This window comes from Parahalioglobus pacificus, assembly GCF_014652275.1.
In the GTDB taxonomy this organism is placed as follows: domain Bacteria; phylum Pseudomonadota; class Gammaproteobacteria; order Pseudomonadales; family Halieaceae; genus Parahalioglobus; species Parahalioglobus pacificus.
The window spans coordinates 1-230,686 of sequence record NZ_BMYM01000003.1 but is presented as its reverse complement, the minus strand read 5'-3'; the positions used below and the strand labels follow the sequence as shown (position 1 = coordinate 230,686).

Below are 230,686 nucleotides of genomic sequence, written 5' to 3'. Positions count from 1 at the left end.
GCAGGTGGAGCGCACGGCGCTGGCCGCTGCGAGCCTTGCTCAAGTCCACAAGGCGACAGTGCGCAGAACCGGCGAGGTGATATGCCTCAAAATCCAGTACCCCGGGCTGGCCGGCGTTATAGATGCAGATTTTGATGCGGTAGTACGGATGCTGTTGCTGGCGCGCTGGGTAGAAGCCGGTCGAGATCTTGATGATTGGCTTGCCAGTATGCGCGAGCATCTTCATTTCGAAATTGACTACACCCGTGAAGCGGCCATGGGCGACGCCATGGCCTCTCACATTGAAGGCCTGGCCGGTGGCCATCTCGCCGGGCGTTTTCATGTGCCACAGCGCTACGCTGATTTCTGCGCACCGCAGGTGTTGGCCATGGAGTATGTGCAGGGACACCTGGTCACCCAGGCCGAGGTTGCAGGACTCTCGCAAGCCCGACGCAATGCTCTGGGCAAGGCCATGCTGGAGATGTTTTTTTTGGAGCTGTACCAGTGGGGGCTGCTGCAAACTGACCCGAACTTTGGCAATTATCTTATTCGATCCGACGGTGCCAATGACCAACTGGTGCTGTTGGATTTTGGTGCCACGCTGGCTTGTGAGGACGATTTCTTGATACACCTGGGCAACGCCATCGCTGCCGGTCAGGCACAAGATCGTGCGCTACTGCTGGAGAGCCTTATCGGTTTGGGTTGTCTGAGCGAGGCCAACAGCGAAGAGGCGCAGTACACCTTCAGTGAGTTTTGCCTGCAATTGTTAGAACCGCTGCGCGAGCCAGAGCAGCTGCCGAAGGAATACCTGAACGAAAATGGAGAGTATTGCTGGGGACGCTCCCGTCTGATGCAGCGGGTGGGTAAGCAGGCCGCTAGCAGTGCGGCCACGCGCCACTTCACCTCGCCCTCCCGGGAGTTCGCCATGATCGCCAGGAAATTGACAGGCGTGTTCACATTTATTGCCGTGCTGGATGCCCAGTTCAACGCCCATGACCTGGTTCATGCGTATATCCAACGGTGGCTGGAGGAAGACTGAGTGGCGCGACGCGATAAAGATAAAGGAGACAACGATCCAGGTATGAGCGCGGGTGCTGTGCCCACTACCCGGGTAGGGCGTTTTGCCAAGGTAGCAAAACTCGCCGGCGGGGTTGCCGGTGGAATGTTGGCAGAGGGAACCCGTCAGTTACGTGCCGGCAAACGGCCGCGTGCCAGGGACATGCTCCTCACCCCGGGTAACGCCCGGCGGGTGGCAGATCAGTTGGCGCAGATGCGTGGTGCGGCCATGAAGCTGGGCCAGATTCTGTCCATGGATACCGGTGATCTCCTGCCGCGAGAGCTCGCCGATATCTTGTCGCGTCTGCGCTCCGACGCGCAGGCCATGCCACAAAAGCAGTTGGACCAGGCCATGAGCCAGGCTTATGGTGAGGAGTGGGAGTCTCTGTTCTACGGCTTTAACCCCAAGCCGATTGCGGCAGCCTCCATTGGCCAGGTTCACCGCACAGTGTCCCCCGACGGTCGTGATATCGTGCTCAAAGTTCAGTATCCCGGTGTCGCCAAGAGCATTGACAGTGACGTCGATAATATCGCGACAGTATTGCGCCTCAGTGGCTTGCTGCCAGAAGATATCGACATTTCGCCCCTGCTGGCCGACGCCAAGGAGCAGCTGAAGGACGAAGCCGATTACCGCAAAGAGGCGAAATTCCTGCGGGCGTTTGGCGATGTGCTGGCGGACGATGAACGCTTTCTTCTCCCTGAGGTCCTGCCCGAGCTTACGCACCGCAACGTGCTCGCTATGACCTATGTGGATGGCAACCCCATAGAGAGTATCGCAAACAGGCCTCAGGCCGAGCGTGATCATGTGATGACCGCGCTGATCGACCTGCTGCTCACCGAACTCTTCGAGCTGCGCATGGTGCAGACCGATCCCAATTTTGCGAACTACCTTTACCGGCCTTCGAGCGGCCAAATTGTGCTGCTGGACTTTGGCGCTACGCGTCACTTCAAGGCACGGTTTGTCAGCAACTACCGAAAATTGGCTGCGGCGGCCATTGCCGGCGACCGCGAGGCAATGGCAATTGCCGCCGAGAAGGTGGGCTATTCCATGGGCGATGACGATTCAGAGTACCGAAAGATTGTGCTGGAGTTGTTTCTGATTGCGCTGGAGCCCCTGCGCTTCGAGGGTGCCTTTGACTTCGGTGCATCCGACATGCCAGCGCGCCTGTCTGAGCTCGGGCAGTCGGTGTCGGACTACAAAGACTTTTGGCAGGCGCCCCCCATCGATGCCGTTTACTTTCATCGCAAACTGGGCGGCCTGTTTATGCTGGCCAGTCGGGTAGGCGCCAGAGTAGATGTCCAATCGCTGATTAGCCGCTGGCTGTAGGGCGCTTCGTCAGTCTGGGACGCCCGCAGCGTTAGCGGGCAGTCATCACCATTTCCAGCCGGCTCCCCGCAAGTAATACACTGCGCACCACTTCGAAATCCGCTAACAGTGATTGCAGCGCCGACTGTGAGTGTGGCGCGTAATTCGGTATCGCGCGTTGCCGTTGCTTGGTGACAAAATGCTCAGCGTCTGCGACACCATAGCTCACGGCTGATTCCTCGGCCCTGGCATTATGAACGCCAAAGCAATGTGCCCGCGTTCCACTGTGTATGTAGGGTCGTAGCGCCGCCATCAGTGCGCGGGTAACGTCGGCATTCACGTAGTTGAATAGGTCCCAGAAAAGACAGAGGTCAAAGCGCGTGCCCGGGGCAATCCCCAGTATTCGGCCCAGGCGAATTGCCAGTGGCTGTGCATCGTCGGGTGGTGCCTGTATTGGCAGCTCTGTAAACAGGTCCACCACATGCAATCGACAGCGATAGTGCGAGAAGAAAGCAATGGTCTCAGGGGTGGCGGGGCCGATGTTCAGCACAGCAATGCGCCGGCTGTCGTCTAGTGGCTCCAGCAGCGTCGGGAAAAGTTTGGTGGGTTGTAGGGCGCTCATCAGTTACCGGGCGATGAGCGCCGATGCAGCCTCTTAGCCACTCTTCAGATCAAAGCCTGCCGTAGGCGTGTCATCCGACTTGGCATCGCTGCTGGCCAAAGTGGGCTTCTTCACCACATTGTCACCCGGATCCATATCAATGCTGCCCTTGAAGATGGCGCCGTCCTCCAGTGTGACACGCGGAGCAACAATATTGCCCCGCACATTACCTGACTTGGAAATCACGACCTTTTCGCCGCCTTTGATGTCGCCCGTGACCTCGCCGTCGATACGCACCATGCGGGCGTGTACATCAGCCGATACTTTGCCTGACTCGCCAATGGTGACCTCATTGGTGCCTAACTCGATGGTTCCTTCAACCGTGCCCTGAATAGTCAGGTCCTCATCACCGGAGACGGTGCCTTTAATAACGATGCTGTTTCCGATCATCGCAGTGCTCCTGCTGGTCGTGTTGGTTGCGCTGGCCGGCGGGTTGGCTGGCGCAGTGGGCTGGGGTGCCGGGGTCTCAGGCGGGTTGCCCGCGCCTTTGTTCTTGTTGCGCTCAAACATGGTATTCACCGTGTGAACTGACTGCCTGAATAACTCTAGCAGCGGCGATTCTGTTGTCTAGCAGATGTTGTGGAAAACTAAGGATTCGGGCTGTGGCTGAAAATCCGACGCCCAGGTGGGCGCCGGTGATCGGGCTTAGCCGGGATGACTCTGCTGCTCCAGATTGGCCAGGGAGGCACGTTCGCTGGCGATACGCGCCACCAGAGGCATCACCACAATGGACAGCAACGGCGCGAATAACATACCCAGCACCAGCAATGCTGTATGCACACCGTACTCATCCATGACCCAGCCCAGGGCCGGCCCGGTAACGATAAAGAGTGCGCGCACGCACAGGCTTACCAGCGAATTCACCGTGGCACGGAAATCCCCGGGTACACGACGATTCAGCGCCTCATAGAAGAGCGTGAGACTGATGCCGCGTGATACCTGCACCGCCAGACCGGCGTAAACACCCCACCAGCCAGGTCCAACCACCATGCCCAGCAAGCCCAACAGTGGGAGTAATGCCAACAGGAACAGCAGGCGGTTGGTGCCCAGCCACTGCTCGATATCGCTGGCGTAGCGCGCAGCGAGGCTGACGGTGAGTGCGAATACCGCCCACAGGTAGCCAAAGCTCTGCAGCGGCACACCCTGAACCTCCCAGTATTTCTGGTAGATCCAGAACACGTAGACCGCCAGCAAGCCAAACACGCCGATCGCAAAAGCTGTCCATAAGACCACGGGCTTACCAAAGAACAGCAGTCGCGCCACGGCTTTGGCATTGGCGCCATGCGACCCGGTGCGTGTAGGTCTGGGCGTTTCGACCAGCAGCACACCGAGAATCAGCGGCGCAAAACCGGTGATAGCCTGCAGCATGATGACGCTGCTCATAGAGTGCAACAGCAGCAGGCTGGCTGCGATCCCGGCGATACCGGAAGCCGCAGCTTCGATGGCAATCAGGCGACTCAGGGATTTTCCCGCGCCCGCGCCGCCCGGCTTGCCCTCGCGCTGCAGCTGCAACTCACTGTCGTACAACAACGCCAGATCCGCACCGGAAATCAGGCTGAAGCCAACGCCCAGCACCATTTCGTACAGCAGGAAATCCACGAAGGTATTTGCCTGTAACAGGGACAGGAACCCAAGCGCGTTCAGTGCGGAACCCACCAGAATGGCGTTGCGCCTGCCCCAGAGATCCGCAATGTAACCCGAGGGGACTTCACACAGTGCGATCGTGAAGGCAAAAGCGGCCTGGGTCATCAACACCTGACTCATGGACAGGCCATAGCCCTGCAGCAGCGGCACGAATACGGGTATGACCACGATAAAGCTCTGAAAGAAGCCGATCGCGTAGAGCGTCTTTATGTTGTTGTGTAATGAAATGTTCATGGTGCTCGCCCCTGAGAGGCCGAGAACCGGTTTTCGAAGAGCTTTGGATTTAACGTTGGATAACGAAAAAGGCCCCCGAAAACGCGGTTTTCGGAGGCCTCTGATTCAAACGGTATTTATACCTGGTGCTTCCTTAAACCACGCCGCATACAACGGCATACCCACGCAATGACGGAGGCGTCGTGGCGCGGGTGCTGTCGTTTATGCATGCTTAGTAGCGTGGTCACTGTCTTTACTCGTTGGTTGTTCGGTGTCTCTGGACAGCGGGCTTTGCGGTAATGTGCCTGCTGCTTTTGAGCGACGCCTAGCGTTCGCTGCGATCGTGGTTATGCTCGCCAATCCATGTATCGCGGTCAATCACAATCTTGCGATTGTGAAAAAGTTCGCAGGGTAGCGTGCCGATGAGACACTCAGATGACGGGCCACCCCGGCGTTTTATTCCACCGGCAGACCATCTTGCAGAATGCGCAGCATATTCAGGCCCATGACTTTGCGGATCTCCGTTTCGGTGAAGCCGCGATTGAGCATCTCGGTGGTCAACAGGATCAGCTGCGAGGTGTCGAAGGGCGCTGCAATGGTGCCATCGTAATCCGAGCCCAATGCCACGTGGTCTTCGCCGATGAGATCAATGCCGTAACGGATGCCATCGACGATAGCCGCGACGCTCGTGTCGCAGACGGCGGCATCCCAATAGCCGACACCGACGATCCCGCCGGCGTCAGCGATTTCGACCATCAGGGCATCGCTGATATTGCGCGGTGTGTTGCAGTGCCCCTGAAAGCCGGTGTGGCTAACAATGACAGGCTTGTCACTGCGCGCCAGTACATCCCGAACCACGGCTTCGGAGCTGTGCGCTACGTCGATAATCATGTCGAGAGCCAGCATGGCGTCGACCGCCTGTTGGCCGAACTCACTCAGGCCGTCGCCGGTCTCGCCGTGCAGCGATCCGCCCAGCTTGTTATCAAAGAAATGTTGTAAACCCACCACACGTAGGCCGGCGTCGTATAGCACCTGGATGTTCGCAAGCTCACCATCCAGCGCATGGCCGCCCTCGGTGCCGAGAATCCCACCGACCACGGTTTCCCCGGCTTCGCGCCGCGCCAGCAGACGCGCCAACTCGGTACGACTGCGCACCAGCTGCACTTTTTCGGGATGCTCCTCGGCGAGTATGTGCAACTTGTGTGCTTGGTACAGCGCTCGCTCGGTGAGGCTACTCCAGGTGGCAGGCGGCCAGCGTTGGGCAATGGCCAGCAAGGTGATGTTGTCTGAGGTGTCCGTGGCATTGCGTTCATAGTTTTGTCCGGACGGCGACTTGGTCACGGACGTGAAAACCTGCAGGGCGACATTGCCGGCTACCAGGCGTGGCAGGTCAACGTGTCCCCTGTCTGACGCCTGGGTCAGGTCACGTCGCCACAGTGTGCTGTCACTGTGCAGGTCGCCAATGAACAGCTCAGAGTGCAGCGCCCGAGCAGCGTCGCTGATCTCGGGTTCAGGGCCCGGCTGGATAACGTTCATGCCGCGCTCTATTTGCGCCGGTGCCAGCGCGAAGAACAACAGAAGGCCAGCCAGCACTAGCGCCATGACCACAGACAGTGCAGTTTTCATCGATGGATTCCTTGAGCAAGTGCAGGGAGCTTATCAGCCAAGGTACAGCGTTGCATGAGGTTACGCCGGAGGGTTCACCCAATTAGCCTTGTTCTGTTGTTAAAAAATGCGACATTTACTAGAGTCTGTGTTCCGCAAAATTGACAATAAAAAGGATAAACCGTGTTCAGACGATCGCTGATAGCCGTGGCCTGTGTCGCCATGGTGGCCTGTAGTGACTCTTCAGACAACAATCCGCCGCCGCCGGTAGAACCCATCGAGCCCGTGGTGCCCGACGTGACTCTGAGTGCTGAGATCCGTCGAACAGAGTTCGGTATTCCCCACATTAAGGCCGATGACTGGACCAGTCTGGGCTACGGCTTTGGCTATGCCTACGCTCAGGATAACTACTGCGTCACACGGCGCGAAATTGTTTTCGCGAGTGGTCGTTCAGCAGAGTTGTTTGGCGAGGAAGAGGGCAGTGTGGAGTCAGACTTCCTGTTTCGCTACCTCAACGGCAGTAAAGAAGAATTTGAAGAACGGTTTGTCAGTCAGTTACCCCAGTTTGCCCGGGATTTGGCCGAAGGTTACGCGCGCGGTATGAACCGCTACCTTGAGGAAACCGGTGTTGAGAATCTGCCGGAGGGCGATCTTGGCTGTCGCAATGCCGCATGGGTAACACCGTTTGATGCGACAGACCTGTTTTTCTTCCTGCGCCGCGAGGCCCTGCGCGGCAGCTCCGACCAAGGGTTGGTGCGCTCTGCACTGCTGAGCGTTGCAGGTCCAGATGGCGGTAATGCCGCCACCCCTTCGGCGCAGGGACTGGAGAAGGTGGCTGCCTCTGCCGCCATAGCCACGCTGCCGCTGCGTAACCTTGACCAAGGCAGTAACGCGTTGGCTATCGGCAGCGAGTCCACGCAGAACGGAAGTGGGCTGTTGTTGGGCAATCCGCACCAGCCCTGGTTTGGCGCCGGCGCCTGGTACCAGGCGCACCTGACGTTGCCCGGCGAGTACGATGTAGCCGGCGCAGCCCTGCACGGATTTCCTTTCATCGGCATTGGGTTTAATAAGGATGTGGCCTGGACCCACACCGTATCGTTGGCGAACCGTTTCAGTTTTTATGAACTGAAACTCAACCCCGATAACCCGCTTCAATACGAATTCGATGGCGAACTGCGCGACATCGTGCCGCAGGACGTGACCATTGAGGTATTACTGCCCGATGGCACGCTGGAGTCGCGCAGCTACACCTTCTATGAATCGCACTTTGGCCCCATCGTGAACCTGAAGAGCGTGAGCAGTCTGTTGGACGGTTGGCCGCTCTTCAATGGATCGGTGTTGGCATTCCGCGACGCCAATATTCTGACGGGCATTCGCGGTATTCAGCAGTGGATTACCAAGGGGCAGGCTACCAGCCTAGACGAGTACATCACGGCGCTGGATGAGGTCGGAAACCCGGTGTTCCACGAGTTTGCCGCTGATCGTAATGGCGAAGCCTTCTACGGCGAGATTTCCGCGATCCCCTTCGTTACCCAGGCTCAGCTGGATAGCTGCGTCAACGGCATCATTGGACCGCTGCTGGCAGAGGCAACTACCAACGTTATTATCTCATTGGACGGATCAACGTCTGACTGTGAGTGGGGCGATGACCCGGCTGCGCCTGAAGGCAGTAACTTATACCCCGCAAACTTGTTGCCGCAGCTGCGGACACGCGATTACGTGGGCAACAGCAACAACAGCTACTGGCTCAGTAATCCGGCCCAGCCGCTGGAGGGCTTTCCCACTATCATGGGTCCCGTGGGCTACGAGGGTCTGCAGCAGTTCCTGCGCACGCGTATAGGCCACCTGATGGTCGAGGAGCGCAAGAACGCCACCGATGGTCTCAGTGAGACGCCCCTGTTCGACTTGGAGACGCTGAAGGGCCTGATGTACGCCAATCGCGTGTATGGTGCTGAAGTGGTTCTGGATGACGTGCTCCAACTCTGCGATGACGGTATGTCTGCAGACAACCCGGAGGCTTGTGAAGTGCTGTCTCGCTGGGACCGTCGCGTTGATCTGGAGAGCCGTGGTGCACAGGTCTTCAATGAGTTCTGGGCGGGCATCCGCAGGGAATTTCCTGATCCCTACCAGAGTGTGGTGGCCAATGATGAGTTTTGGGCCGTGGATTTCGATCCGGCAGATCCGCTCAACACGCCCTCGGGTATCGATCTGACCGTAGAGGCCAATCGGAATCTGGTCACACGGGTGCTGTTCGAAGCCACCGAGCGCTTGGCGACCCGCGGTTTATCGCTGGATGCCCCTTGGGGTGATCTCCAATTCCTGGAGCGTAACGGCGCGCGCATTCCTATACACGGCGGTGCGGGCACGATGGGTGTGTACGGTGCGATCAGCGCGCGCCTGGGCGACGATGGGTACGCCAACCCGTCCTCGGGCAACAGCTACATTCAGGCGGTCACCTGGGACGAGTCGGATTGTCCGATAGCGGACGTTGTGCTCGTGCCCTCGCAATCCACCGACCCCGAGTCGCCGCACTTTGCCGATCAGACCCAGCTGTACTCCGACAAGCAATGGGTTCGGTTCCCCTTCTGTGAGGAAGACATTACTGCCAACCAGATCGGTGAGACGCTGATCCTGGAGGAGTAAAAAACCACTGGCCTAACCCCTGCGGTTGGGCCAGTCCCCCCGGTGAGTCGTATTATCACTATGACTGACCAACGACTCATCCTAGTGCTTGGCGACCAACTGGGTCCCGACAACCCTGCGCTGCTTGATGCAGACCCTGCCACCGACACTGTGCTCTTCGCTGAGGTCGCAGAGGAGGCCGGCTATGTGCGGCACAACCGCCACAAAATCGCCCTGATATTTGCGGCCATGCGACACGCGGCCACGGCGCTGCGCGACGCCGGTTTCAACGTCATTTACCGCGAGTACTCCGAGGGGGTGCCCTCCTTAAAGGCGGCGGTCGATGAGGCCCTGACGCGAAGCGGCGCAAGCCAACTGTTGTGCACCGAGCCGGGTGAGTATCGTTTACTTGCGGCGATGAGGGACTGGCAGGACACGCTCTCCTGCGATGTCCACATCATTGAAGACAGCCGTTTTCTCAGCTCACGGGCAGATTTTGAGCAGTGGGCCGAGGGTCGGAAACAGCTCCGTATGGAGTATTTCTATCGCGAAATGCGCAAGCGATACGGCATTTTGCTCGACCTCGACGGCAGCCCCGAAGGTGGCAAGTGGAACTACGATGCGGACAATCGCAAGGGCTGGCGCAACCAGGTAGAGATTCCTGTGCGGCAATGGCCTGCACAATCCTCCATAACCGAGGCGGTGATCACGGAGGTGAATGCCGCCTTCCCGAATAATCCGGGCGACTTGTCCCAGTTTTATTGTGCGGTCACTCCCGACGAGGCGCAGCAGCAGTTTCAGTGGTTCTGCCGTGAGGCGCTGGACAACTTTGGTATGTACCAGGACGCGCTGGCCGAGGAGTCCACGCTGCTCTTTCACAGCCTGATCTCAATGTACTTGAACATCGGGTTGCTCAATCCGCTGGCCGTTTGCCAGGCCGTGGAAGCGGCTTGGCGCAAGGGTGATTGCTCGCTGGCATCTGCAGAAGGCTTTATCCGGCAGGTCTTGGGCTGGCGGGAGTATGTGCGCGGTCTGTATTGGCTGGCGATGCCGGAGTACGCAACGCGCAACACGTTTGGCGCGAAAACACCGCTGCCCGATTACTTCTGGACCGGTGACACAGACATGCGCTGCCTGTCACAGGCGCTGACGCAAAGCCTTGACCTGGGCTATGGACACCATATCCAGCGGTTGATGGTGATCGGCAACTTTTCCCTGCTGGCTGGTTTATCCGTGCGCGAGGTCTGCGACTGGTATCTGGCGGTGTACGTGGATGCCTTTGAATGGGTGGAGTTGCCCAACACCTTGGGTATGGCGCTGCACGGCGACAACGGCATGATGGCCAGCAAACCCTATGCTGCCAGTGGCAAGTACATTCAGCGTCAGGGAAACCACTGCGCCCAGTGCCCCTACGACCCTGCAAAAACCACCGGTGAGGGCGCTTGCCCCTATAACAGTCTCTACTGGCGGTTTATAGACCGGCACTCGGAATACCTGACCAAGAATGCTCGCATGGGATTGATCTTGGGTAACTGGCGCAAGCGCGCGCCAGAGCAGCGGGAGGCGATTCTACAGTGGGCCGACCAGGTACTGGCGCACCACGCCCCTAACGCTGCTTAAGCCTGTGCCTGTTGCTGGCACACCGCTTGGAGCAGTACTTCACGTCGTCCCAGTTCTTCCGCCATTTGGCGCGCCACTCGAAGGGGCGGTTGCAGACTGGGCACGTTTTCTGCGGTTTGGGTGAACTCCCCATCAGCTGTCCTGAATGGGCCAGTCGGCGGCGTCAGTAACAAATTCTGGCTGTTGCGGGCGATCGCCGTCCCATTTGGCAGTGAACGTGCCATCCGGGTCATGCTCTTCGGCTTGCTTCTGTAGGTTGAAATGGCGCCCACCCCGGGGGTCGGCGCCGGAGCCTGCAAGGTATTGCCAGTTGCCGTAGTTGCTGGCCACATCATAATCAATCAGATGCTTCTCGAAGAAGGCGGCGCCGTAGCGCCAGTCCAAGCCCAACTCGTTAACCAGACAGCTGGCAGCGATCTGCCGTCCGCGATTGCTCATCCATCCCGTGGCAACCAGCTGGTGCATGAGCGCATTGACCAATGGGAAATTGGTGTCGCCGGCACACCAACGCGCAAATGCGCGCGGCTCGAACGTGCAGTTCACCAGTCGCTTGCGTTTTTTCCCGCCGTGCAGGCGGAACAGATTGATGTCGTCGCGGTAGGCGCGCCAGTGGAAAAATTCGCGCCAAAGCAGCTCGAAATACAACCAGTAGGTGGAGTCATTGGCGGTGTGTTCACGCTCGAAGCGCTCTACCGCGGCTGCCACTTCCCGCACAGACAGACAGCCATTGGCCAGCCAGGGTGACAGAGTGCTGGACCCGGCCAGTCCATTCAGGTCGTTCCGCGTTTCCTTGTACTCGAGTATGGATTGTTCATCGAAAACGAACTGTTGCAAGCGCCGCCTCCCTGCGACGGCGCCGCCACGCACGGGCAGTGCCGTGGAGGGCGCCGCGGTAGCCAGAGGCAATCTGTCGAAGCGCGCTGCCGGGGGTAGCGGTAATTCGGTGGGCGCGGGCCGTGGCCTGTCGTAGCGCACACTGTCTATGGCTTTGCGAAAAGGCGTGAACTGCTGTGGCATATCGGCCACGGCAAAGGGCAGGGCAGATTCTTCAAACAGCGTGTCGGAGCGATACTCGATCAGCGGGATCGCCAGACGCTGGCGCAGCACGTTGCAGGCACGGCGCTCGTAGTATCCGGGCGCCTGCGTGGTGCCCACGCGTGTAATGCCGTAGTCGCGCACCAACTCGGGAATCACCAGTTCCGGTGACCCTTCCAGCACCATGAGGCTTTGTCCCAACGGTGCCAGCTCATCGCGCAGTGCTTGCAGACTCTCCCGCAGGAATCGCTCTCGCTGCTCGCCCATGCCGGTCACATTGCACCAGGGCCGGTTGGTTGGCCATAAATAGACCAGCAACAACTGCTCTGCATCAGCCTGTGCCGCAAGGCCAGGGTGGTCCTGCAGGCGCAGGTCGTGACGGAACCAGTAGAGACTTCGCATGATAAACAGGGTAGCGGTGGTGTGCTTGTTACGACAGGCCGCAATGCGTGGATTTGCCTCAGTGGCTGGTATAACCTGCACAGCCTTTTGACACGATCACCCATGCCAAGGACTAGCCATGAGCGATAACAGCGCCCTGTTTCAACCGTTTACCGTGGGCTCACTGACGCTGCCCAACCGCATCGTAATGGCGCCCATGACACGCAACCAGTCGCCGCAGAACATCCCCACCGATAAAACGGTGGAATACTACCGTCGCCGTGCCGAAGGAGGCTGCGGCCTCATTGTCACCGAAGGCACCTGCCCTAACCACATTGCAGCCAGTGGTTACCCCGGTGTCCCGTATTTCTGGGGCGAGGATCGACTGGCGGGTTGGAAGAAGGTGGTGGACGCGGTACATGCCGAGGGCGGCAAGATTGCTCCACAGATCTGGCACTGCGGCGGTATGCGCAAGGCCGGCACACCGCCCGAAGGGGATGTGAACGGCTACACGCCGTCCGGCATGAATATGCCCGGCAAGGTTTCGCGCCACATCATGACCCAGCAGGATATCGATGATGTGATTAAAGCCTATGCACAGGCTGCCGCAGACGCCAAACGCCTGGGCTTTGATGCACTGGAAATTCACGGTGCCCACGGCTATCTCATTGACCAGTTCTTCTGGGAGGGCACCAACCAGCGCGACGACGCCTATGGCGGCTCACTGGAAAAGCGCAGTCGCTTTGCGGTGGAGGTGATTGAGGCCAGTCGCGACGCTGTTGGCCCTGATTTCCCGATCATTCTGCGTTATTCCCAGTGGAAGCAGCAGGACTACACCGCGCGGCTGGTGGATAACGCCGCGGACCTTGAGACCTTTCTCAAGCCCCTGTGCGACGCCGGCGTGGACATGTTCCATTGCTCCACCCGCCGCTTCTGGGAATCCGAGTTTGAGGGCAGCGATCTCAACCTTGCCGGCTGGACCAAAAAGCTCACCGGTAAACCCAGCATCACTGTAGGCAGTGTTGGTTTGGATGCCGACTTTATCCCTGCGCCGGGCGAAGCGACTTTCAAGGAAGCAGAGACAGCAGGCCTTGACGACCTGTTGAAGCGCCTGGAGGCCGACGAGTTTGATCTGGTTGCGGTGGGTCGCGCAATGATTGCCAACCCCGATTGGGCCAATAAAGTGAAAGGTGAGCGCTCTGACGAGCTCAAGGCCTTTGAAAAAGAGATGTTGATGTCCCTGGCCTAAGTAACGGGCCCTCCCATGAGTCTGTCGCAGCCCGCGCTGCGGCAGGTCTTCTCCAGTAGCAGACCCGCTGGTGACCTGACCGGTTGCTGTCTAGTCCTCAAGAACCCAAAGCGTCGCAATTTTAAGGTGTGATGGCTTTACGTGGGTGCGTTTATCCCATATTTTTGATCCAATTCTGAAACACGCGGTTTGGTTGCGCTCCTTTATATATGCAGTACCGTGCCTTTATCAGTCACAGTCACGACGATGCGAAGTTTGCCGCATGGCTACAGCGTGCACTGGAGAATTGGCGGGTACCGCGACGTTTGCAGCAGCGTGTGGGCTACAGTCGCATCAAACCCATCTTTCGTGATCGTACCGACCTGCGCGCCGCCACCAGCCTGGGTGAGCAAATCGAGGCCGTCTTAACCCACTCAGACAATATGATTGTGGTCTGCTCAGAGGCCGCCGCGCGTTCGGAGTGGGTGGAGCGGGAAATCCTGCGGTATCGTGAGCTGAACCCAGCGGGCCAGATTCTGCCGCTGATTGTCAGTGGCGAGCCCCCGTATTGTTTCCCACGCCCTCTCATTGAAGATGCGGACGGCAATGCCCTTGAGCCCCTGGCCGCCGATGCGCGCAAGGCGGGTGATGGCCGTCGAGACGCCGTCCTGAAGTTGCTTGCAGGTCTGATCGATGTGGATTTCGATGAGCTCAAGCAGCGCGACTTCCAACGTCGGCAACAACGCCTGACAGCGGTGGCGGCCTTATCGGCCGGGGTTGCCGCGGTCACACTGTATCTGGCGTATTTGGCTTACGAGGCCAGGGACGATGCGAATCGACGCAGGGAACAGGCGGACGACCTGATTGCCTTCATGTTGGGTGATTTGCGCGGCAACCTCGAGCCCATTGGCAAGCTGGATATCCTGGATGCGGTGGGCGACAAGGCGCTGGATTACTTCTCGGAACTGGAAGGCGAGGACATCACGCCCGAGGTGGTGCTGAAGCACGCCATGGCCATGCGTCAGATCGGTGAGGTGCAAATGGCGCGGGGCGACTTGTCGGCCGCCTCCGTGGCTTTTGAGCGCTCGCTGGCAGCTCTGGGCTCTATCAGGGACACCCACCCCGAGCCGATCTCAGTGGTGTATGAGATCGCCCAGAATGAGTTCTGGCTCGGCAACGTGGCCTACGAGCAAAATGACGCTGAGCAACGAACTACGCGGCTCAAGAACTATCTTGCAGGCGCGAAGGCGCTGGTTGCGCTCGATCCCAATTCAGTGATCAGTCAGCAGGAGCTGGCCTGGGGTTATGGGAACCTGGGTGTCATCGCCTTGGAAGAAGGTAACTTCGGTGCAGCAGAACGGCACTTGCTGCAATCCCTCAAGGTGCAGCAAGCCCTGAACGACCGATTACCCAGAGCCCAGCAGCTTGAAGAGCAGCAATCTATCTATTCCTGGCTGGGCGAGGCGGCGTACAGGCAGGGCAACGTCAGCGATGCACTCGTCCATTACGAGAACGAATTCACAGCGCTGGATGAAATCGTCCAGCTGTCTGATGACATGCTTTTACGCGAGTTACTGTCATCGAACGGTATGCGATTGGCTTTAGCCAAGCTGTACGTTGGGGATCATCAAGGTTCACTCAACGACAGTGCCCGGGCCTACGAACAGGCGAACGCGCTGAACGAGTACGACCCTGAAAATTTTTACTGGATGCGTGGCCGCGTTCAGTGCGCAACCACCTACAGCCGCAGCCTGCTACATGCCGGTGATGAATCCGCTGCGTTTGCAGTGATGGAGTCACTGGCCCAGCTGCCACGCGAGGTGCGTGACGCCCAGGGCGGGCGCGCTGATGCAGTCATGTCCTATCTCGATGCGGTGTCACAGCGCGCGTTGTCGCAGTGGGCGCTGGGCGATCTGCCCAGCGCCAGAGCCGGGTTGGCAGAGGCGCTGGCGTTTGCACGCGATCAGCCCGAGCCGAATGTAACCATTAATGCCGATGCCTTTGCGCGCCTGTACCTGCTGGCTGCGGAGATTGCCGAGCATTCCAGCGAGGGTGTTCAGGCGCGCGCACTGCGACAGCGCGCGCACGCAGTCCTCCGGCTACCTGAGCAACCGTCTTTAGAACCATCTAGCCGGGTTCTGACCGCGTTGGTGCTGGACAAATTGCAGCTAGAGGGCGCGACTCTAGCCTTCGAAGATGTGCGCAGTTTGGGTGGCGCTGTGGATAGCAGCGAGGCGTTGGCACAGTTGGCCGGTGTCCGTGTACCTGCCAAACCCTGAACGTTTGAGCAGTGCGTTCATTACTGTCAACGCTGGATTTGCAATTGCCCGTATCGAGACTATGGTTGTATCGGAGTTCGGAGAGCACACTTGTTTGCCGCATACTGTCCGAGTGCGATGGATACCGGCGGCACTGAAGAGGAATCGTTACAAATGGAGGATGAAGTCACGATGTCAAACGTAAAACTCAAGGTCACCAGCCAAAACATGTCGAATAACAAGCGTTGGATTCAGGCGGTCGCCAACGACGGAAGCACCACATTTTGGTACAAGTTTTCCGGCGGCAATAAGAACAACGGCAACAACGAATTCGAAGTCGGCACTGCGGATGCGGAGTTCGAGGTCAAGCTCAAAGAGTATGACCCGGACGTGGATGAGGAGGCTAACAACATCACCGATCTGAAGTTTGTCGACTTCATCAATAAATACGACGCTCCTGATATCACCGGCGTTGTTTCGCCCAACGGTAAGCGCATCACGGTGACCGATACCTGCCAGGATGACGGCATCTTTTCATATGGCGCGGTTGTCAATGTCACTTTCGAGGACGCGGCGGGCGCCAGCCAGACGGTGCAGATTACCTGCGACCCGATAATTGTGAACCGTCGTCGGTAGGGCCCTAAACTCTGTATACGCCCGCGCTATTGCGCGCGGGCGCTTTGCGGCCAACAACGCACACGCCCCCTGCAATGCGACTGAGCTCTGCCTTTGCCATCACAGAGCGCACGAGTAGCGTGACAATTGCCCTAGCCGACGCCGGCTAGCGGGAACGGAAATCCGCCCGGAGCATCTGCATCCGGTAGTAAATAACTGCGCACCGCGGCATCGCAGGCGGCATAGCCCCAATTCATGAGCCTCTGTTGCTCCCTCGCATGCTTACCGGACAAGTCAGTCTCGGTGTTTGCCAGCGCCATGGTCTGTTCAAACGGGCAGGGCAGGGTATGAGAGGCCGGGAAACGGCTGATGTCATCACGGATATTCCAGTAGGCACCCTGCCATTGACCCGAACGGAATCCTGCCATCAGCACCCGTTTTCGCAGGGCGCTCACCTGTCTGGCGCTGATATCACTGACCCGCAGTGACTGGTTCAGCCAGTCATATTCTACCGCGTCCTGCGGTGAGGTGGGTGCCGAGGCGTCAGCCACCAGTAAGTTTCCATGCGCCTTCCACACGGCCTCCAGTCCGAGGTTGTCGTACACCCCGCCGTCGGTGAGCTGAATCGTGTTGCGATACTCGGCGGCAGTGCAGTCCGTGCCGGTGCCGTCATCAAAATCATCCGGTTTGAGGGCCAGTATCGCCGGTGACAGGTAAGGCGGGTAGCCCGCTGACGCTGACACTGCATGGGACAGCCGTGTTGTGGGTGAGACCACATAGCCCGTGCGGTAGTCGCCCATGCGCTGCCGTTCAAAGCCCCAGCGCGCCGTTGTGAGCAAGTTGGTGGCATTGATGACGTGGTTAGGAAAGTGGGGGAGTGCCTGGAGCGTAGCGTTGTGCAGGCTGATGGTGTCGATCTGGCCGGCTACATAGGCATTCACACCCCCCTCGATCAGACCCGCTGCGATCGTCTCGGCGTCGATCAGTGTGTGGCGCGTGAGATGATTGATCGCGTCAACAAAGGGTTGGGTGTTGCCAGCGCCCAGCGTGTCCATATTGAGCGCTGCCAGCGCGCTGGTAATAGAGCCGCCAGACACCGACGATACTGTGCCTATCACGCCTTCTCCGGGCGTGTTTTTTACTAATCCGAGTTCCGTCAGGCGCAGGGTGCTGCCTGCATGGAAAAGGGTGGCCCGGTAGCCACCACCGCTCAAACACAGTGCTGTTTCATCCATGCGACGTTCACTTCCCTTGGGTTGGCGAAGGCCCATACAGGGCAGTGTACCCAAGAGTATAGGCCGCACACATGCCATGCCAGTTTTGTGAGACGCAGGGCCCTGTGGCAGTGGGGCGCGATAGCCGACCCTCAGAACGCGGTCAAGAACGAGGCCGCGTTACCCCCGGTGAGTTCTGCGCGTTGGGCCGCCTGCAAAAAGTCACGCCCCTCTTTAGGACTGAGCCCCGGGGCATCGTGGAAAATGCGGTAGCCCCGGTAACGGTGGTACATCTGTAACTGCGGTCTCAGGCGCACGACCGTATCGGGGTCGTGGCCAAACAGTGTTCTATGCAGTGTCGGGAGTTCGAACCAAGGCGTTGTCGGCTTGGCGTGGTGAGCGTTGTGGTAACCGAAGTTCAGCACCAGCCAGTTGGGCCATTCGTAGCGCCAGCTGATCACATTGGAGAACGTGTGCAGTTGCTCCCATTCGGCATCCCCCTTGTGCTCAGACACTTCGTCGCTGAACAGGCGCAGGTGGTAGGGGTAGTCGTGCTGTATGCCATCCATAAACCGCAGCACGATGATCATCAGTGTGTAGGCCAGCACGTAACCCGCAAACGCCAGAGGCTGCCACCACAGCAGGGCGGCCAGTGCAGTCAGGCGCAGTGCCAGCACAGTGATGTTGCGCCCGCGCTGATCGCGCCGCTGAGGGATGATAAAGGCGCTGAACATCATCAGGGCATGCATCAGGTAGTCATGTGCCGGCACGTAACACCACTCCAGGCCACGCGTTACGGCGTACACGCGAGGGTGTGACCTGAAAAAGGCCTCGTAGTCGAACCACACCACGTCGTCGTTATCCACGTGATGGCGGAAGTGTTTGTAGCGGATGTCTTCATAGCGGCCGTAACAGGCACCGCACAGCCAGGACAGCGCAGTGCCCAGTGCCGCGTTGTGGCGGTTCTGCTTGAACACGGTGTTATGGGCGCACTCGTGAATCATGTAGGCCGCGATCACCAGGCTGTGGCCCAGCAGCACAGCCGCAGGTAAGAACAACCAGGCATTGCCCGCAAGTAGCCCGGCCCACCCCAACAGGTAGCTGAGCAGGGTGTAGCCCAGTGCGGCACTGTGCCAGCGTGCTGCGCGAGAGGATTTAAATTGGGGTCTGATGCCGATGTCCCGAGTGTGTTGACGATGGGGTGCAGTGTGCCAAAAAGCGGCAGTCTGTACGAATACTGAGTATCCCCGCGTGGCAGTAGTCACCTTCGCCGGATAAGCTTCGCGGCTGAACTGCAACAGCAGAACATCAGAGCAGCTGAGATGGAGGTGCGCCCGGTGGCGCTGGAACCCGACAGGATAGAGGCCCGCATAGCTCGGGATGGAGCCGTCTGGCGCAATACCACAATCGCCGATCAGGCCTGGCGGGCTGCGCACGCCTACCCGACGCGCGTTGCGCTTTACCTCGAGGATGAGCCCGATGTCACCTACGAGGCGCTGGCAAAGGAAGCCCTGCAGTTGATCGCTGCCTTTCAGGCCATGGGGCTTGTGCGGGGCGACACCATCGCTTTCCAGTTACCCAACTGGCGTGAAGTGGCGGCCATTGATATCGCCGCCGCTGCACTCGGCCTGGTGGTAACCCCCATCGTACCCATTTATCGCGATGCTGAACTTCGCTTCATGCTTAAAGACGCGGGTGTGAAGCTGCTATTTATCCCTGGCACGTTCCGCTCTATCGACTACCCAAGCATGATCGAGGGCTTGATGCCCGAGCTGCCTCACCTTCAAAGGATCGTCACGGTGCGGGCAGAACAGCCCGCCAACGGTTCTGGCGTATTCGTCTCATATACGCACTTGCTGGGGGAGCTTGCCAATCGCGAAACCCTTCCCGAGATCGATCCGAATAGCGTGAAGTGCCGCCTGTACACATCGGGCACCACCGGCACACCCAAGGCGGTGCTGCACAGTCACAACACGCTGAGCTATGTGCAGGGCTGCTCGGAGCGTCATGGTGAGATCGGTCGGGGCGACATCATGCTCATGCCTTCGCCGGTCACCCACGTGACCGGCTATTCCAGTGGCATCAATCTGTGTTTCATGAGTGAGATGCAAACCGCGCTGATGGCGCGCTGGGACGCCGCCGAGGCAGTGGCCTTAATCCAGCGCCTGGGTATCACCCTCACCCTAGGTGCCACGCCGTTCCTACAGGAGCTGCTGGCGGCCGCCAAAGCGGCCGATACCCGATTGCCCACCCTGCGCCAGTTTGCCTGTGGGGGTGCGGCGGTGCCGCCAGGACTGGTGCGCGAGGCTCAGGATTGGTTCGATAACTGTGTGGTCGCCCGCGTTTACGGCAGCACCGAGGTGCCACTGGTGAGCTATGGCTGGCGCGATAACGCGGAGTTTGCGGCAACCACGGATGGTCAACTTTACGCCTACGATGTGCAGGTGCTGGATGACGAGGGCGCTCCCGTGGTTGAAGGCGGCGAGGGTGAGCTGGCCGCCAGCGGGCCCGGCATGTTCCTTGGGTATGCCGATGCGCAGCAAACCCGCGAGGCGCACACCGCTGACGGCTATTTTCTCACGGGGGATATTGGCCGCATTACCGGCGATGGCGCACTGGTGATCACCGATCGTAAGAAAGACCTGATTATTCGCGGCGGCGAGAACCTGTCCGCCAAGGAAATTGAGAATGTGCTGCACGCGCACCCGCAGGTGCAGGAGGTGGCGGTGGTAGCCATGCCCCATGCGCGATTGGGGGAGGGAGTGTGTGCGTTCGTGGTGCCTGCAGACAAGGACCAGCCCACTGGCGATGACGTGCTATCGGCGTTCGCTGAGTCCTCGGGTCTGGCGCGGCAGAAAATTCCCGAGCGCTACGAGTACGTGTCGTCTCTCCCCAAAACGCCCGCGGGTAAAGTCCGCAAAGACCAATTGCGAGCGAGGCTGTGGCCTTAGCTGTCAGGTCGCGATGTCACGGTGGGCTCGCATAGCGGTCCGAACCGCAATGCCAGCAGCGCTCGAAGCTGTCGGGCGAACTGTTATTGCAATGACGGCAGGTCCACTCCGGCGCCTCCGGCGCCGTTGCAAGCTCCTCGACTAATTGCAGCGCCCGTTCGGCATCCCGGTCGCGGCTGACCCAAAGCTCGGGCCAGGCATCAATCGGCGCGAGTTCGCCGATCGCGCCCGATGCGAACTCGTTGCGCAATACGCAGTGAATACCCTGCTGTTCCAGGTACGCGCCTGTCTGCACCACCAAGGCAAGGTTGGCATGAGTGAACACCAGTTTCACGCGCACTGGCTCCGCGGTGAGCGATTAGACAGGTTTCGCGGGCAACTTGCTGGCCATCAGCAGCAGGATGATGGATGAGATCACTTCGACAACAATTTCCTGCGTCGCGAAATCGGCGCCGTGCAATGCATAGGCAAGCGTGCGGAAAAGAGCCGTGCCGCCCATGAGCATCACCGCGGCATAGAGCCATGTGCGATTACCCGTCCAGGTGCCCAAAAGAATCATGGCCCCCATGCTCAGGAAGAAAGCGGTGAGATCGCCGAGTTGCGTGCTGCGCCCCTGATCGCCCGGTAGCAGGGGCATGCCCAGTTGTGCCACAGCGGCGGCCGGGTCGAGGATAAAATTAAGCCCCATTACGACCATCAGCAGGCCGCAGAGTGTGGCGAGGCCACGCAGTAAGTTGAACGCCATAGTCATTCCCCGGAGTGTTATTGTCGTTATGTGCAGGCCATAGGCTATCAGCCCGTTGCCAGCGATGCCATGGCAGTTGGCGGCGCGGCCCCTCGCAGTCTTTCCCGGTGTATAGGCATAAACCGGCATCACTGGGATTGGTGTATGGTGAGCGTAATGTTCACAGGGTAATCGTGATGAAGTCAGACAAAGAATTGGGCATGCACACCGGTATTTCCCGCAGGGATTTCGTGCAGGGGATGGCTGTGGGTGTGGCGGGTGTCGCGGGTATGGGATCAGCCCCGTTGTCCCAAGCGGTGGCTGAAGCCTCTGCAACAGCTGGCGGATCGTCACATGCTAACGATTACCCGCCCAGCAAAACCGGATTGCGCGGTTCCCACCCGGGCTCCTATGAAAATGCGCATGCACTTGCGCTGGAGGGGAAAGGTTTTCCTGAAGCCCGCGCCCTGGATGAGCGCTACGATCTGGTGGTTGTGGGTGGCGGTATCTCGGGGTTGGCGGCGGCGCATTACTACCAGCAGCGTTTTGGCAGCGATGCACGCATCCTCATTCTTGAGAATCATGACGATTTTGGCGGTCATGCGCGGCGTAACGAGTTTCACCAAGCAGGCAATATGCGCCTGTCCATGGGCGGTGTGCACAACCTGGAGTGGTGGAATTTCAGCGATAACGTCTGGGCCTTCATGAAGGATTTCGGCATCGATGTGCAGGCCATGCGCGAGCAGCGTGACTTTGCCTACGGCCGCACAGCCAAGTACGACTCATCCATGTGGTTCGACAAGGAGACCTTCGGGGTGGACAAGCTGGTCACCGGACTGGCCATTGATGTGCCCGGGGGCGCTTCGGACGCAAAAATCGATGAGATCCCCATTTCCGAGGAGGGCAGGGCGTCATTGAAGCGCTTGTACGCGCGGACCGATACCGTTCTGGATGAAATGGGCGAACAAGCGCGAGAGGATTACCTGCGCAGCATTTCCTACCCGGAGTTCCTGAAAACCTATGGCGGGCTCACCGACGATGCCATCGCGCTATTTAACAAGCTGCTGCACGGTGGTTGGGGTGCAGAGATGCGCGCGTTGTCGGCGCAGGAGGTGCTGGAGGAGGGCTTCCCCGGTTATCAATTGGTGGGCTTGGATGTGGGCGAGGGCCGTTGGGACTACCCCGTGGCTATGTGGCCCGATGGCAATGCCAGTCTGGCGCGCCTGCAGGTTGCGCGCTTGATACCCGAGGTCGCGCCGGGCACCAGCGCTGAGAATATTGCCCTCGCGTCCTTTGACTACGATCAGTTGGATAAGCCGGAACGGGCTGTGCGACTCAGGCTCAGTTCCACCGTGGTGAATGTCAGTGAGGCCAATGACGCTGTTGCTGTGAGCTACATCCGTGACGGGGAGGTTGTGAGCGTGCAGGCAAGGCACACGGTGCTGGCCTGTTACCACGTGATCATTCCACACCTGTGCCCGCAGCTGCCCGCTGCGCAGCGTGAGGCTATGAAATACCAGGTGAAATCGCCGCTGTTCCTGACTAACGTGCTGATCCGAAACACCGATGCGCTGGATGTGCTGGGCATCGACAGTGTGCGTTGTCCGGGTCGCCTGATGGAGAACATCTTCACCTTCCGCGGCATTAACACCGGCGGCTATGTGCACCCCATCGACGATACCGGTGCAGTGGCGCTGGTGATGTGGGGTATGCCCTCGCCACCGGACAGTGCCATTACCCGTGATGACCAGCACCGTGCCTCGCGAGCAATTATGCTGGGCCTTTCCTTTGAAGACTATGAGCGGGAAGTCAGGCGCGTGTTGGATGGTCTGTTGGGTCCGGCGGGTTTTGATGTGGCCAATGATATCTTGGCAATTACAGTGAACCGCTGGCCGCACGGGTACTCGCTGGAGTACCTCGACCTTTGGGATGACGATTGGGCGCCGGGCGAAGCGCCTCATGAGATTGCGCGCCAGCCCTTCGGTCGCATCACGATTGCGAATGCCGATGCGGGCGCCAGCGCCTATACCCAGGCGGCGATCGACGAGGCATTCCGTGCGGTGTCGGAGTTACCCGCGGGCCAGGGTTAACTTGCTTTCTGGGCGGGCTCCTGTACCATGCCCGCGCTTCTTGAGCCGGCTATGGGCCGGCACCTCCACCACTAGATACAGACGCTTATGACATTCGAGAAACTCGGGTTGCCCGAGCCGCTGCTGTGCGCCCTGCGTGACAAAGGTTACGAGACACCGTCGCCCATTCAGGCTAAGGCGATCCCGATTGTGATGCAGGGTCGAGACCTGATGGCTGCCGCGCAGACCGGAACGGGTAAAACTGCTGGCTTTACTCTGCCGGTCATCGCCGACCTGATCGATGGCAGCAAACCCAGACCCCGTCATCCCCGTGCTCTGGTGCTCACGCCGACGCGCGAGCTGGCTGCGCAGATTCAGGCGAATGTTGAAGCCTATGCCAAGTACACCCGTGTCCGCTCCCATGTGGTATTCGGTGGGGTAAAGATCAACCCGCAGATTGCTCGCCTGGCAAAAGGCGTGGACATTCTGATCGCCACACCCGGTCGCTTGCTGGATCTCCATGGCCAGGGCGCTGTGAGTTTTGATGAGCTGGAAGCGCTGGTGCTGGATGAAGCTGACCGTATGCTGGACATGGGTTTCATTCACGATATTCGCCGTATCGCCAAATTGTTGCCGGAAGACCGACAGACCCTGATGTTCTCGGCAACCTTTTCCAAGGAAATCCGCTCACTGGCCAAGGACTTCCTCCACGATCCCGCCAGCGTCGAGGTGAGCCCACCCAATTCTACCGCTGAGCGTGTTGACCAGTGGGTTTACCCGGTGGATAAGAAGCGTAAATCTGCGCTGTTGATCAACCTGGTGAACAGCAACGGCTGGGACCAGGTGCTGGTGTTTACCCGCACCAAGCACGGCGCCAATCGCCTGAGCCAGCAATTGGAGAAGGCTGGCATTACCAGTGCGGCTATTCACGGCAACAAGAGCCAGAATGCACGGACGCGCGCGCTGGAAGGTTTCAAGGCCGGTAAGGTTCAGGCACTGGTGGCCACCGATATCGCCGCCCGTGGTCTGGATATCAGCCAGTTACCCCAGGTGGTGAACTTTGATCTGCCCAACGTACCCGAAGACTATGTGCACCGCATTGGCCGCACCGGCCGTGCGGGCGCCGCCGGTCAGGCGCACTCGCTGGTGAGCGCCGATGAAGCCGACATGCTCGCGGGCATTGAACGCCTGATTCGTAAGACCCTCGAGCGTACAGAGATTGAAGGCTTTGAACCTGACCATGCAGTGCCGGAAGGCAAGGCCCAGCCGCAGCGTAGCGGCAATGGCCAGCGCAGTGGTGGCGGTCAGCGGAACGGCTCAGGTCAGCGCCGCGGTGGAAGCGGGCGCGGTGGCAATGGCCGCCGTGGCAACAACAACCGCAGCGCCAGCGGCAATGGTCATCGAGGCGCTTCAGCCAATGGCAATCGCCGTGGCAACGATGGTGGCGATGCCGATGGGAATCGCGCCTCGCCTGGCCGCAGCAAAGAGGGCCGCGCGGGCCATCAAAAAAATGATGGGAATGGCAATCGCAGGTCGGGTAAGCGGAATTCGGACAGTCGCAATGTCGGCAATGGTGCGTCCAATCAGCGTAGCGGTGGTGAGCGAAGAGCCGGCGGGAGGCGGCGCCGTTCCGGCTCGGGCAATCGCGCCGCGACTAACTAATGGGCGGCTAGCAGCTGATCCACGGATTCGGCAAAGGCGTCTATCGCCATTGCTTGCCACTGCCTGTCTTCCATGGCCCCGCCAATCACATGGTGTCTCAGGCTGACATACCCGTGTAACAAGGCCCAAAGCTTGAGTGCTGCCCGCTGCTGGGTGGCCAAGCTCGCGGACGGTGGCAGCAGTCTGGCCACGCCGGACACCAGGGCTGCAAACGCGTCTCTCGCGGCCTGTTGGGCGACCTCGGTGGGGGCATAGCTACTGCCCGTCTCGCCAAACACCAGTCGGTAATGACCTTCACGTTCAATGGCCAATGCCAGGTAATTGCGCGCGCCCTGCAGGACTGCCACGCGCGGATCCTCTACCCCGGCGACGGATTCCACAGCCGATTGCACCAGGGCAAACCCCTCCATATACAGCGCATCCAGCACACCCTGTTTGCCGTCAAAGTGGCTGTAGATGGCGATAGTAGATAAGCCCGCGGCGGCGGCAATCGCGCGAACACTGAGTCCGTCGATCCCCTTCTCCAACAGCAGGTCTGACGCCGCCTTGAGGATTTTTTCCTTATTGGTGCTTACAGCCTCTGGTTTCACATCGCATCTCGTTACTGGCCAATACAACCCCGGCGTGACGGTGCATAAGCAGCCTCTGGGGCTGGTTGACACCATAACACAGATTGACTTGAGAGAATAACACCGTTATGTTTTATCTATAACACCGTTATGTATAGGAACCCCGTATCGGCCAGGACGGTGGCCGCAGGAGCACAGCATGAGTCAAACAACACTGAATGTGGATTATCTGGTGGTTGGCGCAGGGGCCGTTGGCATGGCCTTCGCGGATACGATTCTTACCGAATCGGATGCCACCATTGCTATCGTCGATCGCTACGCCAAACCGGGAGGCCATTGGAATTCCGCCTACCCGTTTGTGCAGCTGCACCAGCCGTCCCAGTTCTACGGGGTGAGCTCAAAAGAGCTCAGCCAGGGCCGCTTGGAGCAGGGCACGTTGAATGAGGGGCTCAACGAATTAGCTACTGGCGCAGAAGTTAGTGCTTACTTCGACGATGTTATGCGGCATCAGTTCCTGCCCTCTGGACGGGTGCAGTTTTTCCCCATGTGCGATTACCAGAGCGATGGTCGCTTTGTTTCCAAGGTATCCGGTGAAGTGTTTCAGGCCAACGCGGGCAAGATCGTTGATGCCACCTTCCTCAAGACCAAGGTGCCCTCTACCCATACGCCCAACTTCGCCATCGATGAGGGCGTGCGGTTCATGCCGCTGAATGACCTGCCCAAGGTGACGGACCAGCCCGACAAGTACGTGATCGTCGGGGGTGGCAAGACCGGGATCGACGCTTGCCTTTGGTTACTGGGCATGGGCTGCCCCCCTGAGCGCATCCAGTGGATACGCCCGCGCGATGCCTGGCTGCTGAACCGCGAGAATGCACAGCCCACAGACGACTTCTTCTTCCAGGTGTTTAATGCCCAGGCGGGCATGATGGAAAGCGCAGCGGAGGCCACCGATTTCGACGATCTCTTCCGCCGTCTCGAAGAGTGCGGCTACTTCGTACGCATCGACCCCAACTGCACGCCAGAAATGTTTCATGGGGCCACCATCTCCCTCAGGGAGTTGGATGTACTGCGTCAAATCACCGATGTGGTGCGCCTGGGGCGCATCACGCACCTGGGTGCGCAAACCATTACCTTTGAGCAAGGCGAGCTACCGGTTCAGCCTAACACCCTGTTCGTGGATTGCTCCGCGCGGCCCTATGACGATCTGCCCGAGTTGCCCGTGTTCGATGGCAAGTTGATTACGCCGCAGATGTTGCGTTCTTACCAGCCGGTCTTCAGCGCGGCGATGATTGCCCATCTGGATCTCAGCTACCCCGATGACGCGGCGAAGAATGCGCTGGCCACCCCTGTGCCACCGCCGGAAAGCGATAAGGAGTTTGCCAATTTCACCGCGATCTCCATGACCAACCAGTACCTGTGGTCTCAAGACGCGGCCCTGTCGGAATGGATACTGCATAACCGACTGGATGGCTTTAGCCAGATGGTGAAGAATGCCGCGGGCGACCCGAAAAAAGAGGCAGTGCTGGCGCGCATGAGCAAGAATGGCTTTAACGCCGTGATGAACCTCACCAAGCTCTATCAACAGTACCAACAAGAGGAGGCCGCCTGATGGCCCAGCAACGTTTTGAAGTAAAGCAAACCGGCTTTGACCAGTGGCGGTTGTCAGATGAGAGCGCGGCCTCCCTGACCGAGGGCGAGGTGCGCCTTGCCGTGGACTTCTTCGCTTTTACGGCCAACAACATGACCTATGCCGCCGCGGGCGACATGCTGGGCTACTGGAAGTTTTTCCCGGTGGCGGGTGAGGGTGGTTTCGGTGTGATTCCTGTATGGGGCTTTGCCACGGTCACGGAATCGCTGTGCGAGGAACTGCCCGTGGGCGAGCGCCTGTACGGCTACTTCCCCCCCGCCGATGAACTGGTCATTAAACCCGCACAGGTATCGGGTAGCGCGTTGTTTGATGCGACCGAGCACCGCCAGGCACTGCCACCGCTGTACAACCGCTACCAGCGCGTTGGTGCGGCCAGTGAGCAAAGCCGCGGTCCCGAGATGCTGCAGGCCCTGTTGGGCCCGCTGTATATGACGGGTTATTGCCTGTGGGACATGATTGCCGAGAATGGCTACTACGGCGCCAGCCAGATTGTGGTTGTCAGTGCCTCCAGTAAAACCAGTCTGGGCCTGGCCCAGGCATTGACGGACGATGACAATGCGCCGGCTACGGTGGGCCTGACCTCGGGACGCAACGTCGCCTTTGTGGAGAAGACCGGACTCTATACCTCAGCGCTCGCCTATGACGATGTGGATTCACTGGTGCAGGAGACCACGGTGGTTGTGGATATGGCCGGTAACCCTGCAACCGCGGCTGCACTGCGCTCACGGCTGGGCGACAAGCTTGCCAAATACGTGAACGTGGGCCTCACGCACTGGGATGCAGCCGCGACCGGTGCCGGTGAGGGCGGCGAAGACGCTGAGTTTTTCTTTGCGCCCAGCTACATTCTTGAACGTTCGGCCAGCCTCGCGGATTTCAACCATCTTGCGCAGGCCTTTGTCGCCAGTGGTGCCGCAAAAGCCAGTGGTTGGTTAACGGTGGAGAATGTGCAGGGTCTGGAGGCCTTCAGCGGGCGCTATCCTGCGATCTGCGCTGGCGATATGGACCCATCGACGGGCTTGATCTGCGAACTCTGAAGAATGCTATCGCACCCTGGCGAACTCCTGGGGTTGGTGGGTATTGATGACCAAGGTGCTGGTGACGCCAAGCCCTCCCGTTCACGAAGCGCTTTAAAACCGATCAGCCCCCGCGAGTTTCCAGTCGGACTCACCAAAGCGCGATACGACGACCTCTCGGTGCGGGTGTGCGATGTGCTTCTGGCAGCGTGCATAGCCTCTCCATCCGCGTGACGGAGCCGTCAATGTACTCCCAGACCAGCTGTTCATTCTCCAGATAGCGCCTTACGACAATCGGGCCAATGCCGAAGGGTCTGAAGTTCAGAATACCCTTGTCCCAGGTCATGCTGGCAGAGGTGCGCGGGCAGTACTCGCGATCTCCCAGGGTGAATGCCACACCACCTTCTGTATCGTTGGAGTTCATTCCACCAGTACTGTTAGGGCCGCCGTCGTGAATGATGCCCGCAGCAGTGATGACAACGCGTGATCCGCACTGCTCCACCCGTTCCAAATGACCCAGCTTATCCCCTGCCACGGCAACCCAGAGACCGCGAATGTCGTCCGCATCGCTTGACAGCGGCTCTGTGCATTCAGCGAGTATCGGCAATGGGAAATGGCTGTAAGCACAGCCAGGGGTATTCCCCTTCGCGATGTCGACTGCGCGTTTGCCGCTGCCATCCAGTACCGGCAGTTCGCAGTAATTCACACTGGCGCCATCACCAGCCAGTGTCGCAGGGTCGGTGGTGAGCGGCGGTCTGGCGGAAAAGAAAATCGCCCAGAACAAGAATGCCGCGCCAATGAATAGCAGCACGAGTATGCTTATCAACCATCGGATCATGCGGGTTCTGCCTTTGTATTTACTGATGTATGTGCTGATAGTGAAGTAATTGCATAAAGCATGTCAATATATTCCGGTCGCCCGGTTGTTGAACAGTGTGTTATTTGAAACGCAACACCTTCGCAACCTACAGGCCGACAAGACAGGCCCTGCCCACATCGCTACCTTAGGCGTTTGATCTAACGGCGGACCGCAAATGTCCGCATGCAAACACCGACGGAGACGAACCATGGCCATTACCCAGTTGAAAGGCTGCGACCAGATACCTTCCGAGCAACTCGATGATTGGGGGCCGGTGGAACTGCCCGTGAGCGAGCAAGTGTCGCAACTGTCCGGGCGCGTAATTTGTGAAAATGCCGACGGCTCTGAAGCGGGTATCTGGGAGTGCACCCCGGGCACCTGGACGCGACAAATCATGGATGCTGAACTCAGTACCTTCTTCAAGGGCAAGGCCATCTTTCATCCAGAAGCGGGTGAGCCCATTCACATTGGTGCCGGCGATACGCTGTACTTCGATGCCAACAGCAAGGGTACCTGGGAAGTGATTGAGACCGTGCGCAAAGCCTACCTGACCTATAAAAATGCGGACACGCCCGACTAGTTCGAGGGTCTGTAATGCACGGCCTGCGTGTTAGACTGATCGCATGAATATCGGACAACCCCTGCGTGATCTGGGCGCGGTAGAATCGCAGTCACTGCGCGAGGCCATTCTGGCGCTTGAAGAACCGGTGTGGCAGGAAGAGCAGCTGCGGCAGAAGAAGTACAGCGATGTGCACTACAACACCGAGTCGGTGATCCTGATATTTTGTGATCACGATAACTGGCCAGACGTATCAGTAGTCAAGGGCAACGGCTGGGAGCGACTCCATGAGCATGCAGTGCCGTTGATGCACAACATCATCGGCCGCTACTACCCGGTGGGCGGCACCATCATCCGTGCCATGGCGGCAAAGCTCAAAGCGGGTACTACCATCACTCCGCACACTGACAACCACCAATCCTTTCATCACAGCCACCGGATTCACGTTCCTATCACCACGAACAACAAGGTGCGCTTCATGATCGATGGGCGCCCACACCGCTTTGAAGTGGGCAAGGCGTATGAGATCAATAACCAGCAGCGCCACGGTGTGATCAATGGTGGTGATGAAGATCGCATCACCTTTATCTTCGATTATATTCCCGGTCCGTCACCGGCATAGGTCCTAACGCATCATGACAAAGTTGATTGCCAGTTCCGTGGTGCGCGGCAGTAACCAGGGCGAGAGCCATGGCGGCGTATACCTGTTGGACACAGAAACCGCAGAACTTTTGCAGCCTATCGACTGGAACAAGATGGACATCGATTGGGAGGGACGCGGCTGGGATCGCGGGCTGCGCGGTATCGCCTTCTTCAACGACAACGTCTACATCGCCGCCAGTGACGAAATATTTGTGTTCAACCAGCGGTTTGAGCAGGTTGCCTCTTACCGCAACCCCTACCTGAAGCACTGCCATGAGATGTGTGTGCATCAGGACCATCTGTTCATTACGTCTACAGGTTATGACAGCGTGGTAGGGCTGAATCTCACTACCGAAGAATTCGACTGGGGTCTGCAACTGGTGTCTGATGGACCGGCATACGCGGTACGTCGTTTTGATCCGTGTGGGGATCAGGGACCGCTGCAGCTCAATAAACTGCACATCAACAACGTGTACTGCGATGAGGGCGGCATGTACCTCAGCGGTATCCGCACTGAAGCGCTGTTGCGGTTTAACGGTAAGGCGGTGGGTGTGATGGCAACCCTGCCCCAGGGCGTGCACAACGCGCAGCCTTTCAGAGATGGCATCTTGTTCAATGACACGCGGTCTGATGCGCTGCGCTTTGAGAGCCCTGCCAGTCGTAAGGCCTACCGTATTCCCAAGTACCCGCCGCACAAGCTGACACACACGGATCTGGATGATTCGCGCATCGCCCGGCAGGGCTTTGGTCGTGGACTGTGTGTGGTTTCAGATAATGTGGTGGTGGGAGGCTCTTCGCCCTCTACGATCTCTGTGTATGACCTCACCAAGGACAGGCCAACGAACATGCTGACCCTGTCTATGGACGTGCGGAATGCCATACACGGCCTGGCAGTCTGGCCCTACGACTGGCCCACCGCCTGACGCAACGAGGCAGGCCTGTCGGCCTCTGGTAGTCGCATCAGCACGGGCTCCAAATAATCGATGAGCTCACTGAGCTGATCCTCATAGCGGCGCCAAAGCGCGACTGAGCTACTGTAGATCGGCTGGCGGACCTGCTCTGAGCTTGCGGTCTTCACCGCCCGATCGTTGGCATAGAACTGCAGCATGCCTTCTTCCCAGGGCAGCCTACAGTGCTCGGCGATGGCTCGTGCCTGGGTTTCGATGTCGCTCACCACATTCTCATAGTGCACGGTGAGCACCTTGCCCGGCAGTACCTCGTTCCAGTGATCCATTAGTCGCATGTACTGGGTGTAGTAATGCGCCAGGTCATAGAGGTCGTACGAGAACACCTGGCCGTTGGCAAAGAGCTGCTTGAAGGTGCCGAGGCAGCTGTCCAGCGGATGGCGCCTGGCGTCAATGACCTTCGCGTTGGGCAAGATGGTGTGTAGGAATCCGATCGCAGTGAAATTGTTCGGCATCTTGTCGGTAAAGTAACGCGCGCCGGTGCGGTGTTTGAGGGTGTTCTCCACATATTCTTCACCGATGCCCGCCACATGGTGCGACAGTAGCTCATGCATTACCTGCGGGTAACGAATACCGTCGGCCCGATTAAGACCCGACTCCGTAGCGGCGCGCAGCAGGTAGTGCAGTTCCGCCGTTCCCTCTACCTGAGAGTGGCTGGCCAGTATCTGCTCCAGCAAGGTAGAGCCGGAGCGGGGCAGGCCCAGGATCAGAATAGGCGAGTCGTCGCTGTGTCCCCAGCCTTCGCGCTCAGCGAAGAAATCCTTATTGAACACTTCGATAATGCGGTCGTTGCTGTCCTGGAAGGCGATGGGATCGTAATTGATCTTGAAGCGCTTTTTACTGTTGCCGTGGTAGTAGTGGTCGAAGGCCCGGCTGTAGTCTTTGCGGTCTTCGTAGGCCTTGCCCAGCGCGAAGGAAAAAGAGATCTCGGCATCCTGCTCTTCCTCATCGGCCGAGTCGCGCAGTTTTTCCAGCTGGCTTTCCATCTCGGTGATGTCCGAGTCCTCAAACCGGAACGTCTTGAGGTTGGCCAGGCTCCAATAGGCTTCGCCAAAATCCGGTTTGGACTCGGCACAACCCCGGTACGCCTCGATGGCGTCTGCCTGTTTGCCCACGGTTTTGAGCGCGTGCCCCATGCACAGGAGCGAGGGGAAGTGACGCGGGTTGATGGCCAGTGAGCGTTCCAGGTAATCAATGGCTTTATCCAGTTCACCGGCTTTCATGGCGTTTGCACCCAAACGCTCCAGGGTGTGGATGCTATTGGGCTGTAGCTGCAGTGCAGAGCTGTAGGCCTCCTCGGCCTGGTCAAACTTCTGCTGCTCTGAGAAAGCGGTGCCTAGATTAATCCAGGCCTTCCAGAAATCGGGGGCAATTTCCACGGCGCGGCGGAAGCAGGCGGCCGCGTCGTCATACCGCTCACGTTTGATCAGCAACACGCCCAGCAGCCGCAGTGCGTCCACCTCGTCGGGATTGCGTCGCAGAATATCGCGGTAGGTTTTTTCAGCCCCGGAGAGATCGCCGTTATGCGCCATCTCAAGAGCTCCTGCAAGTGCTTTGCGCGTCGGGTCCGCCGCCAGCGCCTCGCCCAGCGCCGTCTCCGCTTCACTGCCGCGCCCCATCAGGCTAAGTAGCTCGCCAAGGCGCTGTTTCGCACGGCCACCGCTGTCGTACTTGGCCGCGCTGCGTAGGGACGCTAGCGCGGGTTCCAGCTTCTGCTGGCGAATCTGCACATCGGCCAATTCCTGATACGCCTGTGGATGCTCCGGCACCAGGCGAACCACATGGGTGAACTTAGCCTCTGCTTCAGCGTACATGCTCTGTTTAGCGAAGCCTATGCCTTGCAACCGAAGCAGGTTGGGGTCGTTGGGATTATCCGACAGTGCTTTGGACAGCACCTGCTCCGCCAGACGGTAGTTGGCGCTGCGAATAAGCTCAGCGGCCTCCTGAAAAGCCTGGCGGGGGTCGTTAGTGACAATGTTGGGCAAACGCACGCACTCCGGTATGGGTCAGTGCCAGCAGTCAGTGTGCAGGCGTGGTCTGGAGAGGACTGCGCTGCGTTATGGCACTGGCATTACCGGGTGATAATGCCAGTGCTTAGGGGCTGTGCCTAGAAGTCCATCCGCCAGCCGACAGAGATCTCGCGTGGACGCAACGTGAAGACACGGTCATCCGAGAACCTCGGTGAGATAAATGTGATCGCACGCTCGTCCCACAAGTTATCTACGCCAATCCATGCTGACCAACCGTTCACCGATTCCACGGAGAAATACAGTGAACCCACATCGTATGACGGCTGTACTTGAGGCGATGACGTTGAGGCACCGAACAGAGAGACCGAGGCGTTGGTGCCATTGACGGATTCATCGACGTAGTTGTAGTCGAATCGCGCGACGCCCGTCAGGCCACTCCAAGGTAATTCTGTGCCGTACTGTAAACTCGCCGCCACTTTCCACTCCGGCACGACCGGTAGGGGATCGCCTTTTTCCCCAGCTACAATGACGCCGTTGTTCAGAATAATATCGTCATCGATGCGTGCATCCAGGTATGTCGCCGCAGCGGACAATTCCCATCCTTCAGCGAACGCGAAGGCGATATTGCCCTCAGCGCCATCGATAGAGGCATTCCCCGCGTTGACCGTGGTCGAGCCGGCCACGGGTAGGTCCACCTGTATCTGGTAATCTTCCCAGTCCATCACAAAAGCGGTGAGGTTGGTCAGTAGTCGACCGTCCATCCAAGTTGCCTTGGCACCAATCTCATGGTTCTTCAACTTATCTGGCCCAAAAAATTGCGGTGCACCAAGCTGTATGGAGGCCGGATTTTGCGTGACGCCGCCGTTCTGTCCGCCCACCCGCACGCCTTCTGAGTAGGTGGCATAAATCAACGAGTCGTCCGTTGGTGTCCACGTAACATTCAGTCTTGGGCTGAAGTCTTCGGTGGTTTCTACAACGTCGAAGTTATCGAAGACGTTACCGACAAATAACGAATTCTCAGCCACACTGCGATCCGTTTCGAACCAACGGCCGCCTGCGGTAAGCGTGATGTCCTCCGTGAGTCGGTAGCTACCCTCTGCGAATACTGCGATGGTCTCTACGTTCTGCAATTGGCCGTTCAAGCTATTTCCGGCCAAGCCGTTGTACGTCTTGTCGGCTCGGAAGCCTTGATCGAACCAGTCGTTGGTGGGCTCAACGCCGTAATACGTAAATATGGAACCCCCGCCGCCATTGGCCGCGAGATCGTCTACGAAGGACAGGTAATCCCATTCATTGTCGGTGTCCTCATAAAAGGCGCCCACCAGCCAATTGAACTTGTTGTCGCCCGTATCTTTGGACACGAGGCGAATCTCCTGAGCAAACGAGGTGACCTCCTGGTCCAGGGAGATTTGTGCTGTGGGATCTGCACCGAAGTCGTTGTAGTTTACAAACAGGTAGCAGCCGTAAGTGACGGCGCACGTATCGTAGTCTAAGAACTCGCGGATGCCTGTATAGTATTCCGCCAGATCCAAACCATTCACTTTGTAAGCGGTCATGTAGGCGGTGGAATCCAGGTCGTAGTCGATCTTACGGTTGTGCGTGCCGCCAGCTATGGTCAGGTCGGCGAAGCCCAGGTCGCCTTGAATGGTCAGCGAGAGGTTGTACCACTCGTCGTCACGCTTCTCGTCTTTGAACTTGACGGTGTTCAGGTCACCGAAAGCGGGGTTGTAATCGAAACCAGCGCCCAATTCTGAGCTCTGATAGGCAACACCTGCGTCAATAATCCAGTTTTCATTTGGCGTCCAGCGCACGAATACGCGAGCACCTTTGGCGACCCAGTCGTTGATATCGTCCTCGACTTTGTCCGCGTTGTCGCGGTCACCGTTCTCTGGTGAGAAAACGCTGGTCGTGCCCAGCACGTTATCGATGTAGCCGCCTTCTTCCTCGTAGAAACCGACAAGACGAATTGCCAGAGTATCTGGAATGGCCACTAGGTTCAGAGCACCGCTCACGTTGTAGCTGGGGTCACCCTCCGACATGATGGTGCCAGCCTCGGCCATCACCCAGCCGTCGGTTTCTTCAGTGTTGGGCTTATTGGTTACAATCTTCAGTGTGCCCGATTGTGATCCTGCGCCGTACAGAGTGGGCTGCGGCCCCGAAAGGGCTTCCAAGCGCTCCACATCGTACAATCGGACATCAGGATTCTGCCCGTCTCGGGTAATGGGAATCTCGTCGAGATACAGCGTGGACGAGCTGATAGTGTCGAAGCCACTGGGCTGGGATACCGCTCCACGAAAGGCAATGGTGCTCGCGCCGGGGCCAGAGGTGCCAAACGTGACACTGGTGAGGTCGCGCACGTAATCTTCAAAACCGCGCACCATACCCTCGCGCAACGCCTTCTCGTCGAACGCTGTGATCGCCATCGGGATGTCTTGGACATCCTGCACACGGCGCCTTGCCGTAACGATGATTTCTTCCAGAGCTTGAGCGCCGGCTTGCTGGGGGACACTCACCATGGAAGCGACAATACCCAGTGCGATGCTGGAGGGGACGAACGGTATATGTTTATTGATAGGCACGGCTTGCATTCCCTTATGCGACGTGTAGATCTTTTGTTCTACACAAAAGCAGAAAGCCTGACTTCCTAGCCTATAGGGGGTTTACGGATGTCTCGGGAAAAGGGTTTATGATTTTCGCGCGGTTCAATAGTAGAAGCGCGTAAAAACCTAGATTACCCGACGCTGCCTTTTCTTCAGGCCGTTCGAACGAGGCAAGCCCTATGACTTTTTCTCCAATGTTGAGACCATTGCTAATCGCTGGTGCGTTGCTTGTCAGCGGGCAATCCGCCGCGGCCGAGAAGCCCAATATCGTATTGATATTGATGGATAATTTCGGCTATGGCGAAGTTGGGGTCTATGGCGGTGGTGTATTGCGCGGTGCGCCCACACCGAACATTGACAGCATCGCCTCAGACGGCGTGCAGCTCACCAACTTCAATGTAGAAGCGGAGTGCACGCCCTCGCGGGCTTCGCTGATGACCGGGCGGTACGGTATGCGTACTCGGCTGCGCCAGGAGCTGCCCCCGCGCGATATTTGGTACGGCATTACCGCCTGGGAGATTACTCTCGCAGAAATGTTGTCTGATCGCGGCTATGCCACGGGCATGTTCGGCAAGTGGCACTTGGGTGCTGAGCCTGGCCGCTATCCCACCGACCAAGGGTTTGACGAGTGGTATGGTATTCCTAATTCTTCAGACCAGGCATTTTGGCCCGACAGCGACAGCTTCCAGGCAGATGCGGGTGTGCGTTTCACGCATGTCATGAGTGCCATTCGCGGCAAGGTGCCCGTGGAGGGCGTTGTGTATGACCGCGAGAAACGTACTCTGATTGACGGCGAGATCACGGACAAAGCCATCGATTACATTCAGCGTCAGGCCAAAGCCGATAAACCGTTCTTCGCGTTCCTTCCTTATACACAAACCCATGAGCCCGTGGATGCGCACCCGGACTTCAAGGGCTCTACCGGCAACGGTGCGTTTGCCGATGTGTTGGCGCAGACGGATTCGTACGTTGGCCGCATTCTGTCGACGCTGGACGAGCTGGGCATTGCCGACGACACCATTGTAATTTTCACCGCCGATAATGGCCGGGAAGGTATCAAGCGGTCCTTTGGCTTCACTGGCCCCTGGCGCGGCTCCATGTTCTCTCCCTATGAGGGATCCCTGCGAGTACCGTTTCTACTTCGCTACCCCGGTACGGTGCCCGCAGGGCAGGTGTCTAACGAGTTGATGCACCTGGTGGACCTGTTCCCAACACTGGCGAACTGGTCGGGCGGCGATATCCCCACAGATCGGACGATGGATGGCACTGACCAGACTGATTTTTTATCGGGCAAACAAACCGAGTCCAATCGCGAGACCGTGATGATCTACATCGGCAACGAATTGTTTGGTGCCAAGTGGCGTCACTGGAAAGTGCTGATCAAGGAAATCGACGACAAAAGTTACGCCATACAAAACATGGCCTATCCCTCCTACTACAACCTGCTGATTGACCCCAAGGAAGAAGAGCCCGAGAAGTTCTATCTGGATGATACGTGGGTGGACTCACCTTTGTGGGAGGCCATGTACGAGCACGAGCAATCGCTGGCGAAGGATGCGGGCACTCCGGGCGACTGAAACCAATCCCGGCGCGTAACAACCCCAGATAAGCGAGTTGTCGGTGCGCTGTTATGGATTACGTGATTATCGCTGTGGTGTCATTGCTGGGGTTGGCCGGTCACGTGGCACTGTACTTCTGGGTGCGCTTCAAGATCGATGAGGCCGTGATTACCAAGTACCTGGAAAGCCACGGTGCCACCTCCTTATCGACAGCGGCCATCACGACGAGTGTGTGCCGCGCCTCAGATATCAGACCCGATCGTTGCAAATTGGTGGTGAACAGCAGTGTGCGACTGCGCTACACCGCAGCAGGTGATAGATTGTTCGTTGCGTCCGATTTCGACGCCTGACGCCGATGCTTGAAACCAGGACGCCTGGAGCCAGGACGCCTGAAGCCGGGGTAGGTGTCGCAGTAGATGCATAAAGGAAGACATCGCAAGCAAGGGAGCTACCAAGTGGTAAAACGGCAGTGGGTGAGGGTATGGGCGCTGGTCTTGGCGGGTGCCGGCATCGTCGGACAAGGCGCACAGGCCAGCGACTACCAGGACCTTGTGCTGCTGTCGGATGCGTTCCAGCAGTGGAAGGCCGACGATAACAGTATTGGCCGGGTCACTGAGGATGCGGCGGGCCAACCCATCGAGCCTGTGTCAGATTACAGCCCGCAGGCGATTGCCACGCGCCTTGAGATGTTAACCAGCTTGCAAACTGAACTGGCGGACATGGATTACAGCCAGTGGTCGCGCTCTCAGCAAGTGGACTGGTTGGCCCTGCGCTCGCGCCTGGACCAGCATGAATATCGCCTGCGAGTGTCGCGTTACTGGGCACGGGACCCCGGGTTCTACGTTGACCGCATGCTGTGGCTCACCTTCACGGAGCTGCCTGTGGAAGGCGCCAAACGCGAACAGTTGCTGGCTGAGCTGCGGGGCATTCCCGTGCTGGTGAGTGCTGCACAGGCAAACCTCACTGACGTAGCCGCCGACTTCGCCTGCCTTGCCATTCATAATCTCAGTAACAGTGACGGGGTAGGCCACGGCCACCCGTATCGGGAGACTCCGCCAGCGGGTGTTATCGGCTGGTACAGCGATCTTGCCGAGCGCGCGCGTACCGCCCAGCCAGAACTGTTGCCGGACATTGAGGCGGCCAGGGAAGCGGTGGTTGCACTCAACGACTGGCTGGTAGAAAACCGCGACGGCTGGACCGCCAGCGCCGGTTCCGGCAAGGCCGCCTTTGACTGGTACTTGAAACACGTGAAGCTGATGCCCTGGACCAGCGACGATCTGGTGATCATTGGCGAACGCGAGCTGGACAGGCTGTGGTCACTGTATGCGCTGGAACAGCATCGCAATCGTCAGGAACCACTCTTGCTGCCGGCGACCACCGCTGAAGACTACCAGGCACGCATAGCGGCAACCGACGAAAAGATTCGCCGCTTCCTGGTGGAGCAGGACATCATCACGATTCCTGACTACGTGGGTGAATTGGACACCAACGTGCCCTGGCAGGTGCGTCCCGGTGGCCTTAACTTCTGGGAGGCCGTGCAGTTTCGGGACCCGGCGCCTGATCACCTTCATGCAGTGATTCCCGGGCATCGCTTCGATATTTTGTTAGCGGACAACCTGGCTCACCCGATCCGCAAACACATTCGCTCGGGTGCGCGTATCGAAGGCTGGGCCACCTACCTTGAAGAGGCCATGTTGCAATCGGGGTTGTTCGCCGACACGCCGCGCGTGCGCGAGCTGATTCATGTGTTTGGAATATTCCGCGCCGCGCGAGTACCGGCGGATGTCTGGTTGCAAACGGGCCAGATGACGGCGCCCGAGGTGGTGAGCTATTGGCGCGAACAGGTGCCTTTCCTGGATGAGGACGTGGCGCGCGTTGATGCAGAGATCTACTTGCGCCGCCCGCCCGGTTACGGTGTGGGCTACTCCATTGGCAAGGTACAAATGGACAAGCTGCTGGCCGATCGCAAGCGTCAATTAGGTGATGACTTCAACCTGAAAGACTTCCATGATGCGATCATGGATGCGGGCCCGCTGCCACTGTCGTTGGTGCGCTGGGAAATGACCGGGCTGGATGACGAAGTGAAACAGCTGTGGTCGCGCGATCCTATTCCACTGGACTGAAACGCACTCTTCGCGGGGATAGACAGCATGGCAGGTAACGCAGTGACTCAAAGGCAGGTTCTGAATAGGGCGTTTGCGTCATGGGTGGCGCGCGCACGCGTGTGCCTGAGCGTGGTTGCGATGGGGCTGGCAATCCCCGCCACGGCCGCCGATAAAGCGTTCTTCCCCGACGAAGTCACCCCTGAGGTGCTGCAGCAACAACTGCAGACAGCCGCGGCAAGCGCGAAGGCAGCCAACAAAGATCTGCTGGTAGTGCTCGGTGCCAACTGGTGTCACGACAGTGAAAACTTTGTGACTCGGAAACTGACAGCGCCAGCGGTGGCCCAGGTGGTGGATAAACGCTACCAGACGCTGTTGGTTAACGTGGGTTTGTATGAGCAGCTTCAGGCGCAGCTCGATGTGCTGGGCATTCCTGTGTTGTACGGTACGCCCACGGTGATTGCCATCGATTCTGATACGGCGCGCATCGTGAACCGCGATTCACTGGATACCTGGCGCAGCGCCGATGTGCGCAGTGAGCAGGAGGCGGTGGACTATTTCTCGGGATTGCCGGATGCGCCACCAACCACACTCATGCCGGAGTCACCGGCCCTGGTGCAGGCCAACCAATCCATTGATGCCTTCGAGCAGGCCCAGGGCAAGCGGATTACGCAGGCCTTTGCTGAGCTGGGCAAAATGATGGCTGCCATGCATCCCAACCCACCGACGGACGAGTTTTTAAAGAAGTGGGATAACCTGGGTGCCGTGCGCGGCCCGATGCCGGATGACCTGCGCGCCCTGCGTGCCTCCGCCCGCGCCCAGGATGGCGAGGGCGCGGACCCCATCGTGCTCGAGTTCCCTGACTACCTCTTATTCACTGATTAGGCGCTGGGCTTATTTTCCCGTGTCTTGGTTGTCTCAGGCAGTGTCGTTTAACTGGAATGCAGTGTCACCTTGATGTGCGGTGAAAAAACAGCAGGGGTAGGATGCTGACGATCCAATAAGTCACGTCGCCTAAGTCCTGCTAGTATCTGCAGCACCAGAACAACGATCGAGCGGTGGAACACGCAGGCTCGCTTAAGCCCACACCAGTCACTCAGCCAGGCCACACATGCCGCTTTTCCCGACCTACGACGCCGATGCGCATTTCTTCTCACGAGAGGACGCGCTCAACCCCATAGGCACTTTCTCGCGCCATGCCTTTTTTCTCGATGACAAAGAGTGGCCTTCGGTCGAACACTATTATCAGGCCATGAAATTCGATGACGCACAGTACCGTGAGCGAGTGCGCACCGCGGGCCACCCCAAAAAGGCGCGCCGCCTTGGCCGTAACCGCTTCAAAAAACGCCGCGCAGATTGGCACAGCGTCAAACAGGTGGTGATGACACGCGCTGTCTATACCAAGTGCCGCACCCACGTAGAGGTAGCCGAAGCGCTACTGGCACTGGGTGAGGTGACCTTGGTAGAAAACAGCAGCTATGACTACCACTGGGGCTGCGGTCGCGATCGCCGCGGCGATAACCACTATGGCAAGGTGTTAATGAATGTGCGCAGCAAACTGCGCGAGGAAGCCCGGCAGTAATGACCGACAAGGCTCAACCAAAATTCACGCTGCTTTTGAACTCAACCAGTTCCGCCTTCATGACATCCAGTACGGGTTGGCGCACCAGCAACTTGTTGGCGGCGTAGTTCTGCTGCGGCAGCTCCGCCAATTCGGAGGCGACAGCCAATGCCCGCGCCTGAATACGATCGGCTGAAGTGACCTCATCCAGGAAACCCGCGGCTACCGCTTGAATCGGGTCGTAAATCTCTGACTGAATCGCTGCCCGCGACAGGTGTGCGACCGCCAGACGCGCCCGTGAGAGGGTGACCATGGGCTTGGGCAAATCCATGTGGATGCGTGTTTCCGGCAAGGTGAGCTTAAAGTCGCCTTCGGTGCCAATGCGGGTGTCGCAGGACATCAGCAGGAATGCGCCCATCGCAATGCCGTGGCCGGTGCAGGCGGCAACCACGGGCATGGGGAAGCTGAACAGACGAATAGACAGTTCCATGCCGCCGGCAACCATCGCTATGCCGGCTTCTGCGCCCTGCTGGAATACCTTGAGATCGAAGCCCGCAGAGAACATTCCCTCGCGGCCCATCAGCAGAACCGCGCCGGCGCCTTCCGCTTCTGCCTTGTCGAGACAGTCGTTCATGGTGACAATAAAGTCCGGGCTGACCACATTGGCTTTACCATCATCCATTGTGATAATGGCAATCTTGTCTTGGATCGTAAATTCCATGGTGTGCTCCTGTTCGTGTGCGGGCACCTGTGGCGCAAAGAGCCACTACCGTACCCGCATAGGGCAAGGCTTGGCAATCTAAGCACCGTGTGTGCCGCCATTGGCGTGTGCGCTCAGGCCGTGTAAAAACCCTGTGCAAACCCGGCGATGCGGGCGCCGGGGACAGGGTAGAAGACGGTTAGCGAGGTTGAGCGCTCACGTGGTTACGCAATTGCTCTACCCGCGCCCGGTTGGCGCCCATATCGCCAATCCCTAGTCGAGAGGAAGAGCGCACGTGCACCTGCTGGGCACTGGCGTCGTAGCGCAGCTGCACGTCGTCCTTGTAACCCATGGTTGGCGTGGTGGCCACGGCTTGCAGGAAGTTCGGCTGCACCGTCTCGACAGACCAGTCCGGCCGATTGGCGAGCCAGTCCTTCAGCGCCTGCCATTGGGTCGGCGTCGCGGCGATGGGTGCGATCGAGGCACTGCCCTGACCGTTCTCGCTGTTCACGCAGTTGGGAAAACTGCCGCAGGCCGGCAACGACTCGCCAGCGACAGGCGGTTGCGGTGCGCTGGTGCAGGCAGCAGTTAGCAAAGTGATGAGAGTGACGGTAAAAAATCGATACATAGAGTGAGTCTCGCTGCTGGTTGCCCGTTTGTGGCACCACCGATGCAGTCGCAGGGGCGCTCCGCTGATCATCGCGGAAGTTATAGCGCAATGTCTATGGGCTAGCGCGCCATGGCACTGCGGGCATTCGCGGGTGACCACGGTGTTCGTGTGATGCCGGGCAACTATTTACAAATAGTTGCAGAGTTTAGTACGCGGCTTGGTGGCCTGCGTGCAATACTTGGGTTCACGGATAGGGAGCTGCCAATGATTCGTCTTGCTGTCACTGTAGTTGGGCTGTGCACGCTACTGAGCGCCTGTAAGATCCAAATCGAGGTGCCCAGCAGCGGTGCCATCAGCACGGATTCTGGTGCAATCTCCTGCCCCGCCTCCTCGCGCTGTGTAGTGGACGTCAGCGATATTTACTTCAACGAAGTGTTTCATGCTGACGCGGCCAGTGGCTTCGAATTCCTTGGTTGGCATCCCCGACATCGCTCCTTGTGCAGCGGCTCTGCGGCACCCTGTGCCCTTTCCACGCGGAGTTTTGCCGATAATGAGGGCCTCATGGCGCTGCTGGAGGATCCTGACGAAATATTTTATCTCGATCCAGTGTTTCAAAGCACCGGGTTCAACGCATTGATGATTGGACACAGCTTCTTTAAGCCCTTCGCCGTCGGCATGTCCGCGCACGCGGAAAGAGCGGGTATTGACGCGCATGAGCAGACGGTTGTTTTCTCAGGGGGTGCTACCGGTGCTCCCGAGGCGTTGTGGGAAAACGCGAGTAAAGGTGACATGATCCGAGCAGTCCTAGATGAGGGCGGCGTGGATCTTTTCGCCATGACGTATCATCCCGACTACCCAGGGCTGCGGGGCTATCAGCTGTGGATAGACTACGCACTGAAAAGTAACCCGGGCGTGCGTATCGCCATCGCGCTGCCCTGGAACCCTTATCCTGCATCGATTACGACAGCGGTGGACGAAAGCACTTGGGTATCGGGCCTAGAAGGCCAGTTTCACGCCGGCATTCGGCAACTACGTCGCGAGTACCCCGATACGGAGATCTTCAGTATTCCCTATGGTCAAAGTGCTTGGGAGCTTCGCAAGCTGTTTGATACAGGGCAGTTACCGGATGTGGAGGTTTTGCAGAGCAGGGATCGGCCGGCCATTTACAGGGATAATCTGGGACATGCCCGCGAGATTCTGGTGGAGTTGGGCCAGCTGGTTTGGTTGCGGTCGATCTATGGCGTCGACCTCGACAACTATGACTACGAGCCGCCCTACCAGACCGATCTGAAAGCACTGGCCCAACGCATCACTGATGACTATACGACGCAGTACGAGGCGGTCTACGACGCGCCGTATCGATGACAGCAACCGGATTTACCCAGCAGCGATTGTCACCGTTGGCGATTTCACAAAGAGTAGCCGAGGCTGTCAGCAATATCGTTGGGCGTACCTATACTGAAAGTCACAGACTTTGGGAGCGAATGACAAGGGTATGAATGAAGGCATTCTAATTGGTGGTAACGACAACGGGCAGGTGTTTCTAAATCCGCGTTATGCCAACCGGCACGGTTTGGTGGCGGGTGCCACTGGTACCGGAAAAACTGTAACACTGCAGTCGCTGGCAGAGGGTTTTTCTGACCTGGGTGTGCCGGTTTTTCTGGCAGACGTAAAGGGTGATCTCTCCGGCATCAGCCAGCCTGGTAAGTCGCACCCCAAGGTGGACGAACGCGTCGCCAGCATTGGTATTGAGGGCTATCAGCAAACGGCTTATCCCGTTGCTTTCTGGGACGTATTCGGGAAAAAGGGCACCCCGATACGGGCCACCATTTCTGAAATGGGCCCGCAGCTCATCTCGCGCTTGCTGGACCTTAACGAGACCCAGGAAAGCGTTATAACCCTGGTGTTCGAATTCGCGGACGCCGAGGGCATGTTGCTGGTGAACCTGGCTGACCTGCGCACCACGCTGGAGTATCTGGCGGCCAACCGCAAAGCGCTGGGCGCGGGCATGAGTGTCTCTACCGCCTCGGTGAATGCGATATTGCGACGATTGCTAATGCTGGAACGCGAGGGCGGTAAAGCGTTCTTCGGAGAACCTGCGCTACAGTTAGAAGACTTCATTCAGCGAGACCGCGACGGTCGCGGCATGATCAATGTGCTGGCCGCCGACAAGCTCATTATGAGTCCGCGTGTGTATTCCACGTTCCTCTTGTGGCTACTCTCCGAGCTGTTTGAAAATTTGGAAGAGCTGGGTGATCCCGAGCAGCCAGTCCTGGTGTTCTTCTTTGATGAGGCACACTTACTCTTTCGCGACGCGCCGAAAGCACTTCTGGAAAAAATCGAACAGGTTGTGCGACTGATCCGCTCTAAAGGGGTAGGGGTGTATTTTGTATCGCAAAGCCCGGGCGATATCCCCGATGCAGTGCTGGGTCAGTTGGGCAACCGCGTGCAACATGCGCTGCGGGCATATACGCCCCGAGAGCAAAAGGCCGTACGCGTGGCGGCACAATCGTTTCGTAAAAACCCCAACCTCGATACTGAGACTGTAATCTCAGAGCTTGGAGTGGGCGAAGCCCTGGTGTCTTTCCTACAACAAAAAGGCGTACCCACACCCGTAGAACGTGTTCTGGTGCGTCCGCCCCAATCGCGCATGGGCAAGGCTACGATGGCGGAGCGTGAGGCGGTGCTGGCCAAGGACAGTAACCGCCAGCGCTATGGTGAGGCGATTGATCCCCGCTCCGCCCACGAAATTCTTCAGGAGCGCATTGCCAAGCAGCAACAGGCAGAGCAGCAGGCGGAACTTGCCAAGCGCGAAAAAACCGCCGCGGGTAAAGCAGCCTCGAAAAAGCGACGCGGCGACAGCGCGACGGAAGCTTTCATCAAAAGTATGGCGCGTGCCGCCGGCAGCAATTTGGGCAGAAATTTGTTCAGAGGCATTTTGGGGTCATTGCTTAAGTGAACATCCAGCTCCATGGCTTCAGTTAAGTTGGAGCGCTATGACACAAACACCCAGCACAGGTTTACCAGCAGAGCGATGAGTGTCAGTGCCACACTCGCATGATGTAGTCGATTGAACAGGGATTGATTGCCGGTGTCGGTGGCGCGATTAGTTGCGGGCACCAGACTGTTGCAAACTACGGCACAAACCAGGGTAATGGCACTCACCCCAATGGCAACGGGGCCGGCGTCACCGAGAATCGATGCGGCTAACATGCCCGCAGCCATAACTCCCACAACGCGGAAAAGTACCGGAAAGATACGACGGATTAGAGGGCCAGCATGATGAGCGTCGAGCGTGCCGAAAATCAATGGCGCGTTGATCGCAGATTGAAACAGTATTAAACCGGATATGATGCCGGAAAGTAGTAGGAGTATGTGATGCAGCATCGGATGATCGCCTCGACGAGTAATACGAGTAGGATACGTGCCAACGCCGTCGAGAGGGGGTGATCGTCCAGAAGGCGTCGATGTGATAAGCATGGACAAACGCAGTCGAGAATTTGAGCGGGGTGACCAAGTGCTGGTGGCGCATGCCAGCCACAGTGGCACCGCCGAGGGCATAGCGAGAGAGATATGCATACAAAACCCGGTACGCTGTGACTTGTACTCGCTGGGTGAGCTGTCCCCTCAATCGTTAGAGACGTATGGCCAACAGCTTTTCATAGTAGCTACCCATGGAGATGGCGGGCCGCCAGATAATGCGGCTAAGTTCTTCGATTTACTGCAAGCATCACGGCCAAACCTCTTTGAGGTGCAGTTTGCGATGCTGGCTCTGGGTAGCCGCGCTTATCCGCGGTTTTGTCAGTTTGGCCGCGATTTTTATCGTTTACTGATAAGTGCCCAGGCGCAACCACAGGTATTACCGGTAGAGGTCCATAATAATTGCGCCGCTACTGTCACCCACTGGCGTAACAAGGTTAATGAGGTGTTCAGTCTCTGTCCGGATCCTGATGCAGATTGGGAGCCAGCTACTGTGATGGCAGTGGAGAGAGCCCAGTCAAGCTCATTACACGTGACGTTCTACATCAAAGGGCTGGAGTTCGTCGGTATCGAGCGTGTGTGGATTATGGAGCCCAGCAAACGTAGACACCCGGTTGAGTGTGCTGTGCTATCAGGTCCAGAAAGCCCGTTTACTTGTATCGAGATATCCGATGCGGGTAGAACGTCTCGCTCACTTGCAGATGCAAAACCCGGTGACAAGTACTTGGTGCGCTGGGATTCCGTTAGTTGATGGCCTTTTCGGAAACAAGTCCAGCGGGTTAGCGATCAACGGAAGAATCTGCAGTCATTGCGATACATACCCTAGCTAAGCCCTTGCCGTGCGTCAGCGTCTTCGGCAACACGCAGTAAGTGCACCCCTAGCAATAGTGTGGCGGCAACACCTGAACTGCCCGCCACGGGCAGTTCGCCAAAAATATCCGTGCCCGCGGCCATCGAAAGAAGGTTACTCAACATTGCGACTGCGCCTACGCTTGCACCTATTTTTCCATAAACGCCGCCTGCGCCCAGACTAAAAACAACCAGCGCTACCGCCAGCAGGGCCTTGGCACTGTTGTAGATCATGAATGAAAATTCAACGACCGCATTTGCTGCAGGACTGAACCCTTCCACATTTCCCGCGGACTCAAAAAAGGGATTGAACATGGTCAGGCCAACGCTTACCTGTACAACGTTCAGCAATGAAGCGGCGATAATGGCCGACCAGGCTAGGTGGTAGCGTTTGACTTGTCCGAGCAAGGCTCCTGCTAAAGCGGCGATCAGTGTAAATAGAACGCTCTCCAAGCCCCATAGCATCTGCCGCGGTACATCTGTCTCTGTGACGTAGAGAGCGGTGTATATGATTTGCGTAGCAGCAGAGGCAACTAACAAAATACCGGCGGCTTGCGCTGTGTGATGAGTGGTGACTTCCATGTTGATTGCCCTGTGTATTGTTGTCACGGCTATGCGACAACATGTGGGCCGATTGGTTTCTGCACGGCGCGAAAAATGTGCTCAGTTTCGTGTAAGTCCACCTCGCACATTTCCAATTCTTGTTCTACCTTTTAAGAGCGTTGGGAAAAATCACAGATAAAGGAGTTTCCGATGAAAGCATTTCTTACTGTTATGGCCGCATTTGCATTGATCGTCAGTCACGGTGCTATTGCCCAGGATGTTAAAAAGCTCATGGACGCCGTCGATACTGATAAGGCGATGGAGTCCGTCGATCAGGACAAGATTAAAGACGCCGTTAGCGCCGACGGTGTTGACTACAAAAAAGCGGCGGAAGCGGTCGATACTGAAAAGGCGGCTGAATCTGTCGATGTTGACAAAGTCAAAGAGGCCTTGCAGGAGGGCGGCAAGTAGTAGTTCCTGGTGCTGCCGCGGCGAACTATTGACTTAGTGCTCTCTCGCCGTGTGCAGTGCTGTTTAACCAATGAATAGCGATCATTAGAAGCCGCGCTGGCAGTGTGCCGGTGGCTTCAGTCATTGCCCTACGCAGACCAAAGCTCAGCAAGAATTCAACACGGTGGCCTGAGCACCACTGCATAGGGCGACCGGTGCAAGTACCCCGGGTTCCCCGCTCCCTGTTTCTCCCTTTCCATGCGACGGTCGGTATCGGCCTTCGCGCGTCCGCTCTCCGAGTGTGAAGGTGTGCTGCTGCTTGATGTGATCGGTCCTGAGCCTCGAGCACCTTGACTGGGGCACACACTTAACTTCTCAACGACCCCGGGGCGTAGGACTTTTCCGTCAAACGCGAATGAGAATCATTGTTTTATACGATGTTATAGCACATCATTGACGGAAATCGTTACAGGTGACACTGATGCAGCGAGATATTCATCCAGACTATCGGGAAGTGCTTTTTCACGACACCGCAGCCAATGCGTATTGTGTGATTCGCTCCACCGCAGAAACGACGCAGACAATGGAGTACGAGGGTACCGTCTACCCTTACGTAACCTTAGACGTCTCAAGTCAGTCTCACCCGTTTTATACCGGTAAGCAGAGTGTGTCTAAGAACGATGGACGCGTTGCCCGATTCAACAAGCGATTCAACAGAGGGGTGAAGCGATAATGCAAGTCTTGAGCTCTCTTAAAACAGCCAAGTCGCGTCACCCGGACTGTCAAGTTGTCAGGCGACGTGGGCGTGTATACGTGATTTGCAAGTCAAACCCGCGATTCAAGACTGTTCAGGGCAAGCCTAAAAAGAAACGTTAGATCCTCAACCTGCGTGCTAGCAGCAAATGAAGGCCTTTGCTGAGGGCGAGCCGCGTTTTCCTGCACGGTAGGGGCGCGAAACGCAGCGACTTGTGTGGCGTAGCCCCAACGCATGCTAAATCGTATCTACCGTCGCCAATGTTGATGTATGCGATAGATCATCGCCGCAAGAAAAAGAAGCGCCATGGTGTACCAGGTCACCGCATAGAGTAGGTGTGTGTTGCGAAACTCGATTATTGTCATGCCACCCCGCGGCCATCCCAGAGCGCTGTTGGCATGATCAGCATCGACATAAAAGCTTGCCGTGTCGCGCAATCCGACGTCTTCGCTTAGGGCAGTGATATCTACTGAGTACCACCGTTGGTGGGCGGGGTCGTTTTTTTCCAGCAATGTACCGCCCGGCTGAGTGACTCGAAGCAGCCCTTCTACGCGTTGTCTGCCTTCCGGCCTGCTCCACTGCGACTGATCGATACTGGTGGTAACGAATCCCCGATTCACCCAAACGGTATAAGCGTCTCCTTGCAGTGGGGTTAACAACCAATATCCAGCGCCGGCTTCTGTCACTGCTTTGACTTTTTTCGTATCCCCATGTCGAAATACGCCCTCGACAAAGACCCTTAAATACTCATGTGTCTGGGCGCTAATCGCGTCGGTGGGTGGTGGTACGGCTGTTTGAAAGGCGCGGTCGTTCACCGCGTTGATCAAGTCGAGCTTCCAGTCCAGTCTGCGAAGCTGCCAATTGCCGAGTGAGAGAAGCGTAGCGAACGTGATGGCGCATAGGATGAGAACAATAGCATTCTCCGCCGTAGAACGGCCCGCGGGAATGTCTTGGGTTGGATTGTCCCTTGCCTCACCGCCCTGGCTAGCGTCAGGCGACATGTCTACTCATGAGAGGAATGCCCAACGGTTTCAGGTGTTGTTTCACCGTCGGGTGCAGCAACACGAGCATTTTCTCGAGCGGACACGGATTCTGCGTCGTTGATAAAGTGTGGCGGCATCATGTTGGTGTGCAAGTGATACATGACCCAAATCGAACCTGCCAATACAACGAACAAAATAATACCGGTAAAGATGAGCGACATGGCTTGCCATCCTTGCTCTGCCCGTAAATCAACATGCAGAAAGTAATAAATGTGCACCAAAATTTGTCCGGTGCCGAGCACAAAGATGATGGTGAGTGCAGCGCCCAGGTGCATGGGCGTATCACTCATCACAACCCAGAAAGGGATAACGGTGAGAATAACCGATAGCAGGAAACCGGTGATGTAAGACTTGTAAGAGCCATGTGAACTGGGCTCTTGACCTGGTGTGTCGAACCCGCCTCCATTGGATGTTTCTTGGGTAAGTCCGCTCATAACAGTACCGCCGCCAGATAGACGAAAGAAAATACCCCGATCCAAATGAGATCAAGGAAATGCCAGAAAAGGCTGAGGCACATTACGCGGCGTTCATTGGCGTCTGTTATCCCGTGCATGTACAGCTGTACGAGTAAGACACAGAGCCATATGGTCCCTACGGTAACGTGCAAGCCATGGGTGCCTACAAGAAGCCAAAAAGATGACAGGAACGCGCTTTCCATAGGAACTGCGCCTATGCTCCACAAGTGAAGAAACTCTCTGACCTCCAAGCCGAGAAAGGCGGCCCCAAAGACACCCGTGACGATGAGCCAGAGGGCGGTGTTACGGAGTTTGCGCTGCTGCATGTTGATCACGGCAAAACCGTAGGTTATCGAGGAGAACAGCAGCATGAACGTCGAGAGCAGAATCATATCGATCTCGAAAATGTCCGCCGGTGCTGGCCCTCCCGCAAAGTTTTGTCCTACTACCGCATGCACCGCAAACAGAACGCCGAAGATCAAGCAGTCGCTCATCAGGTATAGCCAAAAGCCGAGCATTGTGCCCGTGTCATGGCTATGGTCGGCATCGTGCGCGTGGCCTGACACATGAAAATCGATGCCTGATACGACCTCTGGTCCGTTAGGCATATCGACGTGATCGCCTGGCATGGTTGTGGCACTCATGCTTTACCAGCCTCGGGTAACGCGAACATTCGTCCGCTTTCAATGTCGGCAACTTCGCTGACGGGTACGAAGTAATCCCTGTCGTAATTAAAGGTGTGAAAAATTGTGTACCCCACGGAAGCGACAAATGTTGCGATTGCGAGCCACCAAATATGCCAAACCAGGGCGAAACCCATCACTGTTGCAATCGCTGCCAAAACGACCCCCGTCGCGGTGTAGCGCGGCATATGAATGGGCTCGAACCCCTCTGTGGGCGGCGTGTAATTGCAGCGCTTCATATGATCCCAGGCGTCTCGTTCATACACCCGAACGGGAAGTGCAAAATTATAGTAGGGCGGTGGTGATGTGGTTGACCACTCAAGCGTGCGCCCATTCCATGGGTCGCCGGTTGTATCTTTAAGCGCCTCACGTTTGCGGATGGACTGTACGATTTGGATGATGAATGCCGCCAATCCCGCCGCAATCAGCAACGCGCCAATGAGTGCGGTGAAGAAATATCCAGCGTAGATGGTATCTTCGAATTGGCTCAGGCGGCGCGTAACGCCCATGAGGCCAAGGACATAGAGCGGCATGAAGGCGAAGTAGAAGCCAATAAACCAACACCAGAAACTGACCTTGCCCCAAAACTCGCAAAGCCGGAATCCAAACGCTTTCGGCCACCAATAGTTAATACCGGCGAAGACACCAAACACCACACCGCCAATAATCACATTGTGGAAATGTGCAACCAGGAATAGGGAGTTGTGCAGGACATAGTCTGCCGGGGGTACTGCAAGGAGTACGCCCGTCATACCGCCTATCACAAAGGTGAGCATGAAGCCGATCACCCAAAGCATGGGGACATCCAGACGCACTCGCCCCTTGTACATTGTAAATAGCCAGTTAAAGAGCTTCGCGCCTGTGGGGATGGAGATGATCATCGTCGTTATGCCGAAGAAGGAGTTCACATTAGCGCCGGCACCCATCGTGAAAAAGTGGTGGAGCCAAACGATGTAACTCAACACGACGATAACGCAGGTCGCATAAACCATCGAGGTGTACCCGAACAGCCGCTTGCCCGTGAAGGTAGGAACAATTTCAGAGAAAATGCCAAAAATGGGCAGGATGAGAATGTACACCTCTGGGTGACCCCAAATCCAAATGAGGTTGATGTACATCATGGGGTCGCCGCCCATATCGTTGGTGAAGAAGTGCGTCCCCAGATAGCGGTCTGCTGTTAGCAACGCCAGTGTGGCCGTTAAGACCGGGAACGTCGCAACAATCAGCACGTTCGTACAGAGAGTGGTCCAGACGAAGATCGGCATCTTCATCCAGGTCATGCCCGGGGCCCGCATCTTTACGATGGTGACAATCAGGTTAATCCCGGACAGCGTTGTCCCTATGCCAGCAATATTGAGTGCCCACAGGTAATAGTCCATTCCTACACCCGGGCTGAAGGTGAGACCTGACAAGGGAGGGAAGGCCAACCATCCAGTAGCGGCAAACTCGCCGACGAACAGCGATATCATAATCAGGATGGCGCCCGACACGGTTAGCCAGAAACTCAGGTTATTCAAAAAAGGGAAGGCGACGTCACGTGCTCCGATCTTCAGGGGCATGAGGTAATTCATAAAGCCGGTGACGTACGGCATGGCCACGAAAAAGATCATGATGACGCCATGAGCCGTGAAAACTTGGTCGTAATGGTAGGAGGGGAGATAGCCTACATGCCCTGCCGAGGCCAGCGCTTGATGCCCGCGCATGAGAATCGCATCTGAAAAGCCTCTTAGCAGCATGATAGTGCCAAGAACCATGTACATGATCCCGATCTTCTTGTGATCGATAGAAGTGAACCACTCGTTCCAGAGGTAGCCCCAGAGTTTGTAATAGGTAATCAGGCCTGCGACGGCCAGAGCAAGTAGTACCGTGCCGATGAAGGTCCCGAATACAAGTGGGTCATAGAACGGAAAAATATCCCACGTTAACTTCCCCCAGAGAGGGTCTGCCGTCGCGGCACCCTGTGTGCCTCGTGCTGTCAAGTCTGTCTGCATAACGCGTTTGTTGTGTAAAAAATAAGTCCTGTGATTGTGGTCCTGCTCTGCCTAGTGACCACTGTGTTTGCTGTGTCCACCATGCCCACCGAGGTCTTCGACACAGGTTGTGCCTCGCGGCACGCACATACTGAGGATGCGTCGCCATAGATCGGCGTCTACGTGGCCGTAGTACGTGACGGCATGGTCGATTGTTGGGGCTTCAAGTGCCACGTAGCTGTCTCGGTCGAGTGTTTGATCAGCCTCTCGGACCGTGGATACCCACTCCTGGAAGCCCGTCTCATCAAGTGCATGGACCGTAAAATCCATGTATGAGAAACCCGGGCCATTATAATGAGACGCAAAACCGCGATACTCGCCAGGCTCGTTCAAGACACCGTTTAACTCGGTCTCCATGGCAGCCATGGTGTATATCATCCCGGCAAAGTCAGGGATATAAAACGCGTTCATGACCGTCGCGGATGTCAGTTTGAATTCGACTGGGCGATCGACCACTGTCGCTATCTCGTTCACAGTGGCGATGCCCTGCTCGGGATAGATGAACACCCATTTCCAATTGAGCGAGACCACTTGAATCGTAAGTGGGGTGACATCAGCGCTGATGGGCTTTTCGGGGGAAATGCGGCGCAGGTCGTTGTAAGGTTCAAGCCTGTGCGTGGCGACCCAAGTCAATCCTGCCAGACAGATGATGATCGCCAACGGCAGTGCCCAGACGATGATCTCGAGGCTCACCGAGTGATCCCAGTCGGGTTCAAATCTCGCTTTCTTATTTGACGCTCGGTAGTGGAAGCTAAAGAAGACAGTCAGTGCCATCACAGGCAAGATGATGATCAGCATCAGCACCGTGGCGTAAATTATTAGCTCACCCTGCTGCATAGCGACATCGCCCGCTGGGTCAAGCAGTACCAGATCGCACCCGCTTAACAGTGCTGCTGACGCTACAATCAAAGGGAAAAAAGCGCGATGTAGAATCATTAAGAAATTGGCGTGGCTTGCAGGCGGTTAAGACGCGGTTAAACGATCAGTTACCGTTCAAGTGCTGTCTAACACAGTGCAAACCCACCCAGTGCCTCAACCACATATCTGATGTCACTGCTCGGCTATAATCAGCAAAGTCGATGACAAGGGAAAGTGTTAAATCTTGCAAAGACCTATAGTATGGCACGAAACGATTGACTCCACATGGCGGACAGGCGTGGCGCTCAAAATGTCTATCTCCTGTCGAGCAAATGGATGCAACCGAAGCATGAAGGAGCAAAGGTGATGGAAACACAATCACATATTCCAGCTGAGAAAGCTTCCCTGGATGAAGTTGCCACCACAGTCGTCATGGCACGCGTGACGGACTATTTTGGCTTTTTTGTTTATGCCATTGCGTCTGCACTTGTTTTCCCGCGACTTTTTTTCCCTGAATATCCCCCTGTGGAGGGTATGCTGCTTTCATTCCTTGTATTTGCGCTGGCTTTCTTGGCGCGACCGATCGGTGCCTTGCTGGCGCGCGTCGTCGATCGCAAAGCTGGACGCCCTGCGAAGATAACACTGGCGACCATGGTGTTTGGTATTTCAACGGTTGGCATTGGCTTGCTCCCTGGGTATGCCGAACTGGGCTGGTTAGCCCCGGTGGCACTTGCTGTATTCAGGATCGGGCAGGGGCTGGGTTTGGGCGGCTCTTGGGATGGGGTCACGCTTCAGTTGCAAAACGCCGCGCCTGAACATCGGCAGGGCCTTTACACGATGATCCCCCAGTTGGGTGGGCCTATCGGATTTTGCGTTGCTGCATCCATGTTTTACGTACTCACAGGCTTTCTCAGCGACGAAGAGTTTATGAGCTTTGGATGGCGTTTTGCTTTCTTTGCTGTAATGGCCGTGAACGTGGTGTCACTGTTTGCACGGTTACGCCTTTTGACCACTGACTTTGGTGCTGACGAGTCGCTTTCGCAGTCCAGTCCCGTCGTGGAAATGGCGAGAGCGCAGTGGCGGCCAATCGTTCTCTCCGCCTGCTTGCCTCTAGCCACTTACGCGCTGTTTCATTTGGTGACGGTGTTTCCGCTCGCCTACGCGATTTTGTATGCGACAACGTCTCTTCCCGAGATTCTCATGTTGCAGCTAATAGGAGGCGGTCTTTCCCTAGTGACAATGATTCTTTCGGGAGTACTTGCCGACCGGTTTAGCCGTCAATGGGTGATTGGCACAAGTACGTTACTCATGATCGCACTGTGTTTCACGATACCCATGTTACGGACAGAGCCTGCCGTGTTTATTGTGGCGGGATTTTTATTGCTGGGGCTCTCCCAAGGCCAGTCAGGCGTGGTGTCTGGTGGACGCTTCATTCGTAGGTATGCCTATTCGGCAAACGCCCTGTCTGTGAATCTTTCTTGGATACTCGGAGCCGCGTTTGCTCCAGCGTTGGGCGTCTGGCTGACTGACAGATACGGTGATTGGGCTGCCGCTCTTTATCTGCTGTCTGGTGTCATCGTCACTTTCTTTGTCATGACGGTGCTTGTGCGTCGCAGCGCAACGGCTGATGAGGAGGGGGCAAGCGCGTAATGAAGCGACGTTGAGCGTCAGCGCATCATGTAAGGCTCGCTGCCGGTATCGCACGATCTGCGCACCCCTGGTAATTTGCGGGTGCGCACAGGTTCTGCATCTTTCCTAGGCGGGTGGTTTGTACAGACCCTTCCCGGTGATTTTAGGCAGGTCGAGTGCTGATACCATACCCGGGCCTTGCTCCACTACCGAGGGTATAGCGTTCACAATGGTCGTTGCCGTCAAGATTACCCCGCCCACGGCGTGATCGCCCTTGCTGTCTTCCATGTCCATGGCAATTTCCATGCGCGGCTCGCCCTCAATGATCACACGGTAACCTTTGCCCTGCGGCCAATGGGGCGCGATATCGTCGGTGAGGCGGGTGACGTGCTCCAGCACAATGGCGTCGCGCCCATCCACCACGCCGCGAACCTCAAAGCGCATCGCGCCCGTAGTGCCGGCTTTAAAGACCCCCATCGCATTGGTGACGTCACTCTCCAGCGGCAGGCGCTCATGCACCTCATACACCTTATCGAGAGTGAGGCCCATGCCTGCAGCCACGGACCATACCGAGCCGCCCCAGCCAATAGAGAGCATGCCCTCCTGGAAAAGCAGGCACTCGTGATCCACGGGGTAACCAAAGCCCATGACCTCGCGAATGGTGTGTTCCTGCTCGTAGGTGGCGTAGTTCACGATCTCCTGCATGCGCACACTGGACCAGTGCTCCGACAGCCCGGTGAACATCAGCGGCATGGTGTCGTTGGCAAAGCCGGGGTCGATGCCGTTGTTAAAGCAGGTGGTGTTGCCCTCGGCGCACGCCGCCTTTAACGGGTCTGCGAGAAACGCGATGCCGGGGTTGTCGGGGTACTGCAGCATCACCAATGAACTGGCCACCACGTTTATGCCCGCCCGCAGGCAGCGCGCCTGATCTTCCGCCGCTTCCATCATGCGGGTCTCGGCATGCGCCGTGTACACAACACAGTCGGGTGCGAGGGCAAGCGCTGCGTCGATGTCGGTGGTGGCTATGACGCCGGTGGCGCTCTCATAACCGATGAGGTCGGCGACATCTTTGCCGGCTTTATCATCTGAGCTGACGATATGCCCAACCAGTTCGAGTTCGGGGTGATTCAGCACGGCGCGGGCTGCATAGGTGCCCACGTTGCCAGTGCCCCAGGTAACGATGCGATACGTCATGAGGTTTCTCCTGATTGTTATTAAATACTGAAACCATACGCACGGTAGCAACGAACGGGTGGCAATCGATGGCTTGTTGAGGTGTCGTTTGGTTTTGAGGTGGGGGTGGTTTAGTTAGGTAGATTGTTGGGGGGGTCAACGGTAAGTCCAGCTTTCGCCTGATGGGGCGTCGCCACATTATGAGCCCATCGCTAGGATCAATTTCTACGTTTGGTGCTCTGTAGCCTCGTTCGCGGCAAGCCACTTGCGCCAGTCGCCCTCGAGCTTTAACAGGCCACCAGGATAAGCCTTATCGAGTGCGGACACCGCCGAGAATGGTTTGCAAGAATGGGCATGTGCCCCTTCGATAACTTCCTTAATGGCATACATCCCAGGCGCACCCTGCATGAGAAAGTGCATCAATGACCACGCTGTTGCGTAGTTTAAATCGCGTTTTGGGCCGTTCCATTGCAACCTGTCCTGCCTCAGAAAGTCGCCGAGGCTAGGCACACTGCTGCTACTGAGCCGTCGGAGATGCTGCGTGTTTGGTTTGATCGTCCCGCTCTGTGATGAGACATCCATGGTCTCGAAGTACTCTGCCAAGCCCTCGGTAAGCCATGGTGCCGTGGGGCCCAAGTGACTAGCGGTAATCAGATGCGAAATTTCGTGGAACGAGGTGGCTAGTGCTCGATCAGGCCTGCTGCTGTCGTAACGCACGAACGCCTCGTTTCTGGAGGGCATGTAAAAACCTGCAACTGGCTTGCTATTGGGCCACTCTCTGGCGCGTACCGCGTCGAACTGGCGCTGGTCGATAATTTTCAAAGTGATGCGTGACTGCCTGAGATTCTTTTCTCCGAGAAAGAAATGCCAGGTGTCGTACATGCGCTTGCTTCCCGCATGAATTTGGCCCTGAAAGTTGATGGGCAGTTCTACTGCGGTGGTGAGAATTTGATAGGTGAAGTCGCGCTTGTTCCCCGATATGTCCGTAACGTTGGCAATGCGATTGGGCGGCGGTTTGTCGGCCATGTGCGTGCGACCGTTCTCGTCTTCCCATTTGTACACCAGCACGGTGCCAGTATCTGTTCGTCCCTTGGTGGGCGGGCGCCCGCACACTTGGTGATCGTTCGCGGTGTGGTCGTCCGCTAAGGCTGTATGAGTGTGCAGCGAATGTGGGGAAGCAGAATCCCTAATATCTGAGGCCTGTTGGCCATGCACAACATCCGGACCGGTTAGTGTGGGCGCGTCCTCCAAAAAGACCTCGGCGAGAAAATGCTCTACCCGATCAAACAGTGAGATAAGAGGTGCAAAGAGCCTGGCGTCGGTGCCTTTGTTTAGCCATATAGCGCCGGCAATGCTTAGGGCGAAGAGCAGGGCGAAGGTGAGCCAGAATCTGGGGGTGTCTTTCATGGCTCGCTTAGTTTAGCAAACGAGGTGAGTCGAAAAGAGGGGATCAATCTAAAGGGTAAAGCTCTTTTTTGGTGGAGGCGGCGACAACTGAAAAGAGTATGCAAAATATTGATTCAATTGGATTCAATTGGATTTAATTGGGTGAAGTACAAGAATATACCGCCATTCCACCAAGATTGTTTAGTCAAGGCTTTCTCGCTCTCCGCCATTTTCATTTTTTAACACTATAATAATAGCGTTTTCTGAAAGCGGAATTTCATTGCCTACTACGTTGCCTACTAAGAACTCTCTTGCTGGACAAAGCAGCTGAGTACAGCTTCGACATCTGCAACCTGCTATGCGGGACACTACTGCCGCAGAAACCAAAAAGGGCCACCCGTTTTGAGTTACGCAATAGGCCGGGAGATAAAGAGTTGCGCCGCTCTCGGCCATGCCCGAAAAGGGGGCAGGCTCTCCATGGCCTTTGCGGCAGACCAACACCTTGTTGGCCGTCCATCAATGGCGTAAGAACAGTCAAGCTAACTCGTTTAGGGAAGTTGTGATCGCTTTCGCACATCCATGTGCTTCGCGATCGCCCCACATCGTGTGGGCCACCCGCGCCTTTCAGGCGCGGGATCAAATCTGCAGTCTCCTGAAATAAAAAAGGGTCATCCTGTGGATGACCCTTTTTCATTTATGGTGGAGGCGGCGGGAGTTGAACCCGCGTCCGCCAGCACTCTGCCTTTGGCTCTACATGCTTAGATTCCGTTTATTGATTTAGCCACACGCAGCCCAACGGGCAGGACGCCTGCGGCGATCCCCGTAATTGTTTAACAGCTAGGCCCGAGGCGTGCTTCGCTGCGATCCAGTTCTATATGACAGTCAGTAGCGCGGGGCTGGAACCTTGCTAAAGACCGCTAGGGCCGAAGCCACTAGATGAGGTCTAGATGACCGCTTACGCGGCCAGTGCTACCTCGTAGTTGTCGTCGTTGGCAACTAATCAATTACAGCTTTGGATTAACGTGATTGGCTGTCATCACGGCATGCACCGCAGGGTTCGTTACCGTCGTCGAATCCAGATCGCCCCCAGTAGTGTAGGCGCGATTATACTGCAAAGCGGCTGAACTTGCTGCCTGCGCCTTACTTTGGCCGCCCGCCAAACATCCCTCGATAAATCAATGCCTTAGCCATCCGGGTCTTTCACGGCGCGGTATCTACTCCATGGTGCCCTGTGCGCGAATCCGCCTGCCTTGACAGGCGATGTGGCGCACTCCACCATCACGGTTCCGGTTTCAGCGCTAAAGCATGAAACACGGTCACCCAATAATGATATTCAGCCCGCGCTCACAAGGCGCTGGCCACTGCGCACGGAACCTGAATGCACGTCATTCTTACCTTTATCCTTCTGTTTGCCGCCTGGCTACTGTGGAGTGGGTTTTTCAAACCCCTGCTGCTCACCCTGGGTGTGCTCTCGTGTGTATTGGTATTGGTGCTGTCCCGTCGCATGGGCTTTTTCGAGAAGGGGTTTTTCAGCCTGCACCTCATCGGCCGGCTGCTGCCGTTCTGGGGCTGGCTGGGTAAAGAGCTCATCACCTCCAACCTGCAGGTGGCGCGCATCGTGCTCAGCCCGTCGCTGCCCATCAGCCCCACGCTCATCAAGCTGGACGCCCTGCAAAAGGAACCCATCGGGCAGGCCATTCTGGGTAACTCCATCACGCTCACTCCAGGCACGGTCACCATCGATGACCACGACGGTCAGCTACTGGTGCACTGCCTCACGGAGTCCGGCGCCCAGGCCCTCAAAGAAGGCGAGATGAATCGCCGCGTGGCGGCGCTGGACGACTAATACCCATGTACCTCGCCGCCGCCCTAGCCATTCTCATTACCATGGTGCTCGCACTGATTCGTGCGCTGTCGGGCCCCTCGGTCTACGACAGGGTGCTGGCGGTTAACCTGTTCGGTACCAAAACCGTGCTGCTGTTGTCGGTGGTCTCATTCCTTTACGGCCGTACCGATTTCCTCGATCTCGCGTTGGCCTACGCGCTGATTAACTTCATTGGCGTATTGGCGGTGCTGCAGTTCTTTGAGAGCCGCGAGCGCAGCAACACCGACGAGGCACAGGGTCAATGATGGCGCAGGCGCTGGATATCCTCAGTTGGGCCATGCTGCTGGCGGGCGCCACCTTTGTCTTTATTGGTGGGGTAGGGGTGCTGCGCATGCCCGACCTCTACACGCGCATGCACGCGGCCAGCCTCACCGACACCCTGGGCACCTTGCTGTTGCTGGGTGGGCTGATGCTGCAGTCGGGTCTGTCACTGGCCACCTTTAAACTGCTTGCGGTAGCGGTGTTCCTGCTGCTCACCGCACCCACAGCCACCTATGCGCTGGCCAATGCAGCGCTGCTGGCCGGCCGTTTGCCCAAGGGCACCACACTGCCGGAGGACTTCAAGCAGTGATTACGGTGGTCTTCAGTGTGTTCCTGCTCACCCTGCTGGTCATCACGGCGCTGGGTGTGGTGCGCGCACAGAACCTGTTTACCGCAGTCATGCTCACGGGCATCTTTTCGCTGCTGATGGCCGCCAACTTCTTCGTATTGGATGCCGCCGACGTGGCCCTCACCGAGGCCGCCGTGGGTGCAGGCATCTCCACCGTCCTGTTATTGGGTGCATTGGGCCTCACGCCGCGCGAAGAACGCGCCAGTGGCGCCAAGCGCTGGCTGGCATTGGTGGTCACGGCGCTCACCACGGTGGTGTTGCTCTATGCCACCTTCGAACAGCCACGCCTGGGTGACCCGCAAGCGCCGGTGCACCAACACGTGGCCCCCTGGTATCTGGAGAAAACCCCGGAGCTGGTCGACATTCCCAACGTGGTCACCGCGGTACTGGGCAGTTACCGGGGCTACGACACACTGGGCGAGGTGATTGTGGTGCTCACGGCCGGCATTGGCGTGCTGTTCCTGCTGGGCCTGCCCGGCGCAGTGGGTGATCGCCCCCGCGACGACATCGCCAAGGGCCGCACCTACCTCAGTCATCACCTGGTGCCGCAGGTGGTGGGGCGTCTGGTGATTCCCTTTATTTTACTGTTTGCCCTGTATGTGCAGTTCCACGGCGAATACGGCCCGGGCGGCGGCTTCCAGGCCGGGGCGATTTTTGCGGCGGCCATGATCCTGTATGCCCTGATCGAGGGCGAGCGCGAAGCGCTCACGGTGATCTCGCCCAAGCTGCTGATCTGGATGATGGCCGGCGGTGCATTGCTCTACGGTAGCGTGGGTCTGGTGACCATGGCGCTGGGTGGCAACTTCCTCGATTACAACGTGCTGCACAGCAACCCGGTGGCGGGTCAGCAGTGGGGCATTATTGTGATCGAACTGGGCGTGGGCATTACGGTGGCAGGTGTGTTGCTGGCCATCTATCACGCCTTTGCGGCCAGAGGGCACTAGCATGATGGAATTGCTGGGCCTGTATAACTACTGGGTATTTGCGGTGTTGCTGATGATCGGCTTCTACGCCGTCATCGCGCGGCCCAATATGGTGAAGAAGCTGCTGGGGCTGTCCATCTTTCAGGCGGCGGTGTTCCTGTTGTACATCACCATGGACAAGGTGGAGGGTGGCACCGCCCCGATTATTCAGAAGGGCGTGGAGGATGCGATCTACTCCAATCCGCTGCCCCAGGTGCTGATTCTCACAGCCATCGTCGTGGGCATTTCCACCACGGCCCTTGGGCTGGCGCTGGTAGTGCGCATTCATGAGGCCTACGGCACCATCGAAGAAGACGAAACCCAGCGCGCGGACCTAGACGAGTGAGCTTAACTGCCCAATTGCCCGCACTGCAGGTAGTAGTGCCGCTGCTCACCGCGCCACTGGTTGTGTTGTTGCGTACCCCCGGTTTGTCCTGGGCCGCCGCCACCGCCGCAAGCCTCACGGCCTTCGCTATTGCCGTGGCACTGGCCGGGCAGGTGCTTGCCGGCGAAGTCATTCATTACGAAATGGGCGGCTGGCCCGCGCCTTTCGGTATCTCGCTGAACATCGATGCACTGGGTTCGCTGGTGCTGCTACTTGTTACCGGCGCCTCAACGCTGGCGCTGGTGGGCGGTCGCGACAGCCTGGCCACCGAAATCGAAGCCGGACGCAGGCACCTGTTTTATGCCGCCTGGTTGATTGTGCTGGCTGGCCTGTCGGGTATTGCCGTCACTGGCGATGCGTTCAACGTGTTCGTGTTCATGGAAATCTCGTCCCTCGCCACCTATGTGCTGATTGCCGCAGGCCCAGACCGGCGCGCACTCACGGCCACGTTCAAGTACCTGATCATGGGCACCATCGGTGCCACTTTCTACCTGATCGGGGTGGGTATGGTGTACATGATGACTGGCACCCTGAACTTTGCCGACATGGAAGTGCGCCTGGCGGAAGTCACTGAACTGCGCCCCATCGTGGTGGCGGCGGGCTTTATTACCGTGGGCCTGGCACTGAAGGCGGCCATGTTCCCCCTGCATGTGTGGCTGCCCGGCGCTTACACCCACGCACCGCACATGGTCACCGCGTTCGTCGCCGCCTGTTCCACCAAGGTGGCCATCTACGTGTTGCTGCGCTTCGATTTCTTCGTGTTCCAGAACAACCTGTCGCAGCACGATCTGCATTTCGCGTCCTTCTTATTGCCGCTGGCACTGCTGGGCATCCTGGTGGGCTCGGCGGTGGCCATGGTTGAGAGCAACCTTAAGCGACTGCTGGCGCACTCATCGGTGGCGCAAATCGGCTACATCCTGTTGGGCGCCAGCCTCATCTCCGAGGCAGGCATCACCGCAGCGGCGGCGCACATGTTTAATCACGCGCTGGCCAAGGGTGCGATGTTCCTGGCGGTGGCGGCGTTTGCGCTGCGCCTGTCTGGCGTGCGCCTTAATGACATCGCCGGTGTCGGCCGGCAGATGCCGCTCACCTTTGCCGCACTGGCGGTGGCCGGTGCCAGCCTTGTGGGTATTCCCGGCACGGCCGGCTTTGTGTCCAAGTGGCTGCTGCTGCAGGCCGCCTTCGCCCAGGGCACGCTGGGTCTGGTGGCGGTGGTTGTAGTTGTGCTGAGTTCCCTCGCGGCCGTGGTCTACGTCTGGCGCATTATCGAAGCGGCTTATTTCTGTGAGCCCTCAGCAGAAGTGCAGGCTGCGCGTGAAGCACCGCTACCGATTCTGGCGGTGCTGTTATTGGCCGCGGCGGCTAACATCTACTTCGGCCTGGTGCCGGCCTTCCCGCTCTCACTGGCAGAGATGTCGGCCACTGAATTGCTGGGTGGTCTGCAATGAGTGCGCAGAACACCATTCTGTTTGCGCTGCTATGGCCGCTGTTGGGTGCAGTGGGTATCGCCCTGGCCGGGCGCTGGCCTAACCTCCGAGAAACCGTCACGTTGGTCACGGCGTCGGTACTGGCACTGTCTGTTTGGTCGCTGGCGCCGGGCATTATGGACGGCGGTCGCCCGGGCGTGGTGGTTGCCGAGGTCTTCGGCGGCCTATCCATTGCCTTCTCGGTAGAACCGCTCGGGATGCTGTTCGCGGCGCTGGCGTCCACGCTGTGGATCGTGAATTCCGTGTACTCCATCGGTTACATGCGCGGCAACAACGAAAAGCACCAGACGCGGTTCTACGTGTGCTTTGCCATCGCCATTGCCGCCGCACTGGGTGTGGCCTTTGCCGATAACCTGCTCACCTTGTTCCTGTGTTACGAAATTCTCACGCTCTCTACCTACCCGCTGGTCTCCCATAAAGGCGATGCCGCCACCATACGTTCGGCGCGAATCTACCTGGGCATCTTGCTGGGTACCTCCATCGGCTTGCTGCTGCCGGCCATTATCTGGACCTACACCGTTGCCGGCACGCTGACCTTTACCCCCGGCGGCATTCTTGAAGGCAACCTGGCAGGCCCGGCCGTGGGTCTGCTGCTTGGCCTGTATGTCTTCGGTATCGGTAAGGCGGCGGTGATGCCGGTGCACAAGTGGCTGCCCTCAGCCATGGTGGCGCCCACGCCGGTCAGCGCTTTGCTGCATGCGGTGGCCGTGGTGAAAGCCGGTGTGTTCACCGTCACCAAGGTCATCATCTACATCTTCGGGGTAGAGGCCCTGTTTGCCGAGCCCTCGGGCGGCTGGCTGGTGTATGCCGCTGCGTTCACCATTATTGCCGCGAGCGTCGTGGCACTGCGCCAACAGAATCTGAAGCGCATGCTGGCTTACTCCACCATCGGCCAGTTGTCCTACGTGATCATGGCGGCGGCGGTGTTAACGCCCCTGTCGGAAGTGGGCGCAGCGGTGCACATCGTGGCCCACGCCTTTGGCAAAATCACCCTGTTCTTCTCGGCGGGCGCCATCTACGTGGCCTCCAAGAAAACGGAGCTGCCCCAGTTGCATGGCATCGGCAGGCGCATGCCCTGGACCATGGCAGCCTTCACCATCGCCGCACTGTCCATGATTGGCGTACCGCCCACCGGTGGCTTTGTGTCCAAGTGGTTCATTCTCGCCGGTGCCTTCCAAACCGATAATTACCTGGCCATCTTCACCATCATTCTCAGCACGGTACTCAATGCCGCGTATTTCTTGCCCGTGATTTTTGCAGCCTGGTTCTCAACCGAGCCTGCCGGTGGCAAAGACCACGGCGAAGCGCCCTGGCCCGCGGTGCTGGCGCTGTGTGTGACGGCCATGGCAACCCTGGCCTTTTTCTTTTTCAACCAGCCGGTGCTCGAATTGGAGAGCCAACTGGTGGGGAGGCTCAAATGAGCGACAGAGAGTCTTCGGTGGATTGCCCACGCGCCGCTGGCCCCGACAATCACTGGCTGACCCGTCCCGGCACCATTCGTCTGCTGTGGATCGTGTCGTCTGTGATTCTGGCGCTCACTGTGCTGGCGCAGTTTGCGATCAAGATCAAAGGCTATTTCGTGGTGGACGGCTGGCTGGGTTTTGGCGCCGTGTTCGGTTTCCTGTGCTGTGCTGCCATGGTGCTGGTGGCCAAGGTCCTGGGCGTTGCGCTCAAGCGCCCGGAGGACTACTACGATGATTGATGGCGTCATCCCTCCCGCGTTTGTCCTGCTGGCCGGGGCGGCACTGATCGGCCTCACCCGTGGCCATGTGCGCACAGCGGTGCTGTTTGCGGCGCCACTGGCGGCGCTGTGGGCGGTGTGGCAAATCCCCGATGGCGTGGTCGTTACCGCGCAGTTCCTTGGGTATGAAATCCAGCCGGTAGAAGGTAGCCCGGTACGTCGTCTGTTTGCCACGATCTTCTCGCTGATGGCGGCAACCGGTGGCTTGTACGCCTTCCGACAGGCCAAGTGGTACGAGCTCGCCGCGGGTTACGCCTACGCCGCGAGTGCGGTGGGCGTGTCGTTTGCGGGTGATCTCATCACCCTGTTCCTGTACTGGGAACTGATGGCGATTTTCTCCACGGTGGTGGTGTGGTGTGGCGGTACGCCCGAGGCCCGCGCCGCCGGTATTCGCTATGCCATCATGCACCTGCTGGGCGGCGTTATCCTCAAGGTGGGCATCGAGGGCGTGGTGGTGCATACCGGCTCGGTCGAAGTGCAGCCACTACTGGCCGCCAACTTCGATACCTGGATGATTCTTATCGGCATCCTGATCAACGCCGCGGCACCACCGGTGTCGGCGTGGTTGGCCGATGCCTACCCATCCTCCAGTCCCACCGGGTCCGTGTTCCTGTCGGCCTTTACCACCAAGTCTGCGGTGCTGGCGCTGATCCTGCTGTTCCCCGGTGAGCCGGTGCTGATCTGGGTGGGTCTGTACATGATCTTCTACGGCATCATTTATGCGCTGTTGGAGAATGACGCCCGGCGGATTCTCGCTTACTCCATTGTGAACCAGGTGGGTTTCATGGTGGTCGCCGTGGGCATTGGCACCGAGCTTGCCATTAACGGCGCGGCCGCCCATGCCTTTGCGCACATTGTGTATAAAGCGCTGCTGTTCATGAGCGCGGGTGTGGTGATTTACCGCACCGGCATGACCCGGTGCTCAGACCTCGGCGGCCTGTTCCGCACCATGCCTCTCACCATGGTGTGCGGCGTCATCGGTGCCTTGGCTATTTCCAGCTTCCCGCTCACCTCGGGCTTCACCACCAAAACACTGATTTCTGTGGCGGCAGAACAGCAGGGGCTAGCCACGGTGTACTTCCTGCTGGCGGCGGCGTCTGCGGGTGTGTTCCTGCACGCGGGCATCAAGTTCCCCTGGTTTGTGTTCTTCCAGAAGGACTCGGGGCTGAGGCCAAAAGACGCGCCCTGGAACATGGGCGCAGCCATGGTGTTCTTCGCCTTCCTGTGTATTTTCCTGGGCGTGTACCCGCAGCCGTTGTGGGCGCTGTTGCCATACCCCATGGAGTACTCGGCCTATGAGCCGGGCAAAGTGCTGTTCTACCTGCAGTTGCTGCTGTTCTCCGGGCTGGCGTTCTTCCTGTTCCTACCGTTGATGAAGCGCACGCTGACCATCTCGTTGGACATGGACTGGTTCTGGCGTGTGGTGCTGTTCCGGCTGGGCAACGCCGTGCTCAATCTGGGCGTTGCACTGCGCGAAGCCATGGAAGCCACGGTGGAGCGCGTGCAGCAGGGCCCGGGTGCGCGTTTGGTGCAGCTACTCGACAGCAGCGGCGCCTTGGGCAGAACCTGGCAAATTGGTACCACCGCACTGTGGATCGCGGTACTGCTAACCGTGTACGTCTTCCTCTACTACATCGATTAGCAGCTCGACCGTGCAGAGCGCCTGAGTAAGCTAGTCGTCGCCGGCGAAGCCCGAGTCCCAGTATTCCAGTGTCGTTTGCCGCTTAAGGCTCTTTACATTACTGCGATGATTATCGATCCCCACGTCGGTGCTGACTCTATTGGTGCCTGTGATGCTCACCCTGCTTCCCAGCTGGCGTCGGCGACAGCGCATCGGGCAACCTGCTTTACGGTTGTCGGTTCCGCTGGCCAAAACTCACCCAACTTGGCCTGATTTGACTATTCTATTGGGTAGGGCGCCTCTCTAGACTTCGCAGCACTTCAAACGCGCCCCCCGGAGTGTGATATGGACTACGATCTGAAAATCATTAATGGCCTCGTTTTTGATGGCGAGGGCAATGCACCCGTGCAGCAAGCCGTGGCTATCAGCGACGGCGTCATCGTGGCGCTGGGCGACTGTCCGGGCGAGGCGCGGGAAGTCATTGATGCCGCCGGGCATATCGTGACCCCCGGCTTCATCGATATTCACACCCATTACGACGGCCAGGCGAGCTGGGATGCCGATATGCAGCCCAGCGTGAACCACGGTGTGAGCACAGTGGTGATGGGCAGCTGTGGTGTGGGCTTCGCGCCAGTGCGGGCCGACGACCGCGATCAGCTGGTGCGCCTGATGGAGGGTGTTGAAGACATCCCCGGTGCGGCGCTGTCAGAGGGAATCACCTGGGACTGGGAAACCCTGCCGGAGTACATGGACGCACTCGATGCCAAACCCCACAGCATCGACTTCGCGGTTCAAATCACTCACGACCCTCTGAGGGTCTATGTGATGGGCGAGCGCGCGGTGTTTGATGAGCCCGCCACGACCGAGGATATCGCCCAAATGCGCACGCTCACCCGGGAAGCGCTGGAAGCAGGCGCCATTGGCTTTTCCACCGGTCGTTCCGATGTGCACCGCAGTGCCGATGGTCATTGGACACCCGCGTCCGAGGCCAGTATCGACGAGTTAACCGGCATTGCCAGCGCCTTCGATGGTGTCGGCCACGGTGTGCTGCAGGCGGTGAACGACTTCAATCTCGAGCGCGACGGCGATCAATTTGATGATGAGTTCGACATCCTCGAGCAGTTCGCCACGGCTTCCAATGGCAGCCCTTTCTCACTGTCGCTGATGCAGCGCGACTTTGCCCCCGACCAGTGGCTGCGCATCATTGATCGTGCAGAAAAGGCGAAGTCCCAGGGCCTGAACATGCGCCTACAAACGGCGCCGCGCGGCATTGGTGTGACCGTGGGTCTGCAGTGCACCTTCCATCCGTTCATCGGTTTCCCCAGCTATAAGAGTATTTACGAACTGCCGCTCTCAGAGCGCGTGGCGCGCATGCGCGATCCGTCGTTCAAGGCCCAGTTGCTCACCGAGAAGAGCGAGCCCATGGCGGGGGACGGCACGTCCGTACCGCCCATTGCCGATGCACTGCTGGCGGCGGTGGATTTCGTGGCCTCAAAAACCTTCCGCCTTGGCGAGAACCCGGACTACGAGCAGACTGAAGAGACCTCGGTGCTGCAAATGGCCAAGGACCGCGGCGTGCCCACGCTGGAAATGATTTACGACCTGATGCTCGAGAACGACGGCAAAGAACTGCTGTATTTCCCCATCTACAACTACACGGAAATGTCTTACGACAACGTCTACACCATGATGCGCCACCCGCAATCCCTGATGGGCTTGTCGGACGGGGGTGCGCACGTGGGCACCGTGTGCGACGCAAGCTTCCCTACCTATCTGCTGAGCTACTGGACCCGCGATCGCCAGCGCGGTGGCAAATTGGAGCTGGCCGACGCCGTGCGTCGTCTCACCTCCGACATTGCCGACTACGCGGGCATGACCGACCGTGGTCGCTTGCAGGTGGGTTTGAAGGCCAACATCAATGTGATCGATATGGAAGGGTTGCGCCTGTTCGCTCCGCACATGGTGCAAGACCTGCCCGCCGGCGGGCAGCGCCTGCTGCAGGAGGCTCAGGGGTACCGTGCGGTCATCGTCGGTGGTGAAGTCGTTCTGGCCAACGACGAACTCACCGGCCGATACCCGGGTCGACTTGTGCGCATGGGCCAATTGCAGACGCAGGCGGCCGCCTGAACGCACTCGCCGACATTTTGGCTGCGGTCAGCCTGCCGCAGCTGTTGTTGGTGTGGGCGGTGGTGGTCTTCGCCGCCATCATGCGAGCCTTCACCGGCTTCGGCTTTGCCCTCACGGCGGTACCGGTGTTCTCACTGTTCATGCCGCCCACCCAGGCCGTGGTATTAAGTGCATCGCTCACCCTGGGCGTAAGTCTGGTTACGCTGAAAACCTATTGGGGCCGTTACCCGTTGCGACCCATGGTGCCCCTTTTTGCGCTGTCGCTAGTGGGTACAGTTGCTGGTGCGTTTGCCTTGCAGTGGCTCTCGCCCGAGCAGTTCAAGCTGTGGATAGGGCCGTTGGTGATCGGGGCCTGTGCGCTGTTAACGTTCTATCGGCCCGGCAAGCGCCAGGGCAATGCCGCCGTTGCCGGTGGTGTGGGTTTGGGCTCGGGGCTGATGAACGGGGCGTTTGCCATGCCAGGCCCGCCTATCATCATTTACGCGATGGCCACCGAAGCGCAGCCCGCCCGCAGCCGCGCACTGCTGATGACCTTCTTTCTGTTCTCGGCGGTGGTGGCGTTGGCGTCGTACACGGCAGCGGGGTATGTGAACGCACGTTCGCCCTGGCTATTCCTGATGGCGTTTCCCGCCATGCTCCTGGGCGACAAGCTGGGGTTTATTTTGTTTCACCGCTACGGCGATGCCTTTTACCGCCGGGTTGCGCTGGTGGTGTTGTTTGCCGTGGGTGTAACGATTAGCGGGCGGGCGCTGTTTAGCTAGGCCGCTGGTCGGAACGCTTTTTATCCGCCGATGCCATAGGCGCTGATGGCGCCCGCGATGCCTGCCAGCACCATTTGCACGCCAATGACAGCGAGGATAAGGCCCATCAGCCGGGTAATGACCTTGATGCCATTGTCGCCGATCAGGGTGACTAGGCGTTCGCCCGAGCTGAAAAACAGCCAGGTGATCAAACACAGCATCGCAAAGGCCGCCGAGGTGATCACAAAGTCCGTCACGGTACCGGCCGAGGCGTAGTTCATGGCCGTGGCGATGGTGCCGGGGCCCGCCAGGATGGGCAGTGCCAACGGGGTGATGGCGACATCGTCGCCGCTGTCATCTTTATCTTCTTCGCTGGGGTGCTGTACCGACGAGTGCTCGCCGCCCTGGAGCATATGGAAACCCACCAGCGCCACAAGAATGCCACCGGTAATGCGAAAGGCGGGCAGGGTGATGCCGAACAGGCTGAAGATAAGTTTGCCGGCCGCGCAGAACACCACAATGATGACGAGGCTGAGTAGCAGCGCACGGGTGGCCGTGCGCTTGCGTTGGGCAGCGGATTGGCCGTCGGTCAGCCCCAGGAACACGGGGGTGTTGGCAATGGGGTTCATGATGGCGAAGAAGCCCATGAACACCGACAACACGTGACCGACTAGTCCCTCCATGCAGCTGGCTAACCTTAAGCCAGTGAATCCAGCTCGAAGCGACTCAGCGGCAGTTCCCGAATGCGCTTGCCGGTGGCGGCAAAGATGGCATTGGTCAGCGCTGGCGCAATGCCCGGTGTACCCGGTTCACCCGCACCGCCCCAGGCTTCGAGGCTGTTGATGATGTGGGTTTCGATTACCGGCATCTCATTCATGCGCAGGGCAGAGTAGGTATCGAAGTTGCCCTCAACCACCTGGCCTTGCTCAATGTTGATCTCACCGTGCAGCGCGGCGCTGAGTCCGTAAACAACGCCAGACTCCATCTGCGCCACCATGCCATCCGGCGACACGGCGTAGCCGGCATCAACGACGACGACCACGCGATCGACACTGACATCGCTGCCGTCCACGGTCACTTCCACCACTTCACCCACGATGGAACCGAAGGACTGCTGCAGCGAGATGCCGCGCCCGCGGTTCGGACCCAGTGGCGTATCCCAATCGGCCTTGGCGGCGGTTTCGTCCAGCACTTTGAGCAACCGGGGCTGATCGCTCAGCAGCGAACGACGATACTGGTAAGGATCCTGGCCGGCTTCATAGGCGAGTTCGTCGATAAACGACTCGGTGAAGAAACCGTGCTGCGAGTGATCGACGCTGCGCCAGGGGCCGAAAGGCACGTGGGTTTTGCTGTCGATGTAATGCACTTTTTGGTGGGGCACGGCGTACGGGATATGCGGTGCCTCTGCCGGTTCGTGTTTGTCCACGTACAGGTTGTCCCAGGCCTCGGGCTTGCCATTGTCGGCCAGCACCGCGCGGAAGGTGGACGTGAACGCAGGCCGGTAGTGATCGTGGCGCACGTCTTCCTCGCGTGACCAGATCAACTTCACCGGATGGCCACTGGCGCGGGAAATCTTTGCGGCCTGGATGGCGTAGTCAGGCGTTGCTCGGCGTCCGAAGCCACCGCCCATCTGGAAGTTGTGGAAGGTCACCTGCTCGGCGTCGATCTCCAGTGCATCGGCAACGCTGTAACGGAAACCCAGCGGATTCTGTGAGCCGGTCCAGATCTCGCACCCCTGGTCGGTCACGTGGGCCAAGGCGTTCATCGGTTCCATGCAGCTGTGTGCAAGGTAGGGCACACGGTAGCTGCGCTCAATCACGTTCCCCGCGCCTGCGATAACGGCATCGGCATCACCGATGCTGAGGTCATCATTGGACTCACCTGAGTCGCGCGCGGCACGCAGGTCTCTGTCGAACTGCTCAAAAATGCCCTGCGTGGATTGCAGGTCATTGTCGGTGCGGCTCCAGGTCGGCTTTACCTTCGCCAGCGCCTGCTTGGCCTGCCAGTAGCCGTCGGCCACAACCGCGACGGCATCGTCCAGAGTGACGACATCAACGACGCCCGGCATCGCGCGGGCGGCGCTGTCATCCACCGATTCCAGGGTGGCACCGAACACTGGCGCCGCCATGATGGTGGCGTATTTCATGCCCTCGACGGATGCATCCATACCGAATTGCGCGGTGCCATCCACCTTGGCGGGGATATCGCGGCGTGGTCGGCTTGTCCCCATGATCTTGAATTGATCCGGGGTCTTCAGGGTCGGGTCGTTGGGCGGTGTGTAGCTCGCCGCTTGCTCTGCAAACTCTGCGTAAGGCGCACGCTTGTTGGAAGCGGCGTGCAGGATGTGGCTGTTCTCGGTGGTGAGTTCGGCCAACGGCACCTGCCAGGTTTCGGCGGCCGCAGTCATCAGCATTTCCCGCGCGGCCGCACCGGCCACACGCATACCGAATACACCGGTGGCGCGAATGCTGGTACTGCCACCTGTGATTTGCAGGTGAATCATTTCGGACACTTTCTGCAGCGCGCCATCCAGTGTCGGAATCAGTACCTTGGGAATTTGCGGGTCGGGCAGTATGAAACCGCGCGCCATGGGCCCGTTGGCATAGCCGTCCTCAGCCGGTGCCTCCATGAAGCTGACGTTGTCCCAGTCGGCGTCCATTTCGTCCGCCAGCATTTGCGTCAGGGCGGTCTGGGCGCCCTGGCCCATCTCTGAATGCGCAACAATAGCGGTGATGTGATTGTTGGCATCGATTTTGACGAAGGCGTTCACCAGCGTCTCATCGCCGTCGGCAACAAACGGTGCCAGTTCCGGTGCGCGCTGTCCGGGGCGGATAGCCACACCCACCACCAGAGCGCCGCCACCCAGCAGGCCGGCGCCAATGAATCCGCGTCGTGTCCACTTACCCATTTTGCACCTCCTGCGCTGGCTCGAAGACTTGCACGCCACTGGCGGCAGTCTTGATCGCGTCCTTGATGCGGCTGTACATGCCGCAGCGGCAGATGTTGCCGGACATGGCGCCGTCGATCTCGGCATCGCTGGGGTTGGCATTGCGTGCCAGCAGTGCGGCCGCAGACATGATCTGTCCCGACTGGCAGTAGCCGCACTGGGGTACCTGATGATCAATCCATGCCTGCTGCACCGGGTGCAGTGTGTCGCCGTCAGCCAGACCTTCGATGGTCGTTACGCTGCGGCCCTGGGCTACAGAGACGGGCAGGCTGCAGGAACGCACAGGGCTGCCATCCAGGTGCACCGTGCAGGCGCCGCACTGGGCGATGCCACAGCCGAACTTGGTGCCGGTCATCTCGAGGTTTTCGCGGATTACCCACAGCAGCGGTGTGTCTGGCGACACATCCACCTCCATGGTTTTGCCATTCACTTGCAGTGTCACCATCGCCGGCTGCTCCCAACTGTGCTGTTGTTATCAGGCTGTATACGGAAAGGGGCCGCGGTCCGATTGTCCCGCGCCGGGGCGCTCATTGGCCCGCGCAGTACCCCGGGCGGCACTCACATCCGCAGTATAGTGGTTTGGGCGCGGGGGGCTACTGCTTTACGTTGTCGCGAATCACGCGTTGCTTCTGACGATCCCAGTCGCGCGATTTTTCGGTGTCGCGTTTATCGTGGGTCTTTTTACCTTCGGCCAGGGCAATGCGCGCTTTTACAAGGTGCCCCTTCCAATGCAGCTGTGTGCAAACGCAGGTTTGGCCTTTCTTGGAGGTGGCCGCGACCAGCTTTGCCAGCTCGCGTTTATTCAGCAGCAGTTTGCGGGTGCGCATGGGCTCGGGCGACACATGCGTAGACGCTGTCTCCAGCGGACTGATCTGCGCGCCCACCAGAAAGGCCTCGCCATTGCGCAGAAACACATAGGTGTCGGTGAGCTGCACGTTGCCCGCGCGCAGGCTTTTCACTTCCCAGCCCATGAGGGCGACGCCCGCTTCGAAGGTATCGAGCAGGTTGTAATCGAAGCGCGCGCGCCGGTTCTGGGCGATGACGTTACTGGGAACTTTGGACTTCTTTTTCGACATGGCGCGCATTATACGGCCAGCCCGAAGTGGCGAAACGTGAATCTTTCCCTTTTACCCCGCGGCCGGCCTCGTGCACCCTTGTTGCATGCTTAGTTTGGCCTCTCCATAACGTGGCACGCAGCCCCGGCATTCTCGGTAACTGGCACTCGCGGACCACCTTCGTGCTGGCGCTGGCGGCGTTTGCCGTAGGACTGGGCAATGTCTGGCGTTTCCCCTATTTGCTGAGCACCTATGGCGGTGGCCTGTTCATGTTGGCCTACGTGGGGGCGCTGGTCTTGTTGGCGGTGCCCATCCTGGTTGCCGAGGTGGCCATTGGCGGGCAGGGCAGGGGCTCGCCACCCCTGGCCATGATGTGGGCCGCAGACCGCTCCATGACATCTCGCAGCTGGGCTGCAGTGGGACTGTTGATTTGCGCCGTGGCATTGATGCTGTTGGTGATTCAGGTGGTGGTATCCGCCTGGGTGTTGGGCACAGTGAACGATCTGCGTCTGGGCGGTTTCTCCGGGGCCAGCGTCATTGATGCCGCTACGCAATTTGAGCGCCTGCTGGCAGATCCCACGGCCCTGCTGCAGTGGCAGTCCCTGTTTTTACTCATACTGGCCACCGCCACCTGCCTGGGCATTCGGCGCGGGGTGGGCGTGCTGGTGTGGATTCTGGTCCCCGCCATTGTTGCCGTGCTCATGCCGCTGATGGACTTCGCCCTGCGTCACGGTGACCTAGTGGGTACCGAGAACACCCTCTTCGCGATTCAACCGCTGGATTTTGGTATGGAGGCGGTGTTGTTTGCGGTGGTGCAGGCAGCTTTCACACTGGGCATCGGTGCCGGTGTAGGAATGACCTATGGCGCCTACTCATCCGCGCGTCTGCCTGTGGTGCGCTCTATTCTGGCAGTGGCGATTTTCGATTGCGCAATCGGCGTTGGGGCGGCTGTTGCGGTGGTGCCTTTGGTGCTGGGCGCCAATCTGGAGTTGGCTCAAGGGCCGGCGCTGGCCTTTATTGCCATGCCCTACGTCTTCGGCAATTTGCCCGATGGCGAGATGTACGGGGTGCTCTTTTACGCGCTGCTGTTGCTGATTGCTCTGGGCTCTGCGCTGGCATTGATGGAGGTGCTCACAGCGGCGGTCAAACAGCTGTTGCTGGTGCGCAGGCTCACGGCTGCGGTGATTGTGGGTGCTGGGGTCTGGGCGCTGTGTGCATCGGTGACCCTGTCGCTGTCCGGGTTTGGTCCGCTGGGTATCCCCTTGATGCAGTTTCTGGATAGCGCAGTGTCGCGCCTCGGGCAGCCGCTGGCGGTGCTGGGGGTGGGCCTGTTCGTGGCCTGGGTGATGCATCCGGTGCTGCGGCATGATCAGCTGGCCCGGGCGCCTGAATTACTCTACGCCACCTGGTTACTGCTGCTGCGTTATGTGTCGCTGCCCGTTATCATGGCGCTCTTCGTTGTCGCACTGTTTCACTGAGTAACCACCCCTTTCATGAAAGTCATAGATCGCAGCGCCTTGCTACCCTTCAGCGCTAGCCAACTGTTCGACCTGGTGAATGACATTGAAGCCTATCCGCAATACATGGATGGCTGCGTCGATGCGCGGGTGCTCAGCCGCGAGGGCAACACCATCGAGGCCGAGCTCAAGCTGGCCAAGGGCGGCATCAGCCAACGCTTCAGCACGCGTAACTCCTTGCAGGAAAATGAGTCCATCACGCTTGAATTGGTCGAGGGACCCTTTGACAGCTTTTGCGGCCAATGGCGATTTAAGGCGCTGGGTGATGAGGCCTGCAAGGTGAGTCTGCGCTTGGAGTTTGCAACCAACAATGCATTGGTGGGTGCAGCAGCGGCTAAATTGTTCGACCGTGTCACCGGTGAGCTTGTCGACGCGGTGTCGCGCCGCGCCAAGCTGTTGTACGGTTAGCGCAGGCAAGGAGAAACCACCGTGGCAACGCCAGAGATATCCATAGAAGTGGCCTATGCGCTACCCGAGAAGCAGACCATTGTGCCGGTGACGGTCGCCGAGGGCACCACCGCACTGGAGGCGGCGCAGGCCTCCGGCATCGCCGCCAAGTTTGATGGCCTTGTGATCTCTGATGATCTGAAGCTGGGCGTATTCGGCAAGGCAGTATCGCCCACGCAGGTGTTGCGCGACGGTGACCGGGTAGAGATTTACAGGCCTTTGGAGGCAGACCCCAAAGAGGTTCGCAAGGCCAGGGCCGCAGCGGCGCGCGAGAAGCGCGACGCCAAGGAGTAACGGCCGCTCAGAGCGGTTTAGCTGTCGTTATCGGCCGCTTCGACGTCTTCATTGCTTTGCTCGGCGGAGGCTTCGCCTTCGCTGTCGCTTGCATCGCCTTTTTCGGGACCAGGGCCACCGGCCCACTCAGGTAAGACATCGCCCGTCACATTGACCAGCGAGTCCCCTTCGAAGAAAACCGAAACACTGGAGGCGCGCAAAATCTGGCCGCCGTTGCGAACGCTATAGGGGTAATCCCAGCGGTTGCTGTTGAATGTGTCTTCAACCAATGGTGTACCCATAATGAAGCGCACCTGGCGGCGGCTCATACCGAGCTTTAGCTGATCGACCATTTCCTGGTCGACGATGTTGCCCTGCTCAACGTTGATGCGGTACACACCGGGGAAACCCATCGCGCCACAGGCGGTGAGTGAGGCAATAAACAGAGCGATTAACAAAGGGCGCACAGACGGGAACTTCCACTTCTCTAACTGGGGTGGCATCATACATTTATCGCACAGCTCAGAGAACCCCCGCATCATGTCTGATGAAAATAAGGAACTGCGCAAAGCCGGCCTTAAAGTAACGCTGCCGCGCGTGAAGATCCTGCAAATATTGGAAGCGTCAGATGGCGCGTCTCAGCACCTCAGTGCCGAACAGGTCTACCAATCGCTGCGAGATGCGGGCGAAGAGGTCGGCCTGGCCACGGTTTATCGAGTGCTCACCCAGTTTGAGTCCGCCGGTCTGGTTACACGACACATCTTCGAGGCCGGCCGCGACAAGTCGGGCACGCCCCACTCGGTGTTTGAATTGGCTAAGGGCGAACATCACGATCACATGGTGTGCCTGAATACCAATGAGGTGATCGAGTTTACCGACGAACTGATTGAAAAACGCCAGCACGAAATTGCGGAAGAGCACGGTTACGAATTGGTTGACCACTCCCTGGTGCTCTACGTGCGCAAGAAAGACAGCTAATCGTTCACGTCCGCGTTGTTCCTGACGCGGGCTTTTACCCAAACACCCACTTCGACACACTATCTGCGTGCCTGCAGCACAGCGCTAGCCGTTGATGGCTGAGAGCATCTCCTCGGCATGCGCCCGGGTTTGCTGGGTGATAGTAATGCCGCCCAGCATACGAGCGATCTCCTCGATACGGCCATCGGCATCCAATGCCGATAGCTGGGTGCGAACAGATTTCTTGTCGCCCTCCTTGGCCACCTGCAAATGCTGATGCCCCTGTGCTGCCACTTGCGGCAGGTGAGTCACACAGAGCACTTGGGCATCGCCAGCGAGTTGACGCAGTAATCGGCCGACCACCTCGGCAACACCACCGCCGATTCCCACATCCACTTCGTCGAAAACCATCGAGGGCACCGTGCCTGTGTTGGCAGTAACGACCTGTATGGCAAGGCTAATGCGCGATAGTTCGCCGCCGGAGGCAATTTTGCCCAAGGGTTGAGGCTCGGCGCCCGGGTTGGTGCTGATCAGAAAGTTGATGTCTTCCTGGCCCTGGGGGTGCGGGTCTTCACCACCGCGGGGGGGCAGGTCGATCGTTAACGTACACTGGGCCATAGAGAGCGAGGCCAGCAGTTCCGCGGCTGCTTTTTGCAGCCTGCGCGCCGCCCTGCCGCGCTCTTTGGTCAGCATTGCGGCGTCCTTGCGGTATTGTGCCAACCATTGCGCTGCCTGCTCGGTTAGCTCGGCAATGCGTTCGTCGCCACCGCTCAGTGTGGCCAACTCTGCGCTGAGATCCGCATACTGCTGCGGTAACTGTTCAGGCATTACCCGGTGCTTGCGGGCGACGTCATAAATCTGTTCCAGCCGTTTCTCGACCTCAGCCAGCCGCGCCGGGTCCACTGACACGGAATCGATGTAGGCCTGTACTTCACTGTGTGCTTCTGAGAGCTGAATCGCTGCAGAATCCAGCAATTCCCACGCGTTCTCTACGGTCTTTCCTGCGTGGCCGTCGCCCTGCAGTAGCTGGAAGGCCTGGCGTGCGCCGGCGGCCTGTGCCTCGGTCAGCGTCAGCGCCTCGTGGGCAGCGCGCAACACATCCTCGGCATTCACCAATCGTTTCTGTTCCTGCTCAAGCGCCAGCAGCTCATTCTCGCCCAGCGCCAGTTCATCCAGCTCCTGCGCCTGGTAGTTCAGCAATTGGGCGCGGCTGCTTTGCTCATCACGTGCTGCGATCAGTGCGTTGAGCTCGTGGTGTGCACGCAGCCAGTCTGAAGCCGCTTGTTCAACCCGTGTCGCCAATGCCTGCTTGCCGGCGAACTCGTCCAGCAATGAGCGTTGCACGGATTTTCGCAGCAGCGATTGGTGGGCGTGTTGGCTGTGTATGTCGATCAGGTGTTCGCCCAGTGCCTTGCAGTCCTGCAGGGTGGCCGGGTTGCCGTTGATGTAGGCGCGTGAGCGGCCCTCGCGAGTGATCACACGTCGCAGCAGGCACTCATCACCCGCCAGTAACTCCCGCTCTGCCAGCCAAGCCTGCGCCGCAGGAATGTCAGCGATATCGAAACTGGCGTGGATGTCCGCGCGCTCGGCGCCGGGGCGAATACTCTTGGAATCAGCGCGATCGCCCAGGCAAAGTCCCAGGGCATCCAGCATGATGGACTTGCCCGCGCCGGTTTCACCGGTGATCACCGTCATGCCGCTGTGAAAGTCCATCTCCAGTGACTCGACGATGGTGAAATTACTGATGCTGATAAACGAGAGCATGGGCGTGGGTCTGTAAGCGTTGCCGCTGTTATAACCCAGATTTAGACCGCCATAAACATCAATTGCCAGCATAGGGACTGAGCTCTTTTTCTTCGCGGCCAGACTGTGATAAAACCGTGCTAATTCTTACCAAGAGTGACTCATGGCTGAAACCGAACTGTCCGAACGCGCACAGACCCTGCTGAAGGTGCTGGTCGAGCGGCATATTCGGGACGGCCAGCCAGTGGGCTCCTCGACCCTGCGTGAGGAGGCGGGCCTGCCCGTCAGCGCCGCCACCATCCGCAACGTGATGTCCGACCTTGAGGAGCGCGGTTTCCTGCACTCGCCTCACACATCGGCGGGTCGGGTACCCACGTCTGCGGGCTATCGCCTGTTCGTCGATTCTTTGCTGCAGGTACAACCCCTGGACGACCACTCACTTTCTAACCTGCGCCTGGAACTCAACCCCGATAAAACGGCGGGTGAGCTGGTGCAGTCGGCTTCATCGCTGTTGTCCACGATCACTGCCCAGGCGGGCATCGTTACCGTGCCCAAAGTGGAGTCCAACCAGTTGCGGCAGGTGGAGTTTCTGCCGCTATCGGGTAACAGGGTGCTGGTGATCCTGGTCATCAACGAGCGTGAGGTACAAAACCGCATCATCCATACGGATCGGCCCTTCACCGAAGAGCAGCTGCGCGCCGCTGCCCTGATGGTGAACCAGCGCTTCGCCGGGCATGAGCTCACCGCCGTTAAGGCGGGGCTGGTGAGTGAGATGCAACAGGCACGCAGCCGCATTGATAATTACCTGAGCGATGCGCTGGATCTGGCCAACCGTGCGCTGGATGCGGATGACAGTGACGAGCAGTACGTGATGGCCGGCGAGTCCCGGCTACTTGATGGTGCCACGGCCGAGGAAGTGCTCAAGCTGCGAGAGTTGTTTGACGCCTTCGAGCAAAAGAAAGACATCCTGCACTTGCTGGAGCGCTGCTCCCGCGCCGACGGTATCCAGATCTTTATTGGTGAAGAGGCCGGGTACGAGGTCTTTGGCGACTACAGCGTGGTCACTGCGCCCTACAGTGATGGCATGCGCACCCTGGGTGTGCTGGGAGTCATAGGGCCCACCCGCATGGCCTACGAGCGCGTGATTCCCATTGTGGATGTCACCGCCCGCATGCTCAGTTCTGCCCTGGCCAAATAACCCCACAACCCCCAAAAAACCGGCAAATTTTCCCCTCGGGGCCTTGAATTGGGCCCTTCTGGCCCCCATGTGGCTCTCATCACACAGTGATTACCCATTTACCGCCATGATACGGAGCACAGACAGCATGGCTGATCAGGATCAGAAGCAAACGGAAGCCGTTGAAGAAACGGTACAGGACACCGCAGAGACCACTGCAGCGGCTGAGGAAGCCGTCGCCGCGGAAGGTGAAGAGGCCACGACTGAGGCTGCTGAACCCACCCCGGAAGAGACTATTGAGCAGTTGCAGGCCGATGTTGAAACTGCGCGCGACAATGCGCTGCGTGCCCAGGCCGACGCGCAAAATGTGAAGCGCCGTGCCGAGCAGGATGTCGAGAAAGCCCGCAAGTTTGCCCTGGAGCGATTCAGTGGCGATCTGCTGCCCATCGTTGACAACCTGGAGCGTGCGTTGGAAGCGGCCACCGAAGACGAGGCGGTGAAGCCCATCGTTGAGGGCGTCGAGCTGACGCTGAAGAGCTTCCTGGACGTACTTGGCAAGAACAACATCGAGCAGATCAACCCCGAGGGCGAGCCTTTTGACCCTCAACTGCACCAGGCCATGAGCATGGTGGAGAACCCGGATGTGGAGCCCAATTCCGTGATTGCGGTGGTGCAGAAGGGTTACAGCCTGAATGGTCGGCTGATACGCCCGGCCATGGTGATGGTGAGCAAATCTGCGGGCTAAGGGCCCTTGAAATCGGCCGATTCAGGCCCATATAGAGAACATCATATTTGTGAGGGCAGGCATTTACTGCCCGCAAGAGGAGAGAATCATGGGAAAGATTATTGGTATTGACCTGGGTACCACCAACAGCTGTGTATCCGTTCTGGACGGCGATGCACCCCGCGTTATTGAAAACGCCGAGGGCGATCGCACCACACCCTCAATTGTTGCTTACACCGACGACGGCGAAATTCTGGTTGGCCAGAGCGCCAAGCGTCAGGCAGTCACTAACCCCACGAACACCCTGTTCGCGGTAAAGCGCCTGATTGGCCGTAAGTTCAAGGACGGCGTTGTCCAGAAAGACATCAGCATGGTCCCTTACTCGATCGTGGAAGCGGACAACGGCGACGCCTGGGTGTCTGCGAAAGACGAGAAAATGGCGCCCCCGCAGGTCTCTGCGGAAGTGCTGCGCAAGATGAAGAAGACGGCTGAGGAATTCCTGGGCGAGTCTGTCACCGAGGCGGTGATTACCGTGCCTGCGTACTTCAACGACTCACAGCGTCAGGCGACCAAGGACGCCGGCAAGATTGCGGGTCTGGAAGTGAAGCGCATCATCAATGAGCCCACAGCGGCGGCATTGGCCTATGGCATGGACAAAGGCAAGGGTGACCACACCGTTGCTGTTTATGACCTGGGTGGCGGTACCTTCGATATCTCCATCATTGAAATTGCCGAGGTCGATGGTGAGCACCAGTTTGAAGTGCTTTCCACCAACGGTGACACCTTCCTCGGTGGTGAAGACTTCGACCTGCGCCTGATCGAGTACCTGGCAGACGAATTCAAGAAAGAGAGCGGCATCGACCTGCACAACGATCCGCTGGCACTGCAGCGTCTGAAAGAAGCGGCAGAAAAGGCCAAGATCGAGCTGTCCAGCTCGCAGCAGACAGAAGTGAACCTGCCTTACATCACGGCTGATGCAACGGGTCCCAAGCACCTGGTGGTCAAGCTGTCGCGCTCCAAGCTGGAGTCGCTGGTAGAAGATCTGGTGACCCGCTCCATGGAGCCGGTGAAGGTTGCACTGCAGGACGCGGGCCTGAACCCGTCTGAAATCGACGATGTGATTCTGGTCGGTGGCCAGACACGCATGCCAATGGTGCAGGCTGCCGTTGCCGATTACTTTGGCAAAGAGCCGCGTAAGGACGTGAACCCCGACGAAGCGGTTGCCATGGGCGCCTCTATTCAGGGGGCGGTACTGGCCGGTGACGTGAAAGACGTACTGTTGTTGGACGTAACGCCTCTGACCCTGGGTATCGAAACCATGGGCGGTGTTGCGACTCCGCTGATCGAGAAGAACACCACGATTCCGACCAAGAAGTCGCAGATCTTCTCAACCGCGGAGGACAACCAGACTGCCGTGACTATTCACGTGGTTCAGGGTGAGCGTAAGCAGGCCACGGGTAACAAGTCACTGGGTCGTTTCGACCTGGCTGACATCCCGCCCTCGCCGCGCGGTATGCCGCAGATCGAGGTAACGTTTGACCTCGACGCCAACGGCATCCTGAACGTGTCCGCCAAGGACAAGGCGACTGGCAAAGAGCAGTCTATCCGCATTACTGCTTCTGGCGGTCTGTCGGATGAAGAGATCGATCAGATGGTGTCTGATGCCGAGGCCAATGCTGACGCCGATGCCAAGTTCGAGGAGCTTATCACTGCACGCAATACGGCCGATGGCCTGGTGCACGCAGCGAAGAAGACCCTCGAGGAAGCGGGTGAGCACGCCACGGACGACGAGAAAGCAGCGATTGAAGCGGCGATTTCCGAAGCGGAAGAAGCTGTGAAAGGCGACGACAAGGACGCGATCGATGCAGCGGCTAACAAGCTGACTGAAGCGACCGGCCCTGTGGCGCAGAAGATGTACCAGGCACAGGCTGCGGCTGGCGAAGCCGGCGCAGAGCAGGCGGCGGATGCTGCCGATGCCCAGCCTGCAGACGATGCTGTCGACGCTGAGTTCGAGGAAGTGAAGGACGACAAGAAGCAGGCCTGATTCGGGCCGCATTCCACCCGCTGATGCCTCCATCGGCGGGTAGGAATTCACGCAAACCATACTACGCGGGACATCAGTGCCCGCGTCGTTGTTTAAAACGGGGCCACAGAGAGCCTGACTGATTTATGTCGAAACGCGATTACTACGAAGTGCTGGGCGTTGATAAAAACGCCGACGAGAAAGAGATCAAAAAGGCTTACCGCCGGGTAGCGATGAAGTACCACCCGGACCGTAACCCCGACGATCCCGATGCCGACGAGAAATTCAAAGAGGCCAGCGAGGCTTATGAAATTCTCAGCGATGCCGAGAAACGCCAGGCCTACAACCAGTATGGCCATGCGGGCGTAGACCCGCAAATGGGTGGTGGCGCCGGCTTTGGTGGCGGCAGCTTCAGCGATATTTTCGGCGACGTATTCGGCGACATCTTCGGCGGTGGCGGCCGAGGCCCCGGTGGCCCGCAGCGTGGCGCTGACCTTCGCTACACCCTGGAAGTGTCATTGGAAAATGCCGTTAAAGGCACCACTGTGGAGATTCGTGTGCCGACGCTTGTCCACTGCGAAACCTGTGACGGTTCGGGCGCCAAGCCGGGTTCCAAGCCCACGACCTGTGGTACCTGTGGCGGTGTTGGCCAGGTGCGTATGCAGCAGGGCTTTTTCCAGGTGCAGCAAACCTGCCCCAATTGTCACGGTCGCGGCACCATCATTTCTGATCCCTGTGACGATTGCCACGGTGAAGGCCGTGTCGAGAAAACCAAGACCCTGTCGGTGAAAGTACCCCCCGGTGTGGATACGGGCGACCGTATCCGTTTGGGTGGCGAAGGCGAGGCCGGTGCAGATGGCGGACCTTCCGGTGACCTGTTCGTTCAGATCTCTGTGAAGCAACACCCCATTTTCGAGCGCGATGGCAAACACCTCTACTGCGAAGTGCCCATCACCTACGTTGATGCTGCGCTGGGCGGTGAGCTGGAAGTGCCCACGCTGGATGGTCGCGTGAAATTGAAAGTGCCTTATGAAACCCAGACAGGTAAGCTCTTTAGGCTTCGCGGCAAGGGTGTGAAGCCCGTGCGTGGCGGCAGCGTCGGCGACTTGCTGTGCCGGGTTGTGGTTGAGACACCGGTCAATTTGAGCAAGCGCCAGAAAGAGCTGCTGGAAGAATTTGCAGACACCCTGGGTGAGGGCGGCAAGTCCCACAGCCCCCGGCAGAGCAGCTGGTTTGAGGGTGTGAAGAACTTTTTTGATGACATGACTTCATGACACTACGAGTAGGTATCACCGGTGCTGCGGGCCGGATGGGACGGACCCTGGTTGAAGCCCTTGGCAATGCCGAAGGCGTTGAGCTGGCGGCCGCACTGGAACGTCCTGACAGCAGCCTGGTGGGTGCCGATGCGGGTGAGCTGGCAGGCCTTGGCCGCAATGGCGTGGCAGTTGCCGGTGCCCTGGACACCGTGATCGGCGATATTGATGTGCTGATTGATTTCAGCGTACCTGCAGCAACCCTCGCCAACCTGGCCGCATGCCGTGCCGCCAAAACCGCCATGGTCATTGGCACCACGGGCTTCATGTCCGAGGAGCAGGCACAGATTGATGCCGCAGCGACAGATATCGCCATTTGTAAGGCCTCCAATTTCAGCACCGGTGTGAACCTGTGTTTCAAACTGCTGGAAACCGCCGCACAGGTGCTGGGCGATGAAGTCGACATCGAAATTGTCGAGGCGCACCACCGCCACAAGATTGACGCCCCCTCGGGTACGGCTTTGAGCATGGGCGAAGTGGTTGCCGATGCCTTAGGTCGCAACCTGAAGGACGTTGCTGTGTATGGCCGCGAGGGCCAAACGGGCGCTCGAGACCGCGACACCATCGGTTTTGCGACAGTGCGCGCCGGCGATATCGTGGGCGATCACACGGTGATGTTCGCCGCCGATGGCGAACGCGTAGAGATCACACACAAGGCCAGTAGTCGCATGTCCTTTGCGCGCGGCGCCGTGCGCGCCGCTGGTTGGGTCGGTACCCAGAATCCTGGCCTTTACGATATGCAGGACGTATTGGGGCTGTAGTGCCCTCACTAACAGCGCAGCACATTTAGGATTGGCGATGAACGAACATATTGTCGACATTGACGAAACCAACGCACAGGCACTGCTGATTGAGGAATCGCACAAGCGCCCCGTGGTGGTGGATTTCTGGGCCGACTGGTGTGAGCCCTGTAAAACGTTGATGCCGCTTCTCGAGAAGATCACCACTGAATATGACGGTGCATTTCTCCTTGCGAAGGTGAACGCCGATACCCAGCAGATGATTGCCCAGCAGTTTGGTGTGCGCAGCCTGCCAACGGTGATGGTGATTCAGAATGGCCAACCGGTAGACGGCTTTATGGGTGCCCAACCCGAAACGGCCGTGCGGGAGCTGCTGCAAAAGTACCTGCCCGCGCCTTGGGACCCGTTGCTGCAGCAGGCCAGTGAAGCCCTGGAGCAGGGGGATTTCGCAGCGGCCGTTGCACCCCTTCGCCAGGCCTACGAGGAATCCGGCCAGCAACACAATGTCATGATTGCCTACGTACACGCGCTGATCGAGGCTATGCGCCTGGATGATGCCGAGGCAGTGCTCGCTACGGTGGGCCTGGCGGATCAGGATGCCGCGTTCGAGCAGCTATCTGCGCAGTTGCAGCTGAAGCGCGAGGCGGCCAAATCCCCGGAGATGGCAGCGCTGGAGGCGGCGGTGGCGACTGATCCGGATGACGCTGACTCACGTGTGAAATTGGCGGTGCAGTACACCACGGCCGGACAGTACCGCGATGCGTTGGAGAACCTGTATACCGTGCTGAAGGCCGATACCGACCACGATAATGGCGCCACCAAGAAGCTGCTGCTCGATACCATTGCCAGTATTGGCAAGGGTGACCCTCTCGCTGCCGAGTACCAGCGCAAGCTGTTCAGCCTTCTGTACTGAATCTGTCCGGGGTGTGTGACCGCGCACCCCTCAAAATCTCGTCTATTCTTGTTGGGCGCTAGACGCCTAAGTCCCGGTTCCGCCGTATCAATACCAAGGGAAGAGGGCGCTGCCGACAGCGCATAATCCTTGTTTTGGTCGCCCTATTTCGCTAGGGTACATGCCCGATTTCTAAAAAACATACCCAAAAGTCAAATCCTCCAGGAGACTGTACCGTGGATACATCATTTTCCCCCGAAGATCTGGCGTTTCGCGATGAAGTAAGAGCCTTCTTCGCGGAAGCCTACGACGAGGAACTGCAGGCCAGAATGGCCAATCTCGACACCTTCAAGGACGCTGTCATTGACTGGCAAAAGCGTCTCTACGAGCAGGGTTGGATCGCGCCGAGCTGGCCCAAGGAGTACGGTGGTACCGGTTGGACCACAACCCAGAAGTTCATCTATGAGCAGGAGCGCACCGCAGCCGGCGTGCGTGACGTGATTCCTTTCGGTCTCACCATGGTCGGACCCGTAATCTACGCCTTCGGTAATGACGAGCAGAAAGAACGTTTCCTGCCCGGCATCCTTAAGAGCGATGACTGGTGGTGCCAGGGCTACTCCGAGCCGGGTGCCGGTTCCGACCTGGCCTCGCTGAAGACCAAGGCCGAGACCGACGGTGATGATTACATTATCAATGGCGCCAAGATTTGGACCTCCTACGCGCAGTACGCGGACTGGATCTTCTGCCTGGTGCGCACCAGCAATGAGGGCAAGCGTCAGCAGGGCATCAGCTTCTTGCTGATCGACATGAAGACCGAGGGCATCAAGGTCAACCCCATCATCTCGATTGATAACCATCACAGCCTGAACGAGGTGGAGTTCAACAACGTTCGTGTACCCAAAGCCAACCTGATTGGCGAAGAGAATAAAGGCTGGACCTACGCCAAGGCGCTGCTGGCGCATGAGCGTACCGGTATTGCCGGCGTGCCCGACACCAAGCGCAACCTCGAGAACGTGAAGAAGTACGCCCGCGAGGAAGTGAACGGTGGCCGTGCCCTGATGGACGACCCGATTTTCCAACAGCGTGTGTCGGATATCGAGATCGAGCTGATGGCACTGGAGTTCACCGAGCTGCGCGTACTCGCATCGGTAGCGTCAGGCGGTGCCCCCGGTCCCGAGTCCTCGTTGCTGAAGATCAAAGGCACCGAGATGCAGCAGGCGGTGCAGGAGCTAACCATGGAAGTGGCGGCTTACTATCAGGGCGTTCTGCCCACGGATTTGAGCACCGACCAGATCGGCCATGATTTCGGCAGCAGCGCCCGTCAAAGCTACATGTATGGCCGCGCAGCAACGATCTATGGCGGCTCCAACGAAGTACAGCGAAACGTGATCGCCAAAGCGGTCCTGGGTCTAGAGTAAGGTTTTAAGGAAGTAACAATGAATTTCGATTTCTCTGAAGAGCAGGGCATGCTGCGCGACTCGGTTGCGCGCTTTGTGCAGGACGATTACGACTTCGACACACGCCGTGCCATTGCCGACTCCGAGCAGGGCATGAGTGCCGAAAAGTGGCAGACGTTTGCGGAGCTGGGTTGGCTGTCGGTACCGTTTGCCGAAGAGTACGGCGGTTTTGGCGGTGGCCCGGTCGACGTCATGGTCGTGATGGAAGAGCTGGGCAAAGGACTGGTAGTCGAGCCTTACCTGGCCACGGTCCTGATGTTTGGTGGATTGCTGCAGGATGGCGGTTCAGACGCCCAGAAGGAAAGCCTGATTCCGCAAATCATCGATGGCAGCCTGCAAGGGTCGTTCGCTTACCTGGAGCGTCAAAGCCGCTTCGAGCTGGCCGATGTGAAAACCACCGCGACTGCGGATGGTGACAACTACGTGATTAATGGCGAGAAGGTCGTGGTTTTCAATGGTGCCAATGCCGATCAGCTGATTGTGTCCGCGCGCACCTCCGGTGAGCAGTCCGACGCCGACGGTGTGAGCCTGTTCCTGGTGCCTGCAGAGGCTGCCGAGAAGATCACCTACCGTATGATGGATGGCCAACTGGTTGCGAACGTTACGTTCAACAACATCAGCGTGCCCGCCACGGCACTGGTCGGTGAGTTGGGCAAAGCACTACCCCTGATAGAAGACCTGGTGCAGCGCGTGATTGTGTACCTGGGCGCTGAGGCGCTGGGTATCATGAGCCAGCTGAACACCAAGACTCTGGAATACACTAAAACGCGTGAGCAGTTCGGCACGGCGATTGGTAGCTTCCAGGCACTGCAGCACCGCATGGTTGATACCTTTATGTCGTACGAGCAGAGCAAGTCGATGCTCTACCGTGCGGTCTGTTCGCTGAAAGATGAAGATGATGGTACTGATAGTGAAATCCACGCGCTGAAGGTCATGATCGACAAGGCGGGCAAACACATCTACGGTGAAGCCATCCAGATGCACGGTGGTATGGGCATCACTGATGAGCTGGATATCGGCCACTTTGCCAAGCGTTTGATGATGATCAACACGACCTTCGGCAACGGTGACTTCCACCAGGGCAAGTTCAACGAACTGCGCTACGCCAGCTAACCGCAAGGGAGATACGGCATGAAGTTAGGCTTTCTGCTCGGCTATTCGGGCAAACACATCCACATTCCGCTGGATTTGATCAAAACGGCGGAGTCCATGGGTTATGACTCGGTGTGGACGGCAGAGGCCTATGGTAACGATGCCGTTACAGCCGCCTCCTGGGTGCTGGCGAACACTGAAAAAATGCGTGTGGGTACTGCGATTATGCAGATGCCCGCGCGAACGCCGGCGATGTGTGCCATGACGGCCATGTCGCTGGACCAGCTTTCAGGCGGACGCTTCATTGCCGGCCTGGGTGCCTCGGGCCCGCAGGTGGTTGAGGGGTGGCACGGCGTTCCCTATGGGAAGCCAGTGACCCGTACCCGTGAGTACATCCAGATCATGCGCAAGATTTTTGCGCGCGAAGGCGCCGTGGAGTTCGATGGTAAGGTGTACCAGATGCCGAACAAGGGCGAAGGCACCACAGGACTGGGCAAGCCCTTGAAGTCCATTTTGGCGGCTAACACCGAGATCCCCATTTACACCGCGTCCATTACCCCTGCCGGCCTGCGCTGCGCGGGTGAAGTGGCCGACGGTGTTTTCCCTGTGTGGATGAACCCGGACAACTACGCCGTGCTGGGTGAGCACATTCAGGAAGGCTTCGATAAAGCCGGTAACGGCAAGAGCCTGAAAGACTTCGACGTGGCGCCGTTCGTATCGGTGGCCGTGAACGACGACCTTGATGCTGCCTACGATTCCCTGCGCCCCTGGCTGGCGCTGTATATCGGTGGGATGGGCGCCAAGGGCAAGAACTTCTACCACGACTACGCCACCCGCATGGGGTATGGCGATGCCGCAGACCAGATTCAGGACCTGTACCTAAGCGGCCAGAAGGCAGAAGCCGAGGCCAAGGTGCCCAATGCTCTGCTGGACGAAGTGGCTCTGGTTGGCCCGCGCGAGCGCATTGTCGAGCGCCTGAGTGCTTGGAAGGAAGCCGGCAAGCGTGGCGAAGTGGGTTCTATGCTGCTGGGCGTGCACGATACCGAGGTGCTGGAGCTGTTCGCTAAGGAAATGCTCTGATGCAGATTGCGGGTCAGGTCTGCGTTGTCACCGGCGGCGCCAATGGCATCGGCAAGGCACTGTGCGAGCGCTTTCACGCTGAGGGTGCCAGCAAAGTTATCGTTGTCGATCTCGAGGCCGATAACGCCAAAGCCGTTGCTGCCACGTTAGACGGTGATGGCTACGGTGTTGATGTGCGTGATGAAGCGCAGATCAAGGCCATGGTGGAGCAGGTAGAGGCTGATCACGGTCGCATCGATCTGTTCTGCAGCAACGCTGGCATCATCGCCGGTGATGGTGAGCCCTGGTACGCCACTTCTGCTAGCAATGATGTGTGGCAGACGATGTGGGACATCCACGTGATGTCGCACGTATGGGCCGCGCGCGCTTGTCTGCCCGGTATGATTACGCGAGGCGACGGGTATTTCCTGAATACCGCCTCCGCCGCAGGTCTGTTAAACCAGGTGGGCGACGCCGCCTACTCCACGACCAAGCACGCAGCCGTGGGCTTCGCTGAGGCGCTGGCCATTACCCATGGCGACGATGGCGTTAAAGTGTCATGCCTGTGTCCCCAGGCGGTGGCTACGCGCATGATTGGCGGTGTGGAAGATGGCGGTACCGCCGGCGTCGATGGCGTTATCACGCCGCAGGACGTTGCGCAGGCGGTTGTTGAGGGCATCGCCGATGAGCGTTTCCTCATCCTGCCTCACGCCGAAGTGCAACAATACCGCGAGCGCAAAACAGCCGATTACGACCGCTGGATCGGCGGCATGCGGAAGTTGCGTCGCAGTTTCGGTAACCCCTCACTGTAAGGCTGTCTCAAGCCAGGGAGCTTCCTTGGATATTCAGGAACGATTCGCTCGAACCATTCTCAATGGCTTCGAGTCTTACTTTGCTGATTTCCAGAACATCACGCTGGCAGCCAAGTCGCGTTTTGAAAACGCCGACTGGCAGGGCATGCAGCAGGTCTCGCGCGATCGCATCGATCTGTACAAGCACAAAACCACGCACACGCTGCCTTTTCTCGAGCTGATCGCCGGCGAGCAGATTAACGATCTGCTCTTCTGGCGGACGGTGCGGGATCTCTATTCCCAGTTAATTCGCGGGCATAATAATTTTGAGATTGCTGAGACCTTCTTCAACTCAATCTTTTGTGCCGTGTTCAAGCATCGCAACATCCGCAATGATTATGCGTTTGTGTTTTCACCGCTTGGGGATATGCCGCCCTCGGATATCAGCAAGGTCTACCGCACCTTCCGGCCCGAGCAGGGCATGGCTCAGATGTTCACCGAACTGCTGAATACCTATGCGATGAATCTGCCCTACGAGGATGTCGAGCGCGATGTCGCCAACATCATCGATGTGATTGAGCGTGTTGTTCGCCCCGGTTTCAACCTCGACAGGGCGGGCGTGGAACTTCAGGTACTGGAGCACCACTTCTTCCGTAACAAAGCGGCCTATATTGTTGGGCGGTTGGTCTCAGGCGGTGACACGCTGCCGGTGGTGCTGCCCATTCTGCATAACGAGCAGGGCCAGGTGTTTGTGGATACTGTGCTGTTCGGCTCGGACCGCTGCAGTGTGATCTTCAGTTTCACCCGGTCGTATTTTTTGGTGGATGCCAGTATCCCCTCGCAGTATGTGCTGTTCTTGCAAACACTAATGCCTGCGAAGCCTATCTCCGAAATATACAGTGCGATGGGCTATAACAAGCACGGCAAGACCTACTATCACCGCTGCGCCTACCGCCACATCACCAGCACTACCGATGAGTTCATCATCGCTCCCGGCATTAAAGGCATGGTGATGAGTGTGTTTACGCTGCCGTCGTACGAATTCGTTTTCAAAATCATCAAAGACCGCTTCACACCGCCCAAGGACATGACCGAGGAACAGGTGAAGGACAAGTACTCGCTGGTGAAACGGTGGGACAGGGTAGGGCGCATGGCCGACACCCAGGAGTTCAAGAACCTGGCGTTTGCGCGTGATCGTTTCTCCGACGAATTGATGGAAGAGCTGCGCCGGGTGGCACCGTCCAAGCTGGAGGAGCGTGGCAAGGCCCTGATCATCAAGCACGTGTACGTGGAACGCCGCATGACACCGCTCAACCTGTACCTGCAGAATGCCACCGATGAGCAGGTGGCCGCCGTTATGGACGAGTACGGCAATGCAATAAAACAGCTGGCCGCCGCTAACATTTTTCCTGGCGACATGCTCCTGAAGAATTTCGGTGTGACGCGGCACGGACGCGTGGTGTTTTACGACTACGATGAGATCGTGCCGTTGCTGGACTGTAACTTCCGCGAGATTCCCGAGCCGCGCAACGAGTACGAAGAGATGGCCAGTCAGCCCTGGTACAACGTGGCTCCCAATGACATCTTCCCCGAAGAGTTTCGTTTGTTCTTCTCGGGGAACCAGCGGGCACGGAAAGTGTTCGACGCTATTCACAGTGATATCTACCAGGCGTCGTTCTGGCGAGATATCCAGGACAAGATTCGCAACGGTTTCGTAGACGACTTCTTCCCCTATCGTCGCAAGCTACGTTTTGAGCGAGACACCAGCCTCACTGCCGGGAGAGCCTGATGGCCACGATTTACCTAGTACGACACGGGCAGGCATCCTTTGGTGCCGACGATTACGACAAGCTCTCTGAACTGGGCGTGCGCCAGGCCGAAGTCGCCGGACACTTTTTCCGCGACCAGGCCATCCAGTTCGATGCGGCCTACAGCGGCGATCTGTTACGACAGCGCGAAACTGCCCAGGGGGTGTTGGCGAGCCAGCCCGGTGACGTGCCTCATCATGTCGACCCGCGTTTCAATGAGGTCCGCAATGACGAGCACTTGGAATATCTGGTGCCGCACGTGCTAGCTAAGAATCCTGAGTTTCAAACGCTGCTGGATAACCTCAAATCCAGCAAGGATTACCAGAAGGTGATCGATGCGGTGTTTAACTACTGGGTATCACCCGAGTGCGACGAACCCGCAATCCAAAGCTGGGCGGACTACTCGGGCGGCGTGCGCGATGCGCTGCGCGACGTGATCAGCACCCAGGGTAGTGGCAAGACCGTGGCTATTTTCACTTCCGGCGGCACTATCGCGACGATTGTTGCCATGGTGTTGGGCCTCGGGGGTGAGCACACCTATCGTTTCTATGAGCCGGTGTATAACTGCTCTATCAGTCAGTTGTTTTACAGCGGCAGTAAGGTATCTCTCTCCAACTTCAACGACGCATCCTTCCTGCAGGTGTTGGGCACCCAGCTGGGTGAACAGTTGATCAGCTACCGCTAATGAATCTCTACCTCGTCAGGCATGGCGAAGCCGCTGCCTCCTGGGGCGAGCACCACGATCCCGGCCTGAGCGCACTCGGGCATAAGCAGGCCTCCCAGGCCAGTGACCAGTTACTGACTGTGCTGACAGGCGGCACGCGTCTATACAGCAGCCCCTTGGCCCGAGCACAGGAGACGGCGCAGCCCTTGGCGTCAGCGCTGGAGCAGGCTCCGTTGATTGATGACCGAATTCGCGAGGTTCCTTCCCCGGTTTCCATGGCGCAGCGCCAGGACTGGTTGCGCGCATTCATGAAGCAGCGGTGGTCACAGCAGCCCCAATCGCTACTGGCTTGGCGTCTGTCGGCGTTGGACTTGATGCAGGAACAGGCCAGTGATGCCGTGTTCTTTACGCACTTCTTGGTGATTAATGCGATTGTGGGTGCGGTGTTGAGCGAGCAAGCCACACTGCATTTCTGGCCAGACAACGGCTCCATCACACATCTGCGCCTTGAAGGCGATAGCCTTGAGTTGGTAGCGTTGGGTCAGTCTATGAAGACGGTGGTGAATTAAGCGGCTCTCTGTGCGCACGAGCACTCACCGAGGATGATCTGACAGCCGAAGGCCCACTGCGCCAGATTGACCTCAACGAGGTGTAAGGGGGCATAACCACTTTCGCCTAATGGCAGTCATTTCACTAAAGTGTAGGCACGTTTAATTTTGTCTAGAAGGCAGAGTATTCAATCACGGAGCCCTTCTATGTTATCTGGCTTTACTAATATGTATAGGGTTTATACGGGAACAGAACTTCTGAAATCAGGAGTAAGTGGTGAGTAACGAACAACTCCTCGGTATCACGGAACAACTTATTCTACTTTCAGCTTTTCTTGGTGGCTTCTCGGCTACTTTCTTGGCAGCTATTTTGGCCTTCGACCCCAAGAAAGCTATCGCAAATTGGGTCGTTGTGCTGTCCGCAATTTCAGCATGTAGCTTTGTAATTTGCGCTACTGTGTATGAACGAAGCACACGATAATGCTTCGAGCAGATATTTAATCTGGCTCATTCGACCATGTCCATGGATCAGCGTAGGTTGATACCGGGGCAGTGCATCGCAACAGTTCAATAGCTTGGCACAGTCATTTAAGTGCCGATGGTACAGTGACTGACGGTTCGGCCGGCAGCGAAGTACTTCATCTTTGGTGTCACATGAAATTTCTGACCGAGATATTAATCTCTATGGTGTTCTCCCGATATGAGTAATGGCTTTCATAATCTTCCCGCCGGCTTGAGTGGGTGGGTGGAGTCCATAGCGGGAGGTAATATCACCCGCCTCGAGCGGCATGTGGCCCGGAGGGAGGCGTGGGTGGTGGATGTCACGGCAAGTGACGGCACCGTTTTCGAGGGATTTCTTCGTTTGGATCGCAATCCGGTGGCAGACTCCAGCGTATCGCTACGGAGAGAAGCCCTGATTTGTGAAGCACTTATGAATACTGACATCCCGGTGCCACAGCTGCACGGTTGGAACGAGGAGTTGCATGCAGCACTATTTTCCCGTGATTCGGGGTGTGCGGATGTCGATAAGCTGGACGACAAGGCACAACAGCGCGCGGTTATGGAAGATTTTATTCGTATTATCGCTCGCCTCCACCTACTTGATATCGATGCCTTGGGTCTCGATAACATACTCGGTGCTCGCCCCCAAACGCCTCGGGACTGCGCACTCGCTGATTTGGACGCACTGCTTCACCAATACCGACGGTTCTTATCGAGCTACACCAGCCCTTTGCTGAGCTACGGCGTGCAATGGTTACAGCGCTTTGCGCCCGACAGCGTGTCCCGGCTATCTCTCGTTCAGGGCGACACCGGCCCTGTAAATTTTATGTTCGTTGATGACCGAGTCAGCGTGATTGTTGACTGGGAATGGGGTCACTGGGGTGATCCTATGGAAGACCTCGGCAATATCTGCGTGCGAGAATTTTGGAATCCCAGCGGTGGTTTAGAAGGGTTGTTTCAGCTCTACGAGGAAGAATCTGGTCTTCCTTATCGGCAGGCCTCCGCCCAATACTATCGCGTGCAACAGAATATTCGTGGGGCGATTCCGACTCATGCTGTCTGCGCGCATCCACCAGAGGGTCAATCACTCGCATGGTATTTGTGCTACCGGTATGTATCCGATCGAGCGACGTGTGAGGGCATAGCTGATGCCATGGGTATTGAAATCGGTCGTCCCGACATGCCTGGGCCTGTGGAAGAGAGTGATCCTCTGTTGAATTTCGCCGTGCGTAGCATTGTGGACGATGTTCTGCCCCGGATGGAGGAGGGTTTCGCGGCATCGCGAATACTGGACGTGGCTCGACTCACGCGCTGTGCTGAGCGCCGCATCCGGTTTGGTCGTGCTGTGGATACTATCGAATGCGAAGAAATTGCCGAGCTGTTGGGTGTGAAAGTCGCCGATTTATCCAGTTCTTTGTCTGCACTGGACCAGGCCATTGCGGCCCAACAGCTAGACGATGAACCCTTGCTGCAATACCTCGCACGGCGTGCTTATCGTGAGGAGTGGCTCAATGCACCTGTCGTAGAGCTGTACCCTGATCGTCGCTGGTCATCACTCGACTAGTTCGTCTCTCCGTCGCTGGTCATTGCCTTACACGTCAGAGTTGCAGGCGCCGCTCTCATAAAAGGCTGAGCGGCGCCAGAGTGTATGAAAACCGATAGGCTCAGTCGACTTTCTTGAAGTCAAGTAGAGGGCGTCTTTGATTGTCCATCAGTTGAAGCTTGTTTTGGTTTCGTTCAAAGTATGCGGCTGCAGACAAGGCTTTTTGATATCTATCTGCGTCACTCATATCGGCACAGAATTTCTTGGTGGATATTAGCGGGCCGAAGCGCAACTCGTCCCCCTCCAATTTCTCTATCTGAGCGCGTAATGCATTGCAGCCATCATTGCCAAACATCTGCATTGTTCGAATGTTGATCTCGAGATTGAGAGAACCAGCGCGTTTTGGCTTCTTGGGCGCCTGTGCGAATTCGTAAACAGACCAAATGTCATTAAGAGGTAGCAGAGGATCTGCCTCTTTACTGATAACTGTTACCAAGCTGTAGATCAGTGAGGATGCATCCGCAGGTAGTGGGTCAGCATCACGCTTTGTGATGCGTACGAGAAGCTTATAGATGTTTCCCGGTTCGAAATCGAACCCTTCTATCTCCTGGTAGAAGTATTCCCATTCATCACTTTGACTCTCCCGAATCCGGTAACATTGTTGAGGCCCGACCCCGACGCAATCCACTTTTGCGCTATCTAACCAAATCCGCTTTTCCATCCCCTCTGAAGACCTAAGCTCTGCGCTGCTGAGAGCAACGATTATTGCAATGACCTGAATCAGCCTGCGCTGCCAGCGCCGGCGAAATTCTGTGACTTTCAGCTCTGAAATCATAATCCTTCCTGTGTCTCAACGTCGATGGCTGCCAGTGAACCTTGGAGCCGTCACAGTAAGCAAGATAAGAAATCACCTTAGAAAATCGCCGGAGAGTATTCTCAGCGTACTTCACTCGGCGAGATTACATGATCCCAAACAAAGTGGGCCTACTCAATCACTCGCACTGGAGGAATGTGGTCTATAGTCTGTTTTGGGGGACCCGTATGGAGGCGAGATGCCATTTTTTTCAGCGCGAGTAAGTCAAAGCTTCTTTTCGATTGCAGTGAAAGCGATATTCTTTCTTGGTTTCTCTGCTTGTGCGCAGGCGACGGAATGGCCTCAGGAGATTGAGGCCAACGGTAGCACGATAACGATTTATCAGCCCCAGCCTGATTCAATTGAGGGCAGTCTCATTACCGGACGTTCCGCGCTCTCTATCACGAGCAGCGATACCGACTCGCCAACATTTGGCGTGGGCTGGTTCTCGGCGCGTCTCACCACAGATCGTACCGCTGATCTAGCTTCGTTAACTGATATTCGATTAGATCGTGCTGCCTGGCCCGATTCCAAAGACACAGAAGAACAAAGTTTGTCACGTGCAGTGGAGAATGCTTTCGCGGGCACTGTGATGCAAATGAGGCTGTCGGATATCACCGCCAGTTTAGCCGCGAATCAAAAAGCACATGAGAGTCTCGAGTCCATAAACAATACACCACCCAAAATCGTCTTTCGTGAAGAGATCTCCGTGCTATTGCTTTTTGATGGTTTGCCGCGATTTGCAGCGGTCTCAGACTCAAATTATGAACGAGCCGTAAACACAGCGATGGTTGTCGTCAGGGACAATGGCAATGGAAAGGTTTACTTGACCAACGGATCGACTTGGTATCGGTCAGCCGATCCACTTGGACCCTGGGCCCCTGCCGACAGCGTGCCACCGGATTTAGTGAGTATGGTTAGTCTCCCGACAGAGGAGGGCGCAGATAGGAACGTCGATGTTCCGGCTATCGTTACTGCTACTGAACCCACAGAGCTTGTTGTTAGCTCTGGTTCACCGAAATGGACGAGTTTAGATGGTGGAAAATTGCTCTACGTCCAAAACACTGAAACACCTTGGATACGTGATTTAGATACGGAGAATGTTTATCTTCAGCTTTCGGGCCGTTGGTTTAGATCGCAGAGTACTCGAGGCCCTTGGGTTTTTGTGAGAAGCGATAAGCTTCCGGACAGCTTTCAACTCATTCCACCGGGTTCAGATATTGGCGGCGTTCGCCATTCCGTAGCAGGCACTCCAGAGTCACATGAGGCGATTGTCGATAACCAAATTCCTCAAACCGCAGCAATCCGGCGCGATGAGGCGACGCTTAGCGTGGAGTACGATGGTGTGCCCGAGTTTAAAACCATTAGTGGTACCTCAGTCTCATACGCTGTAAACACTGGCGCGCAAGTCTTGCGCATAAACGGACGCTTCTATGTTGCTGATAATGGGGTTTGGTTTGTCGCTAAGAGCGCTGAAGGCCCGTGGGAAGTTGCCGATTCCGTGCCAGAGAAAGAGATTGCTTCGATACCAGCGTCAGCGCCCGTGTACAACACCACTCACGTACACGTCTACCACTCTACTCCCGAAATCGTATACGTGGGATATACACCGGGTTATCTGTGGTCATTCAACTACTATGGCGCGCCTGTTTATGGCACTGGCTGGTACTACCCACCTTATATCGGTCGTGTCTATTACCCGCGCACGCCGTCCTGGGGGTTTCATGTTGGATATAACCCATGGTTTGGCTGGAACTATGGTGTGAGTTGGGGCGCGCCCTTCTACCGAGCCGGAGTGACTTGGTCAGGAGGTTGGCGCCGAGGGTACCATCCCGGTCGATGTTGTTCCGGTTTTTATGGCGGTGGCTACAGGCACAACCAAATTACGGTCAACACCGGCGATATTCATATCGGCAGGTCATCGAACTTTAGGCATCAAACGCTCTCAACTGAAAGTAAGGCACGACCATACCGTCATGCCAATCTTTATCGGAATGAGGTAAACAAGCGACGCGTGCTAGATCAAACGGCAATACATAAAGACCTCAAGGTCACGCGTCCTGTGAAAGGCAAAAAGAACAACGTATATGCAGATCAAATCGGAAGGGTTGCACGGCATGATGGGGATAACTGGCAATTGCGACATGACAAAGCGTGGAAGCCGGTTGATCAACTTCACCCGAGTCGACTAGATGACGGTAGGGCGCCTCAACCAGATCGCGGAGTTAAACCGACCAGGCCACCGGCGGTGCTGCCTGCCAATAAGGCGCATACACGATCGATGGTGCCGCCGGCACATGGCATCAGTACACTCCCTGAAAATCGATCGAACATACATCACCACACGCGTCCTGCCGTCCATCCGGAGGTTGGCCATATTGCTCGCCCCCCAATGAGGCCGAGTACGCGGCCTGCCACGTTGCCCAAGAAGAGGCCGACAGCACCCAGGGCAACTGGCTCAACATCGTTTGACCATTCGCATATGAACAGACACGTTCAAGCACGACAGCGGGTGCGCTGAGGAGACTCAGCTGCTATGTTCTTCGATTATTTTCTTCTCGATGGGCAATAGGAAAGTATGCCGGACGTTAACATGACCCAAGCGTGCGACATTGTGAGATGCACGTCGATGCGACAGCGTTGTGAGAGTGCCGTAAATGTAACAATTATGCCAGCATAATGGAGAAGATAGACTAAACTTGAGGTCAAGCTCACTCCAGTGGGCAAACTTTCGTTGCTTTGAACAAGAAACCAAAATCATAGGTAAGGATTGCGTATGAATTTTCAGGCAGGAACTCGAGTATTGACGATGATCGCTCTAATGGGCGTTGCTACATTTGCACAAGGGAAATCGCCTAATATCCTGGTCATATGGGGTGACGATATAGGTTGGTCAAATCTAAGCTCATACAATCACGGCGTCATGGGATACCGCACTCCCAACATTGATAGGATCGCCGACGAAGGTGTTCTTTTCACCGATCATTACGCTCAGCCCTCTTGCACAGCCGGACGAGCTGCCTTTATCACAGGTCAGTATCCCATACGATCTGGGATGACAACGGTAGGGCAGCCCGGCGATGCGTTGGGTTTGCAGAAAGAATCGCCTTCACTGGCTGAAGTGATGAAGGCACAAGGTTACCGAACCGGGCACTTTGGCAAGAATCATCTCGGTGATCGTAATGAACATTTACCAACGGTGCATGGCTTCGACGAATTCTTCGGCAATTTGTACCACTTAAATACGCAAGAAGAATCAGAACAACGCGATTACCAGAATTTCGCGAAAGCCTACTCCGGCGACTTAGAGAGCTATGAGGCGAAATTTGGAACGCGTGGTGTTATCCACTCGTTCGCGTCAACTAAATCTGACTCAACAAAGCACCCAAGATTCGGTCGCGTCGGGAAGCAGACGATTGAGGATACTGGCCCTCTAACACAAGAGAGGATGAAAAATTTCGATGCTGGAGAGGTCATTCCCAAAGCCTTGCGATTTATGAATGACGCTAAAGAAGCAGAGGAACCTTTCTTTGTTTGGCTCAATACAAGTCGAATGCACCTTTACACACGCATTGACAATGGCTGGCTCGAGAAAGTGGAAACGATAACCAGTGAGGCTGATTACCACGGTGCAGGCATGATGCAGCACGATCACGACATGGGGATCGTTTTGGACTGGTTGGATCAACACGGATTGAGTGACGATACGATCGTTGTCTATTCAACCGATAATGGCCCAGAACACTCTTCTTGGCCTCATGGGGCTACTACGCCATTCCGTGGTGAGAAAATGACGACGTACGAAGGCGGTGTCCGTGTGCCACTTATGGTCCGCTGGCCTGGCGAAATACCCGCCGGAACAAAATTATCCGGTATTCAGGCCCATCAGGACTTGTTCACCACTTTATCTGCTGCTGCTGGCGTTCCAGACGTTGCCGAAAAAGTTATGAAAGAGAAGAAGCAATATATAGATGGCATTAATAACCTGAACTACTGGATGGGCGAACAGGCCGGCTCAAGTCGTGACCATATCTTTCACTATTACGAAAGTAAGTTAACCGCTGTCCGTATGGGGCCTTGGAAGTTTCATTTTTCAACGAAAGAGGACTATTACGCTAACGTCATTCCAAGGACGGTGCCCTTGGTGTTCAACATCCGTATGGACCCCTATGAATCTTACGATAGCTCGGATTCCTTCGGTCATCTTCTGCAGAAAGTCTCTTGGCTGATGCAGCCAATGGGAGAGCTCATGGGGCAGCATTTGCAAACCTTAGCGGAGTACCCCCCTGTTCAAGGTGGTAAAACATTCGATATGTCGAATGTGGTGGACGAGTTCATCAACAAGCCTCGTCAGTGACCAATAAGAGCCCGGATGGTTTGTACTGAGCAACCTCCGGGCGTTTGTGCCACCGTTGCAGTGCACATTAGTTCATAGAGGCTATCAGCTATTGCAGTCACTGTGCATGGAAGGAAGGTGTGGGTGCTGTGTTTGACGTCTTGATTGAATTCCTGCGTGCGCAACCTGTTCTTTTGCTTTTTACCCTGCTTTTTTTGGGGTATGTGATAGGTCGCATCAATGTTGCCGGATTCACTCTAGGCCCAGTTGCCGGGGTTTTGTTCGCCGGTATCGTTTTCGGCCATGAGGGGCTTAGGATTTCGAAAGCAGACCAAGCACTCGGTTTCGCACTCTTCATTTTCTCGGTGGGCTATCAAGCTGGCCCTCGTTTTTTTAGCGCTCTCAAGGCTGACGGTTTCAAATATTTTGCCGTATCGCTCGTTGTTGCTTTGTGCGCGGTAACAGTGGCCTTCTGTGCATCGCGCATGCTGGATATGCAACCCGGTGTTGCCGCCGGGTTGCTTGCGGGTGGATTGACAAGTTCTCCTACACTGGCGGCGGCTCAAGATGCGGTTCGCGACGCGAGTATAACGATGCCGCCCGGTTACTTGCCCGACGATATCATAGGCAATATCGCGAGCGCCTACGCGATTACCTACATTTTCGGTTTGACTGGTCTGATCACTCTCATCAGGTACTTGCCAAGGTGGCTCGGTATAGACCTGGAGGCTGAGTGCCGCGCTCTTGAACATTCTCCGTCAGATCGCCGCAATCCAATCAACATCACCACGCGTCGTTACCGCGTCGAGAACGCTCCTTTTACAGATTTACCGGTTAAGCAGTTACGGGAAAAATACGGGAGCCTATTACCGGTTGCTACCGTTCTTCGTAACGGTAAAGAGCTGACACTCGGGAGCCAGGATTTTTTGCAGCACGGTGATTTGCTTGAACTGATTGCGCCGCGCGAGTTGTTCTCAACGGATGTGCAAGAGATCGGCCCTGAGGTGCCTTTAGATTGGGATATCTCTGAGATTCAAGAGACCCGCACGGTTGTCGTAACAAACGCTGCAGCATACGGTAAGACATTATTTGAGCTCGATATTCCCAAGGCGTTTCGAGCCATCGTGCGCAAGGTTTTACGTCAGGGGGTTGAGTTGCCTCATCACGCCCAGCTTGAACTCAAGAAGGGCGATGTATTGCATGTGGTGGGCAAAAAAGAAAATTTGGTGAGTCTCGGAAAGTTTATGGGACACATCGAGGCGGATCTTCGTGAGACAGACATGCTAACTTTCGCACTCGGTATATCTGCAGGAGTACTGATAGGGCTAGTCTCGTTTCATATTGCAGGGGTTGAAATCGGTTTAGGGAATGCGGGCGGCTTGCTCACGGCTGGGTTGGTGATCGGTTACATGCACAGTGTCAGGCCCACTTTTGGCAGGTTGCCAGAAGCTACTGGCTGGTGGCTAATGGAATTTGGTTTGTTGCTATTCATGGCCGGTGTTGGCCTACAGGCAGGCGGGAGCTTCATAGAGACGTTGGCGTCATCCGGACCTTCGTTAATTGTTGCCGGTATAGCCATTACTGTAGTGCCAATTTTAGTTGCCTACTTTATAGGGGCACGTGTCCTCAAGTTGAACCCCGCGATTTTAATGGGTGCGTTAACGGGGGCCATGACCAGTGGTGCATCACTCAGTGTCGTGACTGCCGAGGCCAAAAGTGCAGTACCCGCTATAGGTTACGCAGGCACCTATGCATTCGGCAACGTGTTACTCATGGTCGCTGGACCAATGATGCTCCTGATAGGCTAATGCGTTAAGCACCACGTGTAACTTTTGGGTTACGCGAAAGGGAGCCGTGAGTCAGACAGATACAAGTGGTCACGCGGGGGTTAATCGTTTTGGTCAGGACCACGACAACACGCCGTTTCCGGCCCTCACCGTCTCGCTTATCTAATACTGTAATTGGGCAACTCACAGTTAACCTACACGTTTTAAAAAATTCTATTTATCTCGCGAGAGATTTTCACTAATCCGTAAAAGTAAGGTTTGAGGTGCGCGATATGAAAACCACGCCAATAGCAGTTTTCTTTGCCTGTATGCTGACCGTCTTCGTATGTGACTCTGTTGCGGTTCAGCAAAGTGCAACGAGTGAATCTGCGAACGCTACCATCTACCACAATGGTCACATACTTACGATGACTGGAGATGCACCTTACGTTGCAGAAGCTCTCATCGAGGAAAGTGGCCAAATCGTATTCGTTGGCACACTCAAGGATGCCAGGCAGCGTGTAGGCAGCAGTGCGGATGAGTACGATTTGGAGGGTGCGACGTTAATGCCTGGCTTTATCGAGCCCCACCTTCACCCGTCCCTGGCTGCAGTGATGCTTCAAAACGAGATTATTGCGCCGTATGACTGGAAGCTGCCATCCGGAGTGAAGAGGGGAGTCGCTGGAGAAAAAGAATTTCGTCAACGAATTACCGAATCCATTCAAGGGAACGCTTCAGCAGATGAGCTTTACTTCATCTGGGGCTATCACCAATTGTGGCATGGCTCACTGTCGCGAGACCTCCTCAATGAGATAGCTGGCGATAAACCCGTAGGCGTGATACATCGATCGTTTCACGAAATATTTTTGAACGATGCGGCGATTCATGCATTGGGGGTAAAAGAAGAAGACTTTGCTGGCAATCCGCAAGTTGATTGGGCGCGAGGCCACTTCTACGAAGGCGGCTGGTTGGCTTTGGTTCCAGCGATGGCGCCAGTGCTTCTGGAGCCTGAAAAATATCGTAAGGGCCTATCCGTGATGACGGAACTCTTGCAAGATAATGGCGTTACGACCATCGCAGAGCCCGGTTTCCCAAGCTCAGATTTTGAAACAGAACTGGCTCTCCTTTTGGCGGAAATGAAGAAAACTCCACCGTATGACGTTTATTTGATACCCAGTGGCACGCAGCTTTACGCCATGAAGGGTGGTAATCAGGAAGCCCTGGACTTCATTGAGACGCTTTCAACTACCGAAGAGTACAACACAAAAAACGTAAAATTCCTGCCCAAGCAAGTGAAGTTATTCGCTGATGGGGCGATTTACTCGCAACTCATGCAAATGAAGGATGGGTACACCGACGGCCACGAGGGTGAGTGGATGACACCCCTCCCGTTATTCGGTGAGCAGGTCGAGATGTACTGGGACAACGGCTATAAAATTCACGTGCACGCCAACGGTGACCTCGGTCAACAGATGGTCATTGACAACGTATGGCGGCTGCAGTCCGAGAATCCCAGGGACAATCATCGGTTTACCTTACACCACATGGGCTATTTTACAGACGATATGACCGAGATGATGGCGGCTTTGGGAATGGAGGCGTCAGTTAACCCGTATTACCTATGGGCACTGGCAGACAAGTATGCAGAGTATGGCCTGGGTCGTGAAAGAGCGGAGAACCTCGTGGCGCTGAGACTCCTGACGGACCGCGATATTCCTGTGTCCTTCCACTCCGACTTTTCAATGGCACCAGTTGAGCCGTTGACGCTTGCCTGGACAGCGGCTAACCGTTCAACGTCACAGGGTAACTTGTTAACACAGGACCAACGAATATCGGTGTATGCCGCACTGAAGGCAATCACAATTGATGCGGCCAGAGCCCTCAACTTGGAGTCTGAGATCGGCTCACTGGAGCCGGGGAAGGTGGCCAATTTCACAATACTTGAAGAACATCCGCTCGAGATTCCTTCGATGCGACTCAAAGATATTGCAGTACGCGGAGTCGTCTATCGTGGAGCTGTTCATCTAAACGAGGAGCCGAGAATGGCGCGCGATACCGAGAGAGTTGTGGGGGGGTACCAGGCGGTTGAAGTCGACGAGCGCGTCGAAGAGGTGGTCGCTTTCGCTATCGGCCAACTGAAAACACCTGCAACTTTGCAAAGCATATTGGACGTGCGAGCCCAAGTGGTGAGTGGTATGAACTACGATGTTACTTACAGACTCGACGATGGCGAGGTCTGGAATGCTCTCGTTTATAAGAACCTGCAGGGTAAATACTCATTAGTGCAGCAAGCAAAGAAGAATTGAGCGTTGCACCTTGACGGCGCAGTCCATACGTCTGTGAGATGCTGTCAGCCGTTCTGTAGGTGTCGGCGTTTTGGTCCATCGCCTTAGTGATTCTGAGACAGATTGCTGACTGCAGCTACGCGGGGGCACTGGCTCCACAGATCCATCGCCATGATCTCCGTGCGCCGAGAACCCTGAACGCGCAGCAGAGTGCGCCCTTCTGCGGATGGGAGATGTCCTCTTGTACTTACTACTTGAAAATGATAATTATTATCATTAATGTAGTCCCATCTAATGCAGGAAGAATAAGAGGTGATGTGATGACCCAGGGTTTTTTATGCGCACGGCACCGGGCCTGGCTGTGCGAGCAACCGGCCGCTATCGACTCAGTTTGGGAACGGGCGTACGCCACAGCGATCCTGTACCAGGAGCAGGGTGAGCCCTATCAGGCCCTGCGCCATGCGGGGGCGGCTCTTGAGGCCGCCGATATTGCGCTAACGCAGGCTGGCGTGCTGGAGCACAGAGCTATAGAGCGCTATAGCGACGCCTGCGTATTAATGGCCGGTGTGCTCAATGGTTTGGAAGATACCCGTGCGGTGAACTCCCTCGTAGAGGCCAGTGTTCAGCGCCTTGGCAGTGCGCTGACAGTTGGTGGGCCGCGAGAGATTATTCTTGCAGCCTGCAAACGGCTAACTCAATGGGTGAGTGCGCCGCACGCCCAGCCAGTGCATTGAGCGCGGGCCATGAGCACTAAAGGCGTTAGCACAGTGCAATTGGAGGTCTCGGTCACCGTGTTGGAGCGGTTGTTCCAGCACAGGGAGTTGGCCGTTGCCGAGTTACGCTGCCTGAACAGCGATTCCCAACGCGGTATTCGGACAGCGCTTGCACGTTCTCTCTGCAACTCGGCGCATAAAGAGGAGTGATGCTAGCTGTTGCCGCTGCGCACCCTGATCAGGGCTTCCTGTACCGTGGAGGCCACAAGTTCCCCCGATTGGGTAAAGAACATACCGCGACTGAAGCCGCGTCCGCCATGGGCACAGGTGCTGTCCATGGTGTAGAGCAGGTACTCGTCGGCGCGGAACGGCCGGTGAAACCAGATCGCGTGGTCCAGGCTCGCCGCCTGCAGATCCCTGCTCATGCCGGTATAGGGGTGCGGTAGGGTTGCAGCACCCAGCAGCCCAAAGTCGGATATGTAGGTCAACACGGTTTGGTGCTGGTTGAGTTCGTCACCCAGGCCAGCGGGCGCCTTGAACCACATATGCTGCACAGGATCCGCTGGCTGCGGGTCCAGGTAGTCGCGCCGGGTGATGTTGCGCCGCTCAATCGCAGGCGGTGTGATCGGCTTTATCTTATCGGGGTTTTCCTTCGCCATGCGCGCCCAGAAATCCACGTCAGACTCCACGTCCTCTGGCGGTGGCACATCGGGCATCTGCGCCTGATGCTGTAGCCCCTCCTCGGCCACCTGAAACGACACCGATGTGCTGAAAATCGCCTTGGCGTCTTGCTTTGCGACTACGCGGCGAGTCGTGAAGCTGCGTCCATCACGGATAGGATCTACTTCAAACACGATTTGCTTGTTCGGATCGCCGGGCCGCATGAAGTAGGCATGCATGGAATGCGCGATGCGGTCGCTCTCCACTGAGCGGGTTGCCGCATTCAGTGATTGGGCGAGCACCTGCCCGCCGAAAATGCGTTTGGGTTGTGAAGGGCTATTACCGACAAACAGGTATTTGTCGATGCGCTCCACTTCCAGATAAGTGAGGAGCTTCTCCAGATCAGCTGGCACAGCAATACTCCGTGGTTGGCCTACAGCGGTGTGCGGGGTGTTAGGCCGTTAAAGAAAAGATCGAAATAGTCGATGGCGGCAGCGTCGATGTCGTCCACACGGCGCCACAGACTGATATCCATTGCGGCGTTTACGGCACCGGCAATCAGGAACTGGGCGGTGTCTGTGTTAACCGCTCTCACGCTGCCATCGGTAATGCCCTGGCGCAGAAAATCGCCAAAGCGCCGGTTACTGGCGTCCGTGCGTTCCAGCAGTGCCTGGCGCCGTTGCCGGGGAATGGATGTGATGGTGTTGTAACGAATGAGCGGTCCCTGATCACTGTTTTGCACATGGAAAATGCCGCGGCAGGCGCGCTCGGTTTTACGCAGTCCGTCGCTGTCACTGCTGCCAGCTTCTTCGTAAATGGCTTCGGTGATATCCAGGGAGTAGCTGTAGCAGCTGTACAGCAGGTCTTCTTTGTTTTTGATGTGGTAATAGAACGCCCCTTTGGAGACGTTCAGGTGCTCGGCGATGTCGTCCAGCGAGGCGCCATCGAAGCCGGCGCGGTTAAAAAAGCGGGTGCCCGTTTTGAAGAACGCTTCCTGCTTCATGCGATTGCGCTCAGCTCGGTTAAACCCCTGAGCCGCTGCCGACTCCACCCGCTCGAAAGACAGCTCAGCCGGCTCGAAAGTATCCCCGGCAGGGCAGAGACCGTTGAAGATAATATTCAGTGCTTCGTCGGCCACGCTGTGCATCTGCCCTTCAGGAACAAGGTGCAGCCAGTAAAACACCCATTCCATGGAGCCGATTAACGCGCGAGTTGCTGATATGGCATCAACCTCTCGAAACTGTCCTGAGGTGCTGCCGGAGCGTATGTAGCCGCGCAGCCGCTTGAACATTTCTATATAGCTGGCCTCAATACGTTCGCGGTGGTCCTGCTTCAGCGAGGCGATTTCCAAGAGGGCGGCGCGATGGACATCGCGGCCCTCGATAGGCGCCAGCCAGGCATCGAAGTAATGCCGGATGAACTGCGACACCTGCTCGACCGGGTCCTGCGTTTGCTCGTCGATGGTATCGAGCACTGCATGGTGGTGGTCCAGCGCTGCCATGTAGCACTGGTAGATCAGGTCTTCTTTGGTTTTAACGTAGTAGTACAGGCTGGTTTTGGTGAGACCCAGGCTCTCGGCGATGTCTTTGAGCGTGGTAGCCCGCGACCCTTTGGAGTTAAAGAGCTTGGCCGCCTGCGAGAGAATGGCGACACGCTTGGCGTCGTGCTGCGCCGTTCGGTCGAAGGGTGACGAGGCACCCGTGCCTGAATCTTGCTTGTTGGAAGCCATCGATTTCGGTGTGGGGCATTAACCGCAATGCCCGCAACTTACTCCAGAGTCTGAGATTCCAACTTTAAGTATTTTTTTTGTCGCTGTCGATACCGTTACCGGGTTATGACCCTGTTCCCACCTTGATGTCTAACCATTTGTGGGACCGGTAACGGTGAATCAGCAAGATGGCCTTGAGTGAGTAATCGAATAGCATTACGGCGAATATCCAATACACCGATAGCCCCAGCGTAAAGAAGACCCAGGCGGGTATCAGACGCCCCAGCATCAGGCCGCAGAAGGTGGAAAACAGCGGGAAACGGGTGTCGCCCGCGCCGCGCAGTGCGCCCGCCAGGGCCATTTCGCAGGCCATCATGGGCTGTGCAGCAGCGATCATGTAGAGGAAGACCTTGGTGAAATGAACCACCTCGGGGTCATCGATCATGAAACGGGCCAGGGGGTCGGCAAAGACCACCAGCACAATCGAGCCGCTCACCATCGCCAGTAGCGCCAGGCGCAGCGAGCGCCACCCTGCGGCGACGGCCAGTTCGGGGCGCCCGGCGCCTAACTGCTGGCCCACCAGTGTGGCGGCCGCAATACCAAAGCCAAAGCCAATCACGATCGGGAAGGACACAATGCTGATTCCGATACCGTAGGCGGCGTAAGCGTTGGTGCCGTAATGGGCCAATATGCCGAAGAACACCAGGAACGAGAGCTGGATAATCGCCTGCTCAACCATCGCTGGGGCGCCAATTGTAATCAGCTCCTTCACTTGCCGCATATTTACGGCCAGCTCGCGCAGGGGTAGGAGTTTGAAGCGGCCTCGCCACCAGAAAGCAAGGAAGACCAGCGTTACTGTGAATCCGGCAGAGCCGCCACCCAGTGCAATACCCGAAACCCCCATGGCAGGCAGAGGTGAGTAACCCAGTGCAAGTATCACCCCGAAGGTGATGTTCAGAATGGAACTGGCCAGCAGGAACCACAGGGGCGTGATGACATCGCCCGTGGCGCGCAGCGCCGTCGACAGCATCATATTCAGGGCAGAGGAGATACTGAACACGCCCAACCAGAAGATGAAGCCAGAGGCGGAGAGGGTAGTGGGCTCATCCAGACTGAAGAGCGAGGCAATGGCCGTGGGTACCAGCAGCGTGGGTAATGCCAGTAAGGCCGCAAATATCACCGACACCTGCATTGCGCTCCACGCTGCGCGCTCGGCCTGGCGTACCTGCTCCGCGCCCCAGGCACGGGCAACTGTTGCGGTGGCGGCCACCGACAAGCCCATGAGCACCGCTTGGATCAGGAAGAAAACGCGATGACCCGTGGTAACAGCGGCAACCGCAGAGGTGCCCAGCTCAGCGGCAATCCGAATATGGGCAAAGCCCACCGTTGTGAACAGCAGGTTCGACAGTATCGTTGGCCAGGCCAGTTGCCAGACCTTGCGGCTGGTGGACTCGCTCTGATTTGGGAGAGACTGCGACACGCGTGGCACTCTGTTGACGGTGGCGTATTCTAACAGCGTTCCCGGTTATAGGTTTGCTCAGGCCAGGGCAGCACACTCCGCGTGGCGAAAACAGGTGACAAGATGATCGTTCACCATGCCGGTGGCCTGCATGTGCGCGTACATAATCGTTGAGCCGACGAAGGTGAATCCGCGACGCTTCAGGTCTTTGCTCAACGCATCGGATATGGGGCTGGTGGCGGGCAGCTGATCCAGCGCGGAAAAATCATTCTGGATGGGGCGCCCATCGACAAAGTCCCAGATGTAATCTGAAAAGCTGCCGAACTCGGCCTGAACCTCTAAAAAGGCGCGCGCGTTCTTTCGGGCACCGTGCACCTTAAGCTTGTTGCGGATGATCGCAGGGTTGGTAAGCAGTTTATCCAGCGCTTTGTCGGATAGTTTGGCGACCTTTTTGGCATTGAAGTCTGCAAAGGCTTTTCGGTAGCCCTCGCGTTTGCGTAAAACTGTTATCCAGGCAAGGCCCGCCTGCGCGCCCTCCAGCAGCAAGAACTCGAACAGTGTTTGATCATCGCGCACCGGCACTCCCCACTCGGTATCGTGGTAATCCATGTAGAGTGGATCTGTGCCGCACCAGCCACAGCGTTGGTTCATGCTTGTCTCCGTACATTCGGTGTAGGTCTGAAGATAACCCGATTGTGGCTGGGGGTGTACGGGTATGCGACACTCAGCGCCGGTTTTTTGGGAGACGACAATGGCAGACACGATTAGCTTTGAACAGCAGGGAGCTATTGGCATCCTGACACTGAACAACCCCGACAAGCACAACTCGCTGGGTAAGCAAGAGCTGGACGGCATTCAGGCAGTGCTGCGCAGCGTGCAGAGCGATAACGCTGTGCGCGCGCTCATTGTTACCGGCACAGGTGATAAGACATTCTGTGCGGGCGCGTCTCTTGCTGAACTGAACGCTGGCGATATTTCCGGTGACGATTTCCAGGCGACCACAGATATGCTGGCAGCACTCCCGATTCCTACAGTCTGTGCGTTTAACGGCAATGTGTATGGTGGTGGTAGTGAGTTGTCTCTGAGCTGCGACTTCCGTATTGGCTTTGATGGTATGAAGCTTCGGGTGCCGGCTGCGACCATTGGCCTGTGCTATCCCATTAGTGGGATACAGCGATTTGTAGAACGCCTGGGCGTGGGCCCTGCCAAACGCCTGCTGTTGGCGGCCGAGTTTGTCGACTCGCGACAGCTATATGAGATGGGCTTTCTCGACCAACTGGTAAACCGGGAAGCGATCGGCCAGGCGAGCATGGACTATGCGGCCACACTGGCAGAGCGAGCACCGATGGCGGTGGCAGCCATGAAAAAAATCATTAACCACGTGGCAGCGGGCACGCTGGACATGGATGATGCACAAGCGTTGGCGAAAGAGTGCAGCGACTCTAAAGACCTGCAAGAGGGGTTTGTGGCGCAACGCGAGAAGCGTGCGCCGGTATTCAAGGGGTTGTAAGCACTGGCCTAGCTGAGCTTCATGGTGCCATGACATTGAAGCTCACAATCAATCGCGAACCACGGCATGTCGAGTGTGTTCAGCCACTCAAGCGCATCGGCCTCTGACTTGAGGCGCGCAATGGTGGCGGCGGTGTAGGCATCAAGGACCTTCTCAGATCGGATAGCCACGCTTAGCAGCCCATCAATGGGTTGCCCCGTATCTGGGTCTATGGCGCGCCCGTGGCGGGCGTTCTGTAGGATCAAGGGTCGCTCGTAGTTGCCACGCATGCTCAGTGCGGCGTCGTTTATCTTGGTGCGAGCCACAGCGCTGCTGCGCCCTTTGGGGAAGCGTATACCGTGGAGCCAGTTCGAGTGATCGCCTTGGCGACCTATCGCCGCCGCGTCTCGACTGAGATCTAGCAGCGCGCTCACGGCGCCGGCTGCTCTCAGGGCGCGCACCGCACAATCCAGTGCATAGGGGCGAACCGTGCTATCAAGATCCAACAAAGTGGCGGGGCTTGCTAGCGCGACACCCTCGGACGATACATTGATGTTGGAATAACCCGTGGCTGCAGCCACTTGACGAGCCCGCTCGCTCGTCTGCTCGCTGACGGCGGTATCACCGTAAAGCGCCGATACCATCTGCAGGGTAGGATCGAACCTTTGGTGCGTTTCGTCCCTGATGAGGGCAATCAGGCTGAACAGGCTGCGCGTTTCCGCATCAATCGGAATGACCTGCCCTGAGCCCGCAGATTGATTCACGGCGTACACAATGCTCTTGGGATGCTTGGCTGCGAACTTCACCTCCAGCCGATGCAGTTCACCCAGCGCTGCCGAGATGGCTGCCTCAGCAATCCCGTCGCTGTTATCGACAACAATATGGCAGGGCCGACCCAGGGCCGTGCCTCTGAATTGCAAAGTGTTGCCGACGTTCTTGTAGTTTCCTGCTGTCATCCGTACGTTATAGCAGCGCTAGGTGGATATAGGTCAGTTTCATTCATATCACCGCAGGAGGGGCTCCGGTCGCAGGAACTCACAGCCTAGCGCAAACAGTGTGTCGCTACACTTCGCGTCGTGGTCCACATCAAGTGATTCAGCGATGTCCGACAGATTCTCTTCCAGCCAGGGTTGGTCTGTGAGCCATTGAGCAATCGAACCACCTTGTTCGGCAGTGAAAGAACCTCTCAGAACCCATCCGACCCGGTTAGTGTCTGTGATAACCGGTTCTGACAGAGACAGGTTGAGTAAGGCAACCGCCGGGCTCAGTTCCGGCGTGGCTCTTTTGGCAAGAGCAATGAGGTAGTGGATAAGCAGAGCACATCGAAGGGCGTACGGAGCTGGTTGCGTCAGAGTGCTGATCTCCACGGTACAAATCACCCGTGAGGCGAGGGACTGGTCGGCATCAATATGAATGTCGATCAGCTCATTGGTATAGCTTTCCACGTCGAAGTGGATATCGTTTTCAAAGCCCTCGACATTACGCTCAAACGCCAGCAGGGAAAGCGAGAGTTCACGGTCAGGCGTCGATTTGCCGCCATTGGGTGGCGGCACGAGTTGCTGAACGAGAGTAAGCAGGTCTGTGGTATGTGCGTTGTACTTCGAGAGTATCTGTTCCTGAATTTCAATTTCGTCTTGCACTTCTTCCAGTAGCAGATCGTTTTGCTGGCTGATATAGGCATTCATCCGCCGGGACATAGTTTGGACTGCCATACGCAAGTACCAACGGCGAGCCATGATTGCCGCAGCGATTGCTAGAACGATGTAAGCTGCGAATGCGTAGGTGGTTAGCCACCAGGGCTTGAGCACAGTAAACGAGAGCACTAATCCTTCGCGATTCCAGCGCCCGCTGGAGTCGGAGCCCTGAACGTGGAAGATGTAGTTACCGGGTGGTAGTGCTGAGTAGTTCACCTCACTGGTACTGCCGGATTCAACCCACTCGTCGTTGTACCCTTGTAGGCGGTAGCGATAACGCGTCGCGTCGGCCTGGAAGTGTTCCATAACGGCGAAGTCCAACAATATGCTGCGGTCACCGTAGTGCAGCTCAAGGTGTGGAGGGATGTTCCCACTTTTAACAAAATCCGCAGTGAATACAGCGCTATGTATGCGCTCGAACATCATTTTTGGCGGGTCTACAGGTGCCCCGGGCAAACTACCTTCAAACACATTGAAGCCATTGCTCCCACCGAAGTAGAGTCTGTCGCGAGAGTCCTTGAATACGGCGCCGACGTTACAGGATTTGCTTTGAAGGCCATCGCGTAGCGAAAACCTGTGCGTCGTCTCAAATCTATCATTGGTGACTATGATCCCGTCGGAAGTGGAGAACCAGTAGTGGTTTTCTTTTTCGAGGACGCCGCAGGCTATTGCTTCGGCCAGCTCATTGTTGGGTGGTCTCTTCAAAGCTAAGGATCTTGGTTGTTCCTCCAATCGCTCGGCCATCCAGATGCCGTTGTCCAAGGTTGATATGATCATGTAATGCCCAGACTGTATCCATTCTAGACTGACCATCGTGCCAATAGGATGACCGCCTGAATTGAAACTGACGCGTTGAGACGTGCCATCTTTAGTCCAATAGACAAAAAGAGCATCCTCATTCCCATAGTAAAGATAGTCTTTTACTCGTTTGCTTATAAGCGTTACTCGGCTGGGGGATTCGTCCGCTTTGAAGCTTTCTCGCGACTCTTTGTCGAGTATGTATAGCCCTTCGTTAAGTGTGGCCAATAAAACGTGCTGGCTGTCCTGAATAGTCCGTATCGCAGGTATTGGCTTGTTTGGGAGATAGCTCTTAAACTCTGATTGATCTTTATCGATACTCGCTGATTTGGCCGCTACGACCCCGTGCTCTCTGAGGCCGATCCAGATGTCATTCTCGATACTCTCGATTGTCATCGCACGTTCATCGGGCAAACCTCTCAGCCTCGAGAAAGTCGATAGGGCACTAGAACTTTTGCTAAAGCGAAAGACGCCACTGTATGTGGCAATCCAAATGTTTTTGTTCTCATCCTCCGTGAAATTCAGAACTTCATTCGATAGCCTGTGGCTTTGATCATTGAAGCCGTCGAAAAGCCCCTTGCTTAGGTAGTTGAGGCCCCGATATGTGCCAATGAGATAGCCGCCCTTTAAAGGCGAGATGGTGAGAACATGATTATTGGACAGCTCAGAGTTGTCTTTGCCTAACTCGGTCAAGGGCTGGGTTTTGCCTCGTGGGACAACCGCGATACCACCATCAGTGCCGATAATGTAATGATTAGGCTCCACTACTAATTGATCAGCGGATTTTTGACTGAAGGTCTGGCTCACAGAATAGCGCTGACTGTTGAGCGTGTTGATGCCTTCTAGTATTCGCCCGTTCTTTGTAAGAACTGTGATACCGCCCTTGCTACCGATATGGAAGTCACGGAACTCGGTACCTTCGCCAAACTCTAGCGCCTTAACTTTTTCTTGAACCGTGAAATTTTCAAGGTCGATTCGTAACAGGGAAGATTGGGTGAGCCCGTAAAGAACCGAGTCATTCAGTTCCCGCAGCGTTAAGAGTGGTTTATCGAGCAGTTTGTCACCCGACTTCCACGCAAAAGACACGTGGCCACCTAACTCATAATCGTATGCGGCAAGGAAACCTAGGCCCCAGAGCCAAATTTTGTCGTGACCCTGGAGAATGCCCAAAACTTTGGCGTCAGCGTAGTTGCGAAACCATGGCGTATCTATAACCCGCAGTTGGTCGCTGTCTACTCTGGCTAGATATCCCGTTTCAGTGAGGATCCATATTTCCCTGCCGGAATCTTCCTGAACTATATCCCTTATGATTTGGCGTCCAAATAACGGATCTAACCCGTCCACAATCTCAGTTGAATAGAACTTACCAGCGATAAGCACTTGAAGCCCTGTGAGCGAGCCAACCCATACTTTGCCGTCGGTGTCGGAGACAACGCTCGTTATAGAGGTCTCCGTCAATTTTTCCGGGTGAAGTTGGTGAATGCTCCACCGAGCATTCACACTCAGAGTGCAAACAAGCAGTAGTAAAGCGCTAACAAAGGAAAACATTCTTGCTTTTGTCATCCTTGACGTATCGCTCCGGCCCCGTGTGTCTATGTTCGCCCTAGGGTGGAGCTTGCCCTAGAAAATTCGTCTATAGCATCTCGGAAGACATCCAAATCTAACTCGGGGAAAGTATCTGGATTCCGCTTACACTTACGTTCTATTGCTTCAGAAAGCAGTTTAACGTTGAGAGCCCCAATGTTGGCACTCATTGATTTCAGTGCGTGAGCTGCCTTTCTGAGCGCTTCTGTGTCCTGCCCAGAGGACGCAGATTGCATCTCAGTCAGCAGCGCACTGGATTGGGCTTGAAACCCTTCCACCATGGGCTGGAACATAGCTTTGTTTAACTGAGATTCGAGATCGAGCAATCCGTTTATGGTTGGCTTGTCTAGTACTGTAGAGCTATTGTCAGGTTCTTGGTCTCTAGCGCTGTGGTCGATCTCGGACGCATCACTGAGGCGAGTATAGGCTTGCTCGTGAGTCAGTAGGCCGTGATCTTGCAATACGGTTTTCAGGTCTTCTATCTTGAATGGTTTTGCAATGTAGCCGTCAACTCCTGCTTCGTATGCACGGCGCACTGATTCCTCTGAAGTAGACGCCGAAACCGCCACTACTGGTGTCCGTTCCATGCCGGTGGCGTTTTCATGCTCTCTTATTCCTGCTGTCGCAGCATATCCATCGAGAACTGGCATCTGACAATCCATGAAGACAATATCGAACTGGCCGGTGCCGTACTTCTCTATCGCCTCAAGCCCGTTATCAGCGAATTCGACTGATAGTCCAAGAATCTGCAGCATTTCACGCGTGATCTCTTGGTTGAGAGGTACGTCCTCTGCTACTAATGCCTGTACGGAAGTGATGTCTTGTGCCGGACGGTGGTTTATTGATACGTCGCTAGCTGGTTGCAGTGCTTGGTGTCGATGGTCGCGCAGTTCGGTCAGTGCTTCTCTTAGGTTTTGCTCTGTGATTGGGTAGGGCAGTACCGCTCTACAAACGTCTGAGAACTTGTCTTGTAAGCCCAGGGGGGCGCCTACGATTGTTTGCTCCGCGGCTCTAAACACAGTCGAGTGTTCGTTCGATTGCTCGATTTCTTCATAATCGAGGAAAGTAAGTTCAAGGGATTTACCGTCGCGATCATGAACTGATGATTCTCGATGTTCCATTATTTCAAAGCCAGCTCTGACCAAGTGTGAGCAGATCATTGCTTTTCGGTCTTTATCAGCACAGACAATGGCTGCTTGTGCACTCTCCTCTTCGAGGGAGCTATCATCCGAGAGGTTTGTTGCTTCTAGCGCAATATCCACCGAAACCGATGTGCCTTTGCCAAGCCTGGATTCAATTGACATGGTGCCACCCATTAGTTCCACTAGACTCTTGCTTATTGAGAGCCCCAAGCCCGTACCACCGTATTGCCTTGAAGTACTTGCATCGGCCTGTGTGAAAACTTCGAATATGTGTCCCAGCTTCGAGGACTCAATGCCTATCCCCGAGTCATTCACAGTTAAGCTGACCGAGTGCTTGTCACCTAAGGCCTGTTCTTGAACATGAATGCTGATCGTCCCAGCCTCCGTAAACTTGATCGCATTGCTTAACAAATTTGTAAGTACCTGCCGAATCTTCGCTTCGTCTCCCAAAAGGGTGGTTCTTGATGGACTGACAACAGTCGTGAGATTAAGTCCCTTTCTTTGTGCTATGTGTGCGTTGAGGAATGCTACATCGTCTACGATGGAGGATACGGTGAGTGGAGCTAGCGTGAGCTCTGCTTTGCCAGCTTCGATCTTTGAGTAGTCTAAAATTTCATTAATGAGCCCTAGCAATGAGCGTCCGCTCGCGAGCGCAGACTCAGCAAAGCGTGATTGTTGCTTGGTTAACCCGGTGTTCATCAGTAGCTCAGTCATGCCTATCATTCCGTGCATAGGCGTTCGAATTTCGTGACTCATAGTAGCTAGAAACTCAGACTTGGCATTGTTTGCATCTACCGCTGCGCGTCGGGCAATTTCCAGATCATTTGTTCTCTCAGCTACGCGATCCTCCAGTTCCCGCTGCCTGGTGATTAATTCTGTCGATTGTCGTTTCTGTCTGAGAAGAATCAGATAGATGACCGAGAGTGCGGCGAGCACGTAGAGTGCGTAGGCCCAAGGAGACAGCCAAGGAGGAGGGGAGACATGAACGTTGATTTCCCGTCCATTCCAATTCCACACGCCGTCTGAGTTGGACGCTGCGAGCGACAACTTGTGTGTGCCGGCTGGCAAAGTGGTAAAGGACGCGGAGCTTGCGTCTCTCGAGATGATCCAGTCTTCGTTCAAACCTTCCAATTTATAGGCGTATTGCACGAGAGCCGGGTTGGAGTAATCAGCAGCGAAAAAGTCCACGCTAATCATTGTGTCCTGATAGTCTAGAAACACGTCGGTTACGTCAGCATAGTTCTCTCCGATCGTCCTTACCTCGTTCATTATTCTTATTTCTGAAATCTCGATTTGTGGCGGTGGGCTATCTGCGATTTGATTGTTTGCCTGGATCTGGTTGAACCCCCTGGGCCCGCCAAAGTAAACGCGACCAAGTTGATCAGTAAAAGAAGCTCCCATATTGAATTCTGTGTGTTGGAGTCCATCGGCTATATCGTAATGCCTCGCTTCCAAACTCTCGGCATCTAACTGAGTTAGTCCTTTGTTGTGAGATAGCCAAAGACTGCCATTTGCATCCTCCTGAACTCCGTAGATGCTGGCGCTGGGCAGGGAGACGTTCTCAGAGTAATGACTGAATGTGGGGTTGTTATTCTTTCTGTCCTCCAACGACCACATGTTAAGTCCGCCACCAGCAGTGCCGATCCATAGATTGCCCTGCTCATCTTCATGGAACTCCCAGACGAGATTGCTCGAGAGGCTGTTGATGTTGCCCCTCTCGGAGTAGTAGCGTTCCGCAATGCCAGTGTCTAGATCCAGTCTATTGAGTCCATCCTGAGTCCCGATCCAAACGTAACCTAGAGAGTCTTGGAAGACAGCGAGCACGTTGTTGCTACTAATGCTTCTGGGGCTGTCCGGGTTGTATCTGTAATTTCTGAAGGATTTATCGCCTGGATTTATACTCCCGATTCCACCGCCATATGTTCCTACTAGTATCTGGCCGCCGATAGTCGCGGTAATCGATGTTATGCCGTTGGCACCGATTGATCCTGGATCTTCCGGGTTATGTTGAAAGACATCTGTCTCTCCAGTAGAGAGATCGATGACGTTAAGGCCGCCCTCGAACGTGCCCACCCAGAGCGTGTTCTTGTGCCCGAGCAGTGACATGACGGTCGTATCGGAAATGCTGGGAAAGGTTTCCCGCGTTATCCAGGTCACGTCGCCGGATGCGAAATCATAATTGTTTAACCCATCGTCAGTGCCAACCCATAACGTATTCGGCCCAGTCTGTGCAAATGCATTGACCGAGCTATCTGAAAAACCGTTTCTCTCAGCATCAAAACTTGCTATCCCCGATGATATTCCGACGGCAAGACCAAATTCCGTTCCAACCCAGAGCACCCCTTCGCGAGATTCAAAGGTCCCGTAGGTACCATCACTCGGGAGGTCCGAGTTAATCTGGCTGTAGCAGTTAAAGCGACTGCTGGCGCTTCTCTTCAGACAAAGCCCATTAGCGGTGGCAGCCCACAAATTTCCGGATTCGTCGATGAACAGACTTCGGACAAGGCTGGACGTGATCTTTCTGTAGTCCTGCTCATCTGCCCCATAAAGTTGATAAGAGTTATCTTCACGATTGAGGCGAGTGATGCCGAATCCGGATGTTCCTATCCATATAACGTTGTCGTCGGCTGCAATGGATGATACCTCCGGGGGTGACGAACCGGGACTGGCATTCATGAAAGCTATGGGTGATATCTGCCCGGTATCGTCTTTATGGCTTTCGATTCTCAGAACGCCGCCGGACTCAGTGGCGATCCATATCAAGCCATCATAAGACTCAGCGAAGTTATTTACCGTTCCCCAATATTCGCCCGCTCTCAGGTTGGGTCGGAAGTGGAAGTACTCGTCGTTGATCGGATCGAAGCGAGTGATTGCGTTATCGTGACCGAGCCAGATATGACCGTCAGTGTCTGCATGGATAGCGTAAATGTCATCGGAGGCTATGGAGATGCCGGGATTGGCCGGATCGAACAGAATCTTTGAAAAGCCTTTCTGAACTTCATGGAACCGATTCAGACCGCCGCCGACTGTAGAAACCCAGACAGTGCCTCTGAGATCTTCGGCGATCCCTGTGACGTCGTTTGATGAAATCGACAATGCGTTTGTAAGAGAGTATTGGTACTGCTCTACTTTTGTACCATCGTAGCGATTCAGCCCATCCTGTGTGAGTAACCACAAATGGCCGCTAGAGCTCTGAAACGTCTCCCTCACGTTCTGTTGGGTGAGAGAAGCATTTATTGGCGAGGGTGAGAAAGCGAAGTCCGCCTCATCGCCCAAAACAACGTGCAGTGGAGCGAGAGCTAGTACAAGGGCGGCTAGAACCCGTAATGATCTGTACAAGGACGGTCTCCGGTGTATGCGCCGGAAAAGTGTACTTAATTCAGTATCTGGGGGCTATAAATGATCGGGCAGATACTACTTATTGCAAACTGCCATGGTGCAATGGGTGCCCAACGTTAAGGCTTGGCAGGGTGGCCTGCGCGATTCGTGCAGGCCACCTCTGTGATCATCAATAAGCGAGTTCTAGCGGATACCCCACTTCATGCCGCTCTGGTCAGCAGTGTTGCGGATGCCCCACTTCATGCCGCTCTGGTCAGCAGTGTTGCGGATGCCCCACTTCATGCCGCTCTGGTCAGCAGTGTTGCGGATGCCCCACTTCATGCCGCTCTGGTCAGCAGTGTTGCGGATACCCCACTTCATGCCGCTCTGGTCAGCAGTGTTGCGGATACCCCACTTCATGCCGCTCTGGTCAGCAGTGTTGCGGATGCCCCACTTCATGCCGCTCTGGTCAGCCGTGTTGCGGATACCCCACTTCATGCCGCTCTGGTCAGCAGTGTTGCGGATACCCCACTTCATGCCGCTCTGGTCAGCCGTGTTGCGGATACCCCACTTCATGCCGCTCTGGTCAGCAGTGTTGCGGATACCCCACTTCATGCCGCTCTGGTCAGCAGTGTTGCGGATACCCCACTTCATACCCGCCTGAGTCGCTGCATTGCGCACTCCCCAAGCATTAGAAGTAGCTACAGACTTCGCGCCTCGCGCTTGAGTCTCTTGTTTGGCGTTATCGCCTTGCCACTTGAAGCCGCTGTCACGGCGATCCCATGACTGTGAAACATGCAGCTTTGAGTCCTGCTTGCCAGCCCCCCACTTATAACCCGCCGCAGAATTGGTGTAGTTGGCCTGCTGGGCCAGCACCTGGGCTACCTTGGTTACGCCGCTGGTTGGTGTCTGCGCCGAAGAGTCGGCGGCAGAGGCCGACCAGCTGATGAATGCCGAGATCGCGGTCACGGCCAGAGTGGTGGTCTTTTTTGAAGTGATGCCTTTCATAACGCAGTCCCCTAAAATTTTGTGATGTAGATCGCAAGTATTGAAAAAGAAGTTTGTTCGTTTCTAACGGAGGCCTAATAATATAAGAGGCAGGAGGACTGACCCCAATGGGTTAGTGCCGTTGTTAGCTGATGGTGCAGTCAGGTATTCCAACGGCACCCGATTCGCCTAAGCGGTTGTTTTTTAAACAGAAACTGAATTAGATTAATCGTTGGGTGTGTCGCTGCCCCAAATGGGGTAATTCTCGAAGGCTGTCGCGCCGTGACGCCGGCGCCAAATGTGCTACTGCCCGGCTAATGCGCGTATTTTTTCCCGTTCCTGGGCGTACACTTCAGCCCAATCAAAAGGGCCATCTCCCTGGAGTGCAGATCCTCTGCCGCTCGAAGGCCGTTCCACGAACTCTTTAACACCCCACCGTATTCGAGTATCGGGCTCGTCTATGGCAGTGTCCCTGGCCAGCATCTGGTCTAGCCCTGGGAGGCTAACCTGGTCGTCGCCGTCTACGATGGCCGGTCCCTCGTATTGCGCCCTGCCGGCCAAATCTGCCGCCAGATCCAATTCGCTGTTGCCGCAGCCAGTGTCGCCCAGCGTTATTGCTCGCTGCAGGCTCACGTATCCCAGGCCCTGCTTAAACGGGCTGTAGGCCAATAAGCCCTCGCTACTGATCGCGAGCTCGGCGCTGCTGGTGAATTTGCATTTAACGTCGTCGGGTGACAATTCGGGCTGCAGCTGCAACAGCAGCGCAGCAAGCCCCGAGACTAGAGCGCTCGCCTGCGAGGTGCCTGTCATCACGAACTCGCCCGTAGGCAAAAAGTACTCCGGGTTTGTCTGGGCGATGGTCGAACCGGGGCGCGTTACGCCGGTAATGTGACCACCGGGTGCCACAATGTCGGGCTTAATGTGGCCGGTGGGTGTGGGCCCCTGCGATGAGAAATCCGGCACGTAGTCGTCGTCGCGGGTATCGATGGTCCAAGAATCCGTCACCGCGCCAACGGTGATGATGTAGGGCAGGTTGCCCGGGGAGCCTACCGTCATGGGTTCGGGGCCTTCGTTGCCCGCTGCTGCCACCACAGTAATGCCATCGGCCCAGGCCCGCATCACTGCCTGATTAACGGGATCCAGCCAGTAGGGCCAGCGTGGTCTGGCGGCAAACGATAGATTGAGTACTCTGATCCCGTATTTTTCCCGGTTATCTACCACATACTGCACACCGCGAACGATATCGAGGAAATCGCCCTGGCCCTCAATATCGAAGGCTTTCACCGCAATCAGTGATACGTCCGGGGCGATACCCTTGAATCCTCCCGTGTGCGCGCCGCCTTGCAGAGTGGGTTCGCTGTGCGCCAACACGCTGGTCATGTGAGTGCCGTGGCCGCTTTCATCAAACACTTCCTCGGATTGTTCCTGGCCGGTGATGGCATCGTAGCGAGCGAGTATGCGGCTGTTTCCGGCAGTGTTCAGGGTGAGGGCAGGGTGTTCCCACAATCCGGAGTCCAGCACCGCCACCGTCACGCCATTGCCGGTAATACCCTGTTTATGGAGTGCGTCGGCGCCGGCCACTGTGGCGTAGTAAAAGTCCTCGTGGTTGTTCGGATAGCCCGGCACGAGTTCGGTGGTGCAGTCTGTTCCTGCACTCACGCTGAACTCCAGGTCGCTTTGTGACAGCGCCTTGAGGTCATTGGAGACGATCGAGAGTGTGTTCTCACCCGGCGCAAGCACCAGCTCGCCGTCCTCCAATGACTTCTCTACCGGCAGAGTCTGGTTCATAGCGAAGGGTTTTGAGGCCAGTTTAATGTCTGCTGTTGTCTGGCTTGCGGTCGGCCAACTAATCGCGACCCGGGTCAAGCTCAGCTCACGGTCAGACTTGTTGAACAGCGACCAGGTCGCTGTGTCGCCTTGTCGCACAACTTCCAGCGCGCCGCCCAAGGGGCAATCATCAGTCGTGGCTTCAGGTGGAATCTCCAGCGCCAGGTCGTCGATATAGCGGGCGATACGCGGGTCATTCCGGATGGTGTCGAATTGCGCCGGCGTCAGCCGGGCACCCACGGCATCAATGATTGGCAGATGGTGTGTGAGCGTGCCGCCCGCCTGTTCCGCGAGGGTCGCCATGGTTTCTGCAGATTCGCCCTGCAGCATTACATGCAGCAGGCCTTGGGCATCTGTGGGGCGGGGTGGGTTCTCGTCAGCGACGGCTGCGCAGGTCGCAAACAGCAAGCAGAGTGCAACAGCCCTCATCCGCTGGCGTGTAACTCGGTTCGGCCATTCATTGCGCGCTGTATATCCACAGAGAAGTCCTGCTGGAGTATGCCCGGCACATCTTCGGGGTAAAGCGGGCGCGCAAAGTAGTACCCCTGCAGGTAGTCGCATCCGCGCTGGGCGAGATAGCGCAGTTGCTCTGCCGTTTCTATGCCCTCCGCGATGGAGCGCATGTTCAGCGTCTTGGCCAGGGCCAGAATCGCATCCACGATCGCGGCCCCGTCGGTGCTGTTTAAACCCATCACGAAGCTCTGGTCGATTTTGAGCGTGTCGATCGGGAAGCGCCTTAGGTAGTTTAGCGATGAATAACCGGTACCAAAGTCGTCTACTGCCAGCGCCAGTCCCAGTGCCTTCAATTCCTGCAGTTTCTCAATATTAGTTTCCGCATCCGTCATAATTGCGCTTTCGGTCAGCTCCAGCTCAATGCGCTCTGGGCTGAGGCCGGAACTGGACAGCACATCCCCAATGTATGACGTGAGATTGGGCTGGTTGAACTGCAGGGGCGAGATGTTAATTCCCACCCGGAACGGGGGCACATTCAGCGAGTCCCAGTGCAAGCAGTCGCGCGCTACTTCGGCCAACACCCAGCTACCCAGCTCGATGATCAGCCCCGTACGCTCAGCAACTGGAATAAACAACCCGGGCGAAATGATTCCTCTCACCGGGTGCTTCCAGCGCACCAGCGCCTCCATGCTGATCACCCGGCCCGTGCTCACCTCAATCTGTGGCTGGTAGCGCAGTTCCAACTGGTCAGCGCGCATCGCTTCGCGCAGCTCTTCTTCCATCTTGAGCTCTTCGATTGAGCGAGCGTTCATTTCCTCGTTGTAGAAGCGATAACAGGCGCGGCCTTCCGCTTTTGCTGCGTACATCGCCGTGTCGGCATTGCGCACCAGAATGTCGGGATAGTTACCGTCCTGCGGGTACATGGCGATGCCGATACTGGGCGTTACCACCGGGTTATGCGACTGCAGCGGAATGGGCTCAGACAGTGTGGCGAGAATTCGTTTTGCCACTACTTCTACCGCATGCACATCGTCAATTTCCGAGAGCACTACGGTAAATTCGTCACCGCCCAGTCGGGCGATCTCGGTGGGCCTACCCTCCATGGCTTCAATGTCTTCGGCGGTTTGGTCGCTGTAGTAATTAATGGAGTCGTCTTCGCGCAGCTCCAGCGTCAACCGTTTCGCAATCTCCACCAGCAGGCGGTCACCGCGGCCATGCCCAATGGAATCATTAATGCGTTTGAAATGATCCAGGTCGATAAAGAGCAGGGCGGCGCCCGTGCCCTTGCGCTGGCATCGGCGCAGAATGCGGTTGAGCTGCTCGTTAAAGCTGCGTCGGTTGGGCAGTGAGGTGAGCGGGTCGTAATAGGCCAGATAACGCAGCCGGTCTTCCTGGCGCTTCAACGAGTTAAACGCATCACTGGCGCGCAGCATGTACTGCACATCCCGGCCCAGTAGCGACCAGTTCACAGGCTTGGTTTTGTATTGGGTGGCGCCGGCGTCAAACCCCTGATCGATCGATTCCCTATCGTCAGAGCCGGTTACAATCATAATGGGCACCGACTCACCGCGAGGCATGGCGCGAATGCGCCGGCACACTTCCAGTCCCGTCATGCCAGGCATTTCAACGTCAAGGAATACAAGGTCTGGACGCTCGTTCACGAACATCTCCAGCGCCTCTATCCCGTCGGCGGCCTCAATAACGGTCATGTCTTCCGCTTCCAGGCACTGGCGCGTGAGCATACGCACGTTCTGGTCGTCGTCACTCACCAGTACTTTTGCGCGCTTCTGGAAGATGCCGCCTGTTGCCATACGGAAAACGGTTGTCGAATTAAGATGTCAAGAAGGCTACCACCGCTCTGGCGGGTAGCACAGTGTTGATCCGTGTTTTTGGCGGATTGTCAGGACAGTAGTCGTTCACTGCGCTTATAGCGCTGTTCCTGCACAAATCGCGGCAGGCGCTGCAAGGGGATGGCGGGGCTGTAGTAGAAACCCTGCACCTGTTCGCACTGGTTCTCGCGCAGGAACTGGAGCTGCTCGTAGGTTTCTACGCCTTCGGCGATAACCGGCATGTTCAGGCGGCGCGCCATCTCAATGATCATGGTGCAAATCGCCACTTGCTGGGCGTTATGCGGCACATCGCGCACAAAACACGAGTCGATCTTCAGTGCAGAGATGGGCAGGTCGGTGAGGTGGGATAGCTGCGAGAAGCCGGTGCCAAAGTCATCCAGCGAGAACGACACGCCCAGCAACCTCAGCTCATCCATGCAGGCCTTGATGGCGTCGGGGCTCTTGAGAATGGTGCTTTCGGTGAGCTCCATTTCCATGCGCTGCGGGTTGGCGCCGGTGTGCGAAAGAATGTCTTTCACCAACGCCACGAAGCGGTCGTCCTGTATCTGGCTGAAGGAGATGTTCACGGCAACGTCAACGTCTTCCATGCCCTGTTGCGCCAACCACACCTGGGCCGAGCAGGCATGCTGAATCACCTGGTAACCGATGGTTTTAAGCAGTCCCAGGTCGTCACAGGTGGCGATGAACTCGCCGGGGCACAGCAGGCCGCGTTCGGGGTGATTCCAGCGCAACAAGGCTTCCAGGCCGCGAAGCTCACCCGAATCCACATCAATACGCGGCTGGTAGTGCAGCTCAAATTGGTTTTTGCGCACTGCTGCTCGCAGTTCCGCCGCCAGCGAGGTGTTGCCCGCCGTATCAAATTCCAGCTTGTGGCTGAACTGGATGCAACGGCTGCCGCCGGCTGCTTTGGCCTGCAGCATGGCGCTGCGCGCGTGGTCAATAATTTCAGCGGCGTCTTCGGCGTCCTGGGGATACGTCGCCGCGCCGATGCTGGCATCGACCGATACCTGTTGATCACCCAGGCTCAGCGGCTCCGAGACGGCGCGCAAAATCTTGGTGGCGATCTGCTCCACGTCCGATGACGTTGCTACATCTTCCAGTATCACCGCGAACTCATCACCGCCCAGCCTGGCGAGGCTGTCACTGTTGCGCAACTTGTTCGTGATGCGCCGGGCCAGTGTGCGAATCAGGTCGTCGCCCGCGTTTTCGCCATGATGCACATTGATATTGGCGAACTGATCGATGTTGATGTAGAGCAGGGCCGTGTTGAATTCCAGCTTGCTCGCCCGTTCCATTGCTAAATCCAGGTGCGAACGGAAGCCGCTGCGATTCAGTGCGCCGGTGAGGGTATCGCGATTGGACAGCGCCGATATGTGCTGGCGCGCCTCGCGCAGTTGAATGCTGTAGTCGAGCACCCGGTGTAACAGATGATCGTCCACCTGACTGCGGGCTAGGCAGTCCTGGGCACCCAGGGTGCGAAAGTAAGCCACCGTGTCGGGGTCATCGCGCTCTACCAGCAGGATAATAGGCAGGTTGCTGTGGTGCTTCTGTGCCAGGCGCAGTATGTAATCGGTTTGTGCGCCATCGGCCATGATCAGTGCGTCAACGCCGGGGTCTGCCAGCACTTCCACCGGCCGCAGCAGTGCGTCGGCGGAGACAATATCAAAACGGTTGGGGACGGCTCGGGCCAGGCAGTCGGCCAGCAGGCGATGGTCCTCGGGCTGATCCGAGATAATGGAAATGCTATGCCTGCTCACTCAAAGCCCCGTGTGGTCATAAAAGTCCTGCTCGGACAATGGCGACCAGTCTCACCCGGTCGCTCGCGGCACAAAATGCCGTTTTCTTTATAATACAGCGAGTTATACGGAATAACTGAGCAGAATTCTAGTCAGCTTTTGTGAAAAATTTGGCTAGTCAACTGTTGTTGGTGGTCCCCGAATATTGGCCCTGGGCGACATGGCGAGGCCGCCGGGTCGCAGTAGTCTGTCTGGGTACTGTCGCGAACCCACGGAGTGAACGTGCGTAATCCAGCAGCCCTAGTCATTTTTCCGCTTGTTGCTATGGCAGGATGTGGTGCAGAACCACCGCCTGAATCGGTGTTTGCCGTTCAATCCTATGCGCAGCAAGTCAGCGTGCCCTGCGCTGATGTTCAGCCTGAGCGGCGCGCATTATGGGGCGATCTCCATGTGCACACATCGCTGTCCAGTGACGCCTGGAATTTCGGTGTGCAGGTGATGCCGTCCGACGCTTATCGCTATGCCTTTGGCGGTGCGGTCAACCTTCCGGGCGGAGTGGGCGAGCCCGAACGCGAAGTGCGCTTGGAGCGGCCGCTGGATTTTGCCGCGGTTACCGACCACGCAGAGTTTTTGGGGGAGCAGGCAATCTGTAATGATCCCCAGTCACCCGGCTATGCCTCGGGATTTTGCGAAGTCATGCGCAGTGGGGAAGGGCGGGCACCTGCTCTGGTCATGCGCATCATGAGCCCTTTTTCCTCCCGTGATGTAGACACCTGTGAGGCGGATGGCGAGCGTTGCGGCCAACGTGCCGAGCGGGTGTGGGAATCCACTATCGCTGCAGCAGAGGCGCACCAGGATCACAGCAGCCACTGTGAACGCACCACCTTTGTGGCCTATGAATACAGCTCCTTCCGCATGGGGTCTAACCTGCATCGCAATGTGATTTTCCGAAACGCAACCGTGCCGCAGCGGCCCATTTCCTATCTGGAGGCTCATCGGGAGTGGGATTTGTGGCGCCTGTTGGAGACCCACTGCAATGACAGCGACACCGGCTGTGAGAGCCTGGCTATTCCGCACAACTCCAACATCAGCAACGGACGTATGTTTGCCGTGGATTACCCCGGGGCATCCAGCATTGACGAGCAGGTTCAAAGAGCGGCGCTGCGCGCGCGCCTGGAGCCGGTGGTGGAGATCATGCAGCACAAGGGCGATTCGGAATGCCGCAATGGGCTGGCAGGTGTTTTGGGCGGCGAGGATGAGCTCTGCAATTTCGAAAAGTTTGAAGGTTTCGCCTTCACCAGCACGGTGGGTGAGAACGAAGAGGTGGGCAGCTGTTACGCCGGACCGCTGGCGGATTGGGTACCGCATCTAGGGCCCGACTGCTTAACCCGCAACAGCTATGTGCGCTATGCCCTTATTGAAGGATTGAAAGAGGAGCAGCGCCTCGGAGTAAATCCGTTCAAGGTGGGGCTGTCGGCCAGCACGGATACCCACAACGGTATTCCCGGCGCGGTGAATGAGCGCAACTTCCCGGGGCATCTGGGCGAGGCAGACAGCAGCGCGTTGCAGAGGGTGCAGTTTGACCGTGCGATTCCCGGTAACGCGAGCAATGGCCCTGGTGGAATTATTGGTGTGTGGGCCGAGTCCAATTCGCGCGACAGTATCTTCGATGCGCTGAAGCGGCGAGAAGTGTTTGGCACCAGTGGTCCTCGCATACAGCCGCGTTTCTTCGGAGGCTGGGATATCCACGCCGACACCTGTGAGTCACCGCAGCGTATTGCGCTTGCCTACGAAACGGGCGTCGCCATGGGGCAAGACTTGCCGCCCAAGCAGGCGAGCGAGCCTGTCTTCCTGGTGGCTGCCGCTGCCGACCCTGGCACGGACGCTTTGCCGGGAGTGCCCTTACAGCGACTTCAAGTCGTGAAGGGCTGGGCAGATGCACAGGGCAATCATCACCAGCGCGTATTTGATGTAGCAGGTAACCCCAATAACGGTGCTAGCGTTGATCCTGCGGATTGCAGGCCCAAAGGCGAAGGTTTCGCGCAGTTGTGCGCGGTCTGGCGCGACCCGGAGTTCGATGCCGGTACCTCGGCGGTGTATTACCTGAGAGCCGTGGAAAACCCGAGTTGCCGCTACACAGCGCACCAGTGTTTGCAGCTCCCCGAGGACGAGCGTCCCGCTGATTGCGACTCGCCCTTTATGGACCCGGTCATTCAGGAGCGCGCCTGGAGTTCGCCCATCTGGTATACCCCCGCGGGGTGATTGGCGCCGGAGGGATTGTGCTAGACTCTCGCCCCCGTTTTAGTACTACCCAACGCGTTACATGAGCATCGCCGCAGACAAACTCGAGATCATCCGCCAACAGGTGCAAGTGCACTTGGATTCGGCCCAGGAAAAGCAGCTCACACCTGAGCAGGAAGAAGCACTGAAGTCACGCATCAAGGCGCGGCTTGAGGCAGAGAATGCGGTGTTGGTTGCCCACTACTACACGGCGCCGGCCATTCAGGCATTGGCAGAAGAGACCGGTGGCTGTGTGTCTGATTCATTGGAAATGGCGCGCTTTGGTCACGATCATCCAGCTGAAACCCTGATCGTGTGTGGTGTGAAGTTCATGGGCGAAACCGCGAAGATTCTCACGCCCAACAAGCGCGTGCTGATGCCAACGCTGGAGGCGACCTGCTCGCTGGACCTTGGTTGCCCGATTGACGAGTTCTCCGCGTTCTGTGACCAGCACCCGGACCGCACGGTGGTTGTGTACGCCAATACCTCTGCCGCTGTTAAAGCCCGTGCCGATTGGGTGGTGACCTCCAGCATTGCGCTGGATGTCGCCGAACACCTGGCAGACGAGGGTAAGGCGATCATTTGGGCGCCCGACCGTCACCTGGGTGACTATGTCAGGCGCGAATCAGGGGCCGACATCCTCATGTGGGACGGGGCCTGTATCGTGCATGAGGAGTTCAAGGCGCGCGGCATTGAAGATCTCAAAAAGGTCTATCCAGAGGCGGCCGTGCTGGTGCATCCCGAATCACCCCAGTCGGTCATCGCGCTCGCCGACAGCGTGGGCTCAACCACGCAAATCATCAAGGCTGCGCAAACGCTGCCCAACAAACAGTTCATCGTAGCTACCGATCAGGGCATCTTCTACAAGCTGCAGCAACAGGCGCCCGATAAAGAGTTCATCATTGCTCCCACAGCAGGCGAGGGCGCAACCTGTCGCAGCTGTGCTAACTGCCCATGGATGGCAATGAACGAGTTGGAATCATTGGCCGAAGTGTTCGACCGCAACAACAACGAAATCTTTGTTGATCCCGCGCTGGGCGAGCGGGCCATGGTGCCCTTGCGCCGCATGCTGGATTTTGCCGCGGCAAAATAAGCGCTGGGGCAGCAGTGTCGACCAGGACTTTCTAAGACTCCATCTGCTGGCGCATCTGCGCCACGTCACGCAGGCGCTGATTGATGGTCGCGCTGGTGTGGTAATCATTGCGCACCAACTTCAGTGCATAATTCAGCTGCTTTTCCGCCTGGGTAAGAATGCCATTGAGAATGAAGTACTCGGCGCGGCTCTGGTGTAAGCCCACGATATTTCCCGACAGGCCCTGAACCTCCGCCAGCAGATACCACAGGGCAGGGTCGTTCGCTTGTCGCCGGCTTTGCTCAACCAGTACCTGCTCGGCAATGTGCGACTGCTGGTTCTGCATTAGCGCGTTGGCATAGGCCATTGTCAGGGGGTGGTTGCCGGGTGATAGCGCCAGGCGTTGCTTCAGCTTTTCAACGGCGGCTTCGGGATTGCCGCGGGCAAGGTCTATCTCCGCGTCGGCAATGATGTATTCCAGCCGATCGCGATTTTTGCCCCATATGCCGTCCAGCTCCAGGCTGGCCTCATCGGCGCGTCCACCCGCGGTCAGTGCAAGCACCAGCCCGTAAGTCGCAGCCTCGGCGGAGCGAGGATTGCCTTCAAGCTCGCCGCGAAAACGCTGGATGGCTTGCTCGGGTGTGTCAGCAAGCTGCATAACAGCACGTGCGCGCATCAACTGGTAATCAAGACTCACGGGGCGCGGGGTCTTGGGGTACTGGGCTGCGCGGTTGCGAGTATCAGCCACCCGGTTTTCTGACAGTGGGTGCGTACGCAGGAACTCTGGAATACGGTTACCGCTGGAGTAGCGCGAGGCCTGCATCATGCGCTCGAACATTGCCGGCGCCGCATAGGGGTCGCGTCCTGCCGCCACCATAGTCTGCATGCCCACGCGGTCCGCTTCCGCCTCATTACTGCGGCTATAGCGCAGCGCAGAGTCCTGAGCCGCGGCTTGCGCGGCAGACAACGCAGCCATGCCGGCATCCCCGCCCGCTGTTGCCATCAATACCAGGCCTGTAAGCATGGCGGCCAGGTTGATCGGTGTCTGGTTGCGCTGGAACTCGACGCGGCGCGAAAAGTGTCGCTGGCTGAGGTGCGCGATTTCGTGGGCCAGCACTGTGGCCAGCTCGTCTTCGGTCTGGGCGTACAGCAGGAGCCCATTGTGCACACCGATCACACCGCCGGGCACGGCAAAGGCGTTGATGTTGGGGTTGTCCACCACCACAAGGTCAATGCGTCTGTCCTGCAGCTGGCTGTGGCTCACCAGATCGAAGATCAGGTTTTCCAGGTAGCTGAACATCAATGGGTCATCAACCGTGGGCGCCTGGGAGCGGAAAATTCGCAGCCAACTGCGCCCCAGGTTGTACTCATACTCCGCCGAGTAGAGGCTGGTGCTGGCCTCACCCAGATTCGGCAGTTTCAGTTCCTCATTGCTCGCTGCTACTGGCGTTAACAGAGTCACCAGCAGTAGGGGCAGGCAGCATTGCCGTAGGAATCGGAGGATGGTGGGCATAATCTCGTTTCGTGAATGGCAGGTGGCCGCTGATGTGCAACCACGATTGCCATTGTACTGCATTCGCTCTTGTCGCGGTTACCGCGCAGAGGTGGTTTAGAGTGGATACGCTGCGCGGAGTTCCCCGGTTTTGGTGCTGCTGCGGTTGCCGATATACTCATCCTCTTTCGCCAATGAAGTACACAGCATTATCTCGATGACGATCCAGATTGATACCGATGTCGATGCCACCGGGCTAACATGCCCCATGCCTCTACTGAAGGCGAAGCGTGCGTTGAATGCCATGGAAGCGGGCCAGTGCCTGCGTGTCACAGCTACGGATCAAGGGTCCGTTCGGGATTTTCAGGTGTTTGCCCAGCAGTCCGGGCACGCATTGCTGGAAAGCAACGAATTAGATGGCATCTACACTCACATAATCAGGAAGCGCTGAGAAGGGACGCACGCCGCCATGATGGAAGTTCTGGAGAAGTGGTACCGCCGCTACCTGTTTGAAGAGGAGTCCATACTCCTGCTGGTCCTACTGTTGATCAGCGTCGCCTTGCTCATGACCATTGGCGACATCCTGGCACCCCTGTTGGCCTCACTGGTGTTGGCCTATCTGATGCAGGGCGTGGCTAACCTGCTGCAGCGCAGTGGTTTGCCGCCTCGCCTTAGCGTTGCCTTGACGTATCTCATCTTCGTGGGCGCATTCTTCACGATTACCCTGCTGTTATTGCCGCTGGCCTGGCGCCAGCTGGTGAGTCTGGCAGGCGAGCTACCGCGGATGTTCGACCAGGGCCGCCAATTGCTGGTCATTCTTCCGGAGCGTTACCCCGAGCTAATCAGCGCAAACCAGGTCAATCAATTTGTCACCGCTGCACAAGGCGAGCTCGCCGGTGTGGGGCAGCGCATCGTGACCTGGTCGCTGGCGGGCATACCGGGCCTGTTCATCATCATGGTGTACATGATCCTGATTCCGCTGTTGGTCTTCTTTTTCCTGAAAGACCGGGAAACCCTCACCCAATGGTTTGTGAGTATGCTGCCGGCAGAACGGCCACTACTTAATCGGATATGGCGTGAAATGGACCAGCAAGTGTCCAACTACGCACGGGGCAAGGTGGTAGAGGTGATGATTGTTGGCGTGGTGAGCTACCTTGCCTTTACCTGGCTGAACCTTAACTACACGGCGCTGCTTGCGCTGTTGGTTGGGTTGTCGGTAATCATTCCCTACGTCGGTGCAACCCTCGTTACCCTTCCTGTGGTGGCGGTGGGCTTCTTCCAGTTTGGTCTCACCAGTGAATTTTATTACGTGGTTGGGGTCTATCTGGCTATCCAGGCGCTGGACGGAAACGTCCTGGTGCCTCTGCTGTTTTCGGAGGCGGTGAATCTGCACCCGGTGGCCATCATTGTCGCGATTCTGTTCTTTGGCGGCGTCTGGGGTCTTTGGGGCGTGTTCTTTGCGATTCCCTTGGCCACCCTGATCAAAGCGATTATTAATGCCTGGCCAGAGCCCTCGGATACGCCCGAGGCTACACAGCAAGAAACCCTTTAATCCGCACGGAGTTGTTGATGTTGTTTTCACAAGAAGCCGCGTGGCAGCGTCTGCTGCTAGTTGTCGTTGCCGCCCTGGCACTCACTGCTTGTTCGTCAGTGGATGGTGAGGCACCGCAGCCCGTACAGAGCCCTAATGACGATTACCAGTACCGTTACCTGGTGCTGGATAACCAGCTGCCGGTTTTGCTGATCTCCGATACGGATGCGCCCAAGGCGGCGGCTTCGCTGGACGTGATGGTTGGCAGCGGTGATAACCCATCCGGCCGCGGTGGCCTGGCGCACTTTCTGGAACACATGTTGTTCCTGGGCACTGACAAGTACCCCGATGCCGCTGAGTACGAGCAGTACATTACCGAGCACGGTGGGTCGCGCAATGCCTATACCAGCTTTGAACACACCAATTATTTCTTCGATATCAACGCCGAATTTTTGCCCGAGGCGCTAGACCGCTTTGCCCAGTTCTTTATCGCCCCCCGTTTCGATGCGCAGTACGTGGACCGCGAGAAGAACGCCGTGCAGGCGGAGTACCAGATGGGGATCACCAGCGATGGTCGCCGGGGGCTGGATGTGTTGCAGGAGGTGATGAACCCCGAGCATCCCTTCAGCCAATTCAGTGTGGGTAGCCTTGAGACTCTGGCCGACCGTCCCGATTCCAGCATCCGGGAAGAAATGATCGCCTTTTACAACAAGCACTACTCGGCCAATGCTATGCGTCTGGTGGTGCTGGGCAATGAGTCTCTGGATGAGTTGGAAGCATTGGTGACACCTATGTTTAACGCGGTGCCCAATCGTGATTACCAGCCGCCGCAGATTGAGGCGCCCCTGTTCAAAGACGCCGATTTGCCCCTGCTGGTGCAGGTTGAGCCTCAGGCGACTTCTCGCAGTTTGTCGGCGAGCTTCCAGATTCCGGACTTTCGCGATGACTATCACGTTAAACCTGCGAACTACCTGAGTAACCTGTTGGGGCATGAGGGTACGGGTAGCCTGCTGTCTCAGCTGAAGGCAGAGGGACTTGCGGAGAGCCTGTCGGCCGGTGCGGGCCTGGGTTGGCGCGGCGGTGCATTGTTGTCGATCAATGTAACGTTGACCGAGGCGGGCGCTGCAGATTACGACAGAGTACTGCAGTTGATATTCGACTACGTCGCCATGCTGCGTGAGGCCGGTCCACAGCAGCGCTTGTACGAAGAGCAATCCGCGCTGGCGGCACTCTCGTTCCGGTTCCGCGAAGAATCGTCGGCCATTGGCTATGTGAGTGCACTCTCCAGTGGCATGCACTACTACGCCCCGGAAGACATCCTGCGCGGGCCCTACATTATGGATGACTACCGGGCGGATGAGCTCAGTTCACTGCTGGAGTACGTGCGACCTGAACGCGCATTGGTGGTGTTCACCGATAAAACCGCCATGACAGACCGCAAGAGCCAGTACTACGAGGTGGCCTACAGCGCTCAAACGCTGGCCGGGGAGCGCGTTGCCGGATGGGAAGTACCGGTAGAGCCCGCAGTGTTTGCACTCCCGGCGCCCAACCCCTTTATCGCTGAGGATGTGTCGCTGGTGGCGATCAGCGAGGATAATCCCGAGATCCCCGAGCGTCGGCTTGAACAGCAGCGTCAAACCATTTGGTTTCAGCAGGATGACGAATTCCGCATCCCCAAAGGTGCGTTGTATGTGAACTTCCGTTCTCCGTTGGTCGGCGGCACGCCGGAGAATGCGGCTTCAGCCCTGATGTACACCAACTTGTTACAGGACTCGGTGAATGAGCTGACCTATCCGGCATTATTGGCGGGCCTGAATTTCAGTTTCTACAAACACTCACAGGGCGTGTCACTGCGCTTGAGTGGTTACACCGACAAACAAGAGGTTCTGCTGGCGCAGCTGGTAGAGGCGATCCGGTCGCCCCAGTTCAGTGAAGACCGCTTTGAGAACATTCGCAGAAACATGATCCGCAATCTGGAGAATGCGGTGGCCAAGCGCCCGAGCAGCCAGGTGATTGACGATCTACGCGAGGCCATCCTTTACGGCCAATGGGGCGAACAAGCCATTATCAATGGGCTGAAGCAGCTGTCTCTGGAAGACTTGCAGCAATACAGCACAGCCTTCTGGGCATCGGCGACGGCCGAGAGCCTGCTATTTGGTAATTACACAGCGGGCGCACCTGCTTCCCTGGCCACCACGCTTGAGCCTCTGCTTGCCTCAGGCGAGCCCGTGTCTTTACCGCCATTGGAAGTCCTTAAACTCGCCCCTGGCGAGAATCTGCAGTACACCGTGGCTGTTGATCACTCCGATTCTGTGATCGCCTGGTATCTGCAGGGTGGCGGTAACAGCTACGCCGATCGCGCGGCCACGGCCCTGGCCGGGCAAGTCACCAAGTCCGGCTTTTTCCAGCAGCTGCGTACCGAGCAACAATTGGGATACGTGGTGAGCAGCTTCTCATGGGCACAGCTGGATGTGCCGGCGCTGGTGTTATTGATACAGTCGCCCAGCCACAGCGCGCCGGAAGTCAGCACTGCTATGAGCGAGTTCATGGCACGCGTACCTGGCGAGCTGGATGCCGCACAGTTTGAGCGTCACAAGGCGGCGCTGGTGAATGACCTGAGGCGGCCGGACAAAAATCTGTGGGAGCGCGCGGAGTTTTACTGGCAGTCCATCGCCAAGAAGCAGTACCAGTTTGATGACAAGCAGCGGCTCGCGGATACGATCTCGGGGGTGGCCCTCGACGACTGGCTCGCGTATTTCCAGCAGCACTTCCTCCATCAGGCTCACAGCTTGCAGGTGGTCACGGCGGGCCGCTGGGGTAAGTTCCCTGACCTGGGTGCACAGCGTCTAGACAGTGCGGCGCAGATCAAGGCTGATCACGCGCGTTACGTTATTCAGTAAGCCATCATCGGAAGCGGGCGGGCTACAGAGCGCGCCCGCTCCATTTTGTAGTTTGACTACATTCTTGCCGCGCCCCAGCGCGTAATTGGGCCAGCAAAGGCCGCAAATATTCCCCGATTAACCGTTCTATAACGGCACTTTATGGCGATAGCGCCATCCAGACTGTAGTATTACTACACCCTTTGCGGCCGAGCTGCGTGAAAAATGACCAGCCGGACTGCAATGTTGCCGAGTTTGCCCGGCAGAGAGTTTCTAAATTACGGCATATTTCGTGGCAAGGTTCTTTTTAGGAATCCACTTGATCTGATCGCAGATGCAGGCGCACAAGAGCGCGGCGCCAGACAGCGAAATACGCCCAGCAATACAGTCGCAGGAGCGCTGAACGCCCATGATCGATGACCTGGATCCTATAGAAACCCGCGAGTGGATGGACGCCCTTGACGATGTGGTCAAGCACGGCGGGGCGACGCGGGCCGGCCAGTTAATGCTGGATGTGGCCAAGCATGCCGCCGAAATCGGCGTTCGCCTGCCGGCTGCTATCACGACCCCGTTCCGCAACACCATTGCCCCGGCTGATGAGCGCCAGATGCCCGGTGACCTGTTCATGGAGCGGCGCATACGCTCGCTGGTGCGATGGAATGCACTGGCGATGGTGATGCGGGGCAATGACAACGATGAGGGGCTGGGTGGCCACATTTCCTCATTCTCCTCCAGCGCGACTTTGTACGACATCGGCTGTAACTACTTTTTTAGAGGCACTGAGGGAGGCCATCCCGGCGACTTGGTGTTCTATCAAGGCCATAGCGCGCCTGGCATGTATGCGCGCTCTTATCTCGAGGGCCGATTAAACGAAGACCAGCTCGATAATTTCCGTCGTGAAGTCGACGGCAACGGCCTTTCGTCGTATCCCCATCCCTGGTTGATGCCTGACTACTGGCAGTTCCCGACCGTTTCCATGGGACTTGGCCCCATCCAGGCGATTTATCAGGCGCACGTCATGAAGTACCAGGCCAGTCGAGGCTTGCTGGACCATGCTGATCGCAACGTGTGGTGCTTTATGGGTGACGGGGAGTGCGACGAGCCAGAGTCGCTGGGCGCTATCGCTTTGGCCGGTCGTGAGAAGCTGGGCAACCTGCATTTTGTGGTGAACTGCAACCTGCAGCGGCTGGACGGGCCTGTGCGTGGCAACGGCAAGATCATTCAGGAACTGGAAGGTGTGTTCCGCGGCGCGGGTTGGGATGTGCTCAAGGTTATTTGGGGGCGCAAGTGGGACCCTCTCCTGGAGCGCGACGATACCGGGTTGCTGCAGCAGCGCATGGACGAGGTCTGCGATGGCGAGTTGCAGAACTACAAATACAACGGCGGTGCATACACCCGTGAGCATTTCTTCGGTAAGTATCCGGAGTTGCTGGACCTGGTCAGTGACCTTTCCGATGAGGACATCATGTACCTGAATCGGGGCGGACATGATCCCTACAAGGTGTATGCCGCCTACGCGCAGGCTGTTGCGCAAACGGAACGTCCCACCGTGATCCTGGCGATGACCGTGAAGGGCTACGGTATGGGCGAGGCGGGGGAAGCTAACAACGAAACCCATTCCCTCAAGAAACTGGATATGGAGAGCCTCAAAGCCTTCCGTGATCGCTTTGCCATTCCAATCAGTGATGAAGAGCTTAAAGATGTGCCTTATTACCGGCCGGCTCCTGACAGTCCCGAAATGCGCTACATGCGCCAGCGGCGCGAGGAGCTGGGAGGTTCACTGCCCGTTCGGCGCCATGCCCCAGAGCTGTTGTCAGCACCCGCTCTGGATGCCTTTGATGGGCAGCTGAAAGGCAGTGGCAAGCGGCAGATATCGACCACCATGGCATTTGTCCGGATCCTGTCAACGCTGGTGAAAGACAAGGCCATCGGCGAGCGCGTGGTACCCATCGTACCTGACGAGGCGCGCACCTTCGGTATGGAGGGCATGTTCCGACAATTGGGCATTTATTCCTCTATTGGGCAGCAGTACACGCCGCACGATGCCGGCCAGATCATGTTCTATAAAGAGGACAAACAGGGCCAGATTCTCGAAGAGGGTATCAATGAGGCGGGCGCATTCTCGGCCTGGCTAGCGGCGGCAACGTCCTACAGTGTCAGCGACTACCCGATGGTGCCGTTCTACATCTTCTACTCGATGTTTGGTTTCCAGCGCATTGGCGACCTGGCATGGGCCGCCGGTGACAGCCAGGCGCGGGGCTTCCTCATTGGTGCGACAGCAGGGCGCACCACCCTGAATGGCGAGGGCTTGCAGCATCAGGATGGGCACAGTCATTTATTGTCCAGCACGATTCCCAACTGCGTGAGCTACGACCCAGCCTATGCCTATGAACTGGCAGTGATCATCCAGGACGGACTGCGCCGGATGTTTGCCGAGGGCGAGAACAAGTTTTACTACATCACCACGATGAACGAGAACTACACCCAGCCGGAAATGCCGCAGGGTGTAGAAGACGGCATTGTTAAAGGCATGTACCTGCTGCGCAGGGGAGCTGAAAAAGGCGAACACCGCGTCCAGCTGATGGGCGCCGGAGCTATCCTCAGGGAGGTTGAGGTCGCGGCGGAAATGCTGGAGGCGTCATACGGCGTGGCTGCGGATGTCTGGAGCCTGACCAGCGTGAATGAGCTTCAACGTGAGGGGAAAGCTGCCCAGCGCTGGAACCTGTTCCACCCGGAAGAAGAGCCCCGCGTTCCTTATGTGACTGCACTGTTGCGCAACAGCACCGGGCCTTTCATCGCGGCTACCGACTACATCAAGGCGCACACCGATCAGATTCGCGAGTTTGTCCCAGGGCATTTCACGGTGCTGGGGACGGATGGTTATGGCCGTAGCGATACCCGTCAGAAATTGCGCCGCTTCTTCGAGGTCAGTCGTGAGTATGTCGTGCTGGCAGCGCTTCGGGCGTTGGCCGATGAGGGCAAATTTCCGGTGGCAAAGGTCAGCGAAGCGATGCGGGACCTCGGTATTTCCCCCGACAAAATTGACCCGATGCAGGCCTGATCTGCGCGAACAGCAAAGGACTATAGCGTGGCTAAACAACAGGTAAATGTTCCGGACATTGGCGGTGCCGAGGGTGCCGAGGTTATCGAGTTGCTGGTTCAGCAGGGCGAGCAAGTTGTCGTAGACCAAAGTTTGCTGGTTCTGGAATCAGATAAGGCATCCATGGAGATCCCCAGCACGCTGGCGGGAACGCTGATGGAGTGGCTGGTTGCCGTGGGTGATGAACTGGCCGAGGGCTCGCCAGTTGTGGTGATTGAAACCGAAGGAGATATCGGGGACGCAGCGCCGCCAGCGCAAAAAGAGCAGCCCGAGGAAGCGGTTTCTTCAGAAGCCGGTCAGGCCGGCTACGCAGCATCTCCTGAGGCGCCTGAGCTGAATGAGACCGCTGATGCGCCGTCAAATGAAACCACTGATGCGGGCGCTAAAAGTGAGTCCAGCATTACCATCAGTGTGCCAGACATCGGGACCGACGATGCGGTGGATCTGATTGAGCTCAGTGTGAAGCTCGGCGATGAGGTGAGCGAAGGCGATACGCTTTGCGTGCTGGAGTCTGATAAAGCCTCTATGGAGGTGCCGTCTACACATTCAGGTACTGTCATCGCCTGGCTGGTGAGCGAGGGCGATAGTGTGACTCAGGGAGCGGAATTGCTAACCCTGGGTGTTCAGTCAGGGCAAAGCAGCCAGGTAGCGGGCGAGCAGAAAGCCGCCTCGCCAGAGCCGAGCACATCCAAGCCGGCGACAAGCGCGCCCCGCGCAGTATCCTCTCAATCCGCTGCGCCGTCACCCCAGCCGGCCAAGTCACCCGGCGGCAAACAAGCCGCGGACGATAAAGTCTATGCAGGGCCTGCGGTGCGCAAACTGGCGCGGGAACTGGGCGTTGATCTAAGCCGGGTCCCCGGCACAGGTCCTCGCGGACGGCTACTTAAGGAAGATGTGCACGCCTTTGTACAGGCGGCACTGTCAGACACATCGTCGGCGCAAGGTGGGGGCGCGGGTATTCCCGCAATCCCGGAGGTCGACTTCTCGGCCTTTGGTGACGTCGAAGTGGTGTCACGCTCGCGGATGGACAAACTAACAGCGACGAACATGCAGCGTAGCTGGTTGAACGTTCCTCATGTCACGCAGTTCGAAGATGCCGATATCACCGAGCTGGAAGCGTTTAGAAAGAGCCTGGCCGGCGAAGCGGAGGCGCGGGGAACCCGGCTAACGCCGATGCCATTCCTACTCAAGGCGGTTGCTGCGGCACTGAAAGAGCATCCTAAATTCTGTGCATCGCTCTCTGCCGACGGCGAATCCGTGGTGTACAAACAGTACGTGCACCTGGGTATGGCGGTAGATACACCCGCAGGCCTGCTAGTACCCGTGCTTCGTGATGTGGACCAAAAGTCGGTCTGGGAGTTGGCCGAAGAGGTGCTGGAGCTGGCCGCGAAAGCGCGAGATCGGCAGCTCAAGCCCGCCGAGATGCAGGGCGGGTGTTTTACTTTGTCCAGCCTGGGCGGCATAGGTGGGCGTGGCTTTACGCCGATAGTGAACGCGCCCGAGGTAGGCATTCTCGGTATTTCCAATGCCCAGATCCAACCTGTTTGGGACGGCGAGCAGTTCCAGCCGCGCAAGCTGCTGCCACTGTCGTTGTCCTACGATCATCGCGTGATCAACGGCGGCGATGCGGGTCGCTTCTGCGCCACCCTTAAACTGCTGCTTGCAGATATTCGGCGCCTGGTGCTCTAGGACGGGGCAATTCACCAAAACAGTGCCCCTTGGCACGGATAGTGCTGTAATCGTTGGTATAGAGGATCTGATGGATACCCTTGACTACAAGCGATAACAGGCGGGAGCTGGCGGATTGGGAGCACGCCTTCCTGCAACAGGAACAGCTTCCAGATAGCTATGGCGTGAGTGCACGAAAATGGTTCACGCCCTTGGTGTCGCATTTAATACTGCGCCAAAACGGTGCAGATGCGCCTCTGGTGGTTGGCTTAAATGGCTGCCAGGGTTCCGGCAAAACCACCCTGTCTAAGTATCTGGTTGCCGCACTGGCAATGCACGGTGTGCCCGCGGTGTGTCTGTCACTGGACGATGTGTATCTACCCAAGTCTGAGAGAGAGCGGCTTGCCGAGGCCGTGCATCCGCTGCTCATCACGCGTGGCGTGCCGGGAACGCACGAGGTGCCGCTGCTGATCGATACCATCAATGCGCTTTGCGACCGCGAACTGGCAGAGACCGTGGTGCTACCCCGGTTTGATAAAGCCAGCGATGATCGCGCGCCAGAAGGCGAGTGGGAAGCCGCTGGACTGGTGCCCAGGATCATCTTTATTGAAGGCTGGTGTATGGGGGTGCGCCCACAAACACAGGATGCGCTGATCGACCCTGTGAACTCGCTGGAGCGGGAAGAGGATCCTACGGGCGTGTGGCGCCGTTTTGTGAATCGCCGTCTCGCTCAGGATTTTCCGCCATTGTATGCGCAGGTTGATGAATGGCTGATGCTGCGGGCACCTTCGTTTGACTGCGCGCTGCGATGGCGCCAGGAGCAGGAAGAGAAACTCGCCCTGGCCCGCGGCGGCATGAGCGAGCAAATGCTGTCCGGTGCTGCGCTGGAGCGATTCGTAGCGCACTTCGAACGACTCACGCGCCACGGCCTGAAAACTCTGCCAACCGCGGTGGACCATCTGTTCACGCTGGGCTCTGATCGCTGCCTCGATTCCTACCGTGGCATTGTGAGCAGCGAGCCGTGATAGCACCCGTGGCGGCGTCCACATCGCGCATCGTCGTGACGGATCTGGATGGCTCGCTTCTAGACCACTACACCTACGATTACACCGCCGCCGAGACAGCGTTGAATGCGCTGGAGCATGCCGGTGTTCCCGTGATTTTGGCGTCCAGCAAAACGCGGGCGGAGATGCAGGCGCTGCGGGAAGCCATGGGGAATTGGCACCCCTACATCGTCGAGAACGGCGCGGGAATCGCAGTGCCCAGTGGCTACTTTGGTCCCGCCGTAACACCCACCGAAGCCGAAGGCGATCGGTTACCACTGGCGCAACCGCGTGCGCATTGGCTTCAGTGTTTGGATGCAGTGAAAACAGACTTTGCCGGCGAGTTCGAGAGCTTTGCCGCTGGTGGCGATCAGTGGGTTAGCGAAGTAACCGGCCTGAGCTTGGAGGCAGCGCGACGCGCCAATCAGCGCGAGTTCACTGAGCCCGTCGCTTGGTTGGGGAGTAAGGATCGACAGTCCGAATTCATCCGTACGCTGGAGTCCATGGGCGCCCGTGTGCAACGTGGTGGTCGGTTTCTTGCCGTAGGTGGAGACGCGGATAAAGGTCGGGCATTGAGAAATTTGCGCGATCGATACGCAGACTATGCTGGCGCCGCAGTGAAAGTGCTGGCACTGGGCGACTCCCATAATGACGTGGCCATGCTGGCCGCCGCAGATGCGGCCGTATTAGTGCGCTCACCGGTTCATGAGTTTCCAAGGCTGGATAGCGATTTTGCTGTCTACCGCAGTGAAGCTATCGGTCCTGAGGGTTGGGCCGAGGGTGTGTTTCATTGGCTGGAAGGCGAGCAGGTTTAACAGGGTATTTGAGATGGGCGATTTTTATCAGAACGGCATAATCACGACCTTGCACGATTTGGATCAACGACCGATTGAGGCCATTGAATCCGAGCTGCAGGGCTTTTCAAAGCAGCGCCCGATGGGGCTGATTCTGCCCTCGCTTTATTCGGAGCTCGAAGGTGAGGCGCTGCCCGCAATACTGGGTCAAATCGCGCAGGTTCCCTACCTGTCTGAGATCGTTATTGGCCTCGATCGGGCAGATGCGTCGCAGTATGGGGCGGCGCTCGCATTCTTTGATCGTCTGCCACAGCGTCACCGTGTACTGTGGAACGATGGCCCTCGACTCAAAGCCCTTGATGCCGAGTTGCAGTCCCATGATCTCGCGCCCCGGGAAATGGGGAAGGGGCGCAATGTGTGGTACTGCATGGGCTATACGCTAGCCTCGGGCCGCACCGAATCAGTGGCTTTGCACGACTGTGACATCACAACCTACGACCGGCGACTCCTCGCGCGCTTAATCTACCCGGTGGCTAATCCGCGATTTAACTACGAATTCTGCAAGGGCTTTTACGCCAGGGTGGCAGACGGCAAGATCAATGGCCGCGTCAGCCGCTTGCTGGTAACGCCGTTGCTACGGGCCTTGAAAAAGACACTCGGTGATATGGAATACCTGGAGTATATGGATAGCTTTCGCTATCCATTGGCGGGCGAGTTCTCTTTTCGGCGCGATGTGCTGACTGATATTCGTATTCCCAGCGACTGGGGCCTTGAGATCGGTGTGCTTTCGGAGATGTACCGGAACTATGCGAACAACAGGTTGTGCCAGGTGGATATTGCAGAGGTCTACGATCATAAACACCAGGACTTGTCTGCAGGTGACGACAGCGGTGGTTTGTCCAAGATGTCCATCGATATTGCCAAGGCGCTATTCAGAAAACTGGCAACTCGTGGCGTAACATTTAACAGCGAGACTTTCCGTTCACTGAAGGCGACCTATTACCGCATCGCTCTGGACTTTGTAGAGACCTATCACAATGATGCAGTAATGAATGGCCTGAGTCTGGATATACACACGGAAGAAAAGGCGGTGGAGCTCTTTGCAGAGAATATAATGAAAGCGGGCGAAGCCTTCCTGGATCGCCCCATGGAACGCCCGTTCATTCCCAGCTGGTCACGCGTGACAAGCGCCATGCCCGATGTATTGGACAGGTTGCTGGATGCTGTTGAGCAAGATCACGCGGAACTCGTCGGCACCTGAGATGACAGTACAAGAACTGCACCCTGGTGAAGTGCTGCGCGACCGTGTGCAGCAACATCTCCGACTGATCTACGGCAGCGCGCTGGCAGAAGGCGATGTACCCCTGCTTGCTGATGAGCTGGTCGGGTTGATGCGGTTAGCGTCGGTTGACCATGCGCCACAGCAGCACATTAATCATTGGGATCAACGAGATGCCATCGTTATTACCTATGGCGACACGCTGCAATGTGAGGGCGAGAAGCCCCTGCACACCCTGAAGCGTTTTGCCGACAGCCACCTGTCGGGTTCGGTGAGTGCGCTGCATCTGCTGCCTTTCTACCCCTGGAGTTCTGACGACGGGTTCTCAGTGCTGGATTACTCCAGTGTGAATGAGGCGTTGGGTAACTGGGCCGATATCACGGCGCTGGATGAGTGCTTCGATTTGATGGCGGACCTGGTGATCAATCACTGCTCTGCGCGCAGCCTTTGGTTCGATAACTTTCTCAAGAATCGTGAGCCGGGCGCTGGTTATTTCAAAACAGCCAAGCCGGATGATGACCTGTCGGCAGTGGTTCGGCCGCGCACCAGTTCCCTGTTGCGTGCTGTGGAGGCTGTGGATGGTACGCGGCATGTCTGGTGCACATTTAGTCATGATCAGGTGGACCTGGACTTTGGGAATCCTGATGTCCTGAAGCAGTTCACTGCCATCGTTCGCCAGTATCTGGATAGCGGTGTCCGTATCTTTCGCCTGGATGCCATTGCCTTTCTGTGGAAAGTGCCCGGAACCAGCAGTCTCAACCTGCCGCAAACGCACGAGGTCGTCCGCTTACTGCGAACGCTCGTTGAGCACGCGCGCGAGGACGCAGTACTCATTACCGAGACCAACATTCCCAACCGCGAAAACCTCTCGTACTTTGGCAACGCGAACGAAGCGCACTGCGTGTACAACTTTTCTCTGCCGCCTTTGCTGCTGAACACATTGGTAACAGGCGACTGCACCTACCTCAAACAATGGATTATGAGTATGCCGCCGCCGCAACACGGCACGGCCTACTTCAACTTTATTGCGTCACACGACGGCATTGGGCTGCGCCCAGCAGAGGGTTTGTTGTCCGACGAGGAACTGGATACGCTGATTCGCACCATGGCGGGCTTCGGTGGGCATATCTCGTACCGAGCACTGGAGAACGGGCAGAACAAGCCTTACGAGATCAATATCTCGCTATTTGATGCATTGCAGGGAACGGTAAACGGAGCAGATGCCTATGGGCTGCAGCGGTTCATCTGCGCGCATGCCATCATGCTGGGCCTGGAGGGAATACCTGGGATCTACATACATAGCCTGTTAGGCACGCGTAATGACTATGCCCGTGTGGAGCACACGGGTCAGAACCGCTCCATTAATCGGCACCAGTGGGATCTCCCCGAGTTGGAGGAAGCCCTGGCGGATGATCAACGTCACCACGGCGCTGTGTTTGCCGGCATCAAGAACCTGTTGGCGGTTCGTCGGCAGCAGGCCGCATTTCACCCTAACGCTGTGCAGTTCACCCTGCAGCTGGGCAGCGCTCTGTTTGGTTTCTGGCGGCAGAGCATGGACAGACGCCAGAGTATTTTTTGTATTAGCAATGTCAGCGACACACCGCAGATGCTGCGACTGGCAGAGCTGAACCTGATAGATGCGGAACACTGGCAGGATCTCATCAGCGGTGAGGTCTACTCTGATCGCGCGCAGCAGTTCGAACTGAAGCCCTACCAAACGGTGTGGATCAGCAACATGGCGTCGCACACAGGCGTGCCGCAGCAGTAGCGGCCCTCGCTTAGACGCCACGTTGAGCGTCAGGTTTGGTGGCCTCGCTCGCCGTTTCGCATACGGGTGGCTGTGCTACACTCGCCGCACCTGTGAAACGCGTCAGGAAACCAGCGCTAATGATTATAAAACCCCGCGTACGCGGTTTTTTGTGTACCACGACTCACCCGGCAGGTTGTGCTGCCAACGTTCAGCGACAGATTGATTACGTCAAATCCAATGGGCCGATAGATCAGGGACCAAAGCGGGTTCTGGTGATTGGTTCCTCCACGGGATATGGACTTGGCTCGCGCATCACGTCTGCGTTTGGTGCGCAAGCCTCAACCCTGGGTATCTTCTTTGAGAAAGAGGGCACCGAGCGCAAGCCGGGTACGGCTGGCTGGTACAACTCGGCGGCCTTTCACCAGCAGGCAGAAGCCGCCGGCTTGTATGCAAAGAGCATCAATGGCGACGCCTTCAGCGCGGAAGTGAAACAGCAGGCCATCGATATTATCAAGCAGGATATGTGTCAGGTTGATCTCGTGGTGTACAGCCTTGCTGCACCGCGTCGGCAGCATCCGGTCACCGGCGAACTGCACAGCTCCACACTGAAACCTATCGGCAGCGACTCTACCCAGAAAGGCATTAACACCGACAAAGGCGAAATCCAGGAGTTTCACCTGGAGGCGGCCTCGCAGGACGAGATCGACAATACCGTTGCAGTGATGGGCGGCGAAGACTGGCAGATGTGGATTGATGCGCTGGACGAGGCGGGTGTGCTGGCCGATGGCGCGAAGACCACCGCCTTCACTTACATTGGCGAGAAGATCACCTGGGATATTTATTGGCACGGTACCATTGGTGCGGCCAAGCAGGATCTCGACAAGCGTGTGATCAATATACGCCAGCAATTGGCTGCCCGCGGCGGTGATGCACGGGTCTCTGTGTTGAAGGCGGTTGTCACTCAGGCCTCGGCAGCGATTCCCGCGATGCCTATTTACCTCGCGATTCTCTTTAAAGTGATGAAGGCGCATGGTGTTCACGAGGGCTGTATCGAGCAGATCGATGGCCTGTTTCGTGATTCACTCTATGGCGCTACGCCGACCCTGGATGATGAAGGTCGCCTGCGTGCCGATGGCAAAGAGCTAACGCCTGAAATTCAGTCTGAGGTCGCCGAGCTCTGGGACCAGATTAATACGGACAATCTCAGGGAGCTCTCAGACTTCGACGGTTACCGGCAGGAATTCCTGCAGCTGTTCGGGTTTGAAGTCGACGGTGTGGATTACGACGCGGATGTGAACCCCGTTGTGCCAATTGCCGGTCTGGCCTGATCTCGATGTTTGATCACGGCGTTCCTTTCCGGCTCAGTCCATTGATCAGGCGGTTGGTTGCACCAAACCCCGGCATCATGACCGGCCCGGGCACCAATACCTATTTGATTGGCAACCACGAGGTGGCGGTGTTGGACCCCGGTCCCGCATTGCCTGAGCATGTCGATGCCATTCTGGCTGCCGGTGAAGGCCGCATTCGCTGGATTGTCTGCACCCACACTCACCCAGACCATTCTCCTGCCTGGCAGGGTGTTGCCGCCGCCACTGGCGCACAGGTCATTGGCGCATTGCCAGCGGATGACCGATTTCAGGATGATACGTTCAATCCAGACTGGCGCATCCAGCATGACGAGGTGCTGCAAGCGCCGGAATTTCGCCTGAGAGCACTGCATACGCCCGGGCACGTCAGCAATCATTTTTGCTACCTGCTCGAGGAAGAGGGTGTTGTCTTCGCTGGTGACCACATCATGAGCGGTTCAACGGTTGTTATCGTACCCCCGGGCGGGGATATGAGCGCTTACATCGCGTCGCTTCAGTTGCTGCTGGACTATCCCGTGCAGCGCGTAGCGCCGGGTCATGGTGAGATGATCGATGATTGCCGCGCCGAGGTGGAGCATCTCGTAAAGCATCGCCTGGCCCGGGAAGCCAAGGTTGTTGCGGGCCTTGAACAGACCGGCCCCGCCGATCTGGATACACTGGTGGCCGTGGTCTACGACGATGTGGATACCGAGCGGCACGAGTGGGCCAAACTGTCAATGTCGGCGCATCTGATCAAGCTGGCCGATGAGGGTCGGGCCCGTCACGACGCCGATGCCGGTATCTGGGCGCTGACCTGATCTCGCGCTGCAGTGGTAAACAGCCAATAGCTATCTGTCTAAGAATAAACAAGAGGAGAAACCCATGAACGGACTGATGATGGGTACGCACCTGACCATCACCTCAATCATGGAGCATGCTGTTCGCGTGAACGGCGATGTGGAGATTGTGTCTGTCACGCATGACAATCCGCGGCATCGGTATAACTACCGCGAAGCCTTTGGACGTGCAGGGCAACTCGCCAATGCCATGGCTGAATGGGGTCTGGGCCGTGGCGATCGCATAGCCACCCTGGCGTGGAATGATTACCGCCATTTCGAAACCTATTATGCGTCGGCCTGCAGCGGCTACGTTTGTCACACCATTAACCCGCGATTGTTTCCGGATCAGTTGGTTTACATCATCAATCACGCCGAAGATCGCTACGTCTTCCTGGACCGGGATTTTGTGCCGCTGGTGGCCGCGATTGCGGACCAGTGCCCCGGCGTAAAGGGTTGGGTAGTGCTGACCGACGAGGCAAATATGCCGGCGTCGGAGCTCGAGAACCTGATGTGTTACGAGACGCTGATCAATTCCCACAGCCGCGATTTTGACTGGCCTGAACTGAACGAAAACGATGCCTGTGCCCTGTGTTACACCTCGGGTACCACGGGCAACCCCAAGGGCGTGCTGTACGGTCACCGCTCAACCATTTTGCATGCCTACGCATCGACCATGCCTGATGTGATGGGGCTGTCGGGCTCGGATGTGGTGCTGCCCATTGTGCCCATGTTCCATGTGAATGCCTGGGGCAACCCTTACTCCTGCCCGATGGTTGGCGCCAAGTTGGTGTTCCCCGGCAATAAAATGGGTGACGGACAAACACTCTCTGCACTGATCAATGAAGAGGGCGTCACCATGTCCGCGGGTGTGCCCACCGTGTGGTTGGGTCTGTTGGCGCACCTGAAGGGATCTGGCGAGACCATCGAGAGCTTGCAGCGTGTTCTGGTGGGCGGCGCTGCCTGTCCGCTGTCGGTGATGGAAGACTTCGACACCTACGGTGTGGAGACCCGCGTTGGCTGGGGCATGACCGAAATGAGTCCGTTGGGTACTGTTAACGCCTGTACGGCTCAGCGAGACCGCTATACACCGGAGGCATTTGCCAAGCAGCGCCTGAAAGCGGGTAGGCCGGTCTTCGGCGTGGAAATGAAGATTGTCGACGATGCAGGCAAAGAGCTTCCCTGGGATGGCCAGGCGTTTGGTTCGCTGAAGGTACGCGGTCCGTGGATTTGCTCCAGCTACTTCAAGCTGGACGGTTCCGACGCACACGCCGAGAACGGTTGGTTTGAGACCGGCGATGTGGCGACCATCGACCCCGAGGGTTACATGGCGATCACCGACCGCACCAAAGACGTGATTAAGTCGGGCGGCGAGTGGATTTCTTCCATCGATGTGGAAAACGTGGCCACGGATCATCCTAAGGTGGCGGAGTCTGCGGTCATTGGACGCTATCACCCCAAGTGGAGTGAGAGGCCGCTTCTGGTTGCCGTGAAGGCGCCGGGTGGTGAAGACCTCACAGCCGAAGAACTCCTGGCCTGGTTTGATGGAAAGATTGCCAAATGGTGGGTGCCAGACGCGGTGGAGTTTGTGGAAGAACTGCCCCACGGTGCGACGGGCAAAATCCACAAGGTGGGATTGCGGGAGCAGTTCGAAGACTACGCGTTCCCCGACGCTAGCTAACCGTCGCGCGACCGGCCGGCTTGGCGAATTGCCCGGCCGGTTGCCCCGGCGGAACTCAAAGCGGTCAGGTCGAGGCGATTCGGCCCCCGCCCACTGCTGGTATTAGCCACCTGTAATATCAGTCATGCGCGGCTGCGGTTCCGCGCTAGCGCGTTGCACAACTTATTGCACCAGTTATTACAATATGCGTAGTAATCAGGCCGCATATCTACGCATAGTTTGCCAATTACCCGAATTCTGATTATTGTTGAGCGCAGAATTCGTTAATTTAGCGCGCATATGTCGTCTGCACTTCCCACAACCCTGCCTGCGCTGGTGGCTGATGCCGCCCGGCGATTCGGTGCGCGGCCGGCGATTACCGACGGTGACACCCGGCTGACTTACGCGGAACTGGATCAGTGGCGTCGCCGAAGTGCGCGCGCCTGCATGGCGGCAGGGATTGCGCACGGTGATCGCATCGCCATTTGGGCACCGAATGTCCACGAGTGGATACTCGCTGCGATTGGCGCCCAGAGCGTGGGCGCAGTTTTGGTGCCCCTGAATACCCGCTTGAAGGGCCCCGAGGCCGCATACATTCTGCGAGCCAGTGGTGCGAAAGCCCTGTTCACCGTGGATGAATTTCTCGGTGTGAACTACCCGGAACTGCTGAAGGATGAGGCACTGCCATCGCTGGCGTTGACGGTATGCCTGCGGGGTGAGGCAGCGGGTACGATGCCTTGGAGTGACTTCCTGGATGGCGCCGATGCGATCGATGAGTCGCAACAGCTTGCATGCGAGACTGCGATCACTGGCGATGATGTGCTGGACATCCTTTTCACATCCGGCACCACGGGCAATCCGAAGGGCGTCATCACGCTGCATGCCCAGAATATTCGTACCTTTGCAGAGTGGAGCGGCACCGTCGGCCTGCGGGAAGACGACAACTATTTGATCATCAATCCCTTCTTCCACTCGTTCGGCTACAAGGCCGGTTGGCTGGCCGCCATGATTCGCGGTGCCCACATACTGCCTGTGCTCAGCTTCGACCTGAATGCTGTTGTGGCCCAGATCGAGCGCGACAGGATCACCATGATTCCCGGCCCGCCAACGATTTATCAGTCGCTGCTCGCCTACCCACAACGTGACGCCTTCGATCTCAGTAGCTTACGCCTGGCGGTAACAGGTGCAGCACCGGTACCGGTAAAGCTGGTGGAAGACATGCGAGAGGTGCTGGGCTTCGAGGTTGTGGTGACCGCTTACGGGCTGACCGAGAGCTGCGGGGTCGTCACCCTGTGCCGCGCCGAGGACAGCCCCGAGCGTATTTCGCACAGTTCGGGTCGCGCCATGAACGGGGTCGAGGTCAAACTCGTCGATGCTAACGGTGAGACAGTGCCTGCCGGCACTGAAGGTGAGATTTGGTGCCGTGGCTTCAACGTCATGCAGGGTTATCTGGATAACCCGGAAGAGACCGCAAAAGCCGTTACTGGCGAGGGTTGGCTGAAAACCGGTGATGTGGGCGTGATGGATGAGGACGGCTATGTGCGCATCACCGATCGTATCAAGGACATGTTCATCGTTGGCGGCTTCAACTGCTATCCCGCCGAGATCGAAAACGCACTGTGTTCCAAGCCCGGCGTTGCCAGGGCGGCGGTTATCGGCGTGCCCGATGAGCGCTTAGGCGAGGTCGCCCGGGCCTACATCGTAGCGGCGCCCGAAGCATCGATAAGTGCAGAGGAAATTGTCGCCTGGAGCCGCCAGAACATGGCGAATTACAAGGTGCCTCGAACGGCGGTCATCGTTGATGAGCTGCCGATGAACGCGGGTGGCAAGGTGCTCAAGGGCCAACTGCGTGAACGCGCTGCCAGGGAGATGGCGTGAATCAGATGGCGACAGATACTGCGCTGCCAGATATCTCGCTGGACGATGCGGACGCCGGCATCATCGCGCAGCTTCGCGCCGATGGCCGGGCACCCTACCGTGGTATGGCCAAAGAACTGGGGCTGACAGAAGCGACAGTGCGCAGCCGCATCAAACGCTTGGAAGAGTCCAACGTGTTACGAGTGGTCGCAGTCACCGATATTGATGCGGCGGGATATGGATTGCTGCTCTCCATTGGTGTGCAGGTAGACGGTCGCTCACCAGAGGATGTTGCCCGTGATCTTGCGGCGCTGCCTGCGGTGTTCTCGGTCAACGTTGTGGTTGGGGCACAGGACATTGAAGTGTTGGTCTGCGCGCGCGATGCGCAGGACCTCTATGCCCTTACCAGTGAGGTGCTTGCGCGCGTGCCGGGCGTGGCGCGCCTGACACCGGCGCTGGCGGTTGATGTGCTGAAGAACCAGCCGGACTGGGTTCCCTTCAACACAAACACTGGAAACAGTTTTTTTGCCGCGGGGCCGGACGCTGGCGGGAGCGCGCTGGATGCTGTGGACCGCGCCATCGTTTTACAGCTATCGCATGACGCGCGCACCAGTAATCGACAGATTGCAGCAGAGCTTGGTGTTGCAGAGGGAACGGTACGCACGCGTATTCGGCGTCTCGAAACGGAAGGGCATATCCGGCTGACGGCGGTGACCAATATCGAACGATTCGGTGATGCGTCTCTTGCCTATATTTTCGTCGAGGTCAGCCGCAGCGATAGAACGCAGGCTGTGGCGAAGGCGATGGCGGATATTCCCGAGTTGGGCTTTGTTGGTGTGATGTTGGGACGTTCGGACGTACTCGGTATCACCATGGTGCGCAATACCGAGCACCTGGCGGATTTCATTCACCGGCGCATCAGTGCTATCGATGGCGTGCGCCGTACCGACAGCACCCTTGGCGTGAACTTCATCAAACACGATTACCGCATGGCGCGCATTGTCGCTTAGCGAGACAGAAGGTCAGAAGGAGCAAGTATGGATAAGCGAATGACAGCCAGTGAGGCTGTGGCGCAGATAGAAGACGGAATGACCGTCGGCATCGGGGGCTGGGGGCCGCGCCGCAAACCGATGGCCTTAGTGCGGGAGATTCTGCGCTCTGACGTCAAGGACTTAACGGTTGTGGCCTACGGCGGTGCTGATGTGGGCATGCTGTGTGCAGCCGGTCGCGTTCGCAAATTGGTGTTTGCCTTTGTGTCCTTGGACTTCATTCCCCTGGAACCTTACTTCAGGCAAGCGCGCCAATCCGGTGGCCTTGAGGTGATGGAGATTGACGAAGGCATGATGTTGCTGGGCTTGCGTGCCGCAGCCTGGGGTTTGCCGTTTATTCCCACCGAGGTTGGATTGGGCACTGACATTATTACGCACAACCCCGAGATCAAACTGATCGACAGCCCCTACGACGATAAAGAGTGGGTCGCAATGCCAGCTCTCAAGCTGGACGTCTCCCTGATACACGCAGACCGTGCTGATGCGCGCGGTGTCTGCCAGATTGCTGGCCCCGATCATTACATGGACGACTGGTTTGCCCGGGCAGCCACCACCACGCTGGTGTCCTGCGATGAACTGGTGGATAGCGAGTATTTTCATTCGCCTGAGCAGGCGCGGCACGTGCACTGGGAGCGAGCGGCAACCAGCGGCGTGATCCCCATCCCCGGGGGTGCACATCCCAGCTCCTGCAGTCCGCTGTATGGTTTTGACGTGCCACACTTCAAAGCCTACGCCGCCAGTGCGAAAGAGGGCGGTATCCAGAGCTACCTGGACAGCTACCTTGGGGCGGACGAAGCGGAGTATCAGTCCCGCGTTGGCGGACTGGATGCCATTCGTTCCATTGAACTTCCCACTTACTGAGCGTCCAGGAGAATGACCATGACAGAATATAGCCTGGCAGAGTTGTGCATCGTTGCAGCCAGCGAAGCATTCAACGACGACGGAGAGGTACTGGCGACGGGGATTGGTGTCATACCGCGTCTGGCGGCCAGTCTTGCGATGAAAACCAGCAATACCGATCTCATGATGACCGACTCCGAGGCATTTATGCTGTCGGAGCCCAATCCATTAGGTAAGCGCGATGCTGACTTTGAGCAGGCGAACGAAAGCTGGATGGGCTTTTCGCGTATTTTCGACAACGTGTGGAGCGGCAAGCGCCATGCCATGTTGGGCCCTACCCAAATCGACCGCTTCGGCCAAACAAATACGTCCGCACTGGGTGGCTCTTATGCCCAGCCTAAAGTGATGATGCTGGGTGCGCGGGGTTTTCCGGGTAACTCCATTTCACACCCGAACAGTTTCTTTGTTCCAGACCACAACCCCCGTGTGTTTATGGAGGGCGAGTGTGATTTCGTTTCCTCCGTAGGCTACAACCCCGATCGATTGCCGCGTGGGCACCAACTGTCAGATATCGATATACGCCGGGTGATTACCAACTTGTGCGTGATGGATTTCGGCGGACCTGACTACCAGATACGACTGCGATCCCTGCATCCGGGGGTAACGGTAGAGCAGGTACAGGAAAATACGGGGTACCCCGTGTTTGTGCCCGATGATGTGCCACAGACGACTGCGCCAACCGCCGAGCAACTGGCAGTGATTGCGGCGCTGGATCCGCACAATCAGCGCGCCCTGCAAATCAGGGGTAATCCCCCGGGTGTGCCCGCCGCGGGTGAGGCACAGTAATGTCCTCGCTGGAGACTCGCCTTACCCAGTTGCTGGGTTGTCGCTATCCCATTGTTCAAACGGCGATGGGCTGGGTTGCTCATCCCGAATTGGTCGCGGGCAGCTGTAACGCAGGTGCCTTTGGTTTTCTTGCTGGCGCCACCATCCCGCCCGAGGAGATGGAGCGCGACATCCTGCGGGTAAAGGCGCTGACTGATAAACCGTTCGGCGTGAACTTCCATATGTATCAGCCGAACGCTGCCGACATCGTTGATATGGTGATTCGCCACGGGGTGCGTGCAGTCAGCTATTCCCGCTCGCCCGGGCCAGAGTTTATCCAGAAGTTGAAGTCCGCCGGTGTAGTGTGCATGCCCACGGTGGGCCTGCCCAAGCACGCGGCGAAGGCGGTCGAACTGGGTGCTGACGTGGTTACCGTGCAAGGGGGCGAGGGCGGTGGCCACACGGGGGCCGTCCCTACAACGCTGTTGATTCCACAGGTCATCGATGCGGTTGGCGAGAAGGTGCCCGTTGTGGCGGCTGGCGGCTTCAAGGACGGCCGGGGATTACTGGCGGCGCTGGCCTGGGGTGCCGACGGCATAGCAATGGGCACGCGTTTTCTGATGACGGAAGAAAGCCCGGTGCCTCGCGAAACACTGCAACGCTATGTGGACTGCGGTGATCCCGCACAGATTATTCGTTCAACGGCGATGGATGGTTTGCCCCAGCGCATGATTATGAATGAGGTGTTGGGCGACCTGGAGCGCGCCGGCAATCTCCGCAAACTCTGGATCGCTGTAAAAAATGGTCTTGCCTACCGCAAGTACACAGGCGCTACGATCGGTCAGCTCTTGAAATCGGCGCTGGCCATGAGTCGCGATGACGATCTAACACCCGCGCAGGCGATTATGTCCGCCAACGCCCCCATGATTATCCAGAAAGCCATGGTGGACGGCGAACCGGCGCATGGCGTGCTGCCCAGTGGGCAAGTGGCCGGTGTTATCGACAGCATAGTCAGCTGTGAGTCACTGGTTCAGTCCATCGTCGAAGAAGCCGAACAGCGATTGGCGCTGCTGGCCTTGCGCAATGACAACAAGAAAGAGGGAGTGCCTTCAGTATGAAGACACCATTTGATGTGCATATTGAAAACGGGATCGGCGAATTAGTGCTGAACAATCCGCCGGTTAATGCGTTCGACAGCGCAGGCTGGTTCGCAATCGCCGATGCCCTGGACGATTTCGGCGCCGATGACGCTGTGCGTGTGATCGTTGTGTCTGCCGAGGGCAAGGGCTTTTGCGCCGGGGTTGATATCAAGGAACTGGCTGCAAAACCTGAAAGAATCGTGGACGTGAATCGAGGTAACTACGAGACCTACCGCGCTATCCACCGTAATCCCAAGCCAGTGATTCTGGCGCTGCACGGTTTCGTGTTGGGCGGCGGTATCGGCATGTCCGGTGCTGCCGATATCCTTGTGGCGTCAGAGTGTGCCCGCTTTGGTGTGCCCGAAATAGACCGCGGGGCTATGGGCGGTGGTGCGCACCTCCAGCGGCTTTTCCCGGTGCAGAAAGTGCGCCACATGTACTTCACCGGCGAGTTTATCGATGCGCAGGAGGCCTACCGCCTCGGTGCTGTCGAAAAAGTCGTGCCACGCGAACATTTGCGTGAGACCGCGCTCGGTATCGCCCTAACCATTGCTGAGAAATCACCCGCGATGGTGGAGTTGGCCAAGGAAGCACTGACCGGTATTGAAGACGGTGACCTGGAAGCCAAGTACCGCTGGGAGCAAGGCTTCACGCTTGAGGCTTACACCATGGGCGACTCGCAGGAGTCGCGCGACGCCTTCGTTGAAAAACGCGACGCAGATTTTAAGGAGTAGCACCGCTACGGTGCCTATCTGACCAATGGACTTATCGTATTCACAGAAGCAGCAGGATTTTCGCGCAGAGGTGCGGCAATGGTTGGCCGAGCATGTGCCAGCCCAGCCTCTACAGACCTTTGATACCGCAGAGGGCTTTGCCCAGCACAGGGAGTGGGAGGCCACGCTGAACAGTGGGCGCTTCGGCATGGTGACCTGGCCGGAAGCGCTGGGTGGGCGCGGTTGCGACCTGATCGAGTGGCTGATCTTTGAAGAAGAATACTACCGGGCGGGCGCGCCACTGCGCGTGAACCAGAACGGAATTTTTCTGCTGGGTCCCACCCTGATGGAGTACGGCACCGAGGCGCAGAAGGCGCGCTTTTTGCCGCGCATGGCGACCGGCGAGGATGTGTGGGCGCAGGGCTGGTCAGAGCCCAATGCCGGCTCTGACATGGCAGCCATTCGAGCCCGCGCCGAGCGCAAGGGCGACAAATACGTAATCAATGGACAGAAGATTTGGTCTACGCGTGCGGTCTGGGCCGACTGGGTGTTCGGAATGTTTCGGACTGACCCTGACTCGCAGCGACACAGGGGGCTGACATTTATTCTGGTGCCGCTGGATAGCCCGGGTGTGACTGTGCGGCCGATCCCGCAGCTAGACGGTTTGCCGGGCTTTGCTGAAATTTTCTTTGACGATGTTGAAGTCTCAGAAGATTGTCGCCTTGGCGATGAGGGCGCAGGCTGGTCGGTGGCCATGGCCACCGCAGGATTTGAACGCGGTTTGATGCTGCGTTCGCCGGCGCGTTTTCAGGAAACTGCGAAACGTCTTGTTGAGCTGTATCGGGAGAATCGGGCGTCAGCCGACCGTGACCCGGCCATTCGAGAGGCAGTGATGCAAGCCTATCTTGACGCGGAGAGCTATTGCCTTTCGACCTACCAGACTGCCTGTCGTTTAAGCCAGGGCGGAAAAATTGGTGCAGAGTCGTCAACCAATAAAATCTTTTGGTCTGAACTGGATCAGTCAATGCACGCAACCGCGATGAGCATTCTGGGTGCGCGGGCCGAGCTTTGGCCACACGCGCCAGACGCGGCAGGTGTGGGTAGCTGGCTGGACGGATGGCTGTTCTCCCAGTCGGGCCCTATCTATGCGGGCACCAATGAGATTCAGCGCAACATCATTGCCGAGCGGATGCTTGGCATGCCGCGATAAGGGAGAGCAGTGATGGACTTTACGTTTTCTGAAGACCAATACCTGTTTCGTGATTCCGTGGGTGAGTTCTTGCGCAATGAGGTAACACCGGAACGTATCCGCGCGGGTTGGGAATCTCCGACCGGACGCGACGATGCGCTGTGGCAGGCTCTGACAGAGTTGGGTGTTACCGGGTTAACGGTACCGGAGTCGCATGGCGGTCTGGGTATGTCGGCAGTGGACTTTGTGCTACTGGCGCAGGAGTGCGGGTATGTGGCACTGCCAGAACCACTTGTTAACACCGCTTTGGTTGCCGTGCCTGTATTGCAGGCCGTGGGCGGCGAACTGGCCGCTACCTGGCTCCCGAAAGTAGCCGACGGATCAGCGCGTGTTGTGTGCGGCCTGGCCAATAACCAGTTGGCAGAGGATGCGCACGTGGCAGATCTTCTGCTGTGGTGCGAAGGTGATGCCTTGTTTGCACTGCATCCGGGGCAATTTACTGCGCGCGCAAATGCGTCTGTTGATCCATCCCGCCGTTTGTACGCGATAGCGATAGAGCCGGGCGTTGAGCCTGTGCTCACCGGCGCTGCGGCCAACGCCGTTGGCGGTTTGGCAATGCGCCGCGGCGCACTGGGTGCTGCGGCGCAGTGTTTGGGGCTAGCGCAACGCATGATCGATATGTCCGTGGCCTACACTTCGGATCGTCAACAGTTCGGTAAACCCATTGGTTCGTTCCAGGCGGTCAAACACCACATGGCCAATGTGGCAGTGCGCCTTGAGTATGCAAAACCTGCGGTCGCGCGCGCGGCCTACTCGCTCTTTACAGACGACCCTGGCGCGCAACGTCATGTTGCCCACGCCAAGTTGGCAGCCTGTGACGCGGCGAACCTTGCGGCGAAACACAGTATCCAGGTGCACGGCGCCATGGGTTATACCTGGGAAGTGGATCTGCACATCTTCATGAAAAAAGCCTGGGCGCTGGCTGGCACCTGGGGTGACAGCGGTTTTCACAAGGCCTGTGTCATGGATTACCTCATGTATGACGACGCCCGACTCGGGGCGACCGGCACCTTCTCATAGTGATTGATCGGAGATAGAAAAATGGCAGAAGCCTATATTGTTGATGCGGTGCGCACGCCCACGGGACGCCGCAAAGGTGGCCTGGCGGATGTCCATGGCGCTGACCTGGGCGCACACGTGCTCAAAACGCTCGTTGATCGTAACGCCATTCCAGACAATGACTATGACGATGTGGTGTTCGGCTGCGTGGACACCATCGGACCGCTGGCGGGGGACATTGCGCGCACCTGCTGGTTGGCAGCGGGCTTATCGGACGAAGTGCCTGGCACAACGGTTGATCGTCAGTGCGGCTCATCGCAGCAAGCTGTGCACTTCGCAGCCCAGGCGATTATGGCCGGCGTAAACGATGTGGTTGTGGCAGGCGGTGTGCAGACCATGACCCAGATTCCTATTTCCTCCGCGATGCTTGCGGCTGAGCCTCTAGGGTTCAGCGACCCGTTCTCCGGCAGCCAGGGTTGGGTTGCCCGCTATGGCGATGTGCCAGTTTCGCAATTCAACTCGGCCCAGATGATCGCTGACAAATGGAACATCAGCCGGGAAGAGATGGAGGCCTTCGCTCTGGAGTCCCACACACGGGCACTGCGCGCCATTGAAGAGGGGCGATTCGATCGGGAAGTGGCACCGTTGAATGGCGTTGAGATGGACGAGACGCCGCGCAATACCAGTATGGAAAAGATGGCAGAACTTGCACCACTGGCGGAAGGCGGCACGATCACGGCAGCGGTATCGAGCCAAACCTGCGATGCGGCCAGCGCCATGCTGCTGGTGTCCGAGGAAGCGCTCAAGCGCTATAACCTGACCCCCCGTGCCCGTATTGCTCACATGAGTGTGCGCGCGGAGGACCCCATCTGGATGCTAACTGCGCCTATTCCCGCGACTGCTTATGCCATGAAGCGGTCGGGTATGCGCCTCGAGGATATGGACCTGGTAGAGATTAATGAGGCTTTTGCCTCTGTGCCCATGGCCTGGTTGAAGGAAACCGGTTATCCGCATGAAAAGACCAATGTGAATGGCGGCGCGATCTCTCTTGGTCACCCTCTTGGGGCCACGGGGACCAAGCTAATGACCACCTTGCTGCATGAGTTGGAACGCACTGGTGGCCGCTATGGCCTGCAAACCATGTGCGAGGGTGGTGGCCAGGCGAATGTCACAGTGATTGAGCGGCTGTGATTTTATCCCTAGGTAAGCGACGACAGATTCACGGCGTTGTGATGTGCAGTGAATATGAGTGAAGAATAGAGAAACAGTGTGGAGTTGAGCTTGTGAGCGGAATTTGTGAAGGACGCGTTGTGATTATCACCGGCGCGGGGGGCGGACTGGGTGCAGCTCATGCGCGGGTGTGTGCCGAAGAAGGCGCCAAAGTCGTTGTTAACGATATTAATGCCGATGCTGCTGCAGAAGTGGTAGCGCAGATCGCGTCAGAGGGCGGCGAGGCTGTGGTCAATACCTCGGACATCACCGACTACGGCGATAGTCTGAATGCGATCAAGCAGGCCATCGATACGTACGGCGATCTCCATGCCGTGGTTAACAATGCCGGTATCAACCGCGACCGGATGTTCGCGTCGATGACCGAGCAGGAATGGGACGCTATTATGTCGGTCCACCTGAAAGGCCACTTCTGCATCAGCTCTCACGCAGTGCATTATTGGCGGGGACGGTCAAAGGAAAGCGCCGAGGTCGATGCCCGAATTATCAACACTACTTCCGGCGCTGGCCTTCAGGGCTCTGTGGGGCAGAGCAACTACGCGGCCGCCAAGGCCGGCATTGCAGCGCTGACGCTTAATCAGGCCGTAGAGCTTGCCCGCTATGGCGTCACTGCAAACGCCATTGCGCCTGCCGCAAGAACCGGCATGACAACCGCGGTTCCCGAGATGGCTGAGCGTATGAAAAAGCCTGAAGACGATAGCTTTGACTACTGGGCACCGGAGAACGTGTCATCCCTGGTGGCCTATCTGGTCTCGGGCGTTTCGTCGCGCATTACCGGTAGAGTCTTTGAGTCCGAGGGGGGCAAGCTCTCCATTGCGGACGGTTGGCGCACGACCCAGGGCCTGGATAAGGGAGATCGGTGGCAGCCCGCTGAACTTGATGCCGCGATGGATCAGTTAATGGCCGCTGAAGTCCCCGCCCAAAAAGTCTACGGCAGTTAAGGTCCATGGAGTTTTCCTTCACTGAAGAGCAGCAAATGATCCGGGATACCGCCCGGTCATTTCTTGCTGAAGTATCAAGCAGTGCCGCTGTGCGTGGTGTGATGGGCAGTGAGTTGGGCTATGACCCGGATCTCTGGCAGAGAGTCTGCAAGGAGCTCTACTGGCCAGCCATGCACATCCCTGAAGCCTACGGCGGTTTGGGGCTCGGGTATGTGGAACTGGTGGCCACTCTGGAAGAAATGGGTAAGCATCTGTTTTGTAGCCCGTTCTTTTCAACGGTGTGTCTTGGCGCAAATGCTGTATTACTCGCTGGCACTGAGACCCAGAAGCAGCAGATTTTGCCGCAGTTAATCGATGGCGTAACGGCCAGCGTTGCGTATACCGGCGCGTCCAGACGGTCGGACTGTGCCTCGGTCGAAGGGATTTGGGAACGCACCGCCGATGGCTATCGGCTCGATGGTTATTGGCGCTACATACCCAACGGCCACAGCGCTGATGTACTGATTGTGGCTGCGCGCACACCATTCAGCACAGGTCCTGATGGCATCAGTCTTTTTGTTGTGCCTAGCGATACGCCCGGTCTGGAGCGCAACTATTTACCCACTATGGACGAAACGCGTAAACAGGCAGAGGTCTACCTGCGCGATGTTTTCCTGCCAGAGGATGCGTTGCTGGGTGAAGCCGATCAGGCTGGGCAATCCGGTGAGTGCCTCGAGAAACTGATAGCACTGGCCGCCATAGCAGTTGCGGCAGACCAAGTAGGGGTTGCTCAAGAGTCGTTGGACAGCAGCGTTGCCTACATGCAGGAGCGTGTGCAATTCGGCCGCGTGATAGCGTCTTATCAGGCGCTTAAACACAAGGCCGCTGACATGATGCTGAAAGCTGAGGCTGCGCGCTCCGCACTGTATTACGCGGCCTGTGTTGCAGACGAAGCGCTGCGTGGCGGACCGCTTGGCGAAGAGCTTTTGGAGGCCGCGAGTATCGCGAAAGCCTATTGCAGCGATGCGGCCTTCTTCAATGCGGGCTGCGGCATACAGCTACACGGTGGCGTCGGCTTTACCGAGGAGTACGACATACAGTTGTTCTTCAAACGCGCAAAGTCGGCGGAAACACTTTTGGGCAATGCTGCGTGGCACAGGGAAATTATTGCCTCTCAGCTGCTGGACGGTGAGGTAATGGGTTTATGAAACTGAGCTTTAGCGCGCAGGATGAAACCTTCCGGGAGGAGGTGGCCACGTGGATGGGTGAAAACCTCACCGGTGAGTTTGCCCAGATGCGCTACCGCGGCGGCCCCGGTGATGAACATGTATTCGTCGAGGAGCGCAAAGCCTGGGAGCGAAAACTGCACGGGGGCGGCTGGACCTGCATTGGCTGGCCCGAAGCCTATGGAGGCCGGGGCGCCACAATTGAACAGCAGGTGATCTTCAACGAAGAGTATGCCAGAGCGGGTGGCCCGGGACGCATGGGCCATATCGGCGAAACGTTAACGGGCCCGACGCTGATCGCCTATGGGACCGACGAGCAACGCGAACGTTACTTGCCCGGCATTCTGCGTGGTGAAGACTTCTGGTGTCAGGGCTATTCTGAGCCCAGCGCAGGGTCCGACCTGGCTAACGTAAAAACCCGTGCAATCAAAGATAAAGACAGCGGGCAGTGGAAAATCAGCGGGCAGAAAGTGTGGACCTCATTGGCCCACGAATCGGAGTACTGCTTCGTAATAGCGCGCACTGACTCAGAGTCTGTGGGCAATAAAGGATTAGGCTTCTTCCTTGTCACACTGGATCAGCCGGGAGTGGATATTCGCCCCATCCAACAGATGACGGGAACCTCAGAATTCAACGAAGTATTTTTCGATGAAGCCGTCTGCGCAGACAGTGATCTCGTGGGGGCACCCGGTGACGGGTGGAAGGTTGCTATGGGGCTTCTGGGTTTCGAGCGAGGCGTTTCTACGCTGGGGCAGCAGATGCTGTTTCAAAATGAGTTGGATGAGATTGTGCGATTGGCGAAGGTGAATGGGGCGTCGCAAGACCCTGCGCTGCGTCAACGTATTGCGGATGCACACATCGGCCTTCGCATCATGCGTTACAACAGTATGCGAATGCTCTCCGGCGGTGGCGACGACGGCAGCCTCCAGAAAGAAGCCATGATCTACAAGCTGTATTGGTCTAGCTGGCATCGGAATCTGGGTAAGTTGGCCATGGATGTGATGGGCCCAGAAAGCGAAGTGCTCGACGCTGCTCCCTATGAGTTGAGTCGCCTACAGGCGATGTACCTGTTTACGCGGGCTGACACTATTTACGGTGGTACGAATCAGATCCAACGCAACATCATCGCCGAGCGGGCTCTGGGTATGCCTCGGGAGCCGCGCGGCTAACCCGTGCTCACCTCTGTTCAACAGCATAGCGTGTGGTGGCGGAGCACGCCGCACAAGATTTCAGATTCCACGTGTTAAGCGAGTAAATCATGGCATTGAAAGAACCACCTCCCTATGTCGAGGGACACAATCTGCTCAAGGGCAAGTCCGTTCTGGTGACTGCCGCTGCGGGCGCCGGCATTGGTTTCGCGGCAGCGACCCGTGCAGCGGAGGAGGGCGCTCGCGCCGTGATGATCAGTGATATTCACGAAGGACGGTTGGCCAAAGCCGTAGAGACGCTGAGAGCTGAAACGGGGCTGGAGCGGGTCTATGGAAAGCTCGCCAACGTTACCGACGAGCCAGATGTTCAGGCGTTGGTGGATGAGGCGGAGGAAAAGCTGGACACCGTTGATGTTCTGATCAACAACGCGGGGCTGGGTGGCACGCGGTTGCTGGTAGAAATGTCGGATGAAGAGTGGTCGCGCGTACTTGATGTAACCCTGACTGGCACAATGCGAATGACGCGAGCGATGCTGCAAAAGATGCAGCCCCGTGGCGCTGGCGTCATTGTGAACAATGCCTCCGTGCTGGGTTGGCGCGCCCAGAAAGAGCAATGCCACTATGCGGCAGCCAAGGCCGGTGTGATGGCGCTGACGCGCTGCAGTGCGCTCGAGGCTGCTGACCACGGAGTGCGGATTAACGCGGTCTCTCCATCTATTGCGTTTCACGAGTTCCTGAAGAAGACCACTCCCATGGAGTTGCTGGAACAACTCGCCGAGAAGGAGGCATTCGGCCGGGCGGCCGAGGTCTGGGAAGTTGCTAATGTCATGATGTTTCTGGCGTCTGACTACTCTGGCTACATGACAGGTGAGGTGATCTCCGCATCCAGCCAGCGAGCCTAATCGCGTCTGCGGTATTGGGTCATTTCTAGCGTGCATGATTCGCGCCGTCGACCATGACGGCGCGACCCCTGTGTTACACTCGAGGCAACGATAAGCGCCAGTGCATTGGCGCTGAGACTCAATGGCGCAGTGGAATCCATGAAGAAAATCGGCGAGCTATTGGTAGAGCAAGGCAAGATATCTGAACGGGATGTCGAACGAACGCTGCTTGCCCAGAGCGAAATGGGCGACAAGTTTGGCCAGGTATTGGTGAAACTCGGCTTGGTGTCTGAGTTGGATTTTGCCACCGCGCTCAGTGCACAGCTTGATATTCCGCTACTTAACTCTGCTGATTATCCTGAAGAGCCAGTCCAGGTTGATGAAGTTGCCCAGGATTTTCTCTTTTCTAACTCGGTAGTGCCGGTCGCCAAGACAGGCGACGACCTGACTTTCGCCGCGGCCGTTCCTCAAGACCCCTACATCAGCAAGGCCCTGGGCATGGCTGTCGAGTCGCCCGTGACTGTGGTTTTGGGCTTGGAGAGCGATATCAGCAAGGCCCTGCAGGCGCATCTGGTCTCTGATGCAGGCGATAATGAGGAAGAGTTCGATGACCAGTTTGCCGGGCAGAGTGATGATGAGTTTATCGAACACCTGCGGGATTTGGCCTCTGAAGCACCCGTCATTCGGCTGGTAAACCAGATTATCCACCGGGCGGTAGATATGGGTGCGTCAGATATCCACATCGAGCCCTTTGAGGATGGCTTGCACCTGCGCTACCGCGTTGACGGGGTATTACAGGACTACCCGGATGCACCGGCCGGCAACCTCTCAGCGGCGATTGCGTCACGTATCAAGCTGTTGTCTCAGATGAACATTGCCGAGCGTCGATTGCCTCAGGATGGACGCATTATGACCCGGGTGAAAGGCCATGAGCTGGACCTGCGTGTGTCAACGATTCCGACCGTGCATGGCGAGAGTATTGTCATGCGTGTGTTGGATCGCGAGAGTATTCGCCTCAGCCTTGGGGATATGGGGTTCAGTGAGGATACGCTGGAGCGCTACCAGACACTGCTCGCCAGGCCGCACGGCGTACTGCTGGTGACCGGGCCAACTGGGTCGGGTAAAACCACCACGCTATATGCCTCGCTGGCTTCCTTGGATTCAGAAAAGCTAAAGATCATCACGGTTGAAGATCCCGTCGAATACCAGCTTGGCGGTGTCAACCAGATACAGGTGCAGTCCCAGATCGAGTTAACGTTTGCTAGAGCCCTGCGGGCGATTCTTCGGCAGGACCCCGACATCATTATGATCGGTGAGATGCGAGATACTGAAACCGCACAGATTGGCGTCCAGTCAGCGCTCACCGGGCACTTGGTGCTATCAACCTTACATACCAACACTGCTGCCGGTGCGATCACGCGTCTGGAAGACATGGGTGTGGAGCGCTACCTGATTACTTCCTCGGTGAACGGCGTTCTGGCCCAGCGCCTCGTGCGAACCTTGTGTAGCAGCTGTAAAAAACCCGTAGAGCTGAGTGACACCGCGATTGCACAATACGGCTTAAAGCGTTTTCTGCCAGAGGGTCAGCGCACCGTTTACCAGGCCGATGGCTGCGATGCCTGCATGGGCTCAGGCTATATAGGGCGAACATCAATCCATGAGCTGTTTCCGCTGGATGAGGTGATGCATCGCGTCATCATGAGTGGCGCAGATGCCACTTCGCTGCATGCAGCGGCTCGCGATCAGGGCATGTTGACCCTGTTTGAGGATGGTTTGCGCAAGGTAGTGCAAGGCCAAACCTCGATTGAAGAAGTATTGCGGGTCACACAGGACCAGAGCGAAATGGACGTAGATGCTGGCGACGGTGACCTGGCGCTGGCGCAGTCAGCGGCTGTCTGATATCTCCATGCCATCTTTTTCTTATAAGGCCATTGGCCGTGACGGTAAAAGCCGTGAGGGCATGATCGAGGCCGACGGCACCGAACTCGCTCAACGACAGCTCCGCGCGCAAGGCTTAACTCTGCTCAAACTGGAAGAGGGCGGGGCCGAGGCGCAGAAAGGCAAACCACCCTCACGGCAGGACGTGCTGTCCATGACCACTGAGCTAGCCGTGCTGCTTCGCGCCGGTTTGCCACTGGACAGGGCCCTCAAAGTGCTTATCGACATGGCCGCCCAACCCCAGATGCACGCGTTGCTCAGTGATTTGCTGAAGGCAGTGAAGGGCGGTAAAGCGCTGAGCGTGGCCTTGCAACCCCACGAAGAATTATTCGGCAGTTTCTACCTCAGTATGGTCAAGGCCGGCGAAGCCAGCGGGCAGTTGTCGGATGTTCTCGATCGACTGGTGGAGTACCTGGAGAACGCCAAGGCGAACAGGGATAGCGTGGTGTCGGCGCTGATATACCCGGCGATCCTGCTGGTTGTATCTGTGCTTTCGATTGTTGTCATGTTGGGCTTCGTTGTCCCTCAGTTCGAAACCCTGTTTGAAGATATGGGCGAAGCCCTGCCCCCGCTGACAGCGGCAGTGATAGCGGCGGCCGACTTCATCGCTGCGTGGGGCTGGCTTCTGGCCATAGTGACCGTGGGTGCTGTTATCGCCGGCAAGCGATGGGCGGATAGCGACGAGGGCAAGCGCAGCCTGCACGCGAGGATGCTCAAGTTACCGCTGGCCGGCGGGATCGTTTTCGAGTTTGAGGTGTCCAAATTTGCACGCACCGTGGGCACTTTGCTCGGCAACGGCGTGTCACTGCTGAAAGCCATCTCCATTGCCATCGAAACCGTGGATAACACGGTTATACAGGAGTCCCTCGAGGTGCTGCCGCCTGCAGTCAAGGCGGGTAAGCGAATGTCAGTGGCGCTGGAGGAAACGGAAATGTTCACGCCGATGGTCATTCAGATGATCCGGGTCGGCGAGGAGTCAGGCAGTTTGGGCGAGATGTTACTCGAACTGGCCAAGGTGTTTGATGACCATGTGCAGGCGGGCGTTAAGCGCGGCCTCACCTTACTGGAGCCCGTGCTTATTCTCGGCATGGGCTTTATCATTGCGGTCATTATTATTGCGATATTGATGGGGATACTGTCTGTCAATGATCTGGCGTTGTAACAACGTCGGGCAGCAGGCATACCACTCCCGAACTAGGTGACAAATTATGACTAAATCTACCCGCAACCGAACCGGCCAGAGTGGCTTCACTCTGATGGAGCTGTTGGTGGTGCTGGCGATTCTCGGCCTCTTAATGAGCCTCGTGGGGCCGCAGGTGCTAAACCAGTTGGGCGGGGCAAAAACAAAGACGGCCGCCATTCAGATCAAGGACCTGGAGCAGGCCCTTGAAATGTACAAGCTGGATGTGGGCCACTTTCCCTCGAGCAACGAGGGACTGCAGGCACTGGTTGAAAAACCGGCGGGTAAGGCAGGTTGGAACGGGCCCTACCTGAAGGGCAGCGTGCCGCTGGATCCCTGGAACCGTGAGTATCTGTATAAGTACCCCGGTGATCGCGGTGACCTGGATATTATCAGCTATGGTCAGAACGGCACGCCCGGCGGTGAAGGTGAAGACGCCGACGTGACTAACGCCAACTAACTCACGTAGCCAAACGCCAGTGAGCGCGCTCATGGCATCAACTCAAGGCCTTATCGTTCCGACTCTCCCGCGACAGCGGGGCTTTACGCTTTTAGAGCTCATCGCCGCCATGACGGTGGTGGGCATTGTGTTGGCCGTTTCCGTCCCGGCGTCTATCCGTTTTTACGAAAGCATGCAGTACCGCCAGGCCATTCGGGATACCGTGACCTTGCTGGCTGCTGCACGCCATCGTGCCGTTAGTACAGGCGAGGCGCAGGACGTGGTGATCAACCCCCAAAGACGGCTGGTCGTTCTCGGCAAGGAGCGGCGGAAACTGCCCAAGACTGTGGAAATCGTGGTGAACACGGCCCGCGAGGTGAATCGTGAGGATGCGGGTGTCATCCGATTTTACCCGGAGGGCGGCTCTTCCGGCGGCGGCTTGGATATCGAACGACCCGGGGTGGGTGGTGTTGCGATAAAGGTGGATTGGCTGCTGGGTAGCGTGTCTCATGAGGCCTATGACTTTGATTAGTCGAAGGACGGCGCGTGGGTTTTCGCTGCTGGAGATGGTGGTTGCGATCTCCATTTTGGGGTTGGCCCTGGCGGCGCTCTATCAGGCGGCCAGCGGTGCTACGCGAAACGTTCGCACGGACGAAAAATACGCTTTCGGTGTGGAGCTGGCCCGTTCGCTCCTGGCTGAACATTCGCGTGTGCCCAGAAACGGTCTCAGCGATAGAGGCGAGACCGAGGGTGGTTTTGTGTGGACAGTAAACACCTGGCCGGTGGAGACCGCCAGGGAAGGCTTGCCCCAGGGAAGCCTGCATCACCTCGAGATCACCGTGGGGTGGACCGACGGGCGAAAACCAGGCCGTTTCGTGCTCAATTCCGTGGTTGAGGCCCTGCCGCGATGAGCCAAGGTGTGCCAAAAAGGGCGCAGCGCGACGCCGGATTTACCCTCATCGAAGTCATGGTCGCCCTAACCATCCTTTCACTGGTGATGGTGGTGACGGTCACCGGCCTGCGCACCCTCGGCAACACACAGGTCGCGATCACCCGCCTCACGGATCGCGTGGATGAAATTCGTAGCGTCAGTTCGTTCCTACGCGATGCCTTCGATGCCACCATTGTCGGTGATGATTTAGGTGGATTAACACTCGGCGGTGGTCGCGGCGGGCCTGGAAGCGGCTTCTTCCGCATCGAGGAGGACGGCTCACTGGAATGGCGCTCGTCCATGCTCTTTGGCGAAACCTACGGCGGCAGTTTTTACCTGCGTCTGGCGCAGGTGGAAAACACGCTAATCCTGCAGTGGCAGGAGCCCGAAAATTCTGAGCCCTATGCCTGGGAAGAGAGCCCGTCGCGTCGCGTGATTGATCGCGTGGAAGAGTTTTCAGTGGCCTATCGACGGGAGTTGGATGGCGATTGGATTACTGAGTGGGATAAAAGCTTCGCGACGCCCTACCAGATACGACTGCGGATCAAGTCTTCCGACCGCTATTGGCCCGACATGATTATGGGTATGGGGCGATGAGGTCACAGCAGGGCGTCGCACTCGCCATTGTAGTGTGGTTTATCGCCGGTATGTCCTTACTTGTGGCGGGCATCGTGGCGCAGGCGCGCGTGGATACCCAGCTTGCGCAGGTGCACGCTGATCGCGCACGGGTGATTGCAGCCGGAGACGGCGCCGTGCGTTTGCTGATCGCCGATATTGTCAGTGAAAGCCGACAGCGCAATCTTCAGGAACCGCCCCAGTTGGAGCGTCGGTATCGCGTCGGTGAGCAGGAGGTGACTATCGTGATCACCCCGGTGCAGGGTTTGATCAGTCTCAACGATGCCCAGGTGCCGCTGCTGAGAGAGCTGTTCAAGCAAGCAGCCGGTATGGAGCAGGGTGAAGCGGTCGCCCTGGCTCGCACCGTCAACGAATGGCGCAATTCCCGGCCGCGCCCACGTGCCGCAATAAATACCTTTGAAGTCGGCGAAGACCTGCTCAGGGTGGGTGGCTTCAGCCGCGGCGACTTTGACCAAGTCAGAGACTATGTGGTGGCTGGGCGCATGGCCGGCGAGCGCACCGTGCCGATGATCGCTTCACCCGAGGTGCGGCAAATACTGGCAGCGTCGGGCGTGCCTGTTGGGAATCCATCGCAAGCCGCAATCCGACAAATTCTCGCTGGTAGCCCCTTGCGTGTGGATGCGATAATCAAAACCGGCGGACGCGAATGGGTGCGCCGCCAATGGCTGCAAGAGGGCAACAGTGGCGTCACAGACCTGCCCTGGCACGCCATGCGAATCGAGCCGCCGCGGGTGATGCGGGGCAAGCGTCGCAAAACTGACGGGTGAATAAAAGGATGAAACAGCTGCATGGCGCTTGATAGCCAACAGTGGATGCTCTTTGGGTATGACGTGCGTGATACGGGCCGTTTGTGGCAGGCCGCGTGGAGGGAGTTTCTGTGGTCGGATGATTCACCGGTCCGGCAACAACTGGACGATGTGGTCACCCTCACCGACGGCGACACCAAAACGTCTTATCAGGCAGGGCAGCGCATAGATGCGACTACATCCCATTTGGTTGCCGTTGCCGTGCCCAATGATCTGGTGCTGGAGCGAAGCCTGGAACTGCCCGGTGCGGTGTTGCCCAACCTGGAATCTGTGATGGCGCTGGAAGTTTCCTCCAGCAGTCCTTTCTCGGCTGATGATACAGCCTATGGCTGGTCTCGGCTTGCAGGCAGTGAAGACACTCTGAACATTCGCCTGGTGATTCTGTCGCGCAGTGCCGTCATGACATATCTTGCCAAATCACACGATATTCATGATCCTGGTGAGCGCGAGGTATGGGCGCAAGCCGACGGCCACTGGGTGATGGTGCGGGGTTTTGGCGAGCAACATCGACAGCAGTCCTATCGACGTCGCCTGATACGCTGCGGCGCCTATGTCGCAGCGACGGCCTTGGTGTTGCTGGTGCTGCTTGCATTCAACGTTGGCTTTAAACAGTTTGAATTGAGTCGGCTGGAGGCTGCATCGGCTGAGCTGCAACGTGACGCAGCACCTGCACTTGCCCTCAGGCAGCGTCTGGGCGCTGTGAACGGTACTGTCAGTGAAGTGAATCGTCTAGTGAGTGAGTACCCCAGCCCCCATGCGGAACTCGCGCGGCTGACCGCCCTGATGGGCGATGACGTGTTCATACAGCAGTTTCAGATGAACGGCCGCGAGATACGTCTGCGTGGTCGCGCTCAGGATGCGGCATCGGTGATGCAATTACTCACAGAGCAACCGGAGTTTGTATCGGTGACTGCACCACAGGCAATCACTCGGATCTCTGGTAGCAGCGAGGAACAGTTCTACCTGAACATCCAATTGGCGGGAGCTGATCAGAAATGAACTGGATTCGTACCCACCGCCTATCCTCTGTGCTTATTGGAGTGACACTGCTGTTACCGATCCTTGTGTATTTGTCTGCGGTGACCTCACTGCTGGGCAGTCGGTCAGCTATTCAGTCGGAGATAGACAGTTTGCAGCCGCGCGTAGCGCGTGTTCAAGGTGTGTTGGCGTCCCGTACCGCCTTGGAGACGGCAATTCAGTCTGCCGGTGGTAATGCCGGCATGGTGTACGGCTCGGCTCAGGATCAAGCGTCCGTGTCGGCGGCCTTACAGGCTGAGGTCCGTCGCCTGCTAACTGACGCTGGAATGACCATCACCAACAGCCAGGTATTGCCTCCGGAGCAACTGGAGAGCTTCGATCGTATGGCGATCAGCGTGATGGCAACCGGTGACGTTGCCGCGCTGGATGCCGCGCTGACTAGCCTCGCGTTGTATCGACCCATGCTTCTTATTGAGGGGCTTGATGTTTATCCCAAGCGGCTGCCACGCAACCAGCGTAACAAGGGTGTTCAGGATGTGACGGCGCGCTTTCAGATTATGTCCTTGAGGTCGGCCTCATGATGGTAATCAGCGACGTCCTGTCACGTTACAAAACCCGGGTTAATCCCTTATTTGCCGAGCGTCGTCTGGAACTGGCTTTGGTGGTCGCCCTGTTGCTACTCGCGCTGCAGCTGGCGTGGGGCGTTACACGGCAGATCGTTGACGGTGGGCCCGCCCCGATTCCACCTGCGGCCGACTCGTTGAGTGTTCTAGCGCTTGAGCAGCAACCCGAAGTTTCTGATGACGCTTCTGCAGAGATTGTGAGCCGGCCGCTCTTTTGGGCCAGCCGTCGACCTGCCCAAGCGCCGGATGAGACCGCACCGAAAAAAGAGAAACCAAAGGCAGCGGCTACCACGCTAAAGGGCGTGAGAGTGGTCGGGGTATTTGGCAGCGGCGAGACGGGCGGTGCCATCGTAATCGTCAAAGGCAAGCGGCAGCGGGTCGCTGTGGACGATGAGCTTGAAGGCTGGACGCTGGAATCCATTGCGCCTGATCGCGCGATATTTGTCAGCGCGGGCGGGCGCGACGAGAAAATGTTGAGCATGGCATCGCTGGATGTGCAGTACAATGCGCCCGCGACAAGCGCCTCGCCGGCAGTGCCGACGCGTGTGCCTGGCCAAAAAGTACCCATTGCACCGCTGCAGGGTATTCCGGAAGCTGAGGCTAGCGAGGAGCAAAGCTTGTCTATGGGTGGTCGGTAAAATACCGACGAAGCTCCGGTGAGTGCAGGCAACAGGCAATAGCGTCGGCATACAAACCGACAAATGACAAAAAGTAATATGTACCACAGGGGTTATTGGGGCAAGTGAAGATGGGAAACCGGTTACAAGCTGCCAGAGTGACAGCGCTGATACTCCTTCTGTTAGGGGTGTTAACCAGCTGTGCCTCTTTGGATCAGCAGGGGGTGGGCGAGAACACCCTCGCGGATTTGGATCCATCTAGCGAACAGCGTACGGGCCCTGTCGAGAGCGCTGCGGTGCTTGCCGGCAGTGACGATGATCTGACCATTCCTGATCCGGTCATCTACAAGGGCACGGATAGGCCGATCAGGATGCCGTCCACCGAAGAGCCCGTGCGTTTTGTGGGTGAAGATGTCAGTCTCAACTTCGAGGCGGCGCCGCTGTCTGAGGTTGTTCACGCGGTCATTGGTGACATCCTGGGCCTTGATTACATCGTCGATGGACCTGTTAACGGCACCGTGACCCTGCGCACGCGGACGCCTATTCCCCGCGATGAATTATTGGTGGTGCTGGAGTCCCTGCTCAAAGCCAACAATATCCTTATGATCCGCGGCGACACGGGTCGTTACCTGATTACGGCTTCTAACCAAGCGTCAAGACTCTACCCAGACGTGGGCTCGCCACAAGATACCGCAGCCGGTTACAGTACGATTATTGTGCCGCTGCAATACATCAGCGCGAGCGGTATGGCCGAGATCCTCAAGCCGCTGGCTGAAGAAGAAGCGTTCGTCCGCGTCGATAACACCCGTAACTTATTGATGCTTGCGGGAACGCGCACGCAGCTGCGGGGCTGGCTCGAAATCGTGGAAACCTTTGATGTGGACCGACTGAAGGGCATGTCCGTAGGTCTGTTCCCGTTGGAGAACAGCGGTGTCGAGGAAACCGCAGAGGCATTAAATGCCCTTCTGGGTGCAGACGGAGTGGGCGGCGCGAGCGACGAAGATGATTTCGGTCAGTTGGTGCGCATCATTCCCTTCGAGCGATTGAATAGCATTCTGGTGGTGACGCCACGTGCTTACTATCTTGAGGTAATGGGTACTTGGATAGAGCGCCTCGATACTCCTGAAACTGCTGGTGGAGAGAAGCGCCTATTTGTGTACCCCGTCCAGAATACGACCGCTGGTCGTCTCGCGGATCTGTTGAATAGTATTTACTCCAGGGGTGGGAATCAGGCTTCTCAACAGGGCAGCCGTGCGCAGGGTGGGGTTGCACCTGGCTTAAACCAGGAGTCGATAAATAGCGGGCGCGCGCGCGGCAATAGCAGCGGCACTGGTCGAACATCAGGCGGTGGCTCTAATCGACTCGCGGCTGTCAGTATGGGCCTTGACGGTAACCCGCTTGCGGAGGATGTCCGCGTTGTGGCAGACGAGGAAAATAACTCGCTGATGATTTATGCGACCGGTGTGCAGTATAAGCTCATTAAGTCGGCGTTGGAAAAGCTAGACACAGTGGCCACTCAGGTGATGATCGAGGCCAGTATCATTGAAGTCCAGTTGACCGACGAATTGCGTTACGGCCTGGAATGGACGTTCAAGGGTGGGCTGGGCGACAACTATGGCGGGGTAGGGGTATTGGCAGATGCAGCCGCAGGTCCAGCACGAATTGCGCCGGGTTTTTCTTATACGATCACCAATTCCATTGGCGATGTCAGTGCTGTACTGAATGCGTTATCCCAGAAGTCCCTGGTTAATATTATTTCTACGCCGTCAGTGATGGTGCTGGACAATAACTCGGCATTCATTCAGGTAGGTGAGCAGATTCCAGTGCGACGGGGTACGACGGTGACCAACGGCGGCACTACAACGGAGAATATTGAATATCGCGATACGGGTGTGCTCTTGGATGTTAAACCATCTGTTAACGCCGGTGGACTGATTACCATGGATATAGAGCAATCTGTGACTGATGTTGGTCAGCTCGACGTGGGTGGTAATCGACGGTTCCTCAATCGAGAAATCAAGAGTCGTGTCGCTGTGCGCAGCGGAGAATCTGTGGTGCTGGGTGGTTTGATAAGGGAAAACGTATCGAATTCGGATGATGGCGTGCCGTTCCTGCACACCGTTCCTGTTTTGGGCAGTCTATTCGGTACTACTGAAAACAGCGATAACCGAACTGAACTGATCGTTATTATCACGCCGCGAGCACTTTACAACGAGACAGACCTGCGTCAGGTGAGTGATGAGATGAAGGCTAAAGTTCGAGATTTGAGATTGCTCGAAGAGAAGGGCGCTTGGCGGTAATATTCACATCAGTGATTGATCGTTGCGGGCGCTCTCGGTGACGATGTCGTGATGTGAGCGCGGGGTGCAAGCGGCGTGTCGCAATCATTTCATGTTCGCGCACATCGTGCATTCGTCGCCACAGCCCAAACTTGCACCTGTGCAGCCCTTGATTTATTGTTCGCGACCCTACCTATCTTGGCCCTCCAGCATCATTGGCTCGAAGCGCTATTACAGACAAAAGCACGGTGAATAAATTGACGATAATCAACGGCTTACACATCCCGACGCCGAGATTTTTTTGCCACGCTCGTGCCGTTGTTGCTCTGGCGTTACTGATGCTTATCGGTGGCTGTTCGGACACCGTGGAGATGACGCAGGACCGAGAGGACCGCCTGCATGAAAGGGTCACTGCTCGCTGGGCGGCGATTAATCTTGCACAGTACGATGAGGTGTGGGCCTATTCCACACCTAATTTCAGAGGTGTATTCCCTAAACATCTGTACCAGCAAAAGTTTTCACAGTTGGTTAATAATGAGTTGACAGGTATCGAAGTCACCTCCTATGATTCGCGAGCAGCTGTAGCAAGTGTGGCGGTTAGGGTCATGGCCGAGCCGACCAAATTTGCGTCGCCTTTTGCGCAGGCGGCCGGTGCACTGCCAGATACAATCTACGAGTCTTGGTTATTTGTAGAAGGGGACTGGTGGTACATCGATCGAACGCGTAAAGCCCGGTGATGTAGACAGCTAGCTGCGGCTGGCAATAAAAGCGCTAGCAAAAGAAGTAGTAATTCTTTTAGTGAGTTGATCAATTAGGAGTCTCCTATGACTAATTTCAAACGTGCAGGCGTAACTGCAGCCGTGGCAGCCGCCACAGCTTCATACGTAGGCCTGTCAAATGCCCAGGTAGAGCTGTCTACAGCTGATCTGGGCGACGCAGCAATCATCCCGTACTACACAGTACAAGACGGTCTGCGTACCGGTGTGCACATCATTAACACCTCCGCTGCAACGCAGGTGGTTAAGTTCCGCATGCGTCGTGGTTCGGATTCACTCGACGCCCTTGACTTCAATGTCATCATGTCTCCTCAAGATGAGTGGGTTGCGTCGATTTCTAAGAATGACGACGATCAAATCGTTGTAACTACTGCCGACACTACCTGTACTGCGCCCGCGCAACCTGCAGGCGGCTTTGTTATGCCTGAGACCTTCAGTGAAGGTGCAGAAGAAGGCTATATCGAAGTTATCGGTATGGGTCAGCCAGTCAGCGAAGCATTGTCCCTTCCTGTAACTGCAAAGCACGGTGCGACTGGTGTACCGCTGAGCTGTGACCTGGTACGTGACAACTTCTTCCGTGTACCCGCAGGGTCTATTGGCAATGTAGACGTGAAAGGTGTTCACTTGAACAGTGCTACTGCGTCTCCTGCTACCCAGACAGATGACTGCGACGATACCTTGATCCCTGAGTGTGGCATCACGTTCTACGAAGCGACTGACAACAGCGCTTTGAAAGTGTCATACTTCGTTCGCGATTCAGAGGGCGGCCTGGAATTCGGTAACAACGCGGTTCACCTGTCAGGGTTCTCTGACGTGCCTCGCATGACTAACCAGCAAGCACTGATCACCGTCAATGGCGAGCTTCAGTTTGATCCCCTAAACTTCGAGCTGCCTAACCTTGATGGCGGACCCTATGACGCCGGGACAACGGACTTCTCAGCTACCGCAAGCCCATTCGGTAAGTACAACGAAGTCCGTGCTGTACTTGGTGGTCTAGGCCTTGTCAACGATTGGTCTGCTCGTGCGACCAGCGATTTTTCTGTGAACACAGACTGGGTCGTGACAATCCCAGGTCAGTACCTGATGGTTAACTGGGCAGAGATTGCGTTCAATGGCTCTGCAGCATGCGGTAAGACTGGTGCTGACTGTATCTCAACCGACCTCCCTGTATCGCTGGGTGTCTCTCTCTACGATCGCGAGGAAGGTCAATTTGCTTCTGACGACGGTGAGCTGAGTGTGTCTCCTGGTGGCGGTGAGTTCACTACAGATACGTTGGAGAACGAAGTTAACGTTCTGCAATTTGCAACGGCTGATAGTGACGCGAACGTTCTGGGCAGCCAGTATGCCAAGACTGTGAACATTCAGGTTGAGGCAGACAACGGATGGGCGAAGGTCAATCTGGCTCCATTCCCTGCTGCAAAACCCACGCTGATCTACTACCCTGACCCCAATTCTGCAGTGGCCGCATCAGGCGGCGTTCCTGCAATTGGTTTCGCGGTATGGGAGCGTAACTTTGGTGCGAATGCTGCAGCTAACTACGGCCGCGCTATCGACCATAGCTACTCCTCGAACTAAAATGGTGCAGTCCTTGAGGACTGCACCCTTCGAGTAATAAAATACCGGCGCTCGCGCCGGTATTTTTTTGCCTCATTTCTTCTAAAACTTGCCGCGATGCATCGACATTCGCATGAAATAATCCTAGGAAGTGTCTGTATGTCTCTAAAGGAATTCCTTCGTATTGCCTCCATTTCAGTCGCGTTGATGGTAGTGATCCCACCCGTTGGGTACGCCCAGCAGACGGTGATTTCAGACGGTGAATTTTCGATGTCTGAAGACGAGTTGGCTTACCTTGTCAGTGTGTGGCCCGAAGACACGCTGGCGGCAGCAACAAACGATGTGTCTGCTCGCTACGGATTACTGAATATCATCGCTCAGAATACGAGGCTAGCGAACGCTGCACTTGCGTTGAACGAGGACGATGGTCCGGACTACTACAAAATGCAGCTGTTGCTCAGGACCACGCTTCGCGATTACATGGTTCAGCGCTTCAAAGACGGTTTAGAGTATCCCGATGTCACGGCGGTTGCAGCCGAGCGATATGAAGCCCAGAAGCGAAAATATGCTTATAAGGCTGAGCGCAGAAAATCATCGCACATACTTTTGCGTTGTGACCTTTACAAGTGCTCTCCACGCACTGACGAAATGAAGGAGCTGACTTCCAGACTTGAGAGCGGGGAAAGCTTCGAAGCGCTAGCTGAAGAATTCAGCGAAGATCCCGGGTCTCGCAAACTCGGCGGTAAATTCGATCAATGGATTCGATTAAGTGATAGCAATATTGATAAAGCCTATAGAGAAGGCCTGTTTTCACTCAAATCTGTGGGTGAGGTTACGGGCGTAATTAATTCGAGGTTTGGGCTCCATATTATTCGTTTGGATGCGCTTGACCCCGAGAACTACAAGCCTTTTGAGCAGGTCAAGGGCGCTATCGTAGCCGACATAAATCGAGAATACTTGGAGCAGCAGCTGGAGGCCTACCAAGAGGGCTTCGGTCTCAGCGAAGATGCTGTTATCGATGGTGAAGCCATGGATCGTCTTTTTGCTCCCCAACGCGCTGACTGAGCAGCGGTGTCTGAACATCCACGCTTTAGAGAATCACATTTTAGCCATTAAACTTTTTTGGATCGCGCCCCGACTCTTGGGGCGCTATCATCCACGCCATAGATCATAGTTTGCGCGTAAATACGGCCTTATGACCAACGTTGTTATTTTGGGGATGCACCGCTCAGGGACATCCATGGTGGCGGGCGCGCTAGCGAATGCTGGCCTCTTCGCGGGGTTGAACGACGATCTTTTGCGAGACCAGGACGACAACCCGCACGGTTTCTTCGAGCGCACGGATGTCGTGACACTGAATGATGTCATCCTGGCTGAGATGAAAGGGAGCTGGTTTGATCCGCCCTTCGACGTGCTTGTGCAGCCCGAATACTGCGCAGAGTTGTCAGTGATTCTTGATAGCCTGTCGAATGATGGTCCCTGGTTGTTGAAAGACCCACGAATGTGCCTCACTTGGCCTGTATGGAAAGAACAGCTGGCCGGGGCCCATGTCCTATACGTTTACCGTAATCCGTTGTCGGTGGCCAGATCACTGGCCAGTCGGCACGGCTTTCCGTATTTGATGGGGCTTGCGCTGTGGGAGTATTACAACAGTCACATCCTGAAAATGCTGCAAGGCCGGCGATTCACAGCATTGTCATTTGATGCGCTAAGTGAGGATCCGCCGAGTGTGTTGCAGCGCCTTGAGGAGCAGCTCGCAGAGAACGATGTCGCGCTGAAGGTCCCACTAGCGGCAGATACGTTTGATGCAGGCTTACGCAGGTCAGTCATTAGCCAGGGCGATGCGTCTCACCAATTGCTCACGGAGTCCCAGCAGGCACTGGCGCTCTATTGCGACTCGTTATGCCAGGGCTTGCCTGCGGGTGAATTACCGCCTTTAGAGCGCGGCCTGTTACCTCGCATACACGATTTGGCTGAGGCGTTGGCACCGTTATCTGACGCTATTGAAACTCGTGCCCAGCTGGCTGAGTCACAGGTGCTGTGCGCAGAGCGCACGGCTGAGCGTGATGAGGGTCTGGTGCAACTTAAGCGGGTAGAGTCCGATTATCAGATGCTGGATAAAGCGCATCAATCAGAGCTGCAGCGTCATCAACAGCTGGTTTCGGTTCACGACGCACTCGATAAAGAGCATTCCGCGTTAGCAAGCGCTCACACGGACGAGGTTGCGCGACATGAATCGCTGATTGAAGCGCATAATTCGCTGACTGAAGCGCACAATGCGCTGGGTGCTGAGTACAGATCACTGCAGGAGAAGGCCCAGTTTCTGTTTGAGCTGGTGACGCGCACTTTCGAGAACTTGCTGGCGTATGAGCTCTCTTTCCTTGGCCGCCTCGGTCGTTTAACCCGGCGTAGTTATCGGCTGCTGACGTTTAGGCGGGGCCAGTCGACGGCTTATGAAGACTCACTCGCCGAGGCCAGACACCATTTTGAACAATTCGAATTACAGGTGCCTGAGAGAGTACCGGGTAAGTTGGCGATGGCGGGTAGTGTGGTGCGTTATGTTGCCGAAAATCCGGCGGGCTCGGCTCGTAGCTTCAGCCTTCCGCGTTTAAAGCGGGCTGCGCAGGTGTTCCTTGGCTCCGACGCGGAGGATGTCAAAGTTTGGGTAGACAGTCGCTTTCCCGACCGAGATGACACCGGCTATAGCCACGATGGCGCCGATGACGCCTCGTTGGATACGCTAGAGCTCGTTTTCCCCAAGTTTGACGAACCTCGCGTCTCTATCATCGTGCCGGTGTATAACCAGTACCGGGCCACCATGACCTGCCTTAAGTCGGTATTGGCACACACAGACATGTCTTACGAGGTGATCCTGGCCGACGATTGTTCGACCGACCTTACAGCAACGATTACCGAGCGTGTGGAAAATCTCGTGATTGCCCGAGGTGAGCGCAATCTCGGCTTCCTTAGAAATTGTAATGCAGCATCACAGTTGGCAAAGGGTGATTACGTACTGCTGTTGAACAACGATACCGCCGTAACTGAGGGCTGGCTGGAGCCAATGGTGCGCCTTCTGGATGACCACACCGACATCGGGATCACCGGCCCCAAATTGCTGTTTGCCGATGGCAAGTTGCAGGAGGCAGGCGGCATTATGTGGCGTGATGCCTCTGCCTGGAATTTCGGCAGGGCAGACGATCCGGAAAAGCCCGCTTATAGCTATGTTAAGGATGTGGACTACATTTCCGGCGCCTGCCTGTTGGTCCGCAAATCACTGTGGGACGACCTGGGTGGCTTTGACCAGCGCTATGTACCGGCCTACTACGAAGATGCTGACATAGCCTTCGCAGCGCGTGCCAAGGAATACCGCGTGGTGTACCAGCCCGCATCAAAGGTGTTCCACTTTGAGGGCGTGAGCAACGGCACTGACCTTGAGGCTGGGATTAAGCAGCATCAGGTGACTAATCAAGCGGTGTTCCGAGACAAATGGGCGCAGGTGTTAGACGAAGATCATTTCGATAACGCCCAGCACGTATTCTGGGCCCGAGATCGCAGCCGCGAGCAGCGCAGCATTCTGTTTATCGATCACTATGTGCCTCACCACGATAAGGACGCTGGTTCACGCTCGACCCAGCAGTATGTCGAACTCATGGTTGCCATGGGCTACAAGGTCCTGTTCATGGGCGCAAACTTCTTCCCGCACAAGCCCTACACCGAGCAGTTGCAACAGCTGGGTGTAGAAGTACTTGTGGGTGAATCTGTTGCCCGGGGGCTGGAGCGCTGGCTCGCCGACCACGCGCAGTACATCGATAACATCTACCTGCACCGTCCCCATGTGGCAGAGCAGTTCCTCTCGCATCTGCAGCGTATGGCGCCGCGTCCCAAGATCGTCTTCTTCGGTCACGACTTACACTACTTGCGAGTCGCCAGGGAGGCTGACTTGCTGGGTGATGATTCACTGTTAAAAGACTCCGCAGATTGGCGCAAGCGCGAATATGCGGTGTTTGATCAGGTAGACACCGTTTACTACCCATCACAAGCCGAAGTGGATGAACTTGCAAGCAACGCAGTGAGTACACCCGCTCGTGCTATCCCGCTGTATGCGATGGATGTGGCGGCGTTACCGGAGTACAGCCCTCGAGCAGGCGCCGATATTCTCTTTGTGGGGGGCTTTAACCACCCGCCCAATGTCGATGCCGTTAGCTGGTTTGTTGATGCCGTGATGCCACTCTTGGTCGGAGAGTTCCCCGAGATACGGTTCCATATCGTCGGGTCCAATCCCACTGACACCGTGCAGGAGCTGCAGGGCGGATCAGTGCAAGTCTACGGTTATCTCAGTGATGAAGAGCTGGCTGCTATGTACAGGAAGGTGCAAATGGCAGTGGTGCCACTGCGTTTCGGTGCGGGCGTTAAAGGCAAGGTGCTGGAAGCCATACAGATGAACGTGCCATTAATCACCACACCCACCGGCGCAGAAGGGATTCCCGAGGCTGATAAGGTGATGCAGATCGCGGAGGATGCACAGGGTTTTGCCACGGCCATTAGGCAAACACTGGCGGCCAATGCAGGCAGCAACTCAGAAGCCCAGTACGCAATGTCTGCCCGAATGGCGAATTATTTGCCCTGGCTGCAAGAGAACTTCAGCAGGGATGTAGCCGCGGCGATCGTGCGCGAAGATTTTGGTGAGCCTATTCGCGAGCTGAAGACGGCCGCATACACGATGACGGTAGGAGAGCATTAATGCGCCACGTGTTACTGCACGGTCATGTCTTCAAGAATGCAGGGACAACACTGGACTGGGCGTTGCAGCGCTGTTTCGGTGATGGGTTTGTGGATCACCGGCGTGATGACCTGATGCGGTCCCAGGGCGGCAAGCACATCATGGAAATGTTAGAAGCCGACGAGAGCATTGTAGCGATCTCCAGTCACCATATGCCCCGTGATATTGTCGACACAGATCAGGTGAGCTTTCACCCTATTTATATGTTGCGGCATCCCATCCTGCGTATTCGCTCCGTCTACGACTTCGAACGCAAGCAGGAAGCGCAGACCCCAGGCGCGCAGGCGGCAAAGCGCATGGATTTCCGAGAGTATGTCGACTGGCGCATGCAGCCAAAGGTGGCACCGACGATCCGTAACTTCCAGACCCGTTATCTGGCGGGTAGGTTGCCGCCGCGTTTCGAGAAGATGGCAGACTTCGACTACTTCGAGTTGGCGATGCAGACGCTGCACCAGGTGCGCTGTGTCGGTATCGTTGAGCAGTATGACGCTTCGATGGTGCTGATAGAAAATACCGTGCGGAAGCGCTTCAAGGCGATCAATCTGGCGCACGTGCCGCAGAACGTTACCGGGCAACAGCGCGCTGCGCTGAGCCAGGAAGAGCGCATTGGACGCATTCTCGACGAGTTGGGTGGACTGCAAGCGAAAGTGTTGGAACACAACAGCTTCGACATGGCGTTATACGAGGCGTCCCGGCATGTTTTTACACGGCGACTGGAGGATATTCCGGAATTAAGCGCGCGTCTGCAGAAGTTTCGTAAGCGATGCACAGTACTGGAACGTCAAGAGAAGAAAAGCGCGCGGGAGCGCGCGCGCCAGGAAAAGCGAGATCAAGCCGAGGCCAATCGCGGTGCCTGATCAGCCATGAAGTGCATACTTCATATCGGCACTGAAAAAACCGGCACCACTGCACTGCAGCATTACCTGTTCCAGCACCGGGCGCATCTGTCCGATCAGGGTTTTTACCTGTGTCGCAGTGTAGGTGATCGTAACGACCGCCGCCTTGCCCAGGCGATGATGTACGACTGGCGAGAGGATGATTTCTTTCGTCATGCGGGGCTGAACACATTGGAGGACCGCAAAGCTTGGCGTCTCGAAACGGTGGATGCTTTTTGCCAAGAGGTGCGCGCGGTGCCGGCTGGTCACCACACGGTGCTACTTTCCTCGGAACACTTCCACTCTCGGTTAGTAAACCGCGGTGAGATCGCCCGGCTGGCCAGTGTACTCTGTTCAGTTTTCGATGATGTGGAAGTGCGCTGCTACCTGCGCCGTCAGGATGAGATGGCGATCAGCCTGTATTCAACCGCATTAATCGCGGGGCACGTAGTCGATAGCCTGCTGCCACAGGAGTCTGGCAGTTTCCGCAATCGCAATTATTTTGATTTTGAACGGCTGTTGCAGCGTTGGTCTAGTGCGTTTCCGACAGCGCGAATGCACCCTGCAATCTACTCCGCTAGTGCCATACATGGGGGTGACGTGGTCCGGGATTACCTCGCTTCGATTGGCGCAGATATTATCGAGAACTATGCGCCTCAGCAGACTAATACCTCTCTTGGCGCGGAAGCCCTGCAGGTGCTGCTGAAAGTAAATAGGCAGCTTGCCACGCTGAATGCACGGGATGAAGCCGTAACGCGGCGCCGCGCAGTGCTTGAGTACCTCAGATCACAGCCGGCAGGAGATAGTCTCCTGCCTCCCCGCGCGGATGTTGAAGCCCTTATGCAGTACTATGAAGGCAGTAATCGTCGCTGCGCCCAGCTCTGGTTTGGGCGGGATGCGCTATTTGCTGAACCGCAGCGTGCTTACCCAGAAGCAGGGTTTACGGGGGAACCACAGCGTATTGAGGCGTTATGGCAGGGCTGTGCAGCGATATTGCAGCAGGGAAACCTCTGATGATGTCCTGCTCAAAGACGGCGCAGCAGCCGGTACCACTCCAAGAACACAGCGGACGGAGACATAGAATCACGGTGGCGATCATCTACGGGGCGAAGGAATGCTGATTTCCGTACACCTGCCAAAAACCGCGGGCTCCAGCTTTGTGGCGGCCCTGGAAGGTTGCTTTGGCGAGCACCTGAGGCGGGACTATAAAGACCTGCCGATGAATCGCAGTACGGCGATGCGCAACTTGGCCGCTTTAAGAGGCGCTATGCGTTTGTCCGGGCACGATGGCGTCGCCGAGGACATTCAGTGTGTACATGGCCACTACATGCCCATTAAGTATCGACTGATGCGCTCTGCCACGCACAAGCAATACGTCACCTGGATGCGCGATCCGGTGGAGCGTCTGGCCTCTCACTATCACTATTGGCGGCGCACCTATGAGCCTGAGTCTGCCGCAGCGGTGCACCGGCGCGTGGTCGAGGAGGACTGGACGCTGGAGCGCTTCTGTCTAAGCCGGGAAATGCGCAATACCTACAGCAAATTCCTCTGGGGCTTTTCACCCGGGCGTTTTGACTTCATTGGCATCACTGAAGACTTCGCCGAGGAAATGCGGCGGTTTTCGCACCAGATCCTTAAGAATGAACTGTCTGTGCCCAGCTTGAATCGCAATCCAGGCCGAGATCAAAGTCCCTACATAACCGACCCCGGCTTTCGGCAAGCCATTGAACAATACCACCAGCGCGATATGGCACTTTACCAATACGCATTGAACAGGCCGGAACGGCATCAATTACCACCTGTGGGGCCGATGGATGACTGACGATCAGGCGCGCGAGAGCGTGATGAGCGCCCTGTGGAATCGGCGCATGTTGATCTGCGTCTTTACGGGTTTCGCTTCGGGCATGCCCCTGTATGTGCTCCTGCAGTTGGTGCCCGCCTGGCTCCGGGAGGGGGGCGTATCCCTCACGGAGATTGGCCTCTTTGCGCTGGTGGGCATTCCCTACACCTGGAAATTTCTGTGGGCCCCCTTTATGGACCGCTGGACCATTCCAGGGCTGGGCCGCCGCCGTGGCTGGATGTTGGTGTCGCAGCTCGCGCTCATTGTGGGCATTGGCGTTATGGGGCTGTTTCCCCCCGCTGATGCCACAGCAGCTATTGCCGCTCTGGCGTTTATCGTGGCGTTTTTCAGTGCGACGCAGGATGTTGCTATTGATGCCTACCGCCGGGAGATCCTGCCAGACCAGGAACTTGGGCTAGGTAATGCTATTCATGTGCAGGCCTACCGCATTTCGAGCTTGGTGCCCGGCTCTCTGTCCCTGATTCTGGCAGATATGCTGGCCTGGTCCAGTGTGTTCTGGATTACGGGCCTGTTTATGATGGTCGGTGTCGCGCTGAGTCTGTTGGTGGAGGAACCCGCCTCGGACGTGCCTGAGGCCGCGAGCCTGAAAGACACGGTGGTAGCGCCTTTTCGCGATTACTTGTCGCGGCGCGGCGCTTCGAGCCTGCTGCTCGCGCTGGCCTTCATGTTCCTCTACAAGTTGGGGGATAACATGGCCACGGCTCTGGCAACGCCGTTCTACCTGGACATGGGTTTCACCAAAACACAGATTGGTTTGGTGGCTAAAAATGCAGCGCTGTGGCCTGCGATTGCCGGCGGTATTCTCGGTGGCCTGGTGATGGTCAAGGTTGGGATCAACCGTTCCCTTTGGCTGTTTGGTGTCATTCAGATGGTCAGCATTCTTGGCTACGCCGTATTGTCTGAGGCAGGGGCCGTACTTTGGCTGTTGGGAGCTGTTATCGGCTTTGAGTACCTTGGTGTGGGCATGGGTACGGCGGCATTCACGGCCTTTATTGCCCGGGAAACCAGCCGCACCTTCGCTGCAACGCAATTTGCCTTGTTTACTGCACTGGCAGCGCTGCCCCGAACCTTTGCCAATGCCAGCACCGGTGCCATCGTTGAGTGGCTGGGTTGGACGCCGTTTTTCCTGCTCTGCACGGTCCTGGCGATACCCGGCATGTTGCTATTGATTTGGGTGGCGCCTTGGGGGCAAAATGCCGAGCGGGTAGGGCAATAATTCACCCAAACAATAACGATAAAGATTGCTACGGCATGGATGCCTGTAAACAGGATAGCCCCATGTTTAAGATCCGAGTGCACCCACGCACCCGGCCAGTGCTGAGTATTGTATTGGTCGTCTACGATATGCCGCGTCAGGCATTGAACACTATTGCTACGCTCTGCGCGGCATACCAGCGCAACGTCAATGAAGGCGACTACGAAGTCATCGTCGTCGAGAATCGCTCTGACAATACGATTCCAGATGCAGAGATCGCCGCCTTCCCGCGGAACATTCGGTATCTATTGCGCGATGAGACCCAGCCGACGCCCGTGCACGCGGTTAACGCCGGTGCGGACCTGGCGCGCGGCGATCACATCTGCGTGATGATCGATGGCGCGAGAATGGTAACCCCCGGTGTTGTCAGCGGCATTCTCAAGTCTCATCGTTCAGCAGCCGGCGCTGTGGTCACCGTGCCCGGCTATCACATTGGCTCAGAACTGCAGCAGGACGCCGTGGAAAGCGGTTACGACGAAGCCACCGATCGCGCTCTGGTCGGCTCAATAGGCTGGCAGTACAACGGCTATGCCCTTTTCGATATCGCCTGCTTCAGCGAATCCTGCGCCGTGGGCTTTTTTCTGCCTAACGGTGAGAGCAACTGCATCAGTATGCCGCGTCGTTTTTGGGATGTCCTCAAGGGCTGCGACCCGCGGTTTAACATTCGAGGTGGCGGGCTCTGCAACCTCGACCTCTACAAACGGGCTCTTGAGATGCCCGGTTCACAGCATTTTCTATTGCCCGGTGAAGGCACCTTCCACCAGTTCCACGGTGGGGTCACCACGGGAGGTGAGGCGCGCTGCCATCGGGAGGCGCTCATCAATGACATCCGCGCCCAGTACCGCAGTATCCGTGGTAAAGACTACACGCGCCCCGAAACTCGCCCCCAATTCATGGGCGAAATTCCGCCGGAGGCCATGCGCTTTATGGCTATTTCGGTGGATAAGGCCCGCGAGCAAGAGCGTTATTCGCAGCCCGTCGAACTTCGTGCTGGCGCCAGTGCTGCCTGAGGTTTTTATCGGCCCCTGCTGAGACGGAACTGGCGCAGGTTGATGGTGTTTTTCACAGAGAACAGCACGCCCTCTGCTTCCAGTCGCTCTCGCTGCGTATAATAGCCATCCGAGCCCTCTGGTAGAGATAGCCTTCCCTGTGCATTGATAACCCGATGCCAGGGTACCTTTGATCCCGAGGGCAATACCCGTAGCGCAGCGCCAACGCGCCGCGCGGCCCCCGGTAGATCCGCCATATGCGCGACATCGCCATAGGTGGCCACACGGCCAGCGGGAATCAATGCAACCACCTGCCAGATCCGGTGATTAATATCCGGCTCTTTACCCATGCGTTCTAAATATCCTGACGTGACGACATCGCACCTTATGAGATCAGCACACTACCACAGGCGCAGCGCCTGGCCTTTGCTCAGCAACTTGATCGGGTTTGCATGCCTAGTGATCGGTAATACTGCTCTCGCCGATAGGTTGCACCTGTCCGATGGTGAATCCGTTGGCGGTACGCTGGTCAGCGTCGCCGATGGCAAAGTCAACTGGAGCAATCCCATCTTGGGCGAGCTCAGTGTGGAGCAGTTCCACGTTCGGCTTATCGAAACCGAGGAGCGGTATGATCTCAAGACGTCGTCAGGCGTGCTGGAGAACTGTTGGATGTATACAGAACGAAGCCGCCAACATGTTCACTGTGATCAGGGGGTGCAGACACTCGCGGACTGGAAGCTGGTTGTGGCTGCAGGTGAAGCGGTTACCGAGCCGCCGCCGCTGCTCACCCAGCGGGGCGATGCCAGTTTTGCTTTCGAGAATATCTCGGGCAATAGTGATATCACACGCTACGACCTGAATGTTCGCAGCGAGATACGCTACATTGAGTCCAGGCACACCCTGGCACTGCGCTACCAGGAAGAAAGTGCTGATAGCCAAACCAATCGCAACCAGTGGCGGACCAGCTATCAGTACGACCAGTTTCTTACCGAGCAATGGTTTGCCACCGGTAACGCGTTCTACGAGGAAGATGAATTCCGCGAACTGGACCAGCGTAGCTCGGTGGGTGCCGGAATGGGTTACCAGTTTTTTGAAACCAGTTTCGTGGATCTGTCCGCCAAAACCACGTTGAACTATCTCGACGAGCAGTTTGCCACGGGTCTGGAGCGCCAGAATATGGCCTTCCTCTGGAACCTGGATTTCATTTGGCGCTTTAACGAGCGGGGCATGGAGTTGTTTCACCGCCACGCGTTTCTGCACGCCTTCGACAGTAGCGACGACTACGAAGTGACGACCAGCACAGGGTTCAAGTACCCGATTAACGGCAGTTTTTCCTCGGTGATTCAATTGGATTACGACTACGACAACCTGCCCGCTGAAACGGCCATTGATAAGACTGACCAGCGCTGGACCATCGGTATCAATTACGATTGGTAGGGGCGAGGTTTTCACAGGGCCGCGCGCAGGACTTGAAATGCAAGGTATTCACCCGCATAGACTAAGACTATGAAACTATTTTTGATGCTCCTGCCCTGGCTGGAGTTATTTACCCTGATTCAATTGGGCATTGAAACCAGTGCGTTAACGGCCCTTGCCTATGTCATGGTGACCATTGTCGTGGGCGTTATGGTGCTGCGCTGGCAGGGGATGGAGCTGTTCAATCGCCTGCGCGAAACACAGCAGGGGGCTGTGCTGGGCCCGCGGCTGCTGAAGGACGATATGTCGGTGGTGCTCGCCGGGTTGCTACTGATTGTGCCCGGCATGATCTCGGATATTGCAGCCGTTATCGTGTTGATAGGCCCATTGCGGCGCAGGTTGGCCCGCATGGTGTTCGGCCCTGAGCCCGAAATCTATGCCCCTGAGCGCGATAATCAGGCACAGACCACCATCGACGGCGACTTTAAGCGCGTCGATGAGGCTGAGAAAAAATTCTAAGCAACTGTAATCGATAGAAAAAAGCTAAGTATCCAGATGCGCGGGAGCACTTCTGTTCTCGCTTGACTCCCGGTTGCGCCTGACTAGAATTAGCACTCCTTCGAGGAGAGTGCTAATCAGGGCTTGAAATCCCTGACAGCGCCCCAAGTTACCTAAACAGTTCCCCAAGGTGGGGGCAGATCACAACATTTGATTGGAGAGTAACACCCATGAAAATCCGTCCGCTGTACGACCGCGTTGTCGTTCGCCGCAAGGAAGAGGAAGAAACCACAGCCGGAGGCATCCTGCTGCCCGGTTCCGCCAAAGAGAAGCCCAATCAGGGTGAAGTGATTGCTGTTGGTGAGGGCAAGTCCCTGGACAACGGCGAAGTGCGCCCCCTGGCTGTCAAAGTTGGCGACACAGTTGTGTTTGGCCAGTACGCAGGTAGCAACACCATCGATGTTGACGGCGAAGAGCTGATCATCATGGGCGAAAGCGAAATTTTTGCGGTTGTTGAATAAGCAACCTCGCAAACACAATAGAGAGTTAAGGATTTAGAACATGGCAGCTAAAGACGTATTTTTTGGTGATGACGCGCGTTCACGCATGCTGAGCGGCGTGAACATTCTGGCAGACGCCGTCAAAGCCACCCTCGGTCCCAAGGGCCGTAACGTAATTCTGGACAAGTCCTTCGGTGCTCCCACCGTCACTAAGGACGGTGTATCGGTAGCCAAGGAAATCGAACTGGAAGACAAGTTCGAAAACATGGGCGCCCAAATGGTTAAGGAAGTTGCTTCGCAGGCATCTGATGCCGCGGGCGACGGTACTACCACAGCCACTGTACTGGCTCAGTCCATCCTCAACGAAGGCCTCAAGTCTGTTGCGGCGGGCATGAACCCCATGGACCTTAAGCGCGGTATCGACAAGGCCGTTGCTGCTGCAGTTGCCAAGGTGCAGGAAGCGTCTATTCCCTGTGAAGACACCAAGGCGATTGCTCAGGTTGGTACTATCTCTGCCAACGCAGACAGCGCCGTTGGCGACATCATTGCCGAGGCGATGGAGAAAGTCGGCAAGGAAGGCGTTATCACTGTTGAAGAAGGTTCCGGTCTGGAAAACGAGCTGGACGTTGTAGAAGGTATGCAGTTCGATCGCGGTTACCTGTCTCCTTACTTCATCAACAATCAGGACAGCATGAGCGTCGATGTCGATGCGCCTTTCGTCCTGTTGGTTGACAAGAAGATCTCCAACATCCGTGAACTGCTGCCCTTGCTGGAGCAGGTTGCCAAGGCGTCCAAGCCGCTGGTGATCATTGCAGAAGACGTTGAAGGTGAAGCCCTGGCAACCCTGGTTGTGAACAACATGCGCGGCATCGTTAAAGTGGCGGCCTGTAAGGCACCTGGCTTCGGCGATCGCCGTAAAGCCATGCTGCAGGATATCGCTATCCTGACTGGCGGCACCGTGATCTCTGAAGAAGTTGGCCTGGATCTGGAATCTGCGACTCTGGATCACCTGGGTACCGCAAAGCGCGTCACCATGGACAAAGACAACAGCACCATCATCGACGGTGCCGGTGAAGCTGCGGCCATTCAGGCGCGTGTTGGCGAGATCCGTACTCAGATCGAGAACACTTCATCCGACTACGATCGTGAGAAGCTGCAAGAGCGCGTAGCCAAGCTGGCTGGCGGTGTTGCAGTGATCAAGGTGGGTGCTGCCACCGAGATCGAAATGAAAGAGAAGAAAGCCCGCGTTGAAGACGCGCTGCACGCGACGCGCGCTGCCGTTGAAGAGGGTGTGGTTGCCGGTGGTGGTGTAGCGCTGGTGCGCGCAGTAGCGTCTATCGCTGACCTGACTGGTGACAACGAAGACCAGAACCACGGCATTGCGGCTGCGCTGCGTGCAATGGAAGGTCCTCTGCGTCAGATCGTCGGCAACGCCGGTGACGAAGCGTCTGTTGTTCTGGACAAGGTGCGTCAGGGCGAAGGTAATTTCGGCTACAACGCAGCCGCTGGCGAGTACGGCGACATGATCGAGATGGGCATCCTGGATCCCGCCAAGGTCACTCGCACCGCGCTGCAGGCAGCTGGCTCCGTGGCTGGTCTGATGATCACTACTGAAGTGATGGTTGCTGACAAGCCTGCTGATGCGGCTGCAGGTGCACCTGCGATGCCCGACATGGGCGGAATGGGTGGCATGGGCGGCATGATGTAAGCCCGGCTACTTATTAGCCGCGAAAGCCCCGCCCCGTGCGGGGTTTTTTTTGCCCCCACGCTTACTCGGAATGCGATGATTGTCGCGAGATTGGTCTGCCGCAGAGTGCCCTGCGTAAGCATGCTTAACACGGCCTAAACAGCGTGGGCTGGACGCTGGTGGTGCCTGAGACTAAAATCGGAGACGAAAGAAGATCTGAAACGCTGGGATTGCGCTTGGTAATCCTTTGGCTCATTCAGGCAACTCGCATCAATTATTAAGGGAAACATCATGGAACAGGCTCTTGGATTCGCTTTCCGCTGGGCGCACGTAATCTTCGGTATTACGTGGATCGGTATGCTGTATTACTTCAACTTCGTTCAAACTGAGTACTTTAAAGAGGCAGAGGCGGAAGGCCTGAAAGATGCCAAGGCCAAGCTGGCGCCGCGTGCGTTGTGGTGGTTCCGTTGGGGCGCGATGTTTACGTTCATTACCGGCCTCTACCTGCTGCACTATCTGAAGGCTTACGCCAACTTCACCGCCTTTGGCTGGATCTGGATGGGCGCCCTGGCGGGTACCTTCATGTTCCTGAACGTTTGGCTGATCATCTGGCCCAACCAGCAGATCGTTCTTGGCTTGAACGGCAAGTCTGGCGACGGGCCCGCCGCTGCGGCGAAGGCAGGTCTGGCTTCACGTACCAATACACTGTTCTCCGGCCCAATGCTGCTGGGTATGTTCGGCACTGGCCACTCTGGTATCGCGCCCAGCGCCACAGCGGTTGGCATCGTGATGGCAATTATTGTGCTGCTGGAACTTAATGCCCTGTTCGGCAAAATGGGTCCCATGGCATCGGTTAAAGGCGTTATTCACTGTAGCATTGCGCTGGTTGCCGCTTTCTGGGCGATTTTCGCTTTCGTATAAGCGCGACCTCGCCGATAAAAGCCGGGCTAAGCCCGGCTTTTTTGTGTCTCGCGTTCTTGCCCCGCGGTATACTTTGCGAAATTTCCACGCCCGCTCCCGAAGATCATGGTCAGAGACGACGACATCGAACCCATTCCCGCTATTGTGCCCAAACGTGACGGCGAGTCGCAGCAATACGCGACCGCCAGAGGGAAGGGTAATAAGGGCAAGGTGACACGGCGGGGAACCGGTCGACGCTCCGGTGACGGCGGCTCCGGGGGTGGCAGCCTGTTGGGCAGGCTGGTGCTCACCGTTGCGCTTGTTGTTGCCGCGGTTGGTTGCGCCTGGGCGTACCAGTTACAACAGCAGCTACAAACGTCGAATGCCGAGCTGACTGCGGCGACCCAGCGGATCTCCGATCTCGAAGACCTGCTGTCTGATACAGACGAAACAGTTAACCAGTCCGCGACGGCCATGCGCGCCCAGCTGAAGCTGTTGGATACCGAGGTGCGCAAGCTATGGGATGCACGCAAGGTAAGCAATCGTAAGATTGCCGGCCTTGAAAACGACAGCAAAAAACAGGGCGCTCAAGTCGCCTCCCTGGTCAGCTCGGATTCTTCCAATTCCGCTGCAGTGAAAACACTGAATAGCGAGATCGCCAAACTCAAGGGCGTAGCGGGTGATCTTGAGCGACTTGCCAGTAATGGGCAGCGTAATCAGGCAGAGGTTGAACGCGTGGCCGACGCGCTCAATCGGTTTGAGCTGGATAACGCCAAGCTCTCCAAGCGTGTAGAAGCCTCGGAGGAGTTTATGGCCTCTGTGAATGCCTCTCGTCGGCAGGTGAACACCAAGATATCCCAGCTTGAGGCTAGCGTAAGAGCGCTGCAAAACCCCGCGCCCTAGTCCCCAACGCCGTACTGCCCCCGGGCCATGTATACTGTGGCCCGCACTTTTAACGCCATTTCAGGAATCCAGCGATGACCGTAATCCGCCAGGACGACTTTATCGACAGCGTGGCCGATGCCCTGCAGTTCATTTCCTACTATCACCCGGTGGACTTTGTGCAGGCCGTGCACAAAGCCTGGGAGATGGAGCAGAACCCAGCGGCCAAAGATGCCATGGCGCAAATCCTGATCAACTCTCGCATGTGTGCCGAAGGCCACAGGCCTATCTGTCAGGACACCGGCATTGTCACGGTATTCCTGAAGATCGGCATGAGTGTGCAATGGGATGCGAAGATGTCAGTGGCCGATATGGTGAATGAAGGCGTACGGCGCGCTTACACACATCCGGATAACGTGCTGCGTGCCTCCATTCTGGCTGACCCAGCGGGTGCGCGGAAAAACACCAAGGACAATACGCCGGCGGTCATTCACATGGAGGTTGTCGAGGGCGACACCGTTGACGTGCAAGTCGCAGCAAAGGGCGGAGGCTCCGAGAACAAGTCAAAGATGGTGATGCTTAATCCTTCTGACAGCATTGTTGATTGGGTTGTGAAAACGGTACCCACCATGGGTGCGGGTTGGTGCCCGCCGGGCATGCTGGGCATTGGTATCGGCGGTACCGCTGAGAAGGCCGCCGTCATGGCCAAGGAATCCTTAATGGACCCCGTGGATATCCACGAACTGCGTGAGCGCGGGCCCGCCAGTCGCGTCGAGGAATTGCGATTGGAAATTATGGACGCCGTGAATCGGCTGGGCATCGGTGCGCAGGGGTTGGGAGGTCTTACCACGGTGCTGGACGTCAAGATCCGTGATTACCCGACGCACGCTGCCTCTTTGCCCGTGGCGATGATTCCCAACTGTGCCGCCACGCGCCATGCGCACTTTGTGCTGGACGGCAACGGACCCGCGCTGCAAACGCCCCCCGATATCAATGACTGGCCTGACATTACCTGGGAAGTGGGTGATGGCGTGCGCAGGATTAACCTGGATACGGTAACACCTGAAGAGGCATCCCAGTGGCAGCCTGGCGATACCCTGTTGCTGTCAGGAAAGATGCTGACCGGCCGTGATGCCGCGCACAAGAAGATGAAGGAACTGATTGAAAGCGGCGAGGGGTTGCCCGCGGAAGTCGATCTGAAGGGACGCTTCATCTACTACGTGGGTCCCGTGGATCCTGTGCGCGATGAGGTGGTGGGCCCCGCTGGCCCGACAACGTCCACTCGCATGGATAAGTTCACCGACTTCATTCTTGAGCAAACAGGGCTTTTGGGCATGATCGGCAAGGCCGAGCGCGGTCCCGCCGGTGTAGAAGCCATCAAGAAGCATGGCGCTGTTTACCTGATGGCTGTGGGTGGTGCGGCTTACCTGGTGTCCAAGGCGATAACGTCTGCCAAGGTTGTGGCCTTCCCTGAACTGGGAATGGAGGCCATCTACGAGTTCGAGGTGAAAGACATGCCGGTGAGCGTTGCCGTTGACGCGCGTGGTACATCGGTCCACCAGACAGGACCGCAGATCTGGCGTGAGAAGATCGAAGAGCAGGCGATAGAACTGATCTAGCGCGAGCTCGCAGACATTGGCCGAAACTACCTACTACTGGCACGACTACGAAACCTTTGGTGCCGTGCCCTCCCGCGACCGCCCTGTGCAATTTGCGGGGTTACGCACAGACGCTGATCTGAACCCCATTGGCGAGCCGCTGGTGGTTTACAGCCGTCCCACGCCCGATTATCTGCCGCGCCCCGGCGCCTGCCTGGTGACCGGAATTACGCCCCAGCACGCATTAGAGCAGGGCGTCAGCGAGAGTGAGTTCATTACACGCATTCATCAGGAGCTTTCGGCGCCAGGTACCTGTGGCGTCGGCTACAACTCTATTCGCTTTGATGATGAGGTGACGCGGTTCACCCTGTATCGCAATTTTTTTGATCCTTACGTGCGCGAGTACCAGAACGGCAATTCGCGCTGGGACATCATTGATATGGTGCGTGCGGCCTATGCCCTTAGACCAGAGGGCGTGGTGTGGCCGAGCAGGGAGGACGGGCTACCCAGTTTTCGTCTGGAGGATCTCACTGCGGCAAATGGCATCGGCCATGAAGCCGCGCATGATGCGCTGTCTGACGTTCACGCCACAATAGCGGTGGCGGGCTTGATTCGGCGTGCGCAGCCGCGGCTGTTTGAGTACTTGCGCAGTAACCGATCCAAGGCGTTTGCGCAGTCGATGCTGGATATTGCTGCCATGCGCCCCGTACTGCATATTTCCGGCATGTTCGGTGCGGCGCGCGCAAACGCAGGACTGATCGTGCCGCTGGCGATGCACCCGCAGGAGAAGAACAAGGTGCTGTGCTACGACCTGATGGTTGATCCGGACCCGCTGCTCACTGAATCACCCGAGACCCTACTGGACCGGCTGTTTACCCGTGGCGAGGACTTGCCCGAAGGCATTGAGCGGCCGGGCTTCAAGACCGTACACTTGAATCGCTGCCCTGTGTTGTTACCGGCAAAAATGGCGGATGCTGCAATTGCTGAGCGGCTGGGTATCGATGGTGATACATGTCGGCGACACCTGGCCGTGTTGCGGGAAATGCGCGCGGGCGACAACAACGCCTTTCAGCAGATAATGCGCAAGATTGTTCAGGGGCGTGATTTTCCTGCGCGCTCGAACGTGGATGAGGCGTTATACCAGGGGTTTTTGGACGACAGGGACAAGTCGGTGATGCAGCAGGTTCGAGAGGCTTCGGCGGATGAATTGGCCTCAGCCAGCTTTTCGTTCAGGGACAAGCGGCTGCCTGAGCTGCTCTTTCGTTACCGCGCGCGTAACTTTCCGGAATCCTTGAGCGGCCAAGAACAAGCCCAGTGGCAGGAGCACTGCTTCCAGGTGCTGACCGACCCGGATGCCGGAGACGGGTATACGCTGGAGAGCTTCCACCAGGAAATTGAGGTGGCGCTTGCCGATGTCTCGCTACCTGCGAAAGACCGTGAGGTGTTGGAGGCGCTGCAGGCCTATGGGGACGGCCTGTTAATGTAGCGATGGACCGCCGTCTTCGCGACAGGCGCCCTCCATTAAGTCCACCATTAAATAGTACCTCTATCCCGACGTGATTCCGGGTCGCCCGCCGCCGTATAATGCGCGCATCACTGACAAGGAGCTTTCCCTTGGAATTTGCCGGCAGCCACATTCTCTCTGTTGATCAGTTTGAGCGCCCTGATGTAGAGCGCATTTTTGAAGTTGCCGACCGGATGGAACCCTACGCGCATCGGCGCCGGATTACGCGGGTTTTGGAAGGCGCCATTCTGGGGTCCATGTTTTTCGAGCCCAGTACCCGCACCCGCGTGAGTTTTGGCAGTGCCTTTAATCTGCTAGGGGGCGAAGTGCGGGAGACCACCGGGTTTGAGCAATCCGCCATCGCCAAGGGCGAATCCCTGTACGACACTGCGCGTGTACTCAGTGGTTACTCCGACGTGATTGCCATGCGCCATCCCACGCCAGGATCCGTAGCGGAGTTCGCCGGGGCTAGCCGTGTACCCGTTATCAACGGCGGCGATGGGAGCAATGAGCACCCCAGCCAGGCGCTTCTGGACCTCTACACCATACGCAGTGAGTTGGCGACGCGCGGGCGCAGTATTGAACAATTGCGAATTGCGATGGTGGGCGATCTGCGTTTTGGCCGTACCGTGCATTCGCTGAGCAAACTGTTAGCGCTGTTCCCCGGGGTTCAAGTGGTGCTGATTTCGCCGCGGGAGTTACGCATGCCCGAGGGTATTGTTGAACACCTCAGGGCCTCTGGCCATTCAGTGCTGGAGTCGGAGGAACTGGAATCCAGCATCGCCCATGTGGATATTGTCTACAGCACCCGAATACAGGAAGAGCGTTTCCAGTCGCAGGAAGAGGCCGACCTTTACCGGGGCCGGTTCCGTTTAAACCAGAGCATCTACACGGCCAACTGCGAACCGAACACTGTGATCATGCATCCTTTGCCCCGCGACTCCAGGGACAATGCGCGTGAACTGGATGATGACCTCAACGACAACCCGAATCTCGCCATTTTCCGTCAGGCCGACAATGGCGTTCTGGTCCGCATGGCACTGTTCACGCTGGTACTGGATGTTGTTGATCAGGTAGATCGCGAAGCGCGCGACGTTAACTGGTACACCGCGCGGCGTTTTTGATGCCTGTTACGCTGCAATACGGCATTCGGGATGTAGAGATCCTGGCCCGCGAGACCGTGTTCCAGGGCCATTTTGCAGTGGCGAAACTCACTCTCAGACATCGCCGTTTCGGGGGTGACTGGAGCCGCGAAATGACGCGTGAGGTGTTCGAACGCGGCGATGCCGTCGGCGTATTGCCCTACGATCCCGTGACCGATAGCGTGATTTTGATCGAGCAGTTCCGCCCTGGCGCCTACCGAACCGAGGGCCCGGGTGCGGGTGATAGCCCCTGGATGCTGGAGTTGATTGCTGGCGTTGTTGAAACCGGTGAAAGCGACCTTGAGGTGGCGCATCGTGAAGCTGGCGAAGAGGCCGGTTGTACACTGGATCAAATGGAGCCCATCGCCACGTTTTTTCCCAGCGCGGGTGCCTGCTCTGAACAAGTAAGACTGTTCTGTGGACGCACGGTAACGGCAGGCGTAGGTGCAGTACACGGTCTGGCAACCGAGAACGAGGATATCCTGGTCCACCAGGTGAGCCGGGAAGATGCCATGGCGCTGGTTGCTGCTGATCGCATACCGAATGCGCATACATTGATATCACTGCAGTGGCTTTGCTTGCACGGCGATGACCTGCGTCGCCGCTGGCTGGATTCCCTGGTATGACGGACACTTCGAAGCCCGAAGCGGATCAACCCTCAGGGCTGTTAAAGTCCAGCGCTGTTGTGGGAAGCGCCACCATGCTCTCCCGGGTGCTGGGACTTCTGCGGGATATCGTGCTGGCCAGCTTCGTTGGCGCCAGCGCGAATGCCGATGCTTTTTTTGTGGCCTTCAAAATTCCGAACTTCTTGCGGCGGCTGTTTGCCGAGGGTGCTTTTTCCCAGGCATTTGTGCCGGTGCTCGCTGATTACAAAGAGCAGGGGAGCGTAGCTGCCGTGCGCGCGCTCATCGATCGGGTTGCCGGTGTATTGGGGACTACACTGGTGTTGCTCACGGGGCTTGCGATTGTGGCATCGCCCTGGGTAGCGGCGCTTTTTGCTCCCGGCTTTGTCAGTCAGCCCGAGAAATATCAGCTGACGGCCGACCTGATTAAGGTGACCTTCCCCTACCTACTGCTGATTTCGATGACCGGCCTGTGCGGCGCTATTCTGAATAGCTATGGTCGTTTCGCAGTGCCCGCGCTGACTCCGATCTTTCTTAATCTGTCGTTGATCGGTGCGGCGTTGTTCGCTGCGCCCTACTTTAATGAGCCTGTATTCGCACTGGCTTGGGGTGTGTTTGCGGCTGGCGTGATTCAGCTGTTGTTTCAGCTCCCGTCCCTGTATCGGCTCGAACTGGTGCCGCGGCCCATCTGGGATACCCGCCATGAAGGGGTAATGCGGATACTAAAATTGATGGTGCCCGCGCTGTTTGGCGTATCAGTAAGCCAACTCAACCTGCTGCTGGATACGGTGCTGGCGTCCTTCCTGCCCACCGGCAGCGTATCCTGGCTGTACTATTCCGATCGCCTCACCGAACTGCCCCTGGGCGTGTTTGGCATCGCCATTGCGACCGTGATCCTGCCCAGCCTGTCTGCCCAGAACTCGGCGGATAATGCGCGACAATTCTCACTCACCATCGATTGGGCCGTGCGCATGATCTTGCTGATCGCTCTGCCTGCTGCGATCGCGCTGATTGTGCTGGCTGAACCCATACTGATTACCCTGTTCCAGTACGGTGCCCTGACTCCCGCAGATGTCAGTATGTCGGCGCTCAGTCTGCGGGCCTACAGCCTTGGCTTGCTCGCCTTCATGCTGATCAAGGTGTTGGCGCCGGGCTATTACGCGCGCAAGGACATGGTCACGCCAGTCAGGATCGGAATCACGGCAATGGTATCTAACATGGTGCTCAACGTGATCTTCGTATTGCCTCTGATGACCCTGTACGGCATTGGCCATGTGGGTCTGGCACTGGCGACCAGTGTCGCGGCCTTCATCAATGCGGGATTGTTGGCGCGAGGGCTGTTACGCGGCGGGGTCTTTGCGTTTCAGCCGGGCGCCGGGCGCTTCTTGTTACAGGTGTCTCTGGCGACGGTGGTGATGGCGGCTGTGATCACATGGCTGTTGCCGGCGTCTACTGTCTGGTTGGACTGGCTGTGGTACCAGCGCGCGTTCTGGCTGGGTGGCCTTTGTGGGCTGGGCGTCTGCCTGTACGCTGCCATGCTGCTGGTGCTGGGGCTTCGTCCCTCACAATTGCGCGGCCCGCGCGCGCTGGCCTGAGCTGGGCTTTCACGCGCAGTGGGCATAGGCTCACAACAGCGAATTCGATATACTTGCGTGTCGATTCCCTAGGACTTCCCTGATTCCCATGGAGCTGATACGCGGCCTTCACAATCTGCGGCCCAGACACCGCGGTTGCGTGGCGACCGTGGGCGCCTTCGACGGCGTACATCTTGGGCACCGTGCGGTGATAGGGCACCTGTTGGAGAAGTCTCGAGAGCTTGGACTGCCCTCTGCCGTGATGGTCTTTGAGCCATTGCCCAGGGAGTATTTGTCGCCCATTAAGGCGCCAGCCCGATTAATGAGCTTCCGGGAAAAGTTTGTGGCGCTGCGTGAACTCGGAGTGGACCTGCTATTGCGTGTGCGCTTTAACGAGCGGGTAAGAACCATGAGTGCCGGGGCGTTTGTCGAAGACATTTTCGTGCAAGGCCTGGGCGTGCGCTACGTGGTGCTGGGCGATGATTTCCGTTTCGGTAACGACCGAGAGGGCGATCTGGCGTTTATGCAGGCCGAAGGCCAGGCGCATGGTTTTGAAGCGGCGCCCACGCCTACATTTGCCCTCGCCGAGCAGCGTGTGAGCAGCACGCGTATTCGGGAGGTGTTGGCGGCGGGTGAATTCTCATTGGCGGAAACGCTACTGGGTAGGCCCTATAGCATCAGCGGGCGGGTCGGGTATGGGCGTCAACTCGGCCGTACACTGGATGCACCGACGGCTAATGTGGAATTGAATCGGCTGCGGGCGCCCATTAACGGGGTGTTCGCTGTGACGGTTAACGGCGGTGGCCTTGTGAACGCGCCGGCCGTGGCCAACGTGGGTACCCGCCCAACGGTAAATGACAGCATACGCGCCAACCTCGAGGTGCATGTGTTGGAGGGCTCTCCGAACTTATACGGTGAGCGCATTGAAGTAACTTTCTGCCATAAAATGCGTGATGAAGTGAAATACGACTCGCTGGACGCATTGAAGGCAGGGATAGCACAGGACATTAGGAACACAGCGCAGTGGTTTGCACGGCGCGGCCATTGATTAACGACTATGAGTGATTACAAAGACACGCTGAACTTGCCGCAAACCGGCTTTCCTATGAAGGCCAGCCTGGCTCAGCGAGAGCCCGAGCGATTGAAGCACTGGCAGCAGATGGACCTGTATGCGCAGATTCGTCGCGCGAATGCGGGTAAGCCAACGTTTGTGCTGCACGACGGCCCTCCCTATGCCAACGGTGACCTGCATGTGGGTCATGCGGTTAACAAGATCCTCAAAGACATCATCGTAAAGTCCAAGTCACTGTCGGGGTTTGATGCGCCATACGTTCCGGGTTGGGATTGCCATGGGCTGCCGATTGAATTGAACGTCGAAAAAAAGGTCGGCAAACCCGGGCACAAGATTTCCGCTAGTGAGTTCAGACAGAAATGCCGGGACTACGCCGCGCGCCAGGTGGATGGTCAGCGCGACGTGTTCAAGCGCATGGGTGTGTTGGGAGATTGGGATCAGCCCTACCTGACAATGGATTTTGGATTTGAGGCCAATATCATCCGTACCCTTGGCCGCATTGTGGAAAACGGCCATCTTCACAAGGGCTTCAAACCGGTGCACTGGTGCACGGACTGTGGCTCAGCGCTGGCCGAGGCCGAGGTGGAGTACAAGGACAAGCAATCGCCGGCCATTGATGTCGCCTATACCTGCAAGGATTCGGCTGCCGTTCTCACCGCCTGTGAGTCCAGCTATGAAGGCCCGGTGGCAGTGGCCATCTGGACCACCACGCCCTGGACCCTGCCCGCTAGCATGGCGGTCAGTGTGCACCCGGATCTGGATTATGTCTTATTGGCTGCTGGAGACAGGGCCATCCTGGTCGCAGCAGAGTTGGCGCAGGACTGCGCTGCCCGCTTCGACCTGCCCAATGTATCCATTGTGGGGCGCTGCAAGGGGCGCGATATCGAGCGTCAGATGCTGGAGCACCCCTTCCTGGATCGCGACATCCTTGTGGTCCTCGGTGAACACGTCACAACAGACGCCGGTACCGGCGCAGTGCACACAGCGCCTGCACACGGTCAGGACGACTTCGTGGTTGGCGAGCGCTACGGCATAGACGTGTATAACCCGGTGGGCAGTAACGGTGTTTACCTCGATGACACGCCGTTGTTCGCGGGTCAGCATGTCATGAAGGCCAATGCAGCGATTATCGAACTGTTGCAAGAGCGCGGTGCGCTATTACATCACGAAGCCTATACCCACTCTTACCCACACTGCTGGCGTCATAAGACACCGATTATTTTCCGGGCGACGCCCCAGTGGTTCGTGAGCATGCAGCAACACGGTTTGCTGCAAGCCGCTGCTGATGCGGTAGAGGCTGTGCAGTGGCTACCAGAGTGGGGCAGGGCACGCATTGACAGTATGCTCACCGACAGGCCGGACTGGTGTATTTCCCGGCAGCGAACCTGGGGCGTGCCGATTGCACTGTTTATCCACAAAGAAACGGCTGAATTGCACCCCCGCACCCCAGCACTGATCGAGGCAGTGGCTGAGCGCGTGGAAGAGAGCGGCATTGATGCGTGGTTTGACCTGGATCCGGCCGAACTGCTGGGCGATGAAGCCATTCAGTACGACAAGGTTACGGATACCCTGGATGTGTGGTTTGACTCGGGTGTAACACACGCTTGTGTACTGCGCCAGCGCGATGGTTTGCACGCACCCGCTGATCTCTATCTGGAAGGGTCTGACCAGCACCGCGGCTGGTTCCAGTCCTCATTGCTGACGGGTATTGGCGCGTATGCCGAGGCGCCCTATAAAACGGTGCTGACCCACGGTTTCACTGTGGATGGCGAAGGCCGCAAGATGTCCAAGTCGTTGGGCAATGTGATGCTCGCTGACAAGACCATGAAAGATAAGGGTGCAGATATTCTGCGTCTGTGGGTGGCATCCACCGATTACCGTGGCGAGCTGGCTGTGTCTGAAGAGATCTTCAAGCGCACTGCCGACGCCTATCGGCGCATTCGAAATACAGCGCGATTCCTGCTGTCGAACCTGAATGGCTTCGACCCTGCAAGTGATCAGGTGGCGGCACAGGACATGTTGTCACTTGATCAGTGGGCTGTGGATAGAACGGCAGCGCTGCAGGACGAACTGCGTGAGGCCTATGATGCATACCAGTTCCACCAGATTTACCACAAGATCCACAACTTCTGTGCCGGCGAGTTAGGCGGCTTCTACCTCGATATCATTAAAGATAGGCAGTACACCACGCAGGCAGACAGCCTGGCACGGCGTTCTGCGCAGACGGCGCTGTACCACATCACAGAAGCGCTGGTTCGTTGGATCGCCCCTATCCTGAGTTTCACCGCTGAAGAAATTTGGGAAAACATGCCTGGAACCAGGGAAGATTCTGTGTTCTTGGTGGATTGGTATTCAGACCTGGCACGCCTTGATCATACGCAGGCTATGGGGCGTGATTTCTGGCAGCAGCTACAGCAAGTCCGTGATGCGGTGAATAAGGAAATGGAAGTGAAGCGGGCCGCAGGTGAACTGCGCGGCTCACTGGATGCTGATGTCACGCTGTATTGTGAGGATGCGCTGCACGCCACCTTGGCGTCGCTGGGCGACGAGCTGCGATTTGTACTGATTAGCTCAGGGGCAACACTCGCACCGCTGGCAGATGCACCCGCCGGTTTAGCCGAGGCGGAACTCGAGGGTCTAAAAGTGGCGGTTAATGCCTCCACCAATGAGAAGTGCGAACGCTGCTGGCATCGCAGGGCCGATGTCGGCAATTTCGCGCAGCACCCCACACTGTGTGGTCGTTGTGTGACCAATGTGGAGGGAGAGGGTGAACGGCGACTCTACGCCTAACGGCTTGCGCGTCCTGCCCTGGTTCGGACTGGCAATACTTGTCATCGTTCTGGACCAATACAGCAAGCAGCTGGCAAGTAGCCTTCTGGATTACGCGCGCCCGGTAGAAGTGTTCAGCTGGTTTGATTTAACGCTGCAGCACAACAGTGGTGCCGCCTTCAGCTTTCTCGCCCAGGCGGGCGGTTGGCAGCGCTGGTTTTTCAGCGGCATCGCTGTCGTTATCAGTGTGGGGCTTTCAGTCTGGCTGGTGCGCCTACCGAGAGAGCAGCGCCTACTGGCTTTATCCCTCGCGCTGATTCTGGGTGGGGCTATTGGTAATCTCTGGGATCGCCTCGCACTGGGTTACGTGGTGGACTTCATTTCTGTCCACTATGCCGGTAGCTATTTCCCGGCCTTTAATATTGCAGACGCTGCGATTACAACAGGCGCTGCACTGATGTTGCTGGAAAGTTTCCTGACCCGCCCGGGCCGTGAGACCGACCCCAGCCTGGAGGATGATCAATGATAGATGTGCCCGTCAGCGAAGGCACCCGCGTGTTCCTCAATTTCTCTGTGAGTTTGGAAGACGGCTCTGAAGTTGATACCAATTTCGGTGGTGAGGCTGTCGATTTTGTAGTCGGTGATGGCAGCCTGCTCCCCGGGTTTGAGCGTGCCATGTTTGGGATGACCGCGGGGCAGCGCCAGGTGTTTACCATTGCCCCTGAGGATGCCTTCGGCCAGCCCAACGATAACAACGTGCAAGAGATTCCACGTTCGCAGTTCGATGACGACATCGATCTGCAGATAGGATTGGTGTTCTCTTTTGCGGATGCCAGCGGCGGCGAATTGCCCGGCATGATTGTCTCGTTTGATGATGAAACGGTGTCTATCGACTTCAACCATCCCCTGGCGGGTCGGACCATATTGTTTGATGTTCAGGTACACCGCGTGGAAGCGGCGGAGCTGCACTGATGGAGATTCAACTGGCGAACCCAAGAGGGTTCTGCGCCGGTGTTGACCGCGCCATTGATATTGTTAATCGCGCGTTGGACGTGTTTGGCGCGCCCATTTATGTGCGCCATGAAGTTGTGCACAACAAGTTTGTGGTGGACGACCTTCGCGAGCGCGGCGCCGTGTTTGTGGATGAACTCGAAGAAGTGCCCGATGACTGCATCGTGATCTTCAGTGCTCACGGTGTGTCTCAGGCTGTTCGCACTGAGGCTAGCAACCGTGGGCTGAAAGTGTTCGATGCGACCTGCCCGCTGGTTACCAAGGTGCACATTGAGGTAGCGCGTTACAGCGGTGAAGGGCGTGAGTGTGTGCTGATCGGTCATGCCGGTCATCCCGAGGTAGAGGGCACCATGGGTCAATACGATCATTCTCTCGGTGGCGAGATTTACCTCGTGGAGGATGAGGCACAGGCGGCATCGCTCACGGTAAGGGATCCCTCGAGGCTTTCGTATGTCACTCAAACGACCTTATCCATGGACGATACAGCCCGTGTCATCGACGCGCTGCGTGAGCGGTTCCCGGGGATTACCGGGCCGCGCAAAGACGACATCTGCTACGCCACGCAGAATCGCCAAGACGCGGTCAAACAGCTCGCAGCATCTTGCGACCTGATGCTGGTAGTGGGCTCGCCCAATAGCTCAAACTCCAATCGTTTGCGGGAGCTGGCCGAGCGCATGGGCGCTCAGGCCCACTTACTGGATGGCGCTGACGACATCGACCCAGCCTGGCTTTCCGGAAAATCACGCATTGGCGTGACAGCGGGTGCATCTGCACCTGAAGTCTTGGTGCAGGGCGTAATCGATGGACTGCGCGCGCTGGGCTGTGATAGTCCGATAGAGGTGGCAGGGCGGCACGAGAATGTAACCTTTTCGCTGCCGAAGGAACTGCGCCTCAAGGATGTGAGCTGACCAAAACTGTGATTTTGGTCAAATTCCCGCAACTTTCTAACCACTTGTCGCCCCGATTGACCGTTTATCCTAAGTGCACCTGTAGTGCGCCGCTGGGGCTGCCTATACTCCGATAACACTAATAAGCCGGTATCGGGGAATTCATGCTGCTCCGTCTTCAAACAAGACTGTCTTCCCAGCGGGGCGTGACCCTGCTGGAGCTGATGATTGTATTGGTGATCGTTGCCGTGCTCGCCGCCATTGCGGGCCCGTCGTTTCAGGACACCATCAAACGCAATCGCAAGCTGTATACATTGGAAGATACGCTGGCGCTGCTGAGCTATGCCCGTACTGAAGCGGTAACGAGCAGCCTTGCCGTCACCGTCTGCCCCAGTGCTGATCAGGTGAGCTGTGCTGGCGGTACCGATTGGTCTGTGGGTGTCATGGCTTTTATCGATAATGGTGCCGATCCCGGAGGCGGTGGTGTAGCCAATGACCAGATATTGAACGGCCAGGAACTGCCCCTGCGAATCATCAGTAACGTGCGTAACGGTGTAGAGGTAATCGGTCCCAACTTTTTCGCCTTTGATGGCGATGGCGGTTTGCCAGCTGCCACAACGATCCAGATTTGCGACGATGATGGCCCCACGGCAGCCTCTGCAGTGGTATTGAATGTGTCTGGACAACTGCGCACCGGCATCGATTCCAATAACGACGACATTGTTGATGGTCACTGTGCGCCCGCCACGAGCGTCACCTGTGCTGCCTATGTGTGTCCGTAGAACTGCGGAGTTCTTAGAACCATGCCCAAATCCTTAAAAGCCAGCTCTTCAATAGCCAAATCACCACGTAAGCAACAATCGGGCTTTACCCTGATTGAAGTCATGATCGCTGTGCTGATTCTTCTAGTTGGCCTGCTGGGTGTAGCAGGTATTCAGCTAATCAGTTTTCATAACAACCAGGGCGCTTACCTTCGCTCGCAGGCTACCTTTATCGCCTCAGATTTCCTCGACCGGATTCGCTCGAATCCGGCTGGCCAACAAGCGAATGCTTACGACAGTGTCACCGTAAATTCAGGATCGGCTGTGACGACGCCTGCATGTCTGTCGTCGACCTCTGGGTGTTCGGGCGCTGATCTTGCCGATAGCGACATTGCCGATCTGGCCGGGCACTTCGCATTGAACCCACCGACCTTACCCAATGGTAGTGCCACCGTGCAGCGCGTTAATACCGGTGGCTTCGACGAATATATCGTTACCGTGTTCTGGTCAGAGAAAGACTGGTCGGGGAACGGCTCTCAGGACGCGCGTGCTACGGCAACCCGTCAGGTACAGTTGAGGACAATCGTCAGATGATGCTGCAACGAATGAGCGGTATACGTAATCAGCGCGGACTGTCTCTGCTTGAGCTAATGGTGGCATTGGCGCTGGGCGCCTTTCTGATGCTGGGCCTGGTGAACATGTTCATTGCATCGCGCGCGTCAGCGCAGGTTGAAACGGCATTGGCGAGGCTGCAGGAAAATGGCCGCTTTGCTGTCGATCTGGTGTCACAGGATATTCTGCGTTCAAGCTATACCGGCTGTAACAGCGTGCGCGGCACCGTCACGGTCCTTGCAAACAACGCGGCGTTTGAAGGGCTGCGCGGCTATGAGCGTAAGAGTGCTTGGGCACCAGACCCCAATGCGCCAGCCATCTCAACGCTGCTCAATACTGCGCGCGAAGGTAGCGATGTCGTCAATCTCCAGGCAGGCGTGTCACTCGGTCGTGACTTACTAACGGCAGATGTCGATTCGACAGACACCTCATTCGCGGTCAGCGACAACCCCAACGGGGTGATTCAGCAGAATGACCTGGTGATCTTGTCGGGGTGTCTTACCGCGCACTTGCTCCGGGTGACGAATACGCCCGCAACGTCAGGCGCGACGGCGGTTGCATACACGACAGCGGGTAACAGTAGCAGCAGCGTAGAGCCCGGATACCGCTATACGGCAAATACTGAGGTGATGACCTTCGAGAATGTGGTCTGGTACATCGGCGATACCGGACGCGATCGCAATGGTTACGACGTGTGGGCGCTATATCGCCTTGATCTTGGCAACGGCAGCAACGACGAGATGATTGAGGGCGTCGAGTATATGCAGGTGCTTTACGGCGAGAGAACAAGCATAGGCGCTTCCGGAACGACCCGGTTTGTTAACGCGGAGAGCGTGAGTGATTGGGAAGACATCGTGTCGGTGCGGGTTTCGATGCTACTCCAGAGTTACGAATCTATTCGTTCCGAAGACGACACCACCGACTACGTGATGCTCGATGAACTGGTTGGTCCGAGTGGCACCTATTCGCACAGTGGTGGCCGTGCCCTGAGAAAAACGTTCAGCACCACGCTGGCGCTGCGCAATACGCCGTACGATCTGTAATGGAGCCTGTGATGAGAAACCCCAAGAAAGAATCAGGCGTCGTGCTGCTGGTTTCGTTATTACTGTTATTGCTGATTACCATCGTGGGGTTTTCCATGATGGATACCAGTAATCTGGAGGTAAAAATGGCCAGCACCAAAGAGCTGAAGGCCATTTCTTTCCAGACTGCCGAATCGATTCTTGATGAATCGTTGACAGAACCTGGTGCTATCGACCTGTTAGGGCGTTCGTTGAACGCTTTCTTCGCAGACCCGAATGACCCTACCTGGCCCACGGAAGACAATTACGCTTACACCGGCTACGACTTTGGAGAAAGGGATGTGGACGCGCGCGGCGATAGCGAAACCCGCTTTTTGGGGACCGCTTCAACCATCGGCTACTCTATCCGCAAGGGTTCATCGGGCATTGAAACCTATTACTACGAGGTGGAGGCTAACGGATTGACTGTCAATCCGAATATCAGCAGCAATCATTTTCAGGGAGTTTTCGTTGAAGCTCCCCGCGTAAACTAGCGTACTGGAGGTATGCAGATGAACGTCCCGACAATTGCCAAGCGTGCCAAGACAGTCAGTCTCACTCTGCTCGCTACCCTGTGGACCTTGGCGCCTGTATGGGCCGACGATACGGAGATTTTTTTCTCAGATACTAGTGGGTCTGGTGCAATTTTTCCCAATGTTTTGTTTATTGTCGATACATCGGGTTCCATGGGTGAATCAGTTGAAGGAACAGATAATGACCGACTAGAGGAGGTTCAAAAAGGTTTCAGGGAGCTGTTAATGGAGCTAAGCGAGGTAAACGTAGGCTTGATGCGTTTCTCAAATCCTGGCGGCCCTGTATTGTTCCCGGTGTCAAATATTGACAGTAGCATCAATGCGCTTGAAGACGTCGAGCTTGCTGTGAGAATACAAAGCGATGGTGACGACGTGCAGGAGCTTGAAGCTAGCGGCAATGTAATATCTGATCAGCAGTCGCTATACCTCACCAGCTTTCCAGGAGAACTCAGCCGGATAAGCAAACGCATTAATTCGCGACAGGATAATCCGATCAGCAACCGTGATGCGAATCAGCAAGTCGGTGGAAGTTTAGTTATCGATAACTCCGACGGATTAGTGCTTAACGGTAAAAGCGCAGGCAGCCCGCAGCTGATGGGACTAAGATTCAACAACGTGGAGCTACCGGACAACGCTGTGGTAACAAACGCGCGAGTACAATTCCGTGTACAGGGCGTAAATGTTGATCAGCCGGTGGCCGTGCAAATATCAGCTGCTACCACTAACACTTCGGCTTTCAACCAGAACAACGATATTGAGGAACGGCTCCGAACCACCGAGACTCGGAGCTGGATACAAGAAAGCGGCCTAGCCTCTGGCGAGTCGATATTTACGAGTAACTTTGCCAACGTAGTTAACGAGGTCATATCGAGGCCAGAATGGGATGAAGACAACGATAATCTAGTAGTGATCTTCGACCCGTCCCAAGATTCGGTTTCCGATACATCTGGAGACCTTAGGCTTCGCTCTTATGAATCACGTGATGAAGAAAGGGAAAGGCCTAGACTCGTAATAGATTGGTACCAGGGGCCAGATGTAATCGAGCCGGGTGAATCTGCAACTGCACTCAAGTTCAATGGTCTAGATATTCCGCGAGGTGTGGATATTACTGAGGCTTACATTGAGTTCACATCGGATACCGAGCAAACGGGCACATTCGAGTTCAATATCACTGCCGAGGACGACGGCACTCCCGCACCGTTATCAGATACAAATCGAGACATTAGCAGTAGGAGTATGCTGACCACGCCCATTACATGGCAAGGTGACGAAACCCTGTCTGTTGGAGACACATATCGTACTGACGACATATCTGCACTCGTTGAAGCAGTCGCTGGCCGCAGTGATTGGTGCGGAGGTAACGATATGGTCTTTCAGGTGAGTGGTGGCAATGGTGCACGTACCGCGTACTCTCACGACAGCGAGCCAAGCCAGTCGCCACGATTAGTGGTGAAATACGATTTCGGTACTATTCCTAACGGGACTTCTTGTTACCGGGCTACTGTGAGTAGGCGTATCATCGCAAGCACTGACGATATTGAGGATGACGGTAGTGTACTGCGCACTGGCGACATACTTGACTTCAGAAATAATAATAAAGTGGGGCTTCGTTTTACGGACGTGCCTATCCCACGTGGCGCAGAAATCTACGACGCTCGGATCGAGCTGACGCAACGGAGTGGTAACGACACCGGAGCAACTTCGTTAACGGTCGCTGCACAAGCCTCTGATGACGCAGAAACGTTCAGTAGCTCCGAGGACTCCATAGATGCAAGGACTTACGGTGCCTCGATTACCTTTGATGAAACCAGGGACTGGGACGTTTCCAGCAACTATAAAATCCCTGACCCCGCTGGCTCTGCGACTGGTGGTTTAGTTACACAAGTGCAAGGTGTCGTCGATCGAGCAGGTTGGAGCTCTGGAAACGCGATGGCATTCAAAGTGACTACTTCTGGCAATGATAGAAGGGCGTATACATTCGATAGTAGTCCCGGACAGGCGGCTCGACTGATTGTTGAGTTTCAATCAAATGGAGCCGGTGCGAATACCCGCAAAGTACGGGATGAGCTGGTGTCAATTGTCGATCGCCTAGACCATGCCGGATGGACACCTGTGCAAGATACCATGGTGGAAGCTATCAGCTACTACCGGGGTGGCAATGTTCTTTGGGGCTCCCGGCGAGGCGGCGGGAACGGTGAGTCAGGACCACATGCCTACACCAGGGTTTCGGCGCCTGGAGCTATGGTGCCCGGAACATTTAGTATTGTTAACCCAGAGGGATGTTCTGCAGACAATCAAGGCGCAGCTGCTTGTGCGGGGCAAACTATTCAGGGTCTTGGCTCTGGTGGTTCAGCTTTCTATGAAAGCCCAATAACGGACTCATGCCAACGAATTAACCACGTCATTCTATTAACCGACGGCTTTGCAAACAGAGATCACTCCGAATCTTTGATTAAAAGCTTCATTGGGGAGTCTTCTTGCGAGGATCAAGGTGAAGGTGGTGGCGGAGTTTGCGTCCAAGATCTTGCTGCATTCGTGAGTGATCCTAACTCAGCCGATGTATCGCCTCTGCCTGGCAAGCAACGTATTATCACCCATACTGTTGGCTTTAATTTCGATAGTGATTGGCTGCGGGGGGTTGCAGACGCCGGAGGCGGTACTTTTGTAACAGCGAATAACGCTCAACAGTTGAAAGATGCCATAAAAGATATCCTCAACAAGGCTTTGTTGGTAGACAACACGTTTGTGGCGCCAGTGGCGGCAGTTAACCAGTTCAACCGACTTAACAATCTCAACGACATATACTTTGCGGTTTTCAAACCGGAGGAAATACCCGAGTGGCCCGGGAATTTAAAGAAGTACCGGCTTGGCGAGAACAACTTGGTCTTGGACTCAGCTAACAAACCTGCAGTGGATCCTGATACCGGATTTTTCAGGGATGGCTCGAAAGATCTTTGGAACATCACCAACTCGGCAGATGGCAAGGAAGTGGTTAAAGGGGGCGCTGGTTCGCGAATACCTGCCTACACCGCACGCAACGCCTACACGTATCACAGTAACTCTACGACTACCAAACTCTCCGATAGCACCAATGCTTTATCAGTTGATCGAATCGCGCCAGATGGCTTGACTAAGGACATGTTCGACGCAGCGGCGCTGACTGATAGCGAATTTGAAGCGCTTATTGAATGGATTCGCGGCAGGGATGGACAGAACGCCGCTAGCAGGTACTCTTTCAACGACCCATTGCACTCTCGACCCGTCGCGATTACCTACGATGCAGATGATCCGAATGACCCCTCCAGTCAAGATGTGGAGATATTTCTCGGCACTAATGGAGGCGGCTTGCACGCTTTTAATGCCAGTGATGGATCAGAAACATTCGTATGGTTTCCGGAGGCCACCTTAAGCATTCAAGATGATCTTAGAAGTAGCAAAGGACCTTCGCACCCGTATGGAATCGACGGAAGCATTGTCCCTTGGGTGTCAAACAACGGCAGCCCGTCGATTAGCGCGAGTGAAGGCGATTTCGTTCGCTTGTTCTTCGGGATGCGTCGAGGGGGCAGTAATTACTATTCGCTTGATGTGACAGACAGGAGTGATCCAGAGTTTAGCTGGATAATTGAGGGCGGCGCGGGTGATTTCTCAGAGATGGGACAGAGCTGGGCAACGCCAGTGAGAGGTAGAATAAAGCTTCTTAACCAGCCAGTCAGGGATGTGCTTTTCATCGCAGGCGGATATGACCCCGCAAATGATCAGGAAACGGTTAGAACGCCAGATAGCTCAGGTCGGGCCATTTACATTGTTGATGCAGAAACGGGTGAAAAAATCTGGTCAGGCGGTCCCACCGATAGCTTCGACGGTACCTTCCCTGATATGCAATATTCCATCCCATCTGGATTAACAGTTGCCGACGTGGATTCCGATGGACTCGACGATATTATTTTCGTCGGTGACACTGGAGGCCAAGTATGGAGGTTCGATGTACTAAAGAATCAGGCGGTTGAAACTTTAATCAAAGGCGGCGTGGTTGCTGATCTCGGTGTCGCCATAGGCGACAATACAGAAGTTAGAAATCGTCGATTCTTCCATGCTCCTGATGTAGCTCTAACTGAGCGGGACGAAATATTGGAACTCGCTGTTACGATTGGATCTGGTTATCGGCCATCACCGCTCAGTGAAGTTACGCAAGACGCGTTTTTCATGTTACGCCAGCGGTCCGTGTTTGGTCCCCCCGTTACTTATGAAAAGCTTAACGTCGACAATTTATACGACGCGACTGACAATCGAGTGGGTGATGGCATTGACGCTCTGGGTAATCCAGTATCGAAGGTGGCGGCTCGATCAAATTTGGAGGCGAAAGAAGGCTGGTATATCGATCTTCATGACGCTTCTGAGCCTGGAGAGAAAGTACTTTCTACCCCGCTCACGCTGGACAACACGGTAACGTTCGTGACTTATACACCCAGTGACGGGCTCGTAGACTGCCAAGTCGTAGCAGGCGTGTCGCGAGTGTATGCGGTAAACTTGGATGACGCGACCCCAGCGGTTAACTTCTTGGGGACAGATCCTCTCGACGAGGACTCTCGTGCTTTTCAGCTGCAAACCCCAAGCATCATTGATGAGCCCGTCGTAATTTGCACTGGCGAGGGGTGTGATGTTTTCACTGGGGCAGAGCAGCCGCCTCTTGATGCACTATTGAATGATCGCATAACGCGTACTTACTGGCGCAAGGAGAAGTAAGTGAAAAAGATCCGCGCGATGAGTTGGCCGTCGCAAGCCATTTTACTGCCACTTGTGTTCATGCTGCTTGTGCTACCAGATGTTGGCATGAGTGATCCCGAACGTATTTCCCTTCAGGACATACGTGGTGTTGCAATGGATGCAGCAAAGGAGCTCGCACCTGGTGTGTCTTTCCAGTCAGCCGAATCAAGTTATTGGGATGACGAGCCCGTTTACGTATTGCACGGTGCTCGTTTCAACGAAGTATGGCGTATTTGCGTGACACATATGGGTGTTATCAAAGAGGTCAGCGTGGAGGACCGTGACGAGTGACAGGTGTTTCAGATGCGTGAAAAACAACGTGGGTTCACCCTCATCGAGCTGATGATTGTGGTGGTTATCGTGGCAGTGTTACTCGCAGTCGCCTTACCGAGCTACCAGAACTACGTGCTGCGCACCAACCGTACCGCCGCGCAGGCGGATATGCTGGCAGCGGCGCAAGCCATGGAGAAGCTCTACACGGTCAACTTCAGCTATGAAGCTGCAGTGGCTGGCACCACGTTTCCTAATGAGGGGCCAATCGATGCTACCGTGAAACGTTACGATTACAGCTTTCCCAACGATCCCAATGCAACGAGCTATTTGATGCGGGCGACACCCAAGGGTCCCCAGACCGGTGACGGCATCATGGAAATCAATCATCTTGGCCAGCGCTGGTGGGACAAAAACAACGACGGAGATGTGACTGACACCGACGAGAACAACTGGGACCGCCGTTAACTTAACAGGCTGAACCGTTTCCTATAGGGGACAGCTGAGGTTGTCCCCGTATCGGTTCTCTGCAATACCGTCTTCATTACTATCCACGGGCTCGTAGCCGCGACCTCCCTGATTCACCACCAAAGCCCCCGCGTACCGGGCATCATTGTTGTCCGGGCAGTAATAAAGTGTGCCGTTCTGCCAGGTATTACCCATCTGCAAAAACGTGATGTAAGGCCTGCCCAGCGCGGAACGCCAGCGAATATTGCCATCACCCGTGGGCCAGTTAATGCTCCGTAACAGCTCATCGTCCGAGTCCAGCCGGCGGTTCTTAGTCTTGTCTACAAAAACGATGATGTCCTTGCTGCCTTGCCAACTTTTGACACAGCGGCCATCGCCGTCAATGGCGCACACGGTGGTGGGTTGCGCAGAGTACACTGCGTGGGTACGTGCAAACTGAAACAGGTCTCGAAAGGTGTCCATAGCCCGGCGGACCTGTGCTCGTTCAGAGAGATGCGCAAACGTTGGCCCCGTCAGCGTCATGAGTGCAGCTATCAGCGCAAGAACGGTGAGTAATTCCATGAGCGAGACCCCGCGAGATTCCGAGCGAGTTGCCATGCGCTTGACTCCGTCTGACAAGAGACACAGGTATAGCGTGGTTTGAGGGTATTCTTCGGGCCGTGCGCGCTTATGCCTGTAAGTGGGCGGAGGGGATCAGTCGCCTAGGCCCAGTTTCTTTAAGCGGTAGCGAAAGCTGCGAAAGCTGATGCCGAGCTTCTCGGCGGTACGTGTGCGATTGCCGCCGCAGTCCTCGAGTGCAGCGGCCAGTATGTTGCGCTCAACTTCTTCCAGATAACTTTCCAGCTGGCCGTAAATGGCCTCAAGTTCTGGCCCTGACCCAGTGATCACTTCCCGATCACTCTTTCGCTCCCGGGCATGGGGTGAGCGCGGAGCAACGTTGGTAAACTGCAGATCCTGTGCAGTGATGGTATCGCCTTCGGACAAGGCGTGAGCGCGCTCAAGCATGTTCTCCAGCTCACGCACGTTGCCAGGGAAGTTATAATTTTGCAGTGATTCCAGTGCCGAGGCTTCAATGTCCACGGCGCTTCCATGGTCACCCATGCGCGACAGTATGTGCCTCGCCAGCTGTGGCAGGTCACTCTTTCTATCCCTTAGACTGGGCACCTGTAGATCGATAACGTTAATGCGGTAGTAGAGGTCGTCCCGGAAGCGGCCTGCTTCAACTTCCTGTGTAAGGTCTTTATGTGTAGCGCTAAGCAGGCGTACATCGATGCTCTGTTCTTCAGCAGCACCTATCGGCCGAATAGCCTTTTCTTGTATTGCCCGCAGCAGCTTTACCTGCATGTTGAGAGGCAGATCGGCAACCTCATCGAGAAACAGGGTGCCGCCAGACGCGGCTTGGAACAGCCCGATTTTGTCGTGGCTGGCTCCCGTAAAACTGCCGCGTTTATGGCCAAAAAGTTCGCTTTCCATCAGATCCGGTGGAATGGCGCCACAGTTCACTGCAATGAAAGAACCCGATGCCCTGGGGCCCATGTTATGAATCGACCGCGCGACGACTTCCTTGCCTGAGCCAGACTCGCCATGGATATGAACCGGGGCTTGGCTGCGGGCAACTTTCGACACCTGCCGGCGCAATTCCATGATGGCTGGGGCCTCACCGATCAGGTCCTGCTCGGCAGGTGAATACTGTTCTGAGCCTCCACTTTCGAGTTGCAGCGCACTGCTGACCAGATTGCGTAGACCGCCAAGCTCAATGGGCTTGCTGATGAAATCAAAAGCGCCCGCCTTTAGTGCGGTGATGGCAGTTTCTACTGAGCCGTGGGCTGTGATCATCGCCACGGGCATATTGGGGTATTCCGCCTGGATGTACTCCACCAGGCTGATGCCATTGCCATCGGGCAGTTTCATATCTGTCAGGCAGAGATCGGGTTTGATCTCGTCGACCAGTGTCAGTGCCTCGTTCAGTGTGGCAGCGCCGTGCGTGTCCAGACCCATGCGCGAAAGCGTGATGTGCAGCAGCTCGCGGATATCCGGTTCGTCGTCGACAATGAGGACGGACTGTTCGTTCATAGGGGTTCTCTGGCGGTTACTGGGCGCGTTGGTTTAAGGCGACACGGAAACAACTTTCTCCCTCCTCCGTTGTGCGGTAGCTCAGCGCTGCATTATTGATTTCACACAATTCCTTGCACAGGTACAAGCCCATGCCACTGCCTTCCTGCACTGTCGTGAAGAAAGGCTCGAATAATCGCCCCTGGTCGGCCGCTGACACGCCGGCACCCTGATCAATCACATCGATGCAGCACTGGTGGGTGGCAAAGTCCATGTTGACTTCAATGCGTGCAGATTCTTTGTCTGTGGCCAGCTGGCTGTGTCGCAATGCATTGTCTAACAAGTTGCCCAGCACCCTGCGCAGGTTCTCCGGATCGAACTCTACCAACAAATCCTGGTAGTCGCAGATCAGGGTGACTTCGGCAGGTCGGTTCAGGGTGTCCAGATAGTCGCCCACAAACCCCTGTAGCCACTCACCGAGCTGAATATACTCTGGCTTGGGCGCTTCACGGCGGGAAATCTGCATGACGTTTTCTACGATCTGGTTAACGCGGACGCTGTTCTCCATAACGATATTCACCATGCGCCTATCCGCGTCTGCCAGCTCTGGTGACTCGTCCAGCAGCTGGGCAGCGTGGCTGATCGCACCCAATGGATTGCGGATCTCGTGAGCGATGCTCGCCGTCAGGCGTCCTAATGATGTGAGCTTCAGCGACTGTGCATATTGGGTAACTGGCGTGTAGTCCTCTACGAAGACCAGTGCTTCGCCCGATGCGGAAGGCTGCAGCTGGCGGAAGTGGGCGATCACTGGCGGTGTGTCATCAGTGATCTTGAAGGGTTTTGCGCGGTGTAGGCCAGTGTCACGCCAGTGTTCGAATTGATACGCCAGGTCGCTGCTGTACTCCGCCAGCTGCCGGCCCTGCTCTACAGTTAGCGGGCGCTGCGGTGCCAGTAGATTAGTGGCAGATTTATTCATCACCCGCACCTTGCTGTCGCTTCCTACCAAGAGAATGCCGGTTTGCATGTGCTGCACGATCTGCTCGTTAAGTCGCTGCAGGTTATACAGGTCAGCGGCCCGGTTTCGCGCCAGCTCCTCCACGCGGCCTAGCCTGACGGCGATGATCTGTACCATCAGCGACACGCCGAACAACAGTACACCCAGAAGTCCCGCAGGAAAGAGTGCGCTGATGCCAAGCGTTCCAGTGGAGATGAGGCGAACGGTGTCGGCCAATATGGCCAAAACACTCAGTGCGGCTATCAGGGTGGCGATAGTGCGTTTAGGTATGAGTACTGCGCTGGCCGCTACTGTAATGATGAGCAGAACGGGGAGGCCACTGACCATGCCGCCACTGGCATCCGAGAGCAGTGTGATTGCTGCAATGTCGACCAGGAAGATGGCGAAGAGCAGGGACAGGTTGTTATGCCACTGCGTGGCCAGGGCGCCCATCAGGGCGATGCTGGTGGCCAGGTAAACCACGGCCACTCCCAGGTACAGCTGTGGGTTCAGCATGCCCACCAGCTGACGGGTATTGGGGCTGATCAACATCACCAGCAACACCACGGACAGTAGCGAGCGATATCCCACGTAAACCCTGAAGAGGCCTGCATTCTGCGTGCTGGCAGAAGATGACGCGGCGGGCGGACTGAGTATGGCGGGTCGGGTCACTGTTTGTGCGGCCTCTATTATCAGGCTCCAGTGTAACAGCGTTAGCGGCAGGACTGGGCCGCAGCCAAAGCGCACTGCACTGGTCTTCCAGCGCCGTTTGCCTGAAAATACCGGCCCCGAAACAGGAAGTGCACACCATGGCCTCGCTACAAATTCTGATGGCCCAGATCAATACGCTGGTTGGCGACTTTGAAGGCAATACACGCCGGGTGTTGGATGCTGTGAATACAGCGGTTGAGTCGCATCCCGATTGCGTGGTGGTGTTTCCGGAGCTTACGCTCTGTGGTTATCCGCCTGAGGACTTGCTGCTGAGGCCCAGTGTGGATTTGCGCGTTGAAGAAAGCCTGAACCACCTGCTGGCACAACTTCCCGGTGGCGCCTGGGTGGTTATCGGTTACCCAAGGCGTTCGCAGGGGCAGCTTTTCAATGCGGCGGGCGTGATGCACGGCGGAGAGATTGTTGCCGAGTATCACAAACAGGCGCTGCCTAACTATCAAGTCTTTGATGAGAAACGGTACTTCGCGGCGGGCGATTCGCCTTGCGTGCTGAGCGTTCAGGGCATCTCTGTGGGCTTGTCTATCTGCGAAGATATCTGGGAATCCTCGCCGGCCCAGCAGGCGGCAGATGCGGGTGCAGAGCTGCTCCTGAATCTCAATGCGTCCCCGTTCCACAGGGGGAAATCGCAGGACAGGCAGGCTGCTGTTATCCAGCGAGCCAAAGAGACCGGCTGTGCGGTGGTGTATGTGAATCAGGTGGGCGGTCAGGACGAGCTGGTTTTTGATGGCGGTTCTTTCGCCGTGACAGCCAGCGGTGAGGTGGCAGCAACCGCACCCCACTTTGTGGAATCCACCCAATGGCTAAGCGTAGCGCGCAATGACAGCGGTTTGTTGCTGACCGGAAATGGCGCGATGGCAGACCCCGAGGACCTGGCGGCTGTCTGGCAGGCTCTGGTGTTGGGCGTTCGGGACTACGTCAACAAGAACCGCTTTAATGGTGTGGTATTGGGATTATCGGGCGGCATTGATTCGGCCTTGACCCTGGCGGTTGCTGTGGAGGCCTTGGGGCCGGAGCGCGTGGAAGCGGTGATGATGCCGTTCCGCTACACCTCGCAGATGAGCATCGATGATGCGGCGGAGCAGTCCAACACCCAAGGCGTCACCCACAAAGTCATCCCCATAGAGCCGATATACAACGCCTTTATGGACAGCCTGGCGGACGAGTTTGAAGGCATGGGGGCGGATACAACTGAGGAGAATCTGCAGGCGCGGTGCCGCGGCGTATTGTTGATGTCCATTTCAAACAAAAAGGGCTCACTGGTGCTGACTACCGGCAACAAGTCTGAAATGGCGGTGGGCTACTCTACGCTGTACGGCGATATGGCCGGCGGTTTCGATGTGCTCAAGGATGTGCCCAAAACCCTGGTGACCGCACTGTGCCGCTACCGAAACACACTCGGTCCCTGCATCCCCGAGCGCGTGATTGAGCGGCCCCCGTCGGCAGAGCTGGCGCCGGACCAAAAGGATGAGGATTCGCTGCCGCCCTATGACGTGCTGGACCGCATCTTGGAGATGTATGTTGAGCAGGATATGAGTGCGGAGGCCATCATTGCCGCTGGCTTGCAGCGGGATCAAGTTGAACGCGTGATACGTCTGGTGGATCTCAATGAATATAAACGCCGGCAGGCGCCGATAGGAGTACGCATTACCCAGCGCGGGTTTGGTCGTGACAGGCGCTACCCGATTACCTCGGGTTGGCGCATGGGGCACTAAGCCCCTGATGATCATATGCCCCTGTGTCGAGGGGCATAGCGAATTAGAACTTCATGGGCCGCGTGTCGAACTGCGGGGGTTGGGGTGGATCGAACAAGCCAAAGGTGGCTTTGTTGACCCAGGAACGCTGCAAACCGTCCGCGGTATACACCGTGTCAAACTCACCTTGCTCGTTCAATGCGGGGTGGTCAGGGTAGTTCATCGCCAGCGTATCAATGGCATCGTTGGCAAGATCATTCATCCCCAGAATCAAATAACCCTGAGCCATCACCGCCAAGCCGTCCGCTACAGCCGGCGTACGCTGGAAGTTCTCTACCACGTAACGACCCCGGTTGGTCGCCGCCAGGTAGGCACCGCGACGGAAGTAGTAGTTGGCCACGTTGATCTCGTGACGAGCCAGTAGATTTCGCAGATACACCATGCGTGATTTGGCATCGGCTGCGTAGGGGCTGTCGGGGAAGCGTGAGACCAACTGCGCAAACTCGGCAAAGGCCTCCTTGGCATTACTGGTATCGCGCTTGGTAATGTCCGTTGGTAGGAAGCGTGCAAAGACATCTTCATTGCCAGTGTAAGCCGCCAAGCCCTTCATGTAATAGGCATAGTCCACATTGGGATGCTGCGGATGTAGGCGGATAAAGCGATCTGCCGCCTCCACCGCTGCCTCGTGTTCGTAAGCGCCATAGTGCGCGTAGATGAGTTCCAGCTGCGCCTGCTCAGCATGCTTGCCGAAGGGGTAGCGCGACTCCAGCATCTGCAGAGCGCGGACTGCGAGGTCGAAATTACGGTTGTTCAGGTGCCGCTGGGCCTCCTGATACATCTGCTGCTCGCCCGCATCGGCGGCGATATCGGGCAGTTCCTCGTTGCCCGAGCAGGCGGTGAGGAGGGCCAGCGCCAATGCGGCCAGAGGATACTTCAATAGATTCAACAAGTTCGGTGCCTTGAGCGTGGTAATATTGGCAGTTCAGGGCCGCTATTTAACCACAGGCCGATCACGTCGAAAACAGGACATTGGGCAGCATGGAACGGGTTGAACTTACGGCTGAGATTCCCCTGGATGCGCAGGGTGAGCGCCTGGACCAGGTGGCCGCGAGGCTGTTCCCGGATTACTCGCGGTCTCGCTTACAGGGCTGGATTAAGTCCGGCGAGCTGCTGTTGGACGGCGCTGCGGCGCGAACACGGGATAAGGTGCGCCCCGGGCAGGTGATCACTGTTGGCGCCGAGGTTGAGCAGGTTGTCTCCTGGGAGGGTCAGGCGATCGAACTGGATATTCTCTATGAGGATGCCGACATCATCGTTCTGAATAAGCCCGCCGGCTTGGTGGTGCACCCGGCGGCGGGTCATGCCGACGGCACTCTGGTAAACGCATTACTGCACCATGCCCCCGAAATGGCCAGCTTACCCCGGGGTGGCATCGTTCATCGGCTGGACCGAGAGACCTCTGGCGTGATGGTGGCCGCGCGCAGCTTGCAGGCCCATCACTCGCTGGTGGCCCAGCTCCAGGAACGTACGGTCAAGCGCCAGTACTGTGCGGTTGTCATTGGTGTAATGACAGGCGGTGCGACCATAGATGCGCCCATTGGCCGTCATCCCAAGCAGCGTAAGAAAATGAGTGTTGTGGCGATAGGCGGCAAGCCGGCGGTGACTCATTACCGGGTCGAACGTCGATTTGGTCATCACACGCAAGTCAGCGTGAACCTGGAAACAGGACGTACGCACCAGATTCGCGTGCATATGGCGCACAAGCATTACCCTTTGATTGGCGATCCGCTGTACGGAGGGCGCCCTAGAATTCCGGCCGGCGCCTCTGAAGAGCTAATCACTGCCTTGCGCGGCTTTCCGCGTCAGGCGCTGCACGCCCAGCGCCTCATTCTCGAGCATCCCGCCAGTGGCGACATTCTGGAATTCGAAACGGATCTGCCGGCTGATATTCAAACTCTGCTGTCCGTGCTTGAGCTGGAAGATCCGGTTGTTGCCGCGTATTGAGCCATGCTGGCCCGCAATTCCGGGGGTCTGCGCTTTATCCACAACGCGAGTGGGCGGTGTCAGCGCGGCACCCTACGAGAGCCTGAATCTTGGCGCCCATGTTGGCGATACGGTTGAGGCCGTTGCGGAAAATCGCCGAAGGCTGAGCCAGCAACTGCCCAAAGGTACTGAGATCCAATGGCTCAATCAGGTCCATGGCAATAGCGTTGTTCATGCTCCCAGTAGGGGTGCGCCCAATGCCGATGCCTGCTGGACCACAACGCCTGGCATTGCGCTGGCGATTATGACCGCGGATTGCCTGCCCGTGTTGCTGGCCGCGGTTGATGGTTCGGTAGTGGCAGCCGCTCATGCGGGCTGGCGAGGTCTGGCCGACGGTGTGCTTCCCAATGTTGTCTCTGCACTGCCGTGTGAACCCGCCAAAGTGCAAGTCTGGCTGGGACCGGCTATAGGGCCCCAAAGTTACGAGGTGGGGTTTGAGGTGCAAGCGGCGTTTGCCCGCGAGATAGCATTACATTCCAATGCGGGCGGCGACCCGGAGACCTTGTTTCGCCCATCCAGTCGGGGAGACGGCCACAGCTTTGCCAACCTTGCCGCCATCGCTACTGTGCAGCTGCGCGACATGGGCATCTCGAACATTTATGGTGGCGCAGACTTCGACACCTTCTCCGATCACAGGCGTTTCTTTTCTCATCGCCGCTCTGGCACTACCGGGCGCCAGGTATCAACTATCCTCATCGCACCGCGCTGACTCTTTTGCATCTCTAAAGCGCGCAAATCCTGTCGTTTACCCCTACTTGAAATAGGGGCATTCGGACCCCATCTATGGGGTCAGAAAACATGATTCTCGCAGCCTTATAACGGGTTGCGAACGGAGGAAATGACCATGCGAATGGATAAGCTGACAAACCAGCTGCAGGCGGCACTGGCCGATGCACAATCGTTGGCGCTGGGTCGAGATCACAATTTCATCGAGCCGGCACACCTGTTAAAAGCCCTGTTGGAGCAATCCGGCGGCGCAACGCGCCCTTTGCTGCAAAAAGCGGGTGCGAACCTGACGGGTCTGGTAAGCGCCGTGGATACGGCGGTTGACGCCCTGCCCACCGTGAGCGGCACGGGTGGCGATGTCCACGTCTCCCAGGAACTGGGAAAGATACTCAACCTGACCGACAAACTCGCCCAGAAGGCGGGAGATGCCTACATCTCCAGCGAGCTTGTATTGTTGGCCATGCTGGAAGCGAGGGGTTCGCAAGCTACATTACTCCAGCAGCACGGAGTGACATCGGAAGCGCTGAGCGCTGCAATCGCCGATGTTCGTGGCGGTGAGGCGGTATCAAGCCCCGAGGCGGAGGAGTCTCGGCAGGCCCTGGACAAATACACCATCGATCTTACCGAGCGCGCAGAGCAGGGCAAACTGGATCCTGTGATCGGTCGCGACGACGAAATCCGTCGCACCATCCAGGTGCTGCAGCGCCGTACGAAGAACAACCCCGTGCTCATCGGTGAGCCCGGTGTCGGTAAAACGGCGATCATTGAGGGTCTGGCTCAGCGCGTTATCAATGGCGAAGTGCCGGAAGGCCTGAAAGACAAGCGCATTCTTTCTCTGGATCTGGGTGCACTGCTGGCAGGTGCCAAGTTCCGCGGCGATTTTGAGGAGCGCCTGAAGGCGGTGTTGAGCGAGCTGTCCAAACAGGAAGGTCGGATCATTCTGTTCATCGATGAACTGCACACCATGGTCGGTGCCGGTAAAGCCGAAGGCTCAATGGATGCCGGTAACATGCTTAAACCTGCACTGGCGCGCGGTGAATTGCATTGCGTGGGCGCTACCACCCTCGATGAGTATCGGCAGTACGTTGAGAAGGATGCTGCGCTAGAGCGTCGTTTCCAAAAAGTGTTGGTGGACGAGCCCAGTGAAGAAGACACCATCGCGATCCTGCGTGGCTTAAAGGAGCGCTACGAGGTGCACCACAGCGTGGACATTTCCGACAGCGCGATCATTGCTGCTGCCAAGTTGTCGCAGCGCTACATTACGGATCGGCAGCTCCCGGATAAGGCCATTGACCTGATCGATGAGGCCGCGAGCCGGATCCGTATGGAAATTGACTCCAAGCCTGAGGCGATGGATAAGCTGGAGCGACGCCTGATTCAGCTGAAGATTGAGCGCGAGGCTGTGAAGAAGGACAGCACGGAGTCTGCACAGCAGCAGGTGGGTTTGCTCGATGCCCAGATCGAAGAAGTAGAGCGCGAGTTTGCGGATCTTGACGAAGTCTGGACTGCAGAGAAAGCGGCGGTACAGGGCAGTGCCGAAATCAAAAGTGCGATTGAGCAGGCCAAGCAGGAGCTTGAACTGGCGCGGCGCAACAGCAATCTCGAGCGCATGTCAGAGATTCAGTACGGTCAGATACCCGCCCTGGAAGACCAGTTGGCTGCGGCGGCCGAGGCTGAGACCGTGGAGCGCACACTGCTCCGAAACAAGGTCACAGAGGAAGAGGTGGCGGAAGTCGTCGCACGCTGGACCGGCATTCCTATTAGCAAAATGCTGGAGGGAGATCGTGAGAAGCTGTTGCGCATGGAAGAGTCGCTGCACGCACGTGTCGTCGGCCAGGACGAGGCGGTTGTCGCGGTATCCAATGCGGTTAGGCGCTCACGGGCAGGCTTGTCTGACCCTGCGCGCCCCAATGGTTCGTTTCTGTTCCTCGGCCCGACCGGTGTCGGTAAAACAGAGCTGTGCAAGGCCTTGGCCGAGTTTCTGTTTGACAGTGAACAGGCCATGGTGCGCATCGACATGTCTGAATTTATGGAGAAGCATTCGGTAGCGCGACTGATTGGCGCGCCCCCCGGTTACGTGGGTTATGAGGAGGGCGGCTACCTGACTGAGGCAGTGCGTCGTCGTCCCTACACCTTGCTGTTACTGGATGAGGTGGAGAAGGCCCACCCCGATGTCTTCAACATCCTGTTGCAGGTGCTGGAAGACGGCAGGCTGACGGACGGCCAGGGCAGAACGGTGGACTTCCGCAATACCGTGATCGTCATGACATCCAATCTTGGGTCGGATCTGATCCAGGAGATGGCATCGGGTGGCGACTACGATGCCATGAAGTCGGCGGTAATGACTGTGGTGGGTAGCCACTTCAGACCCGAGTTCATCAATCGTATCGATGAGACGGTGGTATTCCATCCGCTGGAGCAGTCGCAGATTCGAGGCATTGCCGAGATACAGCTGTCGCATTTACGAGCGCGTCTCGCCGAGCGGGAGTTGGCACTGGATATCTCCGAGGCATTCCTGGATAAGCTGGTGGAGGCGGGCTTTGACCCGGTGTACGGTGCAAGGCCGCTGAAACGAGCCATTCAGCAGGAACTGGAGAACCCGCTGGCGCAAAGGATTCTCGCGGGCGAGTTTTCTCCAGGGCAGACCATCCGAATCGATCTGGAGGAGGATGCGCCTATATTTGAGGCCGCTTGATTCCCGATTGACGCTACAAACGAAAAGGGCCCCGATGGGGCCCTTTTTTATCTCTGCAACGCAGTTGGTGCTACTCGCAATGCACCTTGATGGCGTCCTGCGCTTTGCGGCGCTGGGCGTCCAACTCCTCTTCAGTAAGGAATCGGTACTCGCCGTTATCGTCTCGAATACGCACGCGTGCAGTGGAGTTCAGTGTGCCAAGATTGGCTTGCGCGCGTTCACAGATCTCGGGGTTGCGCGGTATTACCTCTAGGTTTTGCTTGTCCTTATCGACAGTGTCGAACTCATTACCCACGCGCGGTGAGGTTTCCGCCGGTACTGCGCCTGCGGTGGCCGGCACCTCACGCACGGTGGAGCTACCTGTTTTAACCACTTCGTAGTCCACACCCTGAGGTGGCGGGCGGTCGCTGTGCACCGGATTGCCCCTGTCGTCCATCCATCGGTAGTACACGTTTTGCGCCGCGGCATTGTGCGTCAGCGCCAAGAGGCTGATCACCGCGGTTGCGAATATCCCTTTCTGCATCATGCTGATCACGAGTGGCCTCCTCGAGAAATCGATTGATAACGCTAAAAGTAAACCAAAATCAGCAGCTTAGCCAATCATCATCTATGTTCGGTATAAATGCCGCGGGGCAGTAAAACGGTTGACAAGGTGCCGCCGACTTTCAACAATACGCCCGTCTTGCAGTTGGTAACGGCTAACGTTGAGTACCCTCAGCCTCTGGCCCACTGTTGCGATGCGATTATTCGCTTCAGCTGTCTGCATGTCCCGTAATCAGTGATTCACGCATTGGTCTCACTGAGGGCCCGACACTGCGCTACCCCGCAGGGCGACCGATTACACGGGTTCGTGATCGATTTCCCCATGGTGCGTCCTGGATCGATCCGGGCTGTGTGTTGAGTCTGCAAAGGGGGTGGCGTCGTCAACTTCCGGCCGGTTCAGGCCAGTAGTCAGCAACGACCACACACAAACTGTAGCTTGCCTGCGCGAGGGTTACGCGTGCCGGCAATGTGCTAACGGGAGAAAAACCGTGGAGTTGTTATCTGGTGGCGAGATGATCGCCCGTGCCCTGGAAGACGAGGGCGTTGAGTATATCTTTGGTTATCCGGGCGGCGCCGTCCTTCATATCTACGACGCGCTGTTCAAGTCTAACAAGGTCCCCCACATTCTGGTGCGCCATGAGCAGGCTGCTACGCACGCGGCCGACGGCTATGCGCGTGCAACCGGCAAGCCCGGCGTGGTGCTGGTGACCTCTGGTCCCGGCGCCACTAATGCCGTGACCGGCATTGCCACTGCTTACATGGATTCCATTCCCATGGTGGTGCTCTCCGGTCAGGTACAAAGCCACCTGATTGGCGAAGATGCGTTTCAGGAAACTGATATGGTGGGTATCTCCAGGCCCATCGTGAAACACAGCTTTCAGGTGCGTAAGGCCGAAGATCTGCCAGCAACGATCAAGAAAGCGTTCCACATTGCTGCCAGTGGGCGGCCTGGTCCCGTGGTGGTCGATATCCCCAAGGACATTACGCGCCCAGACGAGAAGTTCGAATATCACTACCCCGAGTCGGTGAAGATTCGCTCATACAGTCCGGCGCAGCGCGGGCATACCGGGCAGATCAAAAAAGCCGCCCGTATGCTGCTGGGCGCCAAGCGGCCCGTCATCTACGCCGGTGGCGGCGTAATCCAGGGAGAGGGCAGCGATTTGCTGGTCGAGCTTGCGCAGCAGCTTAACTATCCGGTTACCAATACTTTGATGGGGTTGGGCGCCTACCCCGGCAGTGACCGGCAATTCCTTGGCATGCTGGGTATGCACGGCTTCTACGAAGCGAACATGGCCATGCATCATTCTGACGTGATTCTTGCCGTGGGCGCACGCTTTGACGATCGTGTGACCAATACGGTGAGCAAGTTTTGCCCGGGCGCGAAGATTGTTCATATCGATGTTGACCCTGCCAGTATTTCCAAGACTGTGGCGGCCGATATTCCTATTGTCGGGCCAGTCACGTCGGTACTGCGAGAACTGATTGATCAGGTGTCGGCGCATCAGGAGAAAGATGCAGAGTTGCCGGATGCGGCGGCGCTGGGTCGCTGGTGGGACCAGATTGAAGAGTGGCGCGCAAGCCACGGTCTTTGGACGGGGCGCCGTTACGCCGAGTCCGAGAGCATCATGCCGCAGCAGGTAATCGAAAGTTTGTACCGCGCGACGAACGGGGATGCATACGTCACCTCGGATGTTGGTCAGCACCAGATGTTTGCTGCGCAGTACTACAAGTTCGATAAGCCGCGCCGATGGATCAACTCCGGTGGCCTGGGCACCATGGGCTTTGGCCTGCCTGCAGCAATGGGGGTCAAACTGGCATTCCCTGACATTGATGTTGCCTGTGTGACCGGCGAGGGCAGTATCCAGATGAACATCCAGGAGTTGTCTACCTGCACGCAGTACAACACGCCGTTCAAAATTATCAATCTGCGAAACAACTATTTGGGCATGGTCAAGCAGTGGCAGGACATGCAGTACGAGGGCCGCTACGCCATGAGTACTTATGAGGATTCCCTGCCTGACTTCATGAAGTTGGTGGAGTCCTTCGGGCATGTGGGTATTGAAGTGCGCAAGCTGGAAGACCTGGATGCTGCCATGGAAGAGGCCTTTGCTATGAAGGACAAGCTGGTGTTTGTTGATGTCTTTATCGACCCCATGGAGCACGTGTATCCCATGCACATTGCACCGAATGGCTCGATGAAAGATATGTGGCTGAGCAAGAACGAGAGGACCTGAGATGCGCCGGATAATTTCTATACTCATGGAAAATGAGCCCGGTGCCCTCTCCAGGGTGGTGGGTTTGTTTTCTCAGCGTGGCTACAACATTGAAACGCTGAATGTGGCGGCCACCGAAGATCCAACGCTGTCGCGCTTGACGCTGACAACCGCGGGCGACGACAAGACTATCGAGCAGATCACCAAGCACCTCAACAAGATTGTGGATGTGGTGAAGCTGGTTGATCTGACAGAGGGCGCGCACATCGAGCGTGATCTGATGTTGATCAAAGTGCGCGCGCAGGGCGTTGCCCGCGATGAGGTGAAGCGCACCACCGATATTTTCCGTGGCCAGATTGTGGATGTGGGGCCCAATGTGTACACCATTCAGCTCACGGGCACCTCCGACAAGCTGGACTCCTTTGTGGCTGCCATGGGTGATGCCACAATTCTGGAAGTTGTGCGCAGTGGTGTTGCCGGTATCGCGCGCGGTGAGAAGGTGCTCAGCCTTTAGGAACCTGGTTATGCCGTATCTGTAGCGCGTGGATCGAGTGATCCTTTCTTAAAGCCATCTGCAGTGCGGGTGGCCTTTTTAGTTTTACCCGGGAAAGCTACTCTATCGCCGGCGGCAGGTGAGGGTTGCCTCAGAGAAACGCAAAAAAGAGCCGTCCGTGGCAGCACGGCGCCGGCCATCCCTGGCCGGCGACGTTCTCTTCTGGCAACCCTCACCCACCGCCGTGAGATCTGCGATGGCAATGCGTCACGCAATAAAAAAGGGCCAACCACTACAGTGGCTGGCCCTTTCCAAAACAAGGATTTCGCTGCGGTTTAAACGATGCGCTTCATGGCCGTCATATAGCCGCGCAAGGTTTTACCGACCACTTCCACAGGGTGGCTTCGAATCGCTTCGTTAACAGCAATCAGTTCCTGGTTGTCGACGCCATTGTCACTGCCCAAACCTTCGCCAATGACATCGGTTTCAACCTTGGTCATGAAGTCGGCGAGCAATGGGCGGCAGGCGTGGTCAAAGAGGTAACAGCCGTATTCAGCCGTATCAGAGATCACGACGTTCATCTCATACAGCTTCTTGCGGGCAATGGTGTTCGCGATCAGTGGCGTTTCATGCAGCGACTCGTAGTAAGCCGATTCAGCTTTAATGCCAGCGTCAACCATGGTTTCAAATGCCAGCTCTACACCGGCTTTAACCATGGCGACCATGAGAATGCCGTGGTCATAGTATTCCTGCTCGGGAATCTCCGCGCTGGTATTGGCCGATTTCTCGAAAGCGGTTTCCGCTGTGGCTGCGCGCCAACCGAGGAGGTTTGCATCGTCCTTGGCCCAGTCGGCCATCATGGTGGTGGAGAAGTGCCCGGACATAATGTCGTCCTGATGCTTCTGATACAGCGCGCGCATAATGTCTTTGAGTTCTTCGGCAAGGTAGTGCGCGCGAATCTTTGCCGGGTTTGAAAGCCGGTCCATCATGTTGGTGATGCCACCGTGCTTCAGGCCTTCGGTAACGGTTTCCCAGCCATACTGAATCAGTTTGCTGGCGTAATCCGGCGCGATGCCTTTCTCCACCATTTTGTCGAAGCACAGAATAGAGCCAGTCTGCAGCATGCCGCAGAGAATGGTTTGTTCGCCCATCAGGTCAGACTTCACCTCGGCGATAGGCGAGGATTCCAATACGCCTGCACGGTCACCGCCGGTACCGGAGGCCAGTGCCTTGGCAATCTGCATGCCTTCGCCGTTGGGATCGTTTTCGCGGTGAACGGCGATCAGCGTGGGTACGCCAAAGCCGCGCTTGTACTCTTCGCGCACTTCGGTGCCGGGACATTTGGGGCACATCATCACCACCGTGATGTCTGACCTAATCTGCATGCCTTCCTCAACCAGGTTGAAGCCATGGGCATAGTCCAGACAGGCACCTTCCTTCATCAGGGGCATGACCGCATTGACTACCGCGGTGTGCTGCTTATCCGGAGTGAGGTTCATTACAACATCAGCACCTGGGATCAGGTCTTCATAGGTGCCAACGGTAAAACCATTCTCGGTGGCGTTTTTCCACGACTGGCGCTGCTCGCTGATGGCGGATTCGCGCAATGCATAGCTAACATCCAGTCCCGAGTCTCGCAGGTTAAGACCTTGGTTCAGGCCCTGTGCGCCGCAGCCCACAATGACGATTTTCTTGCCTTTGAGGTAGTCGCAGCCATCGGCGAACTCGTCTTGCGTCATGAAGCGGCACTTGCCCAGCTCTTCCAGCTGCACCCGCAGCGGCAGGGTGTTGAAATAGTTTTGTCCCATGGAAATTCTCCTGTGAGGGCGTGTGATCATTGGAATGCGCGCACAGTACCGGATCGTGTAATTTGCGTAAAACGCTATATAATGAAAACTGTATTGCGATAAATGCAATAAAAGATGCCCATCATGTACGGAGAAAATTCGTGGACGTACGCACGCTGGAGGTGTTCCTCAGCACCGCCGACACACTGAACTTCAGTAGAACCGCTGAACAGCTGCACATGAGTGTTTCAGCCGTTAGCCGGAACATCCAGAAACTCGAGGAAGAACTGGGTCAGGTGTTGTTTCACCGGGACCGGCGGCATATGGAGCTTAGCCCGGCGGGCTCTGCCTTGGTGGATTACGCCCGCGATGCCGTCGCACGCTGGCGCCAGTTACGCCGGGACATGGCGGGACAGGCATCGTTATCCGGGGAGATCAGTGTCTTTGGCTCAGTCACCGCCAGCTATCGCGTGCTTGCGCCAATTCTGGAGAGTTTCCGGGTGAGCTATCCGGGCGTTGACCTGATGCTGAAAACCGGTGACCAGGCAGAAGGCGTTCAGCGGGTGCTTGATGGCTACACCGACGTTTCTGTGAGCGCGAGGCCGTTTGGTTTGCCGGAGCGTTTGGCGTTTCTCCCGCTTATGGAGTCGCCTCTGCGAATCATTATTCCCGCATCGGACTGTCAGGTGCGCCAACAAGTTCTCGGAATAGTGCCCGGCGATAAAACGGCGTGGCGACATGTGCCCATTATCGTGCCCGAGCGAGGTGTTAGCAGAAGCTCGCTGCAGACCTGGCTTAAGCAGCGCCAGTTGCAGCCGCGAGTTTACGCACAAGTGGCTGGACACGAAGCCATTGTATCGATGGTTGCGCTTGGGCTTGGCGTTGGAATTGCACCCGAGCTGGTGATAGAAGCCAGCGGTATGGGTAATCGCGTCGACTCCTTGCCATTGGATGCGCCCCTCCCGCCGCTGTCGGTGGGCTTGTGTGCACTGCAGGGCCGGCTGGATTCGCCCGTGATGGCCGCATTCTGGCAGTCGGCAAGACAGGCCTATCAAAGCACAGTCTGATAGACTTGGCCGCCATGAACGACGGTGACGAGCAAAAAGATCCCCAGGAGGCGACAACGGGCGTAAGTCCGTCGTTGGATATGCTGGTTGATGAACACGAGGAAGAGGTGTCGGAAAACGGGCGCACCGTTCGCCGGCGAGGTGTTTACCTCCTCCCTAATCTTTTCACCACCGGCGCGCTGTTCTCTGGCTTCTATGCCATTGTGGCCGCGATTCGCGGTGACTTTGAGGCGGCGGCTATTGCCATCTTTTTTGCAATGGCCTTCGATGGCCTCGATGGGCGCGTTGCCCGGCTTACCCATACCTCCAGTAAATTCGGCGCAGAGTACGACAGCCTCTCAGACATGGTGTCTTTTGGTGTGGCTCCTGCGCTGGTCGTTTTTAGCTGGGCACTGGGCGATCTGGGTAAGCTCGGTTGGAGTGCGGCTTTCGTTTACATTGCCTGTGCCGCCCTCCGACTTGCCCGGTTCAATACGCAGATAGACACGGCGGACAAAAACTTCTTTACCGGTCTGGCCAGCCCGTCGGCGGCGGCCATTATCGCCAGTTTGGTGTGGGTCTGTTCAGACCTTGGGCTGGTGGGTGCCGAACTTTCTGCCGAATTCTTGGTGTTTGTTGCCGTGCTGACGGCAACCGTTGGCTTCCTGATGATCGCTAACTTCCCTTACTACAGCTTCAAAGGCGTTGATTTTCGTGGGCGCGTGCCCTTTGCGGTGATCTTCCTTATCGTGCTGGTTTTAGGGCTGGTGACTGTGGATCCGCCCACCGTGCTGCTGATTGCCTCGTCCACATACGCGGCATCAGGGCCCATCATGGCGGTGCGAAACCGTCGTAAGTCTGTCTGACGGCCTGCCTTCCAAGGAAAAAGTGACACATCGGGGAACCACTGAAACCCGTTACACTCAAAGAGATAAGCGCATTTAAAAGGTTATCTCATGGCCAGCCGTTTCAAGATACCCCATATCGCGTCTTCTGAAATTACATCAGAGACGGCCTACTTCAATCGTCGTGAATTGATCAAAGTTGCTGGGATGGCCGCCGTGCCTACTGCATTGGCGGGCTGCTCCTCGGCGGAGTCGGCGGAAACACCGCTGGACTTCGCCGCAGCCGGAGATGCGGGTGCAGGTTTCACAACCAGTGAAGCGTTGACGCCTGAGGGCGACGTGAAGTCCTACTGTAACTTCTACGAGTTCGGCACCGACAAGGGTGACCCGGCAAAGTACGCCAGTGAAATGACCACGGACCCCTGGTCCATAGAAGTCGACGGCATGGTGAATAAGCCGGGCAAGCTCAACCTGGAAGACATCATGGGCTTCGAGCTTGAGGAGCGTATCTATCGCTTCCGTTGTGTAGAAGCCTGGTCGATGGTGGTGCCCTGGATAGGCTTTCCACTGTACAAATTGCTGGAGAAATTTGAGCCGACCTCCGATGCGAAGTACGTTGAGTTCCGTACCCTTTATCGGCGTTCTGAAATGCGCGGCACTCGATCATTTACCAACATTATTGATTGGCCTTACCGCGAAGGCTTGCGGATGGACGAGGCCATGCACCCGCTAACGCTGATGGCAGTGGGGATGTATGGCAAGACGCTGCCCAACCAGAATGGCGCCCCCATACGGCTGGTGGTTCCATGGAAGTATGGTTTCAAGAGTATTAAGTCTGTGGTCCAGATTCGCCTGACGAGCAAACAGCCAGACACCTCGTGGCAGGCGCTGGCCGCGAGCGAATACGGTTTTTATTCCAACGTGAACCCCGAGGTGGATCATCCGCGCTGGAGCCAGCGCTATGAGCGTAGGTTGCCCTCGACGCTACTCAATCCCAATCGAATTCCTACCCAGAAATTCAATGGATACGAAGAGCAGGTTGGCGCTTTGTATGCCGGTATGGATCTAAGCAAGTACTACTGAGCACACGGCATATGAAGATTGGGAACAGGATGCTTTGGCTCCTGCTTTTTCTTGCAGCCTTGGCGCCGTTTCTCTGGCTGGTGTTTTTGGCTCAGGGAGGCGGCCTGGGCCCGGACCCGGCGCGTGAGTTGATGCACTTCACAGGCGAGTGGGCGCTGTACCTGCTGGCGTTTACTCTGTGCCTGACGCCGATGCGACGACTGGGCTTGTGGAGCCGTGCGCTGCGATACCGACGAATGATGGGTATGTTTGCGTTCTTCTACGGTTGTCTCCATTTGCTTGGCTTTGCCCAGCTATATGTGGGCTGGAGTGGCGCATTGATTGCAGAAGAACTGCTCGAGCGGCCTTATATCCTGGCGGGTTTTTTGGGCTGGCTATTCATGCTGCCCTTGGCCATCACTTCCACGCGGGGCTGGCAACGGCGTCTGGGTCGCAAGTGGGTGAGTTTACACAAGCTCGTTTACCCGGCAGCCATCGCCGGTGTTGTGCACGTGTTCTGGCAAGCCAGATCGGATATTGGCGAGGCGCTGTTGTATGTAGCAATCGTTACAGTTTTGTTGGCGTACCGCTTGGTACTGCGATTGCGTACGGAGAGCCAGCGGCGAGCCCAAACTGCATAACGGATAGAGCGGTTGGCGGGCCACGAAGGCGGCAAAATTGAGCGCGGATTTGGACGCTATTTCGGCACCGCAAGTTTCCAATAAATTTTTTTGAAAAAGGCCTTGCGGGGCGAAAGCGCATGCGTATAATGCGCATCCTCGGTTGGGGGGCACCCCCCGAACCACAACCCACTCCTGGCGAGCTGGGTGTTGCTTAACAAGTAGATGAAGACAGATGTGTGGGCACTTGTTGGAGTAGTTGTCACAACTAT

General features: G+C 57.0%; 195 protein-coding genes and 1 other RNA gene (1 of these 196 cut by a window edge). 143 read left to right on the top strand and 53 right to left on the bottom strand.

All coding sequences use genetic code 11. The annotated features are described in order from the left end of the window. Together IE089_RS14410 and IE089_RS14405 are read left to right on the top strand one after the other, a co-directional pair. A protein-coding gene (locus IE089_RS14410) for an ABC1 kinase family protein (RefSeq protein ID WP_189478538.1) crosses the window boundary here: on the top strand, window positions 1-1,018 show its 3' portion. It extends 359 nt beyond the left edge of the window; 1,018 of the gene's 1,377 nt are visible here — the last part of the coding sequence; the start codon falls outside the window, past its left edge; its stop codon occupies window positions 1,016-1,018. Between the two features lie 42 nt (window positions 1,019-1,060). After that, window positions 1,061-2,362 (top strand): ABC1 kinase family protein, encoded by a 1,302-nt coding sequence (locus IE089_RS14405; protein ID WP_189478537.1) that lies wholly within the window; start codon window positions 1,061-1,063, stop codon window positions 2,360-2,362. Between the two features lie 31 nt (window positions 2,363-2,393). On the opposite strand, the gene IE089_RS14400 is transcribed toward IE089_RS14405, so the two are convergent. The 4 genes from IE089_RS14400 to IE089_RS14385 form a co-directional block, all read right to left on the bottom strand. Continuing rightward, window positions 2,394-2,963 carry a hypothetical protein gene (locus IE089_RS14400; RefSeq protein WP_189478536.1) on the bottom strand — a complete coding sequence of 190 codons (570 nt, stop codon included), beginning with the start codon at window positions 2,961-2,963 and terminating at the stop codon, window positions 2,394-2,396. 33 nt (window positions 2,964-2,996) lie between these two features. Further along, window positions 2,997-3,512: a bactofilin family protein gene (locus IE089_RS14395; protein WP_229802792.1), complete on the bottom strand. Its 516-nt coding sequence runs from the start codon at window positions 3,510-3,512 to the stop codon at window positions 2,997-2,999. A gap of 135 nt (window positions 3,513-3,647) precedes the next feature. Next, on the bottom strand, window positions 3,648-4,880 hold the full coding sequence (locus tag IE089_RS14390) for an MFS transporter (protein ID WP_189478535.1): 1,233 nt from the start codon (window positions 4,878-4,880) through the stop codon (window positions 3,648-3,650). Between the two features lie 435 nt (window positions 4,881-5,315). Continuing rightward, window positions 5,316-6,485, bottom strand: a complete 1,170-nt coding sequence (locus tag IE089_RS14385) for a dipeptidase (RefSeq protein ID WP_189478534.1) — start codon at window positions 6,483-6,485, stop codon at window positions 5,316-5,318. Between the two features lie 162 nt (window positions 6,486-6,647). On the opposite strand from IE089_RS14385, the gene IE089_RS14380 reads away from it, so the two are divergent. After that, entirely contained in the window at window positions 6,648-9,107 is a 2,460-nt protein-coding gene (locus tag IE089_RS14380) for a penicillin acylase family protein (RefSeq protein WP_189478533.1), read from the top strand. A 60-nt stretch (window positions 9,108-9,167) separates the two neighbouring features. Further along, entirely contained in the window at window positions 9,168-10,706 is a 1,539-nt protein-coding gene (locus IE089_RS14375) for a cryptochrome/photolyase family protein (RefSeq protein ID WP_189478532.1), read from the top strand. Here the strand turns inward: IE089_RS14375 and IE089_RS14370 are convergent. Together IE089_RS14370 and IE089_RS14365 are read right to left on the bottom strand one after the other, a co-directional pair. Continuing rightward, on the bottom strand, window positions 10,693-10,839 hold the full coding sequence (locus IE089_RS14370) for a DUF2256 domain-containing protein (RefSeq protein WP_189478531.1): 147 nt from the start codon (window positions 10,837-10,839) through the stop codon (window positions 10,693-10,695). The genes IE089_RS14375 and IE089_RS14370 overlap by 14 nt on opposite strands. Continuing rightward, entirely contained in the window at window positions 10,839-12,224 is a 1,386-nt protein-coding gene (locus IE089_RS14365) for a DASH family cryptochrome (protein WP_229802791.1), read from the bottom strand. The genes IE089_RS14370 and IE089_RS14365 overlap by 1 nt, the downstream gene beginning before the upstream one ends. A 37-nt stretch (window positions 12,225-12,261) precedes the next feature. On the opposite strand from IE089_RS14365, the gene IE089_RS14360 reads away from it, so the two are divergent. The 3 genes from IE089_RS14360 (at window position 12,262) to IE089_RS14350 (ending at window position 16,244) form a co-directional block, all read left to right on the top strand. Further along, window positions 12,262-13,371, top strand: a complete 1,110-nt coding sequence (locus IE089_RS14360; RefSeq protein ID WP_189478530.1) for an NADH:flavin oxidoreductase — start codon at window positions 12,262-12,264, stop codon at window positions 13,369-13,371. Between the two features lie 209 nt (window positions 13,372-13,580). Next, window positions 13,581-15,629, top strand: a complete 2,049-nt coding sequence (locus IE089_RS14355; RefSeq protein WP_189478529.1) for a TIR domain-containing protein — start codon at window positions 13,581-13,583, stop codon at window positions 15,627-15,629. 90 nt (window positions 15,630-15,719) lie between these two features. Beyond that, window positions 15,720-16,244: a hypothetical protein gene (locus tag IE089_RS14350; protein WP_189478528.1), complete on the top strand. Its 525-nt coding sequence runs from the start codon at window positions 15,720-15,722 to the stop codon at window positions 16,242-16,244. 131 nt (window positions 16,245-16,375) lie between these two features. On the opposite strand, the gene IE089_RS14345 is transcribed toward IE089_RS14350, so the two are convergent. Next, window positions 16,376-17,458 (bottom strand): patatin-like phospholipase family protein, encoded by a 1,083-nt coding sequence (locus IE089_RS14345; protein WP_189478527.1) that lies wholly within the window; start codon window positions 17,456-17,458, stop codon window positions 16,376-16,378. A 131-nt stretch (window positions 17,459-17,589) separates the two neighbouring features. Beyond that, the gene (locus tag IE089_RS14340) at window positions 17,590-18,702 is read right to left on the bottom strand and encodes a fatty acid desaturase family protein (protein WP_189478526.1); all 1,113 of its coding nucleotides are present in this window, start codon (window positions 18,700-18,702) and stop codon (window positions 17,590-17,592) included. 57 nt (window positions 18,703-18,759) lie between these two features. Between IE089_RS14340 and IE089_RS14335 the strand changes: the two genes are divergently transcribed. Continuing rightward, a complete protein-coding gene (locus tag IE089_RS14335) occupies window positions 18,760-20,388 on the top strand; it encodes an AMP-binding protein (RefSeq protein WP_189478525.1) in 1,629 nt (542 codons plus the stop codon). A 16-nt stretch (window positions 20,389-20,404) separates the two neighbouring features. Here IE089_RS14335 and IE089_RS14330 read toward each other — a convergent pair whose 3' ends face one another. After that, window positions 20,405-20,722, bottom strand: coding sequence for a putative signal transducing protein (locus IE089_RS14330; protein ID WP_189478524.1), 318 nt, complete (start codon window positions 20,720-20,722; stop codon window positions 20,405-20,407). Between the two features lie 24 nt (window positions 20,723-20,746). Next, entirely contained in the window at window positions 20,747-21,133 is a 387-nt protein-coding gene (locus IE089_RS14325; RefSeq protein WP_189478523.1) for a hypothetical protein, read from the bottom strand. Between the two features lie 176 nt (window positions 21,134-21,309). On the opposite strand from IE089_RS14325, the gene IE089_RS14320 reads away from it, so the two are divergent. Then, window positions 21,310-23,202 carry a flavin monoamine oxidase family protein gene (locus tag IE089_RS14320; RefSeq protein WP_229802790.1) on the top strand — a complete coding sequence of 631 codons (1,893 nt, stop codon included), beginning with the start codon at window positions 21,310-21,312 and terminating at the stop codon, window positions 23,200-23,202. An 87-nt stretch (window positions 23,203-23,289) separates the two neighbouring features. Next, the gene (locus tag IE089_RS14315; protein ID WP_189478522.1) at window positions 23,290-24,843 is read left to right on the top strand and encodes a DEAD/DEAH box helicase; all 1,554 of its coding nucleotides are present in this window, start codon (window positions 23,290-23,292) and stop codon (window positions 24,841-24,843) included. On the opposite strand, the gene IE089_RS14310 is transcribed toward IE089_RS14315, so the two are convergent. After that, complete coding sequence (locus IE089_RS14310) at window positions 24,840-25,433, bottom strand: TetR/AcrR family transcriptional regulator (protein ID WP_189478521.1); 594 nt, start codon at window positions 25,431-25,433, stop codon at window positions 24,840-24,842. The two genes, IE089_RS14315 and IE089_RS14310, sit on opposite strands and share 4 nt — an antisense overlap. 178 nt (window positions 25,434-25,611) lie before the next feature. On the opposite strand from IE089_RS14310, the gene IE089_RS14305 reads away from it, so the two are divergent. Then, a complete protein-coding gene (locus tag IE089_RS14305) occupies window positions 25,612-27,021 on the top strand; it encodes an NAD(P)/FAD-dependent oxidoreductase (RefSeq protein ID WP_189478520.1) in 1,410 nt (469 codons plus the stop codon). Beyond that, the gene (locus tag IE089_RS14300) at window positions 27,021-28,094 is read left to right on the top strand and encodes a DUF2855 family protein (RefSeq protein WP_189478519.1); all 1,074 of its coding nucleotides are present in this window, start codon (window positions 27,021-27,023) and stop codon (window positions 28,092-28,094) included. Before IE089_RS14305 ends, IE089_RS14300 begins: the two co-directional genes overlap by 1 nt. A gap of 130 nt (window positions 28,095-28,224) precedes the next feature. On the opposite strand, the gene IE089_RS14295 is transcribed toward IE089_RS14300, so the two are convergent. Then, on the bottom strand, window positions 28,225-28,911 hold the full coding sequence (locus IE089_RS14295) for a hypothetical protein (RefSeq protein WP_189478518.1): 687 nt from the start codon (window positions 28,909-28,911) through the stop codon (window positions 28,225-28,227). A gap of 229 nt (window positions 28,912-29,140) precedes the next feature. On the opposite strand from IE089_RS14295, the gene IE089_RS14290 reads away from it, so the two are divergent. Genes IE089_RS14290 through IE089_RS14280 form a run of 3 tightly spaced genes read left to right on the top strand, consistent with a single transcriptional unit; the run spans window position 29,141 to window position 31,056 of the window. Beyond that, entirely contained in the window at window positions 29,141-29,512 is a 372-nt protein-coding gene (locus tag IE089_RS14290) for a cupin domain-containing protein (protein ID WP_189478517.1), read from the top strand. Between the two features lie 43 nt (window positions 29,513-29,555). Further along, window positions 29,556-30,113 carry an aspartyl/asparaginyl beta-hydroxylase domain-containing protein gene (locus IE089_RS14285; protein ID WP_189478516.1) on the top strand — a complete coding sequence of 186 codons (558 nt, stop codon included), beginning with the start codon at window positions 29,556-29,558 and terminating at the stop codon, window positions 30,111-30,113. Between the two features lie 13 nt (window positions 30,114-30,126). Then, window positions 30,127-31,056, top strand: coding sequence for a hypothetical protein (locus tag IE089_RS14280; RefSeq protein ID WP_189478515.1), 930 nt, complete (start codon window positions 30,127-30,129; stop codon window positions 31,054-31,056). On the opposite strand, the gene IE089_RS14275 is transcribed toward IE089_RS14280, so the two are convergent. After that, window positions 31,035-33,083, bottom strand: coding sequence for a tetratricopeptide repeat-containing sulfotransferase family protein (locus IE089_RS14275; RefSeq protein ID WP_189478514.1), 2,049 nt, complete (start codon window positions 33,081-33,083; stop codon window positions 31,035-31,037). The genes IE089_RS14280 and IE089_RS14275 overlap by 22 nt on opposite strands. A 122-nt stretch (window positions 33,084-33,205) precedes the next feature. Beyond that, the gene (locus IE089_RS14270) at window positions 33,206-35,647 is read right to left on the bottom strand and encodes a TonB-dependent receptor (RefSeq protein ID WP_189478513.1); all 2,442 of its coding nucleotides are present in this window, start codon (window positions 35,645-35,647) and stop codon (window positions 33,206-33,208) included. A 200-nt stretch (window positions 35,648-35,847) separates the two neighbouring features. On the opposite strand from IE089_RS14270, the gene IE089_RS14265 reads away from it, so the two are divergent. The 5 genes from IE089_RS14265 (at window position 35,848) to ybiA (ending at window position 40,911) form a co-directional block, all read left to right on the top strand. Then, complete coding sequence (locus IE089_RS14265) at window positions 35,848-37,245, top strand: sulfatase-like hydrolase/transferase (RefSeq protein ID WP_189478512.1); 1,398 nt, start codon at window positions 35,848-35,850, stop codon at window positions 37,243-37,245. A 53-nt stretch (window positions 37,246-37,298) separates the two neighbouring features. After that, the gene (locus IE089_RS14260; RefSeq protein WP_189478511.1) at window positions 37,299-37,577 is read left to right on the top strand and encodes a hypothetical protein; all 279 of its coding nucleotides are present in this window, start codon (window positions 37,299-37,301) and stop codon (window positions 37,575-37,577) included. 66 nt (window positions 37,578-37,643) lie between these two features. Beyond that, window positions 37,644-39,350: a DUF885 family protein gene (locus tag IE089_RS14255; protein ID WP_189478510.1), complete on the top strand. Its 1,707-nt coding sequence runs from the start codon at window positions 37,644-37,646 to the stop codon at window positions 39,348-39,350. Window positions 39,351-39,377: 27 nt separating this feature from the next. After that, window positions 39,378-40,214: a thioredoxin family protein gene (locus tag IE089_RS14250; protein WP_189478509.1), complete on the top strand. Its 837-nt coding sequence runs from the start codon at window positions 39,378-39,380 to the stop codon at window positions 40,212-40,214. Window positions 40,215-40,440: 226 nt separating this feature from the next. After that, a complete protein-coding gene (gene ybiA, locus IE089_RS14245) occupies window positions 40,441-40,911 on the top strand; it encodes a riboflavin biosynthesis intermediates N-glycosidase (protein WP_189478508.1) in 471 nt (156 codons plus the stop codon). A gap of 13 nt (window positions 40,912-40,924) precedes the next feature. Here the strand turns inward: ybiA and IE089_RS14240 are convergent, their stop codons facing one another. Beyond that, complete coding sequence (locus tag IE089_RS14240; protein WP_189478507.1) at window positions 40,925-41,611, bottom strand: crotonase/enoyl-CoA hydratase family protein; 687 nt, start codon at window positions 41,609-41,611, stop codon at window positions 40,925-40,927. Window positions 41,612-41,789: 178 nt separating this feature from the next. Continuing rightward, entirely contained in the window at window positions 41,790-42,218 is a 429-nt protein-coding gene (locus IE089_RS14235) for a DUF1499 domain-containing protein (RefSeq protein WP_189478506.1), read from the bottom strand. A gap of 111 nt (window positions 42,219-42,329) precedes the next feature. Between IE089_RS14235 and IE089_RS14230 the strand changes: the two genes are divergently transcribed. Then, window positions 42,330-43,565, top strand: coding sequence for a hypothetical protein (locus tag IE089_RS14230; RefSeq protein ID WP_189478505.1), 1,236 nt, complete (start codon window positions 42,330-42,332; stop codon window positions 43,563-43,565). Window positions 43,566-43,695: 130 nt separating this feature from the next. After that, window positions 43,696-45,159, top strand: a complete 1,464-nt coding sequence (locus IE089_RS14225) for a helicase HerA-like domain-containing protein (protein ID WP_189478504.1) — start codon at window positions 43,696-43,698, stop codon at window positions 45,157-45,159. Between the two features lie 35 nt (window positions 45,160-45,194). On the opposite strand, the gene IE089_RS14220 is transcribed toward IE089_RS14225, so the two are convergent. Then, entirely contained in the window at window positions 45,195-45,587 is a 393-nt protein-coding gene (locus IE089_RS14220; RefSeq protein WP_189478503.1) for a DUF4149 domain-containing protein, read from the bottom strand. 91 nt (window positions 45,588-45,678) lie between these two features. On the opposite strand from IE089_RS14220, the gene IE089_RS14215 reads away from it, so the two are divergent. Beyond that, window positions 45,679-46,431 carry a flavodoxin domain-containing protein gene (locus IE089_RS14215; protein WP_189478502.1) on the top strand — a complete coding sequence of 251 codons (753 nt, stop codon included), beginning with the start codon at window positions 45,679-45,681 and terminating at the stop codon, window positions 46,429-46,431. A 71-nt stretch (window positions 46,432-46,502) separates the two neighbouring features. Here the strand turns inward: IE089_RS14215 and IE089_RS14210 are convergent, their stop codons facing one another. Beyond that, window positions 46,503-47,111 carry a thiamine biosynthesis protein ThiC gene (locus tag IE089_RS14210; RefSeq protein WP_189478501.1) on the bottom strand — a complete coding sequence of 203 codons (609 nt, stop codon included), beginning with the start codon at window positions 47,109-47,111 and terminating at the stop codon, window positions 46,503-46,505. Between the two features lie 171 nt (window positions 47,112-47,282). On the opposite strand from IE089_RS14210, the gene IE089_RS14205 reads away from it, so the two are divergent. From IE089_RS14205 to ykgO, 3 genes are all read left to right on the top strand, one after another. Next, a complete protein-coding gene (locus IE089_RS14205) occupies window positions 47,283-47,543 on the top strand; it encodes a hypothetical protein (RefSeq protein ID WP_189478500.1) in 261 nt (86 codons plus the stop codon). Window positions 47,544-48,003: 460 nt separating this feature from the next. Then, window positions 48,004-48,255, top strand: a complete 252-nt coding sequence (locus IE089_RS14200) for a type B 50S ribosomal protein L31 (protein ID WP_189478499.1) — start codon at window positions 48,004-48,006, stop codon at window positions 48,253-48,255. Next, window positions 48,255-48,398 carry a type B 50S ribosomal protein L36 gene (gene ykgO / locus IE089_RS14195; protein WP_189478498.1) on the top strand — a complete coding sequence of 48 codons (144 nt, stop codon included), beginning with the start codon at window positions 48,255-48,257 and terminating at the stop codon, window positions 48,396-48,398. Before IE089_RS14200 ends, ykgO begins: the two co-directional genes overlap by 1 nt. A gap of 126 nt (window positions 48,399-48,524) precedes the next feature. Here ykgO and IE089_RS14190 read toward each other — a convergent pair whose 3' ends face one another. From IE089_RS14190 to cyoA, 5 genes are read right to left on the bottom strand one after another with little or no spacing between them, the layout of a single operon-like run. After that, window positions 48,525-49,277 (bottom strand): SURF1 family protein, encoded by a 753-nt coding sequence (locus IE089_RS14190; protein WP_229802789.1) that lies wholly within the window; start codon window positions 49,275-49,277, stop codon window positions 48,525-48,527. 2 nt (window positions 49,278-49,279) lie between these two features. Next, on the bottom strand, window positions 49,280-49,753 hold the full coding sequence (cyoD, locus tag IE089_RS14185) for a cytochrome o ubiquinol oxidase subunit IV (RefSeq protein ID WP_189478497.1): 474 nt from the start codon (window positions 49,751-49,753) through the stop codon (window positions 49,280-49,282). After that, on the bottom strand, window positions 49,750-50,418 hold the full coding sequence (gene cyoC / locus IE089_RS14180) for a cytochrome o ubiquinol oxidase subunit III (protein ID WP_189478496.1): 669 nt from the start codon (window positions 50,416-50,418) through the stop codon (window positions 49,750-49,752). The genes cyoD and cyoC overlap by 4 nt, the downstream gene beginning before the upstream one ends. Beyond that, window positions 50,415-52,448 (bottom strand): cytochrome o ubiquinol oxidase subunit I, encoded by a 2,034-nt coding sequence (gene cyoB, locus IE089_RS14175; protein ID WP_189478495.1) that lies wholly within the window; start codon window positions 52,446-52,448, stop codon window positions 50,415-50,417. The genes cyoC and cyoB overlap by 4 nt, the downstream gene beginning before the upstream one ends. A 51-nt stretch (window positions 52,449-52,499) precedes the next feature. Next, window positions 52,500-53,423, bottom strand: a complete 924-nt coding sequence (cyoA, locus tag IE089_RS14170; RefSeq protein WP_189478494.1) for a ubiquinol oxidase subunit II — start codon at window positions 53,421-53,423, stop codon at window positions 52,500-52,502. Window positions 53,424-53,711: 288 nt separating this feature from the next. Here cyoA and IE089_RS14165 point away from each other — a divergent pair, with 288 nt between their 5' ends. Further along, complete coding sequence (locus IE089_RS14165) at window positions 53,712-54,995, top strand: MFS transporter (protein WP_189478493.1); 1,284 nt, start codon at window positions 53,712-53,714, stop codon at window positions 54,993-54,995. Window positions 54,996-55,100: 105 nt separating this feature from the next. Here the strand turns inward: IE089_RS14165 and IE089_RS14160 are convergent, their stop codons facing one another. The 3 genes from IE089_RS14160 to ssrA all read right to left on the bottom strand — a co-directional run bounded on the left by IE089_RS14160 (window position 55,101) and on the right by ssrA (window position 58,621). After that, window positions 55,101-56,168, bottom strand: a complete 1,068-nt coding sequence (locus IE089_RS14160) for an NAD(P)H-dependent amine dehydrogenase family protein (protein ID WP_189478492.1) — start codon at window positions 56,166-56,168, stop codon at window positions 55,101-55,103. Between the two features lie 204 nt (window positions 56,169-56,372). Further along, on the bottom strand, window positions 56,373-57,554 hold the full coding sequence (locus tag IE089_RS14155; protein WP_189478491.1) for a DUF1570 domain-containing protein: 1,182 nt from the start codon (window positions 57,552-57,554) through the stop codon (window positions 56,373-56,375). A gap of 676 nt (window positions 57,555-58,230) precedes the next feature. Continuing rightward, window positions 58,231-58,621: a transfer-messenger RNA gene (gene ssrA / locus IE089_RS14150) on the bottom strand. Between the two features lie 290 nt (window positions 58,622-58,911). Here ssrA and IE089_RS14145 point away from each other — a divergent pair. The 9 genes from IE089_RS14145 to IE089_RS14105 are packed head-to-tail and all read left to right on the top strand — an operon-like array spanning window position 58,912 to window position 66,245. Next, the gene (locus tag IE089_RS14145) at window positions 58,912-59,379 is read left to right on the top strand and encodes a Na+/H+ antiporter subunit E (protein WP_189478490.1); all 468 of its coding nucleotides are present in this window, start codon (window positions 58,912-58,914) and stop codon (window positions 59,377-59,379) included. A gap of 5 nt (window positions 59,380-59,384) precedes the next feature. Then, complete coding sequence (locus IE089_RS14140) at window positions 59,385-59,663, top strand: MrpF/PhaF family protein (RefSeq protein ID WP_229802788.1); 279 nt, start codon at window positions 59,385-59,387, stop codon at window positions 59,661-59,663. Then, window positions 59,660-59,989, top strand: a complete 330-nt coding sequence (mnhG, locus tag IE089_RS14135) for a monovalent cation/H(+) antiporter subunit G (RefSeq protein ID WP_189478489.1) — start codon at window positions 59,660-59,662, stop codon at window positions 59,987-59,989. Before IE089_RS14140 ends, mnhG begins: the two co-directional genes overlap by 4 nt. Beyond that, window positions 59,986-60,972, top strand: a complete 987-nt coding sequence (locus tag IE089_RS14130; RefSeq protein WP_229802787.1) for a DUF4040 domain-containing protein — start codon at window positions 59,986-59,988, stop codon at window positions 60,970-60,972. Before mnhG ends, IE089_RS14130 begins: the two co-directional genes overlap by 4 nt. A gap of 1 nt (window position 60,973) precedes the next feature. Next, entirely contained in the window at window positions 60,974-61,336 is a 363-nt protein-coding gene (locus IE089_RS14125; protein WP_189478488.1) for a cation:proton antiporter subunit C, read from the top strand. Then, on the top strand, window positions 61,333-62,823 hold the full coding sequence (locus IE089_RS14120) for a monovalent cation/H+ antiporter subunit D family protein (protein WP_189478487.1): 1,491 nt from the start codon (window positions 61,333-61,335) through the stop codon (window positions 62,821-62,823). Before IE089_RS14125 ends, IE089_RS14120 begins: the two co-directional genes overlap by 4 nt. Beyond that, the gene (locus IE089_RS14115) at window positions 62,820-64,283 is read left to right on the top strand and encodes a monovalent cation/H+ antiporter subunit D family protein (protein WP_189478486.1); all 1,464 of its coding nucleotides are present in this window, start codon (window positions 62,820-62,822) and stop codon (window positions 64,281-64,283) included. The genes IE089_RS14120 and IE089_RS14115 overlap by 4 nt, the downstream gene beginning before the upstream one ends. Further along, the gene (locus IE089_RS14110) at window positions 64,280-64,564 is read left to right on the top strand and encodes a hypothetical protein (RefSeq protein ID WP_189478485.1); all 285 of its coding nucleotides are present in this window, start codon (window positions 64,280-64,282) and stop codon (window positions 64,562-64,564) included. Before IE089_RS14115 ends, IE089_RS14110 begins: the two co-directional genes overlap by 4 nt. Then, window positions 64,557-66,245 carry a Na(+)/H(+) antiporter subunit D gene (locus IE089_RS14105; RefSeq protein ID WP_189478484.1) on the top strand — a complete coding sequence of 563 codons (1,689 nt, stop codon included), beginning with the start codon at window positions 64,557-64,559 and terminating at the stop codon, window positions 66,243-66,245. Before IE089_RS14110 ends, IE089_RS14105 begins: the two co-directional genes overlap by 8 nt. Window positions 66,246-66,275: 30 nt before the next feature. On the opposite strand, the gene IE089_RS15795 is transcribed toward IE089_RS14105, so the two are convergent. Then, window positions 66,276-66,404 (bottom strand): hypothetical protein, encoded by a 129-nt coding sequence (locus tag IE089_RS15795; RefSeq protein WP_268248008.1) that lies wholly within the window; start codon window positions 66,402-66,404, stop codon window positions 66,276-66,278. 165 nt (window positions 66,405-66,569) lie between these two features. On the opposite strand from IE089_RS15795, the gene IE089_RS14100 reads away from it, so the two are divergent. Further along, complete coding sequence (locus IE089_RS14100) at window positions 66,570-68,351, top strand: N-acyl-D-amino-acid deacylase family protein (protein ID WP_189478483.1); 1,782 nt, start codon at window positions 66,570-66,572, stop codon at window positions 68,349-68,351. Window positions 68,352-68,368: 17 nt separating this feature from the next. Then, window positions 68,369-69,112: a sulfite exporter TauE/SafE family protein gene (locus tag IE089_RS14095; RefSeq protein WP_229802786.1), complete on the top strand. Its 744-nt coding sequence runs from the start codon at window positions 68,369-68,371 to the stop codon at window positions 69,110-69,112. A gap of 20 nt (window positions 69,113-69,132) precedes the next feature. On the opposite strand, the gene IE089_RS14090 is transcribed toward IE089_RS14095, so the two are convergent. The 4 genes from IE089_RS14090 to smpB form a co-directional block, all read right to left on the bottom strand. Then, a complete protein-coding gene (locus IE089_RS14090) occupies window positions 69,133-69,774 on the bottom strand; it encodes a MarC family protein (RefSeq protein WP_189478482.1) in 642 nt (213 codons plus the stop codon). Between the two features lie 14 nt (window positions 69,775-69,788). Continuing rightward, on the bottom strand, window positions 69,789-71,999 hold the full coding sequence (locus IE089_RS14085; protein WP_189478481.1) for a xanthine dehydrogenase family protein molybdopterin-binding subunit: 2,211 nt from the start codon (window positions 71,997-71,999) through the stop codon (window positions 69,789-69,791). After that, window positions 71,992-72,483 (bottom strand): (2Fe-2S)-binding protein, encoded by a 492-nt coding sequence (locus IE089_RS14080; protein WP_189478480.1) that lies wholly within the window; start codon window positions 72,481-72,483, stop codon window positions 71,992-71,994. Before IE089_RS14080 ends, IE089_RS14085 begins: the two co-directional genes overlap by 8 nt. Before the next feature lie 148 nt (window positions 72,484-72,631). After that, the gene (gene smpB / locus IE089_RS14075) at window positions 72,632-73,114 is read right to left on the bottom strand and encodes an SsrA-binding protein SmpB (protein WP_189478479.1); all 483 of its coding nucleotides are present in this window, start codon (window positions 73,112-73,114) and stop codon (window positions 72,632-72,634) included. Window positions 73,115-73,224: 110 nt separating this feature from the next. Here smpB and IE089_RS14070 point away from each other — a divergent pair, with 110 nt between their 5' ends. Genes IE089_RS14070 through IE089_RS14060 form a run of 3 tightly spaced genes read left to right on the top strand, consistent with a single transcriptional unit; the run spans window position 73,225 to window position 75,351 of the window. After that, window positions 73,225-74,571 (top strand): sodium-dependent transporter, encoded by a 1,347-nt coding sequence (locus tag IE089_RS14070; RefSeq protein WP_189478478.1) that lies wholly within the window; start codon window positions 73,225-73,227, stop codon window positions 74,569-74,571. A gap of 15 nt (window positions 74,572-74,586) precedes the next feature. Next, on the top strand, window positions 74,587-75,018 hold the full coding sequence (locus IE089_RS14065; RefSeq protein ID WP_189478477.1) for a type II toxin-antitoxin system RatA family toxin: 432 nt from the start codon (window positions 74,587-74,589) through the stop codon (window positions 75,016-75,018). A 21-nt stretch (window positions 75,019-75,039) separates the two neighbouring features. Continuing rightward, window positions 75,040-75,351, top strand: a complete 312-nt coding sequence (locus IE089_RS14060; RefSeq protein WP_189478476.1) for an RnfH family protein — start codon at window positions 75,040-75,042, stop codon at window positions 75,349-75,351. 17 nt (window positions 75,352-75,368) lie between these two features. Here IE089_RS14060 and IE089_RS14055 read toward each other — a convergent pair whose 3' ends face one another. Then, window positions 75,369-75,836 (bottom strand): outer membrane protein assembly factor BamE, encoded by a 468-nt coding sequence (locus IE089_RS14055; protein WP_229802785.1) that lies wholly within the window; start codon window positions 75,834-75,836, stop codon window positions 75,369-75,371. Window positions 75,837-75,870: 34 nt separating this feature from the next. Here IE089_RS14055 and fur point away from each other — a divergent pair, with 34 nt between their 5' ends. Continuing rightward, window positions 75,871-76,308: a ferric iron uptake transcriptional regulator gene (fur, locus tag IE089_RS14050; protein ID WP_189478475.1), complete on the top strand. Its 438-nt coding sequence runs from the start codon at window positions 75,871-75,873 to the stop codon at window positions 76,306-76,308. An 84-nt stretch (window positions 76,309-76,392) separates the two neighbouring features. On the opposite strand, the gene recN is transcribed toward fur, so the two are convergent. Beyond that, window positions 76,393-78,123 (bottom strand): DNA repair protein RecN, encoded by a 1,731-nt coding sequence (gene recN / locus IE089_RS14045; RefSeq protein WP_308428849.1) that lies wholly within the window; start codon window positions 78,121-78,123, stop codon window positions 76,393-76,395. A 70-nt stretch (window positions 78,124-78,193) separates the two neighbouring features. Here recN and hrcA point away from each other — a divergent pair, with 70 nt between their 5' ends. From hrcA to IE089_RS13975, 14 genes are all read left to right on the top strand, one after another. Then, a complete protein-coding gene (hrcA, locus tag IE089_RS14040; RefSeq protein ID WP_189478474.1) occupies window positions 78,194-79,228 on the top strand; it encodes a heat-inducible transcriptional repressor HrcA in 1,035 nt (344 codons plus the stop codon). A 127-nt stretch (window positions 79,229-79,355) separates the two neighbouring features. Continuing rightward, complete coding sequence (gene grpE, locus IE089_RS14035) at window positions 79,356-79,952, top strand: nucleotide exchange factor GrpE (RefSeq protein WP_189478473.1); 597 nt, start codon at window positions 79,356-79,358, stop codon at window positions 79,950-79,952. 88 nt (window positions 79,953-80,040) lie between these two features. Beyond that, complete coding sequence (gene dnaK, locus IE089_RS14030; RefSeq protein ID WP_189478472.1) at window positions 80,041-81,975, top strand: molecular chaperone DnaK; 1,935 nt, start codon at window positions 80,041-80,043, stop codon at window positions 81,973-81,975. 125 nt (window positions 81,976-82,100) lie between these two features. Then, on the top strand, window positions 82,101-83,228 hold the full coding sequence (gene dnaJ, locus IE089_RS14025; protein WP_189478471.1) for a molecular chaperone DnaJ: 1,128 nt from the start codon (window positions 82,101-82,103) through the stop codon (window positions 83,226-83,228). Then, window positions 83,225-84,028, top strand: coding sequence for a 4-hydroxy-tetrahydrodipicolinate reductase (gene dapB / locus IE089_RS14020; protein WP_189478470.1), 804 nt, complete (start codon window positions 83,225-83,227; stop codon window positions 84,026-84,028). The genes dnaJ and dapB overlap by 4 nt, the downstream gene beginning before the upstream one ends. Before the next feature lie 37 nt (window positions 84,029-84,065). Then, window positions 84,066-84,920: a thioredoxin gene (trxA, locus tag IE089_RS14015; protein WP_189478469.1), complete on the top strand. Its 855-nt coding sequence runs from the start codon at window positions 84,066-84,068 to the stop codon at window positions 84,918-84,920. Between the two features lie 215 nt (window positions 84,921-85,135). Then, complete coding sequence (locus tag IE089_RS14010) at window positions 85,136-86,317, top strand: acyl-CoA dehydrogenase family protein (RefSeq protein WP_189478468.1); 1,182 nt, start codon at window positions 85,136-85,138, stop codon at window positions 86,315-86,317. Between the two features lie 18 nt (window positions 86,318-86,335). Next, window positions 86,336-87,469, top strand: a complete 1,134-nt coding sequence (locus IE089_RS14005) for an acyl-CoA dehydrogenase family protein (protein ID WP_189478467.1) — start codon at window positions 86,336-86,338, stop codon at window positions 87,467-87,469. A gap of 18 nt (window positions 87,470-87,487) precedes the next feature. Further along, a complete protein-coding gene (locus IE089_RS14000) occupies window positions 87,488-88,528 on the top strand; it encodes an LLM class F420-dependent oxidoreductase (protein ID WP_189478466.1) in 1,041 nt (346 codons plus the stop codon). Continuing rightward, entirely contained in the window at window positions 88,528-89,319 is a 792-nt protein-coding gene (locus tag IE089_RS13995; protein WP_189478465.1) for an SDR family oxidoreductase, read from the top strand. Before IE089_RS14000 ends, IE089_RS13995 begins: the two co-directional genes overlap by 1 nt. Window positions 89,320-89,344: 25 nt before the next feature. Continuing rightward, window positions 89,345-91,087 (top strand): bifunctional isocitrate dehydrogenase kinase/phosphatase, encoded by a 1,743-nt coding sequence (gene aceK, locus IE089_RS13990; protein WP_189478464.1) that lies wholly within the window; start codon window positions 89,345-89,347, stop codon window positions 91,085-91,087. After that, entirely contained in the window at window positions 91,087-91,791 is a 705-nt protein-coding gene (locus tag IE089_RS13985) for a histidine phosphatase family protein (RefSeq protein ID WP_189478463.1), read from the top strand. The genes aceK and IE089_RS13985 overlap by 1 nt, the downstream gene beginning before the upstream one ends. Beyond that, a complete protein-coding gene (locus IE089_RS13980; RefSeq protein ID WP_189478462.1) occupies window positions 91,791-92,339 on the top strand; it encodes a histidine phosphatase family protein in 549 nt (182 codons plus the stop codon). The genes IE089_RS13985 and IE089_RS13980 overlap by 1 nt, the downstream gene beginning before the upstream one ends. Before the next feature lie 679 nt (window positions 92,340-93,018). Next, window positions 93,019-94,383, top strand: a complete 1,365-nt coding sequence (locus IE089_RS13975) for a phosphotransferase (protein WP_189478461.1) — start codon at window positions 93,019-93,021, stop codon at window positions 94,381-94,383. A gap of 100 nt (window positions 94,384-94,483) precedes the next feature. On the opposite strand, the gene IE089_RS13970 is transcribed toward IE089_RS13975, so the two are convergent. Further along, complete coding sequence (locus tag IE089_RS13970; RefSeq protein WP_189478460.1) at window positions 94,484-95,197, bottom strand: DUF4377 domain-containing protein; 714 nt, start codon at window positions 95,195-95,197, stop codon at window positions 94,484-94,486. 217 nt (window positions 95,198-95,414) lie between these two features. Between IE089_RS13970 and IE089_RS13965 the strand changes: the two genes are divergently transcribed. The 6 genes from IE089_RS13965 to IE089_RS13940 all read left to right on the top strand — a co-directional run bounded on the left by IE089_RS13965 (window position 95,415) and on the right by IE089_RS13940 (window position 104,525). Further along, window positions 95,415-97,736: a carbohydrate-binding family V/XII gene (locus IE089_RS13965; protein WP_189478459.1), complete on the top strand. Its 2,322-nt coding sequence runs from the start codon at window positions 95,415-95,417 to the stop codon at window positions 97,734-97,736. A gap of 255 nt (window positions 97,737-97,991) precedes the next feature. After that, on the top strand, window positions 97,992-99,572 hold the full coding sequence (locus IE089_RS13960; RefSeq protein WP_229802784.1) for an arylsulfatase: 1,581 nt from the start codon (window positions 97,992-97,994) through the stop codon (window positions 99,570-99,572). 128 nt (window positions 99,573-99,700) lie between these two features. Beyond that, complete coding sequence (locus tag IE089_RS13955) at window positions 99,701-101,359, top strand: aspartate:alanine exchanger family transporter (RefSeq protein ID WP_189478458.1); 1,659 nt, start codon at window positions 99,701-99,703, stop codon at window positions 101,357-101,359. A gap of 251 nt (window positions 101,360-101,610) precedes the next feature. Further along, window positions 101,611-103,623, top strand: a complete 2,013-nt coding sequence (locus IE089_RS13950; protein ID WP_189478457.1) for an amidohydrolase — start codon at window positions 101,611-101,613, stop codon at window positions 103,621-103,623. A gap of 299 nt (window positions 103,624-103,922) precedes the next feature. Further along, complete coding sequence (locus IE089_RS13945) at window positions 103,923-104,336, top strand: hypothetical protein (protein ID WP_189478456.1); 414 nt, start codon at window positions 103,923-103,925, stop codon at window positions 104,334-104,336. 9 nt (window positions 104,337-104,345) lie between these two features. Further along, entirely contained in the window at window positions 104,346-104,525 is a 180-nt protein-coding gene (locus IE089_RS13940) for a hypothetical protein (RefSeq protein ID WP_189478455.1), read from the top strand. A 2-nt stretch (window positions 104,526-104,527) separates the two neighbouring features. On the opposite strand, the gene IE089_RS13935 is transcribed toward IE089_RS13940, so the two are convergent. The 4 genes from IE089_RS13935 to IE089_RS13920 form a co-directional block, all read right to left on the bottom strand. Further along, window positions 104,528-105,388, bottom strand: a complete 861-nt coding sequence (locus IE089_RS13935) for an acyl-CoA thioesterase (protein ID WP_189478454.1) — start codon at window positions 105,386-105,388, stop codon at window positions 104,528-104,530. A 20-nt stretch (window positions 105,389-105,408) separates the two neighbouring features. Then, window positions 105,409-106,704 carry a TetR/AcrR family transcriptional regulator gene (locus IE089_RS13930; RefSeq protein ID WP_189478453.1) on the bottom strand — a complete coding sequence of 432 codons (1,296 nt, stop codon included), beginning with the start codon at window positions 106,702-106,704 and terminating at the stop codon, window positions 105,409-105,411. A 103-nt stretch (window positions 106,705-106,807) separates the two neighbouring features. Beyond that, window positions 106,808-108,163: an MATE family efflux transporter gene (locus IE089_RS13925; RefSeq protein WP_189478452.1), complete on the bottom strand. Its 1,356-nt coding sequence runs from the start codon at window positions 108,161-108,163 to the stop codon at window positions 106,808-106,810. Between the two features lie 57 nt (window positions 108,164-108,220). After that, window positions 108,221-108,793, bottom strand: a complete 573-nt coding sequence (locus tag IE089_RS13920; protein ID WP_189478451.1) for a DNA-3-methyladenine glycosylase I — start codon at window positions 108,791-108,793, stop codon at window positions 108,221-108,223. A 100-nt stretch (window positions 108,794-108,893) separates the two neighbouring features. Between IE089_RS13920 and IE089_RS13915 the strand changes: the two genes are divergently transcribed. Beyond that, a complete protein-coding gene (locus IE089_RS13915; RefSeq protein ID WP_189478450.1) occupies window positions 108,894-109,652 on the top strand; it encodes an enoyl-CoA hydratase/isomerase family protein in 759 nt (252 codons plus the stop codon). A gap of 8 nt (window positions 109,653-109,660) precedes the next feature. Here the strand turns inward: IE089_RS13915 and IE089_RS13910 are convergent, their stop codons facing one another. The 7 genes from IE089_RS13910 to IE089_RS13880 all read right to left on the bottom strand — a co-directional run bounded on the left by IE089_RS13910 (window position 109,661) and on the right by IE089_RS13880 (window position 125,041). After that, window positions 109,661-110,587 (bottom strand): FAD:protein FMN transferase, encoded by a 927-nt coding sequence (locus tag IE089_RS13910; protein ID WP_189478449.1) that lies wholly within the window; start codon window positions 110,585-110,587, stop codon window positions 109,661-109,663. A gap of 48 nt (window positions 110,588-110,635) precedes the next feature. Next, window positions 110,636-113,686: a triple tyrosine motif-containing protein gene (locus tag IE089_RS13905; RefSeq protein ID WP_189478448.1), complete on the bottom strand. Its 3,051-nt coding sequence runs from the start codon at window positions 113,684-113,686 to the stop codon at window positions 110,636-110,638. Window positions 113,687-113,715: 29 nt separating this feature from the next. After that, complete coding sequence (locus IE089_RS13900) at window positions 113,716-118,188, bottom strand: hybrid sensor histidine kinase/response regulator (protein WP_189478447.1); 4,473 nt, start codon at window positions 118,186-118,188, stop codon at window positions 113,716-113,718. A gap of 183 nt (window positions 118,189-118,371) precedes the next feature. Beyond that, the gene (locus IE089_RS13895) at window positions 118,372-119,175 is read right to left on the bottom strand and encodes a hypothetical protein (protein ID WP_189478446.1); all 804 of its coding nucleotides are present in this window, start codon (window positions 119,173-119,175) and stop codon (window positions 118,372-118,374) included. A gap of 282 nt (window positions 119,176-119,457) precedes the next feature. Next, on the bottom strand, window positions 119,458-121,389 hold the full coding sequence (locus IE089_RS13890) for a S8 family peptidase (RefSeq protein WP_189478445.1): 1,932 nt from the start codon (window positions 121,387-121,389) through the stop codon (window positions 119,458-119,460). Window positions 121,390-121,406: 17 nt separating this feature from the next. After that, window positions 121,407-123,245, bottom strand: a complete 1,839-nt coding sequence (locus tag IE089_RS13885; protein WP_189478444.1) for a putative bifunctional diguanylate cyclase/phosphodiesterase — start codon at window positions 123,243-123,245, stop codon at window positions 121,407-121,409. A gap of 89 nt (window positions 123,246-123,334) precedes the next feature. Next, window positions 123,335-125,041 (bottom strand): putative bifunctional diguanylate cyclase/phosphodiesterase, encoded by a 1,707-nt coding sequence (locus tag IE089_RS13880; protein WP_189478443.1) that lies wholly within the window; start codon window positions 125,039-125,041, stop codon window positions 123,335-123,337. Window positions 125,042-125,302: 261 nt separating this feature from the next. On the opposite strand from IE089_RS13880, the gene IE089_RS13875 reads away from it, so the two are divergent. Continuing rightward, on the top strand, window positions 125,303-127,282 hold the full coding sequence (locus tag IE089_RS13875) for a DUF3604 domain-containing protein (protein ID WP_189478442.1): 1,980 nt from the start codon (window positions 125,303-125,305) through the stop codon (window positions 127,280-127,282). Window positions 127,283-127,343: 61 nt separating this feature from the next. After that, on the top strand, window positions 127,344-128,393 hold the full coding sequence (nadA, locus tag IE089_RS13870; RefSeq protein WP_189478441.1) for a quinolinate synthase NadA: 1,050 nt from the start codon (window positions 127,344-127,346) through the stop codon (window positions 128,391-128,393). A 31-nt stretch (window positions 128,394-128,424) separates the two neighbouring features. On the opposite strand, the gene IE089_RS13865 is transcribed toward nadA, so the two are convergent. After that, complete coding sequence (locus IE089_RS13865; protein ID WP_189478440.1) at window positions 128,425-129,885, bottom strand: M48 family metalloprotease; 1,461 nt, start codon at window positions 129,883-129,885, stop codon at window positions 128,425-128,427. Between the two features lie 196 nt (window positions 129,886-130,081). Between IE089_RS13865 and IE089_RS13860 the strand changes: the two genes are divergently transcribed. The 45 genes from IE089_RS13860 to IE089_RS13635 all read left to right on the top strand — a co-directional run bounded on the left by IE089_RS13860 (window position 130,082) and on the right by IE089_RS13635 (window position 184,364). Beyond that, complete coding sequence (locus tag IE089_RS13860) at window positions 130,082-130,315, top strand: sulfurtransferase TusA family protein (protein ID WP_189478439.1); 234 nt, start codon at window positions 130,082-130,084, stop codon at window positions 130,313-130,315. An 18-nt stretch (window positions 130,316-130,333) separates the two neighbouring features. Beyond that, entirely contained in the window at window positions 130,334-131,416 is a 1,083-nt protein-coding gene (locus IE089_RS13855) for an AI-2E family transporter (RefSeq protein WP_189478438.1), read from the top strand. Window positions 131,417-131,433: 17 nt separating this feature from the next. Further along, a complete protein-coding gene (locus IE089_RS13850) occupies window positions 131,434-134,295 on the top strand; it encodes an insulinase family protein (RefSeq protein ID WP_189478437.1) in 2,862 nt (953 codons plus the stop codon). Between the two features lie 388 nt (window positions 134,296-134,683). Then, entirely contained in the window at window positions 134,684-137,335 is a 2,652-nt protein-coding gene (gene aceE, locus IE089_RS13845) for a pyruvate dehydrogenase (acetyl-transferring), homodimeric type (protein WP_189478436.1), read from the top strand. 27 nt (window positions 137,336-137,362) lie between these two features. Then, window positions 137,363-139,063: a dihydrolipoyllysine-residue acetyltransferase gene (gene aceF, locus IE089_RS13840; RefSeq protein WP_189478435.1), complete on the top strand. Its 1,701-nt coding sequence runs from the start codon at window positions 137,363-137,365 to the stop codon at window positions 139,061-139,063. Between the two features lie 80 nt (window positions 139,064-139,143). Then, window positions 139,144-140,067, top strand: a complete 924-nt coding sequence (locus IE089_RS13835) for a hypothetical protein (RefSeq protein ID WP_229802783.1) — start codon at window positions 139,144-139,146, stop codon at window positions 140,065-140,067. Further along, complete coding sequence (locus tag IE089_RS13830; RefSeq protein ID WP_229802782.1) at window positions 140,064-140,900, top strand: HAD-IIB family hydrolase; 837 nt, start codon at window positions 140,064-140,066, stop codon at window positions 140,898-140,900. The genes IE089_RS13835 and IE089_RS13830 overlap by 4 nt, the downstream gene beginning before the upstream one ends. 13 nt (window positions 140,901-140,913) lie before the next feature. Next, window positions 140,914-142,140, top strand: a complete 1,227-nt coding sequence (locus tag IE089_RS13825; RefSeq protein WP_189478434.1) for a glycosyltransferase family protein — start codon at window positions 140,914-140,916, stop codon at window positions 142,138-142,140. Between the two features lies 1 nt (window position 142,141). Then, the gene (locus IE089_RS13820; RefSeq protein ID WP_189478433.1) at window positions 142,142-143,926 is read left to right on the top strand and encodes a sugar phosphorylase; all 1,785 of its coding nucleotides are present in this window, start codon (window positions 142,142-142,144) and stop codon (window positions 143,924-143,926) included. A gap of 119 nt (window positions 143,927-144,045) precedes the next feature. Continuing rightward, a complete protein-coding gene (gene fabV, locus IE089_RS13815; protein ID WP_189478432.1) occupies window positions 144,046-145,236 on the top strand; it encodes an enoyl-ACP reductase FabV in 1,191 nt (396 codons plus the stop codon). A gap of 5 nt (window positions 145,237-145,241) precedes the next feature. Beyond that, window positions 145,242-146,072 carry an MBL fold metallo-hydrolase gene (locus tag IE089_RS13810; protein WP_229802781.1) on the top strand — a complete coding sequence of 277 codons (831 nt, stop codon included), beginning with the start codon at window positions 145,242-145,244 and terminating at the stop codon, window positions 146,070-146,072. Between the two features lie 64 nt (window positions 146,073-146,136). Next, window positions 146,137-147,771 carry a long-chain-fatty-acid--CoA ligase gene (locus IE089_RS13805; RefSeq protein ID WP_189478431.1) on the top strand — a complete coding sequence of 545 codons (1,635 nt, stop codon included), beginning with the start codon at window positions 146,137-146,139 and terminating at the stop codon, window positions 147,769-147,771. A gap of 279 nt (window positions 147,772-148,050) precedes the next feature. Then, the gene (locus IE089_RS13800) at window positions 148,051-149,628 is read left to right on the top strand and encodes a FadD3 family acyl-CoA ligase (protein WP_189478430.1); all 1,578 of its coding nucleotides are present in this window, start codon (window positions 148,051-148,053) and stop codon (window positions 149,626-149,628) included. Between the two features lie 5 nt (window positions 149,629-149,633). Then, window positions 149,634-150,617 carry an Lrp/AsnC family transcriptional regulator gene (locus IE089_RS15730; RefSeq protein ID WP_229802798.1) on the top strand — a complete coding sequence of 328 codons (984 nt, stop codon included), beginning with the start codon at window positions 149,634-149,636 and terminating at the stop codon, window positions 150,615-150,617. A 27-nt stretch (window positions 150,618-150,644) separates the two neighbouring features. Further along, complete coding sequence (locus tag IE089_RS13785) at window positions 150,645-151,517, top strand: CoA transferase subunit A (protein WP_189478429.1); 873 nt, start codon at window positions 150,645-150,647, stop codon at window positions 151,515-151,517. Window positions 151,518-151,535: 18 nt separating this feature from the next. Next, entirely contained in the window at window positions 151,536-152,342 is an 807-nt protein-coding gene (locus IE089_RS13780; RefSeq protein WP_229802780.1) for a CoA-transferase subunit beta, read from the top strand. After that, window positions 152,342-153,439 (top strand): NAD(P)H-dependent flavin oxidoreductase, encoded by a 1,098-nt coding sequence (locus IE089_RS13775; RefSeq protein WP_189478427.1) that lies wholly within the window; start codon window positions 152,342-152,344, stop codon window positions 153,437-153,439. Before IE089_RS13780 ends, IE089_RS13775 begins: the two co-directional genes overlap by 1 nt. Continuing rightward, on the top strand, window positions 153,436-154,194 hold the full coding sequence (locus IE089_RS13770) for an enoyl-CoA hydratase family protein (RefSeq protein ID WP_189478426.1): 759 nt from the start codon (window positions 153,436-153,438) through the stop codon (window positions 154,192-154,194). The genes IE089_RS13775 and IE089_RS13770 overlap by 4 nt, the downstream gene beginning before the upstream one ends. Window positions 154,195-154,219: 25 nt before the next feature. Beyond that, on the top strand, window positions 154,220-155,383 hold the full coding sequence (locus IE089_RS13765) for an acyl-CoA dehydrogenase family protein (RefSeq protein WP_189478425.1): 1,164 nt from the start codon (window positions 154,220-154,222) through the stop codon (window positions 155,381-155,383). A 12-nt stretch (window positions 155,384-155,395) separates the two neighbouring features. Then, entirely contained in the window at window positions 155,396-156,442 is a 1,047-nt protein-coding gene (locus IE089_RS13760; protein WP_189478424.1) for an acyl-CoA dehydrogenase family protein, read from the top strand. Between the two features lie 21 nt (window positions 156,443-156,463). After that, complete coding sequence (locus tag IE089_RS13755) at window positions 156,464-157,612, top strand: acetyl-CoA C-acetyltransferase (protein ID WP_189478423.1); 1,149 nt, start codon at window positions 156,464-156,466, stop codon at window positions 157,610-157,612. Window positions 157,613-157,704: 92 nt separating this feature from the next. Then, window positions 157,705-158,592 (top strand): SDR family oxidoreductase, encoded by an 888-nt coding sequence (locus IE089_RS13750; RefSeq protein WP_189478422.1) that lies wholly within the window; start codon window positions 157,705-157,707, stop codon window positions 158,590-158,592. Between the two features lie 5 nt (window positions 158,593-158,597). Further along, window positions 158,598-159,779: an acyl-CoA dehydrogenase family protein gene (locus IE089_RS13745; protein WP_189478421.1), complete on the top strand. Its 1,182-nt coding sequence runs from the start codon at window positions 158,598-158,600 to the stop codon at window positions 159,777-159,779. Beyond that, complete coding sequence (locus IE089_RS13740; RefSeq protein ID WP_189478420.1) at window positions 159,776-160,966, top strand: acyl-CoA dehydrogenase family protein; 1,191 nt, start codon at window positions 159,776-159,778, stop codon at window positions 160,964-160,966. Before IE089_RS13745 ends, IE089_RS13740 begins: the two co-directional genes overlap by 4 nt. Window positions 160,967-161,055: 89 nt before the next feature. Beyond that, window positions 161,056-161,847: an SDR family oxidoreductase gene (locus tag IE089_RS13735; RefSeq protein ID WP_189478419.1), complete on the top strand. Its 792-nt coding sequence runs from the start codon at window positions 161,056-161,058 to the stop codon at window positions 161,845-161,847. Between the two features lie 138 nt (window positions 161,848-161,985). After that, window positions 161,986-163,725, top strand: a complete 1,740-nt coding sequence (locus IE089_RS13730; RefSeq protein WP_189478418.1) for a GspE/PulE family protein — start codon at window positions 161,986-161,988, stop codon at window positions 163,723-163,725. Next, window positions 163,679-164,926: a type II secretion system F family protein gene (locus IE089_RS13725; protein ID WP_229802779.1), complete on the top strand. Its 1,248-nt coding sequence runs from the start codon at window positions 163,679-163,681 to the stop codon at window positions 164,924-164,926. Before IE089_RS13730 ends, IE089_RS13725 begins: the two co-directional genes overlap by 47 nt. Window positions 164,927-164,972: 46 nt before the next feature. Next, a complete protein-coding gene (gspG, locus tag IE089_RS13720) occupies window positions 164,973-165,404 on the top strand; it encodes a type II secretion system major pseudopilin GspG (RefSeq protein ID WP_189478416.1) in 432 nt (143 codons plus the stop codon). Window positions 165,405-165,435: 31 nt separating this feature from the next. Beyond that, window positions 165,436-165,915 (top strand): pilus assembly FimT family protein, encoded by a 480-nt coding sequence (locus IE089_RS13715; RefSeq protein ID WP_189478415.1) that lies wholly within the window; start codon window positions 165,436-165,438, stop codon window positions 165,913-165,915. Next, window positions 165,902-166,294 carry a prepilin-type N-terminal cleavage/methylation domain-containing protein gene (locus IE089_RS13710; RefSeq protein ID WP_189478414.1) on the top strand — a complete coding sequence of 131 codons (393 nt, stop codon included), beginning with the start codon at window positions 165,902-165,904 and terminating at the stop codon, window positions 166,292-166,294. The genes IE089_RS13715 and IE089_RS13710 overlap by 14 nt, the downstream gene beginning before the upstream one ends. Window positions 166,295-166,302: 8 nt before the next feature. Beyond that, window positions 166,303-166,911, top strand: coding sequence for a PulJ/GspJ family protein (locus IE089_RS13705; RefSeq protein WP_229802778.1), 609 nt, complete (start codon window positions 166,303-166,305; stop codon window positions 166,909-166,911). Next, window positions 166,908-167,717, top strand: a complete 810-nt coding sequence (locus IE089_RS13700) for a hypothetical protein (RefSeq protein ID WP_189478412.1) — start codon at window positions 166,908-166,910, stop codon at window positions 167,715-167,717. The genes IE089_RS13705 and IE089_RS13700 overlap by 4 nt, the downstream gene beginning before the upstream one ends. Before the next feature lie 21 nt (window positions 167,718-167,738). Beyond that, on the top strand, window positions 167,739-168,755 hold the full coding sequence (locus IE089_RS13695; RefSeq protein ID WP_189478411.1) for a PilN domain-containing protein: 1,017 nt from the start codon (window positions 167,739-167,741) through the stop codon (window positions 168,753-168,755). Beyond that, window positions 168,752-169,315 (top strand): type II secretion system protein GspM, encoded by a 564-nt coding sequence (gene gspM / locus IE089_RS13690; protein ID WP_189478410.1) that lies wholly within the window; start codon window positions 168,752-168,754, stop codon window positions 169,313-169,315. The genes IE089_RS13695 and gspM overlap by 4 nt, the downstream gene beginning before the upstream one ends. Further along, complete coding sequence (locus tag IE089_RS13685) at window positions 169,312-169,995, top strand: type II secretion system protein N (protein ID WP_189478409.1); 684 nt, start codon at window positions 169,312-169,314, stop codon at window positions 169,993-169,995. Before gspM ends, IE089_RS13685 begins: the two co-directional genes overlap by 4 nt. Window positions 169,996-170,183: 188 nt before the next feature. Next, complete coding sequence (gene gspD / locus IE089_RS13680) at window positions 170,184-172,274, top strand: type II secretion system secretin GspD (RefSeq protein ID WP_229802777.1); 2,091 nt, start codon at window positions 170,184-170,186, stop codon at window positions 172,272-172,274. Between the two features lie 236 nt (window positions 172,275-172,510). Then, a complete protein-coding gene (locus tag IE089_RS13675; protein ID WP_189478407.1) occupies window positions 172,511-172,990 on the top strand; it encodes a hypothetical protein in 480 nt (159 codons plus the stop codon). Between the two features lie 87 nt (window positions 172,991-173,077). Beyond that, complete coding sequence (locus tag IE089_RS13670; RefSeq protein ID WP_189478406.1) at window positions 173,078-174,604, top strand: hypothetical protein; 1,527 nt, start codon at window positions 173,078-173,080, stop codon at window positions 174,602-174,604. Between the two features lie 138 nt (window positions 174,605-174,742). Beyond that, the gene (locus IE089_RS13665) at window positions 174,743-175,648 is read left to right on the top strand and encodes a peptidylprolyl isomerase (protein WP_189478405.1); all 906 of its coding nucleotides are present in this window, start codon (window positions 174,743-174,745) and stop codon (window positions 175,646-175,648) included. A 130-nt stretch (window positions 175,649-175,778) separates the two neighbouring features. Further along, window positions 175,779-179,324 carry a glycosyltransferase gene (locus IE089_RS13660; RefSeq protein WP_189478404.1) on the top strand — a complete coding sequence of 1,182 codons (3,546 nt, stop codon included), beginning with the start codon at window positions 175,779-175,781 and terminating at the stop codon, window positions 179,322-179,324. Further along, window positions 179,324-180,220 carry a sulfotransferase family 2 domain-containing protein gene (locus IE089_RS13655; protein ID WP_189478403.1) on the top strand — a complete coding sequence of 299 codons (897 nt, stop codon included), beginning with the start codon at window positions 179,324-179,326 and terminating at the stop codon, window positions 180,218-180,220. Before IE089_RS13660 ends, IE089_RS13655 begins: the two co-directional genes overlap by 1 nt. 6 nt (window positions 180,221-180,226) lie before the next feature. Then, a complete protein-coding gene (locus IE089_RS13650) occupies window positions 180,227-181,252 on the top strand; it encodes a hypothetical protein (RefSeq protein WP_189478402.1) in 1,026 nt (341 codons plus the stop codon). A 100-nt stretch (window positions 181,253-181,352) separates the two neighbouring features. Continuing rightward, a complete protein-coding gene (locus tag IE089_RS13645; RefSeq protein WP_189478401.1) occupies window positions 181,353-182,060 on the top strand; it encodes a sulfotransferase family 2 domain-containing protein in 708 nt (235 codons plus the stop codon). After that, a complete protein-coding gene (locus IE089_RS13640; protein WP_189478400.1) occupies window positions 182,053-183,315 on the top strand; it encodes an AmpG family muropeptide MFS transporter in 1,263 nt (420 codons plus the stop codon). The genes IE089_RS13645 and IE089_RS13640 overlap by 8 nt, the downstream gene beginning before the upstream one ends. 62 nt (window positions 183,316-183,377) lie before the next feature. Beyond that, window positions 183,378-184,364, top strand: a complete 987-nt coding sequence (locus IE089_RS13635) for a glycosyltransferase family 2 protein (RefSeq protein WP_189478399.1) — start codon at window positions 183,378-183,380, stop codon at window positions 184,362-184,364. A gap of 5 nt (window positions 184,365-184,369) precedes the next feature. Here IE089_RS13635 and IE089_RS13630 read toward each other — a convergent pair whose 3' ends face one another. Beyond that, window positions 184,370-184,693: an MGMT family protein gene (locus IE089_RS13630; protein WP_189478398.1), complete on the bottom strand. Its 324-nt coding sequence runs from the start codon at window positions 184,691-184,693 to the stop codon at window positions 184,370-184,372. Window positions 184,694-184,802: 109 nt separating this feature from the next. On the opposite strand from IE089_RS13630, the gene IE089_RS13625 reads away from it, so the two are divergent. The 23 genes from IE089_RS13625 to IE089_RS13515 all read left to right on the top strand — a co-directional run bounded on the left by IE089_RS13625 (window position 184,803) and on the right by IE089_RS13515 (window position 210,875). Beyond that, window positions 184,803-185,780, top strand: a complete 978-nt coding sequence (locus tag IE089_RS13625; protein ID WP_189478397.1) for a DUF481 domain-containing protein — start codon at window positions 184,803-184,805, stop codon at window positions 185,778-185,780. A gap of 69 nt (window positions 185,781-185,849) precedes the next feature. Then, on the top strand, window positions 185,850-186,278 hold the full coding sequence (locus tag IE089_RS13620) for an FxsA family protein (protein ID WP_189478396.1): 429 nt from the start codon (window positions 185,850-185,852) through the stop codon (window positions 186,276-186,278). Between the two features lie 209 nt (window positions 186,279-186,487). After that, a complete protein-coding gene (locus IE089_RS13615; protein ID WP_189478395.1) occupies window positions 186,488-186,778 on the top strand; it encodes a co-chaperone GroES in 291 nt (96 codons plus the stop codon). Window positions 186,779-186,818: 40 nt separating this feature from the next. Next, the gene (groL, locus tag IE089_RS13610; protein ID WP_189478394.1) at window positions 186,819-188,465 is read left to right on the top strand and encodes a chaperonin GroEL; all 1,647 of its coding nucleotides are present in this window, start codon (window positions 186,819-186,821) and stop codon (window positions 188,463-188,465) included. 270 nt (window positions 188,466-188,735) lie between these two features. Then, window positions 188,736-189,365, top strand: a complete 630-nt coding sequence (locus tag IE089_RS13605) for a urate hydroxylase PuuD (RefSeq protein WP_189478393.1) — start codon at window positions 188,736-188,738, stop codon at window positions 189,363-189,365. 105 nt (window positions 189,366-189,470) lie between these two features. Next, window positions 189,471-190,247 (top strand): hypothetical protein, encoded by a 777-nt coding sequence (locus IE089_RS13600; protein WP_189478392.1) that lies wholly within the window; start codon window positions 189,471-189,473, stop codon window positions 190,245-190,247. A gap of 74 nt (window positions 190,248-190,321) precedes the next feature. Beyond that, the gene (locus tag IE089_RS13595) at window positions 190,322-191,845 is read left to right on the top strand and encodes a fumarate hydratase (RefSeq protein WP_189478391.1); all 1,524 of its coding nucleotides are present in this window, start codon (window positions 190,322-190,324) and stop codon (window positions 191,843-191,845) included. A 16-nt stretch (window positions 191,846-191,861) separates the two neighbouring features. Further along, window positions 191,862-193,310 carry an exodeoxyribonuclease I gene (sbcB, locus tag IE089_RS13590; protein WP_189478390.1) on the top strand — a complete coding sequence of 483 codons (1,449 nt, stop codon included), beginning with the start codon at window positions 191,862-191,864 and terminating at the stop codon, window positions 193,308-193,310. A 128-nt stretch (window positions 193,311-193,438) separates the two neighbouring features. Further along, a complete protein-coding gene (locus tag IE089_RS13585) occupies window positions 193,439-194,452 on the top strand; it encodes an aspartate carbamoyltransferase (RefSeq protein ID WP_189478389.1) in 1,014 nt (337 codons plus the stop codon). After that, window positions 194,452-195,096 (top strand): NUDIX domain-containing protein, encoded by a 645-nt coding sequence (locus tag IE089_RS13580; protein WP_189478388.1) that lies wholly within the window; start codon window positions 194,452-194,454, stop codon window positions 195,094-195,096. Before IE089_RS13585 ends, IE089_RS13580 begins: the two co-directional genes overlap by 1 nt. Beyond that, complete coding sequence (murJ, locus tag IE089_RS13575) at window positions 195,093-196,688, top strand: murein biosynthesis integral membrane protein MurJ (RefSeq protein WP_189478387.1); 1,596 nt, start codon at window positions 195,093-195,095, stop codon at window positions 196,686-196,688. The genes IE089_RS13580 and murJ overlap by 4 nt, the downstream gene beginning before the upstream one ends. A gap of 88 nt (window positions 196,689-196,776) precedes the next feature. Further along, entirely contained in the window at window positions 196,777-197,715 is a 939-nt protein-coding gene (gene ribF, locus IE089_RS13570; protein ID WP_189478386.1) for a bifunctional riboflavin kinase/FAD synthetase, read from the top strand. Between the two features lie 9 nt (window positions 197,716-197,724). After that, window positions 197,725-200,529, top strand: a complete 2,805-nt coding sequence (gene ileS, locus IE089_RS13565; protein WP_189478385.1) for an isoleucine--tRNA ligase — start codon at window positions 197,725-197,727, stop codon at window positions 200,527-200,529. Continuing rightward, window positions 200,507-201,034: a signal peptidase II gene (gene lspA, locus IE089_RS13560; RefSeq protein WP_229802776.1), complete on the top strand. Its 528-nt coding sequence runs from the start codon at window positions 200,507-200,509 to the stop codon at window positions 201,032-201,034. The genes ileS and lspA overlap by 23 nt, the downstream gene beginning before the upstream one ends. Next, the gene (locus IE089_RS13555) at window positions 201,031-201,480 is read left to right on the top strand and encodes an FKBP-type peptidyl-prolyl cis-trans isomerase (protein ID WP_189478383.1); all 450 of its coding nucleotides are present in this window, start codon (window positions 201,031-201,033) and stop codon (window positions 201,478-201,480) included. The genes lspA and IE089_RS13555 overlap by 4 nt, the downstream gene beginning before the upstream one ends. Further along, window positions 201,480-202,427: a 4-hydroxy-3-methylbut-2-enyl diphosphate reductase gene (ispH, locus tag IE089_RS13550; protein WP_189478382.1), complete on the top strand. Its 948-nt coding sequence runs from the start codon at window positions 201,480-201,482 to the stop codon at window positions 202,425-202,427. The genes IE089_RS13555 and ispH overlap by 1 nt, the downstream gene beginning before the upstream one ends. A gap of 143 nt (window positions 202,428-202,570) precedes the next feature. Next, entirely contained in the window at window positions 202,571-203,188 is a 618-nt protein-coding gene (locus IE089_RS13545) for a GspH/FimT family pseudopilin (protein WP_189478605.1), read from the top strand. A gap of 21 nt (window positions 203,189-203,209) precedes the next feature. Further along, entirely contained in the window at window positions 203,210-203,761 is a 552-nt protein-coding gene (gene pilV / locus IE089_RS13540; RefSeq protein ID WP_189478381.1) for a type IV pilus modification protein PilV, read from the top strand. After that, the gene (locus tag IE089_RS13535; RefSeq protein WP_189478604.1) at window positions 203,758-204,822 is read left to right on the top strand and encodes a PilW family protein; all 1,065 of its coding nucleotides are present in this window, start codon (window positions 203,758-203,760) and stop codon (window positions 204,820-204,822) included. The genes pilV and IE089_RS13535 overlap by 4 nt, the downstream gene beginning before the upstream one ends. A gap of 11 nt (window positions 204,823-204,833) precedes the next feature. Beyond that, complete coding sequence (locus IE089_RS13530; RefSeq protein ID WP_189478380.1) at window positions 204,834-205,334, top strand: PilX N-terminal domain-containing pilus assembly protein; 501 nt, start codon at window positions 204,834-204,836, stop codon at window positions 205,332-205,334. A gap of 18 nt (window positions 205,335-205,352) precedes the next feature. Next, window positions 205,353-210,116 carry a PilC/PilY family type IV pilus protein gene (locus IE089_RS13525; protein WP_189478379.1) on the top strand — a complete coding sequence of 1,588 codons (4,764 nt, stop codon included), beginning with the start codon at window positions 205,353-205,355 and terminating at the stop codon, window positions 210,114-210,116. Continuing rightward, window positions 210,117-210,428 carry a hypothetical protein gene (locus tag IE089_RS13520; RefSeq protein WP_189478378.1) on the top strand — a complete coding sequence of 104 codons (312 nt, stop codon included), beginning with the start codon at window positions 210,117-210,119 and terminating at the stop codon, window positions 210,426-210,428. Window positions 210,429-210,440: 12 nt separating this feature from the next. Then, entirely contained in the window at window positions 210,441-210,875 is a 435-nt protein-coding gene (locus IE089_RS13515; RefSeq protein ID WP_189478377.1) for a type IV pilin protein, read from the top strand. Between the two features lie 21 nt (window positions 210,876-210,896). On the opposite strand, the gene IE089_RS13510 is transcribed toward IE089_RS13515, so the two are convergent. From IE089_RS13510 to IE089_RS13500, 3 genes are all read right to left on the bottom strand, one after another. Further along, window positions 210,897-211,472, bottom strand: coding sequence for a GspH/FimT family pseudopilin (locus IE089_RS13510; protein ID WP_189478376.1), 576 nt, complete (start codon window positions 211,470-211,472; stop codon window positions 210,897-210,899). 96 nt (window positions 211,473-211,568) lie between these two features. Further along, window positions 211,569-212,948, bottom strand: a complete 1,380-nt coding sequence (locus IE089_RS13505) for a sigma-54-dependent transcriptional regulator (protein ID WP_189478375.1) — start codon at window positions 212,946-212,948, stop codon at window positions 211,569-211,571. 16 nt (window positions 212,949-212,964) lie between these two features. Continuing rightward, window positions 212,965-214,593: a sensor histidine kinase gene (locus IE089_RS13500; RefSeq protein WP_229802775.1), complete on the bottom strand. Its 1,629-nt coding sequence runs from the start codon at window positions 214,591-214,593 to the stop codon at window positions 212,965-212,967. A gap of 137 nt (window positions 214,594-214,730) precedes the next feature. Between IE089_RS13500 and IE089_RS13495 the strand changes: the two genes are divergently transcribed. Continuing rightward, complete coding sequence (locus IE089_RS13495; RefSeq protein ID WP_189478374.1) at window positions 214,731-216,362, top strand: NAD+ synthase; 1,632 nt, start codon at window positions 214,731-214,733, stop codon at window positions 216,360-216,362. Between the two features lie 43 nt (window positions 216,363-216,405). On the opposite strand, the gene IE089_RS13490 is transcribed toward IE089_RS13495, so the two are convergent. Further along, a complete protein-coding gene (locus IE089_RS13490) occupies window positions 216,406-217,290 on the bottom strand; it encodes an outer membrane protein assembly factor BamD (protein ID WP_229802774.1) in 885 nt (294 codons plus the stop codon). Window positions 217,291-217,379: 89 nt separating this feature from the next. On the opposite strand from IE089_RS13490, the gene rluD reads away from it, so the two are divergent. The 3 genes from rluD to clpB all read left to right on the top strand — a co-directional run bounded on the left by rluD (window position 217,380) and on the right by clpB (window position 221,805). Further along, entirely contained in the window at window positions 217,380-218,345 is a 966-nt protein-coding gene (rluD, locus tag IE089_RS13485; protein ID WP_189478373.1) for a 23S rRNA pseudouridine(1911/1915/1917) synthase RluD, read from the top strand. Next, window positions 218,311-219,093 (top strand): peptidoglycan editing factor PgeF, encoded by a 783-nt coding sequence (pgeF, locus tag IE089_RS13480; RefSeq protein WP_229802773.1) that lies wholly within the window; start codon window positions 218,311-218,313, stop codon window positions 219,091-219,093. Before rluD ends, pgeF begins: the two co-directional genes overlap by 35 nt. Before the next feature lie 135 nt (window positions 219,094-219,228). Further along, the gene (gene clpB, locus IE089_RS13475) at window positions 219,229-221,805 is read left to right on the top strand and encodes an ATP-dependent chaperone ClpB (protein ID WP_189478372.1); all 2,577 of its coding nucleotides are present in this window, start codon (window positions 219,229-219,231) and stop codon (window positions 221,803-221,805) included. Window positions 221,806-221,875: 70 nt separating this feature from the next. Here the strand turns inward: clpB and IE089_RS13470 are convergent, their stop codons facing one another. Next, window positions 221,876-222,331, bottom strand: a complete 456-nt coding sequence (locus IE089_RS13470) for a DUF4124 domain-containing protein (RefSeq protein WP_229802796.1) — start codon at window positions 222,329-222,331, stop codon at window positions 221,876-221,878. A gap of 505 nt (window positions 222,332-222,836) precedes the next feature. Between IE089_RS13470 and IE089_RS13465 the strand changes: the two genes are divergently transcribed. Continuing rightward, window positions 222,837-224,582, top strand: coding sequence for an acetolactate synthase 3 large subunit (locus tag IE089_RS13465; protein WP_189478371.1), 1,746 nt, complete (start codon window positions 222,837-222,839; stop codon window positions 224,580-224,582). 1 nt (window position 224,583) lies between these two features. Then, window positions 224,584-225,075: an acetolactate synthase small subunit gene (gene ilvN / locus IE089_RS13460; protein WP_189478370.1), complete on the top strand. Its 492-nt coding sequence runs from the start codon at window positions 224,584-224,586 to the stop codon at window positions 225,073-225,075. 314 nt (window positions 225,076-225,389) lie between these two features. Here ilvN and ilvC read toward each other — a convergent pair whose 3' ends face one another. Beyond that, a complete protein-coding gene (gene ilvC, locus IE089_RS13455; protein WP_189478369.1) occupies window positions 225,390-226,862 on the bottom strand; it encodes a ketol-acid reductoisomerase in 1,473 nt (490 codons plus the stop codon). A gap of 140 nt (window positions 226,863-227,002) precedes the next feature. Here ilvC and ilvY point away from each other — a divergent pair, with 140 nt between their 5' ends. The 4 genes from ilvY (at window position 227,003) to msrQ (ending at window position 230,435) form a co-directional block, all read left to right on the top strand. Further along, window positions 227,003-227,908, top strand: a complete 906-nt coding sequence (gene ilvY / locus IE089_RS13450) for an HTH-type transcriptional activator IlvY (RefSeq protein ID WP_189478368.1) — start codon at window positions 227,003-227,005, stop codon at window positions 227,906-227,908. A gap of 14 nt (window positions 227,909-227,922) precedes the next feature. Beyond that, window positions 227,923-228,753 carry a CDP-diacylglycerol--serine O-phosphatidyltransferase gene (gene pssA / locus IE089_RS13445; protein ID WP_189478367.1) on the top strand — a complete coding sequence of 277 codons (831 nt, stop codon included), beginning with the start codon at window positions 227,923-227,925 and terminating at the stop codon, window positions 228,751-228,753. 90 nt (window positions 228,754-228,843) lie between these two features. Next, window positions 228,844-229,815 (top strand): protein-methionine-sulfoxide reductase catalytic subunit MsrP, encoded by a 972-nt coding sequence (msrP, locus tag IE089_RS13440; RefSeq protein ID WP_189478366.1) that lies wholly within the window; start codon window positions 228,844-228,846, stop codon window positions 229,813-229,815. A 29-nt stretch (window positions 229,816-229,844) separates the two neighbouring features. Next, window positions 229,845-230,435, top strand: coding sequence for a protein-methionine-sulfoxide reductase heme-binding subunit MsrQ (gene msrQ / locus IE089_RS13435; protein WP_229802772.1), 591 nt, complete (start codon window positions 229,845-229,847; stop codon window positions 230,433-230,435). The last annotated feature ends 251 nt before the right edge of the window (window positions 230,436-230,686 follow it).

Bases quoted from the DNA above. Each gene is read 5' to 3' on its own strand.
- IE089_RS14405 (WP_189478537.1), top strand. From the start codon at position 1,061: ATGAGCGCGGGTGCTGTGCCCACTACCCGGGTAGGGCGTTTTGCCAAG.
- IE089_RS14400 (WP_189478536.1), bottom strand. From the start codon at position 2,963: ATGAGCGCCCTACAACCCACCAAACTTTTCCCGACGCTGCTGGAGCCA.
- IE089_RS14395 (WP_229802792.1), bottom strand. From the start codon at position 3,512: ATGTTTGAGCGCAACAAGAACAAAGGCGCGGGCAACCCGCCTGAGACC.
- IE089_RS14390 (WP_189478535.1), bottom strand. From the start codon at position 4,880: ATGAACATTTCATTACACAACAACATAAAGACGCTCTACGCGATCGGC.
- IE089_RS14385 (WP_189478534.1), bottom strand. From the start codon at position 6,485: ATGAAAACTGCACTGTCTGTGGTCATGGCGCTAGTGCTGGCTGGCCTT.
- IE089_RS14375 (WP_189478532.1), top strand. From the start codon at position 9,168: ATGACTGACCAACGACTCATCCTAGTGCTTGGCGACCAACTGGGTCCC.
- IE089_RS14370 (WP_189478531.1), bottom strand. From the start codon at position 10,839: ATGGGGAGTTCACCCAAACCGCAGAAAACGTGCCCAGTCTGCAACCGC.
- IE089_RS14360 (WP_189478530.1), top strand. From the start codon at position 12,262: ATGAGCGATAACAGCGCCCTGTTTCAACCGTTTACCGTGGGCTCACTG.
- IE089_RS14355 (WP_189478529.1), top strand. From the start codon at position 13,581: ATGCAGTACCGTGCCTTTATCAGTCACAGTCACGACGATGCGAAGTTT.
- IE089_RS14345 (WP_189478527.1), bottom strand. From the start codon at position 17,458: ATGGATGAAACAGCACTGTGTTTGAGCGGTGGTGGCTACCGGGCCACC.
- IE089_RS14335 (WP_189478525.1), top strand. From the start codon at position 18,760: ATGGAGGTGCGCCCGGTGGCGCTGGAACCCGACAGGATAGAGGCCCGC.
- IE089_RS14325 (WP_189478523.1), bottom strand. From the start codon at position 21,133: ATGGCGTTCAACTTACTGCGTGGCCTCGCCACACTCTGCGGCCTGCTG.
- IE089_RS14320 (WP_229802790.1), top strand. From the start codon at position 21,310: ATGAAGTCAGACAAAGAATTGGGCATGCACACCGGTATTTCCCGCAGG.
- IE089_RS14315 (WP_189478522.1), top strand. From the start codon at position 23,290: ATGACATTCGAGAAACTCGGGTTGCCCGAGCCGCTGCTGTGCGCCCTG.
- IE089_RS14305 (WP_189478520.1), top strand. From the start codon at position 25,612: ATGAGTCAAACAACACTGAATGTGGATTATCTGGTGGTTGGCGCAGGG.
- IE089_RS14300 (WP_189478519.1), top strand. From the start codon at position 27,021: ATGGCCCAGCAACGTTTTGAAGTAAAGCAAACCGGCTTTGACCAGTGG.
- IE089_RS14295 (WP_189478518.1), bottom strand. From the start codon at position 28,911: ATGATCCGATGGTTGATAAGCATACTCGTGCTGCTATTCATTGGCGCG.
- IE089_RS14290 (WP_189478517.1), top strand. From the start codon at position 29,141: ATGGCCATTACCCAGTTGAAAGGCTGCGACCAGATACCTTCCGAGCAA.
- IE089_RS14285 (WP_189478516.1), top strand. From the start codon at position 29,556: ATGAATATCGGACAACCCCTGCGTGATCTGGGCGCGGTAGAATCGCAG.
- IE089_RS14280 (WP_189478515.1), top strand. From the start codon at position 30,127: ATGACAAAGTTGATTGCCAGTTCCGTGGTGCGCGGCAGTAACCAGGGC.
- IE089_RS14265 (WP_189478512.1), top strand. From the start codon at position 35,848: ATGACTTTTTCTCCAATGTTGAGACCATTGCTAATCGCTGGTGCGTTG.
- IE089_RS14260 (WP_189478511.1), top strand. From the start codon at position 37,299: ATGGATTACGTGATTATCGCTGTGGTGTCATTGCTGGGGTTGGCCGGT.
- IE089_RS14255 (WP_189478510.1), top strand. From the start codon at position 37,644: ATGCATAAAGGAAGACATCGCAAGCAAGGGAGCTACCAAGTGGTAAAA.
- IE089_RS14250 (WP_189478509.1), top strand. From the start codon at position 39,378: ATGGCAGGTAACGCAGTGACTCAAAGGCAGGTTCTGAATAGGGCGTTT.
- ybiA (WP_189478508.1), top strand. From the start codon at position 40,441: ATGCCGCTTTTCCCGACCTACGACGCCGATGCGCATTTCTTCTCACGA.
- IE089_RS14240 (WP_189478507.1), bottom strand. From the start codon at position 41,611: ATGGAATTTACGATCCAAGACAAGATTGCCATTATCACAATGGATGAT.
- IE089_RS14235 (WP_189478506.1), bottom strand. From the start codon at position 42,218: ATGTATCGATTTTTTACCGTCACTCTCATCACTTTGCTAACTGCTGCC.
- IE089_RS14230 (WP_189478505.1), top strand. From the start codon at position 42,330: ATGGCACTGCGGGCATTCGCGGGTGACCACGGTGTTCGTGTGATGCCG.
- IE089_RS14225 (WP_189478504.1), top strand. From the start codon at position 43,696: ATGAATGAAGGCATTCTAATTGGTGGTAACGACAACGGGCAGGTGTTT.
- IE089_RS14220 (WP_189478503.1), bottom strand. From the start codon at position 45,587: ATGCTGCATCACATACTCCTACTACTTTCCGGCATCATATCCGGTTTA.
- IE089_RS14215 (WP_189478502.1), top strand. From the start codon at position 45,679: ATGGACAAACGCAGTCGAGAATTTGAGCGGGGTGACCAAGTGCTGGTG.
- IE089_RS14210 (WP_189478501.1), bottom strand. From the start codon at position 47,111: ATGGAAGTCACCACTCATCACACAGCGCAAGCCGCCGGTATTTTGTTA.
- IE089_RS14205 (WP_189478500.1), top strand. From the start codon at position 47,283: ATGAAAGCATTTCTTACTGTTATGGCCGCATTTGCATTGATCGTCAGT.
- IE089_RS14200 (WP_189478499.1), top strand. From the start codon at position 48,004: ATGCAGCGAGATATTCATCCAGACTATCGGGAAGTGCTTTTTCACGAC.
- ykgO (WP_189478498.1), top strand. From the start codon at position 48,255: ATGCAAGTCTTGAGCTCTCTTAAAACAGCCAAGTCGCGTCACCCGGAC.
- IE089_RS14190 (WP_229802789.1), bottom strand. From the start codon at position 49,277: ATGTCGCCTGACGCTAGCCAGGGCGGTGAGGCAAGGGACAATCCAACC.
- cyoD (WP_189478497.1), bottom strand. From the start codon at position 49,753: ATGAGCGGACTTACCCAAGAAACATCCAATGGAGGCGGGTTCGACACA.
- cyoC (WP_189478496.1), bottom strand. From the start codon at position 50,418: ATGAGTGCCACAACCATGCCAGGCGATCACGTCGATATGCCTAACGGA.
- cyoB (WP_189478495.1), bottom strand. From the start codon at position 52,448: ATGCAGACAGACTTGACAGCACGAGGCACACAGGGTGCCGCGACGGCA.
- cyoA (WP_189478494.1), bottom strand. From the start codon at position 53,423: ATGATTCTACATCGCGCTTTTTTCCCTTTGATTGTAGCGTCAGCAGCA.
- IE089_RS14165 (WP_189478493.1), top strand. From the start codon at position 53,712: ATGGAAACACAATCACATATTCCAGCTGAGAAAGCTTCCCTGGATGAA.
- IE089_RS14160 (WP_189478492.1), bottom strand. From the start codon at position 56,168: ATGACGTATCGCATCGTTACCTGGGGCACTGGCAACGTGGGCACCTAT.
- IE089_RS14155 (WP_189478491.1), bottom strand. From the start codon at position 57,554: ATGAAAGACACCCCCAGATTCTGGCTCACCTTCGCCCTGCTCTTCGCC.
- IE089_RS14145 (WP_189478490.1), top strand. From the start codon at position 58,912: ATGCACGTCATTCTTACCTTTATCCTTCTGTTTGCCGCCTGGCTACTG.
- IE089_RS14140 (WP_229802788.1), top strand. From the start codon at position 59,385: ATGTACCTCGCCGCCGCCCTAGCCATTCTCATTACCATGGTGCTCGCA.
- mnhG (WP_189478489.1), top strand. From the start codon at position 59,660: ATGATGGCGCAGGCGCTGGATATCCTCAGTTGGGCCATGCTGCTGGCG.
- IE089_RS14125 (WP_189478488.1), top strand. From the start codon at position 60,974: ATGATGGAATTGCTGGGCCTGTATAACTACTGGGTATTTGCGGTGTTG.
- IE089_RS14115 (WP_189478486.1), top strand. From the start codon at position 62,820: ATGAGTGCGCAGAACACCATTCTGTTTGCGCTGCTATGGCCGCTGTTG.
- IE089_RS14110 (WP_189478485.1), top strand. From the start codon at position 64,280: ATGAGCGACAGAGAGTCTTCGGTGGATTGCCCACGCGCCGCTGGCCCC.
- IE089_RS14105 (WP_189478484.1), top strand. From the start codon at position 64,557: ATGATTGATGGCGTCATCCCTCCCGCGTTTGTCCTGCTGGCCGGGGCG.
- IE089_RS14100 (WP_189478483.1), top strand. From the start codon at position 66,570: ATGGACTACGATCTGAAAATCATTAATGGCCTCGTTTTTGATGGCGAG.
- IE089_RS14090 (WP_189478482.1), bottom strand. From the start codon at position 69,774: ATGGAGGGACTAGTCGGTCACGTGTTGTCGGTGTTCATGGGCTTCTTC.
- IE089_RS14085 (WP_189478481.1), bottom strand. From the start codon at position 71,999: ATGGGTAAGTGGACACGACGCGGATTCATTGGCGCCGGCCTGCTGGGT.
- IE089_RS14080 (WP_189478480.1), bottom strand. From the start codon at position 72,483: ATGGTGACACTGCAAGTGAATGGCAAAACCATGGAGGTGGATGTGTCG.
- smpB (WP_189478479.1), bottom strand. From the start codon at position 73,114: ATGTCGAAAAAGAAGTCCAAAGTTCCCAGTAACGTCATCGCCCAGAAC.
- IE089_RS14065 (WP_189478477.1), top strand. From the start codon at position 74,587: ATGAAAGTCATAGATCGCAGCGCCTTGCTACCCTTCAGCGCTAGCCAA.
- IE089_RS14055 (WP_229802785.1), bottom strand. From the start codon at position 75,836: ATGATGCCACCCCAGTTAGAGAAGTGGAAGTTCCCGTCTGTGCGCCCT.
- fur (WP_189478475.1), top strand. From the start codon at position 75,871: ATGTCTGATGAAAATAAGGAACTGCGCAAAGCCGGCCTTAAAGTAACG.
- recN (WP_308428849.1), bottom strand. From the start codon at position 78,123: ATGCTGGCAATTGATGTTTATGGCGGTCTAAATCTGGGTTATAACAGC.
- hrcA (WP_189478474.1), top strand. From the start codon at position 78,194: ATGGCTGAAACCGAACTGTCCGAACGCGCACAGACCCTGCTGAAGGTG.
- grpE (WP_189478473.1), top strand. From the start codon at position 79,356: ATGGCTGATCAGGATCAGAAGCAAACGGAAGCCGTTGAAGAAACGGTA.
- dnaK (WP_189478472.1), top strand. From the start codon at position 80,041: ATGGGAAAGATTATTGGTATTGACCTGGGTACCACCAACAGCTGTGTA.
- dnaJ (WP_189478471.1), top strand. From the start codon at position 82,101: ATGTCGAAACGCGATTACTACGAAGTGCTGGGCGTTGATAAAAACGCC.
- dapB (WP_189478470.1), top strand. From the start codon at position 83,225: ATGACACTACGAGTAGGTATCACCGGTGCTGCGGGCCGGATGGGACGG.
- trxA (WP_189478469.1), top strand. From the start codon at position 84,066: ATGAACGAACATATTGTCGACATTGACGAAACCAACGCACAGGCACTG.
- IE089_RS14005 (WP_189478467.1), top strand. From the start codon at position 86,336: ATGAATTTCGATTTCTCTGAAGAGCAGGGCATGCTGCGCGACTCGGTT.
- IE089_RS14000 (WP_189478466.1), top strand. From the start codon at position 87,488: ATGAAGTTAGGCTTTCTGCTCGGCTATTCGGGCAAACACATCCACATT.
- IE089_RS13995 (WP_189478465.1), top strand. From the start codon at position 88,528: ATGCAGATTGCGGGTCAGGTCTGCGTTGTCACCGGCGGCGCCAATGGC.
- IE089_RS13985 (WP_189478463.1), top strand. From the start codon at position 91,087: ATGGCCACGATTTACCTAGTACGACACGGGCAGGCATCCTTTGGTGCC.
- IE089_RS13980 (WP_189478462.1), top strand. From the start codon at position 91,791: ATGAATCTCTACCTCGTCAGGCATGGCGAAGCCGCTGCCTCCTGGGGC.
- IE089_RS13975 (WP_189478461.1), top strand. From the start codon at position 93,019: ATGAGTAATGGCTTTCATAATCTTCCCGCCGGCTTGAGTGGGTGGGTG.
- IE089_RS13970 (WP_189478460.1), bottom strand. From the start codon at position 95,197: ATGATTTCAGAGCTGAAAGTCACAGAATTTCGCCGGCGCTGGCAGCGC.
- IE089_RS13965 (WP_189478459.1), top strand. From the start codon at position 95,415: ATGCCATTTTTTTCAGCGCGAGTAAGTCAAAGCTTCTTTTCGATTGCA.
- IE089_RS13960 (WP_229802784.1), top strand. From the start codon at position 97,992: ATGAATTTTCAGGCAGGAACTCGAGTATTGACGATGATCGCTCTAATG.
- IE089_RS13950 (WP_189478457.1), top strand. From the start codon at position 101,611: ATGAAAACCACGCCAATAGCAGTTTTCTTTGCCTGTATGCTGACCGTC.
- IE089_RS13945 (WP_189478456.1), top strand. From the start codon at position 103,923: ATGACCCAGGGTTTTTTATGCGCACGGCACCGGGCCTGGCTGTGCGAG.
- IE089_RS13940 (WP_189478455.1), top strand. From the start codon at position 104,346: ATGAGCACTAAAGGCGTTAGCACAGTGCAATTGGAGGTCTCGGTCACC.
- IE089_RS13930 (WP_189478453.1), bottom strand. From the start codon at position 106,704: ATGGCTTCCAACAAGCAAGATTCAGGCACGGGTGCCTCGTCACCCTTC.
- IE089_RS13920 (WP_189478451.1), bottom strand. From the start codon at position 108,793: ATGAACCAACGCTGTGGCTGGTGCGGCACAGATCCACTCTACATGGAT.
- IE089_RS13915 (WP_189478450.1), top strand. From the start codon at position 108,894: ATGGCAGACACGATTAGCTTTGAACAGCAGGGAGCTATTGGCATCCTG.
- IE089_RS13910 (WP_189478449.1), bottom strand. From the start codon at position 110,587: ATGACAGCAGGAAACTACAAGAACGTCGGCAACACTTTGCAATTCAGA.
- IE089_RS13905 (WP_189478448.1), bottom strand. From the start codon at position 113,686: ATGACAAAAGCAAGAATGTTTTCCTTTGTTAGCGCTTTACTACTGCTT.
- IE089_RS13895 (WP_189478446.1), bottom strand. From the start codon at position 119,175: ATGAAAGGCATCACTTCAAAAAAGACCACCACTCTGGCCGTGACCGCG.
- IE089_RS13885 (WP_189478444.1), bottom strand. From the start codon at position 123,245: ATGGCAACAGGCGGCATCTTCCAGAAGCGCGCAAAAGTACTGGTGAGT.
- nadA (WP_189478441.1), top strand. From the start codon at position 127,344: ATGAGCATCGCCGCAGACAAACTCGAGATCATCCGCCAACAGGTGCAA.
- IE089_RS13865 (WP_189478440.1), bottom strand. From the start codon at position 129,885: ATGCCCACCATCCTCCGATTCCTACGGCAATGCTGCCTGCCCCTACTG.
- IE089_RS13860 (WP_189478439.1), top strand. From the start codon at position 130,082: ATGACGATCCAGATTGATACCGATGTCGATGCCACCGGGCTAACATGC.
- IE089_RS13855 (WP_189478438.1), top strand. From the start codon at position 130,334: ATGATGGAAGTTCTGGAGAAGTGGTACCGCCGCTACCTGTTTGAAGAG.
- IE089_RS13850 (WP_189478437.1), top strand. From the start codon at position 131,434: ATGTTGTTTTCACAAGAAGCCGCGTGGCAGCGTCTGCTGCTAGTTGTC.
- aceE (WP_189478436.1), top strand. From the start codon at position 134,684: ATGATCGATGACCTGGATCCTATAGAAACCCGCGAGTGGATGGACGCC.
- IE089_RS13825 (WP_189478434.1), top strand. From the start codon at position 140,914: ATGGGCGATTTTTATCAGAACGGCATAATCACGACCTTGCACGATTTG.
- IE089_RS13820 (WP_189478433.1), top strand. From the start codon at position 142,142: ATGACAGTACAAGAACTGCACCCTGGTGAAGTGCTGCGCGACCGTGTG.
- fabV (WP_189478432.1), top strand. From the start codon at position 144,046: ATGATTATAAAACCCCGCGTACGCGGTTTTTTGTGTACCACGACTCAC.
- IE089_RS13810 (WP_229802781.1), top strand. From the start codon at position 145,242: ATGTTTGATCACGGCGTTCCTTTCCGGCTCAGTCCATTGATCAGGCGG.
- IE089_RS13805 (WP_189478431.1), top strand. From the start codon at position 146,137: ATGAACGGACTGATGATGGGTACGCACCTGACCATCACCTCAATCATG.
- IE089_RS13800 (WP_189478430.1), top strand. From the start codon at position 148,051: ATGTCGTCTGCACTTCCCACAACCCTGCCTGCGCTGGTGGCTGATGCC.
- IE089_RS15730 (WP_229802798.1), top strand. From the start codon at position 149,634: ATGGCGACAGATACTGCGCTGCCAGATATCTCGCTGGACGATGCGGAC.
- IE089_RS13785 (WP_189478429.1), top strand. From the start codon at position 150,645: ATGGATAAGCGAATGACAGCCAGTGAGGCTGTGGCGCAGATAGAAGAC.
- IE089_RS13780 (WP_229802780.1), top strand. From the start codon at position 151,536: ATGACAGAATATAGCCTGGCAGAGTTGTGCATCGTTGCAGCCAGCGAA.
- IE089_RS13775 (WP_189478427.1), top strand. From the start codon at position 152,342: ATGTCCTCGCTGGAGACTCGCCTTACCCAGTTGCTGGGTTGTCGCTAT.
- IE089_RS13770 (WP_189478426.1), top strand. From the start codon at position 153,436: ATGAAGACACCATTTGATGTGCATATTGAAAACGGGATCGGCGAATTA.
- IE089_RS13765 (WP_189478425.1), top strand. From the start codon at position 154,220: ATGGACTTATCGTATTCACAGAAGCAGCAGGATTTTCGCGCAGAGGTG.
- IE089_RS13760 (WP_189478424.1), top strand. From the start codon at position 155,396: ATGGACTTTACGTTTTCTGAAGACCAATACCTGTTTCGTGATTCCGTG.
- IE089_RS13755 (WP_189478423.1), top strand. From the start codon at position 156,464: ATGGCAGAAGCCTATATTGTTGATGCGGTGCGCACGCCCACGGGACGC.
- IE089_RS13745 (WP_189478421.1), top strand. From the start codon at position 158,598: ATGGAGTTTTCCTTCACTGAAGAGCAGCAAATGATCCGGGATACCGCC.
- IE089_RS13740 (WP_189478420.1), top strand. From the start codon at position 159,776: ATGAAACTGAGCTTTAGCGCGCAGGATGAAACCTTCCGGGAGGAGGTG.
- IE089_RS13735 (WP_189478419.1), top strand. From the start codon at position 161,056: ATGGCATTGAAAGAACCACCTCCCTATGTCGAGGGACACAATCTGCTC.
- IE089_RS13730 (WP_189478418.1), top strand. From the start codon at position 161,986: ATGAAGAAAATCGGCGAGCTATTGGTAGAGCAAGGCAAGATATCTGAA.
- IE089_RS13725 (WP_229802779.1), top strand. From the start codon at position 163,679: ATGCTGGCGACGGTGACCTGGCGCTGGCGCAGTCAGCGGCTGTCTGAT.
- gspG (WP_189478416.1), top strand. From the start codon at position 164,973: ATGACTAAATCTACCCGCAACCGAACCGGCCAGAGTGGCTTCACTCTG.
- IE089_RS13715 (WP_189478415.1), top strand. From the start codon at position 165,436: ATGGCATCAACTCAAGGCCTTATCGTTCCGACTCTCCCGCGACAGCGG.
- IE089_RS13710 (WP_189478414.1), top strand. From the start codon at position 165,902: ATGACTTTGATTAGTCGAAGGACGGCGCGTGGGTTTTCGCTGCTGGAG.
- IE089_RS13700 (WP_189478412.1), top strand. From the start codon at position 166,908: ATGAGGTCACAGCAGGGCGTCGCACTCGCCATTGTAGTGTGGTTTATC.
- IE089_RS13695 (WP_189478411.1), top strand. From the start codon at position 167,739: ATGGCGCTTGATAGCCAACAGTGGATGCTCTTTGGGTATGACGTGCGT.
- gspM (WP_189478410.1), top strand. From the start codon at position 168,752: ATGAACTGGATTCGTACCCACCGCCTATCCTCTGTGCTTATTGGAGTG.
- IE089_RS13685 (WP_189478409.1), top strand. From the start codon at position 169,312: ATGATGGTAATCAGCGACGTCCTGTCACGTTACAAAACCCGGGTTAAT.
- IE089_RS13670 (WP_189478406.1), top strand. From the start codon at position 173,078: ATGACTAATTTCAAACGTGCAGGCGTAACTGCAGCCGTGGCAGCCGCC.
- IE089_RS13665 (WP_189478405.1), top strand. From the start codon at position 174,743: ATGTCTCTAAAGGAATTCCTTCGTATTGCCTCCATTTCAGTCGCGTTG.
- IE089_RS13660 (WP_189478404.1), top strand. From the start codon at position 175,779: ATGACCAACGTTGTTATTTTGGGGATGCACCGCTCAGGGACATCCATG.
- IE089_RS13655 (WP_189478403.1), top strand. From the start codon at position 179,324: ATGCGCCACGTGTTACTGCACGGTCATGTCTTCAAGAATGCAGGGACA.
- IE089_RS13650 (WP_189478402.1), top strand. From the start codon at position 180,227: ATGAAGTGCATACTTCATATCGGCACTGAAAAAACCGGCACCACTGCA.
- IE089_RS13645 (WP_189478401.1), top strand. From the start codon at position 181,353: ATGCTGATTTCCGTACACCTGCCAAAAACCGCGGGCTCCAGCTTTGTG.
- IE089_RS13640 (WP_189478400.1), top strand. From the start codon at position 182,053: ATGACTGACGATCAGGCGCGCGAGAGCGTGATGAGCGCCCTGTGGAAT.
- IE089_RS13635 (WP_189478399.1), top strand. From the start codon at position 183,378: ATGTTTAAGATCCGAGTGCACCCACGCACCCGGCCAGTGCTGAGTATT.
- IE089_RS13630 (WP_189478398.1), bottom strand. From the start codon at position 184,693: ATGGGTAAAGAGCCGGATATTAATCACCGGATCTGGCAGGTGGTTGCA.
- IE089_RS13620 (WP_189478396.1), top strand. From the start codon at position 185,850: ATGAAACTATTTTTGATGCTCCTGCCCTGGCTGGAGTTATTTACCCTG.
- IE089_RS13615 (WP_189478395.1), top strand. From the start codon at position 186,488: ATGAAAATCCGTCCGCTGTACGACCGCGTTGTCGTTCGCCGCAAGGAA.
- groL (WP_189478394.1), top strand. From the start codon at position 186,819: ATGGCAGCTAAAGACGTATTTTTTGGTGATGACGCGCGTTCACGCATG.
- IE089_RS13605 (WP_189478393.1), top strand. From the start codon at position 188,736: ATGGAACAGGCTCTTGGATTCGCTTTCCGCTGGGCGCACGTAATCTTC.
- IE089_RS13600 (WP_189478392.1), top strand. From the start codon at position 189,471: ATGGTCAGAGACGACGACATCGAACCCATTCCCGCTATTGTGCCCAAA.
- IE089_RS13595 (WP_189478391.1), top strand. From the start codon at position 190,322: ATGACCGTAATCCGCCAGGACGACTTTATCGACAGCGTGGCCGATGCC.
- IE089_RS13580 (WP_189478388.1), top strand. From the start codon at position 194,452: ATGCCTGTTACGCTGCAATACGGCATTCGGGATGTAGAGATCCTGGCC.
- murJ (WP_189478387.1), top strand. From the start codon at position 195,093: ATGACGGACACTTCGAAGCCCGAAGCGGATCAACCCTCAGGGCTGTTA.
- ribF (WP_189478386.1), top strand. From the start codon at position 196,777: ATGGAGCTGATACGCGGCCTTCACAATCTGCGGCCCAGACACCGCGGT.
- ileS (WP_189478385.1), top strand. From the start codon at position 197,725: ATGAGTGATTACAAAGACACGCTGAACTTGCCGCAAACCGGCTTTCCT.
- IE089_RS13555 (WP_189478383.1), top strand. From the start codon at position 201,031: ATGATAGATGTGCCCGTCAGCGAAGGCACCCGCGTGTTCCTCAATTTC.
- ispH (WP_189478382.1), top strand. From the start codon at position 201,480: ATGGAGATTCAACTGGCGAACCCAAGAGGGTTCTGCGCCGGTGTTGAC.
- IE089_RS13545 (WP_189478605.1), top strand. From the start codon at position 202,571: ATGCTGCTCCGTCTTCAAACAAGACTGTCTTCCCAGCGGGGCGTGACC.
- pilV (WP_189478381.1), top strand. From the start codon at position 203,210: ATGCCCAAATCCTTAAAAGCCAGCTCTTCAATAGCCAAATCACCACGT.
- IE089_RS13535 (WP_189478604.1), top strand. From the start codon at position 203,758: ATGATGCTGCAACGAATGAGCGGTATACGTAATCAGCGCGGACTGTCT.
- IE089_RS13530 (WP_189478380.1), top strand. From the start codon at position 204,834: ATGAGAAACCCCAAGAAAGAATCAGGCGTCGTGCTGCTGGTTTCGTTA.
- IE089_RS13525 (WP_189478379.1), top strand. From the start codon at position 205,353: ATGAACGTCCCGACAATTGCCAAGCGTGCCAAGACAGTCAGTCTCACT.
- IE089_RS13515 (WP_189478377.1), top strand. From the start codon at position 210,441: ATGCGTGAAAAACAACGTGGGTTCACCCTCATCGAGCTGATGATTGTG.
- IE089_RS13510 (WP_189478376.1), bottom strand. From the start codon at position 211,472: ATGGCAACTCGCTCGGAATCTCGCGGGGTCTCGCTCATGGAATTACTC.
- IE089_RS13505 (WP_189478375.1), bottom strand. From the start codon at position 212,948: ATGAACGAACAGTCCGTCCTCATTGTCGACGACGAACCGGATATCCGC.
- IE089_RS13495 (WP_189478374.1), top strand. From the start codon at position 214,731: ATGGCCTCGCTACAAATTCTGATGGCCCAGATCAATACGCTGGTTGGC.
- rluD (WP_189478373.1), top strand. From the start codon at position 217,380: ATGGAACGGGTTGAACTTACGGCTGAGATTCCCCTGGATGCGCAGGGT.
- clpB (WP_189478372.1), top strand. From the start codon at position 219,229: ATGCGAATGGATAAGCTGACAAACCAGCTGCAGGCGGCACTGGCCGAT.
- IE089_RS13470 (WP_229802796.1), bottom strand. From the start codon at position 222,331: ATGATGCAGAAAGGGATATTCGCAACCGCGGTGATCAGCCTCTTGGCG.
- ilvN (WP_189478370.1), top strand. From the start codon at position 224,584: ATGCGCCGGATAATTTCTATACTCATGGAAAATGAGCCCGGTGCCCTC.
- ilvC (WP_189478369.1), bottom strand. From the start codon at position 226,862: ATGGGACAAAACTATTTCAACACCCTGCCGCTGCGGGTGCAGCTGGAA.
- pssA (WP_189478367.1), top strand. From the start codon at position 227,923: ATGAACGACGGTGACGAGCAAAAAGATCCCCAGGAGGCGACAACGGGC.
- msrP (WP_189478366.1), top strand. From the start codon at position 228,844: ATGGCCAGCCGTTTCAAGATACCCCATATCGCGTCTTCTGAAATTACA.
- msrQ (WP_229802772.1), top strand. From the start codon at position 229,845: ATGCTTTGGCTCCTGCTTTTTCTTGCAGCCTTGGCGCCGTTTCTCTGG.